Below are 230,686 nucleotides of genomic sequence, written 5' to 3'. Positions count from 1 at the left end.
GCACAAAGAGCTGGCCCCGGTTGTTTGGACAGTGCCCCGCGGAAATTAAGTGGATTCCTGCCAGGTTACACTGAATGCGGGGCTTTGCGATTTTGTCGTTGCGCCGGGAGAAGCTATGGGAGGCGGCGAGGCTGAGGGGGATGTCCCGGGTTCTGTTGAATTTCTGAAGAGGTCGGCGTTGCCCACCTTGAGCCGGTAGGCTCGGGGTGCTGATTCCACAAAGGAGAGCAACGCCATGACGAGAGATATCACACCGGCTGGTTGGCCGGCGACCGGGGCTGTGGAGAAATCATTTGCGGAAGTGCGAGCGAGCTTCGATCGGTTCTGCCTTGCGGCAGGAATCGAGGCGCTCGGCACGATGATGGAGGCGGATGTGACAGCGGCCTGCGGGCCGCGCCACGGTCGTGATGCGGCGCGGCGGGCGCACCGTTGGGGCCGAACGCGGGGGCGGATCGGTTTCCACGGCGGCAAGATCGAGGTCGATCGCCCGCGGGTCCGGGGCATGGACGGCCGCGAGGTCACGATCCCGAGCTGGGAAACGGCGGCGCAGGAGGACTGGCTCGGTCGCTGGGCGATGAACCTGATGCTGATCAATGTGTCGACGCGCCGGTTCGGCCGCGCCGTCCGGCTGCCCGAGGGTGACGTGCCGGCACCGCCCGGATCGGGGATTTCGAAGTCGGCGGCCTCGCGGAGGTTCGTGGCTCTGTCGGCGGCGCGGCTGGCCGACTTCATGGCTGCCGATCTGTCCGCGCTCGACCTTCTGGTGGTCCAAATCGACGGGCTGCATCTCGACGACGATCTCGTGCTGGTGGCCGCGATCGGGGTTGACGGCGAAGGCAACAAGCATCCGCTGGCGCTGGTGGAAGGGGCGACCGAGAATGCAGCAACGGTTCAGGCCCTGCTGGACAACCTGGTCTCGCGCGGGCTCGACCCGACGGTGCCAAGACTGTTCATCGCCGACGGCGCGAAGGCGTTGTCGAAGGCGATCCGCCGCACCTTCGGTTCGGCCGCTGCGATCCAGCGCTGCCAGATCCACAAGGCGCGCAACATCATGGAACGCCTGCCGAAAGAGCATCATGCGGCCACCCGCCGGGTGCTGCGCCAGGCCTGGGAGCTCGATGACGCCGACAAGGCTGAAAAATTGATCCGCAATCTCGCGCGTCGACTCGACCAGCAATGGCCCGGCGTTGCGGCCAGTATCCTCGAAGGCCTCGACGAAATCCTGACTGTCGTCCGGTTGAAGTTGCCGAAGGAGCTTCGCCGATCGCTCGCCTGTACCAATATCGCCGAGAACATGATGGGCACCATTCGCCGCGTCACGCGCAACGTTAAACGCTGGCGGGATGCCGGTATGGCCTTGCGATGGGTCGCGGCCGGTATGATCGAGGCCAACAAGGGTGCGGATTCCGATTTATTCCGGCCGGGTATTCCGACTTGAAGCCGGCCATCGTTCCGATTTGAAGCCGGCCACGATTCCGAAATGAAACCGGCCGGCATTCCGATTTGAAGCCGGCCGGGTTTTGGAAGTCGGCGTTTTCGTTTGGGTCAGTCCTTCAGGCATCAAGTCCCTCGTTGATCCACGAGGGGAAGCGGATGCCGGCCAAGAGAGAACTGACCATGCGACAGATACGACAGATGCTGCGGCTTGCCCGTGATGGGGTGAGCGCCCGGGAGATCGGGCGCACGCTCGGGGTGGCGCGCAGCACGATCCAGGACAATCTCAAGCGTGCCTCGACTGCCGGGCTGGCGTGGCCTTTGGCGGGCGATCTGACCGACGCCGTTCTTGAACAACGTCTGTTTGCCCATGCCGGCGTCAGGCGCGGCTTCCGCCGGCGCCGGGAGCCGGATTGGGCCTCGCTGGCCTGTGAGCTGAAGCGGCCTGGCGTCAATCTGATGGTGCTGTGGGAGGAGTACCGGGCGGTCCATCCGGAAGGTTATGGCTACAGCCGGTTCTGCGATTTATTCCGGGAATTCGAGCGGCGGCTGTCTCCGACGATGCGGCAGGACCATCCGGCCGGCGACAAGGTCTTTGTCGATTACTCCGGCAAGAAGATCATGATCGTTGATCGCGCAACCGGGGTTGTGCGCGACGCGGAGATCTTCGTCGCCGTGCTTGGCGCCTCGAATTACACCTACGCCGAGGCGACCTGGACGCAGACACTTCCGGACTGGATCGAGGCTCATGTCCGAATGTTCCGGTTCTTTGGCGGGGTGCCACGCCTCGTCGTCCCTGACAATCTGAAGTCCGGCGTGCACCGGGCGTCGTTCTACGACCCCGAAATCAATCGCAGCTACGGGATGATGGCGTCCCATTACGGCGTTGGCATCCTTCCGGCACGGCCAAGAAAGCCCCGGGATAAGGCAAAAGTGGAAGCCGGAGTGCGTTTTGCCCAGACCTATATCCTCGGGCGGCTTCGCCGGCAGACCTTCTTCTCGCTGGCTGAGGCGAATGCGGCAATCGCCGCCGCGCTGGAGCGCATCAACGCCCACGTCATGCGCCGGATCGGCGTCAGCCGCCGACAATTGTTCGAGACCGTCGAGATGCCTGTCCTGGCGCCGTTGCCGGATGCCGACTATCAGTTCGCGGAATGGCTCCTGGCCCGCGTCTCGCTCGATTATCACGTCGAGGTCGACGGCTTCTTCTACTCAGTTCCACACGGCCTGATCCGGGAGCAGGTCGACGTTCGCGCCACCACCCGGACCATCGAGTTGTTCCATCGGGGTTTGCGTGTTGCTGCTCACCAGCGCCGTTATGGCGGCCGCCGGCACGGCACTGATCCCGATCACATGCCCAGTGCGCATCGGCGTTACGCCGAGTGGACTCCCGATCGATTCCGGCGCTGGGGGCGGTCGATCGGGCCCAACACCGAGGGGCTCGTTCTCGCCATCCTGGCCAATCGGCCTCATCCCGAACAGGGATTCCGGACCTGTCTCGGCGTGCTTCGGCTGTTCAAGGATATTGATCCCGAACGCGCCGAGCTGATCGCGGCCCGCGCGGTCGCGGTCAGCGCACTGACCTACAAGAGCATCGCCTCCATCATCGCCAACAAGCTCGAACGCAGTTCTCGCGATACCGAGGACGCGATCATCGAACATCCCAATCTGCGCGGCCCCGGTTACTTCCATTGAAAGGATTATCCAGCATGCTCACCCATCCCACCCTCGACCTGCTGCATAGCCTTGGTCTCCACGGTATGGCCAAAGGCTTCAAGGACCTCGATGCCCAGTCCGAAGCGCGCAGCCTCGAACACGCCGAATGGCTGGCGTTGCTCCTGGAACACGAGAAAACGCTGCGCCAGCAAAAGCGGTTCGAAAGCAGAGCTCGAGCCGCCAAGCTGCGTCATGCCGCCTGCGTCGAGGATGTCGATTACCGCGCTATCCGCGGCCTCGACCGCACGCTCTTTCTAAAACTCGCCGCTGGCGACTGGATCCGGGCACGACATAATCTCCTTGTTACCGGGCCGTGCGGCGTCGGCAAGAGCTGGCTCGCTTGTGCCCTCGGCAACAAGGCTTGCCGAGACGACTTCTCAGTTGCCTACCATCGTGTGCCGCGTCTCTTCGCCGCTCTCGCACTCGGCCGCGCCGATGGCCGCTATACCAAGATGCTGCGGGCGATCGCACGACTTGATCTGCTGATCCTGGACGACTGGGGACCAGAACCTCTCGACGCCGACCAGCGCCGTGATTTGCTCGAAATCGTCGAGGATCGATACGAAGCCCGCTCGATTATCGTCACCAGCCAGCTGCCCGTCGATCGCTGGTACGAAATCATCGGCAACCCCACCATCGCCGACGCGATTCTCGATCGCCTCGTCCACAATGCCTACCGCATCGAACTCAAAGGAGAGAGCCTCAGGAAGCAGAAGCAACCCGCTCAAGATCAACCGGTCTCTTGACCTTCCCAGCCCTCGACGACATCATGAAATTGACCCATGCGAACGACGCCACGGGTGGCCGGCTTCAGATCGGAATACCCGGCCGGCTTCGAATTGGAATGCATGGCCGGCTTCGTCGGAATCCGCAACAAGGGCTTCCGACGATTGAAGGCGCATAAGCAATTGTCGGTTCTGCGTGCGGCCCTTCAAGCTCACCACGATCGCATGACAATCAAGTCCGTTGCCCACGTCACGAGGGCTGCGTAATATTCATTCCGGCAACGTCGACCCGACGTAGTTCAACAGCGATCGGGACATCCCCGGAGTCGGCCGTGGAACCGTGCGCATCGCGACCCGCGAGGCCCTCTTCGAGTTGCTAGCCTCGGGGGCATCCTACCGGATCGATCCGGTGCGTCCTATCAGGGTCGCTGCGCCCGGCGAAGGTGCTCATCCCACCACGCCGGTTAACGTGGCTGACGCCCCGATTGTGGGTGTGGTCGACGGTGGCCTTCACGCACCGAGTTATGCAGGTGCGGAAGCGTGGCGCGCGCGCAAGTTCGTCACCGATGCACAGGCGGACCGTGTTCACGGTAGCGCCATCAGCTCGCTGGTCATTCAAGGGCATGCTTGGAACACAAATCGTGTCTTACCTGATCTCGACTGCCGTATCGGGACCGTTCAGGCTGTTCCCGCGCGGAACACCAATGCCAGGATCGACGAACTAGCCCGTCTTATTCGTCAGAGGGCGCCTGAGAGGCTGGCGAGCGTGGTGTAAAGCGCTGATGCGGCGTAGGATTCGGTTGCAAAGCCAACCCCATCACCTTCAGCCGCGAACACCAGGCCCGCCATGACCGATGATACGATTCTGCCCTTCTCGTTTCCAGCCGTTCACGCCAAGAAAGTCACAGCTGCCTTCGATGGCGGTCGGCTGACCTCGAACGGGGGCGTGATGCTTCTGGCGATGGCCGAGCGGCGTCTCGGCTTGGCCGACAATTTGGCCCGGGTGTTCCCGGATCGGCGCGATCCGACGCGGGTCGTGCACAGCCTTGTCGATATGTTCCGCGCGCGCATGTTCGCGATCTGCTGCGGCTACGAGGACGCCGACGACCTCGATCATCTGCGGTCCGATCCGGCATTCAAGCTGGCCTGCGGACGGCTGCCGGACACGGGTCGCGATCTGTGTTCCCAACCGACGCTGTCGCGTCTGGAGAATGCTCCGCGCCTGCGCGACGTGATCCGACTGACCTACACTTTGGTCGACGCATGGATGGATAGCTACCCGCGCGAGCCGGCATCCGTCACGCTCGACATCGATGATACCTGCGATGTCGTCCACGGCCATCAGCAGCTCTCGCTGTTCAACGCTCATTATGACGAACGCTGCTTCCTGCCGATCCACGTCTACGACACGGAGAAGAGCCGGCCCGTGGCGGTCGTGCTGCGGCCCGGCAAGACGCCGGGCGGCGTCGAGGTGCGTGCCCATCTGCGCCGCCTGGTACGGCATATCCGGACGCGGTGGCACAACACGCGAATTACGTTCCGTGGCGACGGGCACTATGCCCGGCCGGAGGCAATGGCGTGGTGCGAGACCAACGGCATCGACTACATCTTCGGTCTGTCCGGCACCAAGCCGCTCGCCAGAAAAGTCGACGCGGTCGCCGACGACATCCGCACGCGACGCGCCATCGAGAACCTGCCGGTTCTGCGCGGCTATACCGAGACGCGCCACAAGGCAAAGTCCTGGGATCGCGAACGACGCACCGTCGCCCGTATTGAGGCGACGATGCTCGGCCTCGACATCCGCTTCGTCGTCACCAGCCTCGATGTCGGCTCGGCCGAGTGGATCTACGACAGCCTGTATTGCGCGCGCGGCCAAGCCGAGAATCTGATCAAGCTGCATAAGACGCAGCTCGCCTCCGATCGCACCAGTTGCCGTTCGGCGCTCGCCAATCAAGTCCGCCTCGTTCTCCATACCGCCGCTTATTGGCTGATGCTGACCGTGCGCGACGCCATTCCCAAAGTCCGGGAATTGGCCACTGCCGAGTTCGCGACGCTGCGTCTTCGGCTCTTGAAAATCGCCGCCCGGGTTGTCGAGACCAAGAGCCGCATTCGCCTTGCGTTCGCCGCGGCATGTCCCGAAGCCGACCTGATCCGCAGCTTGCCCGGCGCGCTGCTGCCGCTCGGTCCTTGACCGGTGGGGCGTCCGCCCGCGTTCACCCAACCCATCCCTCAAGCGCGTTGCAAAGTACCGGTCGTCAGGCGGTGAAAAGCCGAAGGCAATCCTGTGCGCCTCGTCAGCGGAGGTGTGCGGATGCACCAGTCGGACCAAAATACCGCGCTCTCACGAATAGGGCGGGCTAGACCTCATCGACCACCTTGCCGACGTTATGCGGACCCACCCAGATACAAAGGTCTGGAATATTTCTGCCAACCAACCTGGTGCTAGCCCAGACGCGGTGAGCTTGCTTGGCCACGAACTCGCCACCCTAAGCCGCCACTTCGGCGTTCTACCGGTCGTATCGGTCGGCAATGTGTCTCCGTCAGGCACGACACGGCCGGAGCCGCCGGCTGACTGTGAGGCCGCCATCGTGGTGGGCGGCCGTCAAGCGAATGCAAGCGGTGGGCCGGCTGGGCCTTGTCCTAATTGCCTTGGAGGGCCAGGTCCCGACGGCATGCTCAAACCAGACGTATCCTGGTTTTCTGAGCTTCAGATGATCGGCGGTGTTACCGACACCGGCAGCAGTTATCCGACGACGCTGGTGTCGTCGTTGGCGGCGCATACGTTCGCTAACCTCCGTAACCCGACGCCCGATCTCGTGAAGGCGCTCTTGGTCAGCGCGAGCGAACTCGATGAGCACCACCCGCAACTCGGGTGGGGAACGCCGTACCAGGGAACTATGCCGTGGACATGTGCGCCGGGCACCGTGGCGCTAACCTGGACGGCTCAGCTGCAGCCAGGAACGGCCTACTACTGGACTGGTATCCCGATTCCTCCAGAGATGATCCATAACGGCAAACTGCTCGGCCGGGCGAGGTGGGGATGTCCCGATCGCTGTTGAACTACGTCGGGTCGACGTTGCCGGAATGAATATTACGCAGCCCTCGTGACGTGGGCAACGGACTTGATTGTCATGCGATCGTGGTGAGCTTGAAGGGCCGCACGCAGAACCGACAATTGCTTATGCGCCTTCAATCGTCGGAAGCCCTTGTTGGCCTCGATCATACCGGCCGCGACCCATCGCAAGGCCATACCGGCATCCCGCCAGCGTTTAACGTTGCGCGTGACGCGGCGAATGGTGCCCATCATGTTCTCGGCGATATTGGTACAGGCGAGCGATCGGCGAAGCTCCTTCGGCAACTTCAACCGGACGACAGTCAGGATTTCGTCGAGGCCTTCGAGGATACTGGCCGCAACGCCGGGCCATTGCTGGTCGAGTCGACGCGCGAGATTGCGGATCAATTTTTCAGCCTTGTCGGCGTCATCGAGCTCCCAGGCCTGGCGCAGCACCCGGCGGGTGGCCGCATGATGCTCTTTCGGCAGGCGTTCCATGATGTTGCGCGCCTTGTGGATCTGGCAGCGCTGGATCGCAGCGGCCGAACCGAAGGTGCGGCGGATCGCCTTCGACAACGCCTTCGCGCCGTCGGCGATGAACAGTCTTGGCACCGTCGGGTCGAGCCCGCGCGAGACCAGGTTGTCCAGCAGGGCCTGAACCGTTGCTGCATTCTCGGTCGCCCCTTCCACCAGCGCCAGCGGATGCTTGTTGCCTTCGCCGTCAACCCCGATCGCGGCCACCAGCACGAGATCGTCGTCGAGATGCAGCCCGTCGATTTGGACCACCAGAAGGTCGAGCGCGGACAGATCGGCAGCCATGAAGTCGGCCAGCCGCGCCGCCGACAGAGCCACGAACCTCCGCGAGGCCGCCGACTTCGAAATCCCCGATCCGGGCGGTGCCGGCACGTCACCCTCGGGCAGCCGGACGGCGCGGCCGAACCGGCGCGTCGACACATTGATCAGCATCAGGTTCATCGCCCAGCGACCGAGCCAGTCCTCCTGCGCCGCCGTTTCCCAGCTCGGGATCGTGACCTCGCGGCCGTCCATGCCCCGGACCCGCGGGCGATCGACCTCGATCTTGCCGCCGTGGAAACCGATCCGCCCCCGCGTTCGGCCCCAACGGTGCGCCCGCCGCGCCGCATCACGACCGTGGCGCGGCCCGCAGGCCGCTGTCACATCCGCCTCCATCATCGTGCCGAGCGCCTCGATTCCTGCCGCAAGGCAGAACCGATCGAAGCTCGCTCGCACTTCCGCAAATGATTTCTCCACAGCCCCGGTCGCCGGCCAACCAGCCGGTGTGATATCTCTCGTCATGGCGTTGCTCTCCTTTGTGGAATCAGCACCCCGAGCCTACCGGCTCAAGGTGGGCAACGCCGACCTCTTCAGAAATTCAACAGAACCCGGGACATCCCCGGCGAGCCTCACGGCCGTGCTCAAACCCGTTGTGTCGCCCTTTGCCGAAACCAACTACTTTGCTACGCGCCTTGAAACGTCGCTCTCGTACCAACATCCGACGAAACCAAGTGAGTGGAAGTCCCTACTAGGGTCGATGATGGAGTCAACGCTTCCCGAGAACGATGCGCGCGAGAATCTGAAGAAGTGGCAGCCGATCCGGAGGCATTGCCGCGATTTCGCCAAAGGCGGTGGCTTGGCCTTTTCCGGCAACCAACTCCGCCTGTACGCGCGCGTCTTCGCGCGCGATCTCTACCAATTCGGCTGGCAAACCAACGGCGATGTCGGCCCGCAGGAGGTAGCATTCGTGCTCACCTTTCGGGGACCGGGCGACGAGCCGTCGATCTACAACTCGACCGCACAGATGCTCGGGACGTTTGTGGAAAGCGCGGTAATCAACCAAGAAATCGAGATTACCAACAATCCGTAAAATGGTGGGGGCGGCCGGTCTCGAACCGGCACAGATCTGTGAAACGGCCGTGGAACACCGCCAGTCCCCTTTGAAATTGAGAAGTCCTATCCTCCACGGGGCCCACTGCAACAGTGCAGGCTTGTTCAAAGCGCTGCATTCAGCTGCTTCCGATGTGGTCAGTCAAAGAAATCTAAACTCATAACGATCTACGGTGATGACTGGTCCAGGCACCTTTGCAATGGCTGCTACGGGAGGCTCCTGTCGATCTATGAGGTTAAGGCAGGCACGGCCCCAGATGATGAGCGCGCTGATGCTCTTGCGGCCGTGCTGCTGGGCCTCGTCAGCAAAGACGATATTGCCCAGGCGGAGCGTCTGCTCAGGGCGTCTGAGAAGCGAGCCGAGCTGCTTTCGCCGGAGGCCATACGGTTCATTTCAACCTCGGAGCATGTGTCGAGGCATCTAGCGGTTCAGCCCGAGCTGGAATGGTCGCCAGCCGTCATCGGGCTCTGTAAGTCAGTAGAACTGGAGTGTGTCCGGCTTCTACTGCGGCCACTGGCAGGACAGCTTGCCGGAGCCGATCTCGCGGCCGACCGAGCCGACAAAGACTACGGACGAGTGGCCGCGTTCTGTGCTGAGCCGACACGACGTCCGCCAGAGTTGGGAGCGATCGTCCATCTCCTAAGGACATTGACGAATAGCAAACAGCGTCGGCAGCAGAGTGTCCTTTTACAGGGCTTCTTGAAGATGGTCTCGAACTGGTCTGGCTCACATTGGGTGCTGGACGAGGGCGGGCTCGCGGGTTTTCTCAACACCCTGACGATCAATTACAGAAATCCCGCAGCCCACACCACGGAGCTGGGGCAGGCTGATTACAACAGGTGTCGCGATCTTGTTCTCGGCGCCGATGGAGGACTTTGGAAGCTGTTGGTATCCACAGTCAGGCACCGCAGCTAGGCGCAGGCGCCCCGAGCCGCCTTCCGCGTCTCGGCGATCCGATCTTAAACTCATCCCGGGTTCTCTAAAATTGAAGCAAGGGGTAACGTCACGAAGCGGATTCATGCTCGGGCTGATCAGGAGGCAGCATAATGTTCAAGAAGCGGTCGAGCCCGAGGGGTCTGATGACGAGCCGGACAGAGCCGGGCCCAACCTTCAACCTCATGACCGAGGAGGGGAGGAAGGACTTCCAAGATGCTGCACAAAACCCGCTTATGTCGTTCACTTTGACCGCCGGAAGCCAGGGTGAGGAGGTCATCGCATTCGGCCCGAACTGGCTCGAAATGTGCAGAAGAAATCTCGCCGCTTTTGAAGAGATCGCGCGCTCGGAGGGAGCACAGGAAAATTGGCGACTGAACCCAGCAATGAGGGATTCAGGCCAACTCGATCGAGTCTTACTCGCGTCCGAGATGCTGGAAAATGCCCTCAGTGCGAAACGAGTCCTTGAAAGGCTTGTCGGTGAAAACGATCGCGAGCGCGCGAAGCTTCTAGCCTATCAAGCAGTGTACGAACTCACCGCGCTTGCGGCGAACTATCACGCTTGGACGGTGGTCGACAACGAACCATCCATTGTTGCTCGCAATCAATCGATCGAAGGCGCAAGGCAGGGAGGCCTCAAGAAGGCGCAAAGCAAACGCGGCCGCGATTTGGAAATCGCTCGCCAGTTTGAAGCCCAGAGGGGCGGAAAGCTTAGTGATACCGCCCTGAAGCAAAAGATAGGCAGGAAGTATGGACTAGGACGGACGGCCGTCTCCGATGCAATTAGACGCGCGCAAAAAAGTGGTCGCCGAGCGGGGCAGACCGACCGATAGACCGTCTATTACCTCCGGGTAACTCCGGTCGCTTCTTTGACCGGACCTTAAACGGAGGTCAAAAGTATGGCAAATCTACGTACTCCCGAGGCGTGCCGCGGACGTCGCCGGGCGCGGCGCCGTGATCGCAGCGTTGTTCGCGCTCCAGCATGGCGGCGTCGCCGCCATTCGCCGGGCTCTGTGCCGAGATGCACGAGGGCTGCCACTAGGCCTGCTTGGCATGGCCCTCGACAAGCTCCTCGTTTTGTGAGCGGCCGGGTGAGGAGGCAGGAGGGTGACGGAGAAGCCGATGAGACAAGCTCGTCATGGTCAATCACGCCCTTCTTGAGCTCCCGCCGGGCCCCCGTGACCTCGAAAACCGAGAAGCTCAAGCACGTGCATGTTTCGCGGGATCGTGAGCACGGATTTCAGGGGATCGTGAGCAGAGATTTCAGACGATCGTGAGCACGGATTTCGCGGGATCGTGAGCAGCTTTTCAGCAACTCAGCCCGCTTCGGCCGACAACTCAACCGGCTTAGGAACTGCCTCGTCAGTGAACGAGGAAGGCCGATGCCCACCCAGAGATTGTCGATGCGCCGGATCAAAGAGGTTCTCCGCTTAAAACATGTTCAAGGCTTGCCGGAGCGAGCCATCGCGCGCACCTTGGGCATCAGCAACGGCGCCGTGCACAGCTATCTACGCCGAGCCGGGGCTGCCGGGCTGAAGTGGCCGTTGCCGGCCGGAATGAGCGACGAGGACCTGGAGCTGCTGCTTTTCCCGGCGCCGAGGCCTGCGTCGCAGAGCCCCCAGCGGGCCGTTCCCGACTGGGGCTATGTCGACAAGGAGCTGCGCCGACGCAACGTGACCCGTCGGCTGCTGTGGGACGAGTATCGCGCCACCCATCCCGATGGCTTCGGCTACACCTGGTTCTGCACGACGTACGAGGCCTGGAAGGGGCGAGCCCGGCCTTCGATGCGGCAGACGCATCTGGGCGGCGAGAAGGTTTTCGTGGATTTCGCCGGCGACACCATCGACGTCATCGATCCCTCAAACGGGGAAGTGCAGTCGATGAAGCTGTTCGTCGCGGCGATGGGCGCCTCCAACTATACCTATGCCGAGGCCTGTCCAAGCGAGGGGCTCGCCGACTGGATCCGGGTCCACATCAATCTTTTCGCCTTCCTCGGCGGCGTGCCGACATTCGTAGTCTGCGACAATCTCAAGGCCGCCGTCACCAATCCCGACCGCCACGATCCCGGCCTCAACCGAACCTATGCCGAGATGGCGAGCCATTACGGCACGGCCATTCTCGCAGCCCGGCCGCGGCGCCCAAAAGATAAGGCAAAGGTCGAAGTTGCGGTGCAAGTCGCCCAGCGATGGATTCTGGCGCGGCTGCGCAACCAACGCTTCTTTTCGTTGGCGGAGCTGAACGCAGCCATCAAAACACTCGTCGTCGAACTCAATGCAAGGCAGATGCGCGACTTTGGCGCCAGTCGCGCCGAACTGTTCGCCGAGCTCGACAAGCCCAAGCTTACAAAGCTGCCGGACCAGGCTTACGCTTTCGCACGCTGGAAGCGATGCCGGATCGGCCCCGACTATCATATCGAGATCGATGGACACTGGTATTCCGCGCCGTATCGGCTCATCCGTGAGCTTGTCGACGCACGCATCGATGACAGAACGGTCGAGATCTTCCACAACGGCCGCAGGATCGCCAGCCACGCCCGCGCGCCCAACCGGCGGGGCCACACCACCATCGCCGACCATATGCCCAGCGCCCATCGGCGCTACGGTCAATGGACGCCCGCCGGAGTGATCGTCGCCGGCGAGCGGATCGGTCCGTCGACCGCCGCCTTCTTCCAGGCCGTGATCGCGGCCCGGCCGCATCCCGAGCAAGGCTTTCGCACCTGCCTCGGCATTCTGTCACTGGTCAAAAGCTACAGCGCGGAGCGCGTCGAAGCGGCCTGCCGGCGCGGCATTCTGATCAAGGCGCGATCCGTCGCCTCGATCCGCTCCATCCTCCAGAACGGTCTGGATCGTACCTTTCTCGACGAGCCCTCCGAACACCAACCCCTGCGCCACGGCAACATCCGCGGCCGCGATTATTTTCACTGAAGCCAAGGAGACCTGTATGCTCAACCATCCCACCCACGAACGCCTGATCGAGCTCGGCTTGAGCGGCATGGCCAAGGCCTTCGAGGAGCAGCGACGATCGCCTGATCTCGAAGCCTTGCCGTTCGAAGATCGCATCGGCCTGCTGGTCGACCGGGAAGCGGCGGAACGCGACACCAGGCGGCTCACCACGCGCCTCAAGCTGGCCTCGCTCCGCCAGAATGCCTGCGTGGAGGACGTCGATTTGCGCACGCCGCGGGGTATCGACCGGGCCGTCTTCGCCAAGCTCGCCAGCGGCGACTGGATCGATCGCCACGAGAATTTGCTCATAACCGGGGCGACCGGATTGGGCAAAAGTTGGTTAGCCTGTGCCCTCGGCCACAAGGCCTGCCGAGATAATCGCTCGGTCCTCTATCACCGCGTCCCAAGATTGTTCGAAGCGTTGGGGCTCGCGCGGGGCGATGGACGTTATGCCCGCTTGCTCAAAACCCTTGGCCGCGCCCAGGTTCTGATTTTGGATGATTGGGGATTGTCGGTGCTCACCGCTGCCGAGCGGCGCGATCTACTGGAAATCCTTGACGATCGCCATGGCCGCTCCTCCACCATCGTAACCAGCCAACTCCCTGTGGACACATGGCACGAAGTTATCGGAGATCCCACGCTAGGCGACGCGATTCTGGATCGCCTCGTCCACAACGCTCACCGCCTCCAGCTTGCTGGCGAAAGCATGCGAAAACGCAACGCCAAAACCATCACCCTTGACGAGCAGCCAGAACGCTGACCCTATCACCGCCTCGGCCGGAGCGAGGCTGCTCACGATCGTCTGAATTCGGCGCTCATGATCGCGCGAAATCGCTGCTCACGATCACTGAAATATGCAAGCACGCTCACGTTGAGGCCCGAAGCGATCCGCTCCATCCTATTGGAGTCAGCGACCCTGACTCTTCCGACAGGGGATTTTGCGTTCGATCTTCGACATTGTCCGCGTCGCGTAACGTTGCACTGGTGTGTTGGTTTAAACCAACACACCAGTACGACAGGCCCAAGGGAGTTGTTGCGCGGGGGCCCGTCGGTAAACGAGCAATCTCTGTCGTCGTGGGCGGAGGAATATTGATGGCGCAAGCGTATCCGCTCTCTCCGCAGGCTGCTGAATGAACATCATTGTCATCAACAATCAGAAGGGGGGCGTCGGCAAGGGGGATGTCCCGGGTTCTGTTGAATTTCTGAAGAGGTCGGCGTTGCCCACCTTGAGCCGGTAGGCTCGGGGTGCTGATTCCACAAAGGAGAGCAACGCCATGACGAGAGATATCACACCGGCTGGTTGGCCGGCGACCGGGGCTGTGGAGAAATCATTTGCGGAAGTGCGAGCGAGCTTCGATCGGTTCTGCCTTGCGGCAGGAATCGAGGCGCTCGGCACGATGATGGAGGCGGATGTGACAGCGGCCTGCGGGCCGCGCCACGGTCGTGATGCGGCGCGGCGGGCGCACCGTTGGGGCCGAACGCGGGGGCGGATCGGTTTCCACGGCGGCAAGATCGAGGTCGATCGCCCGCGGGTCCGGGGCATGGACGGCCGCGAGGTCACGATCCCGAGCTGGGAAACGGCGGCGCAGGAGGACTGGCTCGGTCGCTGGGCGATGAACCTGATGCTGATCAATGTGTCGACGCGCCGGTTCGGCCGCGCCGTCCGGCTGCCCGAGGGTGACGTGCCGGCACCGCCCGGATCGGGGATTTCGAAGTCGGCGGCCTCGCGGAGGTTCGTGGCTCTGTCGGCGGCGCGGCTGGCCGACTTCATGGCTGCCGATCTGTCCGCGCTCGACCTTCTGGTGGTCCAAATCGACGGGCTGCATCTCGACGACGATCTCGTGCTGGTGGCCGCGATCGGGGTTGACGGCGAAGGCAACAAGCATCCGCTGGCGCTGGTGGAAGGGGCGACCGAGAATGCAGCAACGGTTCAGGCCCTGCTGGACAACCTGGTCTCGCGCGGGCTCGACCCGACGGTGCCAAGACTGTTCATCGCCGACGGCGCGAAGGCGTTGTCGAAGGCGATCCGCCGCACCTTCGGTTCGGCCGCTGCGATCCAGCGCTGCCAGATCCACAAGGCGCGCAACATCATGGAACGCCTGCCGAAAGAGCATCATGCGGCCACCCGCCGGGTGCTGCGCCAGGCCTGGGAGCTCGATGACGCCGACAAGGCTGAAAAATTGATCCGCAATCTCGCGCGTCGACTCGACCAGCAATGGCCCGGCGTTGCGGCCAGTATCCTCGAAGGCCTCGACGAAATCCTGACTGTCGTCCGGTTGAAGTTGCCGAAGGAGCTTCGCCGATCGCTCGCCTGTACCAATATCGCCGAGAACATGATGGGCACCATTCGCCGCGTCACGCGCAACGTTAAACGCTGGCGGGATGCCGGTATGGCCTTGCGATGGGTCGCGGCCGGTATGATCGAGGCCAACAAGGGCTTCCGACGATTGAAGGCGCATAAGCAATTGTCGGTTCTGCGTGCGGCCCTTCAAGCTCACCACGATCGCATGACAATCAAGTCCGTTGCCCACGTCACGAGGGCTGCGTAATATTCATTCCGGCAACGTCGACCCGACGTAGTTCAACAGCGATCGGGACATCCCCTCGGCAAGACGACCCTTGCTGTACATCTCGCCTGGTTCATGGCGGAGTCGGGCCGGCGGGTTTTGATGATCGATGCCGACGCGCAAGGCAACGCGACCGACACGCTCAAACGTCACGTGGGAGAGACTTCGGCGGCCGGTCTATTCCATCCGGCGGCACGGATCGTCGCCAGCGGGGACAGTGGCATCACGTTTGCGCCAGCAGACAGCTCGTTGACCGACGTTGATCGCGGCAGTGCCGCTGCAGTGATGACCCTTCAGCAGAATCTTGCCGCTGCTGCCGAACTGTTCGACATTTGCGTCATCGACACACCGCCGTCGCTTGGACTTCGCAGCGTGGCATGTCTGGTTGCGGCCTCGCACGTGTTGGCACCCATCTACCTTGAGGACTATTCGGTGAAGGGCGTCAAAGGCCTGCTGCAGACCGTGATCGGGGTGCAACAGCGTTACGGCCGCGAGGGCATGACCTTCCTCGGCTTGTTGCCATCAAACTTCAACACTAAATCGCCGCGCCAACGTACCCATCTGGAGCAGTTGTTGCGGGAAGCCGGCAAGTATGTCTTCCCGGGCCAGATTGTGGCCCGCGACGGCTATGCCGAAGCTGTAGCGGAACGAGTCCCGGTGTGGAGTCTCAAGCGCCGCTCGGCTCAGGAGGCTGGTCGGGAAATCCGCGCTGTTCTCGGCAAGATCGCAGAACGGCTCGACGAGGAGATGACTGATGGCGCTTGATCTTAGTTTCAAAGACCTCGCCGACGTCGCTGAAAGGGGAAGCGGCGGCGCCGGGTCCCCACTTCGCATCGCGATCGACCGCATTGACGAAGACCCAGATCAGCCGCGCCGTGTCTTCAGTGAGCAGGAACTCGATGAACTTTCGGCGACCATCCTCGAACATGGCGTGCTGCAACCCATCGTAGTTCGCCGGTCCAACCAGGAGGGCCGATACGTTATCATCATGGGTGCGCGCCGGTATCGCGCTGCGCAGCGTGCCGGGTTACAGGAAATCCCGGCATTTTTGCAGGAAGGCGGCGAGCCGGATCGATACGCGCAGATGATCGAGAACATCCAGCGCGACGATTTGCGCGCACCCGAGATCGCCGCGTTCGTTGCGGGCCGTCTGGACGCCGGCGACACGCAGGCCGAAATTTCGCGCAAACTCGGCAAGCCAAAAGACTGGGTGTCGCGGTTCGCCTCGGTTCAAAGCATGCCGGAATTTCTTCGGACGAGGCTTGAGAAATCGTCGATTCGCGCAGTCTACGAACTCTACCAGGCTTGGCGCACCCATCCGGAAGCGATCGAAAGGCTTTGCGCGACGCGCGAGAGCTTTACGGATGCACAGGCGCGAGAGCTGGTTCGGGAGGTTCGCGCCAATTCCGACCGCACCGGTGCTCAGAGTGAACCCCCGGCGGAATCAATACCGTCGGATAGGAGTGATCTCGCGACGAGAGCGACGCTGTGGCGTCCGGCAAGCGAGGGCGCAGATGCACCAACCAATGATCTGTCGGCGAAATCTCGTGTCGCTTCGCCATCACGGTCGGCATGCCTGACGATCCTGGTACGGCACCAGCATCGGGCCGGTCGCCTTCTGATTGATCGTAGCGCGTCGCAAGGCAGCCGTCATGGTGTCGTGGTGTTCGATGGCTCCGACGACGCGGAAGAGGTGCCGGCGTCGGCGCTCACGATCGAGGAGATCCTTTCGCCATGAGATTCTTCTTCTATTCCTGTTCGAGGAACGAAGTCTCGCGGCGGGTAGCGGTGGAGCGACGTTTCCACCCGAAGGGTGGCGCGTCAGCGCTGCAGCCGAAGGCCGAACGCGCTTCCCGTAGCGCCGTAGTGAGGCCGCAGGCTGCTGAAACGTCGCGGTCCACAACCTCGGAGCCGGCTGGTCAGCCCCTGTACCGCTGTGCTGGTACTTCTCTGGCGGGAACTCTCACCCTGCAAGCGAGCGGCGCTGGACAGTTGGCCCTGACAGCTGTTGAGCATTCGCCATTTTGCTGGCTGGGTATGGACGGCTTCAAACCCGGCGAATGTTGGTTCAAACCAACACGGAGGGGGTGGTCTCAGCGTTTTCTAGTGCAGGATAGGCTTCGCGCCAGCGATGTATTACATCGCGATTGGGATTGGAGTGCATGGCTCTGATCTCGCTTCGCGTCCCCGACGAAGTCGCGGCGGAGTTCTCAGTTCTTGCAGCTACCCAGGGCGGCAAATCCGCGCTGCTGCGGCGTCTCATTGCTGATGCCCTAGCTGCACCAGCGCCACGCATCTTGGCGTTGCCGGTCGGACGGCCGGAGAAGGTGACGGTGCGATTTCGCGAGAGCGAGATGCGGCAGCTCGCGGAAGTTTCACATCAGCGTGGCATGACCCGAACCGGCTGGATCGTCGCGCTCGTGCGCTCGCGATTGGCATCGCCAGTACAGCATTCCCCAGACGAGCATGCCGTGCTTCGCGCGATCGTTCGCGAGCTCAACCGGATCGGCGGCAACATCAACCAGATCGCGGGTGCCGCAAACACCAGTGTGCTGCAGGGCAGGGCGGTCGAGTTCGATCTGTCCGCAATTCAAGAGGCAAAAGTGGTCATCGAAAGAGAGCTCGCGCAATTGCGCAATGTGCTGAATGGCAACGCCGATTATTGGGATGGGCAGCAATGAGTCGGCGCTACTCGCCGCGGCCGAATGACCTGGCCTCCGAACTTCCGCCGATTTCGTATGTCTGGGAAACGCCCAATCGGCGCCCGCGGCGGGCCGAGTGGGATATCCCCATCCCGACCGCCCCCGGCCGCCTTACGCCGGCGATGCGTGCAAAACTCGAGCGCATCGTGCGCCGAGCACCAGAGGTGATGGTCAAGATCACTGGCCGCACCAAGGACGTGGCGCATCTCAGGTCGCACTTGGCATACATCACGCGAAACGGCGAGCTCGATGCGGAAACAGACCAGGGCGCAATGATGACGGGTCGTGCCGGATTGAAAGATCTGCAGCAACAATGGGAGGATGATGCTGGTCTCGACCAAAAGCGCCGCCGCGATGGATCGCTTTCGATCAACATCATCCTGTCGATGCCGGCTGGCACTGATGCCGTCGCAGTCAAGGAGTCAGCCCGGGCATTTGCCATCGAGACGTTCGGGGGCAATCGCGACTACGTCTTCGTCCAGCATCTCGACGATAAGCATCCCCACGTGCACTTGACCGTTCGGTCCCTCGGGCATGACGGCAAGCGCCTGAACCCCCGCAAGGCGGACCTTCAGGTCTGGCGCGAACGGTTTGCCGGAGAGCTTCGGCTTCGTGGGATCGCGGCGGAGGCAACGCCGCGACGAACCCGGGGACAGGTTCGAAAGGCTGATCGCGGGGTGGTGCTCGCTTTACGCAAGCGAAAGATAACGCCCGATGTCGATCGGCTTGCCCGTGAGCAGGTGCTTTCGGAGGTGAGGGGCGGCAAGGCGGTCAAACATCCTTGGGATGAACAAACTAAGTCACGTCAGGATGCGATCCGAAGGCGATATCTCGACTATGCCGCCGAGCTACAGCGCTCTGGTGTGGCAGCAGATCACGAGCTAGCGCGCCAGATTCGGCAATTCGTCAACGAGATGCCGGCTGTCGAAACCCGCTGGCATGTATTGAAAAGCGAGGTCTCCGAGCTCGCTAGTAGCCGGCGCCGCGGGGCAGAGCTGGGAGGAGATGACGTGCGCGATCACAAGCGAGATGATGAGCGGACAAGATAATGGGACCTGGATGATTAGATACTCTTCGAGCTAAATTGGACCTCCGCCGCCCGCTGACTCTTAATTAGCGGGTCCCAGGTTCGAGCCCTGGTGCGCCCACCAAGCTTCTCAATAGCTTAGGGGTTTGTCACCGTCGTCATTCCGACAGACGTGTCGTGTCTATTCCGACAAACCGGCTGCCTTTGTTCTTTCCTCTCGCCGTTTCTTTGTGCCGGAAATTAGCTGTTTCCGTGTGCGCTTTGCATAGGTCGGCAACTGCCGCGACGAGCGATGGCGGCCAGCGGCTCTGAGCTCGGCGTCCGTCAGATCGCTGTCGGCTCCCTCGGTAAAGCCGCCGTGGCGGAATGGTGTAAAAGAAAGCTCTTCGCGAAGATCCGCTGCACGGACGATCTTCTTCACGACCGCGCGTAGATAGCGAAGATCCTGCTTGGCCGTGATCCAAGGCACCGGGGTAGGTGACCTCCGGTGCGAATGGTCGCGTCGAAAGACCAGGCCGGACACGGTCGTCTGCTTGAACTCGTCGAGCTCAGCCATCAGCTCCGGGAATAAGTTCTCGCCAGTCTCATCGAACAGTGGCCACCAGGCTTCCTCGCCATTCTTTGGATGGACGATGCGAACGCTATTCGGACGTTCTTTCGGTCGGTAGTGACTGATCTCGAGCGCGCCGAACACGTGCTCTTCTCTCTGGAGCCACTCCCACGCGACAAGTGCCGCCGTTGCCACCGATCGGTGGCCAAGTTCGTTCGCCTTGGCGCGAAAGGCAACGAGTTCGTCCCAAGTTGCAGTCGGCGTCTCTCGCACTGGCTTTCCTGGTGCGCGCGCCTTCAGTCCCATTTTTGAGAACGGGTTGACGGCGGGCACTTTCTTTTCTTCTGCGCGCTGCCCGACGAACCAGGCGCGCCGGCACGCGGTCATCGCCGCGTTCGCAAAGCGTCGACGTTCCCGCTGGACGACGTTTCCATCGGCGTCTTTCTCTTCGACAATGAGCAGCTTTGCATAAACGGCGTCGACGAAGCCCTTCGTAAAGTCGGCGATCTGCTTCGACCCAGCGCGCGTGCCGTCTTTTAATAGGTGGTCAGCGAACAACGCCAAGCCCTGCTCATAGAGACGCTGTGGCTTGTGGTCGATTTCCTTCCACTTCTGATGCGCCTTGAAGACGCTGGCGAGCCAGTCGAATGATCCCTGTGCGATGCCGACGGGGACCATGTCCGTCAGGCCACGAGATCGCCAACTGTCGAATGCCGGCAAGAGAACGTATTCAGCGCGTTCTACGGCCGCAGGGTAATCCTCGTCTAAGGGCTCTGCCTTCACATGGCATCCCTGTTCGCGTGCCCAGGTGGATGGCTCGAAAAAGTAGGCCCATCGGCCACTCTTTAACGGCTTCCGTCTGCAATACAGAGGCAATTTCAAAGCAGTTTCCGGTGGCTTCATACCAGTGCTGCCAGATCGGTTAGCGGCCGATTCTGCCGGATGGCGCAGACCCGCGCAACATATTCGTCTACGACGACCTTAGACCAAATTGGCTCTCGTGACCGGCCTCGGATGCGGTAGCTTGTTGGTGCCGGTGCGCGCCCCTTGGAAATCGCGCGTACGAGTTCGTCGACGTTCCGGAAATCGAGATAAGCCGCGAGCATGTCAATTCGCATCTCAGCTGGCCAGGCACCCCTCTCTGGGTAACGAGGCAAGCACGCGACCTGTCGCGCGTTCGACGCACGCCTCTTGCCGTCGTCGGCCAGTTGGGCTTCGGGGCTGTCGATCGCCATGAAGTGCAGCAAACATCATTCGCCGGATCGTTCAACACCAAGCCAAACTAGGTTGCAGCATCCTGCGCTCAGGTCGGACGGCTTGAGTCATCTCGATCAGGCTGGTGACTGTTAGGTCAAATCGATCATCTTCGCGTTATCGCAAGGCTGGACATGTCTGAGCCGCCATATGTTGCCTTCGCCGGCTCATTGCTCAGTCTTCGACCCTCGCCCCGCTGGATCGCGGTGCAGCCGATCATTCTACCGCCGTGAATACCATCATTGTGGTGCATAGTTAGGTCTTCAGTTTTTGATGAAGATTGTGAGCATGCGTCCAATTCAAGTTCGGTCCCGCTTCGGACAAGCTTTGCCCCGTACCGTGGGTTCGAATACCACTCTCTCAGCCACTGCCGCCGTTGATAGCGACGCGAAGCTGAAGGCTCGCGTGACGCAGCTCGTCGCGGATGCTCTTTCGGGGACTGCATTTTGCCGCGACTGGCATCACCACGTCCGTGGTGGAATTCCGCGCAGGTCCCGGATCGTCCGTTGAAAGCTTCTAAGCCATTGCAAATTGTGCTATAATCGCTTCGTGAAAAATTCGCCGCTGCTCACGGTCGTTCACCGCAATCCGCTGCAATCCGTGCTCAATGGTGGGGCGGATGGTGGGGCGGAAAATGGCCAAGAGACAGCTGCACAAGCTCTCGGCTCGGGAAGCGGAGACCATAGTTGAGCGCGGACGCCACAGTGACGGCGGTGGGCTTTACCTCGCGATCGAGACGGGTGCGCACGCGCGACGGCAATGGGTTTTCCTGTACCGTGTGCCTGGCACCGGGAAGCGTAGAGAAATCGGACTGGACTGGGCTCGGCGAAGGGCAAAGGCAGGGATGGCATCTCGCTCGCTGACGCCCGCCTCAAGGCGGCAGACGCGCGCAAGAAACTAGCCGAAGGCAAGGAGCCGGAGGCGGAGCGGCGCGCTAAAATGGTGGCGGCTAGCAGCTTCGGAGAATTCGCGGACGCCTTCCTGCTATCAATCAAGGCCGGCTTCAAGGGCAAGAATACGCTCGCAGATTGGACACGTGACCTGAAGGTCTGGTGTAAGCCTATCCGGGGTACGGAGCTCACCAACATCACCGTGAACGATGTGTTGGGGATTTTGTCGCCCATATGGATGACGATCAACCGCACGGCGCGCGAAACGCGAAGCCGGATCGAGCGCGTGCTTGACGCCGCAGAGGCGAAGGGGCTTCGGTTCGGGAAGAATCCCGCGATGTGGAAGACCTTGAAGCCGCTCTTGTCGAAGCCGAAACTCTCGAAGCGCCATCACAAGGCCGCGCCATACAAGGACGTCCCCGGCATCGTCCAGGCGCTGCAAGCCAACCACGAGGCAGCGGACACGGCGGTCAACCTCGCGGCCGAATACATCATCTTGACGGCAGTGCGGACCGGCGAAGCCCGTCTCATGCGCGTGCGCGAGGTAGACTTCGGGGAGCGGCTTTGGACGATCCCGGCCGAACGGATGAAGACAGAAGACCATCCCGAAGGCCAAGATTTCCAAGTGCCGCTCTGTGACCGGGCAATTGAGATCTTGAAATCAGTCATCCCGAAGGACGCCGCGCGCGACGCTTACGTGTTCGCAGGGCAATGGTCCAAGGACCACACTAAGCCACTAGGCATGAATGCCGTGCTCCATGCGCTGAAGACAGTCTATCCGGCGATGACGGCGCACGGGTGCCCGATCCAGCTTCCGCGATTGGGCCGGTGACGAGACGCGTTTCGAACGCGAAATTGCGGAGATGGCATTGGCCCACAAGGTGGGTGATGAGACCGAGCAAGCCTATCGGCGTGGCAATGCGTTGAAAAAGCGGCGACAGTTGATGGACGCTTGGAGCCGATATGTCGCGAGAGGTTCCAACGTGATCACACTTCCTCGTCGTGCCTCGGTATAGGTCTTCTATCCGGATATGAAGCATGCCTATCGGTCGTGTTGATCGTGCCTGCGGCAGGTTCAAATTCGTCGGCTGACATCATCGATTGAGGCGCCTCCTTGAGCCAACTAGATGGTTCGGTTGTGTCACGCAATAACGGGCCGGCAGGACTCGAATCTGCAACCAGATTGTGTACCGGCGTCGAACCTTGACCCCTATGAAGTGAAACTTACCGGGATGTTATGGCGCCGATCGGTGTGCAGACCACGCGCCGATCTACACAGGGTGAATTTCGGGACATTTCTTAGCTACCTTCAGTAGCTCGTTCCTGGTCCGTAGGCCGCCCAGCAGTTCGGTGTCTCCCACACCTTGAGGCAGACTAGAGAGGCCTGACCGTTCGAACGTTGCGTGACGCGGGGGGCCAGTAAGTTGAACCAGTGACAAGCAAGGTATTCTGCCGTCGGGACGTAAGGTAGAACGCAGATTTTGGCGCCGCCGCGTCCGGCGCCGGTGAAGGCGCCACTTCGGCGCACGGCGCCGTCGATTTCGGAGCCGAGCTTGCTGTCATCGAGGCCAAACATCTGCCGACACAACGGATCTCCGACCCAAAAAATGAAGGCGTGATCGCAGGTGGCATCGATCTCGGCCATCATCTCCTCCTTGAGGAATCCAAAATCCAGCACCATGCCGTTCTGCTCACCATCGCAGAACAGAGGTCCTCGGCACCATGCCTGGACCGTGTATCGGTGACCGTGCAGATTGCGACATTTGGAGTTGTGGTCGGTGACCCGGTGGCCGGCATCAATGCTGATCTCTCGGCTGATGAGGTAGGTCGTCCCATTGCCAGCATTCACGTTCGCCGAACGGTCGTCAACACGTTCATCAATATAGGCTTCCATGACCTGTGCCCTTCCCTATCGAACCGAGAAATTCACGACGTGCTTGCGATTGGTCACGGAAGGAGCCGAGCAATCGGGTCGTGACCATTGTCGAGGAGTGACTGTGGACTCCTCGCGTTGTCATGCAGCCATGGGCGCCGACGACGACAACCCCCACGCCGACCGGTTGCAGCACGCGGTCAAGTGCGCTGGCAATCTCGGCGGTCAGCCGCTCTTGGATTTGCAGCCGCTTTGAGTAAAGCTCTACGAGGCGAGCCAGCTTCGAAATACCGACGACGCGGTGGCGAGGAAGGTAACCAATGTGCACGCAGCCGACGATCGGTGCCATGTGATGCTCGCAATGCGACTCAAAGCGGATGTCGCGCAGCAGCACCATCTCGTCGTAGCCCCCGACCTCCTCAAAGGTGCGTTGCAACAAGCTCTCCGGGTTCTCGTTGTAGCCACCGAACCATTCTTCGTAAGCGCGGGCCACGCGCGCCGGCGTTTCGCGCAAGCCTTCACGTTCCGGATTGTCGCCGGCCCATCGGATCAGTGTGCGCACGGCCGTTTCCGCCTCTGCTCGCGACGGGCGCAAATCGTTCTCGGGAACGCGGAGGCCGGGTATTGTGTCGTTCACATGGCCGTTCATTGATCCGTTGACGCGTGCGGAGCGGCTGCCGATTGGGTCGGCAGCGCCGCCCATATTCAACTCGATTGTCATCCTGCACTCCTTGCGTTGGCCTCTTACGTAACCACGTTCGACGGAGTGTCCGTCGCAAAACCATCAGATATCCATTTGCAAAAAAACGCAATCTAAGATATACTGATGGATAGCGATGATTTTGAGGTTGCGATCGTGAGCCTCGCCGCTGGCGCGATTGAAACCTGCTTTGTCCTTGCAGAATTCAGAGATCGCCCATGAACAGTTTCAACGATGGCATTCCGCAAGGATATGCGTTCGACGATGTGCTTCTGGTTCCAAACCGCACACGTGCGACGTCGCGGACCATTGTCGACCTCTCGACGCGGCTGACTCCGCGAATTGCGTTGGCGATTCCAATCGTCTCAGCCAACACACCGTGGTGCACGGAGTCTCGGCTCGCCGTCGCTCTGGCGGCGGAGGGTGGCATCGGCATCATTCATCGTATGACGACCTCACACACTCAGGCCGAAGAGGTACGCCGTACCAAGGCTGCGGTGGTCGACCCTGCTATATCTCCGCGCGCGACGCGGGATGCACAAGGACGGCTACGCGTCGGCGCAGCCGTCGGCGTTAAGAGCGACACGCTCGCCCGGGCCGCAATGCTGATCGAGGCTGGCGCCGACGTGCTGGTCGTCGATGTCGCGCACGGCCATGCCGACTATGTCATCGATACTGTCCAAGCGCTCAAATCCGCGCATCCGCACGTCGATCTTATCGCCGGCAATGTCGCGACGGCCGAAGGCGTGCGCGATCTGGTCGAGGCTGGGGCCAGCGCCGTGAAGGTCGGCATTGGTCCCGGCAGCGTCTGCTCGACCCGGATCGTTACCGGAGCCGGGGTGCCGCAACTCTCCGCGATCCTTGAATGCGCACGCGAGGCGAAGCTCCGCGGCGTGTCGGTGATCGCCGATGGCGGCATCCGTACCTCCGGCGACATCGTCAAGGCGCTCGCGGCCGGTGCTGCTTCGGTGATGCTGGGCAAGTTGTTGGCTGGTACCGAGGAAAGCGCCGCGATTCCGATCGAGCGCGACGGACGTCGTTACAAGATCACCAACGGCTTCGTTTCACTTGGCGTAGGGCTCACGCTCAAGCGGCTCGAGGGAGGTGAAGTGAGCGAGGAGGAATTCAAGAACTATGTTCCCGAAGGGGTGGAAGCGACCTTTGACTATGCCGGGCTGCTTTCCGATGTGTTGCGACAGCATCTCGGCGGTGTGCGCTCTGGGTTGAGCTATGGGGGGAGCCTGACGATCGCGGAACTTCAGCAGAAGGCCCGCTTCATCCGGGTAACGGCCAGCGGCAATTACGAAGGGCGTCCGCACGTGCAGGATCATACGCCGGCGCACCATCCGAACTATGCAGCGATGTTCGTCGCTCCAGCCAACCGGCTGGAACGGTCGTCGTGACTAGCATAGCCAGCTCTGTGCCTCCGGAAGGAGGCGCCGCAACCGCCGCCATTCACATGTTCGGCTGGGCCGAGATAGATGCCCTTGTCGAATTGATCGCTGAACGTGTTGCTGCGCAGAAAGTTGAGGCCATTGTTGGGATCGCGCGCTCCGGCCTGGTTCCCGCAGTCATGCTGTCGCACAGAATCGGCGTGCGTCCATTTTCCGTCATCGAAATCGCGCGCACGACTTCTGACGCCATCGATGCTTCAAAGTCCGCTCCGGTGTGGCACGGCATTTCCAACCGGGGTGCCGTTGCCGGACGCCGGGTGCTGCTGATCGACGACATCGTCGGTCACGCGATGACGATGCCGATGGCAGTAGCTGCACTACGCGATGTCGGGGCCGAGCCGGTTACTGCAACTCTGGTCGTCAACCAGCGCAATCTCGGCGCCCGCACACCGCGCAGTGTAGTCGATATATACGGCTGTGTCGTCCACGGCTGGGTTGTGTTCCCCTGGGAAGGGAAGGACGACTTGTCCCATGCGTGAAGCACTGACATACGCCCGCGTGATGATGGTTGATCGGCCGATTGACCCGGTGCTGGGGGTCACTTCGTTCGTCAGCGACTGGATCAACCGACACGGCTTCTATCCGACTTTTCAGTTCAACGACATTCTCGGCTGCCCCGGTTTCCGCCTCGTGATGAATCTGCTGAAGCGCGAAATCTTGCTCCGCAGCCTCGATGTCCCTGCGAAGGCCAGCCTCGCGACGTTGACGCAGCGTCTCAGTGGCACTGGCGTGGTCATGCGTAGTCCAAGCCTCGCGGTCAATTTGCGGGCGAGTCTCGATACACTTCCGTTGTTGCATCACCAGCCACGCGACAAGGGTCGCTATCTTACGTCCTTCATCGGTTGTCTGGAGAGTGAGGACGGCACCTGGAATCTCGGCTTCTACCGCGCGTATGTCGCTGGGCCGAGGAAGCTCGTGATCTTCATGGATGCCCGGACTGACGGTCACCGGATAGTCAACGATGGATTGAAGCGGGCCAGTGCGGTACCGATCACGCTGTTCAATGGTGGACCGCTCGCCTGCTACCTGGCTGCCGCCGCCAAACTACCGGTGGACCTCGACAGCTTTGAGGCGGCGGCGCGGCTTGGGGGCCATGCGCTGGACCTCGACCGTACCAACTATCCTCCGGCGCCGACTGAATCCGAGATCGTGATCCGCGGCGTTGTAACCAGCCGGCGCGAGACGGAGGCGCCATTTGGCGAGTTTAAGGGCTATTACTGCGCGCCGACGCTGAGCCCAGTGATTGAGGTCGAACAGATCAAGGTTCGCGATGAACCGTCCTGTCTTGGCCTATTCTGCGGCAAGGAGAGCGGGCTGACCCTGATGTCGCTGCAGAATGAGATGCTACTGTTTGCGCATCTAACGTCGCTTGGTTTCGTCGTCGATTCGATCACCTATCCGCTAACCGCCAAGGGCGAGTTCCTGTCCCTGATCCGGACCCCACAGCCGTCGGTCGATCTGCTGGATGCGGCGATGGCGTTCGATCAGCGGTGCAAGATGTTCGTGGTCAGTGAGGCCGGAGAAAACCTGCTCGGTGAATTGGCCATCTTTCCTCTTCATAGTCGTTTGGCGCCGCACATCCGGCACGGCCGGCGTGAGGGTGAACGCGTCGGCATCGTCTGCGATCGATCGGTTGCGTATGACTGGGTAGAGTATTAGCGGAAGCGCCGGATCCGGATGGGTCGGTGAGGTCGTTCATCGCCGGGGTATGGAGGTCACCGTGTACGGCACAAATCCCGCCCGACGACAGGAGGTTGGCGACGGCGACAGCCTGTGGATCCAGGAAGTCTTCTATACGCTGCAAGGCGAAGGGCCATTCGCGGGTGAGCCATCGGTGTTCGTGCGCACTGCCGGCTGCAACTTGAAGTGTTTCTGGTGCGATACCGATTTCGAGTCGTCGTCGTGGCGACCGTCGCTTGACGAACTGCTCGCGCGCATCGACCGCGAGCGTCCGCGTTTCGCCGATCTCATTGTCCTTACCGGCGGCGAGCCGCTGCGCCAGAACGTCGCTCCGTTGGTCAGAGAGCTCCGGGCTCGTCAACTTCGAGTGCAAGTCGAGACCGCCGGCACGTTGTGGGTCGACCTTCCCGACGATCCCGGAATCACCATCGTATGCAGTCCTAAGACCAAGCATCTGCATAGCCGGATTGTACCGCGCGTCAGCGCCTTCAAATATGTGATTGGTGCCGGTGACATCGATCCCGACGACGGGCTGCCTTGTGCATCGACACAAAAGGCTGGGCAAGTCACGCGGCTGTTTCGCCCACCAGCCGGCGTCCCCGTCTTCGTGATGCCGCGGGACGACGGCAACGCCCGTGACAATGCCCGTAATCTCCACGCCTGCACGCAGGTGGCGATGACTTTCGGGTATCGGCTGTGCCTCCAGGTCCACAAGCTGATCGGAGTTGCCTGACATCGCTCGGTATCGTGTGGAAACGTCGGAAAGACGTTGCCGACCTGTGCAAAAATAAGTGAAATTATTGGTGCAGAAATGACTTGAAACCGGTGCGATTTATGTCATCTTGGGTTGTATGATGGATCGTCATATACCTGTGCAGCGCCTTACACCTGCGCAGAGGGAGGTCCGCCGCATCCGTGCGGTTCGGGCGCTCGGTCGCGGACTGTCGCAATCCCAGGTCGCGGCGATACTGGGGACAAGCTGCGCCTCGGTCAGCAACTGGGCGATGCGGTTTCGAACTGGGGGTGTGGCGGAACTGATGGCGCGGCCGGCCGGCCGGCCAACGCGATCACGCGCTCCGCGCGGACTGGAGGCCGTGCGGCTAGCGGTGGGCACCCGTTTGCCCGACGATCTTGGCCTCGATGATGCGCTATGGACGTGGCGCAGCGTGCAGGCCTTAGCGTTTCGCACCTGCAAGAGCGAAATGTCGCGGTGGACCGTGATGCGTCACGTGCGAGACTGGGGGTTTGCCCCGCCGGCAGCGAATGGCGCTGGCAATTCGGAGCGATCTCGGAATGGCATGACTCGGCGTGCGGCGGGACGTAGCCTCTACGAGGTCGCTTCCGGTGACCTTGTGCATGCGGCATGGATGGCACGCGCCGACAACGTCGTGCTGTGGGCATTCGGCCGGCGCGGTGAGGCCGCGTTCGCGACCTATGCCGCGCCGCTTGCGGCGGCCGACATCATCGATTTCCTGGAACGTCTGCGCCGCCACGCGGGCGTGCCGATTCTCGTGCACGGGCCGTCGTCGCTGGTTGCGCGGAACGAACTTGGCGGATGGTTGGCTTCGCGCGCTAGGGAAATCTTGTTGCAAGCCACGACAATCCGACCGGTCACCAATTCCGGGGCCGGTCGTAATGATGGAGAGCGCAAATGAGTCGCAAAGTCAACGCCATGGCGAGCGCAGTCGTTCGTCGCCTCAAAGCAAAGCGCAAGGTACTTCGTCGCGGACGTCCGCCTCTTGAGGTTGCCGTCGCCAGTGCTGTCGCACGCCGTCTGGCACTATCGGGCAAAGGTCGGCCGGCACCGGCCGCCATCGCGTCGGCGGTCGCGGCACGCCTCGCATCAAAACGAACCGGCGCCGCGAAGCGGCGCGGACGGCTATCGCATCCTGCGGCACGCGGTCCCAGCGGCGTCCCGCCCGCAGTAATTGCAAGCGCGGTCAACCAAACGCTGGCGGTACGGTCGCGCCGGCCGAAGCGCAAGTCCCTGGCGGCGGCGGTCGCCAGTGCTGTCGCACGCCGTCTGGCGGCGCGAGGGAAACGTCGCCAGTAGATTCGCACATCCGATTCCAGGCGCAGCCGTACCGCGGCGCCTGGAGCGTTGCCCTATTTCCATCGGCCGATCGTGACCGCAGGCGGTCTCGTCATCGGTAGCACAAACCAGGAGAGCACTATGAGCCAAGTTGATAGTCTGGCGCGCGCCGTACTCGCACGGATCGCCTCCAAGCGACGCCCGCGCAAACGGGCGATAGGTCTTGCCGGAGCTGTGGCCAGTGCCGTCGCTGGTCGTCTCAATGCGCCGGGCGCACGGAAATCGGCGCGGCCGAACCGGCTTGCGGGCGCGGTCGCGAGCGCGGTCGCGCAGCGGTTGGGCCAGCCTGGCGGTCCGGCCGATGCACGGCCCAACGCCGCTTCGGCGGCGTCGAAAACGTTGGCAGGAACCCAGATCGCAAGCCGAGTCGCTCGTCAGGTCGCATCGCGGATTCCCGAAACGCGGTCGGACTTCGGCAGCGATTTCGCGGCGGTGGATGTCGCCAAGGTTGCCGAGGCCGTGATTGCAAAGCTCGACGCGCGTAAGAGCAAGGGCATCGACCATGTCGACGTGCTTGCAAGCCAGATCGCCTCGCGGCTTGCGTCGCCGCGCCTTCAGGGTTCCGCAGCGGGCGCGATCGACTTTCGGAACCGGATCGTCGCTGCTGTCGTCGATGCGGTGACACGGCAGCGCGCCAAAGCAGTCGAGGCGGCTCAGCAGGCGGTTGCGGCGAAGCCCAGCGAAGATGTGAAGTCCGCGTCCGGGGAGAAGTCGGCTTCGGTGGCCAAGCAATCGTAACGCTCGCGCGTCGAGAGCGATGAGGTAATATGGAGCCTGGCTCTTGACCGCCGGCACGCCGTCGGCCGGGACCAGCTCGGTCGTGACGATCGGATCGCCAGCGACTGTCGCAGCGCGGCTTGAATTCCGAGGACGAAGGCTCCATGCAATTTTCCGACGATACACCATCGCAGGGCGACATCCCCGAAGTCTATCCGAAACAACCGCCGATTAATCTGCTCGAGCCGGCACTGCTCCGGCCCAACAATTTCTTTGCGTTCGAAGGTGTCGATGGTGCTGGAAAATCCAGCTTGATTGCCGAGGTGATCGCGGCCTGTCGTGCCCGGGAGGTGGCCACCCGTGTCATGAAGCTCGGTCGTTCGGACGTTACCGCACACGCGCTCGAACGGGCGAAATGGCTCAATTCGAATCCGATGACGTTCAACCTGCTCAACTGGGTAAGCCTCTATGAACAAGCAACTCAGGCGCGCGCCGACTTGAACAGTGACGTTCGCGTGCTGGTCGATCGTTACATTCTCACCCTCAAGGTGCGCGGACTGCTCGAGGGTATGTCGACCGATTTCATGGAACCGCTTGCGGCCAATCTGCCGCGTCCGAGCATTCTATTTTTTATCGATTGTGATCCCGATTTGTGCTGTCAGCGCATCCTGTCGTCGCATCGGACGATCACCTACTTCGAAGCCGGCTCCCGGATCGTCGATGGCCTTGGCCAGCCGATGCTTGAGCGCGATCCGTCCGCGCGTCAGGTGTCGCCCGCGCGCGAAGCAGGCCTGCGCAGCCACCTCCATCGCATGCGTGCAGCGCTCAAGGCGCTGGCGGAACGCGAAGACAATGTCGTGATGGTTGATAACTCCGGGCCACCTCAGCGGGCACTCGCCGTGATCCTAGCGGCGATGGGGCTGTCGTAACAGCGATTGATCGCCGGAGCGTGGGCTAATCGGGCGCGATGGCTGACCCGGCTCATGATGCACACCTTGAGGAGGGGCATAACCTGTGATACATTCAATCTTTAGGTGTATGGATGTTAGGTAGCGCCCTAAAGTTAGGAGGGCCGTCATGCCGCGCTATGATATCGATCTCATCGCGAGCGCAGTGGTCGCGGAGTTGCGTCGCTCGAAGGCTTCGCGCGGCTCCCAACACAGGCGGAGGGGGCCGCCGCGTCGCCACGACTCGGCGTCCATGGCCAGTGAGATTGCCGCGGCGCTCGTGGCAACGCCGGCTGTTGGTCGGCGAGGTGGCACGAGACCTACCAGCGCATTTTCGCGAACGGCATCGGCGATTGCGTCGCAGGTCGTTGCCAAGCTTGCTCCTGCTCCAGCGCGCGAGGACTTGCCGATGGTGAGGATTGAAATCTGATATGGCGAAAGCATCGGCCAAAAGTCGCAGTACCAAACGGCAATTGCAAGCCGCTGCCCCGGCCGTGGACGAAGCAGCTGGCGGACACGGCAGCGATACCACCGGTGGTTCGAGCGCGGTGCAGGCCGAAGCCGACCTGATGGCATTGATCGCTGGTGTCGCGCCGGACGCGACGGTGGCGCGAGCCTCCGAGAATTCCGGCGAGTTGCTCGCTCGAATGCTCGATTCCTGGCAAATCCTGCCTTCACTGACAACAGAGGTTCTCAAGGACCTCGCCGCAATGATGACGCCCCATGACCATCTCCGCACCGTTCGCGCCTGTCTTGCGGTCACGGCGTTCGAACGGGCCCAGATCGCCGGATGCCGCGATTTCTTGGGTGAGCTTCAGCACGCCGGTCTTCGGCATTCCTTGCTCAAGGGCGCAGCTTCCGCCTGCTTCCTCTATCCGGCACGCCATATGCGAGCGGCGTGGGATTTTGATCTCGGCGTAGCTTGGCCTGACCTCGAGATGGCCGAAGGCCTTGCGCTCAAGTCGGGCTTCCATCAGGCTCAGCGCGATCCGGATCTTCCCCGCTTCTATCGCGCCGACCGGCAATTGCGCGCGATCGTCGAAGAAAGCCATTTCGAACTCGGCTTTCTAGTCCGCCGCCTGCAGCCGACCAATCTCGATGACGAGACCAAGGCCGCAATCGCAGCCGAGCCGTGGGCCCACCAGTTCTGGCACGATGCCCTGACGGAGGCCCCATGGTGCTATGCGGTCGTCGACATTCACCACAAGCTGTCGCTCGACATCGAACTCGACGATCTTCTGGCTCATGTCCAGACGGTCGAATGCGCTGGCGAGCGGCTCTACGTGCCCGATCTGGCGTGGAGCACGGCACATCTGATCTACAAGCTCTATTGGGAGGGCGTGCACAAATATAGCAAAGGTCTTTACCAATACGCCGATTTGATCCGGTTGGTACCGCGGCTGGACGCCGCCAGCTTCGGCCGCACCGTGGCCATCCTCGACAACTATAATCTGGTCGCTGGCGGATATTACACCTTGAAACATCTTGCCGATTTCGGCGTGCCGCTGCCGTCCTTCGTACAGGACTTCATTCACGACGCGCGCGTGCCGCCTGAAGGCGCCGATCCCATCGAGATCAATGATCTCGGAGACGTGTGGCCAAAGCTGTGGGGGCGACGGTAGGCAGAAAAGCTCGCCCGATCCAGCGCCAGGGCATTGCTGTGGAGAACGCACCCTGTGCGGTGGTCGGTTGTACAACTTGTGAGGAGTTTAGATGAACGCCCCGATCGCATCTCAGCGCCGACTGATCGTCGGCATTTCAGGAGCTTCCGGTGCAATTTACGGCCTGCGTCTGCTCCAGCTGTTGCGCAACGCCGGCGTTGAAGCGCATCTGGTGATGTCAAAGACAGCTGAACTGACCTTTGCGTATGAAACGGCGGTCAAGATCGCTGACGTCAAGGCTTTGGCTCACACCGCTCACGACATCAACGATATGGCGGCATCGATCGCGAGCGGATCGTTTCGCACCTTCGGCATGATCGTTGCGCCATGCTCGATTCGGTCGATGTCTGAAATCGCTAACGGCACGACGACAACACTGCTAACACGAGCGGCCGACGTCACGCTGAAGGAGCGCAGGCGGCTTGTGCTGATGGTAAGGGAGACCCCGTTACATGCCGGTCACCTTCGAACCATGGCGGCGTTATCCGAAATTGGTGCAATCGTCGCACCTCCAGTTCCGGCGTTTTATGCCAGACCCAACACGATTGAGGAGATGGTGGATCACACGGTGGGACGTATGTTGGATTTGTTCGACATAGAAGTGGGCCCCATCCGACGTTGGGGCGAAGATTCAGATCTGAGACGCCGGCCGTTGAAGTGAGATTGCAGATTTAGCGTCTCGTACCGCCGCATATCGCGACACAAAAGACTCGTGGCCCGGCCGGCATTGAATTTATCGAGTAAGCAATTGATTGTGTTTGAGTTTAATAGACGTTACGACCTCTCTGCCAACGCGAATACCAACCATCGTGGTGCATAGTTCGGTCTTCAGGCTTTGGCCCATCGCCGATTCTAGTGCCGGCCATGCCGGCGGCCCTTCCACGGAACGGTGGGACTAGCTAGTCGTCCGTTAAGAATCCGAATTGAGCGGGATGGGACATGTGAACGTGCGCCATATCCGGATCAGGAACAGGTCCAAGAAATCTCTCAGCCAGGCGAGGATGCGGCGGAAGTTGTGGCCTACGGCGGAGAGGACGACGTTGGCGGCGTCTCCTGCGCGGCCTTTGAGGTAGCAGCGCCCGAGGTGACCTTCGGCCTTCAGGTGTCCGATGATGGGCTCGATGGCGGATCGGCGGCGCAACTCGCGCTTGATGATCCCGAAGACGCCGCGCTTCTGGCCGGAGATGAAGACGCGACGTGGATTTTGAGCGTCGTGGCCGCGATACCCCTTGTCGACATAGGCCCGCTCGATCGGACAGCCGGTGAGTGCCTCGGTGCGGTCGATGACGTCGCGCAGGGTGTGACCGTCATACGGATTATCGGGCAGCGCCCTGACGTGTAGCACGAACAGACCGCCGGGAGCTCGGCGGTTGTTGGTGACGATGGAAGCCTTGACGCCGAACTCGTACGGCGCGGAGGCCTTGCCCTTGCCGATGCACTCCACCTCCGGGGCATGGAAAGAATAAAGCTTCCAGCCGCGTTGGCGCTGCTGCTGCGAGCGGATCTGGCTGGCCCGGCCAAGCGGAAGGGCGAACGCCTCCTCCAGGGCTGGCTGGCCGTCGATCTTGCGGCGGATATCGCGGATGATCCGGCCGAGCCTTGAGCGCAGGATACGCAACTGCCGCTGATGCCGCCTGAATTGTTTGGCATGGGCGTAGCGGCCCGCCATCATCGCGGCGGCCTTGGCGATCCGAGAATAGGACTGCCGCAGCCTGACGCCGTGCCTTCTCGCCAGGCGATTGAGCCCCTTGATGGCCGCATGCAGCAGCTTGGCGTCGGTCGGAAAGGTGATGGCCTTTGGCTGCACCGTGGTATCGACCGTGACCCGCTTGAGGTCCTGGCCGCGTAACGCGCCGGCCTCGTGCGCCACCCGCAGGCTCTCGGCCAGCAGCAGTTCCAGCTTGTCGCCGAGCCGCTTGCGCCAATGGCTCAGGTCCGATCGCTCGTGCGGGAAGGCGTGCTGGAAGAACTCTTCGCCGGTGAAGTACTGGAAATACGGGTCGTGGACCCAGCGCTCGCAAATCCCCTCATCGGACAGCCCGTAAATCTGCTTGAGCAACAGCAGCCCGATCATGAAGCGGGTCTCGATCCCCGGCCGGCCGTTCTCGCTGTAGAGCGGCGCGATCTCGCCGTCGATCCAGTCCCAATCGATCTTGCCGGCCAACAGAACCAGCTCGTGCTTCAGATTGATGATCTGGTCCAGCCGCGCCCGGAACAGGTCGTTCGATCCCGTCGTCTTGTGCTTCTTCGGTCGCATCGTCCCCTCCGATGCAACACAGAATCATGGTCCGCTGCGAAAGGGAATCTGGAGGGTTCTGTGAGGTCGCGCTCACGCGAGGGCGCGGCAGGCGCTTATGACGCGACCTCATTGAAGCCGGATTGAACGAAGGCGCGGGAGGCTATTCGCGGTTTTGCAGCTATGGGGATTGTTCGAGATCGCCATGCCCGATCTGCTGGCTCGGCGCGTGAGGCAGAGACACAGGAGTGCGCATCCTGGAAGAGTTGAGATCAGACGCGCTTCGCCTGAGATCGCGATAGGCCTTTTGCTGCATCGGACGGTTGTTGTCGCGCAGTGTGACAGCACGGATTCGACATCGTCCGCGATGATCGAGACGCTGGGAGCGAAATGACGAATGATGATCGTCGTGCACGACATGACTTGGCTCACGATGTGTCGCATCGGAACGGTGATGTTCGAGGGCTGGGGCGTCTGAAGCTATGTCGAAAGCGCTCAATGATGCGCATGACGCCACCACAATCGGGACAGGCAGGAACCTCGGCCCAGGTTTGAGCCTCCGAATCCACAGGCGACGGCTGGCCATCGTTTGGGGCTGTTCGCTCATGATCGAGAAGTTCGCGGCAAAGGGCGAGCTTGGCAGCGCGATGGCGGTTGGCCATGAAGCCGAAGTGGCGGATGCGGTGGAAGCCGTCAGGCGGCGTATGAAGCAGGAAACGGCGAATGAACTCATCGGGCTTGAGATTCATGATCTTTGTCGCGCTGTTTTGGCGATAGTCCTTCCATGAGAAGGCGACATGATCGTCGTCGAGTGCGACGAGCCGGCTGTTGGCGATCGCGACGCGATGGGTGTAGCGGCCGAGATAGGCCAGGACCTGTGCGGGTCCGCCGAAGGGCCGCTTGGCGTAAGCAACCCAGTTGATGCGTCGCATGGCGTCGAGGTGGGCCGCAAAGGCAGCCGGCTCGGCCAGAGCTCCGAGATCGCCGAAGAAACGCAAGGCACCGGAGTTGAAGGCTGCCGACAGACGTTTGAGAAAAAGTGTGCGAAATAGTCTGGACAACGGTTTGACGGCCAGGAAGAAGTTCGGTCGGCAAGCGGTCCAGCGCGCGCCATCGGGCGAGAGGCCGCCACCCGGAACGACGCAATGGACGTGGGGATGATGCATCAGCGTCTGTCCCCAGGTGTGGAGGACGGCGACGCCGCCGATCGCACCGCCGAGCCGGCGTGGATTGGCGGCGAGCGTCGTCATCGCCTCGGCGGCAGCCTTGAACAGGATGGCATAGACGACGGCCTTGTTCTGGAAAGCGATCGCGGCGATCGGTGCGGGAAGTGTAAAGACGACGTGGAAATAGGGAACCGGAAGCAGGTCGGCTTGACGCGCGGCGAGCCACGCGGCTCGGGCTCTCCCCTGACACTTCGGACAGTGCCGATTGCGGCAGGAATTATAGGCAACGCGTGTCGTGCCGCAGTCGTCGCAAGCCTGCATGTGGCCGCCGAGCGCCTCGGTCCGGCACGCAACGATCGCGCTCATCACGCGCCGCTCGACCCGCCCCAGATGACCGGCATGTACACGGCGATAGGCGTCGCCATGCCGGCGCAGAATATCGGCAATCTCGATGGCGGGCCTGTTGGAGCGGATGTCGGAGCGGGTCATGACCCGCATCCCGCTGCGGGTCATCCAGGTGGCGTCACCTCCAGCGACAGGCGATCGAGCGGGCTCTGCGTCGCTCGGATCGTATCGGTGGCGACCTGCGTGTAGCGCGCTGTCGACGACAAATTATTGTGCCCGAGCAAGACCTGGATGATCCGGATATCGGTTCCGTTCTCGAGAAGATGTGTCGCGAAGCTGTGGCGCAGCGTGTGCGGCGTGACGCGCTTGGTCAGGCCCGCAGCCTTCACCGCCGACCGGCAGGCGGCATGCAGCACGGTCTGATCGATCGGATGATCTTCGTCACGACCAGGGAACAGATAAAGCCGCGGCCGGGCGAGCCGCCAGTAGGTGCGCAGGATGCCCAGCAGCTGGGGCGACAGCATCACGTTGCGATCCTTCGCGCCCTTGCCGTGGCGCACCTGGATGACGCCGCGGGCGCTGTCGATGTCTTCGATCCGCAGTCCCGCAACCTCCGAGGCCCTGAGCCCGGCCGCATAGGCGGTGGTGAGCGCGGCGCGGCTCTTCAGGCTCGATACCGCTTCAAGAAACTGAACCACTTCGTCGGCGCTGAGAACGACCGGCAGCTTGCGCGGTTCTCGCGCATAGGGAATGCGCTCTGGGATGAGCGCCTCGCCGAGCGTGACGCCGTAGAAAAACCGTAGCGCACAGACGATCTGGTTCAGCGCCGGCCATGAGATGCCGGTCGAGACCAAATGCACCTGGAAGGCGCGGACGTCTTCCAGCTCTAACCGGTCAGGCGATCGGCCAAAATAGCGGCTGAACTTCGAAACCGCGCTGATGTAGGATCTTTGCGTCGCCGGCGACAGATTGCGGACGGTCATGTCTTCGATCATGCGGCGGCGAAGAGGGCTCAAATCGGCCATCTCGATACTCCTGTCTGAGGGGGTGGGCTCCAACACCCACATCCTCTCAGCCAGGAGGCGATCTATGCCACCTTGCCCCCTACGCCGCGGCAGCGGCTTCGTTCAATCCACAATCGAATTTGCAGGCTTTGGCGGTCTTTACCTCCCAATCCCTGCAATCTCAAACCGTCTCAAATCCGAAAAACAGACTCTCGCTCAATCGCTTAGAGCCTTGTTCACGGACGACTAGCTAGCCCGTCTTATTCGTCAGAGGGCGCCTGAGAGGCTGGCGAGCGTGGTGTAAAGCGCTGATGCGGCGTAGGATTCGGTTGCAAAGCCAACCCCATCACCTTCAGCCGCGAACACCACGCCCGCCATGACCGACGATACGATTCTGCCCTTCTCGTTTCCAGCCGTTCACGCCAAGAAAGTCACAGCTGCCTTCGATGGCGGTCGGCTGACCTCGAACGGGGGCGTGATGCTTCTGGCGATGGCCGAGCGGCGTCTCGGCTTGGCCGACAATTTGGCCCGGGTGTTCCCGGATCGGCGCGATCCGACGCGGGTCGTGCACAGCCTGGTCGATATGTTCCGCGCGCGCATGTTCGCGATCTGCTGCGGCTACGAGGACGCCGACGACCTCGATCATCTGCGGTCCGATCCCGCATTCAAGCTGGCCTGCGGACGGCTGCCGGACACGGGTCGCGATCTGTGTTCCCAACCGACGCTGTCGCGCCTGGAGAATGCTCCGCGCCTGCGCGACGTGATCCGACTGACCTACACTTTGGTCGACGCATGGATGGATAGCTACCCGCGCGAGCCGGCATCCGTCACGCTCGACATCGATGATACCTGCGATGTCGTCCACGGCCATCAGCAGCTCTCGCTGTTCAACGCTCATTATGACGAACGCTGCTTCCTGCCGATCCACGTCTACGACACGGAGAAGAGCCGGCCCGTGGCGGTCGTGCTGCGGCCCGGCAAGACGCCGGGCGGCGTCGAGGTGCGTGCCCATCTGCGCCGCCTGGTACGGCATATCCGGACGCGGTGGCACAACACGCGAATTACGTTCCGTGGCGACGGGCACTATGCCCGGCCGGAGGCAATGGCGTGGTGCGAGACCAACGGCATCGACTACATCTTCGGTCTGTCCGGCACCAAGCCGCTCGCCAGAAAAGTCGACGCGGTCGCCGACGACATCCGCACGCGACGCGCCATCGAGAACCTGCCGGTTCTGCGCGGCTATACCGAGACGCGCCACAAGGCAAAGTCCTGGGATCGCGAACGACGCACCGTCGCCCGTATTGAGGCGACGATGCTCGGCCTCGACATCCGCTTCGTCGTCACCAGCCTCGATGTCGGCTCGGCCGAGTGGATCTACGACAGCCTGTATTGCGCGCGCGGCCAAGCCGAGAATCTGATCAAGCTGCATAAGACGCAGCTCGCCTCCGATCGCACCAGTTGCCGTTCGGCGCTCGCCAATCAAGTCCGCCTCGTTCTCCATACCGCCGCTTATTGGCTGATGCTGACCGTGCGCGACGCCATTCCCAAAGTCCGGGAATTGGCCACTGCCGAGTTCGCGACGCTGCGTCTTCGGCTCTTGAAAATCGCCGCCCGGGTTGTCGAGACCAAGAGCCGCATTCGCCTTGCGTTCGCCGCGGCATGTCCCGAAGCCGACCTGATCCGCAGCTTGCCCGGCGCGCTGCTGCCGCTCGGTCCTTGACCGGTGGGGCGTCCGCCCGCGTTCACCCAACCCATCCCTCAAGCGCGTTGCAAAGTACCGGTCGTCAGGCGGTGAAAAGCCGAAGGCAATCCTGTGCGCCTCGTCAGCGGAGGTGTGCGGATGCACCAGTCGGACCAAAATACCGCGCTCTCACGAATAGGGCGGGCTAGGAACGGGACCGCCGCTCGGGGCTACGTCGCCGCCAGCAAGTCTCTCCTCCACATCAGTGGACGAGGTTGCATTGAGCGCAAGCTTGGTTGGCTTGGGCCGGCGAGCGGATCGATCCGCATGCCGTTGGGCGGTTGTTGCTCGATACTCCAAACCGCCGCCGACGGTGGCCGCGTTGCGTCGCAGTTCTCTTTCATAACCCTTACGTTTTGTCATCCGCTTCGAGCATGCTCCCGATGGGGCAATCTGGCAGGACAAGGTAACGCGAAACAATTTCTTCCTTCACGCTTTCAAATTGGTCTGCTCTCTGACTTTACTGGCGTGCCCCGAAGGATGAAACTGGGCGCCACTATTGTAGTGCCGCTGCAATTTCCGCATCAGGAGGAGAATGATGAGCCTCTATACTAAGGACGGGCGTCCGCTGCAGGAATCCGGTGAGTACATCTATAGTGGATCGGGCGTCCCGGTCGGCAAGCGCCGGGGTGACAAGGTGTTCGGCCCAACAGCCGGAGGTGACGATCGAAGTCTCCTCCAATTCCGCTTCACCGAGAGCCCGCAGGATGGCGATATGCGTGCTCAATCTGAAAAATTTTACGTAAGGGGTGCTTAGCCAGTGAGGGCGCCATGCGACTAATCGGGAATATCGGGTTCATCGCCCCAGGCGCCCGAACCAGCCGAATGAGCTCGGCCGGAGCGGAAAGACACAAATGGCAGCCCGAGAGATAACGCCAAGTAGCGCAATTTAGGCGTGATGAGCCGACCGACATCTTCTACGAGGCCGACGTGTTCAGTTGTAGATACGTGAGTCAGCTCGGATGACAATATCGAATGACCGAGGGCGAAGCCCTTGAAGCGGGCGCGCACCGGCGCAGGGTAGGCATGATGAGAGACGCCGTTGACGGCCTGCGTAAGAAGGCCGCGCAAGTGTCGTGCAAGTCGGCGGGAAAGGTCGCTAGCTCTTCAGAAGGTGCGGTGCGTGTTCAGCGATCAAAGCCGTTGTAAGCTGCTCGCCTCGCCGGCTGAGGCGCTCAATCCACTCCGGCTGCATCGCTGAGAAGTCCGTGGGATAAGCATACGCCTCCTCGCGGGTGACAAGACCTGTCGGAGCGAATTTCAGGCGGCTGTCATCCTGGGGATGTCCCGATCGCTGTTGAACTACGTCGGGTCGACGTTGCCGGAATGAATATTACGCAGCCCTCGTGACGTGGGCAACGGACTTGATTGTCATGCGATCGTGGTGAGCTTGAAGGGCCGCACGCAGAACCGACAATTGCTTATGCGCCTTCAATCGTCGGAAGCCCTTGTTGGCCTCGATCATACCGGCCGCGACCCATCGCAAGGCCATACCGGCATCCCGCCAGCGTTTAACGTTGCGCGTGACGCGGCGAATGGTGCCCATCATGTTCTCGGCGATATTGGTACAGGCGAGCGATCGGCGAAGCTCCTTCGGCAACTTCAACCGGACGACAGTCAGGATTTCGTCGAGGCCTTCGAGGATACTGGCCGCAACGCCGGGCCATTGCTGGTCGAGTCGACGCGCGAGATTGCGGATCAATTTTTCAGCCTTGTCGGCGTCATCGAGCTCCCAGGCCTGGCGCAGCACCCGGCGGGTGGCCGCATGATGCTCTTTCGGCAGGCGTTCCATGATGTTGCGCGCCTTGTGGATCTGGCAGCGCTGGATCGCAGCGGCCGAACCGAAGGTGCGGCGGATCGCCTTCGACAACGCCTTCGCGCCGTCGGCGATGAACAGTCTTGGCACCGTCGGGTCGAGCCCGCGCGAGACCAGGTTGTCCAGCAGGGCCTGAACCGTTGCTGCATTCTCGGTCGCCCCTTCCACCAGCGCCAGCGGATGCTTGTTGCCTTCGCCGTCAACCCCGATCGCGGCCACCAGCACGAGATCGTCGTCGAGATGCAGCCCGTCGATTTGGACCACCAGAAGGTCGAGCGCGGACAGATCGGCAGCCATGAAGTCGGCCAGCCGCGCCGCCGACAGAGCCACGAACCTCCGCGAGGCCGCCGACTTCGAAATCCCCGATCCGGGCGGTGCCGGCACGTCACCCTCGGGCAGCCGGACGGCGCGGCCGAACCGGCGCGTCGACACATTGATCAGCATCAGGTTCATCGCCCAGCGACCGAGCCAGTCCTCCTGCGCCGCCGTTTCCCAGCTCGGGATCGTGACCTCGCGGCCGTCCATGCCCCGGACCCGCGGGCGATCGACCTCGATCTTGCCGCCGTGGAAACCGATCCGCCCCCGCGTTCGGCCCCAACGGTGCGCCCGCCGCGCCGCATCACGACCGTGGCGCGGCCCGCAGGCCGCTGTCACATCCGCCTCCATCATCGTGCCGAGCGCCTCGATTCCTGCCGCAAGGCAGAACCGATCGAAGCTCGCTCGCACTTCCGCAAATGATTTCTCCACAGCCCCGGTCGCCGGCCAACCAGCCGGTGTGATATCTCTCGTCATGGCGTTGCTCTCCTTTGTGGAATCAGCACCCCGAGCCTACCGGCTCAAGGTGGGCAACGCCGACCTCTTCAGAAATTCAACAGAACCCGGGACATCCCCTTCAAAGTCACCTGGGGTCTCCCACCGAAGGCGCGACTACGACTGAAGTCTAGCGGCAACGCCGACACGCAAAAGGTGACCGCCATCGCTGCGAAGGCTCCGAGCAGCGGCGTCTTAGTTTCCGCTCTGATCTCCAGCGCAGTAACCGCTAAGCGGATTCAGAACACAATGAAATTGGGCACGGCCTTTCTCGACGTCGACTTTGCCGTTCCGCCTCGCGTGAACATGAAATTCGTGAACTCCAAGGACAGTCCAAAAGACGATCTTCGCGATCTGGATGACCTAGAGTTTGCTTGTAAGAACAGAGGCTAGAGATTTTTCTCTGCCGCTTGCATGTCCACTTTTCAACCTCGCCGAATCTTCAATCGGACTCGGCGTTGTTAGACGCAGCTGCTGATCAGGCCGTCGCGGCTGGTGGCGGTGGCGCGTGAAGCCGTGAAGGCGCTGTTAGTTGCGGACGAATTTTTGGAGTCGCAGATTTCAGAGGGCTATGTGCGCGGAGTTAGCCCGCCGGTTCACCGACATGACGACAACGATCTCGGCATCGACATCGTAGCCAAGCCGAACCCAACGATCTCCGTACCACAGTTGTCCGTGAAAAGAGGGTCTGGATCGATCTCAATTTCCGCTTCCTATTCCATTCGGCCGACATACCGTATCTCCGCAGCAAAGCGAAGTGGCGGCTCAATTCGCCTTGTTTGCTCGGCTCTCGAGGTCCGCGCACCGGCGCATCAACTCATCAAATGTTTCCGGCTCGTCGAGCAAGAGACCGTCCGCGATCATGTGCTTGTAGTCTTCTTCCAAGACAGCTCGCGATTGCCCCTTAGGGACGACCTTTAACGCACCACCGACGGCCTTGTTGTAGTCGATGACTGCCCCAGAAGGATCCTTTTCGACGAAGAACCACGACTTGTGCTCGGCAACTGTTGCAGCAAGCTTGCGATCTTTCAGAGCCGATTCCGCAATCCCTGCGTCGTCCAATCTCACAAGGTCATACCAGTGGCGAGCAAAGCGTCCGCCTTTCAGCTTCCCTTGGACGCAAAAGACATGGATCGCAGTCGCCTTCTCCCAGAAGGTACGTTCTGCTTTCATGGTCTTGGGCTTGGCGGTCGGAAACTCGAGAGTTTCGAGGTACTGGGCAGCGTCGCAAACGACATCATGAAGTTCGCTCGGCTCACCTGTCGATCGTGCGCCGAATTCGAGCATCACGGCAGGGCTCACATAGCCGCTACCGGTCTCCAAGTGATCGTATGTGACGAAAATCTTGTCGTCCTTGGCTTCAGCCTTGGCGCTGAGCTTGTCATCTTGCAGGCGCTGATTGATGACGGACAACGCCTTTTCCTTGACCCAGACCGGGAGGCGTTCTCGTGCCTTGTCGCTCCACTTTCTACTTTGACTACGACTCTGAGGAACCGGATTTTCATCGTTTTTGTTCACCAAGTCCGGAGCTATCTCGCGAATGTCGTAGGTGAGATCGACATCTTCCGAGAAACGGCGGATTGCGCCGTAAGCCTTTGAAAGGGACGTTCCACCCTTGAAGACGAGATGGTCGCCAAGCGGCGAGGAAAAAAGCGCGTTCAAGCACCAAACGACCCAGACATCCTTTTCGAGAAGATGTGCCGGCCGTCCTGAGTTCGAAGCAGCAACGCCGAGCGCCTCGCGACGCTCGGCGTCAGATAGATTTAGGAACTTATCCGACACGCAGTTCACTTACCGGCCTGGCAAGCCAAGTCGGCAATGAAGATGCGGCAGACCTCAGTTCGCTCACTTCAGTCGGGGTTAATCTTTGACTGACGGATCGCAAGGCCTGTCTTGCGGTCTTAGGACCAACCCAGGCAAGCGCGCGCACGACCTCACCCGCACGACGATTGGCCAGGGTAAGCTGCCAACGCGGCGCATGCTTGAACTCCACAACTTGCTTGCCAAGATGGAGTTCGCGGGAAGGGCCGGAAGTCAAATAGACCTGCCGAACAGGTACCTGCGTCGTCAAACCGAGGTGGTTGGCCGCCGCAGCGCCGCTGGAAACGATGGTTTCACCGCTGCGCGCCTTGGTCTCCTCAACGACCTTTTCGACCGACGGAGCTCTCGTTCCGAAACGGCTTTCGACTGGACGCAGATATACCCCTCGCCTCGCCCGCAGGAGCTTTCCTCGCTCGGCAAGACGCGAAAGGGCCTGATCAACGGCAGCACGCTTTCCAAGGTGCAAAAGCGCCTTGGCAGCGATGGGCGCGCCTTCGGGCAGTTCTTTGGTCGCTTCTAAAATCCGGCTGCTCAAGGGGATCATGGCACTCACTCCAGTGTCAGAAACATAGGAGAACTTCTGACACCCTACAAGTAGGAGATTGAGAAAAGGTTTCTATTGAAAAATCAGCTATTTACCACCAAATAGGACCGAATCGGACCTTTTCCAGGCGACTCAATCGAGTCCCGGGCAGGGTCGTTTCAGCAAGGGGACGTCACTAGCGATCTCTGAGAAGCGTAGATCGTTTTCCACCAGAGAAAATCTCGAGCTCTCGAGAAAACAAACAAACACAGTCGACGCCGGAGCTCAACGATAGTGAAAGCGCACTGTTGTAGGCCGCACCTCTGTTTGCCTCTGCAGCATTGGACACTTGTCTCGCCACAATCCGATAAGACCAGCCGACGCACTTGTAAGGCTCGGACTTGCTCATTCGGCCGAACGCGACCGCTCCATCGTGGGCGCTATCATTACCCGCCATAGCTTCCCGGACCCTGCTGCCGAAACTCCCGTCGAAGACGAAACCTCCGCTCAGCATCGGAACGCGAAGCATCGAGACGCAGTCCGGTGGCTCCTCACTTCCAGTGAAGAACACGACCAGCAAAGGGTAGCGGGGCAGACCTTCAGAATGTACTTTCCGAAGTATCGCTTCAATATCTCTTTCCTCAGACATTTGATTCGGACATGCCTTCAGGCTTTTCGATCTCTGCAATCATCATCTTGGCTGCCGCAGTCTGGGCAATTTCGCTGCTTTTCTTCGGAGTAGACCTATCTTGGGACTACGCCAAGCCATTTTCGGTCACGGTCGCGATAGTGACCGGTCTCCTGACTGCTTTCGACCGAACATTGTGGCGATACTGGCCTTTCAGGCTATTCCATAAGACGCCGGACCTCTCAGGTGAATGGGCCGCTGAATTACTGTCGTCCTATTCCGAGCAAGGAGGTCGAGGCAACAAGGCCATCACAGGTAATGCCACGATCACCCAAACCTATTCGACATTGTCGGTTCGCTTAGTGACCGGACAAGAGCCGAATACGAACAGGTCTTTTCAACTTGCAGGACGCCTGATCCGTCACGCCGACGGCGCTTACGAAGTCATCGGTGTCTACCAGAGCGACCCTGACCATCCGCGTCAGTCGACCGAGACGCCGGCGAACTCCACGACCTTGCGCCATTTCTCGGTCTCGTCGGCCACCAGTTTGCCAAATTCGGCCGGGGTCATCGGCTTCGGGATGCCGCCGACCTCGGCGAGGCGCGCCACCAGCTTGGGGTCCTTCAAGGCTTCGCCGACCGCCTTGTTGAGGATGTCGACGATTTCCGGCGGCGTGCCCTTGGGCGCGGAGATGCCGTAGAAGCCGACCGACTCGAAGCCCGGCACGGTCTCGGCGATCGCCGGCACGTCAGGCACGCCCGGCCAGCGCTGCGGCGAGGTCACGCCGAGCGCACGGACGCTGCCGCCGCGCGACTGCTCCAGTGCCGACGGCAGATTGTCGAAGATCAGCTGCACCTTGTTGGAGATGATGTCGGGGAAGGCGATCGCGGATCCCCGATACGGCACGTGCTGCATGTCGCACTTGGTCATCGCCTTGAACAGCTCGGCCGACATATGCACCGAGGTGCCGTTGCCGGATGAGGCGTAGGCGATCTTGCCCGGGTTGGCCTTGCAGTAATCGATGAACTCCTGAACCGTCTTCACCGGCATCGCGTTCGCGACCACCAGCATGTTGGTGAGCTGCATGATGCTGGCGACGGGGGTGGTGTCGCGCAGGAAGTCGTAGGGCAGCTTCTTGTAGAGCGAGGTCGAGATCGCGTTGTTCGGCGCGACGAACAAGAGCGTATAGCCGTCCGCCGGCGAATTGATCGCGGCGGCGGCTGCGATGTTGCCGCCGGAGCCGGCGCGATTCTCGACCACGAATTGCTGGCCGAGATGATCCGACAGCCACTGGCTCATGATGCGCGCCACGATGTCGACCGGGCCGCCGGCGGCAAAGCCGATCAGCCAGCGCACGGGGCGGTTCGGATAGTCGGATGCGGAGGAAGGCGCAACGGAGGCAAGGCAACAGATCAAGCCAAGCAACGCGGCACGTGCGAACCGGAACATCGTCTCTCCCGTCATTTTCTCGTGACTGTTGCCATCATGGTTTCACAAAACGCTGGCTTTGCCTACGTGTGTTTCGGCATGGAATAAGGACCCCGTTTTCGGGGTGATCGGCATCCAATCGGGACCCCGGGATAAGGGCCACAGTGGCTTCCATCGAGTCATGGAAGCCGAGGTTGGGATGCTGGTGGTGGAGACGATTGGTAAGATCCGTCGCGCCTACTTTGTTGATGGTCGTCCGATCAAGGCGATCTGCCGAGAACTTGGCGTATCGCGGAAGGTGGTTCGCAAGGTCATTCGTTCTCAAGCGACGGAGTTCCGGTACGAGCGCGAGACGCAGCCGCTCCCGAAGATGGGTGCCTGGAGTGCCGAGCTTGATCGGTTGCTGGCAGGGAATGAGAGCAAGGCGCATTTGGTGCGGGCGACTGGGTGACCATTGCATTAGCTGGGTTGTACGGGTGGATTGGAAATTCGAGCGACGTTTGAGATCACGCTCGCAGGTCTTCGCGGAACGCACTTGAAGTCATTCCCGCAAACAGAGGACGATTTGCCACAAGGGGATGTCCCGGGTTCTGTTGAATTTCTGAAGAGGTCGGCGTTGCCCACCTTGAGCCGGTAGGCTCGGGGTGCTGATTCCACAAAGGAGAGCAACGCCATGACGAGAGATATCACACCGGCTGGTTGGCCGGCGACCGGGGCTGTGGAGAAATCATTTGCGGAAGTGCGAGCGAGCTTCGATCGGTTCTGCCTTGCGGCAGGAATCGAGGCGCTCGGCACGATGATGGAGGCGGATGTGACAGCGGCCTGCGGGCCGCGCCACGGTCGTGATGCGGCGCGGCGGGCGCACCGTTGGGGCCGAACGCGGGGGCGGATCGGTTTCCACGGCGGCAAGATCGAGGTCGATCGCCCGCGGGTCCGGGGCATGGACGGCCGCGAGGTCACGATCCCGAGCTGGGAAACGGCGGCGCAGGAGGACTGGCTCGGTCGCTGGGCGATGAACCTGATGCTGATCAATGTGTCGACGCGCCGGTTCGGCCGCGCCGTCCGGCTGCCCGAGGGTGACGTGCCGGCACCGCCCGGATCGGGGATTTCGAAGTCGGCGGCCTCGCGGAGGTTCGTGGCTCTGTCGGCGGCGCGGCTGGCCGACTTCATGGCTGCCGATCTGTCCGCGCTCGACCTTCTGGTGGTCCAAATCGACGGGCTGCATCTCGACGACGATCTCGTGCTGGTGGCCGCGATCGGGGTTGACGGCGAAGGCAACAAGCATCCGCTGGCGCTGGTGGAAGGGGCGACCGAGAATGCAGCAACGGTTCAGGCCCTGCTGGACAACCTGGTCTCGCGCGGGCTCGACCCGACGGTGCCAAGACTGTTCATCGCCGACGGCGCGAAGGCGTTGTCGAAGGCGATCCGCCGCACCTTCGGTTCGGCCGCTGCGATCCAGCGCTGCCAGATCCACAAGGCGCGCAACATCATGGAACGCCTGCCGAAAGAGCATCATGCGGCCACCCGCCGGGTGCTGCGCCAGGCCTGGGAGCTCGATGACGCCGACAAGGCTGAAAAATTGATCCGCAATCTCGCGCGTCGACTCGACCAGCAATGGCCCGGCGTTGCGGCCAGTATCCTCGAAGGCCTCGACGAAATCCTGACTGTCGTCCGGTTGAAGTTGCCGAAGGAGCTTCGCCGATCGCTCGCCTGTACCAATATCGCCGAGAACATGATGGGCACCATTCGCCGCGTCACGCGCAACGTTAAACGCTGGCGGGATGCCGGTATGGCCTTGCGATGGGTCGCGGCCGGTATGATCGAGGCCAACAAGGGCTTCCGACGATTGAAGGCGCATAAGCAATTGTCGGTTCTGCGTGCGGCCCTTCAAGCTCACCACGATCGCATGACAATCAAGTCCGTTGCCCACGTCACGAGGGCTGCGTAATATTCATTCCGGCAACGTCGACCCGACGTAGTTCAACAGCGATCGGGACATCCCCGCGGTCGATCAGGACCTCGTTCACAATTTGGATGTAAGGTATCTGACTATTCGTGTTGGCACAGGTTAAAGGCAGATCGAAAAGGCCTTTGCGCCGGCTTTTCAGGGTCCATGTGGCCGGGATGGTGCCTATGTTCGGAGCGGTGACATACTGTTCGACAATGCGCATCACATCAACGAAATAAGCAGCTGGACCGAAGATCGATTTGCAGTGCTCGCACTGGCAATAGTTCTGTGGCCCGAAAAGGTCCTCATAGGTCGGCAGGGCGGAAAAATACTCTTCCAGCCCTGTCGGGAGCGCCAGCGTGCGGATAGCGCGCGAGTATGGGGAGCCAATATTGCTGTGAAGGTTTGCCCACAGATGGGTTACCTGACCACGGATGGTTTGCGCCTTCTGATAGGCGCGCTTTGCCATCTTCGCAGACCCAAAAATATCTTTGGTCTGGGCAATGAACTGGTGTTCCGGTATTGCGGCTACATGCTGGGCGCAATGGAAGCCCCGCCCGATTAGCTGTTCCGCGACATGCGTGTTTGGATGCAGCTTCAAAAGCCGCTGAAAACGCATCAGGCTTAGGCGGAATGTTTCGTGATCGTCTATGCCAGACCAATCTAGCTGACGACAGGCTTTAGAATCCCAAAAGTCAAAAGACAGTAGATCAATAGCCTCATTAGCTTCAAAAAACACTTTGAATTCTGGCGAATGTAAACGGACAGACCTGTCGTACGACACTCGCATGTGCCCCCTATAAGCTGTGTTTTTAAAAACCCCACGAGAATGGCCGAGATCACATAGGCGGCCGTTTTTTCCATGTTCGATCCACCAGCAAAACTGGGATCGATCGCCTCTATGACTCGCTACGGGCTAAAACGTTCCGGCGCGCGCCGAAGCTCCCGAGGAGGGTGATATCTTCATGAGCAGGGACTGAACTTTCTCCTTCCGTCCCAGCCCGCCCCGGTTGTTCATTGATCAAGCAGCCGATGACCTGCGTCGGTGAGCATAGGCGCGTCATCCTGCAGCTCAACCAGGCCCAATTCAGTCAAGGTGCTCAAATCATTTGGGCTTAAAGGCATTAGCTTCGTTCGCTTGGCCTTGATATCGCGCAATGACCAGCGCAGGCGGATGCCGTGTCTAGATCTAGCCCGTCTTATTCGTCAGACGTTGCGTGAGAGGCTGGCGAGCGTGGTGTAAAGCGCTGATGCGGCGTAGGATTCGGTTGCGAAGCCAACCCCATCACCTTCAACCGCGAACGCCATGCCCGCCATGCCCCATGATACGATGCTGCCATTCTCGTTTCCAGCCGTTCAGGCCAAGAAAGTCACAGCTGCCTTCGATGGTGGTCGCCTGACCTCGAACTGGGGCGTGATGCTTCTGGCGATAGCCGAGCGGCGTCTCGGCTTGGCCGAGAAGTTGGCCCGGGTGTTCCCGGACCGGCGCGATCCGACGCGGGTGGTGCACAGTCTTGTCGATATATTCCGCGCTCGCATGTTCGCGATCTGCTGCGGCTACGAGGATGCCGACGACCTCGATCATCTGCGGTCCGATCCGGCGTTCAAGCTGGCCTGCGGTCGGCTGCCGGACACGGGCCGGGATTTGTGTTCCCAACCGACGCTGTCGCGCCTGGAGAATGCGCCGCGCCTGCGCGACGTGATCCGCCTGACCTACACTTTGGTCGACGCATGGATGGATAGCTACCCGCGCGAGCCGGCATCCGTCACGCTCGATATCGACGACACCTGCGATGTCGTCCACGGACGTCAGCAGCTCTCGCTGTTCAACGCTCATTATGACGAACGCTGCTTCCTGCCGATCCACGTCTACGACACGGAGAAGAGCCGGCCCGTGGCGGTCGTGCTGCGGCCCGGCAAGACGCCGGGCGGCGTCGAGGTGCGCGCCCATCTGCGCCGCCTGGTACGGCACATCCGGACGCGGTGGCACAAGACGCGAATTACGTTCCGTGGCGACGGGCACTATGCCCGGCTGGAGGCGATGACGTGGTGCGAGAACAACGGCATCGACTACGTCTTCGGTCTGTCCGGTACCAAGCCTCTCGCCAGAAAAGTCGACGAGGTCGCCGATGACATCCGCACGCGACGCGCGATCGAGAACCTGGCTGTTCTGCGCGGCTATACCGAGACGCGCCACAAGGCAAAGTCCTGGGATCGCGAACGGCGCACCGTCGCCCGTATTGAGGCGACGATGCTCGGCCTCGACATCCGCTTCGTCGTCACCAGCCTCGATGTCGGCTCGGCCGAGTGGATCTACGACAGCCTGTATTGCGCGCGCGGCCAAGCCGAGAATCTGATTAAGCTGCATAAGACACAGCTCGCCTCCGATCGCACCAGCTGCCGTTCGGCGCTCGCCAACCAGGTCCGCCTCGTGCTCCACACCGCCGCTTACTGGCTGATGTTGACCGTGCGCGACGCCATTCCCAAGTTCCGGGAATTGGCCACTGCCGAGTTCTCGACGCTGCGTCTTCGTCTCCTGAAAGTCGCCGCCCGGATCGTCGAGACCGCGAGCCGCGTGCGCCTCGCCTTCACCGCGACATGCCCGGAAGCCGACCTGATCCGCGGCTTACCAGGCGCGCTGCTCCCGCTTGGTCCCTGATCCGCGGGGCATGTGCCCCATTCGCCCAACCCATCCCTCAAGCGCGTTCGGTTGCGCTGGGAGCGCGAATCCGTAGTTGTCGTGTCGCCCGCAGCTCCCGTCATATCAAGCAGGAGGTGCAAATGCGACGGGTGTTTGGCATCGACGTCCACCGAACCTCGGACCGAAAACCCGCACTCTCACGAATAGGACGGGCTAGACCGGCTAGCGACGAGACTGGTGGAGTTGTTGCCGGCGGTTCGGCGGCGGCATCCTCTCCCGGCGTGGGCGCGGTTTCGGAAGGCTCGGCTGGTGTGTGCCAGCGCGCTCTCACGGCCGATGAAATTTCTTCCAGTCTGTCCTTTGTGCTCACATCTCACCTTCATCAACAGCCGGCGGATAGCTTGAGAGCAATGGCCTTATCACGTCCTGTCTTATTTGGGTCGGCGACCGCGTGGCGCGAAACTGGGGGGCTTTAATCGGTCGGCAGCGTTCCGCAGTTTACCAGCTTCTTTAAAAGCTTCAGAGCGAGCCGCGCCCGGAGGTAGGCTGCGGGCGTACTTGAGTGACGCGTCGGCTGCCGCGTCTGCCTCCTCAAAGTCGTCCCGATCGTTCACTTTTTTACCTTCAATCCCAGTTCTACCAGCCGGCGGATGGCTTCGGAGCGGACCGGGGTGTCTTCCTGCTGACGAGCCCATTTGTCCACGGCCTCCGCTGTCGCAGGGGGAAGCCGCACGGCGCTGACCGGATAGGAGCCGCCCTTCTTCTTGGGTCGGCCCACCGGATTTTTGTTTACAGAAATTGCAAGCCGAGGGGAAGCGCGAACTTCCGCCCCGGCTCTAACCCCAGCCAAGGAGTGACCCATGCCCAAGGCTATCCGTACAAATAGCACGCCGCAACGTCGCTCGTCTCAAAATACCCAAGGCTACTCAACGGCTGCAGTTGCATCGGATCCAGTTGTCGAGCTGTCGCGCCATCTTCTGGTTCTAGTTGATGCCGACGACGGCGCGGAGCTGGAATATCGCGACAAGTCTATGGAAGACCCGAGCCGCAATGCTGCGCGTCAGTTCGGAGAGTGGCGCACCGCAGTTGAGAGGATGATTAGCTTCTCTGAGGCGAGCAGCCTCGACGGTGCGCTCGTGCAATTGGCACTCGCCTTAGATATGCTGGACGATATAGACTCGCTGGTCCCTGATGAAGTTGCAGGGTTCATATCTAAGCGTCTCGAGATCGAGCGGCTCGTCCGGTCGGCGATGCGAGCTGTGCGCAAGGGGCGGACAACGGAGCCGACCGTCCAATCGCTCGTTGAGTATTACTCGGGAAGCGGTTCCCTTTGGATCGATCGCGTTGAGGCTTGGGCAACTGAGGGGCGCATGCAGCGCGAACGCGGGGATTAGCGCCGATCAATGCACCGATCTAGGTTGCGACTGAGATAGGGCCCGGCCTAAGCGCTGGGCCTTTTTCATTCATTAGGCTGGCTTTGACGGCGTAGCGGGAGGGGGGACCGCCGGTCACGCAGGGACTCATTGCTCGTTGTCATCGTTCCCAACCGCGACGCCAACCGCCGTGACCGTCGCCCCAACTGTAACCGGGACCCCAATAACGTGGACCGTAGTCGTGGCGGCGAGGCCAGTCATCGCCGTCAAATCGATATCGACGATAGTACCTATGCCGACGATAGTCATTCGGCTGCCACCAGCAACGTCCCCAGGGGTTGCAGACCCAGCCGACCTGTTCCACGCTTGACGTCGGCGCCACGGATGGCGCGATCGGCGTGGCGTTGACGCCGGTCGCGGCAAACAGGATGATAATCGCGCCGACCGCTAGGCCCAGCGTGGCGGCAATGGACAATGCAAACGTCCAGTCGGTCCGCGCCATAGGTTGATCGTTGCTCTCGTTCGAGGCCCTGCGTTGATCTGGATCAAACGGAAATCACGTACCCATTCGTAAGCGTGAAGAGACCATTCCGGGGGTGAGCGGCGGTGGCAAGGCCCGGCGTGTGCCGTCCGGAAAGCGTCGCGCGCCGGGCCAGCCGCCGCGGAGCTGAACGGTGAAGCCCGGCCTCATCCTTCTGTTTGCCATTGCCAACCTGATCGCAGGCGGGTGTCTGACCGGCCGCATGGCACCGGATCAGCACGTCCAGGCGATCATCGTCGCGATTGACCAGTACGCCGAGAAGGCGCTGGGCAACCGCGAATACTTTCTCAACAAGCCCTACGGTGGATGAACGGCGAGCCGCCCGGTGATCGTCCGGGCGGCTCTTGTCGCAATTGCCGGTTCGTGACCGATCCAATTGCGTGATCTAGCCGGGCTGCTCAAAGAGCGCGACGGCAAGCAGACCGTTGATTTGGATCAACGGTACCGGTTTGAGCGGGCCGACCGTTGCCCGATGGCCGGGATCGACTGGGTACACGTAGTGGGCCTCGCCACGCTGATTCTTGCGGTCAGCGCGATCGGCATCAGAGCTATGCGGGAAAGTGGGTGATGACGGCCTGAGATAGGCGGCGTATCGAGGCGGGTGTCGAGCCTGCCAGAACCTCACATGGGATGGTTCGTGTCAAGGTCGTTAATCACAACGCATTAGCATTCTCTTTCACTCTCTCTCACCAACGTATCGGTATCCAGGTTCAAGCCCGACTGCATGACGCGGCTCGTTTGCCGAGCCTGATCAACCTCACATTCGGTCGCCACCTATCGCGGCTGCACCAATATCCCGCTTGCGGCGGGCGGGGCCCAAGACGACGAGACCATTCTCTCTGAAGCGGCATTTAGCCAGGGTTCTGGTCGGTCCGTCGACCTGGATCCGCCAGGACTGATCGGGTCCTGGTAGATTTTCAGAATGACTTGAGCAGAAGCCAGGATCAGGCGTTCTTCATGACCACACCTTCGATAACGACGCCGGCGGCCACGAATTTCCAGAGCGCGACCAGCAGCTTGCGCGCCAGCGCCACGATGGTCGACTTCTTCATGCGGCCACCATTGCGCTGGACGCGCTCCGTGAACCATCGAGCCAGCGCAGAGTCGGGCTGATGACGCAGCCACAGCCAGGACATCTGGATCAGCGTCGTGCGTAGTCTCGGATTTCCTGCTTTCGAAACGCCCTGTTCCCGATCAACGGATCCACTCTGCCAAGGCGTCGGCGCTAATCCAGCGTAAGCAGCAACTTGGCGGCGATTATCAAAATGCCGGAATAGGCCTTCGGACCATAGGATGGCAGCAAACTCGGCTCCGATGCCCTTAATGCCGAGCAGCATGGTAACCGGTGATGGCTTGCTCGCGGCAGCCTCGGCCGTGATCAGCGCGTCACGTTCATCCTCGACGACCTTAATGTGTTTGAGCAGGAGTTCGAGCCGATCCAGCTCCCGGCAAATCTGGGCCTTCATATGCGCAGGAAGTGCACGTCCATCGCCGGTCCGGAGTACGTCAAGCCGTTCCCGTCGATCCTTGCCGAGCGGCTCATAGTTCGCGATTCCTTGCGAGAACAGGAGCCCCTTGATGCGGTTCACATGAGCGACGCGCTCAACAATCAGCGCTTTACGCTCGCGGCAGATCCGGCGATGATCCTCTGCCTCAGGTGACGGAGCCTGCACCATGGCACACACGCGTGGCTCGCCGCGCTTGTAGGCCATCAGGGTCCGCAGCAGCGCTTCGCCGTCAATGCGGTCCGTTTTTGCCCGTCTGCGCCGGCGTGATGTCGTGATCGAAGCTGGATCCACGACGTGGCTTTCGACCCCTTCTTTCTCAAGCACCCGATGAACCCAAAAGCCGTCGAGGCCGGCTTCCTGAATGCAGACGATTGGATAGTTGTGCCCGGTCTTAGTCCGGCTCTTCTCACGCAGCTTCGAAAATCGCGCGAACAATGCGGCTAGGTCCCCTGCCGACACCGAATGCTTCGAGATCTTCTCGCCGTTTCCGGGCGACAATGAGGTTATCAGCCAAATAGAACGGCTGAGCTCTAACGAAACGACAATCGCGCCAAGATCGGTGCGGATGGTGGTCGGCTGTGCGGATCGTCCGGTCGTATGCATGGTCACCCTTCGGGATGCGTGGTTTCTGGGGCGACCCTATTCTCCGGGAATATCGGTCGCGGTCCAGCCCATGGGATCTCTCAAGGAGAGCGATACGCCATGAACGAGACTAGCAATATTGTTGCCCTTCGTCATCCCGACGAGATCGACGATCCACTGACCAATATTCTGCGTGCCGGTGCGCGGCAGCTTCTGACGCAGGCGATTGAGGCTGGCTGAGGTCGAGACGTTTCTTGCGACATTTGAGGCTCGCCGACGGTCGCGCCCGTGTGGTGCGGCATGGTCACGGCCCGGCGCGGACGATCCAGACCGGGATCGGCCCGGTGGAGGTGGCGCGGGCGAGGATTCGCGACCGCGGGGCGGCCGGCGATGGCGAGCGGATCCGGTTCAGCTCGGCGATCCTGCCGCTGTGGGCGCGGCGCACCAGAAGCCTGGATGCGCTGTTGCCGGTTCTGTATCTGCGCGGCATCTCGACCGGCGATTTTCAGGAAGCGCTGACGGCCTTGCTGGGCAAGGACGCGCCGAACCTGTCTCCGTCGGTGATTTCCCGGCTGACGGCGGAGTGGCAAGGCGAGTACGAGCGCTGGCAGAAGCGCGACCTGTCGGCGCGGCGGTACGTTTACGTGTGGGCCGATGGCGTCTTCCTGCAGGCGCGCATGGAAGACCACGGCGAGTGCATGCTGGTGCTGATCGGCGCGACGCCGGAAGGCAAGAAGGAGCTGATTGGCTTTCAGGTCGGCGTCCGGGAGAGCACGCAGAGCTGGCGTGAGCTCCTGATCGACGTGAAGCAGCGCGGGTTGCAGATCGCCCCGGAAATTGCCGTTGGCGATGGCGCGCTCGGCTTCTGGAAGGCGCTTGACGAGGTCTTTCCCGGCACGCGGCACCAGCGCTGCTGGGTGCACAAGACCGTGAACGTCATGGACAAGGTCCCGCTCTCGATGCAGGCCAAAATGAAGAAGGACCTGCGCGAAGTCTACTGGGCACCGAACCGGGCGGCTGCCGAGGCGGCGATCGACGTCTTCGCCGAGAAATACGGCGCCAAGTACGGCCGGGCGGTCGAATGCCTCGCCAAGGACCGCGACGCGCTGCTGGCCTTCTACGACTTCCCTGCCGAGCATTGGGATCACTTGCGCACGACCAACCCCATCGAAAGCGTGTTCGCCACCGTGCGGCACAGAACCGTGCGGACGAAAGGATCACTGTCGTCAACGACCGCCAGGCTGATGGTGTTCAAGCTGGTCTGTTCACGCCGCCGACATTCGAGGAGAAGCCGGCGCGGCCCGCGCTCCTGCCACCCTGTAGCCCGCGCCCGGTGGTGACGATTGCGACACCAACGGCGCGAACGACAGTGCACCCGCCGCTGCTGGCAGCACCAGTTGACCTAATCGCCCCCGGCGCCGCCAGTCATGCACCTGCTGGGGACGGCAGCCATGGCGGCGGGCGATATCAGTTACAATCGCACCCGGCTCAAGGCTTTCGGCGACAATGGTCGTCTTATGTCGTCCGAATGGTCGTCCATTGTGAGCACCCTTGCAGAAGATGAGACTCTTCTATCGGTGCCTTCAACATCGCGCACAGACAATCTAAAGGGCCGCGGCGCTACGCTTACGATAGATCCGCCCCACGCCCTTCAAGTTGCCGACATAAAAGGTGTCCTGCGCACCGCAATGGCCCAGGCACTCTCGAACTCGCCATGCGCCTCTTTTTCAGACTTGGCCATCTCCAGCGCGACGAGCTGGGCCTCGGCCGTCCTGGGCCATCTTGGCCTCCAGGGCCGTCAGCCGCTTCTTGAAGTTGGCAAGGTCGTGACGCAACCACACCGTGCCGCGTAAGCGCAATTCCTTCACCAGTCGATCTTGCAGCGTCTGGTTGGCCCGTTCCACACGGCCCTTGGCCTGCGGGCTGTTGCTGACCCGCACCTGCCCCCAGGCCGGCTGTTCGACCGCCAAGTCCACGACGGCGGCCTCGATCTCAGCACTACACGGTTCTTCAGGAGCGGTTTCTTGCGGCTGATCTCGATCAGCGCCAGCTCGCCGCCTTTGTCGTACAGTTCCTTGAACCGGTAAAAGCTGTCGCGGCTATAGCCCATCATCCGGCAGGCTTGGCTGACATTGCCAAGCTGCTTAGCCAATTCCAACATGCCGACTTTCGTAAGCGCTAAGCCGATAACCCTGGCTTCGGGGTTAGATTAAATGTGCAAGAAAGCCTCCGGCTTGAAAGGAGGTTTGCGATGGGATTGGACGGCAAAAAGGACGTCCATTTGGACAGCTCGTCAATTGGCGCAGTCAGTCGGCTTGAAGTGCTTGAAGGACCGTCCGGGCGTCGTGTGCGTTTGGAGGCCGAGCGGGCTCGGATCGCCGCCGAAAGTCTGCTGCCTGGCGCTCAGGTGGCGGAGGTGGCGCGCAAGCACGGGGCGACGCGCTGGCAGATTTACGATTGGCGGCGCCGCTTCCGCCAGCGCGGCGAATTGCCGTCGTGCGAGGCTTCGCAGCCGCCATTCGCGCCGCTGGTCGTGGAGGGGCCGTTAGAGGAGCGCCAGGTTCCGGCAGTCAGGCTCGAGATTGCGATTGGCGACGTCGTCGTGCGGACGGACGCGACGATAGGAGCAGCTGTCTCGGGTGATCTGCGCGGTGCGGGCGTCACGATGATTATACCCGGCGCCGAGCTGAAGATTTATATCGCGACGCGGCCTGTCGACTTCCGCTGTGGCCACGATGGGCTTGCCGCGAAGGTGCAGGAGATGCTTGGTCTCGACCCGTTCAGCGGTGCGGCCTTCGTGTTCCGGTCGAAACGGGCGGACCGGATCAAGATTCTGGCCTGGGATCGAACGGGCCTGGTGCTGGTGCACAAGCGCCTTGAGGGCTGCAAGTTCGTGTGGCCAAAGATTGCGGACGGTGTGATGCGGATATCGCCGGCGATGTTCGCGGCATTGTTCGAAGGCTTGGACTGGAGGTTGGTCCGTCCGGAGGAAGCGCGGCGTCCACAGATCGCTGGATAACTGCGGCAGAGTGACTCTGAGCCGAGTTGCGCATGGCGCCGGCGGTGGAGATGTGCTCGACATGGCGCATGAGCACCGCGACGCTTCGCGACGAGAATGAACGCTTAAAGGCGCTCTTGGCGCAAACGCAGGCAGCGTTGAGCGAGCATCAAGCGGCGCTGGCAACGTCGGAAGAAGCGCGGCGCCGGTTGGAGGTCATTCTCGGCGAACTACGCCGGGAGAAGTTCGGAGCGAAGTCCGAGAAGCTGCGGCCAGATCAATATCATTTGCCGCTCGAAGACGCGGAGATCGCGCAAGGCGTCCTAGAGCGTTTTCCGATCACGTTGCGTCGTAACCAGCCGCGACGAGATAATTTTGACATTCCTCGGGTGAGAAGCGTTTGAGAGCGTTGGCGATTGCTTGCCAGAGATCGGGCATGGTGCGGGCTGCGGCGGCCCGCAACAGCGCTTTCAGTTTGGAGAAGGCCATTTCAATCGGGTTGAAGTCTGGACTGTAGGGCGGAAGATAGAGCAGGCTAGCTCCGACCGCCTGGATGGCCTCTCGAACGCCATGGACCTTGTGAGCGGGCAAGTTGTCCATGATAACGGTATCGCCCGGCCGCAGCGATGGGGCGAGCAATTGCTCGACGTAGGCCAGGAAAGCGTCGCCATCCATTGGACCGTCCAGAACAAGCGGCGCGATCAGACCGTCGGAGCGCAATCCAGCGGTGAACGTCGTCGTCTTCCAATGTCCGTGTGGGATAGCTGCACGACATCGCTCGCCGCGTGGCGAGCGCCCGTAACGCCGCGCCATTTTGGTGTTGGCGCTGGTTTCGTCGATGAAGACGAGACGCTCAGGGTCAAGGTCGATTTGCCCTTCGAACCACTCCTCACGTGCGGCATTTATATCGCCGCGCCGTTGCTCGGCGGCGTGCGCTGTCTTTTTTTAAGTGTGATCTTTCTGCGCTGGAAAAAACGCCAGAGCGACGCGATGCCAGTCGATATTCCACGACGTTTCAACAGTTCTCGCAACTCGGCAAGCGTGATATCCGGCCTCGCTGTCACCGCCTCCAGAATCAATTGCGAATGCGCTTCGATGCGCTGCGATTTGCGGTCACCGCCCTGGCGTTTAGGAACGATGTCGCCAACTTTCTTGAGGCGACCGCGCCAGCGGATTGCACTGGCCGCGCTGACACCAAAGCGCTCAGCAGCCTGTCGACAGGACATGCCACCGTCAATCGCGGCTACCACCCTTTGGCGAAGATCAACCGAAAGCGCCCTGGCCATACATGCTGGCCTCCCTCGCCAGCATGCAGCTTGAATCTGACTCGCGCCGTTTTGGGAATCCCCACCCGATTCTTTCCGGTCGGAAAATGCTCTAGACGCGGCACAAGAGAAGGCTGCGGCGATCATCAGGGGCCGATCGCGCGCTGGATCGGATCAGGACCATCATCGCAATCGTGGTTACTTGCCTGCCCATTTGCCGCAGGTGGAGCGGGTCATCGAGCCTGCGAGCATGTTCTGTCCGTGCGGTTGTGGCGCCATGACGAAGATTGGCGAAGACGTCAGCAAACGCCTTGACGTGATCCCGGCACAATGGCGCGTGCTGGTCACGCGCCGCCCGAAATACGTCTGCCGTCGCTGCTCGGGAGCTGTCGTGCAGGCACACGCGCCGGAGCATGTCGTGCCCGGTGGGCTGCCGACCGAAGCTGCCATTGCGCACGTGATCGTCTCCATTCGGCGACTATACGCCGTTTTACCGTCAGGCCGAGATCTATGCGCGACAAGGGATCCGGCTCGACCGGGCGACGCTGGGCAACTGGTCAGGCCGCGCCTGCTTCCATCTCCAGCCCGTCGGGGATCACATGCGCCGGCATCTGGCCGCGGCGGATCGCCTGTTCATGGACGAAACCACGGCGCCGGTGCTCGATCCCGGGCGCGGCGAGACGAAGAAAGGCTACTTCTGGGCGATCGCCTCCGACGATCGCGGCCATAGCGGCCCAAGTCCGCCGATCGTGCTGTTCCGCTATGCACCCGGACGCAGCGGTGCTTTTGCCGAGCAGTTCCTGGCGGGCTTCAACGGGCGCCACCTGCAATGCGACGGGTATGACGGCTATGACCGGCTCTCGGTGCTGGCTCGACCACAGGGCCCGTGGACCCTCGTGCATTGCTGGAGCCATCTGCGCCGGCGCTTCGTCAAATTGGTGCGCAACAGCAAATCGCCGATCGCCGAGGCCGCGGTGCGGCAGATCGCACAGCTTTACGCCATCGAAGCCACGGTCCGCGGTCTATCGCCGGACATCCGGCTGGCCGCACGCAAGGAGCATTCGCTGCCCATCGTCGCCGCGTTGAAGCCATGGTTCGAGAAACAGCTGTCGATGATCTCGAGCGGCTCGACGCTCGCCGAAGACATGCGCTACGCGCTCAATCTTTGGCCCGGACTGACGCGCTTCCTCGATGACGGGCGTCTCGAACTCGACACCAATCCGGTCGAAAATGCGATCCGGCCGATCTGCTTGACCAGAAAAAACGCGCTCTTCGCCGGTCATGAGGTCGGAGCCGAAAACTGGGCTTTGCTCGCATCCATCGTGGCGACCTGTAAGCTCAACGACGTCAACCCCGTGGCCTACATCACCGAAACACTCAAGGCGATCATCGCCGGCCATCCCCAAAGCAGAATCGACGACCTTATGCCATGGCGATTCCGCAAAACGTCAAGCCAGCATCAATAGGGTTCCGGCTAAGCGCTTACCCACCGCCGCCGCCGGCACCGTCTCCTCTTTCAGACACATTGCAGGAGGTATTCGCGAAAAGCTGGCCGAGTTGGTACGGTGAGCCGGTTGATGTAAATCTAATTTCTGGCGGTACTGTCAGCGGAACGTTCCAGGAGTGGGGAAAGGATTTTGTCGTTCTGAACGTTCAGCTGAATAAGAGCCACTATGTCCTATTTCACGCTATTTCGTTGATGGTAGTCGGTCCGCCAAAGCCGCCATAACGCGGAATCAGGCTGCAAACCTGCCTCCCTAAACCCTCGTTGGTTTGCAAATGAGCACTGGGCGCTTTCCCTGTCTATCTTGGCAGCAGAAGATTGCACTCATCATTGGCGGCGTGACCCAACCTTCATCCTTTGAAAACCGCAGACTTTGCTTGGCATTCTGGGATTGAGCCAAGTCGTATATATCGGCGGCAAACTGGTGACACCGAACAACCGACGACGATGGCGGACCTGAACAAGTCGATTGGTGATCTTCGCGAGGCTGAAAGGAAATTCCGGGCTTCTGCCGTCACGGCTAACAACGGCATCCTTCCGGCGACGGTCCCGCAAGCAATCGTGCCTGCCAGTCAGACGGCGTACGACGCCTACATGATGCTCGCGACGGATGTTGCCACGCTGTTTACGGCGCAGACGGGCCTAGACGTCGCACCCGAGAAGCTGGGGATGTCCCGGGTTCTGTTGAATTTCTGAAGAGGTCGGCGTTGCCCACCTTGAGCCGGTAGGCTCGGGGTGCTGATTCCACAAAGGAGAGCAACGCCATGACGAGAGATATCACACCGGCTGGTTGGCCGGCGACCGGGGCTGTGGAGAAATCATTTGCGGAAGTGCGAGCGAGCTTCGATCGGTTCTGCCTTGCGGCAGGAATCGAGGCGCTCGGCACGATGATGGAGGCGGATGTGACAGCGGCCTGCGGGCCGCGCCACGGTCGTGATGCGGCGCGGCGGGCGCACCGTTGGGGCCGAACGCGGGGGCGGATCGGTTTCCACGGCGGCAAGATCGAGGTCGGTCGCCCGCGGGTCCGGGGCATGGACGGCCGCGAGGTCACGATCCCGAGCTGGGAAACGGCGGCGCAGGAGGACTGGCTCGGTCGCTGGGCGATGAACCTGATGCTGATCAATGTGTCGACGCGCCGGTTCGGCCGCGCCGTCCGGCTGCCCGAGGGTGACGTGCCGGCACCGCCCGGATCGGGGATTTCGAAGTCGGCGGCCTCGCGGAGGTTCGTGGCTCTGTCGGCGGCGCGGCTGGCCGACTTCATGGCTGCCGATCTGTCCGCGCTCGACCTTCTGGTGGTCCAAATCGACGGGCTGCATCTCGACGACGATCTCGTGCTGGTGGCCGCGATCGGGGTTGACGGCGAAGGCAACAAGCATCCGCTGGCGCTGGTGGAAGGGGCGACCGAGAATGCAGCAACGGTTCAGGCCCTGCTGGACAACCTGGTCTCGCGCGGGCTCGACCCGACGGTGCCAAGACTGTTCATCGCCGACGGCGCGAAGGCGTTGTCGAAGGCGATCCGCCGCACCTTCGGTTCGGCCGCTGCGATCCAGCGCTGCCAGATCCACAAGGCGCGCAACATCATGGAACGCCTGCCGAAAGAGCATCATGCGGCCACCCGCCGGGTGCTGGGGGATGTCCCGGGTTCTGTTGAATTTCTGAAGAGGTCGGCGTTGCCCACCTTGAGCCGGTAGGCTCGGGGTGCTGATTCCACAAAGGAGAGCAACGCCATGACGAGAGATATCACACCGGCTGGTTGGCCGGCGACCGGGGCTGTGGAGAAATCATTTGCGGAAGTGCGAGCGAGCTTCGATCGGTTCTGCCTTGCGGCAGGAATCGAGGCGCTCGGCACGATGATGGAGGCGGATGTGACAGCGGCCTGCGGGCCGCGCCACGGTCGTGATGCGGCGCGGCGGGCGCACCGTTGGGGCCGAACGCGGGGGCGGATCGGTTTCCACGGCGGCAAGATCGAGGTCGGTCGCCCGCGGGTCCGGGGCATGGACGGCCGCGAGGTCACGATCCCGAGCTGGGAAACGGCGGCGCAGGAGGACTGGCTCGGTCGCTGGGCGATGAACCTGATGCTGATCAATGTGTCGACGCGCCGGTTCGGCCGCGCCGTCCGGCTGCCCGAGGGTGACGTGCCGGCACCGCCCGGATCGGGGATTTCGAAGTCGGCGGCCTCGCGGAGGTTCGTGGCTCTGTCGGCGGCGCGGCTGGCCGACTTCATGGCTGCCGATCTGTCCGCGCTCGACCTTCTGGTGGTCCAAATCGACGGGCTGCATCTCGACGACGATCTCGTGCTGGTGGCCGCGATCGGGGTTGACGGCGAAGGCAACAAGCATCCGCTGGCGCTGGTGGAAGGGGCGACCGAGAATGCAGCAACGGTTCAGGCCCTGCTGGACAACCTGGTCTCGCGCGGGCTCGACCCGACGGTGCCAAGACTGTTCATCGCCGACGGCGCGAAGGCGTTGTCGAAGGCGATCCGCCGCACCTTCGGTTCGGCCGCTGCGATCCAGCGCTGCCAGATCCACAAGGCGCGCAACATCATGGAACGCCTGCCGAAAGAGCATCATGCGGCCACCCGCCGGGTGCTGCGCCAGGCCTGGGAGCTCGATGACGCCGACAAGGCTGAAAAATTGATCCGCAATCTCGCGCGTCGACTCGACCAGCAATGGCCCGGCGTTGCGGCCAGTATCCTCGAAGGCCTCGACGAAATCCTGACTGTCGTCCGGTTGAAGTTGCCGAAGGAGCTTCGCCGATCGCTCGCCTGTACCAATATCGCCGAGAACATGATGGGCACCATTCGCCGCGTCACGCGCAACGTTAAACGCTGGCGGGATGCCGGTATGGCCTTGCGATGGGTCGCGGCCGGTATGATCGAGGCCAACAAGGGCTTCCGACGATTGAAGGCGCATAAGCAATTGTCGGTTCTGCGTGCGGCCCTTCAAGCTCACCACGATCGCATGACAATCAAGTCCGTTGCCCACGTCACGAGGGCTGCGTAATATTCATTCCGGCAACGTCGACCCGACGTAGTTCAACAGCGATCGGGACATCCCCGGGTGCTGCGCCAGGCCTGGGAGCTCGATGACGCCGACAAGGCTGAAAAATTGATCCGCAATCTCGCGCGTCGACTCGACCAGCAATGGCCCGGCGTTGCGGCCAGTATCCTCGAAGGCCTCGACGAAATCCTGACTGTCGTCCGGTTGAAGTTGCCGAAGGAGCTTCGCCGATCGCTCGCCTGTACCAATATCGCCGAGAACATGATGGGCACCATTCGCCGCGTCACGCGCAACGTTAAACGCTGGCGGGATGCCGGTATGGCCTTGCGATGGGTCGCGGCCGGTATGATCGAGGCCAACAAGGGCTTCCGACGATTGAAGGCGCATAAGCAATTGTCGGTTCTGCGTGCGGCCCTTCAAGCTCACCACGATCGCATGACAATCAAGTCCGTTGCCCACGTCACGAGGGCTGCGTAATATTCATTCCGGCAACGTCGACCCGACGTAGTTCAACAGCGATCGGGACATCCCCGAGAAGCTTCAGCCTTCCTAATAAGGCGGCTTCGTTTTGGACTGTACGTACGTTCTCTCTAACGCTATCGCCCATCCACCTCGAAGAATTCACGCGGCCCTCGTGACGTGGCAACGGGGTTGGTCATGCGATCGTGGTGAGCTTGAAGGGCCGCACGCAGAACCGACAATTGCTTATGCGCCTTCAAGTCAATCGTCGAAAGCCCTTGTTGGCCTCGATCATGCCGGCCGCGACCCATCGTAAGGCCATACCGGCATCTCGCCAGCGTTTGACGTTGCGCGTGACGCGGCGAATGGTACCCCGGCATTTTGCGATATCCTTCGTCACCTTCGCCGTAGCGTTCTTTCTAGTAATGGGTACGTGGTTGCCCACGGGTTGCCCAAAAGGTGATGAAATTTGACTAACGCTGATTGTGCGTGAGTACGACGGTGTGTCAGACAATGCTTGATCTTCCTGCTAAGACACCCTCGCGCGTTGCAAGCAACTTTGTCCCCGAGTAGGACTCGAAACCCCCTGTCACGATTTCACGTCTTGACGCATCTCTTCAACCGCCGTGCGGCCGGATTCGCGACTAAGCAGCGCGGGGATACCGGCGGCCGGGACGGCATCACTGAACAGATAACCTTGTCCTTCTGCGCAACCATTGGCCACCAGATAGGCCAGTTGGCCAGCGTCTTCGACACCCTCGGCCGTGGCCGTCAAACCAAATCCATTTGCAATGCCAAGGATAGCACGAACGATCACCTGGCTGTCGGTACTGTCGTCGAGATGCGACACGAAGCTGCGGTCTATCTTAATCTTGTCGAGACGAAACGAAAGCAGCTGGCTAAGCGTAGCATAACCCGTACCGAAATCATCGAGCGCGATGCGGACGCCGGCTTGACGGAGTTCATCCATCACGGTCTTCGCAACCCCGGTCTTTTCCACGAACGCGCTCTCCGTAATTTCAATCTCCAGGCGGCTCGGACTGAACCCGGTTTGCCCAAGGATCGATAGAATGCGCTGTCCAAGCGCGGGGTCACGCAACTGAATTGGCGAAATATTGAAGGCAAGCGTAAACATCTCCGGCCACGTATTGGCATCAAAACAGGCGCGGCGAAAAAGCTGATCGCCAAGCGCGTTGATGAGGCCAGTTTCTTCTGCAATCGGAATAAACACGTCGGGCGGAATATGCCCAAAAGTCCTGTTTTCCCAACGCGCCAGGGCCTCGAACCCGATGATGCAATTACTTTTGAGCGAAACGAAAGGCTGGTAGTGCGGCTCGATAATATCGGCCGTTATCGCGCTGCGAAGCTCTCGCTCGATCTCGATACGCCGCTCGACATGCATGTCCATCTCTGGTTCGAAAAAGCGAACACACGACCTGCCACCGCCTTGTGCGCGATAAAGTGCACGTTCTGCGCGCCTGACCAATTCGTGGAGATTGACGCCGTCAATCGGAGCGATGGCGATGCCAATTCCAACACCAAGCTCGGCTGACCCCGTCTCGATCGCGAAAGTGCCGCCGGCGGACGCCACAATACGGCGCGCCAGATTGGTAGGATCCTCAAGGGAGGTAATGTCTGGCATGACAATCCCGAATTCGTCGCCTCCAATCCTCGCCAGGACGCCATCCGTGCGCAAGACGTCGGCGAGCCTGTTGGCAAATTCGCAAAGCGCCTTGTCCCCCGCTGCGTGGCCATGCGCGTCCTTGATTCTCTTGAAGCCCCTAAGGCCAAGCATCAGAACGGCCACCTGGTGGGTGTCGCCGGCGAGGCCAAGGCACGCATCAAGTTTTTCATCAAACAGGCGACGGTTAGGCAGGCCGGTCAATGGATCATGTCGCGCCAGATCGCGCGCTTCTGCTTCTGCAATGGTTCGTGCTTTGGTTTCTCGGGCGAGATCTCGATAGCGGCGAACACTAAAGAGTGTCAGCGCAACGCTCAGAAAGAATGCGACGAACATCATGAATACGATGGCGTCGAGTGCCGAATCCGCATAGCCCCGTCCTTGCTGAAACAATCGAGGGCCAAGCTCATAAACATGCGCCAAGATCGAAGCAAGAACGACGCCCCCAAAGAGAGCAATGAAATCCCTTGTGGCAGAACTACGCCAATCGAACCAATCGGCGCGCAATACGCGCGATCGTGGATTTGACAAACTCATCACAGTCGAACCTTCGCTGACGCCGGTTATTCCAGTAAGCTCTTACAAGTAGCATAAAGACACGCTTAGACCAGCGGGTGTGCGCCGATTGCCTGAACTCGACTAACGCCTCGCAAGGCCCGCGACGGTAAGCGCGCGAATGAACGAAGCCTACGCGGCAATCACACGATTGCGACCTTCATGTTTTGCGCGATAGAGCCGCTGATCTGCGACGTTCAGCAATCCGTCAAGCGTGTCTCCATCGCGCCCGAGCTCCGACACCCCAACACTGATGGTGACGCGGACCGACGGCTGGGCTTCGACGTCGAATGCAGTGCCTTTAATCGTCGATCGTAGGCGCTCGGCTACCGCGCAAGCCGCGTCGAGCGTCGCTCCCGGCAGCAAGACCATGAATTCTTCACCGCCCACGCGCGCGACAGAGTCATAAGGGCGAATTGCCTCCAGACACTTTCGCACGAATGCACGGAGGACCTCGTCGCCGACGCTGTGACCACGTGAGTCATTGATATCCTTGAAATGGTCGAGATCGAGCGACAACAGAGATAATGGAGCACCGGTTCGTTTGGCCCGCGCGATCTCGGCGCCGATATGCTCGAGGAAGTGTCGCCGATTTCCGGCACCGGTCAGTGGGTCGGTGGCGGCAAGGCGTTCCAACCGTTGATTGCTCAATTGCAGTTGCTGTAGCGCCTTTTGGGTGTCGGCCATCGATTGGGCCAGGCGGGCCATCATTTCTTCCTGGCTATAGATGGTCGAGAATGATTTCGTCGTTCGGAAAGCCTGGACAACGCCATAGCTGAGCAGGAAGAACCCGCCAGCAAAGATCCCGTGGGCGAGCCACCACATATGGTTCCACGGCGCCGCCAGAATGAACGCGAGCGACGATAGCGCAAACCACGCGACCGAAATGCCGAAAATAAGCATGAGCGGCGAGTGAAGCCGCCGAATAAGCATGGCCGTGACGTTCAGCGCGCTGAACACCAGTGCGCCGCCCTCCATGGACAAGCGTACCGCGGGGTGTCCCGCATAAGGGGAGTAGGCGATCAGGGCGACGGCTATGTCCATCGTCAGGAACAGGCCGATCCACATCAGCCATGCGCGCGCATCGGAACGCGTCTCGACCTCGTCTGACGGCTGGTTGTAGCTGAGCAGCCCAACGAAGAGTAGAATCGACATCGCAAGACGCGATGCCGGCCCATAGAGCAGAAACAGCCAAATATTGCGGTGTGCCATCCCGGTGAAGGCGCCGTGCGGCGAATAGATCAGCACGAAGCCGAGAAAACCCAGCGTCAACCAACGCAACAGAGGTTCGCCTGAAGATTGGTAGCAACGCCACGTCACATAGGTGACGAACAGCCCTTCGAGGGTGGCGACGGCAATCGCGAATTCGTGGAACCGGTGATTCTCGAACTTTAGCGTGGGATCCTGCTGGAAATACAGGTAGGCGATGAACTGGGCCGGCATCAGGGCGAAGGCGATGAGGAGAAGGCGCATATACGCCTGTGTAACCAGCCGGAGCGCGTTGGTCGGTTCGTGTACCGCAAGATTGGTGCTCATATGCATATACCGTCTCCCATGATGACCTGCGGTCGTTTCATGGACTCTTGGCCGTCTCGCGGGATACTTTGTCCCAGAGCACCTTCGGTCCTTGTGTACTACCCAGATGAAGGAACCAGGATGCGTCGCGGCCGGAAGGCCATTCAACAATTCGGCGCCCGCGATCACCGCTGCACGGGAGCGACGGAGGCGTGAGCTTGAGCTTTCTGTCCATCTGGGGCACCCCGTCGAGCAGGCGGCGACACCGACAGGGTCGGCCTTGTCGTTCAGCAGATTATTCCGGCTCCTGCCGCGAGTTGTCACGGTCTGCGAGGCGCTCGAAAACGCCCATCGAAAGACAAGGAAATCACGATCCCGTTGAGGAAGCAGTCTGCGTATTACCGTACTCAACCGTCTGCCTGCCGCCCGCCGGTAGTGCCGCCGCCACAATCGGTCCGTTACTGGTTCGGCTCCGAGTCAACACGCGTAATGAGCAAAATCGTAAGCGTCAGCCCGCTTTGATTGACGAGTTTCTTGTAGGCCATCTGCGATCTCCTTCGTCTGGGATGTCCCGCACTGCGCGACCGGGGCCGTTAGGTTACGTAAGCTTGTTGAGTTGGTCGCCTGCCAAACCTTGTAGGTTCGCTAACGCAACCAGTGAGATTGGCTTGCGGCAAGGAGGAATTACTCGATCCGTCCCCGGATGATCGCCGGTCCAGCTCTATCGGGCCCGCGGCCAGCAGCGTCGCCCATGTCCGGAGCCTCCTGACGCGGCGTGTCCGCCCCAAGTGTTGACACGCGCGAAGTCAATCAAGCACGTGGGACACCCGATCGGCGTCCAGATCCCACGCCGATTCACAGTGTCTTCCGTCAGCGTCGAGCCTTGCAGCCGCTTTACGAGCGCGCGCGGTTTAGTCGCGCCATAAGTAGAAAAGGACTGTTGCAAACGTCGAGGTTGTGTGCAACCCTCATCCACCCAAGATAGCGTCAGTGGCCATCAATGGGCCATCGTATAACGGCCCCGTTCGGTGGGACGGTGCGCCCATGTCGAAGGGGCACCCCAAAAGCACATTGGCCGTTCAGGATTACGGTTTCTGAACCCCGCGCGCATTGACAGTTCAGGGTCCGGTCATCATGAATCAGGAACAGCAGAAGCCCTTTCCCGAAGATCATACGTCCATTAGCAAGGACGAGGAATCGGGCGCACGAGGGCTGCAGCGCGATTTGCAGGACCGCTTGCAGCCGGCGGACGACGAGCCGGTCAGCGAGCCTGTCAATGATAGCGCCCCCCATCCCGAAGCGCCTGCAGGATCGGGCCGGTGGGTTCGACGCCTGCTCAAGGTCGGCATTGGCCTCGCCCTCGTCGCGATCTTCGGATGGCTGCCGCTGAAAGCCGTGCTGCAGACCTCGAGCGTCGAGGCCGTGGTCAATGCCAGGATCGTAACCCTGCGCTCGCCGATCGACGGCACCGTGAGAGCGAAGCCGCAGAGCTCGACGCAGCTCAGTGTGGTCCACGAAGGCGATACGATCCTTCATGTCGTCAACGCGCGCGGTGATCGAGGGCGGCTCGACGATCTCCGGCGGCAGATGTCCCGGATGGAGAATGAGCGCCCGAGTCTCGCCGCAAAGCTTGCGGCCGCCGAGACGTCGCAACAGGACCTCGCGCGCCAGGCGGCCCAGTTCCGCGACGGCCGCATCCTCCAGCTCGAGGCGCGCATCGCCGAAATCCAGACCGCGATCGAGGCCGCGGCCGCGCGACGGGAAGAAGCGACGGCGGCGGTTGAACGCGCCTCGTCGCTGATCAAATCGGGCAGCGTCTCGACGGTCGAAATGGCCAGGCTGACGCGCGAGCAGGCGATCGCGCATCAGACCGAGATGGGCGCGCAGCGCCGGCTCGACGCCGCCAAGGTCGAACTCACCGCGGCAAGGAACGGCACCTATCTTGGCGACAGCTACAATGACCGGCCGAGTTCCGTGCAACGCGAAGAGGAGATGCGCCAGCGCGTCAGCGATCTGCGCGCCGATCTGGTGCATTCCGATGCGGAGATCGACTGGCTTACCCACGAGATTGCCTCGGAGCAATTGCACTACATCAACCGGGCCGAAGCCGACATCAAGGGGCCGGTCGCCGGGCGCATCTGGGAGATGATGACGTCGCCAGGCGAGGACGTCAGGGCCGGGCAGCCCCTGCTCAAGCTGCTTGATTGCAACGGTGCGGTGGTCACCGCCAATGTCACCGAAGGCGTCTATAACCGCCTCAGGCTTGGTGAGCAGGCGAGCTTTGAGCCGAACGACGGCAGCGCTTCGATCAAGGGTGAGATCGTCAACCTCACCGGTGCATCGGGGGCGCCCGCGAACCTTGCGATCAATCCGGATGCGCTGAACAAGGAACCATACCGGGTGACGGTCTCGATGCCGGAGCTCGCTACCACGGGCAAGGAATGCGCAGTCGGCCGCACCGGGCGGGTGGTGTTCAACACGGACGCGGCAAAGCCATGATGGCGGCATTCGCGCCCGGGCTGGTCGCCTTCGGCGCCTGTCTTGCGATCCTGCCGCTGCTCCGGCGCGAGCAGACGCTGGGGCGCGTCATGATGACCGGCATATCGTTCCTGCTGCTGTTGCACTACTTCGTCTGGCGGGTGACCCAGACCCTGCCGCCGTTGGGGCTCACCGCCGACGCGGTGGTCGGCTATCCCTTCGTGGCGGCCGAGGCGGCCTCGATGATCGCGGTGTGCCTGTCGTTGCTGTTCCTCAGCCGGACCATCGACCGTTCGCCCGCGGTCAATGCCATCCTGTGTCAATCCAAGGCGTCGACGAATGCGCCGCGCATCGACGTCTTCATCTGCACCTACAATGAAGAGAAGGCGATCCTCGAGCGCACCATCATCGGCGCCACCGGGCTGAACTATCCCAATTATCGCGTCTGGGTGCTCGACGACGGACGGCGGCTCTGGCTGCGCCGGCTCGCCCAGGAGCTCGGCTGCAATTACCTGACCCGTCCGGACAACCGCCACGCCAAGGCCGGCAACATCAATCATGCGCTCCAGCACGTATCCGCCCCGCCGGACCGCCCTGAATTCATCTCGATCCTCGATGCGGATTTTGTCCCGATGCCGGACTTCCTGACGCGGGCGATCAGCCTGATGCAGGACGGCACCGTCGGCGTCGTGCAGACGCCGCAGCACTTCATCAATCCGGATCCGATCCAGACCAATCTCGCCGCAACCGACGTCTGGCCCGACGAACAGCGTTTCTTCTTCGACATTTTTATGCCGGCCAAGGACGCCTGGGGCACCGCGTTCTGCTGCGGCACTTCATCGCTGATCCGTTACTCCGGACTGATGCAGATCGGCGGCTTTCCGACCGATTCGGTGACGGAGGACTATCTCGTCACGCTGCGCCTGAAGGAAAGGGGATTGCGCACGGTCTGCCTCAACGAGCGCCTGACCATCGGCCTCGCGCCGGAGGGATTGAAGGAATACATCACGCAGCGCGGCCGCTGGTGTCTCGGCTTCATGCAGATCTTCAGGGGCCGCAGCGGGCCGTTCTCGCGGCAATCGAAGCTCGCCTTCATGGACCGGCTGTCGCTGGTCGACGCTTTCATGAGCTGGGCGGCGGTCTATGGCACCAAGGTTTTCGGCCTCGTCGTGCCGTGGCTCTATCTGCTGTTCGGCATCAAGGCGGTTCACGCCGATCTGTTCGAGCTTCTGAAGTACTTCATGCCGTTCTATGTCTGGCACGCCTTCACCATGGCTTGGATCTCGCGCGGTCGCTCGCTCGCGATCATGACCGACGTGTCGCAATACATCGCAGCCCCCGCGGTCTTGAAGGCGGTCGTGACCGGCCTCGCCAAGCCGCAAGGCCACAAGTTCAAGGTGACGGCCAAGGGCGGCGACCGCAATCGCCGCTTCATCGAGTGGCCGCTGCTGCGGCTCTATGGCGCCGCCCTGCTGATCACGCTGCTGGCGATCGCCTACGCATTCATCCTGCATCTGCGCGGCGACAGCATCGCCTATGGCGGGCTGGCGCTGGCCTGGAGCCTGTACAATTGCGTCGTGCTGGCGATCGTGTGCTTCATTTGCATCGAGCAGCCGCGGCGTCGCAAGGCCGAGCGCTTCGAGCGTGACGAGCCGATCCTGATTCACGAAGGTACGGAGCCGCGGCTGGTCCGGATGGTCGACATTTCGATCTCGGGCGCGCGCTTCATCGATCCCGCCCCACCCGCAATCGGCGCCTCGATCAAGTGCAATGTCTACGGACAGAACGTGGCCGCGCTCGTCGTCCGCCGCACCCGCGATGGCTTCGGCGTTCGTTTCGAGGACGCGGTTGCGACGCGGATCAATGTCGTGCGCGCATTCTATGCCGGCGAATATGTCCGCGCCTTCCGCAGTGTCCGCGCAGCGCCGGTCGGCAAGGCCCTGCTGATGCGGCTGTTCGGCTAGCTAGCCGTCCTTGTGAACCAACTGAAAGAATTGGATCGGCAGGTCGAGGCCATCGAGCGCGAGCTAGCTCAGATCCAGCGAGTAAATCCGATGGCGAAGTTGCTGTCCTCGATTCCCGGGATCGGTCCCATAACGGCCACGGCTCTCGCCGCGACCGTGCCGGACCCGACAATGTTCCACTCCGGGCGGGAGTTCGCGGCCTGGCTTGGCCTGACGCCTAAGCAGAATTCCACCGGCGGGAAGGATCGGCTCGGCCGGATTACGAAACAGGGCGATTCCTATCTCAGGCACTTGCTTGTCATCGGAGCACGTAACGTCGTTCGGTACCCAAAGGCACGCTCCCGGGTTGGAGGCGGCTGGATCGAAGCCCTGCTTGAACGGCGTCGGCCCATGGTCGTCACCATCGCCGTTGCCAACAAGTTGGCTCGGACCGTCTGGGCGATGATGACGACCGGGGAGTTCTATCGGCCTAAGCTCGCGGCCTGACTTTCCGCGTATGTTGGCCACCTTATGGTGTGAGGGCAAATGACAGCATGATGGACACCGGCGGAGCTGGGGATCGAGCAAGCCCGAAGAGCTTTAAGCGCAACAAGCGCGACCCGTTGATGAGGCCTCGATCCGCGATCTCCATCAGGGCCAGCGGCCATGGCATCGGTCGCACTAACAGGCCGTATACATGAACGCACCCGACCGGTATCCAAGTGCTGCTGAAATCCCTTGCATCCGCGGGGCCGTCTATACATGAAGCTCTCGATGAAGGCGTTCTGCATGGGCTTACCCGGCGCGATGTAGTGCCATGCGACGCGGCTCTGATCGGCCCAGGTCAGGATGGCGTTGCTGGTGAGCTCGCTGCCGTTGTCGCTGACCACCATTTTCGGCTTGCTGCGCTCAATCAGCAGCCGGTCCTGTTCCCGCGCCACCCGGGTGCCGGAGAGCGAGGTGTCGGTCACCAGCGCCAGACACTCGCGGGTGCAGTCGTCGACCACGGTCAGGATGCGGAAGCGGCGGCCGCAGGTCAGTTGGTCCGAACCACCGGCCGTTCGACATCATCGGAGCCAGCATCGGCGCCCTGGTCCCGATCGCCCGCTTGCGGCCGCCGCGGCGGCGCACTGTCAGCTTCTCTTCCCGATAGAGCCGGAAGAGCTTCTCGTGGTTGTACCTTCGATGGGGGGCGCTTAAAGCGATGGATGACAATCTCGCACCCGGCTGGGTAGACGTGCATGTCTGCACTGCAGAAATACTTGACGCATAACCAAAATGGCGATCGAGAAAGGCCTTTTATCACCGAGTGGCGTTTTGATCGCAGATGATTGCAGAGACAATCTCATTATAGATCGATATGATCCCGTCTTCGCCGACATGCGGGCCAGCAAGATCAAACATCTGAGAAGCGCTAACAGCGAAGACGCGGTTACTTGGAACGTTTTTCGTTCACTGCGTCAAATGCCTGCGTTGGGGGATGTCCCGGGTTCTGTTGAATTTCTGAAGAGGTCGGCGTTGCCCACCTTGAGCCGGTAGGCTCGGGGTGCTGATTCCACAAAGGAGAGCAACGCCATGACGAGAGATATCACACCGGCTGGTTGGCCGGCGACCGGGGCTGTGGAGAATCATTTGCGGAAGTGCGAGCGAGCTTCGATCGGTTCTGCCTTGCGGCAGGAATCGAGGCGCTCGGCACGATGATGGAGGCGGATGTGACAGCGGCCTGCGGGCCGCGCCACGGTCGTGATGCGGCGCGGCGGGCGCACCGTTGGGGCCGAACGCGGGGGCGGATCGGTTTCCACGGCGGCAAGATCGAGGTCGGTCGCCCGCGGGTCCGGGGCATGGACGGCCGCGAGGTCACGATCCCGAGCTGGGAAACGGCGGCGCAGGAGGACTGGCTCGGTCGCTGGGCGATGAACCTGATGCTGATCAATGTGTCGACGCGCCGGTTCGGCCGCGCCGTCCGGCTGCCCGAGGGTGACGTGCCGGCACCGCCCGGATCGGGGATTTCGAAGTCGGCGGCCTCGCGGAGGTTCGTGGCTCTGTCGGCGGCGCGGCTGGCCGACTTCATGGCTGCCGATCTGTCCGCGCTCGACCTTCTGGTGGTCCAAATCGACGGGCTGCATCTCGACGACGATCTCGTGCTGGTGGCCGCGATCGGGGTTGACGGCGAAGGCAACAAGCATCCGCTGGCGCTGGTGGAAGGGGCGACCGAGAATGCAGCAACGGTTCAGGCCCTGCTGGACAACCTGGTCTCGCGCGGGCTCGACCCGACGGTGCCAAGACTGTTCATCGCCGACGGCGCGAAGGCGTTGTCGAAGGCGATCCGCCGCACCTTCGGTTCGGCCGCTGCGATCCAGCGCTGCCAGATCCACAAGGCGCGCAACATCATGGAACGCCTGCCGAAAGAGCATCATGCGGCCACCCGCCGGGTGCTGCGCCAGGCCTGGGAGCTCGATGACGCCGACAAGGCTGAAAAATTGATCCGCAATCTCGCGCGTCGACTCGACCAGCAATGGCCCGGCGTTGCGGCCAGTATCCTCGAAGGCCTCGACGAAATCCTGACTGTCGTCCGGTTGAAGTTGCCGAAGGAGCTTCGCCGATCGCTCGCCTGTACCAATATCGCCGAGAACATGATGGGCACCATTCGCCGCGTCACGCGCAACGTTAAACGCTGGCGGGATGCCGGTATGGCCTTGCGATGGGTCGCGGCCGGTATGATCGAGGCCAACAAGGGCTTCCGACGATTGAAGGCGCATAAGCAATTGTCGGTTCTGCGTGCGGCCCTTCAAGCTCACCACGATCGCATGACAATCAAGTCCGTTGCCCACGTCACGAGGGCTGCGTAATATTCATTCCGGCAACGTCGACCCGACGTAGTTCAACAGCGATCGGGACATCCCCGGGAGGCGGATGGTCGAGGATAGCTACCGGCCGGTGTTCCAGGCGATGCAGACGTCGGAGGCGCGGCGGCCTGCCGGGGCAGCATTGCCGAAACCCCGCGCACCCTGTAAACGGAGCTCGCACCGTTGCCGGCCGCGCCATGCGGCCCGCAAGGCGGCGGGGCCTGTAGCTCAATGGTTAGAGCCGGCCGCTCATAACGGTCTGGTTGCAGGTTCGAGTCCTGCCGGGCCCACCAGCCAAATCAATTGCTTAGTCAGGGGTTATCACGCCGCAGCGGGATGACCGCACCAGAAACCGCACCAGATACGTGCGCCTTTCGTTCGTGACCTGGCGTGCGCATCGCGATTTTCTCGACTGCATCTGACAAGTAGTCAGGGTGATGGTGGCCATAGGTGTGGAGCAGAACCTCGAGCGACATTCCAAGATAGCCGGCGGCCTGCCACGGATCCGCGCCCTTCTGCATCAGCCAAGTCGCCGCCGTGTGCCGTAACGTGTGAGGCGATATGCCAGGATCGAGCCCCGCGTGCTTGACGGCACTCTTGAATGCCGTCTTGACCGAAATCACCGGCTTGCCGTTGAACTCAACGAAGTGCTTGGCGTCCGGATCAATGCGGTGCCAACGCCGCAAATGAGCGAGCAAGCGCGAGGGGATCGGAACTGTCGGTTGCCGCTTGTTAGTCCGCGAACTGCCCTGCTTCAGACGGTAGTACCGTCCGCGCTCCAGATCGACGTAAGACCGGCCGACCGCTGGTATCGGTGATGCGGCGGCAATGGCTCCGGCGCGCGTCCCGCTATAGATGCCCAATAGTATGAAGCGGGCAAGATGCCGCAGCGGGCGTTTGCGTGTCGGGGCCTTCACATCCTCCGTCGGCCGTCGCGACTTCTTCTGAAGTTCGCGATAACGCCAGCAGGTCCAGATGAGCTTCGCGGCATCGCCTCGGGTTAACCATTTGTCGCGCGGCTCGCCTTTCTCCGGCAGCGAGATTTTAACGATTTCCCGATGATAACCTTCGGCGGCATGATGGCCAATGGCGGCGCGCAAATCTTCCAGATCTCGCCTTGCACCGCCTCGGTTGCGTCGTTTCTTCCTATAAGAGCGACACGCCTCTCCGTTCACCTCGCCGAGCATTTTCGTACCCCACCACGCGTTCAGTCTCTCGATGCGCTTTTTAAATTTCCGTATGGCGGGGATGGTGTCTTCGCTTTCTCCATCTACTTTGAAGCGATCGCGAAGCTTTTCTAGCTGCGCATCCAAGTAAATCGAGAGAACGTCCGCGACTGGAATGTCGTCGATGTGCCGCACTCGCCGTTTGGGCGTGTATTTGGACGCTATGTAGTCCTCTAGCTTTCTTTCCGCGGCCGCAATTTCATCTGCAGCGCAGCCTGTGCTGACATCGCGTCCGTTGTCTCTGATGATCCAAGTAGCCTGGTGGGTAATCTTTCCGCTCTTGTCTCGGCGGGCGGATTTGAGCTGAAGCCTAGAGCATGATGTGTTTATACGGAAACGTACCCTGAATTTTTGAGATAGTTGGCGCACTCCTCCTTGGAGAAGACGTCGAGGAGTTCGCCGACCTTGCGCCAAGTCGCTTCGACATCACGCGGCTGCGCGGCTCGCATCAGGTGTTTGAGCTTGGCGAAGACCTGCTCGATCGGATTGAGGTCGGGGCTATAGGGCGGCAGGAAGAGCAGATGGGCTCCTGTGGCGCGGATGGCGTTGCGCGCCGCCTTGCCCTTGTGACTGCCGAGATTGTCGAGAATGACGAGTTCACCCTTTGCGAGGGTCGGCGCCAGCACCTGCTCGACATAGAGGGTGAAGAGCTCGCCATTGATGGGGCCGTCGATGACCCATGGCGCGCTGATCCGGTCGTGGCGCAGCGCCGCGATGAAGGTCATCGTCTTCCAATGGCCGAAAGGCGCAGACGCCTGGAGACGTTGCCCACTCGGTCCCCAGCCTCGCAGCGGCGCCATGTTGGTTTTGATCCAGGTCTCGTCGATAAAGACCAGGCGCGAGGCGTCGATCCTGCCCTGATGGGTCTTCCAGCGCGTCCGTTTACGCGCGATATCGGGACGATCTTGTTCGGCCGGCAGGATCGTTTTTTTTGAAGCTCAGCCCTTCGGCATGGACGAACGTCCACACTGCCCGCACGTCGGTCTTGATCCCGCGCGCAGCCAGTTCCTGCGTCAGCTTCCGCAAAGTGAATGGGCCGGAGCGAATGCGTTTGCGCAGCCAGTCGGCATTGGTGCCGGACAGAACCGGCTTCTTGTGACCGCCGATCTTGCCGGGAGAAACGCCTCCGGTCTCCCGCCGCAGATTCTTCCACTTCGTCACACAGGAAGGACTGATCTGAAGCGCTTCTGCAATCGAACGAACGGTCTCGCCCGCGCCAGAGCGAGTTCACGAAGATCTTCCGAATAGGGTCGCGTCATCCATGCTGGCCCCCGTTCCAGCATGGAGTTTGAATCAGAAATTGTCCCTTCTGGGAATCTGGAGGGTTCTGTGAGGTCGCGCTCACGCGAGGGCGCGGCAGGCGCTTATGACGCGACCTCATTGAAGCCGGATTGAACGAAGGCGCGGGAGGCTATTCGCGGTTTTGCAGCTATGGGGATTGTTCGAGATCGCCATGCCCGATCTGCTGGCTCGGCGCGTGAGGCAGAGACACAGGAGTGCGCATCCTGGAAGAGTTGAGATCAGACGCGCTTCGCCTGAGATCGCGATAGGCCTTTTGCTGCATCGGACGGTTGTTGTCGCGCAGTGTGACAGCACGGATTCGACATCGTCCGCGATGATCGAGACGCTGGGAGCGAAATGACGAATGATGATCGTCGTGCACGACATGACTTGGCTCACGATGTGTCGCATCGGAACGGTGATGTTCGAGGGCTGGGGCGTCTGAAGCTATGTCGAAAGCGCTCAATGATGCGCATGACGCCACCACAATCGGGACAGGCAGGAACCTCGGCCCAGGTTTGAGCCTCCGAATCCACAGGCGACGGCTGGCCATCGTTTGGGGCTGTTCGCTCATGATCGAGAAGTTCGCGGCAAAGGGCGAGCTTGGCAGCGCGATGGCGGTTGGCCATGAAGCCGAAGTGGCGGATGCGGTGGAAGCCGTCAGGCGGCGTATGAAGCAGGAAACGGCGAATGAACTCATCGGGCTTGAGATTCATGATCTTTGTCGCGCTGTTTTGGCGATAGTCCTTCCATGAGAAGGCGACATGATCGTCGTCGAGTGCGACGAGCCGGCTGTTGGCGATCGCGACGCGATGGGTGTAGCGGCCGAGATAGGCCAGGACCTGTGCGGGTCCGCCGAAGGGCCGCTTGGCGTAAACAACCCAGTTGATGCGTCGCATGGCGTCGAGGTGGGCCGCAAAGGCAGCCGGCTCGGCCAGAGCTCCGAGATCGCCGAAGAAACGCAAGGCACCGGAGTTGAAGGCTGCCGACAGACGTTTGAGAAAAAGTGTGCGAAATAGTCTGGACAACGGTTTGACGGCCAGGAAGAAGTTCGGTCGGCAAGCGGTCCAGCGCGCGCCATCGGGCGAGAGGCCGCCACCCGGAACGACGCAATGGACGTGGGGATGATGCATCAGCGTCTGTCCCCAGGTGTGGAGGACGGCGACGCCGCCGATCGCACCGCCGAGCCGGCGTGGATTGGCGGCGAGCGTCGTCATCGCCTCGGCGGCAGCCTTGAACAGGATGGCATAGACGACGGCCTTGTTCTGGAAAGCGATCGCGGCGATCGGTGCGGGAAGTGTAAAGACGACGTGGAAATAGGGAACCGGAAGCAGGTCGGCTTGACGCGCGGCGAGCCACGCGGCTCGGGCTCTCCCCTGACACTTCGGACAGTGCCGATTGCGGCAGGAATTATAGGCAACGCGTGTCGTGCCGCAGTCGTCGCAAGCCTGCATGTGGCCGCCGAGCGCCTCGGTCCGGCACGCAACGATCGCGCTCATCACGCGCCGCTCGACCCGCCCCAGATGACCGGCATGTACACGGCGATAGGCGTCGCCATGCCGGCGCAGAATATCGGCAATCTCGATGGCGGGCCTGTTGGAGCGGATGTCGGAGCGGGTCATGACCCGCATCCCGCTGCGGGTCATCCAGGTGGCGTCACCTCCAGCGACAGGCGATCGAGCGGGCTCTGCGTCGCTCGGATCGTATCGGTGGCGACCTGCGTGTAGCGCGCTGTCGACGACAAATTATTGTGCCCGAGCAAGACCTGGATGATCCGGATATCGGTTCCGTTCTCGAGAAGATGTGTCGCGAAGCTGTGGCGCAGCGTGTGCAGCGTGACGCGCTTGGTCAGGCCCGCAGCCTTCACCGCCGACCGGCAGGCGGCATGCAGCACGGTCTGATCGATCGGATGATCTTCGTCACGACCAGGGAACAGATAAAGCCGCGGCCGGGCGAGCCGCCAGTAGGTGCGCAGGATGCCCAGCAGCTGGGGCGACAGCATCACGTTGCGATCCTTCGCGCCCTTGCCGTGGCGCACCTGGATGACGCCGCGGGCGCTGTCGATGTCTTCGATCCGCAGTCCCGCAACCTCCGAGGCCCTGAGCCCGGCCGCATAGGCGGTGGTGAGCGCGGCGCGGCTCTTCAGGCTCGATACCGCTTCAAGAAACTGAACCACTTCGTCGGCGCTGAGAACGACCGGCAGCTTGCGCGGTTCTCGCGCATAGGGAATGCGCTCTGGGATGAGCGCCTCGCCGAGCGTGACGCCGTAGAAAAACCGTAGCGCACAGACGATCTGGTTCAGCGCCGGCCATGAGATGCCGGTCGAGACCAAATGCACCTGGAAGGCGCGGACGTCTTCCAGCTCTAACCGGTCAGGCGATCGGCCAAAATAGCGGCTGAACTTCGAAACCGCGCTGATGTAGGATCTTTGCGTCGCCGGCGACAGATTGCGGACGGTCATGTCTTCGATCATGCGGCGGCGAAGAGGGCTCAAATCGGCCATCTCGATACTCCTGTCTGAGGGGGTGGGCTCCAACACCCACATCCTCTCAGCCAGGAGGCGATCTATGCCACCTTGCCCCCTACGCCGCGGCAGCGGCTTCGTTCAATCCCGATTCCGGCAAAAAACAACATGCTCTAGCGCCCTTGCTTCGTCGCGGCATAGCTCTCGCATCCGTTCAATGTGAGCCAGCGTAGTAAATTCCTTGCCGGCAATCTTTTCAACTACTAGTCGATTGCGATTGCGATTGCGATTGCGATTGCGATTGCGATTGCGATCGCGCTCACGTCGCAGACCCGCGACCGTCATCCCGCCCAAAGGAAATGCGATCTTCACGGCATCAGCAAGGCGAAGCGGAGTATCTGGCGTAATTTCAGCCTGCGCTCGATCTGTCATCGACGCTACAAGAAATGCGGGCTCAATCGTCGGGCGATCGCAATTATCGCGACAGCTCACCTCTAAATAAAGCCCGTAATTCTCTGTGTCGCATGCCAGAGTATGCCGTCGCACAATCAAGCAGGTACGCATAGCGGTGGAGAGATTTGGCGGAAGCGCCGTCGCATACCTCAAGGCGTCGTTCGACCTGGGTGCGAGGACTCCGCGGAGATATAGCAAAGCGATCTGAGAGGCCCAGAAAAGTGTGGGTCACGCGTGGTAGCGGCGGTCCGTTTCCATCAAAGTCCCCCCGGCAAATTCCTGGCGTTTTCGATCTTCACCGGCAAGACCGCTTAGGCGCTGTTTGTTGCGGCTCTCCGCAGCGATCGGCACCCCAAACAATATCTGTCACCTGAGGGCGTTCGGTCTATACGGAAAGACGCCCACGAGCGGGTTTTGAGACATGCAAGTATTTTCATACCTTATCGAGAGCTGCGGGCTCATTAACGACCCTCCTTGATTTTAGTCCACTTGCGCCCCTCCGCCAGGGGATGTCCCGATCGCTGTTGAACTACGTCGGGTCGACGTTGCCGGAATGAATATTACGCAGCCCTCGTGACGTGGGCAACGGACTTGATTGTCATGCGATCGTGGTGAGCTTGAAGGGCCGCACGCAGAACCGACAATTGCTTATGCGCCTTCAATCGTCGGAAGCCCTTGTTGGCCTCGATCATACCGGCCGCGACCCATCGCAAGGCCATACCGGCATCCCGCCAGCGTTTAACGTTGCGCGTGACGCGGCGAATGGTGCCCATCATGTTCTCGGCGATATTGGTACAGGCGAGCGATCGGCGAAGCTCCTTCGGCAACTTCAACCGGACGACAGTCAGGATTTCGTCGAGGCCTTCGAGGATACTGGCCGCAACGCCGGGCCATTGCTGGTCGAGTCGACGCGCGAGATTGCGGATCAATTTTTCAGCCTTGTCGGCGTCATCGAGCTCCCAGGCCTGGCGCAGCACCCGGCGGGTGGCCGCATGATGCTCTTTCGGCAGGCGTTCCATGATGTTGCGCGCCTTGTGGATCTGGCAGCGCTGGATCGCAGCGGCCGAACCGAAGGTGCGGCGGATCGCCTTCGACAACGCCTTCGCGCCGTCGGCGATGAACAGTCTTGGCACCGTCGGGTCGAGCCCGCGCGAGACCAGGTTGTCCAGCAGGGCCTGAACCGTTGCTGCATTCTCGGTCGCCCCTTCCACCAGCGCCAGCGGATGCTTGTTGCCTTCGCCGTCAACCCCGATCGCGGCCACCAGCACGAGATCGTCGTCGAGATGCAGCCCGTCGATTTGGACCACCAGAAGGTCGAGCGCGGACAGATCGGCAGCCATGAAGTCGGCCAGCCGCGCCGCCGACAGAGCCACGAACCTCCGCGAGGCCGCCGACTTCGAAATCCCCGATCCGGGCGGTGCCGGCACGTCACCCTCGGGCAGCCGGACGGCGCGGCCGAACCGGCGCGTCGACACATTGATCAGCATCAGGTTCATCGCCCAGCGACCGAGCCAGTCCTCCTGCGCCGCCGTTTCCCAGCTCGGGATCGTGACCTCGCGGCCGTCCATGCCCCGGACCCGCGGGCGATCGACCTCGATCTTGCCGCCGTGGAAACCGATCCGCCCCCGCGTTCGGCCCCAACGGTGCGCCCGCCGCGCCGCATCACGACCGTGGCGCGGCCCGCAGGCCGCTGTCACATCCGCCTCCATCATCGTGCCGAGCGCCTCGATTCCTGCCGCAAGGCAGAACCGATCGAAGCTCGCTCGCACTTCCGCAAATGATTTCTCCACAGCCCCGGTCGCCGGCCAACCAGCCGGTGTGATATCTCTCGTCATGGCGTTGCTCTCCTTTGTGGAATCAGCACCCCGAGCCTACCGGCTCAAGGTGGGCAACGCCGACCTCTTCAGAAATTCAACAGAACCCGGGACATCCCCCGAACCCGCTCCGCGGGAGGGTATCCGCGTTGAGCGTGGGGTATCCCCCTTGAAGCCAGCCCGTGTCTCTGACCCCGACACCACCCGTACAGCGACGTAATCCATTCCATTTCAGACGCGCTTGCCCTTGGCAAGATGGTGTTGCTGCCCGCGCGCAGCGTCCCCCTTGCCAAGGAGTTCGCTATGACCTCGCTTCGGTTACGCATGATGGAAGACATGCAGGTACGCAACCTGTCGCGACACACACAGGATTCGTATTTGCTGCAGGTTTCGCAGTTCGCCCGGCATTTCGCTAAATCGCCGGCTTTGCTAGGCCCGGAGGATATCCGAGCCTACCAGGTCTATCTGACGAACGAGAAAAAGCTGGCGCCACGTTCGGTGCACGTGACCGTCGCAGCGCTTCGATTCCTCTACCGCGTCACGCTCGGCCTCGATTGGGATTTCGACCAGGTCATTCCGTGCCCAAAGGCGCCAAAGACACTGGCCGTCATTCTCAGCCCCGAGGAGGTGCTGCACTTCCTTGGCTGCATCGAGAGCTTCAAGCACCAGGCGATCCTGACGACATGCTATGCCGCCGGCCTGCGTATTTCCGAGGCGACCCGCCTGAAGCCTGAGGCCATCGATCGCCAGCGCATGGTGCTGCGCGTCGAACAAGGCAAGGGACAGAAGGACCGCTACGTCATGCTATCGGCCAGGTTGCTGGAGGTGCTGACGGACTATTGGCGCGCCGTGCGACCCACCGGGGGTTGGATGTTTCCCGGCGCCGTTACTGGAGAACCGATATCGACAAGCGCCGTGGATGCCACCTGCCGCAAGGCACATCGGGTGTCGAAACTCTCCAAGCCGGTGACGCCGCATTCGCTGCGGCACGCATTTGCGGTGCACCTGCTCGAAGCCGGAACCGATCTCCGCACCATCCAGCTCCTGCTCGGCCATCGCAGCCTGTCGACGACCGCCCAATATTTGCGGATCGCTACCAACAAGGTCTGCGCGGCGACGAGCCCGCTTGAACTGCTGCCGCGCCCAATCCCCAAGGCTTCCTCGCCGCCAACGCCCGAACATTTCTGACGGCCAACCTCATGGGCCGCTCAAGTCCGGAGGTCGCGGATATATTCCGTCGCTACGGTGCTGCCTGGCGAGAGCAGCACCGGGCCTCGCTATCGACCGAACGACGCGCAGCGATGACTGCCATCGAGCGCTGCCGAACGTCGGCGCTCGGAGGGCATGTCGAACAGTGTGACCGCTGTAGTGAACGACGGATCGCGTACAACAGCTGCCGTTCCCGCAGTTGCCCCAAGTGCCAGTGGCTCGCCCGAGCGGAATGGATCGAGGCTCGGCGGGAAGAGCTTCTCGATACGCAGTACTTCCATGTCGTCTTCACCGTTCCCGACGAGATCGCCGCGATTGCCTTCCAGAATGCCAGCACGGTCTACAAGATCCTGTTCCACGCAGCCGCCGAGACTTTGCGCACCATTGCTGCCGATCGGCGACATCTCGGCGCGGAGATCGGGTTTTTCGCGGTGCTTCACACCTGGGGTCAGAATCTCAGCCATCATCCCCATCTCCACTGCGTCGTGCCCGGCGGCGGGCTGTCGCCTGACGGGAGCCGCTGGATCGCGTGTCGTCCCGGCTTCTTCCTACCAGTCGCCGTGCTCTCCCGACTCTTCCGGCGATTGTTTCTCGAAGGCCTGCAAAGAGCATTCGATGCCGGTGAGTTGCGATTCTTTTCGTCATTGGAACGGCTGCACGATCCCGTCGCATTCCGGCGCTATCTGGATCCCGCCCGCCAGGTCAACTGGGTGGTCTATGCCAAGCCACCCTTCGCGGGCGCTGAGCAGGTTCTGGAATATGTCGGACGCTATACACACCGGGTGGCAATCGCCAACAACCGGATCGTCGATATCGAGGATGGCAAGGTACGCTTCCGGTGGAAGGACTATCGCAACGAGAACCGGCAAAAGGTGATGACGCTCGACGCCGGGGAGTTCATCCGGCGTTTCCTCGTCCATGTCTTGCCCGAGGGATTTCAGCGCATCCGTTATTACGGTTTCATGGGCAACCGCTACCGCAAGCAAAAGCTCGCCCGCTGCCGCGAACTGCTCGGAATGCAGCAGTCCGATACGCCGGTAAAACCGAAGGAAGGGCGCGATTATCGCGACAAGGTCGAGGAGCTGACCGGAGTTTCCCTGCGAGAATGTCCCTTTTGCCGTCAAGGGCAGATGGTGTGCATCGAGGTGCTCGCGCCCGTTGCGTCACACGACCCACCTCTTATGGACACTTCATGACGGTCGGGCTTTTCAACTCATTGATCATCGTGCTTTCCGTCTGCCAAGGCAGACAGCAGGCGTCCTATTGTCACGCCTCCGACATCGAGCCCTCCAGGCGCTGGCGTCGCCGGTCCTTTCGTCCGGGAGACCATATCTCGATTAGAATGTTTCGCATCAAGACCGCATCCAGCATGTCCCCGAAGCCCCGGCGACGGCGCTGTCCATCGGGAAGCAGCATCCAATTTCCATAGCGGCAGCTGCGCGCTAGGCGGCTTCGTCCAACACGTTTTTAGATTACCGGCGCACTCGCAGCTGCGCACTTTGAAGTTTCGGTACCGCGCCGCCAATCTAAAAACGCTCTCTATTATGCGTAGAGCGGCATTATGCGGAGTGTTGGCCTGTGAGGCTGGATTTCCGCCGGTTTTGGTGGATTTTGCTCCGCATAATGTCGAACACCTTGGGCCGTCGTGACGCATAGTCCGCCTTAAACGGAGGTCGTCTTTGGTCTATGTTTGCGCGCGACATGAACATTTAGGCGTAGGCTACAAAGTTGGTCGACAAGAATGAAGCTTCGGGGGAAATCGCACGCATTCGACGGCGGTTAGCTGATCTGAATGCAGAGCGGATGGAGCTTGAGCGTGAATTGGAAGCGCTTGAGCAAAAGCTGATCTCCGGTAGCCGCGCGGCCGAACGGCACGCTTTTGCCGATGCCTCTGTTACCAACAACTCCTCATCTATCGAGAAAATCGAGTTGTTCCGGCGCCTGTTCGCCGGGCGGCCCGATGTTTTCCCGGTGCGATGGGAAAATAGAAAAGCTGGACGCTCCGGTTATTCGCCGGCCTGTTCCAACGAATGGGCGAAAGAAATCTGCGGGAAACCGAAGGTAAAATGTGGGGAATGCCCGCATCAGGCTTTCATTCCTCCTTCCGAGGACATCATCGAAAAGCACCTTCGTGGCGGCGATACCCGCACCGGTGACTTTGTCGCCGGTGTATACCCGTTGCTCCAGGACGAAACATGCTGGTTCCTCGCCGCAGACTTCGACAAGGAGGCGTGGGCGGAGGACGCCGGGGCGCTCCTGCAAACCTGCCGCGGCAGAGGCATCGCTGCCGCTCTCGAGCGGTCCCGATCGGGAAATGGCGGCCATGTCTGGATATTCTTCGGCGAACCGATCCCGGCGCGGACCGCGCGCCAGATGGGGGCGGCCCTGATCACGGAGACGATGGAGAAACGTCCCGAGATCGGCTTCTCCTCTTATGATCGGTTCTTTCCCAACCAGGATACGATGCCACTTGGTGGCTTCGGCAATCTGATTGCACTTCCCCTCCAACGAAAAGCTCGCGAAGTTGGCAACAGCGTTTTTGTCGACAGAGATCTGCGACCTTACGACGACCAATGGGCGTATCTGTCTTCTCTCCCAAGATTATCAGCTGATGCGGCCTTCGGGATCGCCAACGAGGCGGAACTGTCAGGACGGGTGTTGGGCGTCCGGATGCCGGTCGATGACGAACATGCTGACGAGCCGTGGAAGATGTCGCCGTCACGCCGTAGTGAGCCACGGCGTATCAATGCTGCGATACCACAGCAGATCAGGATCGTGGTCGCTGATCAGATCTACATCGACAGGACAGAACTTCCGCCGGCCCTGATTGCGCAGTTCGTTCGCTTGGCAGCGTTCCAGAACCCGGAATTCTATCGCGCGCAAGCAATGCGTTTGCCGACATTCGGCAAGCCTCGAATCGTCTCGTGCGCCGAGCTCCATCCTCGACATGTAGCTCTGCCTCGCGGCTGCTTCGACGAAACTGTCGAACTCATCAAGAGTCACGGGGCGGTCGCCATTTTGGACGATCATCGCGAAGATGGAACGGCGCTGCCTGCCGGCGTCTCATTCCAGGGCGGACTGCGAGGGCCACAATCCCGGGCTTTCGATGCTCTCGTTGCCCACGACAGCGGCGTGCTCGCCGCCACGACGGCCTTCGGCAAGACGGTTGTCGCAGCCGCACTCATCGCACATCGCGCCCGCAACGCACTGGTTCTCGTTCATCGCCGGGAACTACTCACTCAATGGGTGGAGCGCCTGAGTTCCTTTTTGAACATCGATCCGAAACAGATCGGCGTTATCGGGGGTGGAAAAAGAAAGCCGACCGGCGTCATCGATGTGGCGCTCATCCAGAGCCTCGTCCGCAATGGAGAGGTCGCTGATATCGTTGCTGATTACGGTCATCTGATTGTCGACGAATGCCATCATCTGTCCGCTGCAAGCTTTGAGCTTGTCGCTCGGCGGTCAAAGGCGCGATACGTCGTCGGCCTGTCCGCGACCGTTGCCCGAAAGGACGGGCATCATCCCATCATCTTCATGCAATGCGGCCCTGTTCGCCATCGGGTCGATGCAAGAGTTCAGGCTGCCGAACGTGGCATTCGTCACCGCGCCCGCGATCGCTCGACGAAATTTGAATTGCCGCCGTCCTTGGCGTTGGCCGAACGCCCGTCAATGCCGGCGATCTATGCAGCCCTGGCGCAGGACAGTGGCCGGAATGACCTGATCTTTGATGATGTATTGAAATCGCTTGAAGCCAAGCGTTCGCCCATCGTTCTGACAGAACGAAAAGACCATCTCGAATATCTTCGTCAGAGATTCTCGCCATTCGTGAAAAATCTCGTGGTGCTGCGTGGCGGCATGTCCGCGAAGGATCGCAAAACAGCCAACACGGTGTTGAATGTCCCTGATGATGATGAGCGTCTGATACTCGCAACAGGCCGCTACATTGGTGAAGGCTTCGATGACGCTCGACTCGACACGCTGTTCCTGACGATGCCGATCGCCTGGAAGGGAACATTGGCACAGTATGTCGGCCGCCTGCATCGCCAGCATGATGGCAAGAAAGATGTTTTGGTCGTCGACTATGTCGATAATACCGTCCCGGTTCTGGCCCGGATGGGAGCGAAGCGACGAGCGGGTTATCGCGCGCTGGGCTACGTGATCGAGTAGTGGCGCCCCGCTGAGAGCGGAGCGCCGTTGGGCCAGTCATCGCGACCAGATGAGCTTGTGCTCGCCCTTGTCACCCTGAACTAGGGAGGCGTAGACCGGAGCCGTGAAGGACGGATCGTCGAGCTTGAGCGAGAGGTACTCGGCACCAGTCTCACGGGCGGTCCTGCTCCAGCCGGCGCCGAACTCGACACCGTTGGCGGTGACGCGATAGTCGGGCGCCTTGTCGTTGTCGCGGTCGCAGGGTTTGATGGTGGCCTTGACGTTGAGGGTGAGGGTCTTGATCGTGCCGGCGAAGGCGCCGTTGTCGTCGCGGGTGAAGGTGCCGATCTGAGCCATTGTCGTATCTCCTGAGAGTTCCCCGAAGCCGCCCGATGCAGCCTCGATGGCGGTCGTGAGGCGATGGACCGGACGTCTGCACCCTCGGGCCGCAGCGTCAGCGGAGGACGGCGGCAGCCGAGCTTGTTGTTGCGCGAGGAATGCGGCGTGGCCGCAGGGGAAGAAGGTCGGCGGAGCCGTTGCAGGCCAAGTCTGGAGCGGCGCCAGACCAGCCCCAAGAGAGGCCGCATCGGGGGCTTCGCCGGCATTGTCGGCAGAGAACGACGCTGGCGGTCGGCGCCTCTTCAGCACGTTCGGCGCCGCCGGCGCGTCAACCCTCCGGCATTACGGCCAGCATGCTCCGACCCAACGACACACGCCGCGCCCGACGGGTCTCCACGGACATGTCGGATTCGGATCCAGTGGGCAAAACGCCTATCGCATGGAATGGGATCGAAACCTTCGGTTTGCTCGACGCGCCGGGCGCTCCCGGCGTGAACAAGCAACTCGAAGGAAAACGTGGTGACAAAACGAAAGCGCAGACATCGCCGAAGCGTTGATGTCCGGATCAACTGGCTGCAACCGCATGTCGATGACTTCAAGGACTGGCTCTCGCTGCGGAAATACACACCGGCGACAGTAACAGAGGTGGCGCGCCTGCTCGCGCTGTGGGCCGATTGGGTCCGCGCGTCCGGCTTCGAGATCGAAACGCTCGCCGCCGGCTTCGCCGCATCGGCGTCGGTGTTCCGGGGTAGCAAGACAACTCGTGCGCCACAGGGCGCCGCCGCGCTGTTCATCGCCTATCTGCGTGAGACGAACGTGCTGCCGCCGGAGCGGCGGCCGTCGCTGGAGGAGAGCTGGCCGGCACTGGCCGCCTTCCGTCGCTGGATGCGGGAGCAGCGCGGCGTCAAGGACTCCACGCTCGACACCTATCAGGCGATCCTGGTCGACCTGCTGGCGTCGCTCGGCACCGATCCGGCCCCGTACACAGCCGCCGCGATCCGCGGCTTCGTGCTCGATCGCGCGAAGCCGCACGGACGCGGACGGGCGCAAGGCATCACCGTCGCCACGCGCGCCTACCTCAAATATCTTGTGGCGACAGGGCAGTGCCCGGTCGGCCGGGAACAGGCTGTTCCGAGCTTCGCGAACTGGCAGTTGGCGACGACGCCACGCTTCCTCGGGCAAGCCGACATCGGCCGCCTTCTTGCCGCTTGTGACGGCGAGGATCGGCTGCGCGATCGGGCCGTCATTCTGCTCCTTGCCCGCTTGGGCCTCAGGGCAAGCGAAGTCGCTAATCTGGCCTTCGGTGAGATCGACTGGGTGGCTGGCAGGATAACCCTTGCCGGCAAGGCTCGGCGCGAGGAGCGCCTGCCACTGACTCAGGAGATTGGCGATGCCATCCTCGCCTATATCGAGCGGGCACGGCCGCGCGTCGCGACAACGCGGGTCTTCCTGACGAGTGCTGCGCCCGTCAGGCCGCTCAGCCGCATCGCCGTGAAATGCATCGTGCGCCGTGCCCTCGATAGGGCTGGCGTCAAAAGCATCCATCGTGGGGCTCATGTTCTGCGCCACTCCGCCGCGACGACCATGCTGCGCAACGGCGCCAGCCTTGCCGGTGTCGGCGCCGTGCTGCGGCACCGCTCCCCATCGGTCACAGCGCTCTATGCCAAGGTGGATATCGGCCTCTTGTCGGAGATTGCGCAGCCCTGGGGCGGGAGGCTACCATGTTGAGCGAGGACGCTGACCGCTACATCACCCTTCGCCGCACGCTCGGTTACAAGCTGGTCAAGGCCGAGCGGTGTCTTCGTGCCTTCGCGCGCTTCGCCGCCGGGCGGGACGAAGCGCATATCCGCACCGCATCCGTTCTCGCCTGGTTGCCGACGGTCGCCCGGACGCCGGGCGCACGCGAACGGCGCCTGACGGACCTGATCCTGTTCGCGCGCTTCCTGCATGCCGAAGATCCTCGGCATGAGATCCCGCGCGCCGACTTCGCGCGGAACCGGCAAACGCGACCGATTCCCTATATCTATACCGCGGACGAGATCGCCCGCATCCTCGAGGCCGCCGGCAGGCTCCGACGTCAGAAGCCCAATCCCCTGCGTCACCAGCTCTACGTCATGCTGTTCGGGCTGATCGCCGCCACGGGACTGCGCATCTCGGAGGCCATTGCGCTCAAGCTTGATGACATTGGGCCCGATGGTGTGCTGCACATCCGCGAGACCAAGTTCCGCAAGAGCCGGCTCGTGCCGCTGCATCCGACGGTCATCGAGGCGCTCGCCCGCTATCTCGAGGCCCGCCGCCAACGCGCCGGCGCAAGCGACTGGCTGTTCCCATCCGTCCGGCACAGGGCGCTGTACTCGACGACGGTGAATTACACATTCCGCTGCGTCTTGCGGCGAGCGGGAATTGCACCGGAGCGAAGCCAGCAGCCTCGCATCCACGATCTGCGCCATACCTTCGCAACTCGCGTGCTCGAACAATGCGGTGTCGAGCGTGGCGCGGTCGCCCGGCACTTCGTCGCTCTGTCGACCTATCTCGGCCATGCCGATATCCAGAACACCTACTGGTACCTCCAGGCGACGCCGGAGATGATGGCGGATATCGCCTCGGCAGCGGAAATGCTGGTTGGAGGGAGCGTGGCATGACGAAGCTCGCCCCTCTCATCACAGGCTTCCTGCGCGACTACATGCCCCGCCAGCGCGGCTACAGTCCGGAAAGCTGCGAGACCTACGCGTTCAGCTTCAAGCTGCTGTTCGACTTCGCCGCGAAACGGCTCGGCACGCGTCCGTCACGGCTGACGATCGAAGACCTGGACGCGCCGCTGATCGTCGCCTTCCTGGCCCACATCGAACAGGAGCGCGGCAATGGCGCCGCCACGCGCAACCTGCGGCTCGCCGCCATCAAGACGTTCATGCGCTATGTGGAGCACCGGGTGCCCTCCGCCCTTGAGCAGATCGGTCGCGTCCATGCCATCCCGGTCAAGCGCCACGACCAGAAGCTCATCCGCCATCTGACGATGGAGGAGGTTCGCGCGATCCTCAACGCCCCCGATCTTGCGACACGATCCGGCGTGCGCGACCGGGCGATGATGCACCTCTGCTTTGCCGGGGGCTTGCGGGTCTCCGAGCTGGTCGGCGTTCTGACCGAAAACCTGTCGCTCCAGCACGGAGCGAGCGTGACGATCCGGGGCAAGGGCCGCAAGGAACGCTGCCTCCCACTCTGGAAGGACACCGCGCGCGACCTTCGCGCCTGGTTGAGCGTCAGGGGAGCAGTCCGCGTGCCGGAGCTGTTCGTCAACGCACAGGATGAGCCGATGACCCGTGCGGGCTTCGAGTACGTGCTCGACAAGCACGTTCGTGCGGCGGCCGAGGCGTGCCCGTCCTTGCGCAGTCGTTCGATCTCTCCGCACCAGCTTCGGCATAGCTGCGCGGTGATCATGCTGCAGGCGACGCACGATATCCGGAAGGTGGCGCTGTGGCTTGGGCATGCCGATATCCGCACAACCGAGGTCTATCTCCGCATGGATCCCTCGGAAAGGCTCGAGGCAGTGGAAGCGGTCGTTCCGCCGGAGCTGCGCCGCGGTCGGTTCAGGGCGCCGGATGCATTGATCGCCTCTTTGTTGGAGAACGCATCTACGTCCGACACGACGTGAGGCTTCATTATCATGCTACGGTGACGCGCCGTCGGTCCGTTCGGTGCGGCAGCACGATCGTGCCGGCCACATCAGCAAGTTGAGCCTTCTCCCGTTCGATCTTGGAACCGGAGAAGGACGCTCTTGTTGCGCGTGAATCTGGTTAGTGCGGTGACGCCGTCATTGGCCTTGGTGATGCCTGTGAGCCGATGCTCTCCTGTGAAGCTGCTTGGGCTCACGTCCATACCGGCCTTTTGCTGGCGGATCACGCGCCACAATACGCTCGCTGCGCTCGCCGACCTTTACCCGCAATGGCTCGTTCGCGATCTTCTTCCCCTGCCGCCAAGCGGCGGCATTCCTCGCGAGGCAACAAGATCGCTCAGCCCGCCATCCTCCGCTGACGCTGCGGGCCAAGGCTGCGGGGCGGTCGTTGCGGCGCTCACAGATCGCCATCAAGGCCGCGATGGTCGCGGGCTTGGAAACAGCAACAGGAGATCACCATGGCTCAGATTGGCACCTTCACCCGCGCCGAAGATGGCTCGTACACCGGCACCATCAAGACGCTTTTGCTCAACATTAAGGTACGCTTCCTTCCGACCGAACCCTCCGGTAACGAGAAGGCGCCGGACCTGCGCGTGACGGCCGGCAACGTTGAGATAGGCGCCGCGTGGCAGCGGACCTCGAAAGAGAACACCGTCTATTCTTACTGCGTCACAAACGGTGGTCTGTGAAATGGGCGAACTTGATTGCACAACAAGGACATCTCGACAACGTTCGGACCAGCCCTTGTTCGAGTCGCCGTCGCATCGTCGTGATCGAATTTGGAATGTGACGTTGGGTCCGTAGCGGCAGAACCGCGGGGTCTGTAATCCGCGGAAACGCGAGCGAGCGGGATCGGCCGGGCGCGCCGAGCGCCTGAGGGGGGAAACGCCTCCCGCTCGGAGATCAGGAATCCGAAGGCTGCAATGCACATCGTTGCGTGATGATGAAAGCCGCGCCAGCCGCGTCCCTCGAAGTGGCCAAGCCCGACCTCCTGCTTGAGTTCCTGATAGTCGCGTTCGATGCGCCAGCGCAATTTAGCCGTCTCTACGAGAGTCCGGAATGCCACATCCTCCGGCAATGTCGAGAGCCAGTATTTGGTAGGCTGGTCCTCGCCTTTCGGCCATTCGATCAGCAACCATTCCTCCAACCGCTGGGTGGTTTGCCAATAATCACGGTGCGCGGCACGGACCCGCACGCGGGCAAAGCGCGAGCTCAGCTTTTCGTTCGTTCCTTGCCGCCACGTGATGGTGCGCCAAGCTTTGGCCGGCAGGCCGATCGCGAGCGCTTTAACGGCGGCCGGCCGACGCTGACGGTTGCGGCGCATCAGTTTCGGGGGACGGCCGCGGCCCGACCATGGCTTCGGCGGCAAGGGACCGGTGCCGGGCGCCCATACCGTTGTGCTCGACAGAAGACCCGCCACATAGGTCAATCCCAGCGCCGTGATCTCCGTGCGCAGATCGCTGTTGTTGCCATAGCCCGCGTCCATCAGCACGACACCACGCGGAAGGCCGGTCGCACAGGCCCACCGCAACTGCTCCAGCGCGATCTCCGGCTTGGTCCGGAAGCCGACTTCGGCAGGAATGCCCACCTTGCGCCGCCGATCGCAATCCTCAGTCCATTCCTTCGGAAGATAAAGGCGGTAGGCAACAGGCAGGCTGGCGTGGTGATTGGCAATCGATAATGACACCGCCACCTGGCAATTATCCTGCTTGCCGAGCTGCCCGCAATATTGCCGTGCAACTCCAACCGAATGTCGCCCCTGCTTGGGAAATCCGGTGTCATCGATGATCCAAGCTTCGATCGGGCCCTGGCGTTCGATCGCCGGCAGGACCATCTCTCGTACCTTGCCCAGCACCTTCTCATCCGACCAGGCGCCGCTGCCGACGAAATGCAGCAGCGATTGATGTTGGGCGGCCGTCCGTTCCGGAGCCGTCATCGCCGCCATTGGCTCCACGCTCTTACGACCGCCACAGGCCATGAGGCCGACGCAATAGTCGCGCAGCGGTGCCTTCCGATCAGCATGACCGATGACGCTGGCAAGCCCTTCCAAATACGTCGCAAATCGCATCTCACTGGTCTTGGTGCCACGCCCGCTCATGTAGCCTCCTCGGCTGATGGTCCATGCTTCAACCATCGCTGATTCCGGCCGGATAAAGCCTGCGGTTTTGTGACTCAGTCGTACTAGGCGGTGCATTCACCAGCGAAGTCGAGGTCTATGCCAGTCTGATCCGCTACGGCAATTGCGCCGATGTCGTCAGGGCCACTCGGCAGGCCATTGAGCGCGGATATCCAAACGCAGCGGCTTGGGGCGATATCAAAGCGCGGGAATCGACGACTTCGGAGGTTGCTGATCGTCGGTGCGACCTTGATCATCAAGTTGCTTGACGAGGCTTGAATGCCCCGCTCTGGATTCCTGCCGGGACGCGATGACCCCACCAGAGCTGGCGCGAGAAGGTCCATGGCCGCATCCAGTCGAGGCAGGTTTTTTCCCGCTGCTTGACGGCGGGACAAGCAGGCGTGCTCCGCGAAGCCGTGGCCGCCCGCAGGAACATCCTGGTGGCCGGCGGCGCCTCGACCGGCAAGACCACCCTGACGAACGCATTGCTGGCCGAGATCGCCGGCACCGCCGATCGCGTGGTCCTAATCGAGGATACGTGTGAGCTGCAATGCCGCGCGCGGAACCCGGTCGCGCTGCGCACCAAGGACGGCGTTGCGTCGCGTCCCTGTCTGATCTGGTCCGCTCGTCCCTGCGCCTCAACCGAATTCAAATTGGCGAAGTCCGCAGCAGCGAAGCCTTGGAGCTGCTCAAAGCCTGGGGCACGGGGCATCCCGGCGGGACCGGAATGATTCACGCCGGCACGGCGCTGGGCGTGCTTCGCCGCCTCGAGCAGCTCATCCAGGAAGCCCTCCTCACCGTTCTCAAAGCGCTGATCGCCGAGACCATCGATCTCGTCGCGGTGCTGCGCGGCCGCGCCTCACTGACTATTTTCTCGAACCGGAGCGGGCATCAATCCACGTGATAGCCGAGCTGCGGGGCGACCAGTTCAGAATGCCCGCCATGGAGCCGCTAGATCGAAGGAAGATATTTTCGGCTGCCGAAACTTCGCAACGGTTGATCGGCGCGACCTACAACATCCGCTGAAACAGGAGCTGGGAATGGACAAGGTCGTGCATTACGTAGTCAGCCGACTTCCGGTGATCGGCGCCGACCCGGCGGTGATCAACTACAATCGGATTGATCGCCTTCGTTTCGCCCCTCAGGCGGGCGCATGACGCATCCTGAGGATATTCGCGACCTGCTCTTACGGTTCACAGGCCCCGACGCTAACGCAGACGCTTGCGCGAATCGAGAGCGCGATGCGCGGGGTGGAGGCGAAGGATTGCGAAAGCTTTTTCGAAGGCGTGGGAGGAAGCCTTGGCCGCGGCCGCCGAGATGAAGCGCCTGGCCGGGTAGATCAATGGACCATCCATGGCTCGGCATCCTGCTTTGCCTTCCGCACATCCTCGAACCGGGCGACTGGGTCGAATATCGCTCGGCGCCGGCAATACTGGGCGCGATTTCGACCTGGAGACCAACCTGCCGGTCGCCGAGCTCAAAAATTCATTCGATGGCAGGGCGGCGCGGAGTCGATCCGTGAGATCCGGCCGCCGAGATGAAGCGCCTGGCCGGGTAGATCAATGGACCATCCATGGCTCGGCATCCTGCTTTGCCTTCCGCACATCCTCGAACCGGGCGACTGGGTCGAATATCGCTCGGCGCCGGCAATACTGGGCGCGATTTCGACCTGGAGACCAACCTGCCGGTCGCCGAGCTCAAAAATTCATTCGATGGCAGGGGCGCGGAGTCGATCCGTGAGATCCCGTGTTCAAGGATTAGCTGCTGACGTTGCTGCCGCCAGGGTAATCCACGAGCGCTTAACTGAATCCGGTCTGCGCCCGCCACAAGCGAGCGTAAGCGCCTTCAGCCGTCAGCAGATCAGCATGCCTTCCCTCCGCAACAACACGTCCCTTATCCAACACGACGATCTTATCGGCTCCGCAAATCGTGTTGAGTCGATGAGAGATAACCACGATGATCTTGCCGGCCAGACGCAGTTCCTCAATCGCCCGTATGACAAATGCCTCGGCGACGGAGTCGAGAGAGGCGGTCGCCTCGTCGAGGATTAAGACCTCTGGATCGCGGTACAAAGCTCGAGCCAACGCTAGGCGCTGCTTCTCTCCGCCCGAAGGGCGTACGCCGTTCTCGCCCAGATAGGCCTGGTAGCCACCTGGCCAGCGCTCGATCACGTCACGCAGACCGATTTGTTCGCAGATGTGCACTATCTTCCCGGTGTTCGGTTCGAACTCGCCAAGCGCGATGTTCTCGATGACTGAGGCCGAGAACACGTCCACGGATTGCGGTACCGCGGCAACAATCTTGCGCAGGGATTCAGCCGAGAGGTCTTGGAGGTTATAGGAGCCGATGCGGATGCGTCCACCCTCAAGCGGGTACACATTTTGCAGCAAGGCAGCAAGCGAACTCTTGCCCGAGCCGCTTTCTCCGACCACAGCCGTGATCTCCCCTCGCCGGAAGCTGACGCTGAAATCCTTGAAAAGCTCCGGCTGGGCGCCATGGCGGAACGTGACGTTCTCCAGATGAATATCGCCAACGTCCGACGTGGTGGCATTAATGCCGCCGCTGCCTGCTGGATCAAGGTCGAATATCTCGAACAGGCGATCCGCCGCGATAATGGCATCCTGAACAATCCTGTTGGCGTGAATTAGGCTTGTAACCGGGCCGGTGATATGGCCGAGCAGCGCATAGCAGGACAGTAACTCGCCGGGTGTAATGGTCTGATCGAGGGCGAGCGTTGCACCGAACCACATCAGCACGATGGTAAAAAGGGTCGAGAGGAAGATCGATGCATTGTCTCCGACGATTGAGATGAGGCCGGACCTGTAGATGGAGTGCAGGGTCTTAACAAAGCGAGTCTCAAACTTCAGGCCGGCATAGCTCTCTATTCCGAAAGCTTTGATCGTGGAGATGGTTCCGAGTGATTCTACCACCTGCGCCTCCAGATCTGCCGCATTCTCCATAATTGCGCGCTCGCGCTTGCTATTCAGCCGGTTCATGGTCCAATAAACTAAGAGGTATACTGGGACGGAGCCCGCCACTACCAAAGCGATTTTCCATGAGTAGACGAACATCAGCCCAAAGGAGAACAGGATCACCAGCACATCAACAAATAAGGTGATCGAGACGTCGTTCAGAAAGCTTCGGATCTTGACCGCGTCGTTCATGCGGGAGATGATTTCTCCTGTACGCATGCCATCAAAAAACTTCTGGGGCAGGCTTAGGACGTGATTGTAGTAGCCTAGGATCAAGTGGAGATCGATCTTTTGCCCCGTTTGCAGGACGAGCCGGTTTCGCAGGAAATTGATCAGGGTCTGCGGCACAAGGATCAGCAGCATCACGACGCTCATGAGATTGAGCAAATTGCGGTTTCCTGCTGTGATAACATGATCGACAATCTTTTGGATGTAGATGGTCGTCGAGAGGCCGAGGAGGGTCGTTATCAGTGCGCCGACGAGGGCCTGCGTTAGTGCGGCTTGGTGGGGCGCAACCAGTCGGGCAAAGCGGAGAAGGGGGGAGGTGGTCTCGTCGCGGCGCTTGAAGTTGTCTGCCGGGACCATGAGCAACAGGACACCAGTCCATTGCGTCTTGAATTCCTCGTGAGACAGCTTGCGGATCTCTCCATACGCTGGGTCCATGATGGTGACCCACCTCCGGTCGATCGCTTGAACGACTACGAAGTGGTGCAGGACCTCCTTTACCACCACATGCGCGATGGCGGGCTTGGGAATCTTGTGCAAGCTGTCGAAGCCACCTTTGACGCCCTTCGCAATGAAACCGAGCTTTTGAGCCGCTTGGAGGAGACCCGACACGCTGGTCCCGGAGCGGTCGGCCGAGGCAAACTGACGGATCAGCGACAGTGGCAACTTGCAGCCATAGAAGGCGCCCACGGAAGCAAGACTAGCAACCCCGCAATCCGTGATGTCGCGCTGCTTGAACTTGGGGATTCGACTCGACATGGCGGCCCACTGGCCCCTTAGAAAATTTAACTAACGAGGTGACAGGAGCGGGTTAAGCCAATCATCGATCTCGTTGTAGAGTAGTTGCAGGAGTGTGCGCTTCGCCACGAGAAAGCGGCCGCGCACGGTCATGCCCTTCTTCAAATGACCGATTATCCCGTTTGTGAGCTCAAGATAATTTCGGGAGAGCGCGCAGCGGACCTTGAACACAGGGTTCTTGTCACGCAGGGTGAAGTCCTGCGCCACGTCTAGCACTGTCGCGTCGATCATACCCCATTGATTGTAGTTGAAAGCATCGACCTGGAGCCGCACCGGCTGGCCCGGCCTTACGAAACCGATGTCTTTGGACGAAACGTAGATTTCTGCCACCAGTTCGCGGTCGGGCGAGATCCAGCCGACAGTTTGCCCCGCCTGGACGTAGCTTCCGGGCATAAGGCCGGCGAATTGCTCGATAGCCCCTGACACGGGGGCACGGATGATAGTCAGATCACGTTCGTTCTCAAGCTGATGCAAGTTGGCTGTTAGTTCTCTCAGGCGCAGATTAGTGTCGAAGAGCTGCTGGTTCCATTCGGCGGATTTGCTCCGGGCGAGGATCTCGCCTCTCGCCTCAAGGCTCTGGAGAGCGAAAGCCTTTTCCTCAATTGACTTCGCGGGCGCGGCAGCAACCGAGACGAGACGCTGAGCACGCTCGAGTTCTGCGGCGGCATTCCTGCGGGCATATCGGTTCTCCCGCAACAAGTTGAGAAAATGCAGCCACTCGGCCCTGGCGGACTCGGTCCGCAGGGGGATGGGCGCGTCCGCCTGCGCACCGAAAGAGATCATGGTCTGAAGATCAGTGGTGCGATCGTTCTTCGCACGAATTTCGCCAGAGAGCACACTGATCTTCTCTTGAATGCCCTTATCGTCAAGGGCGAGGATTTCTCCGCCTTCTGCAACAATATCGTTCTCAACTGCGAGTACACGTGAGATGCGCCCGGAGGTGGGCGCGATCACAGGAGTCTTCTCGACGGTAGGACGAATCGCACCAGCACTTTGAACTGACAGCGTGACGGTTATGACTGGCAGCGACAGCAACGCCGCAGCGACCGAAGACACGATGATCTTATAGATCGCCAAAGATCGTCCTGTTTCTCGCGACAGGATGCTCTCTGCAGTGAAGTTGATCATTTCAGGAGGGAGCAGGATATTGGTCATTGCAGACGTATATTCCTATCGACGATTGGCTGCCTCCATTGAAACTCTGATCGAGTGGGGCTGGTCGCTGCTTAAGTGGTGCACCGACCAGCGCCGCGCTCTGATTGCGGTTATAAGGCTTTGGCCATCTCATTAAGGATGGCGACCACCGCGCCCGCGAATGATTCCAACTCCAATTATTGCACCGAGCGCCAGTGTCGCAACGTTAACCACTGTTTGAACGACCCTATCGAAGATCTTCCAGAACGAGCCTCCCAAAGTTGCCGCTGCTTCTTCTGGGGATAATTCGGTTACGCCGTAGGCTAGCAGGTCGATTTTCATCGTTGCTCGTTTTTCCATGATTGCTCCTTTCTGTTGTCGATAAACGATGCGCGTCAGCGCCGCCGACTCGCAAGCAGATGGACATCAAGAATCGTGCCAACTGCTCTGAGAAAGCGGAAATCTTTTCCATGCTGCTCGAAGGAGCATCGCCATGTCTGACGCGCGACAATGTAGGTTGTTCGCCGCTGAAGGAGTTCGTGGCCGACTTCACCCTGGAGAACCGGTTCCTAAATAGCTTCTAGGATGATGGAGGAGTACGAGACATGAGATATCCTGCATCCGAGATAGCGTGACCGTCGGCTTTGAACGCCGTACTAGCTAGATGTGTCCTCGATGCGCCGCCGGAACTTGGTAGGCAGTCGATCTAAATCAACAGTGTTGTTGAGTTGACGCTCTCGATCTCTCGCCGAAGCCCGCGTGAAAAGCACGGCCCCGGTTCAGCAGTTGCTACTTCCGGGCGCAGGGCCACTTCGGTCGTCATTGCCTCCCGCGCCGTCTCCAGCGCGATCTTTGCGTTCAGTGTAGGGTCGATCTGCGTCTCGTCTTGGTCGTCATCATACCCCGTCTACCATTCGAATGAGGGCGTCGGCCGTTGTAAAACTCGAGTGCTTGGCTGATACTATGTCGCGCCTCGTCAACACTTCGTAGGCTGAAGGACAATGCCGCCAAGGGCGGGTCGCGAGTTGGATCACCCAGCAACGACCGCCCTTGACCAAGCGCACGGTTCGCGCACGCGAACGGATGCCGGCGGCCAGGGCCGTGGACATGATAGACAACGCCGACGCGCTGATCATGCCTACGGCAATTTAGCAAACACTGTGCCGGCGTCTGAAGTCGTCACTTTCCAACTAAGTGTTCCGCTCTGCTCGTCCACTTCACCGTTTTGGTTTTAGAATCGAATCCCGGGCGAAAGTGGCTTCCACCAAGGGGGGATGCTGGCCACGCAAAAGCAGTTTCTCAGCCTGTTCGCGAGAGAACGAACCTCCCGACGTTGCGGCTGCTTCTTGAGGAGCTAAGCTGCTTACACCGTACGCGGACATGTCAGTCATTATTGTCTCCATCGAAGTGACAAGTCGGTGGTGCTGGTCGTCAGCTGTCGGCCAGCAAGGACCAACAGTCAAGGACCGTGCCAACTCACCCGTAATGAGCCCCCATGCTTGAGGGTCGGCGCCGGACCATCTGGCACAACCCGCTTGCCGTGGGCGGGCCCGTCACCTCAGCGGCGAACATGGGTCACCGTCACCGCGGATCACGGCCTAGTGGGCGCTACCGCATGCGTCCATCTCCACCAGCAGAACTTCGCTGCGCCGCTCGTCTGCTTGAACACTGGCGGTCCTTCGGCATCCGGCCCCGTGAACCTGGAAAGCATGCTTTCTCCGCGTCCTTGTAGGATTGGCAGCACCGAGCGTGGTGCCTATCTCTTGATGTTCTCACTCGATGACGAAAATCCTTGTGAGGCATTCTGACCAGCAAGGGTGATCCTCAAGCAATTAGCCCGCCCTATTCGTGAGAGCGCGGTATTTTGGTCCGACTGGTGCATCCGCACACCTCCGCTGACGAGGCGCACAGGATTGCCTTCGGCTTTTCACCGCCTGACGACCGGTACTTTGCAACGCGCTTGAGGGATGGGTTGGGTGAACGCGGGCGGACGCCCCACCGGTCAAGGACCGAGCGGCAGCAGCGCGCCGGGCAAGCTGCGGATCAGGTCGGCTTCGGGACATGCCGCGGCGAACGCAAGGCGAATGCGGCTCTTGGTCTCGACAACCCGGGCGGCGATTTTCAAGAGCCGAAGACGCAGCGTCGCGAACTCGGCAGTGGCCAATTCCCGGACTTTGGGAATGGCGTCGCGCACGGTCAGCATCAGCCAATAAGCGGCGGTATGGAGAACGAGGCGGACTTGATTGGCGAGCGCCGAACGGCAACTGGTGCGATCGGAGGCGAGCTGCGTCTTATGCAGCTTGATCAGATTCTCGGCTTGGCCGCGCGCGCAATACAGGCTGTCGTAGATCCACTCGGCCGAGCCGACATCGAGGCTGGTGACGACGAAGCGGATGTCGAGGCCGAGCATCGTCGCCTCAATACGGGCGACGGTGCGCCGTTCGCGATCCCAGGACTTTGCCTTGTGGCGCGTCTCGGTATAGCCGCGCAGAACAGCTAGGTTCTCGATGGCGCGTCGGGTGCGGATATCGTCGGCGACCTCGTCGACTTTTCTGGCGAGCGGCCTGGTACCGGACAGACCGAAGATGTAGTCGATGCCGTTGTTCTCGCACCACGTCATCGCCTCCGGCCGAGCATAGTGCCCGTCGCCACGGAACGTAATTCGCGTCTTGTGCCATCGCGTGCGGATGTGCCGCACCAGGCGGCGCAGATGGGCACGCACCTCGACCCCGCCAGGCGTCTTGCCGGGCCGCAGCACGACCGCCACGGGCCGGCTCTTCTCCGTGTCGTAGACGTGGATCGGCAGGAAGCAGCGTTCGTCATAATGAGCGTTGAACAGCGAGAGTTGCTGATGGCCGTGGACGACATCGCAGGTGTCGTCAATGTCGAGCGTGACGGATGCAGGCTCGCACGGATAGCTATCCATCCATGCATCGACCAGGGTGTAGGTCAGGCGGATCACGTCGCGCAGGCGGGGAGCATTCTCCAGCCGCGACAGCGTCGGTTGGGAACACAGATCGCGACCGCTGTCTGGTAGCCGTCCACAGGCCAGCTTGAATGCGGGATCGGACCGCAGATGATCGAGGTCATCGGCGTCCTCGTAGCCGCAGCAGATCGCGAACATGCGAGCGCGAAACATATCGACAAGGCTGTGCACGACCCGCGTCGGATCGCGCCGATCCGGGAACACCCGGGCCAAATTGTTGGCCAAACCGAGACGTCGCTCGGCCATCGCAAGAAGCATCACGCCCCCGTTCGAGGTCAGCCGACCGCCATCGAAGGCAGCTGTGACTTTCTTGGCGTGAACGGCTGGAAACGAGAAGGGTAGACTCGTATCATCGGTCATGGCGGGCGTGGCGCTCGCGGTGGAAGGTGATGGGGTTGGCTTCGCAACCGAATCCTACGCTTCATCAGCGCTTTACACCACGCTCGCCAGCCTCTCAGGCGCCCTCTGACGAATAAGACGGGTTAGTCTTCTCGGCGATCCTCGCCATTGACGGTGCGTGCTTTGTGTTGGGCCGTGTCTGGTCCAAGACGTCGCTGTCCCAGGCCCGACAGTAAGTGTCTGTTCCAAAACATGTTGAGTCGAATGAATCGGTTGTGATTCAAGGTGAGCGGCCTGATTCGATGGGGACGCGCCGCCAATGTGGACTACCGAGAACCGTGCACGCTACGACCGCAGCCGCCTGCGCTATCCGAGCGACTTGACCGACGAGGAGTGGGCGCTGATCGCGCCTCGCATCCCGCCGGCCAAGCGCGGCGGCAACAAGCGTACGGTGGACCTGCGCGAGATTGCCAACGGGCTGATGTACATCCTGAGCACAGGTTGCCAGTGGCGCGCGATCCCCAAGGACCTGCCGCCGCGCTCGACGCTGTATGGCTACTTCGATCTGTGGAGCTGGAACGGCACGCTCGATAAAATTCATCACGCCCTCTATGTCGAATGTCGCGAAAGGGCCGAGCGCGAGGCTTCTCCCACCGCCGCCATCATCGATAGCCAGAGCGTGAAAAGCGCTGAAAAAGGGGGCCTCATGATCTCCATGGCTACGACGCGGGCAAGAAGATCAAGGGCAAGAAGCGGCACATTCTCGTCGACACGCAAGGCCTCTTGATGCACGCCATCGTGCATGCGGCGGACATCCAGGATCGCGACGGCGGCGTGCTCCTGATGGCAACGTTGTTCGGCCTCTATCCCTTTCTTCTGAAGCTCTACGCCGACGGCGGATATCAAGGGCCACATTTCCAGAAGGGGCTGCGTAGCGCTCTGAAGCGCGTGAACCTCGAAATCGTCAAACGCTCCGATCAGGCTCACCGTTTCGTCGTCTTGCCCAAACGCTGGATCGTCGAGCGTACCTTTGCCTGGCTCGGGCGATGCCGAAGACTGTCCAAAGATTGGGAATGCTTCAATCACAGGGCGCTCGCCTTTCTCAAGCTGGCCTCCATCCGACTCATGCTGCGAAAGCTATGCAATCCAAGATAATCTTTCCGGACAGACTCTAAGACGGCAGTATTCAGTCAACGCAGCGATAGGTGCGTTGTTTCTTTAAGAAAAGCCCGCAGAGCGCCATTGGCACGTCGGTTGCTTGAGATGCGCGAGTGATCCCTCACGACCATGATCAAGGGACCGGGTGCCTTATCCTTCGAACAAGTGCATTCAAGAGCTGTTCGAGGTCGAGGTGAGGAAAGCGGCCAACGAAATTTCTATTACTTTGCTCGAACGAGCATTCGAGCGTGACGAGCTTCAGAAGCTGTTCTCGCTGGGCGCGTAGAAATGACAGATATTGTTAGGGGCAGTTTGGAAAATCTGGATGTAGAAGGCTTGAGCAAGCTTCTAGTCCTCGCCAAGGAGAGAAACCGGAGTAGCAGCCGAAAAGCTACGTTGATGCGAAAGGTCGGGCGCGAAACCGCGCTAGCACCATCGTTTGCGCAGCAGCGGCTGTGGTTTTTGGCGCAGCTGGATCAGGGCAGCACGCAGTATCACGTGCCGCTGGCGTGGCGGCTGAAGGGTGGGCTCGACCGCAGCGCCTGGCAACGCAGCCTGGACCGTTTGTTTGCGCGGCATGAGGCGCTGCGCAGCGTCTTTGTCACCTCGGAGGGCAAGCTCCGGGTTGAGCTTCTGCCGGAGGAGGCGGGGCTGCCGGTCGTGGAGCACGATCTGCGGGGCAGGCTGGATGCGGACGCCGCGCTGTCGCAGCTGTGCCAGCAGGAGGCGCGCACGCCGTTTGATCTGGCGCGGGGCCCGCTGATCCGCGGCCGGCTGATCCGGCTGTCGGACGAGGCGCACGTGTTGCTGCTGACCCAGCACCACATCGTCTCGGACGGCTGGTCGCTGGGCGTGTTGGTGGGCGAGCTCACTCAGCTGTACCGGGCATTCGCGGCTGGGCAGGACGATCCGCTGCCGCCGCTTGCGATCCAGTATCCGGACTATGCTGCCTGGCAACGGCAGTGGCTGTCGGGGGAACGGCTGCAGCGCCAGGCGCAGTATTGGCGCAGCAATCTGTCCGGCGCGCCGGCCCGTCTGGCGCTGCCGACGGACCGGCCGCGGCCGGCGCAACAGTCGTTTGCCGGGGCGACGGTCCCGATCATCATTGATGCGGATCTGACGCGGGGGCTGAAGCGGCTGAGCCGGCAGCATGGCACGACATTGTTCATGACCGTGCTGGCGGGGTGGGCTGCGGTGCTGTCGCGTCTGTCGGGACAGGACGATCTTGTGATCGGGGTGCCGAGTGCCAATCGGGGGCACCGCGAGATCGAAGAGCTGATCGGCTTCTTCGTCAACACCCTGGCGCTCCGGCTGGACCTGTCGGGCGAGCCGAGCGTGTCGGAGCTGTTGGAGCGGACGCGGCGCACGGCGTTGGGAGCGCAGGAGCACCAGGAGCTGCCGTTCGAGCAGGTGGTGGAGATCGTGCAGCCGCCGCGGGCTCTTGATCATACGCCGTTGTTCCAGGTGATGCTGGCCTGGGAGAACAATGCGGTTGGGTCATTGGACCTGCCGGGGCTGAGTGTGGAAGCTGCCGGGGAAGAGATTGATCAGGTCAAGTTCGATCTGGAGCTGAGCCTTGGCGAGCAGGGTGAGGAGATCGCCGGAACGCTGGCTTATGCCACCGCGCTGTTTGATCAGACGACGATCGAGCGGCAGCGGGATTATCTGCTGGCGCTGCTGCGGGCGATGGCTGCCGATGCGCAGCAAGAGGTCGGGCGGATTGAGCTGCTGTCGTCCGCCGAGCGCACCTATCTGCTGGAGGAGCTGAACCGGACGGCGGCACCGTATCCTGCGGACAAGTGCATCCAGGAGCTGTTCGAGGCGCAGGTGCGCAAGGCGCCGGAGGCGGTGGCGCTGGTCTATCAGGACCAGCGCGTAAGCTATGGCGCGCTCAATGCGCACGCCAACCAGCTGGCGCATCATCTGATCGCCCTCGGGGTGAAGCCGGATCAGCCGGTGGCAATCTGCGTTGCGCGCAGTCCGCTGATGGTGGTGGGGCTTTTGGCGATCCTGAAGGCCGGCGGGGCGTATGTGCCGCTGGACCCGGCCTATCCGTCGGCGCGGTTGCGCCAGGTGCTGGAGGATGCGGCGCCGCGGCTGCTGCTGACCGATGCGGCGGGCCGCGCCGCCTTGGGCGATGTGGGCCTCGATGCGAGCGTGCTGGAACTCGATGCGGCGGCACCGGCCTGGGCCAGCCTGCCGGAATCGGATCCGGACCCGCGCGCGCTCGGCCTCACCTCCCGCCATCTCGCCTACGTGATCTACACCTCGGGATCCACCGGTACGCCCAAGGGCGTCATGGTCGAGCATCGGAGCTTGGTCAATCTGGGGCTGGCTCAGATAACGCTTTTGGGCGTTTGTTCAAACAGCCGAATAGTGCAGTTTGCCTCCTTTGGTTTTGATGCGAGTGTTTGGGAAATTATAATGGCGTTTGGCTCGGGAGCCGCATTGCATTTGCCTGCGGATGAGCTCTGTCAAGCGAGCACCAAGCTATCGGATTATCTGCGAAGCGAAGCCATCACGCACGCGACGTTGCCCCCAGCCTTACTTCAGCAAAGCAAGCATGTGGAATATTTGGCGTCGCAAGCTCTCATTCTTGCCGGAGAGCTGCCGAAGGCTGAACTTATCCGATGCCTGCCTGCCGCATCCATTGTCAACGGCTATGGACCGACCGAAACGACGGTTTGTGCGACGACCTGGAGTTGTCCGGCTGAGTTTGATGAGGCCATTGTCCCGATCGGCCGTCCGATCGCGAACACGCGGATCTATCTGCTGGACGATCATGGGGAGCCGGTGCCGTTCGGGGCGGTGGGCGAGCTCTGCATTGGCGGTGCGGGGGTGGCGCGGGGCTACCTGAACCGCCCTGAGCTGACGGCGGAGCGGTTCATCGCCAGCCCCTTTGTGGACGGCGACCGGCTGTACCGGACCGGCGACCTGGCACGCTACCTGGCGGACGGCAATCTGGAGTTTTTGGGGCGCAACGACGAGCAGGTGAAGATCCGCGGCTTCCGGATCGAGCCGGGCGAGATCGCGGCGCGGCTCCTCGAGCATCCGGCGGTGGGTGATGCGGTGGTGGTGGCGCGCGAGGATGGCCGCGGCGAGCAGCGGCTCGTTGCGTATGTCGTCGCCCCCGAAGCTGAGGAATCTGATCTTGCCGGGGGTTTGCGCGCACACTTGAGTGCGCGGCTGCCGGACTACATGGTGCCGTCTGCGTTCGTGCGGCTGGCGGGGCTGCCGCTGACGGTGAACGGCAAGGTCGATCGGAACGCGCTGCCGGCCCCGGGCGAGGAGGCGTATGCGCATCGCGCCTACGCGCCGCCGCAGGGCGAGATCGAGACGGCGCTGGCAACGATCTGGGCCGAGCTTCTCGGTGTGGAGCGCATCGGGCGCCACGATCACTTCTTCGAACTGGGCGGCCACTCGCTGTTGGCAGTACAGATGTCGAGCCGGCTGTCGCAGGCGCAGGGTGTCGAGCTGCCGCTGCGGACGCTGTTTGCAAGACCGGTGCTGGCCGATCTGGCGGCAAGCATCGTCGAGCTGTTGAGCCGCTGCGGTCCGCAAGAGCTGCCGGCGATTGTGGCCGTGTCACGTCACGAGCCGCTTGTGCTGTCATTTGCGCAGCAGCGGCTGTGGTTTTTGGCGCAGCTGGATCAGGGCAGCACGCAGTATCACGTGCCGCTGGCGTGGCGGCTGAAGGGTGGGCTCGACCGCAGCGCCTGGCAACGCAGCCTGGACCGTTTGTTTGCGCGGCATGAGGCGCTGCGCAGCGTCTTTGTCACCTCGGAGGGCAAGCTCCGGGTTGAGCTTCTGCCGGAGGAGGCGGGGCTGCCGGTCGTGGAGCACGATCTGCGGGGCAGGCTGGATGCGGACGCCGCGCTGTCGCAGCTGTGCCAGCAGGAGGCGCGCACGCCGTTTGATCTGGCGCGGGGCCCGCTGATCCGCGGCCGGCTGATCCGGCTGTCGGACGAGGCGCACGTGTTGCTGCTGACCCAGCACCACATCGTCTCGGACGGCTGGTCGCTGGGCGTGTTGGTGGGCGAGCTCACTCAGCTGTACCGGGCATTCGCGGCTGGGCAGGACGATCCGCTGCCGCCGCTTGCGATCCAGTATCCGGACTATGCTGCCTGGCAACGGCAGTGGCTGTCGGGGGAACGGCTGCAGCGCCAGGCGCAGTATTGGCGCAGCAATCTGTCCGGCGCGCCGGCCCGTCTGGCGCTGCCGACGGACCGGCCGCGGCCGGCGCAACAGTCGTTTGCCGGGGCGACGGTCCCGATCATCATTGATGCGGATCTGACGCGGGGGCTGAAGCGGCTGAGCCGGCAGCATGGCACGACATTGTTCATGACCGTGCTGGCGGGGTGGGCTGCGGTGCTGTCGCGTCTGTCGGGACAGGACGATCTTGTGATCGGGGTGCCGAGTGCCAATCGGGGGCACCGCGAGATCGAAGAGCTGATCGGCTTCTTCGTCAACACCCTGGCGCTCCGGCTGGACCTGTCGGGCGAGCCGAGCGTGTCGGAGCTGTTGGAGCGGACGCGGCGCACGGCGTTGGGAGCGCAGGAGCACCAGGAGCTGCCGTTCGAGCAGGTGGTGGAGATCGTGCAGCCGCCGCGGGCTCTTGATCATACGCCGTTGTTCCAGGTGATGCTGGCCTGGGAGAACAATGCGGTTGGGTCATTGGACCTGCCGGGGCTGAGTGTGGAAGCTGCCGGGGAAGAGATTGATCAGGTCAAGTTCGATCTGGAGCTGAGCCTTGGCGAGCAGGGTGAGGAGATCGCCGGAACGCTGGCTTATGCCACCGCGCTGTTTGATCAGACGACGATCGAGCGGCAGCGGGATTATCTGCTGGCGCTGCTGCGGGCGATGGCTGCCGATGCGCAGCAAGAGGTCGGGCGGATTGAGCTGCTGTCGTCCGCCGAGCGCACCTATCTGCTGGAGGAGCTGAACCGGACGGCGGCACCGTATCCTGCGGACAAGTGCATCCAGGAGCTGTTCGAGGCGCAGGTGCGCAAGGCGCCGGAGGCGGTGGCGCTGGTCTATCAGGACCAGCGCGTAAGCTATGGCGCGCTCAATGCGCACGCCAACCAGCTGGCGCATCATCTGATCGCCCTCGGGGTGAAGCCGGATCAGCCGGTGGCAATCTGCGTTGCGCGCAGTCCGCTGATGGTGGTGGGGCTTTTGGCGATCCTGAAGGCCGGCGGGGCGTATGTGCCGCTGGACCCGGCCTATCCGTCGGCGCGGTTGCGCCAGGTGCTGGAGGATGCGGCGCCGCGGCTGCTGCTGACCGATGCGGCGGGCCGCGCCGCCTTGGGCGATGTGGGCCTCGATGCGAGCGTGCTGGAGCTCGATGCGGCGGCACCGGCCTGGGCCAGCCTGCCGGAATCGGATCCGGACCCGCGCGCGCTCGGCCTCACCTCCCGCCATCTCGCCTACGTGATCTACACCTCGGGATCCACCGGTACGCCCAAGGGCGTCATGGTCGAGCATCGGAGCTTGGTCAATTATCTCTCCTGGGCCCGCGATGCGTACGCTCCCAGATCATCCTCCGTGATTTCCTCGCCTCTGGTCTTCGATGCGACAATCAACAGCCTGTTTGCGCCTCTGATCTGTGGTGGCCATGCATTCCTTATAAAGGAGAGAGATGAGGTCGAAGGACTCAAAGAGACGGTCCGCTCGGACTGCGGGATCGTCAATATTACCCCGAGCCATCTGAATGCTCTTGGGCAACAGATGCTAGCGGACTCGGCGCCGAGCCGCGTTGGATTGCTTATCATCGGCGGTGAAGCGCTGTCGCATTCGACAGTGGAGTTGTGGCGCAGGATCCAGCCCACGGTGAGAATGGTGAACGAGTACGGCCCAACTGAAGCAGCTGTCGGTTGTATCTTCTATGACATTCCGAGAGAGCCATCTCTACCCAGCAACATCCCGATTGGCCGTCCGATTGCGAACACGCGTGTGTATCTGCTGGATGGTCATGGGGAGCCGGTGCCGTTCGGGGCGGTGGGCGAGCTCTGCATTGGCGGTGCGGGGGTGGCGCGGGGCTACCTGAACCGCCCTGAGCTGACGGCGGAGCGGTTCATCGCCAGCCCCTTTGTGGACGGCGACCGGCTGTACCGGACCGGCGACCTGGCACGCTACCTGGCGGGCGGCAATCTGGAGTTTTTGGGGCGCAACGACGAGCAGGTGAAGATCCGCGGCTTCCGGATCGAGCCGGGCGAGATCGCGGCGCGGCTCCTCGAGCATCCGGCGGTGGGTGATGCGGTGGTGGTGGCGCGCGAGGATGGCCGCGGCGAGCAGCGGCTCGTTGCGTATGTCGTCGCCCCCGAAGCTGAGGAATCTGATCTTGCCGGGGGTTTGCGCGCACACTTGAGTGCGCGGCTGCCGGACTACATGGTGCCGTCTGCGTTCGTGCGGCTGGCGGGGCTGCCGCTGACGGTGAACGGCAAGGTCGATCGGAACGCGCTGCCGGCCCCGGGCGAGGAGGCGTATGCGCATCGCGCCTACGCGCCGCCGCAGGGCGAGATCGAGACGGCACTGGCAACGATCTGGGCCGAGCTTCTCGGTGTGGAGCGCATCGGGCGCCACGATCACTTCTTCGAACTGGGCGGCCACTCGCTGTTGGCGGTACAGTTGATGGAGCTTCTGCGGCGGCGGTCGCTGGGCATCGAAGTGCGCACCCTGTTCGCCCAGCCGGTGCTGGCGGATCTGGCCGCAAGCCTCGGCCACCATCAGGAGGTGGCGGTCCCGGCCAACCTGATCACCGAACGGAGTGCGGCGATCACGCCACAGATGCTGCCGCTGATCGAGCTGGCACAGGACGAGATCGACCGGATCATCGCCACGGTGCCCGGCGGGGTTGGCAACATCCAGGACATTTACGGCCTGTCGCCGCTGCAGGACGGCATCCTGTTCCATCATCTGCTGGCGGCAAAGGGCGATCCATACCTGCTGGTATCGCAGATGGCGTTTGCCGAGCGTGGGCTGCTCGAGCGCTATCTTGCCGCGGTCCAGCGGGTGGTGGATCGGCATGACATCCTGCGCACCTCGTTTGTCTGGGAGGGGCTGTCGCAGCCGGCCCAGGTGGTGTGGCGGAAGGCGCAACTGGAGGTGACCGAGGTCGAGCTGGATGGCGCTCATGGTGCTGGCGCCGAGCAGCTGAGGGAGCGGTTTGATCCGCGCCGGCACCGCATCGAGCTTGGCCGGGCGCCACTGCTGCGGTTTGTGATTGCGCGCGAGCCCGGCAGCGCGCGCTGGCTGCTGCTGGAGCTGCAGCATCATCTGATCGGGGATCACACCACGCTGGACGTGATGCATGCTGAGGTCCGGGCCGAGCTGGAGGGGCGCCAGCATGAGCTGCCGGCGCCGCAGCCGTTCCGCAATCTGGTGGCGCAGGTGCATCTACGCGGTGATGCCGAGGCGGACGAAGCGTTCTTCCGGGAGCTGCTGGCCGACATCGACGAGCCGACCACGCCGTTCGGCTTGAGCGAGGTGCGCGGCGACGGCGGCGGGGTTCGTGAGGCGCATCGGTTGTTGCCGCCGGCGCTCCATGCGCGGCTGCGGGAACAGGCGCGGCGGCTGGGCGTCAGTCTGGCAAGCCTGTGCCATCTGGCGTGGGGGCAGGTGGTGGCGCGCAGCAGCGGCCGCGAGCAGGTGGTGTTCGGCACGGTGCTGTTCGGCCGCCTGCAGGGCAACGCCGGCGCCGACCGCGCCATGGGGCTGTTCATCAACACCCTGCCGCTGCGGCTTGATCTTGATGGGACTGCGGTCGAGGCGAGCGTGCGAACCACGCATGCCCGGCTGGCCGAGCTGCTGGCACATGAGCATGCCTCGCTGGCGCTGGCGCAGCGCTGCAGTGCCATTGCGGCGCCGGCGCCGCTGTTCAGCGCGTTGTTGAACTACCGCCACAACACCGCGGCGGTCGCCACCGCAACCGATGACAGTCTGGTGGGCGTGGAATGGCTGGGCGGGGAGGAGCGCACCAATTATCCGCTGACCTTGTCAGTGGAGGATTTTGGCGAGGCGCTCGGGCTGACGGCGCAGGTGGCGGAGCCTATCTCGGCGGATCGGATCTGCGGCTACATGCAGCGGGCGCTCGAGCAGCTGGCAGAGGCGCTGGAGCGGGCGCCGGACACGCCGGTGCGGGAGCTGGACATCCTGCCAGCGGACGAGCGTACCTATCTGCTGGAGGAGCTGAACCGGACGGCGGCACCGTATCCTGCGGACAAGTGCATCCAGGAGCTGTTCGAGGCGCAGGTGCGCAAGGCGCCGGAGGCGGTGGCGCTGGTCTATCAGGACCAGCGCGTAAGCTATGGCGCGCTCAATGCGCACGCCAACCAGCTGGCGCATCATCTGATCGCCCTCGGGGTGAAGCCGGATCAGCCGGTGGCAATCTGCGTTGCGCGCAGTCCGCTGATGGTGGTGGGGCTTTTGGCGATCCTGAAGGCCGGCGGGGCGTATGTGCCGCTGGACCCGGCCTATCCGTCGGCGCGGTTGCGCCAGGTGCTGGAGGATGCGGCGCCGCGGCTGCTGCTGACCGATGCGGCGGGCCGCGCCGCCTTGGGCGATGTGGGCCTCGATGCGAGCGTGCTGGAGCTCGATGCGGCGGCACCGGCCTGGGCCAGCCTGCCGGAATCGGATCCGGACCCGCGCGCGCTCGGCCTCACCTCCCGCCATCTCGCCTACGTGATCTACACCTCGGGATCCACCGGTACGCCCAAGGGCGTCATGGTCGAGCATCGGAGCACTGTCAACCTGCTGCATTGGAGCAGCGGCGTGTTTGCGGAATCAGAAATCAGCCGGACGCTGTTTGCCACCTCGATCAGCTTTGATCTGTCGATCTACGAGTGCTTCGTTCCACTCTCGCAAGGAACCAGGCTGCACCTTGTCGAGAATGCGCAAACGCAGTCGGATGTCTCCTTAATCAACACCGTCCCTTCGGCGATCGCCGCTCTGCTCGATCAGAAAGCAGTACCGGCTTCGACAAGCGTCATCAATTTGGCCGGCGAGCGGCTGAAGGCGGATCTCATCGCGAAGGCATTTGAGAGCAGTGGTGTCGAGAAGATCTGTAATCTGTACGGTCCTTCCGAGACAACGACCTACTCGACCTGGATTTGCATACGAAGGGGGGACGTTGTCGTTGAAACGATTGGCCGTCCGATTGCGAACACGCGTGTGTATCTGCTGGATGGTCATGGGGAGCCGGTGCCGTTCGGGGCGGTGGGCGAGCTCTGCATTGGCGGTGCGGGGGTGGCGCGGGGCTACCTGAACCGCCCTGAGCTGACGGCGGAGCGGTTCATCGCCAGCCCCTTTGTGGACGGCGACCGGCTGTACCGGACCGGCGACCTGGCACGCTACCTGGCGGGCGGCAATCTGGAGTTTTTGGGGCGCAACGACGAGCAGGTGAAGATCCGCGGCTTCCGGATCGAGCCGGGCGAGATCGCGGCGCGGCTCCTCGAGCATCCGGCGGTGGGTGATGCGGTGGTGGTGGCGCGCGAGGATGGCCGCGGCGAGCAGCGGCTCGTTGCGTATGTCGTCGCCCCCGAAGCTGAGGAATCTGATCTTGCCGGGGGTTTGCGCGCACACTTGAGTGCGCGGCTGCCGGACTACATGGTGCCGTCTGCGTTCGTGCGGCTGGCGGGGCTGCCGCTGACGGTGAACGGCAAGGTCGATCGGAACGCGCTGCCGGCCCCGGGCGAGGAGGCGTATGCGCATCGCGCCTACGCGCCGCCGCAGGGCGAGATCGAGACGGCACTGGCAACGATCTGGGCCGAGCTTCTCGGTGTGGAGCGCATCGGGCGCCACGATCACTTCTTCGAACTGGGCGGCCACTCGCTGTTGGCGGTACAGTTGATGGAGCTTCTGCGGCGGCGGTCGCTGGGCATCGAAGTGCGCACCCTGTTCGCCCAGCCGGTGCTGGCGGATCTGGCCGCAAGCCTCGGCCACCATCAGGAGGTGGCGGTCCCGGCCAACCTGATCACCGAACGGAGTGCGGCGATCACGCCACAGATGCTGCCGCTGATCGAGCTGGCACAGGACGAGATCGACCGGATCATCGCCACGGTGCCCGGCGGGGTTGGCAACATCCAGGACATTTACGGCCTGTCGCCGCTGCAGGACGGCATCCTGTTCCATCATCTGCTGGCGGCAAAGGGCGATCCATACCTGCTGGTATCGCAGATGGCGTTTGCCGAGCGTGGGCTGCTCGAGCGCTATCTTGCCGCGGTCCAGCGGGTGGTGGATCGGCATGACATCCTGCGCACCTCGTTTGTCTGGGAGGGGCTGTCGCAGCCGGCCCAGGTGGTGTGGCGGAAGGCGCAACTGGAGGTGACCGAGGTCGAGCTGGATGGCGCTCATGGTGCTGGCGCCGAGCAGCTGAGGGAGCGGTTTGATCCGCGCCGGCACCGCATCGAGCTTGGCCGGGCGCCACTGCTGCGGTTTGTGATTGCGCGCGAGCCCGGCAGCGCGCGCTGGCTGCTGCTGGAGCTGCAGCATCATCTGATCGGGGATCACACCACGCTGGACGTGATGCATGCTGAGGTCCGGGCCGAGCTGGAGGGGCGCCAGCATGAGCTGCCGGCGCCGCAGCCGTTCCGCAATCTGGTGGCGCAGGTGCATCTACGCGGTGATGCCGAGGCGGACGAAGCGTTCTTCCGGGAGCTGCTGGCCGACATCGACGAGCCGACCACGCCGTTCGGCTTGAGCGAGGTGCGCGGCGACGGCGGCGGGGTTCGTGAGGCGCATCGGTTGTTGCCGCCGGCGCTCCATGCGCGGCTGCGGGAACAGGCGCGGCGGCTGGGCGTCAGTCTGGCAAGCCTGTGCCATCTGGCGTGGGGGCAGGTGGTGGCGCGCAGCAGCGGCCGCGAGCAGGTGGTGTTCGGCACGGTGCTGTTCGGCCGCCTGCAGGGCAACGCCGGCGCCGACCGCGCCATGGGGCTGTTCATCAACACCCTGCCGCTGCGGCTTGATCTTGATGGGACTGCGGTCGAGGCGAGCGTGCGAACCACGCATGCCCGGCTGGCCGAGCTGCTGGCACATGAGCATGCCTCGCTGGCGCTGGCGCAGCGCTGCAGTGCCATTGCGGCGCCGGCGCCGCTGTTCAGCGCGTTGTTGAACTACCGCCACAACACCGCGGCGGTCGCCACCGCAACCGATGACAGTCTGGTGGGCGTGGAATGGCTGGGCGGGGAGGAGCGCACCAATTATCCGCTGACCTTGTCAGTGGAGGATTTTGGCGAGGCGCTCGGGCTGACGGCGCAGGTGGCGGAGCCTATCTCGGCGGATCGGATCTGCGGCTACATGCAGCGGGCGCTCGAGCAGCTGGCAGAGGCGCTGGAGCGGGCGCCGGACACGCCGGTGCGGGAGCTGGACATCCTGCCAGCGGACGAGCGTACCTATCTGCTGGAGGAGCTGAACCGGACGGCGGCACCGTATCCTGCGGACAAGTGCATCCAGGAGCTGTTCGAGGCGCAGGTGCGCAAGGCGCCGGAGGCGGTGGCGCTGGTCTATCAGGACCAGCGCGTAAGCTATGGCGCGCTCAATGCGCACGCCAACCAGCTGGCGCATCATCTGATCGCCCTCGGGGTGAAGCCGGATCAGCCGGTGGCAATCTGCGTTGCGCGCAGTCCGCTGATGGTGGTGGGGCTTTTGGCGATCCTGAAGGCCGGCGGGGCGTATGTGCCGCTGGACCCGGCCTATCCGTCGGCGCGGTTGCGCCAGGTGCTGGAGGATGCGGCGCCGCGGCTGCTGCTGACCGATGCGGCGGGCCGCGCCGCCTTGGGCGATGTGGGCCTCGATGCGAGCGTGCTGGAACTCGATGCGGCGGCACCGGCCTGGGCCAGCCTGCCGGAATCGGATCCGGACCCGCGCGCGCTCGGCCTCACCTCCCGCCATCTCGCCTACGTGATCTACACCTCGGGATCCACCGGTACGCCCAAGGGCGTCATGGTCGAGCATCGGAGCTTGGTCAATCTTATAATATGGCATGTGCAAACCTTTTGTCGCCAGCCAGAAACCTGCTGCGCGCTCACGGCTGGAGTAGCGTTCGATGCCAGCACCTGGGAGCTATGGTCTGCGTTATGTAACCGCAGCACGTTGCTGCTCCCGCCCAGAGCGTCAGCAGCAGATTCTCTTCTGCTCCAATGGTGGCGTGATCAGTCACCTGACATTGGCTTCTTGATCACCCCGCTCGCGACAATCGCATTGGAGTATAAGCTGGTAAACTCCAAGGTGGAGTACTTGCTTGTTGGCGGTGATCGTCTCCAGCGTGTTCCTGGATCGCTAGCACCGAACCTAAAACTGATAAACAACTATGGACCTACGGAAGCTACCGTAGTGGCGACCTCGGGACGGCTCTTCGCCGAAGACGTAGTGCCGCATATTGGCCGTCCGATTGCGAACACGCGTGTGTATCTGCTGGATGGTCATGGGGAGCCGGTGCCGTTCGGGGCGGTGGGCGAGCTCTGCATTGGCGGTGCGGGGGTGGCGCGGGGCTACCTGAACCGCCCTGAGCTGACGGCGGAGCGGTTCATCGCCAGCCCCTTTGTGGACGGCGACCGGCTGTACCGGACCGGCGACCTGGCACGCTACCTGGCGGGCGGCAATCTGGAGTTTTTGGGGCGCAACGACGAGCAGGTGAAGATCCGCGGCTTCCGGATCGAGCCGGGCGAGATCGCGGCGCGGCTCCTCGAGCATCCGGCGGTGGGTGATGCGGTGGTGGTGGCGCGCGAGGATGGCCGCGGCGAGCAGCGGCTCGTTGCGTATGTCGTCGCCCCCGAAGCTGAGGAATCTGATCTTGCCGGGGGTTTGCGCGCACACTTGAGTGCGCGGCTGCCGGACTACATGGTGCCGTCTGCGTTCGTGCGGCTGGCGGGGCTGCCGCTGACGGTGAACGGCAAGGTCGATCGGAACGCGCTGCCGGCCCCGGGCGAGGAGGCGTATGCGCATCGCGCCTACGCGCCGCCGCAGGGCGAGATCGAGACGGCACTGGCAACGATCTGGGCCGAGCTTCTCGGTGTGGAGCGCATCGGGCGCCACGATCACTTCTTCGAACTGGGCGGCCACTCGCTGTTGGCGGTACAGTTGATGGAGCTTCTGCGGCGGCGGTCGCTGGGCATCGAAGTGCGCACCCTGTTCGTCCAGCCGGTGCTGGCGGATCTGGCCGCAAGCCTCGGCCACCATCAGGAGGTGGCGGTCCCGGCCAACCTGATCACCGAACGGAGTGCGGCGATCACGCCACAGATGCTGCCGCTGATCGAGCTGGCACAGGACGAGATCGACCGGATCATCGCCACGGTGCCCGGCGGGGTTGGCAACATCCAGGACATTTACGGCCTGTCGCCGCTGCAGGACGGCATCCTGTTCCATCATCTGCTGGCGGCAAAGGGCGATCCATACCTGCTGGTATCGCAGATGGCGTTTGCCGAGCGTGGGCTGCTCGAGCGCTATCTTGCCGCGGTCCAGCGGGTGGTGGATCGGCATGACATCCTGCGCACCTCGTTTGTCTGGGAGGGGCTGTCGCAGCCGGCCCAGGTGGTGTGGCGGAAGGCGCAACTGGAGGTGACCGAGGTCGAGCTGGATGGCGCTCATGGTGCTGGCGCCGAGCAGCTGAGGGAGCGGTTTGATCCGCGCCGGCACCGCATCGAGCTTGGCCGGGCGCCACTGCTGCGGTTTGTGATTGCGCGCGAGCCCGGCAGCGCGCGCTGGCTGCTGCTGGAGCTGCAGCATCATCTGATCGGGGATCACACCACGCTGGACGTGATGCATGCTGAGGTCCGGGCCGAGCTGGAGGGGCGCCAGCATGAGCTGCCGGCGCCGCAGCCGTTCCGCAATCTGGTGGCGCAGGTGCATCTACGCGGTGATGCCGAGGCGGACGAAGCGTTCTTCCGGGAGCTGCTGGCCGACATCGACGAGCCGACCACGCCGTTCGGCTTGAGCGAGGTGCGCGGCGACGGCGGCGGGGTTCGTGAGGCGCATCGGTTGTTGCCGCCGGCGCTCCATGCGCGGCTGCGGGAACAGGCGCGGCGGCTGGGCGTCAGTCTGGCAAGCCTGTGCCATCTGGCGTGGGGGCAGGTGGTGGCGCGCAGCAGCGGCCGCGAGCAGGTGGTGTTCGGCACGGTGCTGTTCGGCCGCCTGCAGGGCAACGCCGGCGCCGACCGCGCCATGGGGCTGTTCATCAACACCCTGCCGCTGCGGCTTGATCTTGATGGGACTGCGGTCGAGGCGAGCGTGCGAACCACGCATGCCCGGCTGGCCGAGCTGCTGGCACATGAGCATGCCTCGCTGGCGCTGGCGCAGCGCTGCAGTGCCATTGCGGCGCCGGCGCCGCTGTTCAGCGCGTTGTTGAACTACCGCCACAACACCGCGGCGGTCGCCACCGCAACCGATGACAGTCTGGTGGGCGTGGAATGGCTGGGCGGGGAGGAGCGCACCAATTATCCGCTGACCTTGTCAGTGGAGGATTTTGGCGAGGCGCTCGGGCTGACGGCGCAGGTGGCGGAGCCTATCTCGGCGGATCGGATCTGCGGCTACATGCAGCGGGCGCTCGAGCAGCTGGCAGAGGCGCTGGAGCGGGCGCCGGACACGCCGGTGCGGGAGCTGGACATCCTGCCAGCGGACGAGCGTACCTATCTGCTGGAGGAGCTGAACCGGACGGCGGCACCGTATCCTGCGGACAAGTGCATCCAGGAGCTGTTCGAGGCGCAGGTGCGCAAGGCGCCGGAGGCGGTGGCGCTGGTCTATCAGGACCAGCGCGTAAGCTATGGCGCGCTCAATGCGCACGCCAACCAGCTGGCGCATCATCTGATCGCCCTCGGGGTGAAGCCGGATCAGCCGGTGGCAATCTGCGTTGCGCGCAGTCCGCTGATGGTGGTGGGGCTTTTGGCGATCCTGAAGGCCGGCGGGGCGTATGTGCCGCTGGACCCGGCCTATCCGTCGGCGCGGTTGCGCCAGGTGCTGGAGGATGCGGCGCCGCGGCTGCTGCTGACCGATGCGGCGGGCCGCGCCGCCTTGGGCGATGTGGGCCTCGATGCGAGCGTGCTGGAGCTCGATGCGGCGGCACCGGCCTGGGCCAGCCTGCCGGAATCGGATCCGGATACGCGCGCGCTCGGCCTCACCTCCCGCCATCTCGCCTACGTGATCTACACCTCGGGATCCACCGGTACGCCCAAGGGCGTCATGGTCGAGCATGCTCAGATCGTTCGTTTGTTCGAGGCGACGCAGGAATGGTATGGGTTCACTGAACAGGACGTATGGTGCCTGTTCCATTCCTTCTCGTTCGACTTCTCGGTGTGGGAGTTGTGGGGCGCACTGCGTTATGGCGGTCGTTTGATTCTTGTGCCGAGCGACACCGCTCGCTCTGCTCCTGACTTCGATGATCTCATCTGCAAGTCCGGCGTTACAGTTCTGAATCAGACCCCTTCGGCTTTTAAAGCTCTTGTGGATCTGGAGCGTCAGCGCGGTGCTCGAAACCGCCTTCGCTACGTTATTTTGGGTGGAGAGGCTCTGGAGCCATCGATTCTGAAGCCGTGGTATGCAAGGCATTCAGATCGTGCACCACAATTGATCAACATGTACGGTATTACGGAAACGACCGTGCATGTCACCTATCGGTCTCTTGATCAGTCTGACACCACCGATTCGGGCAGTCAGATCGGAAGGCGCATTCCCGATCTTCGGATCTATCTGCTGGACGATCATGGGGAGCCGGTGCCGTTCGGGGCGGTGGGCGAGCTCTGCATTGGCGGTGCGGGGGTGGCGCGGGGCTACCTGAACCGCCCTGAGCTGACGGCGGAGCGGTTCATCGCCAGCCCCTTTGTGGACGGCGACCGGCTGTACCGGACCGGCGACCTGGCACGCTACCTGGCGGACGGCAATCTGGAGTTTTTGGGGCGCAACGACGAGCAGGTGAAGATCCGCGGCTTCCGGATCGAGCCGGGCGAGATCGCGGCGCGGCTCCTCGAGCATCCGGCGGTGGGTGATGCGGTGGTGGTGGCGCGCGAGGATGGCCGCGGCGAGCAGCGGCTCGTTGCGTATGTCGTCGCCCCCGAAGCTGAGGAATCTGATCTTGCCGGGGGTTTGCGCGCACACTTGAGTGCGCGGCTGCCGGACTACATGGTGCCGTCTGCGTTCGTGCGGCTGGCGGGGCTGCCGCTGACGGTGAACGGCAAGGTCGATCGGAACGCGCTGCCGGCCCCGGGCGAGGAGGCGTATGCGCATCGCGCCTACGCGCCGCCGCAGGGCGAGATCGAGACGGCGCTGGCAACGATCTGGGCCGAGCTTCTCGGTGTGGAGCGCATCGGGCGCCACGATCACTTCTTCGAACTGGGCGGCCACTCGCTGTTGGCAGTACAGATGTCGAGCCGGCTGTCGCAGGCGCAGGGTGTCGAGCTGCCGCTGCGGACGCTGTTTGCAAGACCGGTGCTGGCCGATCTGGCGGCAAGCATCGTCGAGCTGTTGAGCCGCTGCGGTCCGCAAGAGCTGCCGGCGATTGTGGCCGTGTCACGTCACGAGCCGCTTGTGCTGTCATTTGCGCAGCAGCGGCTGTGGTTTTTGGCGCAGCTGGATCAGGGCAGCACGCACTATCACGTGCCGCTGGCGTGGCGGCTGAAGGGTGGGCTCGACCGCAGCGCCTGGCAACGCAGCCTGGACCGTTTGTTTGCGCGGCATGAGGCGCTGCGCAGCGTCTTTGTCACCTCGGAGGGCAAGCTCCGGGTTGAGCTTCTGCCGGAGGAGGCGGGGCTGCCGGTCGTGGAGCACGATCTGCGGGGCAGGCTGGATGCGGACGCCGCGCTGTCGCAGCTGTGCCAGCAGGAGGCGCGCACGCCGTTTGATCTGGCGCGGGGCCCGCTGATCCGCGGCCGGCTGATCCGGCTGTCGGACGAGGCGCACGTGTTGCTGCTGACCCAGCACCACATCGTCTCGGACGGCTGGTCGCTGGGCGTGTTGGTGGGCGAGCTCACTCAGCTGTACCGGGCATTCGCGGCTGGGCAGGACGATCCGCTGCCGCCGCTTGCGATCCAGTATCCGGACTATGCTGCCTGGCAACGGCAGTGGCTGTCGGGGGAACGGCTGCAGCGCCAGGCGCAGTATTGGCGCAGCAATCTGTCCGGCGCGCCGGCCCGTCTGGCGCTGCCGACGGACCGGCCGCGGCCGGCGCAACAGTCGTTTGCCGGGGCGACGGTCCCGATCATCATTGATGCGGATCTGACGCGGGGGCTGAAGCGGCTGAGCCGGCAGCATGGCACGACATTGTTCATGACCGTGCTGGCGGGGTGGGCTGCGGTGCTGTCGCGTCTGTCGGGACAGGACGATCTTGTGATCGGGGTGCCGAGTGCCAATCGGGGGCACCGCGAGATCGAAGAGCTGATCGGCTTCTTCGTCAACACCCTGGCGCTCCGGCTGGACCTGTCGGGCGAGCCGAGCGTGTCGGAGCTGTTGGAGCGGACGCGGCGCACGGCGTTGGGAGCGCAGGAGCACCAGGAGCTGCCGTTCGAGCAGGTGGTGGAGATCGTGCAGCCGCCGCGGGCTCTTGATCATACGCCGTTGTTCCAGGTGATGCTGGCCTGGGAGAACAATGCGGTTGGGTCATTGGACCTGCCGGGGCTGAGTGTGGAAGCTGCCGGGGAAGAGATTGATCAGGTCAAGTTCGATCTGGAGCTGAGCCTTGGCGAGCAGGGTGAGGAGATCGCCGGAACGCTGGCTTATGCCACCGCGCTGTTTGATCAGACGACGATCGAGCGGCAGCGGGATTATCTGCTGGCGCTGCTGCGGGCGATGGCTGCCGATGCGCAGCAAGAGGTCGGGCGGATTGAGCTGCTGTCGTCCGCCGAGCGCACCTATCTGCTGGAGGAGCTGAACCGGACGGCGGCACCGTATCCTGCGGACAAGTGCATCCAGGAGCTGTTCGAGGCGCAGGTGCGCAAGGCGCCGGAGGCGGTGGCGCTGGTCTATCAGGACCAGCGCGTAAGCTATGGCGCGCTCAATGCGCACGCCAACCAGCTGGCGCATCATCTGATCGCCCTCGGGGTGAAGCCGGATCAGCCGGTGGCAATCTGCGTTGCGCGCAGTCCGCTGATGGTGGTGGGGCTTTTGGCGATCCTGAAGGCCGGCGGGGCGTATGTGCCGCTGGACCCGGCCTATCCGTCGGCGCGGTTGCGCCAGGTGCTGGAGGATGCGGCGCCGCGGCTGCTGCTGACCGATGCGGCGGGCCGCGCCGCCTTGGGCGATGTGGGCCTCGATGCGAGCGTGCTGGAACTCGATGCGGCGGCACCGGCCTGGGCCAGCCTGCCGGAATCGGATCCGGACCCGCGCGCGCTCGGCCTCACCTCCCGCCATCTCGCCTACGTGATCTACACCTCGGGATCCACCGGTACGCCCAAGGGCGTCATGGTCGAGCATCGGAGCTTGGTCAATCTGGGGCTGGCTCAGATAACGCTTTTGGGCGTTTGTTCAAACAGCCGAATAGTGCAGTTTGCCTCCTTTGGTTTTGATGCGAGTGTTTGGGAAATTATAATGGCGTTTGGCTCGGGAGCCGCATTGCATTTGCCTGCGGATGAGCTCTGTCAAGCGAGCACCAAGCTATCGGATTATCTGCGAAGCGAAGCCATCACGCACGCGACGTTGCCCCCAGCCTTACTTCAGCAAAGCAAGCATGTGGAATATTTGGCGTCGCAAGCTCTCATTCTTGCCGGAGAGCTGCCGAAGGCTGAACTTATCCGATGCCTGCCTGCCGCATCCATTGTCAACGGCTATGGACCGACCGAAACGACGGTTTGTGCGACGACCTGGAGTTGTCCGGCTGAGTTTGATGAGGCCATTGTCCCGATCGGCCGTCCGATCGCGAACACGCGGATCTATCTGCTGGACGATCATGGGGAGCCGGTGCCGTTCGGGGCGGTGGGCGAGCTCTGCATTGGCGGTGCGGGGGTGGCGCGGGGCTACCTGAACCGCCCTGAGCTGACGGCGGAGCGGTTCATCGCCAGCCCCTTTGTGGACGGCGACCGGCTGTACCGGACCGGCGACCTGGCACGCTACCTGGCGGGCGGCAATCTGGAGTTTTTGGGGCGCAACGACGAGCAGGTGAAGATCCGCGGCTTCCGGATCGAGCCGGGCGAGATCGCGGCGCGGCTCCTCGAGCATCCGGCGGTGGGTGATGCGGTGGTGGTGGCGCGCGAGGATGGCCGCGGCGAGCAGCGGCTCGTTGCGTATGTCGTCGCCCCCGAAGCTGAGGAATCTGATCTTGCCGGGGGTTTGCGCGCACACTTGAGTGCGCGGCTGCCGGACTACATGGTGCCGTCTGCGTTCGTGCGGCTGGCGGGGCTGCCGCTGACGGTGAACGGCAAGGTCGATCGGAACGCGCTGCCGGCCCCGGGCGAGGAGGCGTATGCGCATCGCGCCTACGCGCCGCCGCAGGGCGAGATCGAGACGGCGCTGGCAACGATCTGGGCCGAGCTTCTCGGTGTGGAGCGCATCGGGCGCCACGATCACTTCTTCGAACTGGGCGGCCACTCGCTGTTGGCAGTACAGATGTCGAGCCGGCTGTCGCAGGCGCAGGGTGTCGAGCTGCCGCTGCGGACGCTGTTTGCAAGACCGGTGCTGGCCGATCTGGCGGCAAGCATCGTCGAGCTGTTGAGCCGCTGCGGTCCGCAAGAGCTGCCGGCGATTGTGGCCGTGTCACGTCACGAGCCGCTTGTGCTGTCATTTGCGCAGCAGCGGCTGTGGTTTTTGGCGCAGCTGGATCAGGGCAGCACGCACTATCACGTGCCGCTGGCGTGGCGGCTGAAGGGTGGGCTCGACCGCAGCGCCTGGCAACGCAGCCTGGACCGTTTGTTTGCGCGGCATGAGGCGCTGCGCAGCGTCTTTGTCACCTCGGAGGGCAAGCTCCGGGTTGAGCTTCTGCCGGAGGAGGCGGGGCTGCCGGTCGTGGAGCACGATCTGCGGGGCAGGCTGGATGCGGACGCCGCGCTGTCGCAGCTGTGCCAGCAGGAGGCGCGCACGCCGTTTGATCTGGCGCGGGGCCCGCTGATCCGCGGCCGGCTGATCCGGCTGTCGGACGAGGCGCACGTGTTGCTGCTGACCCAGCACCACATCGTCTCGGACGGCTGGTCGCTGGGCGTGTTGGTGGGCGAGCTCACTCAGCTGTACCGGGCATTCGCGGCTGGGCAGGACGATCCGCTGCCGCCGCTTGCGATCCAGTATCCGGACTATGCTGCCTGGCAACGGCAGTGGCTGTCGGGGGAACGGCTGCAGCGCCAGGCGCAGTATTGGCGCAGCAATCTGTCCGGCGCGCCGGCCCGTCTGGCGCTGCCGACGGACCGGCCGCGGCCGGCGCAACAGTCGTTTGCCGGGGCGACGGTCCCGATCATCATTGATGCGGATCTGACGCGGGGGCTGAAGCGGCTGAGCCGGCAGCATGGCACGACATTGTTCATGACCGTGCTGGCGGGGTGGGCTGCGGTGCTGTCGCGTCTGTCGGGACAGGACGATCTTGTGATCGGGGTGCCGAGTGCCAATCGGGGGCACCGCGAGATCGAAGAGCTGATCGGCTTCTTCGTCAACACCCTGGCGCTCCGGCTGGACCTGTCGGGCGAGCCGAGCGTGTCGGAGCTGTTGGAGCGGACGCGGCGCACGGCGTTGGGAGCGCAGGAGCACCAGGAGCTGCCGTTCGAGCAGGTGGTGGAGATCGTGCAGCCGCCGCGGGCTCTTGATCATACGCCGTTGTTCCAGGTGATGCTGGCCTGGGAGAACAATGCGGTTGGGTCATTGGACCTGCCGGGGCTGAGTGTGGAAGCTGCCGGGGAAGAGATTGATCAGGTCAAGTTCGATCTGGAGCTGAGCCTTGGCGAGCAGGGTGAGGAGATCGCCGGAACGCTGGCTTATGCCACCGCGCTGTTTGATCAGACGACGATCGAGCGGCAGCGGGATTATCTGCTGGCGCTGCTGCGGGCGATGGCTGCCGATGCGCAGCAAGAGGTCGGGCGGATTGAGCTGCTGTCGTCCGCCGAGCGCACCTATCTGCTGGAGGAGCTGAACCGGACGGCGGCACCGTATCCTGCGGACAAGTGCATCCAGGAGCTGTTCGAGGCGCAGGTGCGCAAGGCGCCGGAGGCGGTGGCGCTGGTCTATCAGGACCAGCGCGTAAGCTATGGCGCGCTCAATGCGCACGCCAACCAGCTGGCGCATCATCTGATCGCCCTCGGGGTGAAGCCGGATCAGCCGGTGGCAATCTGCGTTGCGCGCAGTCCGCTGATGGTGGTGGGGCTTTTGGCGATCCTGAAGGCCGGCGGGGCGTATGTGCCGCTGGACCCGGCCTATCCGTCGGCGCGGTTGCGCCAGGTGCTGGAGGATGCGGCGCCGCGGCTGCTGCTGACCGATGCGGCGGGCCGCGCCGCCTTGGGCGATGTGGGCCTCGATGCGAGCGTGCTGGAACTCGATGCGGCGGCACCGGCCTGGGCCAGCCTGCCGGAATCGGATCCGGCCCCGCGCGCGCTCGGCCTCACCTCCCGCCATCTCGCCTACGTGATCTACACCTCGGGATCCACCGGTACGCCCAAGGGCGTCATGGTCGAGCATCGGAGCACTGTCAACCTGCTGCATTGGAGCAGCGGCGTGTTTGCGGAATCAGAAATCAGCCGGACGCTGTTTGCCACCTCGATCAGCTTTGATCTGTCGATCTACGAGTGCTTCGTTCCACTCTCGCAAGGAACCAGGCTGCACCTTGTCGAGAATGCGCAAACGCAGTCGGATGTCTCCTTAATCAACACCGTCCCTTCGGCGATCGCCGCTCTGCTCGATCAGAAAGCAGTACCGGCTTCGACAAGCGTCATCAATTTGGCCGGCGAGCGGCTGAAGGCGGATCTCATCGCGAAGGCATTTGAGAGCAGTGGTGTCGAGAAGATCTGTAATCTGTACGGTCCTTCCGAGACAACGACCTACTCGACCTGGATTTGCATACGAAGGGGGGACGTTGTCGTTGAAACGATTGGCCGTCCGATTGCGAACACGCGTGTGTATCTGCTGGATGGTCATGGGGAGCCGGTGCCGTTCGGGGCGGTGGGCGAGCTCTGCATTGGCGGTGCGGGGGTGGCGCGGGGCTACCTGAACCGCCCTGAGCTGACGGCGGAGCGGTTCATCGCCAGCCCCTTTGTGGACGGCGACCGGCTGTACCGGACCGGCGACCTGGCACGCTACCTGGCGGGCGGCAATCTGGAGTTTTTGGGGCGCAACGACGAGCAGGTGAAGATCCGCGGCTTCCGGATCGAGCCGGGCGAGATCGCGGCGCGGCTCCTCGAGCATCCGGCGGTGGGTGATGCGGTGGTGGTGGCGCGCGAGGATGGCCGCGGCGAGCAGCGGCTCGTTGCGTATGTCGTCGCCCCCGAAGCTGAGGAATCTGATCTTGCCGGGGGTTTGCGCGCACACTTGAGTGCGCGGCTGCCGGACTACATGGTGCCGTCTGCGTTCGTGCGGCTGGCGGGGCTGCCGCTGACGGTGAACGGCAAGGTCGATCGGAACGCGCTGCCGGCCCCGGGCGAGGAGGCGTATGCGCATCGCGCCTACGCGCCGCCGCAGGGCGAGATCGAGACGGCACTGGCAACGATCTGGGCCGAGCTTCTCGGTGTGGAGCGCATCGGGCGCCACGATCACTTCTTCGAACTGGGCGGCCACTCGCTGTTGGCGGTACAGTTGATGGAGCTTCTGCGGCGGCGGTCGCTGGGCATCGAAGTGCGCACCCTGTTCGCCCAGCCGGTGCTGGCGGATCTGGCCGCAAGCCTCGGCCACCATCAGGAGGTGGCGGTCCCGGCCAACCTGATCACCGAACGGAGTGCGGCGATCACGCCACAGATGCTGCCGCTGATCGGGCTGGCACAGGACGAGATCGACCGGATCATCGCCACGGTGCCCGGCGGGGTTGGCAACATCCAGGACATTTACGGCCTGTCGCCGCTGCAGGACGGCATCCTGTTCCATCATCTGCTGGCGGCAAAGGGCGATCCATACCTGCTGGTATCGCAGATGGCGTTTGCCGAGCGTGGGCTGCTCGAGCGCTATCTTGCCGCGGTCCAGCGGGTGGTGGATCGGCATGACATCCTGCGCACCTCGTTTGTCTGGGAGGGGCTGTCGCAGCCGGCCCAGGTGGTGTGGCGGAAGGCGCAACTGGAGGTGACCGAGGTCGAGCTGGATGGCGCTCATGGTGCTGGCGCCGAGCAGCTGAGGGAGCGGTTTGATCCGCGCCGGCACCGCATCGAGCTTGGCCGGGCGCCACTGCTGCGGTTTGTGATTGCGCGCGAGCCCGGCAGCGCGCGCTGGCTGCTGCTGGAGCTGCAGCATCATCTGATCGGGGATCACACCACGCTGGACGTGATGCATGCTGAGGTCCGGGCCGAGCTGGAGGGGCGCCAGCATGAGCTGCCGGCGCCGCAGCCGTTCCGCAATCTGGTGGCGCAGGTGCATCTACGCGGTGATGCCGAGGCGGACGAAGCGTTCTTCCGGGAGCTGCTGGCCGACATCGACGAGCCGACCACGCCGTTCGGCTTGAGCGAGGTGCGCGGCGACGGCGGCGGGGTTCGTGAGGCGCATCGGTTGTTGCCGCCGGCGCTCCATGCGCGGCTGCGGGAACAGGCGCGGCGGCTGGGCGTCAGTCTGGCAAGCCTGTGCCATCTGGCGTGGGGGCAGGTGGTGGCGCGCAGCAGCGGCCGCGAGCAGGTGGTGTTCGGCACGGTGCTGTTCGGCCGCCTGCAGGGCAACGCCGGCGCCGACCGCGCCATGGGGCTGTTCATCAACACCCTGCCGCTGCGGCTTGATCTTGATGGGACTGCGGTCGAGGCGAGCGTGCGAACCACGCATGCCCGGCTGGCCGAGCTGCTGGCACATGAGCATGCCTCGCTGGCGCTGGCGCAGCGCTGCAGTGCCATTGCGGCGCCGGCGCCGCTGTTCAGCGCGTTGTTGAACTACCGCCACAACACCGCGGCGGTCGCCACCGCAACCGATGACAGTCTGGTGGGCGTGGAATGGCTGGGCGGGGAGGAGCGCACCAATTATCCGCTGACCTTGTCAGTGGAGGATTTTGGCGAGGCGCTCGGGCTGACGGCGCAGGTGGCGGAGCCTATCTCGGCGGATCGGATCTGCGGCTACATGCAGCGGGCGCTCGAGCAGCTGGCAGAGGCGCTGGAGCGGGCGCCGGACACGCCGGTGCGGGAGCTGGACATCCTGCCAGCGGACGAGCGTACCTATCTGCTGGAGGAGCTGAACCGGACGGCGGCACCGTATCCTGCGGACAAGTGCATCCAGGAGCTGTTCGAGGCGCAGGTGCGCAAGGCGCCGGAGGCGGTGGCGCTGGTCTATCAGGACCAGCGCGTAAGCTATGGCGCGCTCAATGCGCACGCCAACCAGCTGGCGCATCATCTGATCGCCCTCGGGGTGAAGCCGGATCAGCCGGTGGCAATCTGCGTTGCGCGCAGTCCGCTGATGGTGGTGGGGCTTTTGGCGATCCTGAAGGCCGGCGGGGCGTATGTGCCGCTGGACCCGGCCTATCCGTCGGCGCGGTTGCGCCAGGTGCTGGAGGATGCGGCGCCGCGGCTGCTGCTGACCGATGCGGCGGGCCGCGCCGCCTTGGGCGATGTGGGCCTCGATGCGAGCGTGCTGGAGCTCGATGCGGCGGCACCGGCCTGGGCCAGCCTGCCGGAATCGGATCCGGATACGCGCGCGCTCGGCCTCACCTCCCGCCATCTCGCCTACGTGATCTACACCTCGGGATCCACCGGTACGCCCAAGGGCGTCATGGTCGAGCATGCTCAGATCGTTCGTTTGTTCGAGGCGACGCAGGAATGGTATGGGTTCACTGAACAGGACGTATGGTGCCTGTTCCATTCCTTCTCGTTCGACTTCTCGGTGTGGGAGTTGTGGGGCGCACTGCGTTATGGCGGTCGTTTGATTCTTGTGCCGAGCGACACCGCTCGCTCTGCTCCTGACTTCGATGATCTCATCTGCAAGTCCGGCGTTACAGTTCTGAATCAGACCCCTTCGGCTTTTAAAGCTCTTGTGGATCTGGAGCGTCAGCGCGGTGCTCGAAACCGCCTTCGCTACGTTATTTTGGGTGGAGAGGCTCTGGAGCCATCGATTCTGAAGCCGTGGTATGCAAGGCATTCAGATCGTGCACCACAATTGATCAACATGTACGGTATTACGGAAACGACCGTGCATGTCACCTATCGGTCTCTTGATCAGTCTGACACCACCGATTCGGGCAGTCAGATCGGAAGGCGCATTCCCGATCTTCGGATCTATCTGCTGGACGATCATGGGGAGCCGGTGCCGTTCGGGGCGGTGGGCGAGCTCTGCATTGGCGGTGCGGGGGTGGCGCGGGGCTACCTGAACCGCCCTGAGCTGACGGCGGAGCGGTTCATCGCCAGCCCCTTTGTGGACGGCGACCGGCTGTACCGGACCGGCGACCTGGCACGCTACCTGGCGGGCGGCAATCTGGAGTTTTTGGGGCGCAACGACGAGCAGGTGAAGATCCGCGGCTTCCGGATCGAGCCGGGCGAGATCGCGGCGCGGCTCCTCGAGCATCCGGCGGTGGGTGATGCGGTGGTGGTGGCGCGCGAGGATGGCCGCGGCGAGCAGCGGCTCGTTGCGTATGTCGTCGCCCCCGAAGCTGAGGAATCTGATCTTGCCGGGGGTTTGCGCGCACACTTGAGTGCGCGGCTGCCGGACTACATGGTGCCGTCTGCGTTCGTGCGGCTGGCGGGGCTGCCGCTGACGGTGAACGGCAAGGTCGATCGGAACGCGCTGCCGGCCCCGGGCGAGGAGGCGTATGCGCATCGCGCCTACGCGCCGCCGCAGGGCGAGATCGAGACGGCACTGGCAACGATCTGGGCCGAGCTTCTCGGTGTGGAGCGCATCGGGCGCCACGATCACTTCTTCGAACTGGGCGGCCACTCGCTGTTGGCGGTACAGTTGATGGAGCTTCTGCGGCGGCGGTCGCTGGGCATCGAAGTGCGCACCCTGTTCGCCCAGCCGGTGCTGGCGGATCTGGCCGCAAGCCTCGGCCACCATCAGGAGGTGGCGGTCCCGGCCAACCTGATCACCGAACGGAGTGCGGCGATCACGCCACAGATGCTGCCGCTGATCGGGCTGGCACAGGACGAGATCGACCGGATCATCGCCACGGTGCCCGGCGGGGTTGGCAACATCCAGGACATTTACGGCCTGTCGCCGCTGCAGGACGGCATCCTGTTCCATCATCTGCTGGCGGCAAAGGGCGATCCATACCTGCTGGTATCGCAGATGGCGTTTGCCGAGCGTGGGCTGCTCGAGCGCTATCTTGCCGCGGTCCAGCGGGTGGTGGATCGGCATGACATCCTGCGCACCTCGTTTGTCTGGGAGGGGCTGTCGCAGCCGGCCCAGGTGGTGTGGCGGAAGGCGCAACTGGAGGTGACCGAGGTCGAGCTGGATGGCGCTCATGGTGCTGGCGCCGAGCAGCTGAGGGAGCGGTTTGATCCGCGCCGGCACCGCATCGAGCTTGGCCGGGCGCCACTGCTGCGGTTTGTGATTGCGCGCGAGCCCGGCAGCGCGCGCTGGCTGCTGCTGGAGCTGCAGCATCATCTGATCGGGGATCACACCACGCTGGACGTGATGCATGCTGAGGTCCGGGCCGAGCTGGAGGGGCGCCAGCATGAGCTGCCGGCGCCGCAGCCGTTCCGCAATCTGGTGGCGCAGGTGCATCTACGCGGTGATGCCGAGGCGGACGAAGCGTTCTTCCGGGAGCTGCTGGCCGACATCGACGAGCCGACCACGCCGTTCGGCTTGAGCGAGGTGCGCGGCGACGGCGGCGGGGTTCGTGAGGCGCATCGGTTGTTGCCGCCGGCGCTCCATGCGCGGCTGCGGGAACAGGCGCGGCGGCTGGGCGTCAGTCTGGCAAGCCTGTGCCATCTGGCGTGGGGGCAGGTGGTGGCGCGCAGCAGCGGCCGCGAGCAGGTGGTGTTCGGCACGGTGCTGTTCGGCCGCCTGCAGGGCAACGCCGGCGCCGACCGCGCCATGGGGCTGTTCATCAACACCCTGCCGCTGCGGCTTGATCTTGATGGGACTGCGGTCGAGGCGAGCGTGCGAACCACGCATGCCCGGCTGGCCGAGCTGCTGGCACATGAGCATGCCTCGCTGGCGCTGGCGCAGCGCTGCAGTGCCATTGCGGCGCCGGCGCCGCTGTTCAGCGCGTTGTTGAACTACCGCCACAACACCGCGGCGGTCGCCACCGCAACCGATGACAGTCTGGTGGGCGTGGAATGGCTGGGCGGGGAGGAGCGCACCAATTATCCGCTGACCTTGTCAGTGGAGGATTTTGGCGAGGCGCTCGGGCTGACGGCGCAGGTGGCGGAGCCTATCTCGGCGGATCGGATCTGCGGCTACATGCAGCGGGCGCTCGAGCAGCTGGCAGAGGCGCTGGAGCGGGCGCCGGACACGCCGGTGCGGGAGCTGGACATCCTGCCAGCGGACGAGCGTACCTATCTGCTGGAGGAGCTGAACCGGACGGCGGCACCGTATCCTGCGGACAAGTGCATCCAGGAGCTGTTCGAGGCGCAGGTGCGCAAGGCGCCGGAGGCGGTGGCGCTGGTCTATCAGGACCAGCGCGTAAGCTATGGCGCGCTCAATGCGCACGCCAACCAGCTGGCGCATCATCTGATCGCCCTCGGGGTGAAGCCGGATCAGCCGGTGGCAATCTGCGTTGCGCGCAGTCCGCTGATGGTGGTGGGGCTTTTGGCGATCCTGAAGGCCGGCGGGGCGTATGTGCCGCTGGACCCGGCCTATCCGTCGGCGCGGTTGCGCCAGGTGCTGGAGGATGCGGCGCCGCGGCTGCTGCTGACCGATGCGGCGGGCCGCGCCGCCTTGGGCGATGTGGGCCTCGATGCGAGCGTGCTGGAGCTCGATGCGGCGGCACCGGCCTGGGCCAGCCTGCCGGAATCGGATCCGGATACGCGCGCGCTCGGCCTCACCTCCCGCCATCTCGCCTACGTGATCTACACCTCGGGATCCACCGGTACGCCCAAGGGCGTCATGGTCGAGCATGCTCAGATCGTTCGTTTGTTCGAGGCGACGCAGGAATGGTATGGGTTCACTGAACAGGACGTATGGTGCCTGTTCCATTCCTTCTCGTTCGACTTCTCGGTGTGGGAGTTGTGGGGCGCACTGCGTTATGGCGGTCGTTTGATTCTTGTGCCGAGCGACACCGCTCGCTCTGCTCCTGACTTCGATGATCTCATCTGCAAGTCCGGCGTTACAGTTCTGAATCAGACCCCTTCGGCTTTTAAAGCTCTTGTGGATCTGGAGCGTCAGCGCGGTGCTCGAAACCGCCTTCGCTACGTTATTTTGGGTGGAGAGGCTCTGGAGCCATCGATTCTGAAGCCGTGGTATGCAAGGCATTCAGATCGTGCACCACAATTGATCAACATGTACGGTATTACGGAAACGACCGTGCATGTCACCTATCGGTCTCTTGATCAGTCTGACACCACCGATTCGGGCAGTCAGATCGGAAGGCGCATTCCCGATCTTCGGATCTATCTGCTGGACGATCATGGGGAGCCGGTGCCGTTCGGGGCGGTGGGCGAGCTCTGCATTGGCGGTGCGGGGGTGGCGCGGGGCTACCTGAACCGCCCTGAGCTGACGGCGGAGCGGTTCATCGCCAGCCCCTTTGTGGACGGCGACCGGCTGTACCGGACCGGCGACCTGGCACGCTACCTGGCGGACGGCAATCTGGAGTTTTTGGGGCGCAACGACGAGCAGGTGAAGATCCGCGGCTTCCGGATCGAGCCGGGCGAGATCGCGGCGCGGCTCCTCGAGCATCCGGCGGTGGGTGATGCGGTGGTGGTGGCGCGCGAGGATGGCCGCGGCGAGCAGCGGCTCGTTGCGTATGTCGTCGCCCCCGAAGCTGAGGAATCTGATCTTGCCGGGGGTTTGCGCGCACACTTGAGTGCGCGGCTGCCGGACTACATGGTGCCGTCTGCGTTCGTGCGGCTGGCGGGGCTGCCGCTGACGGTGAACGGCAAGGTCGATCGGAACGCGCTGCCGGCCCCGGGCGAGGAGGCGTATGCGCATCGCGCCTATGAGCCGCCGCAGGGCGAGATCGAGACCACGCTGGCACAGATCTGGGCCGAGCTTCTCGGTGTGGAGCGCATCGGGCGCCACGACAACTTCTTTGCGCTCGGCGGCCATTCCCTGCTAGCTGTGCAATTGCTCAGTCGCGCACTTGATCTTGGGCTCAAGTTCAGTGCCGCCGACCTCTTCCAAGCCCCCGTTCTAAAGGAACTTGCATCAAAGACTCAATTGGAACCACAGCCCAGCAGTTCGAGAGTGATTTGTGTTCGAGCAACCGGATTGCAGCCGCCACTGTTCTTTGTTCCCACAGGTTTGGGCGACTGCTCCTATGTCCCCAGTTTGGTCCAGGAAATGAACGTAGAATGTCCTGTCTACGCTTTGCCATGGCCCCAATTCAGTGAAGTTCGAGTTCCAGATCTTGAAGAGATAGCCTCGCAAGTAAATTTGGCGATTAGAGAGATTCAGGCACGAGGTCCATATCGATTCGCTGGATATTCATCAGGAGGAGTCTTGGCCTACGCCATTGCGCAGCAGTTACTGGATCTTGATGAAGCTGTTTCATTCATCGCTCTAATCGATGTTGTGCTACCTGCAAAACCGTCAAGCGTATCACCCACCCAAATGTTGCGAGAAGCGTTGTTGGAATCTCTCGAATTAGACGACGAGAAGTTCAAAATGCTTGAACGCTTCGCTGAACAAAGTTCAATTTCTAAGCTCCTTGAAAAGGCCCAGAAAGTTGGGGCGATCCATTTGGATCGTGATCTCGAGAACGACATTCTGACGTATGAAAGGAGCATGCAGTTTCATAGGGCGCTGGACTTGTATGAGGTACCATCCCTACCGATTGAGATACATCAGTTCTATAGCAACGAGCATCTTAGCCGTCGCGCACGATCTCGCAAAAATTCAATAGATCCAGAGGGTGCGCCCCTGCGGGGTTGGGACCGCGTTCTGAGTGCGGAGGCCATTCATGCCGTGCCAATTCCGGGCGACCACGTGACTATGATGAGTGTCCCGGAGAACCGCCGAGTTCTGGCTCGACACCTATCAACGGCCTTAACAGCCGATAGACCCCCTCCCAAGAGTAGTGGCTCATAAAATTTCAAGATCATCGCCCGGTTAACAACTGAGAGGTAAACCGGTTTCAAGTCGGAGAAAGTGGACGACAAGTAGAGCATTCCGCGCGGCAATTAGGGGTTCTTCCGCACATTTGGTGCAGGGTGCAGGATTCACGGACAGTGCAAATAAGGGCATAAGGTCGGAATCGCAGTCGACGCCCGTGATTCGCCTTGCTCCAAGCCTTCCGCTCACTGGTTTCCTCCGAGCTTTCGATTGTCGAGATCCTTCCCCAGACCAACAGGGTGGTGCTCGTAGCTCGGCCGAAGTCAGCGGTCTCGCTCTGTCCCTGTTGCGGCTGCCAGACGTGTCGCGTCCACAGCCATTACGTGCGACGCTTAGCCGATCTGCCCTGGCAGGGTCGGGTTGTCGAAATCCGGCTTCACGCGCGACGGTTTCGATGCGCGAATCTGCAATGCCCGCGTCGGATATTCACCGAACGACTACCGGCAACGGTGCGGCCGAAAGCAAGACGCACAACCCGCCTCGGCGAGAGCCAACTGGCGATCGGCTTTGCGGTCGGCGGAGAGCCCGGCTCACGCCTGGCGCGCAAACTGGCCATGCCGGTCAGCGGCGACACCTTGCTCCGAATGATTCACTCGGCCCCGTTGCCGGATTTCGTTGCTCCGACCGTCGTCGGAATCGACGATTGGGCTTGGCTGCATATTTCAGTGATCGTGAGCAGCGATTTCGCGCGATCATGAGCGCCGAATTCAGACGATCGTGAGCAGCCTCGCTCCGGCCGAGGCGGTGATAGGGTCAGCGTTCTGGCTGCTCGTCAAGGGTGATGGTTTTGGCGTTGCGTTTTCGCATGCTTTCGCCAGCAAGCTGGAGGCGGTGAGCGTTGTGGACGAGGCGATCCAGAATCGCGTCGCCTAGAGCGTTTTCCGATCACGTTGCGTCGTAACCAGCCGCGACGAGATAATTTTGACATTCCTCGGGTGAGAAGCGTTTGAGAGCGTTGGCGATTGCTTGCCAGAGATCGGGCATGGTGCGGGCTGCGGCGGTCCGCAACAGCGCTTTCAGTTTGGAGAAGGCCATTTCAATCGGGTTGAAGTCTGGACTGTAGGGCGGAAGATAGAGCAGGCTAGCTCCGACCGCCTGGATGGCCTCTCGAACGCCATGGACCTTGTGAGCGGGCAAGTTGTCCATGATAACGGTATCGCCCGGCCGCAGCGATGGGGCGAGCAATTGCTCGACGTAGGCCAGGAAAGCGTCGCCATCCATTGGACCGTCCAGAACAAGCGGCGCGATCAGACCGTCGGAGCGCAATCCAGCGGTGAACGTCGTCGTCTTCCAATGTCCGTGTGGGATAGCTGCACGACATCGCTCGCCGCGTGGCGAGCGCCCGTAACGCCGCGCCATTTTGGTGTTGGCGCTGGTTTCGTCGATGAAGACGAGACGCTCAGGGTCAAGGTCGATTTGCCCTTCGAACCACTCCTCACGTGCGGCATTTATATCGCCGCGCCGTTGCTCGGCGGCGTGCGCTGTCTTTTTTTAAGTGTGATCTTTCTGCGCTGGAAAAAACGCCAGAGCGACGCGATGCCAGTCGATATTCCACGACGTTTCAACAGTTCTCGCAACTCGGCAAGCGTGATATCCGGCCTCGCTGTCACCGCCTCCAGAATCAATTGCGAATGCGCTTCGATGCGCTGCGATTTGCGGTCACCGCCCTGGCGTTTAGGAACGATGTCGCCAACTTTCTTGAGGCGACCGCGCCAGCGGATTGCACTGGCCGCGCTGACACCAAAGCGCTCAGCAGCCTGTCGACAGGACATGCCACCGTCAATCGCGGCTACCACCCTTTGGCGAAGATCAACCGAAAGCGCCCTGGCCATACATGCTGGCCTCCCTCGCCAGCATGCAGCTTGAATCTGACTCGCGCCGTTTTGGGAATCCCCACCCGATTCTTTCCGGTCGGAAAATGCTCTAGCGTGGGATCTCCGATAACTTCGTGCCATGTGTCCACAGGGAGTTGGCTGGTTACGATGGTGGAGGAGCGGCCATGGCGATCGTCAAGGATTTCCAGTAGATCGCGCCGCTCGGCAGCGGTGAGCACCGACAATCCCCAATCATCCAAAATCAGAACCTGGGCGCGGCCAAGGGTTTTGAGCAAGCGGGCATAACGTCCATCGCCCCGCGCGAGCCCCAACGCTTCGAACAATCTTGGGACGCGGTGATAGAGGACCGAGCGATTATCTCGGCAGGCCTTGTGGCCGAGGGCACAGGCTAACCAACTTTTGCCCAATCCGGTCGCCCCGGTTATGAGCAAATTCTCGTGGCGATCGATCCAGTCGCCGCTGGCGAGCTTGGCGAAGACGGCCCGGTCGATACCCCGCGGCGTGCGCAAATCGACGTCCTCCACGCAGGCATTCTGGCGGAGCGAGGCCAGCTTGAGGCGCGTGGTGAGCCGCCTGGTGTCGCGTTCCGCCGCTTCCCGGTCGACCAGCAGGCCGATGCGATCTTCGAACGGCAAGGCTTCGAGATCAGGCGATCGTCGCTGCTCCTCGAAGGCCTTGGCCATGCCGCTCAAGCCGAGCTCGATCAGGCGTTCGTGGGTGGGATGGTTGAGCATACAGGTCTCCTTGGCTTCAGTGAAAATAATCGCGGCCGCGGATGTTGCCGTGGCGCAGGGGTTGGTGTTCGGAGGGCTCGTCGAGAAAGGTACGATCCAGACCGTTCTGGAGGATGGAGCGGATCGAGGCGACGGATCGCGCCTTGATCAGAATGCCGCGCCGGCAGGCCGCTTCGACGCGCTCCGCGCTGTAGCTTTTGACCAGTGACAGAATGCCGAGGCAGGTGCGAAAGCCTTGCTCGGGATGCGGCCGGGCCGCGATCACGGCCTGGAAGAAGGCGGCGGTCGACGGACCGATCCGCTCGCCGGCGACGATCACTCCGGCGGGCGTCCATTGACCGTAGCGCCGATGGGCGCTGGGCATATGGTCGGCGATGGTGGTGTGGCCCCGCCGGTTGGGCGCGCGGGCGTGGCTGGCGATCCTGCGGCCGTTGTGGAAGATCTCGACCGTTCTGTCATCGATGCGTGCGTCGACAAGCTCACGGATGAGCCGATACGGCGCGGAATACCAGTGTCCATCGATCTCGATATGATAGTCGGGGCCGATCCGGCATCGCTTCCAGCGTGCGAAAGCGTAAGCCTGGTCCGGCAGCTTTGTAAGCTTGGGCTTGTCGAGCTCGGCGAACAGTTCGGCGCGACTGGCGCCAAAGTCGCGCATCTGCCTTGCATTGAGTTCGACGACGAGTGTTTTGATGGCTGCGTTCAGCTCCGCCAACGAAAAGAAGCGTTGGTTGCGCAGCCGCGCCAGAATCCATCGCTGGGCGACTTGCACCGCAACTTCGACCTTTGCCTTATCTTTTGGGCGCCGCGGCCGGGCTGCGAGAATGGCCGTGCCGTAATGGCTCGCCATCTCGGCATAGGTTCGGTTGAGGCCGGGATCGTGGCGGTCGGGATTGGTGACGGCGGCCTTGAGATTGTCGCAGACTACGAATGTCGGCACGCCGCCGAGGAAGGCGAAAAGATTGATGTGGACCCGGATCCAGTCGGCGAGCCCCTCGCTTGGACAGGCCTCGGCATAGGTATAGTTGGAGGCGCCCATCGCCGCGACGAACAGCTTCATCGACTGCACTTCCCCGTTTGAGGGATCGATGACGTCGATGGTGTCGCCGGCGAAATCCACGAAAACCTTCTCGCCGCCCAGATGCGTCTGCCGCATCGAAGGCCGGGCTCGCCCCTTCCAGGCCTCGTACGTCGTGCAGAACCAAGTATAGCCGAAGCCATCGGGATGGGTGGCGCGATACTCGTACCGAAAGTTCTTTGTCGGCGATGCCTTCTTTTGGGAGACGCTGCAGCAACGCAGGAGTCACCAGTACGATCCCAATGCGGGAATTCGCCAAGCCCTTGTCGATCGCGCGGAGCAACGGCACGCCAAGGCCAACGTCCTTTTCGCTGAACCATACCTTGACACCGCGTGCCTCAAGCAGATCGTGCAATTGTTTGGCTGCCCCCTGCCGGTCGTCCCACGCATGGCAAAGAAACATATCCCGAAGGACAAAGGACGCTTGCTTCTCGACGGCCTCGCGTACTGGTGTGAGCTCCCGCACCTCGGTCGGCGTATACAGCACGGTCGAATCCGGTCGCGACCATCGCGCCCTTACGCGGCCCCCCGACGCGCTGCCGCTGCTCCCTGACGAGGAGTAGGACGGTGAGGAGTACGAACTGTAACTATGGCCGCTGTAGCGGGGACCCCAACTGCCACGGCATGCAGGGCAGCTCGCTGCGGCACTGGCTGAGCGATGGCCTTCTACTGGTGCAGTGCATCTAGCCATACTTAGCCCGTCTTATTCGTCAGAGGGCGCCTGAGAGGCTGGCGAGCGTGGTGTAAAGCGCTGATGAAGCGTAGGATTCGGTTGCGAAGCCAACCCCATCACCTTCCACCGCGAACGCCACGCCCGCCATGACCGATGATACGAGTCTACCCTTCTCGTTTCCAGCCGTTCACGCCAAGAAAGTCACAGCTGCCTTCGATGGCGGTCGGCTGACCTCGAACGGGGGCGTGATGCTTCTTGCGATGGCCGAGCGACGTCTCGGTTTGGCCAACAATTTGGCCCGGGTGTTCCCGGATCGGCGCGATCCGACGCGGGTCGTGCACAGCCTTGTCGATATGTTTCGCGCTCGCATGTTCGCGATCTGCTGCGGCTACGAGGACGCCGATGACCTCGATCATCTGCGGTCCGATCCCGCATTCAAGCTGGCCTGTGGACGGCTACCAGACAGCGGTCGCGATCTGTGTTCCCAACCGACGCTGTCGCGGCTGGAGAATGCTCCCCGCCTGCGCGACGTGATCCGCCTGACCTACACCCTGGTCGATGCATGGATGGATAGCTAACCCGCCCTATTCGTGAGAGCGCGGTATTTTGGTCCGACTGGTGCATCCGCACACCTCCGCTGACGAGGCGCACAGGATTGCCTTCGGCTTTTCACCGCCTGACGACCGGTACTTTGCAACGCGCTTGAGGGATGGGTTGGGTGAACGCGGGCGGACGCCCCACCGGTCAAGGACCGAGCGGCAGCAGCGCGCCGGGCAAGCTGCGGATCAGGTCGGCTTCGGGACATGCCGCGGCGAACGCAAGGCGAATGCGGCTCTTGGTCTCGACAACCCGGGCGGCGATTTTCAAGAGCCGAAGACGCAGCGTCGCGAACTCGGCAGTGGCCAATTCCCGGACTTTGGGAATGGCGTCGCGCACGGTCAGCATCAGCCAATAAGCGGCGGTATGGAGAACGAGGCGGACTTGATTGGCGAGCGCCGAACGGCAACTGGTGCGATCGGAGGCGAGCTGCGTCTTATGCAGCTTGATCAGATTCTCGGCTTGGCCGCGCGCGCAATACAGGCTGTCGTAGATCCACTCGGCCGAGCCGACATCGAGGCTGGTGACGACGAAGCGGATGTCGAGGCCGAGCATCGTCGCCTCAATACGGGCGACGGTGCGTCGTTCGCGATCCCAGGACTTTGCCTTGTGGCGCGTCTCGGTATAGCCGCGCAGAACCGGCAGGTTCTCGATGGCGCGTCGCGTGCGGATGTCGTCGGCGACCGCGTCGACTTTTCTGGCGAGCGGCTTGGTGCCGGACAGACCGAAGATGTAGTCGATGCCGTTGGTCTCGCACCACGCCATTGCCTCCGGCCGGGCATAGTGCCCGTCGCCACGGAACGTAATTCGCGTGTTGTGCCACCGCGTCCGGATATGCCGTACCAGGCGGCGCAGATGGGCACGCACCTCGACGCCGCCCGGCGTCTTGCCGGGCCGCAGCACGACCGCCACGGGCCGGCTCTTCTCCGTGTCGTAGACGTGGATCGGCAGGAAGCAGCGTTCGTCATAATGAGCGTTGAACAGCGAGAGCTGCTGATGGCCGTGGACGACATCGCAGGTATCATCGATGTCGAGCGTGACGGATGCCGGCTCGCGCGGGTAGCTATCCATCCATGCGTCGACCAAAGTGTAGGTCAGTCGGATCACGTCGCGCAGGCGCGGAGCATTCTCCAGACGCGACAGCGTCGGTTGGGAACACAGATCGCGACCCGTGTCCGGCAGCCGTCCGCAGGCCAGCTTGAATGCCGGATCGGACCGCAGATGATCGAGGTCGTCGGCGTCCTCGTAGCCGCAGCAGATCGCGAACATGCGCGCGCGGAACATATCGACAAGGCTGTGCACGACCCGCGTCGGATCGCGCCGATCCGGGAACACCCGGGCCAAATTGTCGGCCAAGCCGAGACGCCGCTCGGCCATCGCCAGAAGCATCACGCCCCCGTTCGAGGTCAGCCGACCGCCATCGAAGGCAGCTGTGACTTTCTTGGCGTGAACGGCTGGAAACGAGAAGGGCAGAATCGTATCATCGGTCATGGCGGGCCTGGTGTTCGCGGCTGAAGGTGATGGGGTTGGCTTTGCAACCGAATCCTACGCCGCATCAGCGCTTTACACCACGCTCGCCAGCCTCTCAGGCGCCCTCTGACGAATAAGACGGGCTAAATATCGTCGGGCTTCAAGTCTTCCATTCGATATTCGCCCGCTTCAATACGTTTGTCTCGCGCTACACCGGCCTTGATCCCGTCGTTCAGCACAAACAGAAAGGCCAGAGCCCAATTGAGCCTGGTCGGAGGATCTTACGCGCGCAAGTCGATAACCGGGCCCGCTTGTCCGCTTCGATCGCCTCCCCAGCGACGCGAGCCGTTGCTTCGGGCCCCGAAAGGCGGGGATTGTCAAAGCAAACTGCGCAAAACCGCGGCTTGCGGCTTGACCCTCCAATTTTTCTCGTTCTAATTTTGTTCTCATGCTGGCCCGATTCTACCGGCCCATTCCATTTTGAAATGTCAACAGCAGCCGCCCGATCCGGACAGGAACCATGCACGAGATCATCTGTCCCCACTGTGACAAGGCCTTCAAGGTCGATGAGACCGGCTACGCCGAGATCCTGAAGCAGGTCCGTGACGCCGATTTCGACAGACAGCTGCACGAGCGTCTGGAATTGGCCGAGCGTGACAAGCTGAGCGCTGTTGAATTGGCCAAGGCCCAGGTGAGCAACGATCTCCAGAAGGCTGCGGCCGCTAAGGACGCCGAGATCAACGAGTTGAAGTCCAAGCTTGAGGGCGGTGAGGTCGCCCAGAAGCTCGCCGTTAATGAAGCGCTCAGCGCCATCGAAAAGGAGCGCGACAGACTTGCGAACGAGCTGGTCCAGTCTGAGCGGGAAAAGGAAGCGGCCTCGGAGCTTGCTGAAGCGCTTCTGGCCAGCGAGCAGCATAAAATCTCTGCTGCCAAGGACAAGGAAATCCAAGAGCTGAGGGCCCAGCTTCAGGCCGTCGAGCTTGAGAAGAAGCTTGCGGTGACCGAAGCGGTCGGCGCCGTCGAGAAAGAGCGCGATGAGCTGAAGAACGGCATCAAGCAGGTGCAGCTTGAAAGGCAGCTGTCTGAGCAGTCGCTCAAGGACAAGTACGAAACGCAAATCAAGGATCGTGATGACGCGATCGAGCGCCTCAAGGATATGAAGGCCCGCCTGTCAACCAAGATGGTGGGGGAGAGCCTCGAACAGCACTGCGAGACCGAGTTCAATCGGGTGCGGTCGATGGCTTTTCCGCGGGCTTATTTCGAGAAAGACAATGACGCACGGACGGGCAGCAAGGGCGACTACATCTTCCGAGACTCGGATGAGGCCGGTACTGAGATCATCTCGATCATGTTCGAGATGAAGAACGAAAGCGACAAAACCGCGACGAAAAGCAAGAACGAGGACTTTCTCAAGGAGCTTGACCGGGACCGGATTGAAAAGGGCTGCGAGTACGCGATCCTGGTCTCATTGCTTGAACCGGAAAACGAACTTTACAACTCGGGCATCGTTGACGTGTTCCACCGTTACCCGAAAATGTATGTGATCCGGCCGCAGTTCTTCCTGCCGATGATTACGCTTCTGCGGAATGCGGCGATCAATTCACTGAAGTACAAGGCCGAGCTGGCGCTCGTGAAAGCCCAGAATATCGACATCACTCAATTTGAGAGCCAGCTTGAGACGTTCAAGACCGCATTCTCGAAGAACTACGATCTTGCTTCCAGACATTTCCAGACCGCCATCAATGAGATCGATAAGTCCATCGATCATCTGCAGAAGACGAAGGATGCGTTGATCGGCGCAGATCGCAACCTGCGCCTCGCAAATGACAAGGCGCAGGACGTGACGATCAAGAAGCTGACTCGGGGCAATCCGACGATGGCGGCGAAGTTCGCAGAGCTTAAAAGCTCCCCCGCTGAAGCCGCAGAGTGAGGCAGCCAAGAGCAGGCAGAAACAAGCGGCGGCGTGAAATCGTGCAGCCGTATTCGCGGTTTCACGATTCAAGGCGGGAAGGGCGGCGCTCAACCAAAGATATGGCCGAGCCAGGCGCCAATTGCCGCAACGGCGGCCGTGGCCATCGGAATGACTTCGGTCCCACTCTCTGGGACGTCCGCCATCCGAAAGATCCCGAAGGCGGCCATCGCGCAGCCGCGACCGCTCTTCGGCATCAAGCAACGCTGGTTAGTGGATGCCTACGCCAACGTCGATGGCGGCTACGAGACCGACCTTCTTGCCCAGGATGATGAAGAAGCAGAATGGCGGGGGCTTTCGTTTTGGTCGGAGGTCGAGTTGAAGGAGATTCAGTGACGCCGCCGATCACCGATTCCTACAAGCTCTTCGGTTACGGGATGTACGCCAGGTTCGCTCTACCGGACCATCGGCCGGGAGCCGGATGTCCGGGATGCTAGAGCGTTTTCCGATCACGTTGCGTCGTAACCAGCCGCGACGAGATAATTTTGACATTCCTCGGGTGAGAAGCGTTTGAGAGCGTTGGCGATTGCTTGCCAGAGATCGGGCATGGTGCGGGCTGCGGCGGCCCGCAACAGCGCTTTCAGTTTGGAGAAGGCCATTTCAATCGGGTTGAAGTCTGGACTGTAGGGCGGAAGATAGAGCAGGCTAGCTCCGACCGCCTGGATGGCCTCTCGAACGCCATGGACCTTGTGAGCGGGCAAGTTGTCCATGATAACGGTATCGCCCGGCCGCAGCGATGGGGCGAGCAATTGCTCGACGTAGGCCAGGAAAGCGTCGCCATCCATTGGACCGTCCAGAACAAGCGGCGCGATCAGACCGTCGGAGCGCAATCCAGCGGTGAACGTCGTCGTCTTCCAATGTCCGTGTGGGATAGCTGCACGACATCGCTCGCCGCGTGGCGAGCGCCCGTAACGCCGCGCCATTTTGGTGTTGGCGCTGGTTTCGTCGATGAAGACGAGACGCTCAGGGTCAAGGTCGATTTGCCCTTCGAACCACTCCTCACGTGCGGCATTTATATCGCCGCGCCGTTGCTCGGCGGCGTGCGCTGTCTTTTTTTAAGTGTGATCTTTCTGCGCTGGAAAAAACGCCAGAGCGACGCGATGCCAGTCGATATTCCATGACGTTTCAACAGTTCTCGCAACTCGGCAAGCGTGATATCCGGCCTCGCTGTCACCGCCTCCAGAATCAATTGCGAATGCGCTTCGATGCGCTGCGATTTGCGGTCACCGCCCTGGCGTTTAGGAACGATGTCGCCAACTTTCTTGAGGCGAGCGCGCCAGCGGATCGCACTGGCCGCGCTGACACCAAAGCGCTCAGCAGCCTGTCGACAGGACATGCCACCGTCAATCGCGGCTACCACCCTTTGGCGAAGATCAACCGAAAGCGCCCTGGCCATACATGCTGGCCTCCCTCGCCAGCATGCAGCTTGAATCTGACTCGCGCCGTTTTGGGAATCCCCACCCGATTCTTTCCGGTCGGAAAATGCTCTAGAAGCCACATCAAGGTCAACGAGGCGATCGAAGGCAGCGCCGTTCGCAGCTTCAGAATCCGTGCGGGCCGGCAATTCTCACACAGCCGCCCCCGACCAGTAGTTGCACCAAATTCTGATGGGCCCGGACGGTTGGCGCATTGCGGCGATGGAGGATGAGGCTGCAAGCAGCGGCGAAATTGACTTCAATGCTGGATGGCATCACCGACAAAGGGCAGGGGCTCGAAATGATGGAGGCACATTCGACTTTGGCCAAAGATCCTGCCTCGGGTGGGAGCCGCAGAACTCCATCGCGAGTCGAGCCCCGACTGTCTTCTTGCCAGCATAAAATTTCTGAATCCTTGGTCCTGATCGATTCGTTTATTTAATTGGACGCTCGATTCGGGAATTGCGATTCTGGCGCATGTCCGAACTCACCGTGCAATACCTCGTGCTCGAGCGTCGCGATCCGGCCCGCAACATGGCGCGGTTCTACGTGCTCACGATCGAGCCGACGCTGTTCGGCGATACGGCATTGGTGCGTGAATGGGGTCGTCTCGGTGGGCGCGGACGACGGCGGCTCGATCTGTTCGATGGTCACGTGCAGGCCGTCGAGGCTCTCGAGTCCTGGCTGAGACGAAAAACCCGTCGCGGTTACGTCCAGCGGCATTCGTCATGTTTGGAGCGAACGTGCGACCCCGCGTGATGGCCGGGATGGACGAAGCGCCGAAGAAAGTATACTAAAGTAATCTGAGGTTGTTTTTGACCGCATTCCAAGAATTGCATAAGTATTCCATAATCTATGTTATGCGAGCAATAGACCACCGTTAGAAGAGCTGCGACGCGCGCCTATTTGCAGCGCTACGGCAAGCCGATCGCATTCTACTCGGATAAGCACGCGACGTTCCGGGTAAACAAGGGTCGGGGCGCCCGGGGGTGACGGCATGACCCAGTTTGGCCGGGCGTTGCACGAGCTCAACATCGATATCATCTGTGCCAACGCTCCGCAGTCGAAGGGGCGCGTCGAACGAGCCAATGGAACGCTGCAAGATCGTCTGTTGAAGGAGATGCGGCTGGCCGGAATCTCAACCATCGAGGCCGGCAACGCATTTTTGCCCGCGTTCATGGAAGGCTACAATCGGCGGTTGGCGAAGCCTCCCTTCAGTGACAAGGACGTGCGTCGACCGCTGACTGAGCACGACGTCGTCGATGATGCCTTTGCCTGGAAGGAAGAGCGCACGGTATCGCAGAGTCTGACGCTGCAATACGACAAGATGCTGTTCATCCTCGAGCCGAACGAGATTACGAGCACCCTCGCCCGCCAGCGCGTCACCGTGTTCGACCATCCGGACGGGCGGCTTGTGATCAAGCACAGGGGCCGTGCGCCGCCCTACCGGACGTTCGACAAGGCGCGACAAGTCGACCAGGCGGAGATCGTCGAGAACAAGCGGTTAGGGTCGGTTCTGGCGTACACTTGCCGAGCAGCAGAAGCTGCTCGACTTCAGCCGCAGCCAGAAGGCTCCGCGGCGACGTGGCCAAGGTCCGAGCTTGTTCAAGGCGGGCTAAAACCCGCAACTCGACCAGTCGCCGTCGCTGGCATTGGGGCTCTCATCCGGGCGCCCGGCCGCTGCGCAACCCCGGCCAGCTTCGCGTCCGTGCGCCCTCCTCGCCGGGCCTTGCGGTGACATTTCTAACGAGCGCAATCAGCGACTTGTCTATCGAGTTCCAACATGATTTTGCTGCACTATCAATTTCTTAAGAACGTTGCGCATTCTCCGCGAGACACTTCGGCGGCGCGCCGGGCCGAGCATCGTGGTTGCCTCAGGAATGCGAGCAGATCGGAGGCGCCGCATTGTCCAACGGTCGAGCAGCGAAATTGACGTACTGACGCGATAGACCCCGCTACATTGCGGGCTCAACTTTCAGATGCCCGCTCGCGACGCGAGCCATCCAGATCTTCTCCGTCAGTTCACGACAGTGCTCACGCAGCCGTCATCTAAATTCGATTTGCTGTCGCCGGAACATTTGGAATGTATCCGAGCTGCCCCTCGAGAGCCGCCAGGGCCTGGCGAGCTCCCTCTAACCGTGCGGTCGCCTCATCCAAGACCTGCCGCGCCTCATTCAATCGAACGACCGCTTTCGCACCGGCATCAAACAGCTTGCTCCGTATTGATGGAGATCGATCCTCGAGAACTGCGCGCTCGAGCTCGGGCAGCATGTTCATGAGCGCTCGATGTGCGAGCGCTTGCACGGTTTCAGACTTCTCGGCAGCGGTAAGAGCCTCTCGGTAAAATAGTACCGCCTTGATGGCTTTCTCTTCAAGATGGAGATCGTCGCTCAATCACTCATTCTCGCTACTTGCATCGTGAAATAACCAGCCGTTTCTTCTGTTCTACGGGCGCTGGCGGCCTGTGAGCTCGCGATAACAGGCATCCAGCTCACCGAGCTCAATCGCTCGCGCCGCCGCGCTAGTAAGGCTAAGTGGATCTCCATTTGAGAATCGAAGCATTTTTACTCCTCGATGAACGGCTCTAGCCCGTCTTATTCGTCAGAGGGCGCCTGAGAGGCTGGCGAGCGTGGTGTAAAGCGCTGATGCGGCGTAGGATTCGGTTGCAAAGCCAACCCCATCACCTTCAGCCGCGAACACCACGCCCGCCATGACCGACGATACGATTCTGCCCTTCTCGTTTCCAGCCGTTCACGCCAAGAAAGTCACAGCTGCCTTCGATGGCGGTCGGCTGACCTCGAACGGGGGCGTGATGCTTCTGGCGATGGCCGAGCGGCGTCTCGGCTTGGCCGACAATTTGGCCCGGGTGTTCCCGGATCGGCGCGATCCGACGCGGGTCGTGCACAGCCTGGTCGATATGTTCCGCGCGCGCATGTTCGCGATCTGCTGCGGCTACGAGGACGCCGACGACCTCGATCATCTGCGGTCCGATCCCGCATTCAAGCTGGCCTGCGGACGGCTGCCGGACACGGGTCGCGATCTGTGTTCCCAACCGACGCTGTCGCGTCTGGAGAATGCTCCGCGCCTGCGCGACGTGATCCGACTGACCTACACTTTGGTCGACGCATGGATGGATAGCTACCCGCGCGAGCCGGCATCCGTCACGCTCGACATCGATGATACCTGCGATGTCGTCCACGGCCATCAGCAGCTCTCGCTGTTCAACGCTCATTATGACGAACGCTGCTTCCTGCCGATCCACGTCTACGACACGGAGAAGAGCCGGCCCGTGGCGGTCGTGCTGCGGCCCGGCAAGACGCCGGGCGGCGTCGAGGTGCGTGCCCATCTGCGCCGCCTGGTACGGCATATCCGGACGCGGTGGCACAACACGCGAATTACGTTCCGTGGCGACGGGCACTATGCCCGGCCGGAGGCAATGGCGTGGTGCGAGACCAACGGCATCGACTACATCTTCGGTCTGTCCGGCACCAAGCCGCTCGCCAGAAAAGTCGACGCGGTCGCCGACGACATCCGCACGCGACGCGCCATCGAGAACCTGCCGGTTCTGCGCGGCTATACCGAGACGCGCCACAAGGCAAAGTCCTGGGATCGCGAACGACGCACCGTCGCCCGTATTGAGGCGACGATGCTCGGCCTCGACATCCGCTTCGTCGTCACCAGCCTCGATGTCGGCTCGGCCGAGTGGATCTACGACAGCCTGTATTGCGCGCGCGGCCAAGCCGAGAATCTGATCAAGCTGCATAAGACGCAGCTCGCCTCCGATCGCACCAGTTGCCGTTCGGCGCTCGCCAATCAAGTCCGCCTCGTTCTCCATACCGCCGCTTATTGGCTGATGCTGACCGTGCGCGACGCCATTCCCAAAGTCCGGGAATTGGCCACTGCCGAGTTCGCGACGCTGCGTCTTCGGCTCTTGAAAATCGCCGCCCGGGTTGTCGAGACCAAGAGCCGCATTCGCCTTGCGTTCGCCGCGGCATGTCCCGAAGCCGACCTGATCCGCAGCTTGCCCGGCGCGCTGCTGCCGCTCGGTCCTTGACCGGTGGGGCGTCCGCCCGCGTTCACCCAACCCATCCCTCAAGCGCGTTGCAAAGTACCGGTCGTCAGGCGGTGAAAAGCCGAAGGCAATCCTGTGCGCCTCGTCAGCGGAGGTGTGCGGATGCACCAGTCGGACCAAAATACCGCGCTCTCACGAATAGGGCGGGCTAGGGCCGTTCGCAAACACCTATGATCGTACAACCTGACGCTACGTGCGCTTCAAGCCGTTTGTGCTCATGCTCAGCCGACGGGCGTGGCCACAACCAGTTCGCGGGGCCTTCTCGTAGCGTGCCGAGACCGAACGTTGGTCGTGTCCTCAGTGATGGTGTAGGTCGGTAGAGCAAAGCCGCCCGCACGCGCGCCTCAAATAGCGCCGTAGCGGGCGGGCGGCTTTGCGGTGGTCACCGGCAGTTCTCCGGTAGGATCGGGTTGCGACACGCCAACGCAACCGAGGAACCACCGATGACCGACGATATGATGAACCTGCGGACGCTCGTGGAGAAGACCCCTGATGCCGATCTGTTGCGCGAGATGATCGGCTTTGCCGCCCAGCGGTGTGTTTCGGCATGGAATAAGGACCCCGTTTTCGGGGTGATCGGCATCCAATCGGGACCCCGGGATAAGGGCCACAGTGGCTTCCATCGAGTCATGGAAGCCGAGGTTGGGATGCTGGTGGTGGAGACGATTGGTAAGATCCGTCGCGCCTACTTTGTTGATGGTCGTCCGATCAAGGCTCTGCCGAGAACTTGGCGTATCTCGGAAGGTGGTTCGCAAGGTCATTCGTTCTCAAGCGACGGAGTTCCGGTACGAGCGCGAGACGCAGCCGCTCCCGAAGATGGGTGCCTGGAGTGCCGAGCTTGATCGGTTGCTGGCAGGGAATGAGAGCAAGGCGCATTTGGTGCGGGCGACTGGGTGACCATTGCATTAGCTGGGTTGTACGGGTGGATTGGAAATTCGAGCGACGTTTGAGATCACGCTCGCAGGTCTTCGCGGAACGCACTTGAAGTCATTCCCGCAAACAGAGGACGATTTGCCACAACGCCGCCGAAGGTTAGAGGGAACGCGATTGTGCAACACCTGATGTGCTGAGGATTGGCGCACGTAAAGAATCGCCTTACGCTCCAGATGATGAGGCCTGACCTTGTCAGAGATCATGATCGCCCCCTTCGCGGGCGGCGTCGCTGTCATCGCAGCATGGTCGAGCATCAACTGCGTCATCAGGCTTGTGAGGGCCGCCCGCGCTTCCCCCGGCAGCTCCGACCATGCCGGCGCGCCGAGGGCGCCGTTCGACAGGCCGCCCCCGAACAGATCCATCTGCTGCTGCAACCGCGGTTGTCGATTGTGTCGGTATCCGCTCCCTGGCATTGCCGTCTCGCGTGACATGAGTCGCTCCCCGATTCTGGTCGTGAGAGCCTCTGGATGCGCCAGAAAGCGGGGCAGCTGATGGCGTTCGATCCTTCAACGCCAGATCGAGAAGCGCAGCGAGCGCCGCAAGTGCATCGATGCTAACAAACGGCTGAGCTGTCAGAAGCTCGGCGTCAGGGCAGGCCGTCCGGTCGAACATCCATGCTGGAACTTCCAGCCAACGGTCTGCTTGCGATCCGTCCAGGGTGCAGCGAAAAACGACATCGTCAACCTTGTCGACCGCCCCATGAACGCAAACTCGGCGACCAAACCAGGGATTATGCCGATAACGAACCTCGCGAAGAACGGTCCTGTGGGCGTTCTTGAGCCTTGTTGTATAACTACACACGACCGCACTCACAGCTCGGATGGAAGACACCCTCCGAGTTCGCCTTCACCTGCCACCCGCGCCGGGATCTGGCGCTGCGCTATGCCGATGGCTCCGCGCCAGCTCCCGTCGCTACCACCGCCCAACTGGGCAAATCCAATGGCTTGAGCGAACTCAGAACTGGATAAAATCTGGGGGCAAGGTCACATCTCGTCCAGCAATGCGCCTGCAGCGCAGACAATCAACGCGCCGGGCTGATCATCCCCTTCGCCTATGTCAAGGACAAGCCGCAGTCGGTCAGCTCGACCACGACGTCGGTTGTAGAAATGACCCCTTTGCGATGAGTGATTGCCAGCACGGTCACATCTTCCGCTAGGCTGCGAATATGGTCCAAAATGTCCCGCTCGGTTCGTTCGTCAGTAAGCGCGAATTTCTCCGCACCTTTTGCTTTTGAGAGTCCTGATGCATGAGGTGTCCACCAAAATAGGTGGACACCTTGTGATGAGCGACGATGATCAGAAACTGCGGGTCAGGCTTGTCGGCCGGAACGGTCGCCGGCGCTACGAGGCGGCATCGAAAGAGCGTCTTGTCGCGGCCTGCCTTGAGCCTGGGGTTTCGGTATCGAGGCTTGCACTCGAACATGGGGTCAACGCGAACCTCCTTCGGAAGTGGATCAAGAAGCACAGCGCGACCAGGTCGCTGCCGCCGTCCTCACGCCCGGCGTTCATCCCGGTTCAGCTTGAGGGGAAGTCCGAGCGGGACCTGTCGCGAAAAGACAGCGTGGCGACGGTTGATTTGCCGGCTTACGATGAAGTGCGTGGTTCGGAACCCAAAGGGACTCCAGCTTTTTGTTCTCCGGCCAAAGTGAGCGTGTCGCTGCCGAATGGCGTGAAGCTCGCGCTGGAATGCGGCGATGTGGATGCATTGACGGCGATCATCGGAGCGCTGGGCGATGTTTAGACTGGGCGATGACCTGCAGGTCTATCTGCACCGTGAGCCGATCGACTTCCGGGCTGGCATCAACAGCCTTGCGGTCCTGGTCCAGGAGACGATGGCGCTCGATCCATTCACTCCGGCGGTTTTTGCGTTCTGCAATCGCCGTTGCGACCGGATGAAGCTTCTGTTCTTCGATCGGTCCGGCTTTGTACTGGTCCTGAAGCGGCTGACCGAAGACAGGTTCCGATGGCCGCGCCGCCAGGAGGCGATCGTCACGCTGACGACGGAGCAATTGCACTGGATCCTTGACGGCATCGATATCGATGCGATGGTCCGCCATCCGGTGCGGCAATATCAGGTTGCCGGCTGAGCTCTCGAGTTGAGCGGTTGACGCGTCGGTACGGTTCAGATTCAAGAATTCGATGAATCGAACCGGCGATCCGAGTGTTGAAGTGCTGTTGGCACGCATTGCTGCGCTGCAGGCGGAGAACCATCAACTCGCCGACCGCGTCGCCAAGCTCGAGGAAGAACTGGCGCTGGCACGCCTGCATCGTTTTGCGCCGCGCAGCGAAAAGCATGTTGATCGTCTCTTCAATGAAGCCGAGCAGGCCTCCGATGAGGAGGACGCCGGCAGTGAAACGAACAATATCGCCGAACTTCCGGACACGGGCTTGCCACCCGTCGAAAACACAATGGGAAAGAAGCGCGGCCGCAAGCCGCTGCCGGGGAACCTACCTCGTGAGCGCGTCGAGTATGACCTGTCCGACGATCAGAAGGCGTGTCCTTGCTGCCGTGGCCAGATGCATCGCATGGGCGAGGCTGTCACCGAGCAACTTCATATCGAGGTGAAGGCGAAGGTTTTACAGAATGTGCGCTTCAAATATGCGTGCCGCCATAGCGATCGCACCGGGATCCACGCCCCTGTCGTGACCGCGCCGATGCCGCCGCAACCATTGCCGGGCAGCGTTGCCACGCCCTCGACGCTGGCGTTCGCGCTGGTTCACAAATATGTCGATGGCACGCCGCTCTACCGCCTGGCGCAGGCCTTCGAACGTGCAGGTGTTCCTGTCAGCCGCGGCGCTTTGGGCCACTGGGTGATTGGCTCGAGCGAGAAGCATCTGCATCGCATCTACGACGCCCTGAAGCTGCGGCTCAGATCACAACCTCTCATCCATGGCGACGAGACAACGGTTCAGGTCCTCAAGGAGAAGGACAAACGGGCCACCAGCACATCGTACATGTGGGCTTATCGCAGCGGCAAGGGCAGCCACGAGCCGATCGTTCTTCTGGATTATCAGCCGGGCCGCGGCCAAATCCACCCGCAAGCCTTCCTCGGCGATTACCGTGGCATTGTAATGAGTGACGGCTATACCGCATGGCGCACGCTGGAAGGGGCCACCCACATTGGATGCATGGCCCACTCCCGGCGGCGCTTTGTCGATGCCCTCAAAGCCAGGAAGAAGGGCGGCGGTCCGCCCGAGCAAGCGCTGCGGTTCTTTGAACAGCTCTACCGGGTTGAAAGGCGGGCGTGGGACGGAATACCGGAGAAGGGTGAAACACAGGCCTACTGCATTCGCCGCTTCCGCCAGCAACATAGTGTCCCCATCCTCAATGCTCTCAAAGTATGGCTCGATGACATGGCCCCGAAGGTCTTGCCTGACAGCAAGCTCGGCGACGCCGTATCCTACACCCGAAACCAATGGGAATATCTGACGCGCTACACCGGGGACGGCAGCATGCCGATTGACAACAATCTTCTGGAGCGCGACATCAGGGTTTTTGCAACTGGCAGGAAGAGTTGGTTGTTCAGCGATACCGTGGACGGAGCCAAGGCCAGTGCCGTCGTCTATAGCCTGATGCTGACCTGCCGCGCCTCACGTGTCGAGCCGTTAGCGTGGTTGCGCCACGTCCTCACCGAATTGCCTCAGCGCGCCGGCGACGCCGATATTACAGACCTGCTGCCCTTCAACTTCCACAAAGCCGCCACTGCCTGAACGGCTCGGTATCGCCCGATACCAGGGCAATCCATCAAAACCGCCGGCGTGCGAAGAAAATCGCGCTTACGAAAGAGGAGCGCCAAAGAACAGAAAGAAGATTGAATGGAAACTCCTGACCGATCTTCCAGTGCAATCGCGCGGGGATGCTATCGAGAAACTCGAATGGTATTCCTTGCGATGGAAGATCGAGGTCTTCCACAAGATACTCAAATCCGGCTGTAGGGCAGAGGACTCGCAACTGCGGACCGCTCAGCGATTGACGAATCTGATCTCGGTATTCTGCATTGTGAGCTGGCGCATTTTTTGGATGACGATGCTTAACCGTTCAGCGCCAAATGCCTCACCGGAGTTTGTGCTGACCAAAGGTGAAATCCAATTGCTTGATCGGCTCGTCAAAGACAAGAATCCAGTCAGCACACAACGAAAGACATTGTCGCATTATCTCATCAAGATCGCCAGGCTCGGCGGCTATCTCGCCCGTGCCAACGATCCGCCACCAGGGAATCTGATCATGTGGCGCGGATTGTCGCGATTCGTCGATATCGCAACGGGAGCGACACTCTGACTCAAAAATGTGGGTAATCGTAAGACGACGAAGACCGCTTGATTGACGCATGCGCGCGGGCACGGGCAGCTCTATGATAGCGCTGCGTGAAGGTCAGCTTGCTGATCGGCGGGCTTGTCGGCTTGTTGCAGAAGCTTCCATTCCCAGGGCAACAGTTCGTGCAGACGCGAAGCTGGAAGATCAGCGATACGGGCGAGGACGTCGGCGAGCCAGGCTTTGGGATCGACATCGTTGAGGCGGCAGGTCGTGATCATCGTCAGCATGATGGCGGCGCGGTCGGCGCCGCGCAGGCTGCCGGCGAAGGTCCAATTGCGCCTTCCCAAGGCCAGTCACCGTTCATTCTGCCCATGTCGGCGAGGATTTTGAGGTCCACTATCGCTGGCATCCCTATTTTGGCCGGATGGTGAACGTGCGTCGTGTAGAGCAACGCGCGACAGGTCAGTTTTTGCGGATCCGAGGCCCATTGAGCACGGTCATCACGATCCCCGGCTGGATGGTGGATCCGATCGCATGCGCGGAGATGACCTCCGGGCCACCCCAAGTTGATCTTGCCGCACTGTTAGCCCGCCCTATTCGTGAGAGCGCGGTATTTTGGTCCGACTGGTGCATCCGCACACCTCCGCTGACGAGGCGCACAGGATTGCCTTCGGCTTTTCACCGCCTGACGACCGGTACTTTGCAACGCGCTTGAGGGATGGGTTGGGTGAACGCGGGCGGACGCCCCACCGGTCAAGGACCGAGCGGCAGCAGCGCGCCGGGCAAGCTGCGGATCAGGTCGGCTTCGGGACATGCCGCGGCGAACGCAAGGCGAATGCGGCTCTTGGTCTCGACAACCCGGGCGGCGATTTTCAAGAGCCGAAGACGCAGCGTCGCGAACTCGGCAGTGGCCAATTCCCGGACTTTGGGAATGGCGTCGCGCACGGTCAGCATCAGCCAATAAGCGGCGGTATGGAGAACGAGGCGGACTTGATTGGCGAGCGCCGAACGGCAACTGGTGCGATCGGAGGCGAGCTGCGTCTTATGCAGCTTGATCAGATTCTCGGCTTGGCCGCGCGCGCAATACAGGCTGTCGTAGATCCACTCGGCCGAGCCGACATCGAGGCTGGTGACGACGAAGCGGATGTCGAGGCCGAGCATCGTCGCCTCAATACGGGCGACGGTGCGTCGTTCGCGATCCCAGGACTTTGCCTTGTGGCGCGTCTCGGTATAGCCGCGCAGAACCGGCAGGTTCTCGATGGCGCGTCGCGTGCGGATGTCGTCGGCGACCGCGTCGACTTTTCTGGCGAGCGGCTTGGTGCCGGACAGACCGAAGATGTAGTCGATGCCGTTGGTCTCGCACCACGCCATTGCCTCCGGCCGGGCATAGTGCCCGTCGCCACGGAACGTAATTCGCGTGTTGTGCCACCGCGTCCGGATATGCCGTACCAGGCGGCGCAGATGGGCACGCACCTCGACGCCGCCCGGCGTCTTGCCGGGCCGCAGCACGACCGCCACGGGCCGGCTCTTCTCCGTGTCGTAGACGTGGATCGGCAGGAAGCAGCGTTCGTCATAATGAGCGTTGAACAGCGAGAGCTGCTGATGGCCGTGGACGACATCGCAGGTATCATCGATGTCGAGCGTGACGGATGCCGGCTCGCGCGGGTAGCTATCCATCCATGCGTCGACCAAAGTGTAGGTCAGTCGGATCACGTCGCGCAGGCGCGGAGCATTCTCCAGACGCGACAGCGTCGGTTGGGAACACAGATCGCGACCCGTGTCCGGCAGCCGTCCGCAGGCCAGCTTGAATGCGGGATCGGACCGCAGATGATCGAGGTCGTCGGCGTCCTCGTAGCCGCAGCAGATCGCGAACATGCGCGCGCGGAACATATCGACCAGGCTGTGCACGACCCGCGTCGGATCGCGCCGATCCGGGAACACCCGGGCCAAATTGTCGGCCAAGCCGAGACGCCGCTCGGCCATCGCCAGAAGCATCACGCCCCCGTTCGAGGTCAGCCGACCGCCATCGAAGGCAGCTGTGACTTTCTTGGCGTGAACGGCTGGAAACGAGAAGGGCAGAATCGTATCGTCGGTCATGGCGGGCGTGGTGTTCGCGGCTGAAGGTGATGGGGTTGGCTTTGCAACCGAATCCTACGCCGCATCAGCGCTTTACACCACGCTCGCCAGCCTCTCAGGCGCCCTCTGACGAATAAGACGGGTTAGAGCATTTTCCGACCGGAAAGAATCGGGTGGGGATTCCCAAAACGGCGCGAGTCAGATTCAAGCTGCATGCTGGCGAGGGAGGCCAGCATGTATGGCCAGGGCGCTTTCGGTTGATCTTCGCCAAAGGGTGGTAGCCGCGATTGACGGTGGCATGTCCTGTCGACAGGCTGCTGAGCGCTTTGGTGTCAGCGCGGCCAGTGCAATCCGCTGGCGCGGTCGCCTCAAGAAAGTTGGCGACATCGTTCCTAAACGCCAGGGCGGTGACCGCAAATCGCAGCGCATCGAAGCGCATTCGCAATTGATTCTGGAGGCGGTGACAGCGAGGCCGGATATCACGCTTGCCGAGTTGCGAGAACTGTTGAAACGTCGTGGAATATCGACTGGCATCGCGTCGCTCTGGCGTTTTTTCCAGCGCAGAAAGATCACACTTAAAAAAAGACAGCGCACGCCGCCGAGCAACGGCGCGGCGATATAAATGCCGCACGTGAGGAGTGGTTCGAAGGGCAAATCGACCTTGACCCTGAGCGTCTCGTCTTCATCGACGAAACCAGCGCCAACACCAAAATGGCGCGGCGTTACGGGCGCTCGCCACGCGGCGAGCGATGTCGTGCAGCTATCCCACACGGACATTGGAAGACGACGACGTTCACCGCTGGATTGCGCTCCGACGGTCTGATCGCGCCGCTTGTTCTGGACGGTCCAATGGATGGCGACGCTTTCCTGGCCTACGTCGAGCAATTGCTCGCCCCATCGCTGCGGCCGGGCGATACCGTTATCATGGACAACTTGCCCGCTCACAAGGTCCATGGCGTTCGAGAGGCCATCCAGGCGGTCGGAGCTAGCCTGCTCTATCTTCCGCCCTACAGTCCAGACTTCAACCCGATTGAAATGGCCTTCTCCAAACTGAAAGCGCTGTTGCGGACCGCCGCAGCCCGCACCATGCCCGATCTCTGGCAAGCAATCGCCAACGCTCTCAAACGCTTCTCACCCGAGGAATGTCAAAATTATCTCGTCGCGGCTGGTTACGACGCAACGTGATCGGAAAACGCTCTAGAACTGAAGAGGCTGGTCACTGTGTCAACCGGCGTCCAAATTTGACCCCCGTCCCAGTCGAACGCCGATTGACACCCGGCCTGGCCGAGCGCCAGCGCGACTGATCAGGTTACGTTAAGACTAGACTCTGATTTTAATAACTGATATTCATACTCTAATATGATTTTACGCAGACTAGTTTAGTATCTACAGACTGATCCTATTTGCTACCAATAAGGCTTCAGTATGAGAAATGTTCACCAGCGAGCCCGGCAGCGGCTGGATGAGCGGCTCCAGCCGCTCAAGCCGACTGATCGCTTTCAGCTCCCGCCCAAGGGCTGGGCCCGGGCAATCCGGGAGGCGCTCGGCATGACCGGCGTGCAGTTCGCCCGGCGGCTAAAGATCAGTCCACAGAGCGTCGACGCGCTGGAGAAATCCGAAGCCAGTGGCGCGATCAAGATCGAGACGCTGCGGCGCGCGGCCGAAGCGCTCGACTGCACCCTCGTCTATGCGCTCGTGCCAAACACCTCGCTGGAGCAAGCCGTGCGTGAGCGGGCACGCAAGCTCGCCCTGCGCGATCTCGGCCGCGTTGCGCACACCATGAAGCTCGAGGCGCAAGGCACCGGCGATGCCGACCTCGAGGCCCGGATCGACACCTATATCCGCGACACGCTTCGCGAGCGCGATCTTTGGGAACAGCCATGACGGACCTGTTTCAGGAGCCCGATGACGCAACGCCGTTGACGCCCGCGGAGCGTGACGGCTTGCGCCAGTCCTGGATCACCCATCGCCGCGATCTCAACGAGGCCGAACAGGAGAACATCGTGCAAGGGGCGGCCTGGGCCCGGCGCCGGCGCGGTCTGACCGCCCCGCACCTTCTCGATGACGGATTCGCGCGAAGACTTCATGGGCGCATGTTCGGCGACGTCTGGGAATGGGCTGGCGCTTACCGCCAGACCGAACGCAACATCGGCGTCGCCGCCTATCGCATCGCGCCCGACCTCGCTGCCCTGTTCGATGACGTTCGCTATTGGATCGAGCATGACACCTATCCGGCCGACGAGATCGCTGCCCGATTTCATCATCGTCTGGTGTCGATCCATCCGTTTCCGAACGGCAACGGCCGGCATGCCCGTCTGATGGCGGATCTGCTGATCGAGAAGCTGGGCGGCGCGTTGTTCAGCTGGGGCGGCGGCAGTCTTGCCGATGTCGGCGAACTGCGGGCACGCTACGTCGCCACGCTTCAAGCCGCCGATGGCCATGACATCCGACCGTTGCTCGCCTTCGCGCGATCATAAAAGGCGGTTTGACGCGTCCGCTTGGGAGAAAAACAAGCAGAACTCGCCGGCCAGAATGAAATGGCGCGGGATCTCTTCCGCCTTCAGGCGGACGAGTATGCCGCGGTCCAAGCTCGCCTAGCGAAGATCGAAGCCAAGCTGATGAAGTGGCATCGCGAGGATGACATCAGCAGGCGTATTGCGACAATTCCTGGCGTCGGTCCGATTGGATCGTCGATGCTCAGTATGAAAGCGCCGCCGCCCGAGACCTTCAGATCGGGGCGCGACTTTGCGGCGTGGCTCGGGCTGACACCTAAGGATCATTCAACTGGCGGCCGGCAAAGGCTCGGCGGCATTACAAAGGCTGGAGATTCTATACTGCGATCGACGTTGATCGTCGGTGCGACCGCACTGCTGAGGCATATTCGAAAGGGCCGTCATAAGCCCACACCATGGCTCGCTTCGCTGCTGGAGCGAAAGCCGCCAAAGTTGGTCGCGGTGGCCTTGGCCAACAAGTTTGCCCGCATCGCTTGGCGCTTGATGATATCGGGCGGCGTGTACAAGCAGCCGGTAGCCGTCATGCCGACTTGATCTGAAATCGGCCCGCGAGCAGGTTGCTCGGCGGATTGCCCACGAACTTGCAGGACGCAGTAGATGGAAGGACCGATCGGTCGATACGCGCGAGCTTCCGAAGATTACACTGGCACCAAAAATGTCGCTGAAACCTTTGGTGCATTGAACCGAAGATCGCTTCTTTTCGTCTAAGAGTCTGTCCGGAAAGATTACCTTGGATTGCATAGCTTTCGCAGCATGAGTCGGATGGAGGCCAGCTTGAGAAAGGCGAGCGCCCTGTGATTGAAGCATTCCCAATCTTTGGACAGTCTTCGGCATCGCCCGAGCCAGGCAAAGGTACGCTCGACGATCCAGCGTTTGGGCAAGACGACGAAACGGTGAGCCTGATCGGAGCGTTTGACGATTTCGAGGTTCACGCGCTTCAGAGCGCTACGCAGCCCCTTCTGGAAATGTGGCCCTTGATATCCGCCGTCGGCGTAGAGCTTCAGAAGAAAGGGATAGAGGCCGAACAACGTTGCCATCAGGAGCACGCCGCCGTCGCGATCCTGGATGTCCGCCGCATGCACGATGGCGTGCATCAAGAGGCCTTGCGTGTCGACGAGAATGTGCCGCTTCTTGCCCTTGATCTTCTTGCCCGCGTCGTAGCCATGGAGATCATGAGGCCCCCTTTTTCAGCGCTTTTCACGCTCTGGCTATCGATGATGGCGGCGGTGGGAGAAGCCTCGCGCTCGGCCCTTTCGCGACATTCGACATAGAGGGCGTGATGAATTTTATCGAGCGTGCCGTTCCAGCTCCACAGATCGAAGTAGCCATACAGCGTCGAGCGCGGCGGCAGGTCCTTGGGGATCGCGCGCCACTGGCAACCTGTGCTCAGGATGTACATCAGCCCGTTGGCAATCTCGCGCAGGTCCACCGTACGCTTGTTGCCGCCGCGCTTGGCCGGCGGGATGCGAGGCGCGATCAGCGCCCACTCCTCGTCGGTCAAGTCGCTCGGATAGCGCAGGCGGCTGCGGTCGTAGCGTGCACGGTTCTCGGTAGTCCACATTGGCGGCGCGTCCCCATCGAATCAGGCCGCTCACCTTGAATCACAACCGATTCATTCGACTCAACATGTTTTGGAACAGACACTAAGCGAGAAATCCGGGTGGGGTGAAAGATATTCTGATAACGCGAAATACTGGTTGCTCCGTCAGGCAAAACAGTGGTTCATAAGGTGCTGGCCATAGTAGATGAAGGAGCCAGCCCGATGGCAAATGATGTCGACCGGCGTAAAGCGCCCCTTGATGTCGGTGGAGGGAATCGGAAGAGAGCCAGACGTAACGTCCCGCCTTCAGTGGGGAGGCAACAGCATATAGTCCTCGATCGCTTTGTTCGCCGCATCCAGTCGCATCACGCCCGCAGAGATTTGCCGTCGGCAGGCTTTCCATTGCGGGTGGTCCTCTCCGCGCTGCGCCAGCCGTCGCGCGACGAGAAACGAAACCAGGCGCGCTCCCCTGACATCGAGACCAATGCCGTTAACTAGCTCCGCTTCAAGACCAAGGTCGGCCCTTAAGATCTCCAAGTTCGCTGGCATCCTTGCTTGTTCGGAGGCCCAAAGCTCTCTGGTATCGATCCAGTCGCAGTCGCGCGGAGATACGTATGCATTGCAATTTCTGGGCAGCTTTTTGTTGAGTTCACTGGTGCGCTACCGGCCGCAAATTTGGCAAAATGCGCTTTCTCGATCGGTTATCCGACACCTGCGATCTGCCCATGCTGTGGTGACAGCCGATTGCGCAAGATCGGCGAGAGCTATCGCTGAAAGTTGGTGACGGCGGGAATCGGGAAGGCGGCATATCGTGGGGGTGCTTGACGCCTCCACTTCTCCACCGAAGGAGCGATATGCCGTGTCCAAAGATAACATCATCAAGTTGATTCAGCCAGGAAACGTCGACGATCGGCGTGCCGCCGCGGCTCACCATCGCCGACGGCGCGCTCGGGTTCTGGAAGGCCGCCGGCGAGGTCTGGCCGAAAACGCGCGAGCAGCGCTGCTGGGTACACAAGACCGCCAACGTGATCGCCAAGTTGCCGAAGAGCCAGCAGCCTAAAGCCAAACGCGCGTTGCAGGAGATCTGGATGGCCGAAACCAAGGCCGCCGCCGAGCTGGCGTTCGACGCCTTCATCGAGAGCTACACGCCCAAATACGAGAAGGCGGCCGACTGCCTGAGCAAGGATCGGGACACGCTACTGGCGTTCTACGACTTCCCGGCCGAACACTGGAAACACCTGCGGACCACCAATCCCATTGAAAGCACCTTCGCTACCGTGCGCCACCGCACGATCCGATCGAAGGGCTGCCTGTCCAACAGAACGGCGCTCGCGATGGTCTTCAAACTGCTTGAGGCCGCGCAGAAAAGCCGGCGTCGTCTCGATGGCCACAACCAGTTGCCAAAACTCGTTCTCGGTGTGACATTCAACGACGGGATCGAGGTCATCGCCAAACCGACTGACCGTCAGCCCATAACCGCCGCCGCCTGACCGGCCGCGCCGTCACCAAAATTTGGCGATAGCTCGATCGGCGAAGACGTGACCGAGTCGCTGGAGCTCGTTCCGCGCCAGTGGAAGGTGATCCAGCACGTGCGCGAGAAGCTCGTCTGCCGGGCCTGCGAAGCGATCACCCAGCCGCCGGCTCCCTCGCATCCGATTGCGCGCGGGCGTGCAGTGCCCAAACTGCTGGCCCATGTTCTGTTTGCCACCTATCAGCCGATCATAATACCGCGCTCGCCAAGTGTTGCTCGGTAGCGGCTGCGCGTCGGTCGGCAGGCATTGAGACACTGTCAGCAACTTGACACCAGCCGCGACGAAGTGCCTGCAAAGCCCGCGAATTCACTTCGGCACGCGACTTGCTCTCTTTGCGGCATCATCACCAATCGGAGTGCGTTTGGTCTTCGGGACGGACTCAACGCCGTCGCTGTTAGCGTCTGATCCGGCCCGACGGTTTGCTGCGCGATAATTTAAAGGCGCTCGGTTGTGAAACGAGATAATGCAGAGAAGTGTTGGATGCGATCTGGAGTTCTTTTTTTGGGAGCCACGACAATTGCGCTCGTCGCAACCGGTGCAGCCAATGCGGCAGACCTTGAGCCAGAAGCGAAACTGCCACCCACGGTGTGGAACTGGTCCGGAGGCTATATTGGCGGCCACGTCGGTGGCGGGTACGGTCGCACCTCCTTCAGCAATCCCTACGGTGTGTCAGTCTATGGCGATGTCGTCGATACCCCAGTATTCCTTGCAGGTGGCCAGATCGGCCACAATTGGGAGAAGAACGGCGGGGTGTTTGGTGTCGAACTGGATGCCAGCGGTGCTGTCTCCGAGGGCACAAATATCTGCCTCGCCGCCTCCGGCTTTATTGTGAGCGCAAACTGCAAGGCCGGTCCCAATCTCCTTGCGACCGGGACCGGCCGCGTCGGTTACGCGTTTGGCACACTGAGTCACACGCTCGCCTATCTCAAGGGAGGCGTAGCTTGGCAAACCAATCGCGGCGACGTCGTCAATAACTTCGAAGGCCGCGCGCCACAGGAAAACACCCATTTTGACTATGGTCGGGTCGGTGGCATCATTGGGCTAGGCGTCGAGCAAGCGCTTGCGCCTGCGTGGTCTGTCAAAGTCGAGTATGACTATCTGCATTTCGGCGGGCCGAGTGTCGCAACGCCTCCAACTCTGCAGGATCCGCCGTTCGCAATTCTTCCGACGAACACAACGAGCCTGTCCAGCAATTATCACCTCGGAAAGATCGGGTTGAACTACCATTTTGGCGCCGACCCGTGGGCGGCGCAATGGCCCGATGCACCGCTGTACGCGAACGCACGCGCTGGCGTGCCGCCGCCGATTGTTCACACAGCCCGTTGGTCGTTTAAAGGCGGATCGCGGCTGGCTCAGCCGGGGACGATTCCAATGGGACGCTAGCGCTGAGCCTGATGAAATCCGCCGTGGAGATCCCAGCATTCTTGTATCAAGGCTCACTTATCACGGACCGGACGGGCTTTCTGGAGAGTTATTTGGTCGTCTTGACAGACCGTGGGGAGTGTTCCTGAAGAGTAACCTTGGCACTGGCCGCTTCAACAAAGGAAACTCGAATGATCAAGACTGGGGCACGCCCTATGTCAACACGAAATCAGGCGAGTCGAACGGGAGGTTCACCTATTATACGGCCGACGCCGGCTACGATTTCCTACGCGGCGCCAACTACAAGGTCGGCGGATTTATCGGCTGGACCTATTACGAACAAGAGCTCCGACTCGACCGGGTGTGTACAGATCGCTAGGCCGAAGGCTACCTGCTTGCCGACGGGTGATCACAGAGTTGTTGGGAGCCAGAACACTCAATGGAATGCACCTCGTATCGGCCTAAGCGCCGAAACCATGCTCACCGAGCGTTGGCGTTCGAGCGCGGGCGTCGCTTACCTGCTCTAGACCGATTTCAAAGGGCGTGACAATCATCTCTTGCGCCCGACGACCACCTTCGCTGAACAACGCGGAAACCGTGTTGGCGGCGTCCAGATTGGAGGCGCGTTGTGCTACTTCATTACCAAGAACTACTTCAGCGTCGGCGTCGGCGGGCGCTATTGGCCAATGTGGACCAAAAAGGACAGCATAGCGCCGCTGGACGACGTGGGAATCACTCTCGATGCGGGCCTCGGCAATGAAGCGCGTCAGCCCGTTCCAACGCGACAGCGCATATCGAATGGCCTCCGCGAGTTTGGTCTTCTGGCTGAGCAGACCAAGCTTGGCGCGCAGCCAGGGTTGAGGGAGAGACCAGATGAACGTCCACAAGAATGCGCCTTTGACGCCCAAAGGTCGAGAGGCGATGGTCCGGAGCGTAGTCGAGGGCGGGTTGACCCTGCCCGCCGCGGCTGACCTGTTCAACATATCGCCGAAGACGGTCGCCAAATGGGTCAAACGGTTCCGCGCAGAAGGTGTGGAGGGATTGCGAGATCACTCCTCCAGACCCCTTTCATCGCCAAGCCAAACCCCGCTCGCCACATGCACGGCGATCGAGGCCTTGCGCCGCCAGCGCCACACCGGCAAGCAGATCGCAGCCGAGATCGCGGTGTCGCCGGCCACCGTCGGCCGCGTCCTGCGCCGCCTGGGATTGAACCGGATACGCGATCTGGAGCCGGCCGCGCCGGAGCGTCGCTATGAGCGCGAGCACCCAGGCAAGATCATTCACATCGAAATCAAAAAGTTGGGGCGTTTCAAGCGGGTAGGACACCGCATCACCGGCGATCCGAGTGCTCCGAACAAGAGCCGCGGCGCTGGTTTGGATTTCGTCCACGTCTGCGTTGACGATCATTCCCGCGTCGCCTTCTCCGAACGCGTGCAGCAGAGCCACGCGAAGAGGTCAGGCGCGCTTGGCCGCCGCAGCTAGGACGGCTGAACGGACGAGTAATCATGACCTTTGAGACACAGCATCCAGTATTCCAGGCTTTGCGCGAACGTCTATTACTCGGCTATTGGCTACCCGGCATGGCCTTGAAGCCGACCGACATTGCGGATGAGCTTCGCGTCGGTATTTCGCCTGTACGAGAGGCTTTGATACGGCTGACTGAGCGCGATGTAGTGCAAAATGTCAACCACAAGGGGTTCAGCGCTAGGCGGATCGACCCAGACCAAGCCATCCTATTCTGCAAGATGCTGTCACAAATGTATGTCGATAGCATCAGCGGCTTCACCAAGGCGAAGCTGATCGATAAGGTGGCGGCAAGCTTCTGCGATGAAATTAGGCCCATTTACGCGAGCAATGAGGATCCCGCGACACTCTTCTTGAAAGTAGGCGAGTGCTATCGGCGCGCTTTGCTGGTCAAACAGCATCGCCACATTGCGGATCACGTCGCAGACGTGGTTTATGTCTATCTTTCACGCGCAATGGGAACGCGTACGTACTACGGCGATTTGCTTGTCGAAAGCCAAGGTATTAGCCCGTCTTATTCGTCAGAGGGCGCCTGAGAGGCTGGCGAGCGTGGTGTAAAGCGCTGATGAAGCGTAGGATTCGGTTGCGAAGCCAACCCCATCACCTTCCACCGCGAACGCCACGCCCGCCATGACCGATGATACGAGTCTACCCTTCTCGTTTCCAGCCGTTCACGCCAAGAAAGTCACAGCTGCCTTCGATGGCGGTCGGCTGACCTCGAACGGGGGCGTGATGCTTCTTGCGATGGCCGAGCGACGTCTCGGTTTGGCCAACAATTTGGCCCGGGTGTTCCCGGATCGGCGCGATCCGACGCGGGTCGTGCACAGCCTTGTCGATATGTTTCGCGCGCGCATGTTCGCGATCTGCTGCGGCTACGAGGACGCCGATGACCTCGATCATCTGCGGTCCGATCCCGCATTCAAGCTGGCCTGTGGACGGCTACCAGACAGCGGTCGCGATCTGTGTTCCCAACCGACGCTGTCGCGGCTGGAGAATGCTCCCCGCCTGCGCGACGTGATCCGCCTGACCTACACCCTGGTCGATGCATGGATGGATAGCTATCCGTGCGAGCCTGCATCCGTCACGCTCGACATTGACGACACCTGCGATGTCGTCCACGGCCATCAGCAACTCTCGCTGTTCAACGCTCATTATGACGAACGCTGCTTCCTGCCGATCCACGTCTACGACACGGAGAAGAGCCGGCCCGTGGCGGTCGTGCTGCGGCCCGGCAAGACGCCTGGCGGGGTCGAGGTGCGTGCCCATCTGCGCCGCCTGGTGCGGCACATCCGCACGCGATGGCACAAGACGCGAATTACGTTCCGTGGCGACGGGCACTATGCTCGGCCGGAGGCGATGACGTGGTGCGAGAACAACGGCATCGACTACATCTTCGGTCTGTCCGGTACCAGGCCGCTCGCCAGAAAAGTCGACGAGGTCGCCGACGATATCCGCACCCGACGCGCCATCGAGAACCTAGCTGTTCTGCGCGGCTATACCGAGACGCGCCACAAGGCAAAGTCCTGGGATCGCGAACGGCGCACCGTCGCCCGTATTGAGGCGACGATGCTCGGCCTCGACATCCGCTTCGTCGTCACCAGCCTCGATGTCGGCTCGGCCGAGTGGATCTACGACAGCCTGTATTGCGCGCGCGGCCAAGCCGAGAATCTGATCAAGCTGCATAAGACGCAGCTCGCCTCCGATCGCACCAGTTGCCGTTCGGCGCTCGCCAATCAAGTCCGCCTCGTTCTCCATACCGCCGCTTATTGGCTGATGCTGACCGTGCGCGACGCCATTCCCAAAGTCCGGGAATTGGCCACTGCCGAGTTCGCGACGCTGCGTCTTCGGCTCTTGAAAATCGCCGCCCGGGTTGTCGAGACCAAGAGCCGCATTCGCCTTGCGTTCGCCGCGGCATGTCCCGAAGCCGACCTGATCCGCAGCTTGCCCGGCGCGCTGCTGCCGCTCGGTCCTTGACCGGTGGGGCGTCCGCCCGCGTTCACCCAACCCATCCCTCAAGCGCGTTGCAAAGTACCGGTCGTCAGGCGGTGAAAAGCCGAAGGCAATCCTGTGCGCCTCGTCAGCGGAGGTGTGCGGATGCACCAGTCGGACCAAAATACCGCGCTCTCACGAATAGGGCGGGTTAGCACCTTGATCATCGAAGGACAGCACAAGGCCGCAGTCCGTGCCGTCCGGGCCTACTTCAGACGCCGGATCACGGAAATTGTTCAAGCGCACGCGAGGCTTTCGCGGATGCCGAGCACGACAAATCTAACACGTAGTCATGTGGACTTATCACGCCCCGACGGTGCGTAACTGCTATGATCGTCGTGCCCGATGCGAGTTGTCGAAGTGCGTCGAAGATCCAGCCCTCGGTCTGCTCGTCCAGCCCGGCACTGGGCTCGTCGAGAAGCAGCAACCGGGGCCTCGCGATGAGTGCACGGGCGATCGCAAGGCGCTGCCTCTCGCCGCCGCTTAGCAATTGGCCCCGCTCGCCGACGCGGTAGTCCAAACCGTTCTGCAAGGAAGTCACCTTATCAGCCAGATGGACGCAATCGAGTGCGTGAAGCACATCCGCATCGGAAAACGGGCGGCCCAGCAGAACGTTTTCGCGGATACTCAGATTCATCATCAAGGGCTCTTGGGGCAAGTAACCTACGTACGCCAGGTAATCTTCCGGATCGAGCGTGGCCAAGTCCAGTCCAGGGGGCCAATGCGCACCAGGCCGCTGTAGCCTTGATGCATTTTTAGCAGGAGTTGCATAAGCGTGGATTTGCCAGCACCCGACCGTCCGATGATGAAGTTGATGACGCCGGGCTTGAACTCGCCCGTTATCTCAGAGAGGAGCGGCGAAGCCCCTCGTTCATAACCAAACGAAAGCGCGCTGATAGAAACGTTGAGTGAGCCCAATATCGGCATGGTACGCCTGAGCATAGCGGGTCGCACCGCTGGAGCATGTGCATCAAGCAGCTCCTGCAGCGGCCCAGCCATGCCACGCGCAACGGTGATGTCCCGCATTGACATGCCGATAAGCTCGAAAGGCCGGTTCAGTTGAACGAGGATCATGCTCACCATGACGAGCCCACTTATCTCGCCTGACCGGTCATAGAGCCACAGCAAAAGCCCCAAGATCGAGGCATACTGAACGAACAAGAAGGCGGATTGCAAAGCGCCATAGCGCAACCGGACGCTATAGAACGTAAGCCAAGCTCGGCGCGTGGCGGCTGTCTGGCGATCATACAGCTCAGCTATCCAAGGTTGAGCGCGGAACATGCGAATCGGAACGATGTTCTCGATCGCACTTCCTAAAAGGTTCGAGCTCTCATTAGTCGAAGCCTGCGCTTGAGCTTGATACACCTTTGTAACCCTATTGCTCTTCCATGTTGTCAGTACGAGCACGGCGCCGTAGGCTAAGATGAACAACGCCACCAACCAATTCGCTGCTCCTCCGACGGCAAGGAACGAGAACGCAACATCGGCGACCCCGCCCATTAGCACCATCGAATAGAGCTGAATGTAGATCTTGTTGGACTGGTGCCAACTCTCCACAATTGCCGAAAGCTTGCTCGGATTGTTTTGAGCAAACAGCGATAGCTCGGCGGTCGCCAGAGCGGCCATGATCTTCTTGCTGGAGAGATTGCGAACGTGCTGTTCCAGCCTGTTCGATAGAACCACCTTGACGTCTTGCAAGCACCGAGCAAGCGCGGCCGTAACGGCAAACAGCCACAACAAACTGAGCGTGTAAAGCGGCGGCGCGCTGGCCAGCCGGGCGACAGCCCGTGAGAACAAGAGCGGCCCGGCGACCGCGCAGCCGGACGCTACAGTGGTCGTGAGCACGAAACCCGCGACAAGAAGGCGGGAAGATTGCATGCTCGTCTTGATGACGTCCCATTGGAGCGGGGGCAAGGGCGGCTTACCCGAGTTCATAACGATCCATCCAATCGGCAACAGCGCATACCCGAATGAGCGCAGACGCTGAATCGTAAGACAAATTATCGATAGCAGTACGGAGCAGATCACGGGAGATCAAGCCGTGCCGATACAATGCACTACGCTCGACACGTGCCGCCAAGGCACCATATTTGTACCGAGTTAGCAGATCGCGCCCAGCACCTTTGCCAAGTCGATAGTAGATCACGTCGGGCAAGTCTTCCCGGAAGGCCTCGCGCTCAAGTGCGCGATCAATTCCATTTGAGCAGTGATTTCGGCGAGCCGCGAGAAGTCCGGCCTTGATGAGCGGCCAGAACACAAAGGCCTTTCGCTCTTCTACCGCAATGTCTCGTAGTGCGATGCGATTGAGCTCTGCATTACGCATGCCGAAGAACTGAAACAGTCGCGTCGTCGGCAGGTGGCGTAGGGCCCTAGAGCCCGGTACGAGCTCTGCTCGGACATCCGGCCGTACTGATGCGACAGGCGACTGCGGAAATCGAAGATCACCGAACATATGCCGGCGTAAGTCCCGGCTGCTCTGGCCGGTGATCACGTCGCCAAGAACACGCCAGACAGACGCTCGGGCCTGGATCGCAAGGCCGGCGAGCTCGCGCAATGTCTCTCGTGGCGATCGGGCTTCGGCAAGCAGCTCTCTGGCCATCGTCAAGCGGCGCATTCTTGAGAAATAGTTGATCGCCTCCATCCCCTGTCAACACAAGACGCGATCCTGCAGCCTGCGCAGCCTCGTGAAGTTGAGCTGTCGTGGCGATCGTGGCCGCTAGCTTACAAGGTCGCGGCGTTGGAGCCAGCAATTCTGATGACAGGTCGGTCATCGACGAGCGAGCATTCGTTTCGACATAGGTTGGCACGCCGCGCGCCCGCTCGGCCAGCGCGGCAAAAAAGAAACGTTCGTCACCCTTGACGTCCGTCTCTGAGTAGCTGTTCAGGAGGGAGAGGGACCTATCTCGATGGAGGTCGGCCGCTGCCAATGCCACGACCGATGAATCAAGCCCCCCGGAACATTCAATGCTAAAACCACCGCCATATCGGCGCGTTTTGTGAGCGACGCTCGCCGAGATCAATCGGCGAAAGCTGGCCACATCATCCTCGAAAGAGACCGCGGTTCCCTTGAGCCTGGCTACGGCGCTCGCCAGAAAGTCGACTTGCCGAAAGCCCCCCCTTGAGATGAAGAGGGCCGCGCCACTCAGCAGCTCGAAAACCCCACACAACCCTGTTTCCGGGGTCATCCAGGACGTGTTGCACATTAGTCCAATCAAATAGTCAAAGTTGAAGGCGTGGCGTTGCGCCAAGACGGCATCTGGCAGCTTCAGTCCTGCCCAACACTCAATTACATCATTTCTGACTTGGTAGAAGATGGAGATCTCCGAGAAAGGAGGGCGTACGATCGCAGTGCCACTCGGCGCGCGAACAATGAAAGCCGCATCGCCAGCGTACCGCTCCTGCAGCACAGCTACAATCTCCGGCAGAGACGTGCCTTTGAAGTGTGTTGGTTCCAATTCAGTCGGCTCGCCGGTCTTGGCGTCAACAATATCGTTGAGCACCGTGATTTCAACGCGGCCGTTTACAACGATGCTGGCAAGCTCCTTGACTGAATCCAGGAGCCCATCGGCGTTCAGTCTCATTACGCGAATCTCAAGATGACGCTGTAGTCCTCCACAGCCCGCCTCGTGTCGTTCAAAATGAGGTCGCCCGATTGCAGCCAAGCGTGGGCACTGAACGGTGGCTGCTTCACACCCACGAGGAGCTCGAGCGATGCGATGTAGGGATAGAAAAAAAGATATCCACCCACGGAATCCTCAAGACAGCGCGGGCGGCGTAACCGAAGATTGCGCAGATGCTGGAATACGCTGGCGTAGCAATGGATCGTTTCGCCTCCCACGGGTGCCGTACCGTGACGTGATGCACGCAGAAAGTCGAGTTGACAAGCGATGCTCTGCTGCGAATGAGGCGGGCAGCATGAGCCGCACGCGCATAGCGCCACACCAGATGGACGGGCGGGACGAAGGCTGGCAGTGAGTTCAGACAATCGCGCAACCTTGCTGTCGTCTCAGTCAGCCGTTCACGCTCCTCCGGACAAGCTACAGATGTGCTAGCCATGCTGTAACGATTGGATTGCAGGTCGAGGCTGATCCAACGGCCGTTAGACCACGCATGGAATACGTTGCTCACAGCAGCGATCCTTCTGCCCACCTCGCCGTCAAATTGATGGGATGGGCCGAAGCCCATCCCATCAAGCGGTCCACGTCAAGCGGGTTGGTAATAATCGTCCGTCGTAGGTTCAAGGGTCCAATCGCCCCCGAAGCCTTCCGTGAGCTCGGTGGCATCCCCGACGTCCTGCGCCGTGTCATTGATAGTCGTTGTATTCATCGACTTCTCCTTATTCATCGCATTCTCCTGGGTGACTGGCCTATCGCCAGCATGCGCAGCCTAGCATCGTGAAATAAAATAGGACTTTTATATTCTGAATATGATGTCGATCGATTCGAAGAATCGTTTGACGTGGTAGAAAGTTGCGGGAATTTGGGCGACGAGGCGATTAGGCGGCGCGTTTGTGGCCAGCCGGCCGAAGGTACGATGAACGGGCGATTCAATCACCTGTGATCAGGCGTATCCCTGATCCTTCCAGGATTAGTTCGAGGAGAAGGTTTCATCGCCTGTTTTCATCAAAGCCGCGTCTTAAAAACTCCAACGGGCGTTAACCGCAGGCCTCGGGCTCAATCCAGGTTGAAAATCGCTCGGGCTCACGACAACGATCCGAGCATGAAGCGCAGCCGCTTTTCCGACGCGGTGCTGGAGTTCGGCTGTCTGCAAAGGCTGGCAGCGGCACCGCGCGGACCGCCGCCCTTCTTCCACGGCAGCAAGGACACGCCTTCTGAGCTGCTGCCGGTTTGATGGACACCCGGTTAAGCTAATCCCACCTTGCGCTCGAACTCAACGGGGCTAAGATAGCCGATGGTCGAGTGCCTGCGGGTCGTGTTGTACAACGAGGTTTGAGAACGCCCACAGGACCGCTCTTCGCGTGGTTCTTTATCGATATCATCCTTGGTTTGGTTGCCGAGTTTGCGTTCATGGGGCCGTCGACAAGGCTGGCGATGTCGCCTTCCGCTGCACACTGGATGGATCGCAAGCAGATCGTTGGCTGGAGGTTCCAGCATGGATGTTCGACCGGACGGCATGCCCTGAGGCGGAGCTTTTGGCAGCTCGGCCATTTGTCAGCATAACCGCACTTGCAGCGCTTTCTGCGCTTCTCGATCTGGTGTTGATGGATCGAACGCCATCAGCTGCCCTGCTTTCTAGCGCATCCAGAGCCTCTCACGACCAGAATCGGGGAGAGACCCATGTCACGGCAGACGGCAATGCCAGGGAGCGGATACCGACACAATCGACAACCGCGGCCGCAGCAACAGATGGATCTGTTCGGGAGCGGCCTGCCGAACGGCGCCATCCGCGCGCCAGCATGGCCGGAGTTGCCGGCGGAAGCCCGGGCGGCCCTCACAAGCCTGATGACGCAGTTGATCCTCGACCATGCTGCGATGACAGCGACGCCGCCCGCGAAGGGGGTCGATCATGATCTCTGACAAGGTCAGGCCTCATCATCTGGAGCGTAAGGCGATTCTTTACGTGCGCCAATCCTCAGCACATCAGGTGTTGCACAATCGCGAGAGCAGCGCATTGCAATACGCCATGCGGGACCGGCTGACGGCACTCGGGTGGTCAGAGATCGAAGTGATCGATGATGATCTCGGTCGTTCAGCCGCCGGCTGCATATTTCAGTGATCGTGAGCAGCGATTTCGCGCGATCATGAGCGCCGAATTCAGACGATCGTGAGCAGCCTCGCTCCGGCCGAGGCGGTGATAGGGTCAGCGTTCTGGCTGCTCGTCAAGGGTGATGGTTTTGGCGTTGCGTTTTCGCATGCTTTCGCCAGCAAGCTGGAGGCGGTGAGCGTTGTGGACGAGGCGATCCAGAATCGCGTCGCCTAGCGTGGGATCTCCGATAACTTCGTGCCATGTGTCCACAGGGAGTTGGCTGGTTACGATGGTGGAGGAGCGGCCATGGCGATCGTCAAGGATTTCCAGTAGATCGCGCCGCTCGGCAGCGGTGAGCACCGACAATCCCCAATCATCCAAAATCAGAACCTGGGCGCGGCCAAGGGTTTTGAGCAAGCGGGCATAACGTCCATCGCCCCGCGCGAGCCCCAACGCTTCGAACAATCTTGGGACGCGGTGATAGAGGACCGAGCGATTATCTCGGCAGGCCTTGTGGCCGAGGGCACAGGCTAACCAACTTTTGCCCAATCCGGTCGCCCCGGTTATGAGCAAATTCTCGTGGCGATCGATCCAGTCGCCGCTGGCGAGCTTGGCGAAGACGGCCCGGTCGATACCCCGCGGCGTGCGCAAATCGACGTCCTCCACGCAGGCATTCTGGCGGAGCGAGGCCAGCTTGAGGCGCGTGGTGAGCCGCCTGGTGTCGCGTTCCGCCGCTTCCCGGTCGACCAGCAGGCCGATGCGATCTTCGAACGGCAAGGCTTCGAGATCAGGCGATCGTCGCTGCTCCTCGAAGGCCTTGGCCATGCCGCTCAAGCCGAGCTCGATCAGGCGTTCGTGGGTGGGATGGTTGAGCATACAGGTCTCCTTGGCTTCAGTGAAAATAATCGCGGCCGCGGATGTTGCCGTGGCGCAGGGGTTGGTGTTCGGAGGGCTCGTCGAGAAAGGTACGATCCAGACCGTTCTGGAGGATGGAGCGGATCGAGGCGACGGATCGCGCCTTGATCAGAATGCCGCGCCGGCAGGCCGCTTCGACGCGCTCCGCGCTGTAGCTTTTGACCAGTGACAGAATGCCGAGGCAGGTGCGAAAGCCTTGCTCGGGATGCGGCCGGGCCGCGATCACGGCCTGGAAGAAGGCGGCGGTCAACGGACCGATCCGCTCGCCGGCGACGATCACTCCGGCGGGCGTCCATTGACCGTAGCGCCGATGGGCGCTGGGCATATGGTCGGCGATGGTGGTGTGGCCCCGCCGGTTGGGCGCGCGGGCGTGGCTGGCGATCCTGCGGCCGTTGTGGAAGATCTCGACCGTTCTGTCATCGATGCGTGCGTCGACAAGCTCACGGATGAGCCGATACGGCGCGGAATACCAGTGTCCATCGATCTCGATATGATAGTCGGGGCCGATCCGGCATCGCTTCCAGCGTGCGAAAGCGTAAGCCTGGTCCGGCAGCTTTGTAAGCTTGGGCTTGTCGAGCTCGGCGAACAGTTCGGCGCGACTGGCGCCAAAGTCGCGCATCTGCCTTGCATTGAGTTCGACGACGAGTGTTTTGATGGCTGCGTTCAGCTCCGCCAACGAAAAGAAGCGTTGGTTGCGCAGCCGCGCCAGAATCCATCGCTGGGCGACTTGCACCGCAACTTCGACCTTTGCCTTATCTTTTGGGCGCCGCGGCCGGGCTGCGAGAATGGCCGTGCCGTAATGGCTCGCCATCTCGGCATAGGTTCGGTTGAGGCCGGGATCGTGGCGTAGGTGCGGTCGCTGGCGGCGAAGCTGGCCTTGACCTTGCCGCCGAGCTCCTCGTCGCTGCGGGATCTGGTGCTGGGAGAGCGATTCAGCCAGGCATGGAAGCCCGACCGCGACACTCCCAGCGCATCGCATAGCCATGCCACCGGCCAGATCGTCCGGCGCTTCGCGACGAAGGCGAACTTCATGTCGCTTCCTTCGCGAAGTAGGCTGCGGCCTTTTTTAGGATATCCCGCTCGGCCTTCAGCTTGGCGACCTCACGGCGCAGCCGCTCGATCTCCTGCTGCTCCGGCTTCATCTGCCCGTGGCCGGGAAAGGCTTGCGCCGGGTCGGAGCCCAACTCCTTCACCCATTTGCGGAGAACATTCTCATGAACATCCAGGTCACGGCCGGCTTGCGCCACCGACACCCCACGGTCCCGCACCAGCTTGACCGCCTCGACCTTGAACTCGCGGCTGAACTTCCGTCTTTTCATCGCCACCTCCGGCTTCATGAAACACCTAACCCGCCTTATTCGCGAGAGGGCGCCTGAGAGGCTGGCGAGCGTGGTGTAAAGCGCTGATGCGGCGTAGGATTCGGTTGCGAAGCCAACCCCATCACCTCAACCGCGAACGCCACGCCCGCCATGACCGATGATACGATTCTGCCCTTCTCGTTTCCAGCCGTTCACGCCAAGAAAGTCACAGCTGCCTTCGATGGTGGACGCCTAACCTCGAATGGGGGCGTGATGCTTCTGGCGATGGCCGAGCGGCGTCTCGGTTTGGCCGACAATTTGGCCCGGGTGTTCCCGGATCGGCGCGATCCGACGCGGGTCGTGCACAGCCTTGTCGATATGTTCCGCGCGCGCATGTTCGCGATCTGCTGCGGCTACGAGGACGCCGACGACCTCGATCATCTGCGGTCCGATCCCGCATTCAAGCTGGCCTGCGGACGGCTGCCGGACAGCGGTCGCGATCTGTGTTCCCAACCGACGCTGTCGCGTCTGGAGAATGCTCCGCGCCTGCGCGACGTGATCCGACTGACCTACACTTTGGTCGACGCATGGATGGATAGCTACCCGCGCGAGCCGGCATCCGTCACGCTCGACATCGATGATACCTGCGATGTCGTCCACGGCCATCAGCAGCTCTCGCTGTTCAACGCTCATTATGACGAACGCTGCTTCCTGCCGATCCACGTCTACGACACGGAGAAGAGCCGGCCCGTGGCGGTCGTGCTGCGGCCCGGCAAGACGCCGGGCGGCGTCGAGGTGCGTGCCCATCTGCGCCGCCTGATACGGCATATCCGGACGCGGTGGCACAAGACGCGAATTACGTTCCGTGGCGACGGGCACTATGCTCGGCCGGAGGCCATGACGTGGTGCGAGAACAACGGCATCGACTACATCTTCGGTCTGTCCGGTACCAAGCCTCTCGCCAGAAAAGTCGACGAGGTCGCCGACGACATTCGCACGCGACGCGCCATCGAGAACCTGCCTGTTCTGCGCGGCTATACCGAGACGCGCCACAAGGCAAAGTCCTGGGATCACGAACGGCGCACTGTCGCCCGTATTGAGGCGACGATGCTCGGCCTCGACATCCGCTTCGTCGTCACCAGCCTCGATGTCGGCTCGGCCGAGTGGATCTACGACAGCCTGTATTGCGCGCGCGGCCAAGCCGAAAATCTGATCAAGCTGCATAAGACGCAGCTCGCCTCCGATCGCACCAGTTGCCGTTCGGCGCTCGCCAACCAGGTCCGTCTCGTTCTCCACACCGCCGCTTATTGGTTGATGCTTACCGTGCGCGGCGCCATTCCCAAAGTCCGGGAATTGGCCGCCGCCGAGTTCGCGACGCTGCGTCTTCGTCTCTTGAAAATCGCAGCCCGGGTCGTCGAAACCGCGAGCCGCATTCGCCTTGCGTTCGCCGCGGCATGCCCCGAAGCCGACCTCTTCCGCAGCTTGCCCGGCGCGCTGCTCCCGCTCGGCCCGTAACCGACCGGGCCTGCGCCCGCTCACCCGCCCCACTCCTCCAACGCGTACAAAACAGCTTGATGTAGAACCCGGTGACAAAAGGCCGGACGGTCACCCACGCCAGCCGCCAGCCCCAGTCAGACGTCAAGAACGACCGTGCTCTCGTGAATAGATCGGGCTAATCTCGGTGTCCATCAAACCGGCAGCAGCTCATTCTTCCGATTTGGGACTCCAAATCGATTCAAGCTAGACCCATCCCGCTCTAGAACAACGCGTACGCAGCAGGATCAACCTGTTGGAGCCGGCTCCGCGCAGCTTCGAAAACAGGAGCTGGAGGTCGGCAATAGCTCCTTATTCCACGATAAGTCACACCCTGGATCGAAAGACAAGTAATCGCAAGTAAGTTCTTCACCAGGTTGTACGTCACGGGCTGTGAAAATTCTGCAATGATCGTCTTGATATGTGTTTGGATGACTGCTGTGATTCATGAAGCGAGCGTTGTCAGCATTATACTCTACGACACCGTCATTAACTTTGTGGTCTCTGGGATAGGCATGCTTATCAAGTAAAGCTTGAAATGTTGGAGCTAGAGCTTCGTATTGTTCGCGCGTCACCGCAATGTCAACGATCGGGTTGTGGATCCAAACTAACGTGCCTTTAGGCAAACGAGTCGCGGAGAAAAGTCCAATGCCGCCAAACTGGTCTGGCTTCAAAATAGTTTCAGCAATCAACATCGAAGAAGTCCCCCAAAGTCACTAACACCCAGCAAGCAAGCTAACTGACGTGAGCTGCGAAATCTCCTACACGAATTGGTAGGGTCTATCCGCGCCACTCTCGCATCGCTCATCAACTCGGCAAGGCTTCACGACATCGACCCGCGGCACTATCTTACTGATGTTCTCGAGCGCATCGTCTCTGGACGCACCAAGATCAAGCAGCTGAACACGCTGCTGCCGTGGAATTGGAAATGAGTCCGCGTCCTAGCACTACTTTGGCAGATTTTGGCGATTGATCGGCGAAACTGGATTGGTTAGAAGCCGACATTGTGGTTCGATAGATGCACAACTTAAACTCCGATTCGAGTTTTGCAGTGTGTCAGGGTTGCGGTCGCGCGTAAGCGCGCAATCAATCTGCAACGAGCAGGCCTACGTGCGAGTGAATTTGCGTGATGCGAAGCACTGAAGCTTCCTGCCTGTGCGCTTGCGACGCGAGACGCGACGTCGACCCTCGAGGCAACGCCTGCAAGGATACGCCAGCCCGGAGGCGGCGCGTTGCGCAGCCGCGCTGGTAGTGCGCCGAGGCGACGCGCGCCGTTGCGCAGCGCCAACAATTAACGGTTGTGAGGCTCGTTTACAGGCGATAAGGCTGGCAAGAGATGCAATCTCAGCAGGTGGGGCGACAAATTCCGGTTGTCCTGCGTGCTTTTCTCCTTCGAAACCGATGGGTGGTAATCAAGCCGGCGATCGTGCCTGCGACATGATCGAACTGCGGCGCAGGCCGACGCTAATTCCGATCCAGCTCGTACCTGACATGATTAGATCGAGGCTGAGAAACAGTCCAAGAATATAGACGCTGTTGAGCGGCCAACGTGCTAAGATCAACAGCCCAACCAGCAGGGTAATGACGCCGGCTATCGCCAGCCAGAACCGGGGCGTTGCGCGCTTCATGCTGAATGCCAGGAGCAGGCGCATGATGCCAGCGGCGACCAGCAATGCGCCGAGCATCAGTGTAAGCAGCGCAGCGGCGAGCGCAGTATTTTCAAATGTCACAAAGCCGGCAACGATGTAAAGCGCACCCAAAAGAGCGCACAGCAGGAACTTGCCCCAGGTCTTAACCTGGAAGGCACTAATCACTTCGGCTACGCCGGCGATGACCATCATCACGCCAACTAGTAGCACACTCGCCACGGTCGCGAGCGCGACGCTGCCGAGCGCCACGAAGCCAGTGATCAGATAAACTACGCCGAGGGCGAACATCCAGCCCCACTTCGGTATTGGAGCGATGTCCGGACCGGGTCGAAAATGGCGCAGAACATCAGAAGAATTTGGCATGATGGCGCTCCGATGCGAAAGCTGGGCCGCCGGATGGCGCACCTATAAGAGAGTCTCGCCCCGGCTTGTCGCGACCAGCCGCGAGATCACTGGGCCGAGATTGCGGGTCGCCTTAAGCAGCCGGCACAGCATGCCCACGCCAGGCTCGCGCTACATTGGGTACTCACCGCCGACGCCACGAGTTAGGTCGCTAACGATCCCGCCGAGACACTCCTAACGCAAGGACGCCAACCGCACTCCAAACATCCGCCGTTGTTAGACCTTTACTCACGTCGGATCATCCCCGAAAAGGCCCGTGAGCGCACCTACCAGGATTGGTTGGGCGGCAAGGGTACTGGGCTGCTGCAGGCAGAGCTACTTATGCCGGAACGACTTAAGATTGTTGCGACTGCAATTGCCTGGGAGCAGAGCATGGAGCCCGACGAGCTTGCAAAGCGTTACGTCGAGAAGACTCCGGCCAGAGCCCGGAGATGGCTGACGCACGTGCGAGGAAGAAGCGGCCAGCACCGCGCGCGCCGAGGAAACCAAGCAAGCGCGCAGAACTCTCCGGGAGGTCATGTTCTTTTACATGCACAAACTTCAGACGCAGCAAAGAAAAGCGATTGGGCAGCTCTTGAGCTTGACGGGACGATTTGAGACGCTTCATGATCCGCTCGCGTCGCCGCGTCGGCTGATGAGATTTCTCGGCCCGATTGTTGAGAGCTTTGTGCTGGCGATGTTCGACGTGAAAGCCCATCTTCGCCCTCGCAACGCCGTACGAACGCAGCTTGTCCGTGATCATCACGCGCGGCGGCGTGCCGGCGGATTTCAAGAGCTTCTTCATGAGCCGCTGCGCAGCGCGCGAGTCTCTTCGGCGCTGGATCAAGACGTCGAGAACGAAGCCATTCTGGTCAACAGCGCGCCAGAGCCAATGTTGTTCGCCCGCGATCGAGATAACGACATCGAGATAACGACTTCGAGATAACGACTTCGTCCAGATGCTATTTGTCACCGCGAGCGAGTGAGCGCTCGGGTATCCGATCGGAAAACGCCCTGCGGAATTTCCGTACCCACTGGCGCACGGTTTCATAGGTCACGCCAATGCCACGCGCCGCCAGCATTTCCTCGACTATGCGCAAGCTTAAGAAAAACCGGAAATACAACCAAACGGCATAGCTGATCACTTCCGGTCGGAAGCGATGGCGGCGATAAAGAGGGTCCCGGGCGGTCGGCATGCCTGCCGTCTACCCCCTCGGCCGCTCCAATTCGTTAACTTGACGGTGCCGCCTAACCTGCGGCGACAAGCCGAACTGTACATCCGGGCCGCGCTAGGTTTGCATGCCCGATGGAAATGATATCTGTACTTTGCGCCGTCATCGGTAACCAAGGCCGATTGGCACGCCAATTGCTGGAAAATATGCTGAGGAAGAACACCACGATCGCCGAGAGGATATCAATGTCAAACCCTGATTGGTTCTCTTGGTTGAGTTTTCCGTTTTTCGCGCCACTCAGCGGGTCGGTGGTGCAGGACATCGCACCGAATTTTCACCGGCAAGTCGATAATGACGTAAGCGCTGAGATTGGCTTAGCTGAACAGCTGGTCATTCTTTCCAATGCCGTTAAAGAGCTTAGGGCGATGCTCGTAGGCATTGAGGAAACACGACCAGGCGCGAAGCTCAAGATCGCATCCGAGAATGTAACAACAGCAATGGGGCAGCTCGCAGGGATGGAAGCAAAAGTAAACGAGATCAAACAGCGTCATAGCCAGGCCGCCGATCTGGAAGCTGAGCGCGCGCTAGATCGCCTGAAGGAGGTTAATCCCGAGGGATATGAGACGTTCATTCGTAAGCGCGAGAACCGCGCGAGCACCGGCGGAGATGCCGGAAAGTCGAACGGCGGATCAGCCCAATAGGGCAAAAACGATAAGCCCATGCTCAGCTCAAACTCAACTGTGCCTGGATCGTAACGGCAGCTGGTCGGGATTTGTGGTCGAGGCGAGGCGCTTTAGGGGCTTCAGCTGTGCCCGGTTCAAGACTCGGATGTCCGAACTTTTGCACGAAGATCGACGTCGCGGGTCAGCTCAGCCTATTCATCGCGGTCATGTGGGTCGCGCGCATTCGGTCCTGACGTCGCTCACCAGATGTTCTACCGTTAGAGCCGTTGGTTCCTAACCGAGCTACTCTTGAAGACAGCAACCGGCCTGAGTGTCGCGCGCCATGGAAAACGGCCCCCTCAGCGTCACGAGGAATTGCCCCCTCCTCGGATAGCTGAGGAGAGAGTGAATGAAGCGGGAATGAATCACTGAAGGCTCGCCGTGGAATGATCCACGGGGGCAGGTGATGAAGACGCCGGATGACGTGGCGGAAATGATCCGCCTGAGAGCGTGCGGGTGGGGCGTGAAGCGGATTGCGCGGCAGCTTGGCTGCAGCCATCACACGGTGAAGGACTACGTGGCGGCGGGCGGGGTGAAGCCGTTCAAGTCGCCTGAGCGGCCGAAGCGTCTCGACGGCCTTGAGGGCTGGCTGCGCGAGAGGCTCATTCGGCATCGCGGCAATACCGACGTGGTGCGCCAGGACCTGTTGGCCGAGAAAGGCGTGGCCGTCAGCCGGCGGACACTGCAACGCGCCGTGCAGCCCTATCGCCAGGCGCTGAAGGCGGAGGCGCTGGCGACGACGCGGTTTGAGACGCCGCCGGGCCGGCAGCTGCAGATCTACTTCGGGGAGCGTCTGGTCGAGATCGGAGGGGCGAAAGTCAAGGCATTCGTGTTCGTGGCAACGCTTGGACACTCGCGACGGCTCCATGTGCGTGCGTTCCGGGCCGAGAGGCAGGAGCATGGGTTCGCCGGGCTCGAGAGTACATTCACGACCTTCAGCGGCGTGCCGGAGGAAGTGCTGATGGACAATCCACGCGCGCTTGTCGTGCGCCACGACGCGGTGAGCCGGTCGTTTCAGTTCAACGACAAGCTGATAGCCTTCGCAAAACATTGGGGCTTCCGTCCTCGCGCCTGCGCGCCATATCGGGCGCGCACGAAGGGCAAGACGGAGAACGGCGTCGGCTACGTGAAGAAGAACGCGATCGCCGGTCATTCCTTAGTTGGGAAGCATTCGAGGCGCATCTCGACAGGTGGGAGCGTGAGGTTGCGAACGTTCGTATCCACGGCACGACCGGCGAGGCGCCGATCATCCGCTTCGCGCGTGACGAAATACATCGGTTGAAGCCGCTCGGCGGGCAGCCGTCGTTCGGATCCTTGCGTGAACTGACCCGCGTCGTCGGCAATGATTGCGCCGTCGAGATTGATACGAACAGCTACTCGGTGCCGTGGCGCCTTATTGGCGAGCGCGTAGCGGTAACGATCGCGGCCGGCGAGGTGCGGATCCGCCATGGCGTGCACCAGGTCGCGGTTCACGAGCAATCGAAGGGGCGCCGGCTGCGGATCGTCGATCCGGTTCATCTCGACGGTGTTGCCGGGCGCAATGGCGCGGTCCGCCGGCCGGAGACTGCAGCGGCGGTGCCGGGATCGTCTCCACCGCATTCGTTGTTGCGTCCGCTTACCGAATATGAAGCCGTGATCGGGGGAAGCTTCTGATGACGCGCGCAAAGAAGGCAACCGAAGCACCGACCGATCCGCTCGATGCCATGCTGGCGCGATTGCAGCGTAAGCGTAGCTCTGCGGCCCTTTTGAATGGCGCTTGACGCCTATTTTGTTCGCGTGGCGCGTCGCCGCGGCTTCCTTGTGTCGGACAACGCGTTGACGGCGGCTTCGAGTGCCTTCCGGTCGACGACGTTGGGATCGAACCGCTCCGGGCCCCAGAGGCGCATGTGTCCGTGCTCGGGATGGGCGGGGTCGCTGATGGCGGCGAGGTATTCGGCATAGCCTGGCGCACCGCCGACGTCTTCCGGAGGACAACGACCGGCGGCCTCGAGCAGGAAGGGAAGCCCCTCCGTCGTGGTGTTCTCGAACCATTTTTCGAGCTTGATCACATGGTCCCAGCTGTCGCCGAAGTCATAGAGATAGTGGATCGTCTTGGCGCCGGTCTCGCGAACGATATCGCACAGCCGCGCTTTGCGGGCATCCATGGGCTGGTGACCGTAATCATTGTCGGGGTCGGGAATCCCCCAATGTGCCTCACCAGCAAAGAACTCGAAGAGGTGACTGTTCGTCCAGCCGAATGCCTCCTGAAGCGTCAGATGCAGCCGATCAAGGCGCAGGGTGACGGGTACGACAAGGCGACGCATCACCTCCGGCTTCACATCCTTGAGGGTCACCTTGATCCGGACCGCGGTCGTGTTCAGGCTCATGCCGCCAGCCTCGGATCGCGTGTATGCATCGTATAGGTCGACGCCCAGGGAAGCAGTTCGTCCAGTCGCGCTGCAGGCCAACCATTGACGAGCTTGGCGAGAACGTCAGCGAGCCAGTGCTCGGCACTGACGCCATTGAGCTTACAGGTCTCAATGAGCGAAGCCAGCAATGCCCAATTCCCGGCGCCTTCGTCGCAACCGGCAAAAAGAGAGTTCTTGGCGTTGAGCTTGATCGGTCGCATCGCACGCTCGACAGCATTCGTGTCCATTTCGATGCGCCCATCATCAAGATAGAGCGTCAGGCCGTCCCAATGACGTAGTGCATAGCGCAAAGCCTTCGCCGTGTCGCTCTTCTGCGCAAGGTGATCGAGCTTGGCCTCAAACCACTGCTTCAAGGCTGCAACCAGAGGCCGGGTATGCGCTTGTCGGCCAGCACGGCGCTCGTCCGCAGATCGGCCGCGGAGGGCCTTCTCGACCGCGTAAAGCTGGGCGATGCGCTCAAGAGCCTCGCGGGCAACCGGAGCTGGCGCAGGCGCAGCCTCCCGCTCGATCTTCACAAACTGGCGCCGCAGATGCGACCAGCAGAAGGCGAGCGTCCCGGACAGGGCGTCCGCACGCGTCTCTCGGGTCATGGTCTTGTAAGCCTGATAGCCGTCGCAGTGGATGATGCCGCGATAGCCCTCCAGCAGCCGCAAGCCATGAACGGCGCCGCGGCCCGGTGCATAGGCATAGACTACCCCAGGCGGATCAGGTCCGGCCCAAGGCCTGTCATCGCGTGACAGCGCCCAGAAGTAGCCGGTTTTTGTTCTGCCGCGCCCCGGATCCAGCACCGGCGCCGGGGTCTCATCGACACAGAGCTTCGAGGAGGCGAGCAGAAGCTGGCGCAGACGATGCCACACGGGCTTCAATTCCTGGGCGGCATAGCCGACCCAGAAGGCGAGCGTGGAACGATCCAGCGCTATTCCGTGCGTCGCCAGCATCTGCGCCTGGCGGTAAAGCGGCAAATGCCAGTGATACTTGGCATCGATCACATGCGCGACCAGCCGCTCGGTGGGCAATCCTCCCCTGATCAATCGCTCGGGAGCCGCGTGCTGCAGGACGACGCCATGACAGGCGCGGCAGGCCAGCTTGGGACGGCGGGTGATGATGACGCGATACTGCGCCGGAACGACGTCGAGCCTCTGGCTCTCATCCTGACCAATCTCGAAGAGGTTGCCCTTACAAGACGGGCAGCAGCTCTCGGCCGGCATCATAGTCTCGATGACGCGCGGCAAATGCTCCGGCAGCTGACCACGGTTGGCTCTGCGCGCGGCAGCTCTCTTCTCGCCTGTTTTGGGATTGGCACGATTCTCGGCGGCTTCGAGAGCCGCAACGGCCTGATCGATATCCTCCAGAACAAGCTGCAGCTGATCAGCGTCCAGCTTTTCCGAGGACCGACCGAACTGCGCATCTTTCGCAAGCTTGAGCAACCGCTCGAGCCGGGCGCAGCGATCCAGCAGAGCCGCGGCAAAGGCACGCAACTCGGCTGGATCGCTCGGTAGCTCATCAGGCAAATCACTCATTGGCCCGAGCTTGCCATGCTTCGCGTCACGATGCAGCGATGATTTGCATTTTTACGCAAGCGCTTTCGGCTGCGGGATCCGAGGCGCGTGCATGCGCGTCCAATCCATGCCGGCCAGCAGTGCTGACAGCTGGGCCCCATTCATCCGCATCACACCGGCCACGATGGGTGGCCATTTGAAGCCGCTGCCATCGAGCCGCTTCCAGTACATCACAAGGCCGCTGCCATCCCAGACGACGATCTTCACCCGATCGGCGCGCTTCGCACGGAACACCACCGCCACGCCCTTCATCGGGTCATGGCCCAGCGTATCCTTCGCCAGCAGCGCCAAGCCCTCTGCACCCTTCCTGAAGTCCACAGGTTGCGTCGCCACGTAGATCATGAGGCTCGCCGGCATCGTCAGCATGAACGTGTCCGTCGCAGCGCAATGAACACATCGCTCAACGCAGCAAGGCCAGGCGCCCCGCGCACCTCCACGCGCGCGCCCTGGAACTCAACCGTAACAATGGCTGCTTCCGGCGAACCGGAGGGCTCTGCGGCCGCAGGCAACGCTAATTCCGACACCACCGGCACGAACGACAGCGTGTCCGCCGACGCCGGCAATACCAACTGGCCCAAACGCGCCCGGCGCCGCCAATCATGCACCTGCTGGGGCCGGCAGCCATGGCGACGAGCGACGTCTGTTACAACCGCCCCCGGTTCGAGGCTTTCCGCCGCAATCTGCGCCTTCAAATCATCCGGCCAGCGCTTTCGACCTGCGCCAGCGAACACTTCAATACGCGGTGACAACGGTCGTCTTATGTCGTCAGAATGGTCGTCCATTGTGAGCACCCTTCCAGAAGATGACTCTTCTAACGGTGCTCTCAAGACTCCGCACAAACAATCAGACGGGCCTCGGCGCTACGCTTACATTGCAGCTCTCCGGCATCCGCGATCAGCTCGACAGCCTGCTCGACGAGGCGGCGCGCGCGAACCTGTCGGCGCGTGAGACGCTGATCTTGCTGTGCGAACGTGAGATCGCGCGCAAGGATCATCGCCGCATCGATATGGCGCTGAAGCTTGCACACTTCCCGGCCGTGAAGGAGCTCGCAGGCTTCGACTTCGAGGCGCAGCCCTCGATTGATCCCAAGCAGATCCGCGACCTTGCCGCATCACGTTGGATCGCTAACGGAGAGAACGTGCTGTTGCTCGGGCCGCCCGGAGTCGGCAAGACGCACTTGTCGATCGCGCTGGGGCGAGAGGCGATCCTGGCCGGGTACACGGTGCAGTTCACCACGGCGACGACACTGGTCGCAGGCCTTGCCAAGGCGCATGGCGAACGGCGTCTGGATGAGAAACTGCTCGCGCTGTCGAAGCCAAAGCTGCTGATCGTCGACGAGCTCGGCTACCTGCCGCTGGAACCTGACGCGGCGCATCTGTTCTTCCAACTGGTCAGTCGGCGCTATGAAACTGGCGCCATGCTGATCACCTCGAACCGCAGTGTTGCCGAATGGGGCACCGTGTTCGCCGATCCCGTGGTCGCCACCGCGATCCTCGACCGGCTCTTGCACCACAGCCACGTGCTGACGATCCGCGGCGACAGCTACCGGCTCCGAGCCAAGCGCAAGAGCGGCCTCATCAAAACGCCGACCGCCGGTGACGGCCCTCCGGTCGGCTCCGCCTCCCTCCGGCCCGTCACCGGCGGAAACAACCTTCAACCGAGATCATAATCCCGATGGTGGGGGCAGTTCTTCATGACGCAAAGGGGGCAGTTCCGGATGGCGTTTGACAGCCTGAGGCCCCTACCTAGCCCGTCTTATTCGTCAGAGGGCGCCTGAGAGGCTGGCGAGCGTGGTGTAAAGCGCTGATGCGGCGTAGGATTCGGTTGCGAAGCCAACCCCATCACCTTCAGCCGCGAACACCACGCCCGCCATGACCGACGATACGATTCTGCCCTTCTCGTTTCCAGCCGTTCACGCCAAGAAAGTCACAGCTGCCTTCGATGGCGGTCGGCTGACCTCGAACGGGGGCGTGATGCTTCTGGCGATGGCCGAGCGGCGTCTCGGCTTGGCCGACAATTTGGCCCGGGTGTTCCCGGATCGGCGCGATCCGACGCGGGTCGTGCACAGCCTGGTCGATATGTTCCGCGCGCGCATGTTCGCGATCTGCTGCGGCTACGAGGACGCCGACGACCTCGATCATCTGCGGTCCGATCCCGCATTCAAGCTGGCCTGCGGACGGCTGCCGGACACGGGTCGCGATCTGTGTTCCCAACCGACGCTGTCGCGTCTGGAGAATGCTCCGCGCCTGCGCGACGTGATCCGACTGACCTACACTTTGGTCGACGCATGGATGGATAGCTACCCGCGCGAGCCGGCATCCGTCACGCTCGACATCGATGATACCTGCGATGTCGTCCACGGCCATCAGCAGCTCTCGCTGTTCAACGCTCATTATGACGAACGCTGCTTCCTGCCGATCCACGTCTACGACACGGAGAAGAGCCGGCCCGTGGCGGTCGTGCTGCGGCCCGGCAAGACGCCGGGCGGCGTCGAGGTGCGTGCCCATCTGCGCCGCCTGGTACGGCATATCCGGACGCGGTGGCACAACACGCGAATTACGTTCCGTGGCGACGGGCACTATGCCCGGCCGGAGGCAATGGCGTGGTGCGAGACCAACGGCATCGACTACATCTTCGGTCTGTCCGGCACCAAGCCGCTCGCCAGAAAAGTCGACGCGGTCGCCGACGACATCCGCACGCGACGCGCCATCGAGAACCTGCCGGTTCTGCGCGGCTATACCGAGACGCGCCACAAGGCAAAGTCCTGGGATCGCGAACGACGCACCGTCGCCCGTATTGAGGCGACGATGCTCGGCCTCGACATCCGCTTCGTCGTCACCAGCCTCGATGTCGGCTCGGCCGAGTGGATCTACGACAGCCTGTATTGCGCGCGCGGCCAAGCCGAGAATCTGATCAAGCTGCATAAGACGCAGCTCGCCTCCGATCGCACCAGTTGCCGTTCGGCGCTCGCCAATCAAGTCCGCCTCGTTCTCCATACCGCCGCTTATTGGCTGATGCTGACCGTGCGCGACGCCATTCCCAAAGTCCGGGAATTGGCCACTGCCGAGTTCGCGACGCTGCGTCTTCGGCTCTTGAAAATCGCCGCCCGGGTTGTCGAGACCAAGAGCCGCATTCGCCTTGCGTTCGCCGCGGCATGTCCCGAAGCCGACCTGATCCGCAGCTTGCCCGGCGCGCTGCTGCCGCTCGGTCCTTGACCGGTGGGGCGTCCGCCCGCGTTCACCCAACCCATCCCTCAAGCGCGTTGCAAAGTACCGGTCGTCAGGCGGTGAAAAGCCGAAGGCAATCCTGTGCGCCTCGTCAGCGGAGGTGTGCGGATGCACCAGTCGGACCAAAATACCGCGCTCTCACGAATAGGGCGGGCTAGCTGTCCCTCGGCTAGCGCGCGACACAGCCTGGCATGAGCGGCTCGGTGGAGGTGGAACGATGGCAAGCGCGTTAGCGATTACAATCCTCACTTGTTGGTCCTCCTCGAGGCTGTTGGGAACTGATTAACTAGGCTTGCGGGATGTCGATTTCCTATCCCTTTGATGAATGGGCGCTCGTCGCGCCGGATCTCGTGGGCGACTGCCTGACTGCCTCATAAACGGCCATGTCGTCCATTCGAAGGCACTTAACGTCTGCTCGCTGAGCACGTTGCATCGGCTTACAGGCGCCGTAGCTAATCGGACGCCGCTCCATGAGCGGTCTCGTTCGTTTGGGCCACGCGTAGCGACCGATCACGGACGACGGTGCAACGATTGAGCTGGCAAGCGGGCTTGGGATGATCCAAAAATTCGAGGAGCCGATTATCTGCATCGCGGGCCCCTTTTGCGGGGTCGAAGCCTGCCGAGATCGAGCCCCCGATTAGGCGTCCTATAGCCAAAAACAATTTACTCGGGAGAAACATCGGTTTTAAGGAAAGCGCGCCAGCGGACCCGTATCATCGGGTATCTATGCTATTCTCAGAATCAACATCACCCATGAAGCACCTCAACGCAACAGTGCAACCGAAACGTGGCGGCCCGGCCTTCGCCGACCGGCGAGATCAGCGAACGGAAGATCGACGCGTATCTCTTAGAGTCTGTCCGGAAAGATTACCTTGGATTGCATAGCTTTCGCAGCATGAGTCGGATGGAGGCCAGCTTGAGAAAGGCGAGCGCCCTGTGATTGAAGCATTCCCAATCTTTGGACAGTCTTCGGCATCGCCCGAGCCAGGCAAAGGTACGCTCGACGATCCAGCGTTTGGGCAAGACGACGAAACGGTGAGCCTGATCGGAGCGTTTGACGATTTCGAGGTTCACGCGCTTCAGAGCGCTACGCAGCCCCTTCTGGAAATGTGGCCCTTGATATCCGCCGTCGGCGTAGAGCTTCAGAAGAAAGGGATAGAGGCCGAACAACGTTGCCATCAGGAGCACGCCGCCGTCGCGATCCTGGATGTCCGCCGCATGCACGATGGCGTGCATCAAGAGGCCTTGCGTGTCGACGAGAATGTGCCGCTTCTTGCCCTTGATCTTCTTGCCCGCGTCGTAGCCATGGAGATCATGAGGCCCCCTTTTTCAGCGCTTTTCACGCTCTGGCTATCGATGATGGCGGCGGTGGGAGAAGCCTCGCGCTCGGCCCTTTCGCGACATTCGACATAGAGGGCGTGATGAATTTTATCGAGCGTGCCGTTCCAGCTCCACAGATCGAAGTAGCCATACAGCGTCGAGCGCGGCGGCAGGTCCTTGGGGATCGCGCGCCACTGGCAACCTGTGCTCAGGATGTACATCAGCCCGTTGGCAATCTCGCGCAGGTCCACCGTACGCTTGTTGCCGCCGCGCTTGGCCGGCGGGATGCGAGGCGCGATCAGCGCCCACTCCTCGTCGGTCAAGTCGCTCGGATAGCGCAGGCGGCTGCGGTCGTAGCGTGCACGGTTCTCGGTAGTCCACATTGGCGGCGCGTCCCCATCGAATCAGGCCGCTCACCTTGAATCACAACCGATTCATTCGACTCAACATGTTTTGGAACAGACACTTAAGTTCGCTGAGAAACGCTTCCAGCCCCTCGTTTGAGTCGTCACGCCAATCCCGGAACTCTTGGAATATCTGGGGAAGGCTTGAAGATAGCGGACCTTTCGAGCCGCGGGCGCCGACCGCAATTACGTCATCGTGTCCAATTTTGGCTCGCGTATTGCCGCATTAGCGAATGTTACCCTCATGGCGCCATCGTACTGGTCGATACGACCTTGAAGGATTGGCCGCGCCAAGTGGCTTTTCCGGCTTGCTCGACGACCGGCTTGCTCGACGAGAGGGGCTGTGGGCGGGTCGGGGCCCTACATAGCCCGGGCCGTCCACAGCCCCGGCGTGCCGATGGTGCCGCCGTGGACACCCGCCGCTCCCCAAGATCCGGTCCCGTCGCCTCCTCCGCTTCCCGGCGCGCTCCCTGAAGCGCCGCCGGAGGGTATTCCTCCGTTGCCCGCTCCCGTTTCCCCGGCGGCACCGCTTGGACTTCAACCGCCGCCTGTTGCCCCGGGGAACCGCTTCGGGGGCGCGAGGACGAGCCTTGGCAGCTTCGCGCGATCCGGAGACGGTCGCGACCTTAGACGCGGATTGGGTCACTACGTTCGCAGCGGCTACGGCGGATCGAATACAGCAACCCGGCGCTTCGGTGGCACCGCGCAGACCGCGGGTTCGCTCGGGCATGTGCTCTATTCGACTGCCACCGGTGCTGCGGACGCGCCTGTGGACGCAACCGCACTCGCCGGTCGCTCGACGGAAGAGATCGCGACCGCAATTATCGAAGCGGTAAGACCCGTCGACGGCACGCAGGATGCGGAAGCGGAGCGCGCCTCGATCCACGACGCGATGTCCGAATTACTGGACGAGTATCCGAATGCGGATCTGCTCAATCTTTCAGCCGACGAGCGCGAGTTCGTCATAGAAAAATTCACCGCGATCGACGTCGCCAGGCGGTTCGAACTGGACGTGGGTAAGCACCTGCTCGAAAGGGCGCCGACCGCAACGGTAGCCATGGCACGCCTGAAGCAGATGCGAGCTTATATCGCTGAGACGATCGCCGCCTCCTTTCGCAAACTGAAAGCGGAGGGGCGTACCCTCACGACCGGGCGCGTGGCGCGCGTCGTGCAAGCCGCGCTGCGAGACACTTTCGAGGTCTTCGAAGGATCCGAAGAATGAAGTTGCTGTGCGCACCGGCCGGCCTCGGCCGCGTAAACGAGGTCGACACTCTCAGGATCGTGCTCTACGGTCAGGCCGGCGCGGCCGACCGCGGAAGCGCCGGCGCCGCGGTACGCAATGAAATCCGCAAGGCGGGTTTTGCCCCAGCACGCCGAGCTTGGGATCTGCTCTCCATAGCGATGTCGATCATGGCGGCCGATGCAGCCGGTCTGCGCACCCAAAGCCCCGATGGCTGGACCCGCGAGTTCGAGATGGAAATCGCGGTCACTGAACCGGACTTCTGGAACGGTTGCGCCAATCTGCTGGCTGACGCTCTCGCATTCCTCACCACCGACCGATGGCACTTCCGTTTCATCGCGGGTGGCGCCATGCCGCCTGTTCCGACAAAGGTCTTCAGGCCGCCGGAAAACGCCGTCGTTCTGCTGTCGGGTGGCCTCGACAGCCTGAGCGGTGCCATCGACCTCGCCGCTCGCGGCGAGCGGCCCGTCGCGATCAGCAAGACGGTTCGCGGCGACGCGGAGAAGCAGGTCGACTTCGCGGCGAGGATCAGCGACGGGCTCCGGCATCTTCAGTTGAACGATAATGCCGTTGTTCCTGGAGATGAAGACACAACGCAGCGAGCCCGCTCTATCATCTTCCTCGCCTTCGGGATCGTCGTCGCGACGTCCCTTAGGCCGTACCGCACCGGTGGCGATCTGCCTCTCTACGTGTGTGAGAACGGATTCATCGCCGTGAATCCGCCGCTGACCGGAAGCCGTATCGGGAGCCTGAGCACGCGGACGGCTCACCCCAATTTCCTTTCTCAATTCCAAGATATCCTCGATGCCGCGAACATCGGCGTGACGATCCACACGCCCTACGCGGCCATGACGAAGGGTGAGATGCTGCGCGGTTGTGCCGACCAGTCGCTGTTGCGCTCACTTGCGGGAATTTCTACCAGCTGCGGTCGCTTTCAGCGCTTCAACTATAAACACTGCGGACGATGCGTTCCGTGCCAGGTCCGGCGCGCCGCCTTCTTCGCATGGGGGCAGCCCGATCCGACCGACTACGTCTTCGAGGCCTTAGGTCGCGACGACGCGGACCATGCCGGCTTCGACGATGTCCGTTCGGTCGGCATGGCCTTGGCGGCGGTAAGAGACGGAAGTTTCGACGAATGGCTCGGGAGCGCTCTGTCCTGGCCACGGATCGAAGGGCGCGGGGCGTTGAAGGATATGCTACGCAGGGGCCTGGCCGAACTCGGCGCCCTGCACTCGAACTACGGTATCAAGTGATCGACTTTCACGCCCATCTGGATCTCTATTCGGATCCTGCCGCGACGACGAAGGAATGCGTTCGGCGCGACCTGTTCGTTCTATCGGTCACCAACACGCCTTCGGCATGGAAAGGCACCGCGGCGCTCGCGAAAGACGCCTCGCGTATTAGAACCGCGATCGGCCTCCATCCGCAGATCGCCCAAGAGCGCCAAAGCGAACTCGGGCTTCTCGAAGATCTGCTTCCACAATCAAGGTACGTCGGGGAAATTGGCCTGGATGGCAGCCCCGAACTCAAGGCGACCTGGGATACGCAGCGTCGGGTCTTCAGCGAAATCTTGCGCATGTGCACGGCGGCCGGCGGACGCATCATGACGATTCACAGCCGGCGAGCAGCGACGCCGGTGCTGGACGCGCTGGCTGGCGGCGTCGATGCCGGCGCGGCCGTGCTTCATTGGTTTTCCGGCTCGCGGCGCGAGCTACAACGTGCAATCGATCAGGGATGCTGGTTCAGTGTCGGGCCAGCGATGCTCGCCGGCGAGCGCGGGCGCGGCATTGCAGCCATCATGCCGCGAGACCGCGTCCTCACTGAATCGGACGGACCGTTCGCCCAGATCGACGGGCGGCCTCTCTTTCCATGGGACGTGGCTAATGCCGAAAAGGAGCTCGCCAGGATCTGGGGCGTCGCCGAAAAGGACGTCCAGTACCAACTGGCGCAAAACCTGCGGCGGTTAACCTCGATGATCCCGCACTAGCTTTCTGGCCCCACGAGTAGCGCGCATCTCAACCTGCTCGCTGCCTTCAAGCAATCTGCCGATGTTACGCGTTGGATCCCTCTTGCGTAGTTCGCACGTGATAGAACGTCGGCTTGGTAGGCCGATGTGCCAACATATCGATGACGCGCCTATCGTTGCACAGCGCTTGATAGCAACCGTCCGCCATCCCTAGCAGGGTCTTCCGCCGGCTCTCGGTCGCGAGGTCCATCCCGAGATCGGAAATCTGCTCGGCGGAGGGCTGCTCGTCGAACCTGATGTAGCGATCGCCGAGTTGATGCTTGAGCATGAAATCGACAAGCTGCTGTTGCGAGGAAATGATGGTCGAAGGAAGTCGGTTGTTCTCCAGCCAGTCTCTTTGGCCAAAATTGCGACCGGCCGACGTCGGCAGCGAGAATTTGCTGGTGGTCGTGCCGATGCTCATCACCGATACGTCCTCGATCTTTTGATCCAGGAACTGGACAGCTTCGTGCAGCGCACAAAGGTCCGGTGCGTTTGCGACCACGCCGCCGTCGATGAAATAGCTGTTTCCGATCTCGGCCATCGGGAAGTACAGCGGCGCGGCCGCCGTCGCCATGGCGATGTCCGCGGCCTTCACCTTGTAATCGGTCATGAACCTCGGATTGTGCGCGGTCTTGAACATCTGGACGCTTCCCTTGGTCATGTTGACGGTTGGGATGAGCACTCGCGTCCTAGCGTCGCTGAGCTTGGTGTCGGCCCCGAGCACGCCCTCGATCTTGCTCCGGAGCACGGTGCCGTCGTACTTGGGATGTCGCCACTCGAACCACCGGGCCTGCATTTGCGCCACCCGGGTTTTCGGTCTCTCGCCGCGGAGGAATATCTCCTCCCCGTGCTCGAGAAACATCTCCTGAATCGTCTCAGCCTTCTTCCCCATCGCCAGACCGAGGGCGATGATGCCGCCTGCCGATGTCCCCGAGATCAGGTCAAAGCATTCGTGAAGGGGACGCTTTGCCTGCTCCTCCAGGCGCGCCAGGACCGAACTTGTGAACAGGCCTCGAAAGCCGCCGCCGCTGAGAGCAAGTATCTGAAAAGCCATTGCAATCTCTAGTTTCGGAGCACGCTGTGGCATCGGAGATCCGCCGAGGCTCGGGAATCCCGTATGAAGTGTTCATTTTCTGTTCTACAATCTAATGGACTCTCAAGATAGAGTCTGATTCGCGCGGTTGTGCGACTGGAGGCATTGTCCACCGTCTAGATCTCCCTCGCTTTTCCAGATGGAGATCGGCCATGGCCAACGTCTCGAAAGTGCTGCACGCGTCTGGCGACGCGCCGTGTTTCCTGAAGAACCTGAACATCGCCGATACCGACCGCGCGAGCCTCATGGTAGCGCGCGAGAAGATTCGAGTTTGCCTGCGCAAGACGTTCGCGGCTTTGACCAAGCAGGAGCTCGGCGTGACAGTCCATCCCCGGTTTTTCACGCAGGGTAGCTTCGCATACCGGACGATCAACGATCCGTGCTGGACCCCGCCGCAGCAGATGGACCTCGACGACGGCGCCTACCTCCCGATGACGTTTATCCAGGGCGTACAGCGGCCTTCCGTCGCCGCTGCCGCCTTCTTCAAGGTGGTTGACGCCGCGCTCGAGAAGCCCGCGAAGGAAGAAGGCTGGCAGTTCGTGAAGAAGCCGACCTGCTCGCGGCTGGTGATCTCGTCGAACTCGCACATCGACGTGCCGCTGTACGCGATTCCAGATGCGGAATTCGAGAAGCTCGAGAAGCAGATGAAGTCGTTCGACGCTTTGGCCCGCGATGCGCGCGCCGACAGCGATGATCGTTGGGACGCGCTGCCGTCGGACTGCGTCCTGCTCGCCCATCGCGAGCACGACTGGATCTCGTCGGATCCGCGCAAGATCCGGGACTGGTTCGTCGAGGCCATCAAGATCTACGGTCCGGTGCTTCGCCGCGTCTGCCGGTACCTGAAGGCCTGGCGCGACCACCACCGCCCCCATCTCGACGACGTATCGTCGATCCTTCTGATGGTCTGCGCCTTCGAAGCGTGCGAGGACCTCGGCCGTCCGAACGTTCCCGGCCGTGACGACCTGGCGCTGCTGCGGATCGCCGAACGTCTTCCGCGCCTGCTGGAAGGCCCGGTCTGCAATCCCACCGACCGCGACGAGCGCGTCGACGGTAGACTGAGTGCGGCCAGCCGCCGTGTCGCGATCGACATGGCCAAGAAGTTCGATGCGGAGCTCACCGAGATCGTCGAGAAGTGCTTCGATCCCGAAGAAGCCATCGAAAGGCTGACCGCATTGTTCGGTGACCGCATTCCGGATCGGATCGATCTCGTTGACGTCACCAAGGCCGCGCATGCCGAGGTACGCTCGCATGCTCCGAGGATCGCCGCCGCCCCCACGGTCGGCAAATCGACCAGTGCCTGAGCGGGACGACGCTTCTGTCCGGCGCATTCACGACGCCTTCAGTCAGCGCAACTTCCGGCGCGACTTTTCGCGTCGTGGCCTTCACTACATCGGCCTTCTCGACGAGAACGGACTCAAGGTCCCGGCGATCGTATCCGTCGACGACCTCGACTTCATCAGGCCTCCGGTCATTTGCCTGACCGACCCGGAAGCGGGATCGAAGGGGCAGGTCCCGCACGTGCTCCGCTCGGACGGCACGTTCTGCTACCTCGACCGCAAGAGTGTCGTGCTCGACCGCTACAAGCCCGCCGAGACCATCATCCAGTGCCTCGAGCGTGCGGACCAGGTGCTGCGCGACGCCGTAAGGGGCCGCCTGGCCGACGACCTCGCCGAAGAGTTCGGCGGCTACTGGTGCGACGGCGAGGTCCTAGTCGATCTGCCGCCTTCTTTCGAAGGCGATGCGAAGATCCACATCCTCAGGCTGGACCGCTATCTGGAGCACAAGACCATCGTCGTCTCCCATGACAAATCAAGGTTCGCGAAGCTGCACCGGCGGAACACCGGAAAGGATCCGGATCCCGGAATCCTTTGCCCGGTCGTCCTCGTGCCGCCGCTCTCGTTCGATCCGAAGCAGTCGTGGCCGCCCAAGGATCTGGCGCAGCTCAACGCCTGGCTGAAGAAAATGGCCCCCAATGCGCTCGGATCGATCGAAGCGGCTTTCGCCAGGACGAAGGATCTCCACATCCAATGGATCTGCCTGTCCGCGCCGAACGGAAGGTTCTTCGTATCGGCGGAGATCGCCAAACCCTATCGGACGCCGGAATTCCTGAAGAACAGGCGAGCCAGCATCTCGCGAACGCTCGATCGGATACCGGCCGCTGTCGAAATTTCGGGCTATGTGGGAGTCCCAGCCGATGAAGGCTATGTCTTTTCGAGGAATCTCGGTCACATGAAGAACCTCGCAGGAAAGCGCATCCTGCTGATCGGATGCGGAACGGTCGGCGGATTTCTTGCGCAGCACCTGGCTCAAAGCAGCGCCGGCGCCGGCGGCGGAAGATTGATGCTCGTCGACGACGACGAACTCCAGGGCGCAAATCTCGGCCGGCACCTCCTCGGCGCGCCGTATCTCACGTGGAACAAGGCCGAAGCCTGCGCCGATTTTCTTGGCCAGCAGCTGCCGCACCTGGACATCGGGTTCAGCTGCGATTCGATCATGAAGCAGCTGGCAATCATGCAGCGGTACGACCTGTGCATCGATGCCACAGGCGAAGAAGCGCTGTCGATCGCGCTGAACGACTACGCCGTAAGAAAGCGTCCCGACTTCCCGCCGATCCTCTACACTTGGCTCGAAGGAAACGGTGCCGCCGCCGTCGGCTTCATGTCGCACGATCCCGATCTCGCCTGCTTCAAGTGTCTGAAGGTTGAGCTCGCAGGCGAGAAGAGATTCCGGCTGCTGCGTGAGGGAGTGGAAATCGAGACCGCCCGGAATCTCCCATGCGGACCCTCGCCGACGCCGTCGCGCAAGAGCTCGCGCGCTTCGCGGCTCCGCCGGAGTCGGATCGCGAGGCCGGCGGCATACTTTTGGGACGCTACCGAGGCCCGCACGTCGAAGTATTGAAGTGCACCACTCCGATGCCGGAAGACCGCCGCACCCGCTTCGGATTCGTGCGGCAGGACAAGGGCCATCAGGAAATCGCCAGCAGAGATTGGTTCGAAAGTGGAGGGGCCGTGAACTTCGTGGGCGAGTGGCACACCCATCCCGAGCGGCATCCAACGCCGTCCTGGGTCGACCGGCGGTCGTGGCGCAAGCAGTTGCGACCCTTTGGTGTTCATCATAGTCGGTACAGCCGCGACGTACTGTGAGATCGGCTCCGACGGGCACCTCGTCGCCATGGGCAAGATCGGTTGAGCCGGCGCAAGCGCTAATCTCCCGCAAATCACAAGCCGAAGTCCCAGGTAGGCGAGCCGAAATGAATTCGGATCAGCCTAGTGAGTGCGGAAACAGCTTGCGCGCTTCCTGCGATAAGCTTCAAAAGCGTCTTGCCGTCATCCATTTTATCGACTGCGAAGAGCGCCAATGCGCCCTTCACGACGGAATCGCAATCCTCGTTCGAGGCGACCGATCCAGCATATTCCACCTGATTGAAAACGATCGACAGCCAGGCGCTGGCCATGTCGAGAAGCCGATTCCTTCCGTTGCCATCCGGTTGCATGTGTTTGTCCAAGTCGTGGACTCCATGCGCCAGAACGTAGGACAAAAGCTTGCCTGACGTCGTCTGAGGCGAAGGGTCCGCGATTTTCTCGACGCAATCCGGCTTGGTTCGACAGTATCCCTGGTGATGCCGAACGAAGTCCAATCCCGAGATGTCCGACAACGGAAAATCATCCGCAACCATGAACTCTGAACAGAAATCCGGATGCCACCGCCACGTCCCGTCGACACGCCTCAATGGGCCGTCATCCTTCTCCGGATCGTACTTCGTCACCAACGGCGAAGCGATATCCTCGAACGCCATGAGAAAACGGAAGGCCGGCGGGTGGTAGTTCGGCATCGCCTCGACCCAGTAGATCTTCTTGTGTTTGACGAGTTTCTCCCAATCGAACTGAAATTCGACCGTCCCATAGAGTGACCCCAGCGACCAATTATTGGCCGACAGCCAGGTGACGCTGATGCGTGACTTGTTGAGCCGGCTCTTGTCGAAGACAAGCCCGGACTTTATCCGTCCGTCCTCGATGATCCGGCGGGCGACAGGCAGGTGCACGATATGCCGCACGGTAGTGAGTTCGGCGTACTTGTCGGCAATCTTGTATCGCTCCCATTCTGGCTGGGGCATTTCAGTCCTCGGTTATCTTCGAGCTCCAAGTGTCGGAACCTGCCCTATCTATAGAACGAGAGGGATCGTCCTTTGCTTCCGTCAGATTGCCAAGGAACGCGGCGCAACGCGACCTATCGGAGCATAGAGCAGACCGTCTCCGCCGATCTGAACCGGTCCGTCGCTGCGGCGCGCCCTCGCGTCGAGGCGTTGGCCTGCGAGAGCTCTCCGGATGACATCCGCATCGACCCCTACGAACCGGATAGAGTTCGGCATCGCTTGGGCGAGGGTCTGAGCTTGACCGAGGGGAAACGGCAGCACGCCAAGCGGTCCAACGGGTACGCCTAGATAGGTGGCGGAGTCCTCACCGTCAGACCCGAGGAACGCTCCCTCCAGAGGCCTGTTGTCGTCGAGACCTGCATCATCCTCCCAGCGTTGCTGTAGGTCTTTCAATCCGGAACGACCCGCGAGGGTCGCGCCCTGCTCTGTTTCCGCATCGAGGTTGCCGTTTCGCATGATGTAAGATAGGTGCGACTTAAGGTGCTCTACGCCCTTTGTGCGACCGGTGATCTTGACCATCACCTCTGGTGCTCGGCGCACGATGCGTTCGAGCTTTCCACGCATCGCCGGCGTAAGGAGGCCCGGAGTGCCCGGATCTGGGATATCCCACTCGGCCCGCCGCGGGCGCCGATTGGGCGTCCTCCAAACGTACGAGATCGGCGGAAGCTCAGAGGCCAGGTCGGTCGGCCTCGGCGGGTAGCGCCGGCTCATCGCCGTCCCTCCCAATAATCCGCATTGCCATTCAGCGCATTACGGAGCTGCACGAGCTCTGTCTCAATAACCAGTTTGGTTTCTCGAATTACGGCTAGAACCGGCTCGACCACCCTGCCCTGCAGCACACTGGCATTTGCGGCCCGCGCGATCTGGTTGATGTTGCCGCCGATCCGGTTGAGCTCGCGAACGATCGCGCGCAGCTCGTCATGCTCTTCCGGGGAATGCTGCACGGGCGACCCCAACCGTGAGCGCACCAGTGCGACAATCCAGCCGGTGCGCGTCATGCCACGCTGATGCGAGACCTCCGCGAGCTGCCGCATCTCGCTCTCACGAAATCGCACCGTCACCTTCTCCGGTCGTCCGACAGGCAACGCCAACATACGCGGCTCTGGCGCAGCTAGCGCATCAGCAATGAGCCGCCGCAGCCGTGCGGATTTGCCGCCCTGGGTTGCTGCAAGAGCCGAGAACTCCGCCGCGACTTCGTCGGAGATGCGAAGCGAGATTAGAGCCATGCAGGCCAATCCCAATCGCGATGTAATACATCGCTGGCGCGAAGCCTATCCTGCACTAGAAAGTGCGAATCCCTCCACCCCCTCCAAGTTGGTTCAAACCAATAGGCTCGGCGTTCGAAGCGCGGGAGCTGCCCCAGTTGGAATCCAACCCAGCTGACGATCGATGCGGAGAATTCCCCTGGCCGAGCCGTCCCCCCCAATGCTTCTACTCCACGAACGCCGTGCGTGGAGATCGGCAACATTGGCACCGAGCACGTGGACCGCGGCTTTCCAGCAGCCTCCGGATGGGAAATCCGCTCCGCCGGCGCCTGAACTGCAGCAATGTTTCTGCGGAGGCTGTTTAAGAGCAGCTTCATACGACAAGGATCTCTTCGATTGTGATGGTCGATGCTGGAACCTCTTCCGCTTCGTCTGCGCCATCGATCAACAGCACGGCATGGCGTGAGCCTTGAGACGCGGATCGATCGACCAGAAGACAGCCCATGCGATCTTGGTGACGCACTCTGATCGTCAGAGACGGACTCATTCGCTCGTTCCGATCGGCCGACGGGCTGGGGGTCCTTTTCGCTGTCGCCGTTACACGGTCTCTCTCTATGGGGCGCAATGGCGCTTGCGGTGCCATCGGGCTTCGTGCTGGTTGAGCTGCAGGGGCACCTTCGCCACCATCATGGGAACCGCGGGCTTCGCTGCGAATTTTGCGTGCTAGCTGACGGGCATGTGCGTCGGTGAAGCTCTCCTGCGCTGCGCATAAGGTCTCGACGGCGTTGGGCCGCTCGCGCCAAGCCTGGTAGAGTTCATACACAGCGCGGATTGATGAGCCGGCAAGCTTCGACCGGAGGAATTCCGGCATGCTCTGGACCGATGCGTAACGAGACACCCAGTCCCTGGGCTTACCTAGCTTGCGCGAGATGTCAGCCTGGTTATCCCCCTCCTCCAAGCGGTCCGCGATGAACGCCGCAATTTCGGGGGCATTGAGGTTATCGCGCTGGATATTCTCGATCATCTGCGCGACGATCTTGGCGAGAACATCGCGGATTTCGCGACCAGCTTCCTGCGCAGAGCGGCGCTTCAACTTCCAGACAGGCAGGCGTTCCGCGACGGCCTCAGCGTACCCGTCCCTTGCAACGATCTGACCCGGGAACACATATTTGCCAGCCTCTCGCAGGAGTTGCTCAAGATGCGACCTTTGACGGGGCGACTTCGTGTTGAAGTTCGAGGGCAGCAAGACGATGGTGCAGACCTTCGATGGCAATGCGGACCCGCTCGAAGCATTCGGACGGCTGGAGCGCGCCAAGCGAGGGCGCGGTACGCTGCAGTCGACGAAAAAACGGTCAAAGTCAGCCAATTTCTCGGGGATTGCGGCTCCGCCTGCGATGTCGGTTCTATCTGTTCCACAGCCTTGATGTCAGACGAGCCAAATCGAAACAAGACGGAGCTCGTCCAATGACGACTGCCAATGAGATCGCCGAAAAGATTGCAGCCGAGAACGACCTGACAAAGGCTCAGGCGAAGTCCATTGTCGATAGCGTGTTCAAGGCCATCGCTGATGCAGCCGTCAGCGGAGCCGAGACCAGCCTTCCTGGGTTCGGAAAGTTCAAGGTCAAGGATAGCCCTGCCCGTGAGGGTCGCAATCCCTCGACCGGCGCAACGATTGCGATCGCAGCCTCGAAAAAGCTGACGTTTGCACCTGCCAAAGCCATGAAAGATGTTCTGAACGGAGGAGCGGCCCCTACCGACGGAGCATCTTAAGTCGCAAGAGGAGGGGGCTTATGCCCCCTCCTCGGCCGCGAGCGCTTCGTCCCGTTGACGGATGAGCTCCGCCAGTTCGAGTTCAAGCACCTTGCGCTCTGCCGGCGTGAATGCGCAGTCGCGCAGCTCGGCGCGCAACTCTTCAATGGTGTCGATGGTCATGATCCCATCTCCAGTCGAAGGGAGCGGGCCCCGCCTCGCGGCGGAGCCCACTGGCTGAGCCTCAGTCCCGGTTGGGCCGGGACCAGATCAGCTGGAGACCTTCCGCACCTTCGACCTCGGTCAGGGTGGCGTAGATCGGGGCGGGGAAGCTCGGATCGTCCAGCTTGACGGAGAGGTAGTCGCGCTCAGTGTCCTTGGCGGTCTTCTGCCAGGCAGCACCCAGCTCGACGTTGCCTGAGTAGATGCGGAAGTGCGGTCCCTTGTCGGAAGGGTTCTCGACGCGGATCAGCTTGGCCTTGACGTTGAGGTTGAGCGTCTTGATCGCGCCGGAGAAGCCGTTGCCCGTGGAGGTGAAGGTGCCGATGGTGGCCATTGTCTCATTCGTGCGCCAAGAGTGACGGGTGGAGTCCGTCACGCGCACTTGTTGCCCCTGCGGGGTGGGAGACCCCGCAGCCCACGTGCCGCAAGCACGGGGGTTGAAGCAGACGGGTGAGGTAAGCCGGGTGCCTCCGGCGAGCCATAAATGAGCAGAACCCGTCAAAGTCGGACGACCCGGGACTTCCGTCCGAGGCTGGTCCGGCGAGCGTACCTGCTACGGAAAGAGTTGTCGAACCGATGTTTGAAGCCTCGTTGCAACATGGAATCCGCCGAACCGGAAGTGGGCGGATCGGTCGAAAGACCGGAGGAGTGCCGATCTCCGCTGAGTGGACGGGGATCAGGGACGTGCGTGATCGCGCACGTCAGCCAGCGGCCCAGCTTGCGGTGACCGTTGGCCGGAATCCTCACGGGTAGAGTCGGTCCCTAAGGCAGGTGAAGGGACGTCAGGTGAACTTGGGAACCTTGCCGTGCTCTCTCGCGCCGGATGGCGCGAGATGATCGAGGCGACCGATGATCGGCGCGGCAGGGGGCGGAGTCTTCGTAGTAGTCGGAGGGCGGGAAAGCCGTCCACATGGCGAAGGGAGACAGTGGGTGAAGCAAGCCGGCAGGAGGCGGGCCGATGAGGCCCGGCGCGGTGAATACCGCGTTCGTCCTTGACATGCAGCGCAAGCTTCACAGGTGGAGTGTCGCGAATGCCGAAAAGGTGTTCGCGGATCTGTTCAACATCGTATGCGACCGCAGGACGCTCTTGGAAAGCTGGCGTCGGCTGACCCGTAACAAAGGCAGCCGCACACCGGGTACCGATGGCGTCACGCGGAAGACGGTCGAAGAGCGGCTGGGCGGCGCAGTACGGTTCATCGAGGATATCCGCGGTGAACTACTGCATGTTTCGCGGGATCGTGAGCACGGATTTCAGGGGATCGTGAGCAGAGATTTCAGACGATCGTGAGCACGGATTTCGCGGGATCGTGAGCAGCTTTTCAGCAACTCAGCCCGCTTCGGCCGACAACTCAACCGGCTTAGGAACTGCCTCGTCAGTGAACGAGGAAGGCCGATGCCCACCCAGAGATTGTCGATGCGCCGGATCAAAGAGGTTCTCCGCTTAAAACATGTTCAAGGCTTGCCGGAGCGAGCCATCGCGCGCACCTTGGGCATCAGCAACGGCGCCGTGCACAGCTATCTACGCCGAGCCGGGGCTGCCGGGCTGAAGTGGCCGTTGCCGGCCGGAATGAGCGACGAGGACCTGGAGCTGCTGCTTTTCCCGGCGCCGAGGCCTGCGTCGCAGAGCCCCCAGCGGGCCGTTCCCGACTGGGGCTATGTCGACAAGGAGCTGCGCCGACGCAACGTGACCCGTCGGCTGCTGTGGGACGAGTATCGCGCCACCCATCCCGATGGCTTCGGCTACACCTGGTTCTGCACGACGTACGAGGCCTGGAAGGGGCGAGCCCGGCCTTCGATGCGGCAGACGCATCTGGGCGGCGAGAAGGTTTTCGTGGATTTCGCCGGCGACACCATCGACGTCATCGATCCCTCAAACGGGGAAGTGCAGTCGATGAAGCTGTTCGTCGCGGCGATGGGCGCCTCCAACTATACCTATGCCGAGGCCTGTCCAAGCGAGGGGCTCGCCGACTGGATCCGGGTCCACATCAATCTTTTCGCCTTCCTCGGCGGCGTGCCGACATTCGTAGTCTGCGACAATCTCAAGGCCGCCGTCACCAATCCCGACCGCCACGATCCCGGCCTCAACCGAACCTATGCCGAGATGGCGAGCCATTACGGCACGGCCATTCTCGCAGCCCGGCCGCGGCGCCCAAAAGATAAGGCAAAGGTCGAAGTTGCGGTGCAAGTCGCCCAGCGATGGATTCTGGCGCGGCTGCGCAACCAACGCTTCTTTTCGTTGGCGGAGCTGAACGCAGCCATCAAAACACTCGTCGTCGAACTCAATGCAAGGCAGATGCGCGACTTTGGCGCCAGTCGCGCCGAACTGTTCGCCGAGCTCGACAAGCCCAAGCTTACAAAGCTGCCGGACCAGGCTTACGCTTTCGCACGCTGGAAGCGATGCCGGATCGGCCCCGACTATCATATCGAGATCGATGGACACTGGTATTCCGCGCCGTATCGGCTCATCCGTGAGCTTGTCGACGCACGCATCGATGACAGAACGGTCGAGATCTTCCACAACGGCCGCAGGATCGCCAGCCACGCCCGCGCGCCCAACCGGCGGGGCCACACCACCATCGCCGACCATATGCCCAGCGCCCATCGGCGCTACGGTCAATGGACGCCCGCCGGAGTGATCGTCGCCGGCGAGCGGATCGGTCCGTCGACCGCCGCCTTCTTCCAGGCCGTGATCGCGGCCCGGCCGCATCCCGAGCAAGGCTTTCGCACCTGCCTCGGCATTCTGTCACTGGTCAAAAGCTACAGCGCGGAGCGCGTCGAAGCGGCCTGCCGGCGCGGCATTCTGATCAAGGCGCGATCCGTCGCCTCGATCCGCTCCATCCTCCAGAACGGTCTGGATCGTACCTTTCTCGACGAGCCCTCCGAACACCAACCCCTGCGCCACGGCAACATCCGCGGCCGCGATTATTTTCACTGAAGCCAAGGAGACCTGTATGCTCAACCATCCCACCCACGAACGCCTGATCGAGCTCGGCTTGAGCGGCATGGCCAAGGCCTTCGAGGAGCAGCGACGATCGCCTGATCTCGAAGCCTTGCCGTTCGAAGATCGCATCGGCCTGCTGGTCGACCGGGAAGCGGCGGAACGCGACACCAGGCGGCTCACCACGCGCCTCAAGCTGGCCTCGCTCCGCCAGAATGCCTGCGTGGAGGACGTCGATTTGCGCACGCCGCGGGGTATCGACCGGGCCGTCTTCGCCAAGCTCGCCAGCGGCGACTGGATCGATCGCCACGAGAATTTGCTCATAACCGGGGCGACCGGATTGGGCAAAAGTTGGTTAGCCTGTGCCCTCGGCCACAAGGCCTGCCGAGATAATCGCTCGGTCCTCTATCACCGCGTCCCAAGATTGTTCGAAGCGTTGGGGCTCGCGCGGGGCGATGGACGTTATGCCCGCTTGCTCAAAACCCTTGGCCGCGCCCAGGTTCTGATTTTGGATGATTGGGGATTGTCGGTGCTCACCGCTGCCGAGCGGCGCGATCTACTGGAAATCCTTGACGATCGCCATGGCCGCTCCTCCACCATCGTAACCAGCCAACTCCCTGTGGACACATGGCACGAAGTTATCGGAGATCCCACGCTAGGCGACGCGATTCTGGATCGCCTCGTCCACAACGCTCACCGCCTCCAGCTTGCTGGCGAAAGCATGCGAAAACGCAACGCCAAAACCATCACCCTTGACGAGCAGCCAGAACGCTGACCCTATCACCGCCTCGGCCGGAGCGAGGCTGCTCACGATCGTCTGAATTCGGCGCTCATGATCGCGCGAAATCGCTGCTCACGATCACTGAAATATGCACGGCACCAACACGCGCCGTGTGCGCCGCGCGCTCAGCGCTCTTTTCGCTGGCGCGGTCGGCAAGGACACCGTGAGCCGGGTGTGGCGCAAGGTGAAGAGCGACTGGGACGCGTGGAATGCCCGCTCGCTGGCCGAAGAGCCGATTGTGCGGCTGATTCTCGACGGCACCGTGGTGCGCGTGCGGCTCGACCGCAAGGCGACCGCCATCTCGCTGCTGGTCGTCCTCGGTGTGCGCGCCGACGGCCAGAAGATCCTGCTCGCAATCAAGGCCATGGGCAGCGAGAGCACCGAAGCTTGGCGTGCCGTGCTCGACGATCTGATCCGGCGTGGACTGCGGCGGCCCGAATTCCTCATCGTCGACGGCGCGCCCGGGCTTGAGGCCGCGATCGCCGCCGTGTGGGATGGCGTGCCGGTGCAGCGCTGCACCGTGCACAAGCACAGGAACCTGTTGGCGCATGCGCCCGAGCGGCTGCATGAGGAGATCACCGCCGACTACAACGACATGATCTACGCGGCGACGCCCGAGGAGATCGAGGCGCGGCGCAAGGCCTTCATCCGCAAATGGCGGCTCAAGCATTGTGCGGTGGCCGACAGCCTGCAGGAAGCCGGCGACCGGCTCTTCAGCTTCACGCGGCTGCCACCGAGCCAGTGGAAGAGCGCAAGGACCACGAATGCCATCGAGCGGCTGCACGAGGAGTTCAAGCGACGGATCAAGACGCAGACTGTGCTGCCATCAGCGGACACCGCGGCGATGTTGTTCTGGGCTCTGCTCGCCTCCGGCCAAATCAACATGCGCAAGGTCGATGGCTGGAAAACGCTCGCCACAAAACCCATCGATCAGCCAATTGACCTCGCCGCGTAATCAGATAGCTTCACGATGTCGGAGGCTGCGCCACTTCCACATTCCAACCACATCCCGGACGGCACCCTGCGGTGAACCCAGCCTGCACTGATATGCCGGTGCGCACGTTCGGCACATTCACAGAAGACCTGCATCATCTGGCAGACTGGTTTAAGGCCTGCGGCGTGACGAGTGTCGCGATGGAATCCACCGGGGTCTATTGGATCCCGGTTTACGAGATCCTGGAGCAGCGCGGGTTTGAGGTCATTCTGGTCAACGCTCGCTACGCAAAGAACGTGCCCGGGCGCAAAAGCGATGTCAGCGATGCCGCATGGTTGCGCCAGCTTCATTCCTATGGCCTGTTACGCGGCAGCTTCAGACCTGATGCCGAGATTGCAACCCTGCGCGCCTATTTGCGCCAGCGGGAGCGGTTGGTGGAATATGCCGCTGCCCATATCCAGCATATCCAGCATATGCAGAAGGCCCTGATGGAGATGAACCTGCAGCTCCATCACGTGGTCTCGGATATCACGGGTGCGACTGGCATGCGGATCATCCGAGCTATTGTTGCGGGCGAACGCAATCCCGACGTGTTGGCGACCTACCGGGATGCACGCTGCCATTCTTCCATAGAGACGATCCGCGCTGCACTGGTGGGCAACAACCGACATGAACATGTCTTCGCCCTGACCCAATCGCTGGAACTCTACGACGTCTACCAGGCGAAGATGCTGGACTGCGATCGCAAGCTCGAAGTCTTGATCGCTGCGTTGGGCAACAGAGGGGCAAAACCGGGCAGAAAGTTACCCAGGCCACGCGTAAAGACCAAGCAGGTCAACACACCCACGTTCGATGTCAGGACCGCGCTGTATGGTGTGCTCGGCGTCGATCTAACCGAGATCCATGGGTTGGGTCCGTCGCTCGCCTTGAAGCTCATCGGCGAGTGCGGCACAGATCTGAGGGCATGGCCGACCGCCAAGCACTTCACCTCCTGGCTCTGCCTCGCACCGGGCAACAAGATCTCCGGCGGCAAGGTGCTGTCTTCGCGTACGCGACGATCCTCCAGTCGGGCAGCCGCGCTGTTGCGGTTGGCGGCCACAACGGTCGGTCGAAGTGATACAGCGCTGGGAGCATTCTATCGTCGGCTGTCCTCACGGGCAGGTAAGTCGAAGGCCGTAACGGCGACCGCCCGCAAGATTGCGGTTTTATTCTACAACACGCTCCGGTACGGCATGAGCTACAGGGATCCGGGTGCCACCCAATATGAGCAACAATATCGCAGCCGCGTCGTCGCCAACCTTCAGCGGAGGGCCAAATCGCTAGGCTTCCTGTTGCAGGCCATTCCGGGGGACGCCAATCCGGCTGTTTCTTAGGAAGGATTTGGACGCGCACATCAAATCGATTTGCAGGAGAAGGCGAGAAGGGACGGACAATAGAACGGTTGGGCTGAGATTCTTAAGACAACGCTGCGCCGAATCGTGGAAACGGCGCCACAGAAGCAGCGCGAGCACGACTCTGCGTCGCTGTCCCTACCGCGCTCGCGCTGCCAGTTAAATTAGCGGCAGCGCGCTGTCCTTGACAGCGCACCACTAACTTTGGTGGCCAGCCCGTCCTCGAAGACTGAGGCTGGCCACCTTTGCTCCCAAAGAGGATGAAATTCTCAAGGTGCGAGCAATTTGTATCGTGAGACCCACCGGAGAGCACCTACCAGCACCGGTGGGTTGCCGCATCCCCGCGTGCCGTCATATTAAAGCTCCTGGCCTGCAGCTGCCAGCTGTTCGGGCTGGCTCCGCTCATAGGAGTAACCGTCGTGCCCAGGACCGAATTGGTAGCGGCAATCCAGGCATTCACGCACTACGTCCGTAGGCCAAGCCATACACCGGCAGAAGACACGCACGGGCCGCAGCGAACTGAAAAACAGCTAGCCGATTGGCGATCCCGGGTCGAAGCTATCTGCTCAAAAATGGACGCGGTGGCGGATTGCCCTCTTTCGACATTATCCGAATTCGAGGCGCTCAGACGCGAGATGGGGACAGAGTTTCCCGCAACGCCACCCGCTTTACTTAACCGTGTAGCGGACGCAGTTTTACACCGTGGTTCGGCGGATGCCGGACCCTTAATCGTGACGGAGCCGGAAATGCCTAGCACATTCTCACTGCACAAGATCGACGAAGCTATACGCGACCTCGAAGAAAAAGCTGCTCACGGTGCAGAAATCAGCCGCGAGGAGCTCGCGAGCGGCATTCTGCGGATTACGAAGCGCCTTCGAGATGAACTCGAAGCGGCGGTCACGGTAATCGATAGCCTCAAGGATCACACCGGACTGACGGTGGCGGCCTCACGACCTAAACAGCGGGAACGCTAGCGGCCTCGCGACTGGACGGTTCGAGGTAGACAAGGGGAGGCGCCTTCCCTGCCGTGTCGCTAAATTCGCCCTGGTCAGCTTCAAGAGGCCGATGGGGATGCATCCTCCGGACGAATGCCTCGGAGCGACTACCAAGACAGGGCGGTGACTTGTCGATCAGTTTCATGTCGCTGGAAGTGCGGACGCGGCTCGGCGGCTGTTGGCTTGGGGGCATGACAGGCGCTGTCCCAGCCCCGCCCGCACTAACTTTGAAGCTAGCGGAACTCAACTCGGCGCTGACCGTTCTGGTGCCATTGCGCTGTCCCTGCCAAGTTCCACTGACTTCAAAGGCATTTTATCCGGACTAGCTTTCCGAAACCTGACAAGACGAGCGGCTATGGATCGCCGTCACGCTGCGGGCTTACTCAGAAGCTCACGCGCTGCTTTTGAGCCGATGACCGGCATCGGCTGGAGGCAAAGCCGCAATATGTTCTGTGAACAAACCACGGGTCGGTCAAAACACTGTTGCCTAGAAGTCCGGCTATGCCAGAGACTATTCGTGAACAGCTCGAAGAAGTGGAGCGAGATATCACGCTTTACAATGAATTCGACGACCCTGAGTGTCCGACCGAAAAATAAGTTGAGTGATAACAGCGAGTTCTGATTCCATCGGTGTTGCGAAGCATCAAAGGGATCGAGAATGTGGACTGATATCACCCGGGCACAGTTTGCCCGAGAGGAGCTGCGTTTGCCAAGCGACTTGACGGATGCGGAATGGGGCGTGCTGGAGAGGTTGCTTCCTGTGCGGGCCAAGCGCGGGCGGCGCCCGAAATGGAGCTATCGCCACATCGTCGAGGCAGTGCTCTATCTGCTGCGCGGCGGATTGCCGTGGCGCATGCTGCCGCCCACTCTGTTTCCACTAATGACCACGGTGTAGTACTATTTCTACCAGTGGCGCGACAACGGATTGTGGCAATCGATCAACCACGCACTCCTGATGCTGGCGCGCGAGGCGATCGGCCGGGAGGCCTCGCCGACGGCCGGCGTGATCGACAGCCAATCGGTCAAGACCACGGAAAGTGGCGGCCCTCGCGGCTGCGACGCGGGAAAGAAGATCAAGGGTCGAAAGCGCCACATCGTCACCGACACCCAAGGGCTCCTGGTCGGAGCGATCGTTCACGCTGCCGACGTCCAGGATCGCGACGGCGCGCCAGATGTCCTGTGCAGCATTCGCTACCGCTTCCCCTGGCTGCGCCATATCTTCGCCGATGGCGGCTATGCCGGCGAAAAGCTCAAGGCGGTGCTGGAAAAGATCGGCCGGTGGACTGTCGAGATCATCAAGCGCTCCGATGCCGCACAGGGCTTCGAGGTGCTTCCGCGGCGCTGGGTGGTCGAACGAACCTTCGCCTGGCTCGGCCGCAACCGCAGATTGGCCAAGGACTTCGAGCGAACCATCGAAAGCGCAACTGCCTGGCTCGTCCTCGCCTCTGTCCAACTCATGACAAGGCGCATCGCAGCGGTAAAAACAGCAATGCAATTTTGAGTCAGGCTCTAAGTGTCTGTTCCAAAACATGTTGAGTCGAATGAATCGGTTGTGATTCAAGGTGAGCGGCCTGATTCGATGGGGACGCGCCGCCAATGTGGACTACCGAGAACCGTGCACGCTACGACCGCAGCCGCCTGCGCTATCCGAGCGACTTGACCGACGAGGAGTGGGCGCTGATCGCGCCTCGCATCCCGCCGGCCAAGCGCGGCGGCAACAAGCGTACGGTGGACCTGCGCGAGATTGCCAACGGGCTGATGTACATCCTGAGCACAGGTTGCCAGTGGCGCGCGATCCCCAAGGACCTGCCGCCGCGCTCGACGCTGTATGGCTACTTCGATCTGTGGAGCTGGAACGGCACGCTCGATAAAATTCATCACGCCCTCTATGTCGAATGTCGCGAAAGGGCCGAGCGCGAGGCTTCTCCCACCGCCGCCATCATCGATAGCCAGAGCGTGAAAAGCGCTGAAAAAGGGGGCCTCATGATCTCCATGGCTACGACGCGGGCAAGAAGATCAAGGGCAAGAAGCGGCACATTCTCGTCGACACGCAAGGCCTCTTGATGCACGCCATCGTGCATGCGGCGGACATCCAGGATCGCGACGGCGGCGTGCTCCTGATGGCAACGTTGTTCGGCCTCTATCCCTTTCTTCTGAAGCTCTACGCCGACGGCGGATATCAAGGGCCACATTTCCAGAAGGGGCTGCGTAGCGCTCTGAAGCGCGTGAACCTCGAAATCGTCAAACGCTCCGATCAGGCTCACCGTTTCGTCGTCTTGCCCAAACGCTGGATCGTCGAGCGTACCTTTGCCTGGCTCGGGCGATGCCGAAGACTGTCCAAAGATTGGGAATGCTTCAATCACAGGGCGCTCGCCTTTCTCAAGCTGGCCTCCATCCGACTCATGCTGCGAAAGCTATGCAATCCAAGGTAATCTTTCCGGACAGACTCTTAGACTGGTCGCGCAGCAAGCTGATGCCAGCGTCGTCGTATTCATCTGGGCCAGTGCCAGGTCGATCACACATCGTCCGCAACTCGACGCCGAGCCTCTGGATCCGCACCGGCGAGGCACACCTTTCTATCTTTATTGAAGCACTTACTGCGTAAATTCTCTGGTGGCACACCCATTGCTAGTCAGGTCCCAGATCCCTGCCGGGGAGAACGCGCATTAGTACCCGTAGCTAACCCTGCAATCGCCGTCGTGGCGATCGCGAGCTATCGCTCAAGCACTGTGGAGCCCACTTGATACTCAGCTTCCTCGATTCGTTTGGCATTCAGCCGCAGAGGGCGTACGAAGCGCGGCTCCTGGCCGCGCAGACGTTGTCCGCCAAGCCCGCTACATGATCGCGCACGTCACCTGCGGATGTTGACCGCCGCCGACAAGACCCAGTCGATCCAGTTGGCTACGGGCCGGCTCGATATCGCCGTGGACAAGGCGGCCTGGCCGCTGGAAAGCCTTTGCGCGTTTGCGGCGCGCGAAAATCCGCGGCGGGGATTCCTGGTCGTATCCCGCGTCCTAGGGCGCTATTTGCCCGCCACGCCGCAGATGATGCGGCAGAGCGCCCGCGATCTCGCGGCGCGGCTTCCTGACGATCTGCCGGGGCCGGTGCTCGTCGTCGGCCTGGCCGAGACCGCCGTGTGCCTTGCCCAGACGGTGCACGAGGAATTTCGCCTCGCAACGGGCCGGGTCGACATCCACTTCCTGCATTCGACGCGACAGCAACTGGATCATCCGTTGCTGTGCCGCTTCGAAGAACCGCACAGCCATGCCTCCGCGCATCTGATCTACAGGCCGGCGCTTCCGGAGCCGCGATCAGTGGTGTTGGTCGACGACGAGATCTCGACAGGAACTACCCTTTGCAACCTCGCCCAGGCGCTCGCCACTGCTTGGCCACTGATCGAAGCGATGGCGGTAGCGACGCTGACCGACTGGTCGGCCGGCAAGGCGTGGCAAGCACGCATGCCGCGTCCCACGTGCATCGCGTCGCTGCTGCGCGGACGCATGCAGTGGACGCAGGAGGCGACGACGGTGCTCAACAGCGCGTTCGATACCGCTGCTGCTTCACTCGGGCGCATGGCGACGCATCGCAATTTCGGTCGGCTGGGACTCGACCGGCCCGTGGTGCCCGAACCCGATACCGCTGTGCCCGAGATCCTCGGCCCACTGCGGATCATCGGAACCGGCGAGTTCACCTATCCCCCCTTCCTGCTGGCGGAACGCCTCGCAGAAGAAGGGCATGATGTCGTCGTGCAGGCGACCAGCCGAAGCCCCGCATTCCCCGGTGCCGCGATGGCGACCAAGCTCCGCTTTGCCGACAATTATGGATCGGGCGTGCCCAATTACCTCTACAATGCCGACCGGGCTGATGGACGCGCGAACTGGATCGCGCATGAGACCGGCGCGGCGACAATCGACCCCGGGCTGATTGCCGCTCTCCGTGCCGAACTGATCGGCTGGACGGCATGACGCGTGCCATCGCCCTGGTCGATCTAGACGACACGCTGTTCCAGACGCTGCGCAAATGCCCGCCCGATTTGCCGGCCGACCGCTTGACGCCGCTGGGCTTCGCGCGCGACGGATCGCCGCTGAGCTATGCGACCCCGCGGCAGATGCAGTTCCTGGAATGGCTGGCCGATACGACGCATCTCGTCCCCGTCACCGCCCGCAGCCTGGACGCATTGCGGCGGGCGCGCATTCCATTCCGCGCAGCGGTGTGCGCGCATGGCGGCGTCGTGCTGGATGACAGCGGTCAGGTCGACATGGACTGGGCTGCGACGATCGCCGACCGCGCCGCGCCCTTCGCGTCGCAGCTTGCTGGCCTGGCGGAGGCGATCAGGCGCAGGGCGCGCGACCGCGGCATCGCGGTCAACGCCCGTGTGCTGGTCCAGGATGCGCTGCCGCTCTACACCGTGGCCAAGCATGAAGATGCAAATGCCGCGGCACTTTTTGCGGTGGTCGACGCTGCCGTGCCGTCCTTGCCCAAGGGCTGGACGGACCACCGCAACGGCAACAACGTGGCGCTGATGCCACCCTATCTCGGCAAGGCCCATGCGGTGGCATATATCCTACCCGGCCTCCGCGCACGCTTCCCTGATGCGCCGGTGATCGGCATCGGCGACAGCCGCACCGATGCGCCCTTCATGGGCCTTTGCGATTTCGCCATGATGCCCACCCGTTCGCAGCTGGCCGGCGGCATGTTCCATGCGGACTGAGGTCGCGCCCACGTTCTCGGGCAGCTACGACCCGGCCGATGTCACCTTCCTGCTCAAGCCAGTGGTAATGGCCCCGACTTCCGTCGCCGAAAAGGAAGCGGCGATCCAGTCCGGCCGCCACCACTATTCGGAGATGATCGCGCCGGAGAGGGTGCCGGACGACAGCTATCTATCCCTCTATCACGCCGCGCTTGCGCGGAACGGTGCCCGCCTGGCGCAGGATGTCGCCACCCTCGCTGCGCAGCTCGCCGCACGCAGGCCGGCGCGCGAGCTGGTAATCATCTCGCTGGCGCGTGCGGGGACTCCGATCGGCGTCTTGCTCGCACGGACCTTGCGGGCGCACGGCCATCGCGCAGCCCATTATTCAATCAGCATTATCCGCGATCGGGGTGTCGATCGCGTCGCGCTCGCCCATATCGCCGGCCGGCACGATCCGCGCGACGCGGTATTTGTCGATGGCTGGACCGGCAAGGGTGCGATTGCCGGCGAACTTCGCGCGGCCCTGGCCAATGCGCCATTCGGCTTCACACCGGACTTAGCCGTGATTGCTGACCCTGCAGGACAGGCAGACATCGCCGCGACGGCGGATGATTATCTGATCGCCTCGGGCTTGCTGAACGGCATCGTTTCGGGCCTAGTCAGTCGCTCGATCCTCAATGCCGCGTTGGTGGGGCCGGGCGATTTCCACGCCTGTGTCACCTACCCGCAATATGCCGGTGCTGATCTCTCACGTGCCTTCGTGGACACGATCGCGCCGTTGGCCGCTGCGGCGATACCGCAACCGGTAGACGGGCACGGCTCCCGCCGAGCGGAGCTGAAACAGGAATGCGAGGCGATGATGCGGCAGTTGCTGGCGGAAAGCGGAACGCGTGACCGCAACCGGATCAAGCCCGGCATAGCCGAAGCGGCGCGCGCGCTGCTGCGGCGGGCGCCGGAACGGCTGCTGGTTCGCGATTTCGAGGATGCCGATGTGGCGCACTTGCTCTATCTTGCCGCCGCGCATGCCATTCCAGTCGATATGCTGGGCGGGGAATCGCAGTATCGCGCGGTCGCAATTATCCGTAGCCTGGGCGACGACGCATGAGCCGGGTTTCCGCCCTCGCCTCGGCGCCATCTTGTATATGCCCTGCACCCGCGCGGATCTGGCCGATGCGTTGCTCGGCGCCAAGCGCGTACCCGGCCTCCGGTCCGCCCGGTTGTGTCTTGACAACGCCCTGCTCGAACGGGACCTGCCGGTCGCACTCACCTGGCTTTCGGCATTCCTTCGTTCCGAGCTAACGCCAAATTTTGGTGGCGGCCGAGCCGGTCAGGCGGCGGCGGTTGTGGGCTGACGGTCAGTCGGTTTGGCGATGATCTCGATCGCGCCGTTGAATGTCACACGGATAACGAGTTTTGGCAACTGGTTGTGGCCATCGAGACGACGCCAGCTTTTCTGCGCGGCCTCAAGAAGTTTTAAGACCATCGCGAGCGCCGTCCTGTTGAACAGGCAACCATTCGATCGGATCGTGCGGTGGCGCACGGTGGCGCCATTCGTGGCGCGGGTGATTATGGCCAATCCGTTGCGCGTCGATCAACGTACCGTCAACCGAGAAGTGCTCGCCGGACAGCAGCTTGCTCACCTGCGGCAGGTTGAGAACGCTTGCGAAAAACTTCGCCGCGATATCGCCGTCGAGAAGCCGATCGCGGTTCTTGCAGAACACGGTCGCGTCCCAGACCGAATCGTCCGCAGACAATCCGACGAACCAGCGAAACAGCAGGTTGTAGTCGAGCTGCTCCATCAGTTGCCGTTCCGACCGCACCGTGTAGAACGCCTGCAGCAACAGCGCTCGCAACAGCCGCTCCGGAGGGATCGATGGCCGTCCTTCGCGGGCATACAGCCGATCAAACGACCGCGACAAATCCTTCAGCGCCGCATCAACGAGCTCCTGGATCGCTCGCAGCGGATGGTCCGCCGGGATCCGGGTCTCCAGCCGCACGTAGCTAAAAAGGCGTTCCGCATGCTCATCTTCGCCGCGCATCCCGTTCCTCAATCGAAAGGAATCAACCGCATGCACAGAATCACAGCCCAGCGGCCTCACGAAACGACTTTTTCAGCAGCCTGCTAGTCTTACTGCGTCACAAACGGTGGTCTGTGAAATGGGCGAACTTGATTGCACAACAAGGACATCTCGACAACGTTCGGACCAGCCCTTGTTCGAGTCGCCGTCGCATCGTCGTGATCGAATTTGGAATGTGACGTTGGGTCCGTAGCGGCAGAACCGCGGGGTCTGTAATCCGCGGAAACGCGAGCGAGCGGGATCGGCCGGGCGCGCCGAGCGCCTGAGGGGGGAAACGCCTCCCGCTCGGAGATCAGGAATCCGAAGGCTGCAATGCACATCGTTGCGTGATGATGAAAGCCGCGCCAGCCGCGTCCCTCGAAGTGGCCAAGCCCGACCTCCTGCTTGAGTTCCTGATAGTCGCGTTCGATGCGCCAGCGCAATTTAGCCGTCTCTACGAGAGTCCGGAATGCCACATCCTCCGGCAATGTCGAGAGCCAGTATTTGGTAGGCTGGTCCTCGCCTTTCGGCCATTCGATCAGCAACCATTCCTCCAACCGCTGGGTGGTTTGCCAATAATCACGGTGCGCGGCACGGACCCGCACGCGGGCAAAGCGCGAGCTCAGCTTTTCGTTCGTTCCTTGCCGCCACGTGATGGTGCGCCAAGCTTTGGCCGGCAGGCCGATCGCGAGCGCTTTAACGGCGGCCGGCCGACGCTGACGGTTGCGGCGCATCAGTTTCGGGGGACGGCCGCGGCCCGACCATGGCTTCGGCGGCAAGGGACCGGTGCCGGGCGCCCATACCGTTGTGCTCGACAGAAGACCCGCCACATAGGTCAATCCCAGCGCCGTGATCTCCGTGCGCAGATCGCTGTTGTTGCCATAGCCCGCGTCCATCAGCACGACACCACGCGGAAGGCCGGTCGCACAGGCCCACCGCAACTGCTCCAGCGCGATCTCCGGCTTGGTCCGGAAGCCGACTTCGGCAGGAATGCCCACCTTGCGCCGCCGATCGCAATCCTCAGTCCATTCCTTCGGAAGATAAAGGCGGTAGGCAACAGGCAGGCTGGCGTGGTGATTGGCAATCGATAATGACACCGCCACCTGGCAATTATCCTGCTTGCCGAGCTGCCCGCAATATTGCCGTGCAACTCCAACCGAATGTCGCCCCTGCTTGGGAAATCCGGTGTCATCGATGATCCAAGCTTCGATCGGGCCCTGGCGTTCGATCGCCGGCAGGACCATCTCTCGTACCTTGCCCAGCACCTTCTCATCCGACCAGGCGCCGCTGCCGACGAAATGCAGCAGCGATTGATGTTGGGCGGCCGTCCGTTCCGGAGCCGTCATCGCCGCCATTGGCTCCACGCTCTTACGACCGCCACAGGCCATGAGGCCGACGCAATAGTCGCGCAGCGGTGCCTTCCGATCAGCATGACCGATGACGCTGGCAAGCCCTTCCAAATACGTCGCAAATCGCATCTCACTGGTCTTGGTGCCACGCCCGCTCATGTAGCCTCCTCGGCTGATGGTCCATGCTTCAACCATCGCTGATTCCGGCCGGATAAAGCCTGCGGTTTTGTGACTCAGTCGTACTAGACGGCCTGCCGCTCGAACAGACTGCGATAGATGCCGCCGGGTTGCACGGTCAGTGTCGGATGCGTGCCCTGCTCGACGATCTCGCCACGATCGAACACCAGGATGCGGTCGAGCCCGCGCACCGTCGACAGGCGGTGCGCGATTACGATCGAGGTGCGGTCCTTCATTAGCCGTTCCATCGCCTCTTGGATTAGCGCTTCCGATTCTGAATCCAGGCTCGACGTCGCCTCGTCCAGGATCAACACTGGCGCATCGGCAAGGAACGCGCGCGCCAGCGCAATGCGCTGCCGCTCGCCGCCCGACAGATTTATGCCACGCTCGCCCACCAGCGTGCCGTAGCCCTTTGGCGATCGTATGATGAAGTCATGCGCATGGGCGAGCCTGGCCGCGTCCTTGATCGCGGCCATGCTGGCGCCGGGTCGGCCATAGGCGATGTTTTCAGCCAACGAGCGGTGAAACAGGATTGGCTCCTGCTCCACGATCGCGATCTGGCTGCGCAGTGACTGCTGCTTGGCTTTCGCAACGTCCTGGCCGTCGATCAGGATCCGGCCGCCGGAGACGTTGTAGAGCCGCTGAAGCAGCTTGACGAACGTGGTCTTGCCGGACCCGGAGCGGCCCACGAGACCGATCCGCTCGCCGGCGCGGATGTTGATCGACAGTCCGTCGTAGAGCGGCACGCGATCGCCGTGATAGAGGAAGGTGACGTTCTCGAACGTGATCCTCCCAGAGTGAATTTCGATCGGCTTGGCGTCGGGAGCATCGATAATGCCGATCGGCTCGCCATAGATGGTAACCAGTTCCTCCATGTCGTTCACCGAGCGCTGCAGATTGTTGATGTGCATCCCAACGTCCCGCAAATAAGCGTGAATAATGTAATAGCTCGTCAACACATAAGTGACGTCGCCTGGAGAGGTCCGCCCCGCTATCCACAGGAGGATGGCGCCACCGATCACCGAAGCACGAAAGCACAAGAGCATCATCAGCTGCACCGTGCTCGTGCAGTTGGACCGCAGCCAGGTGCGCTGCACCCGCGCCCGCCAGCGTCTGACGACCCCGTCAAACCGCGCATCCTCACGCGCCGCAGCACCGAAGGATTTCACCACAGTATTGCAGGTGAGTGCGTCCGCTAGCGTGCCGCTGACTTTGCTGTCCCAGGCGTTGGAGACGCGCGCCGCCGGCGCGATGTAGCCGATCGTGAATGCCGCCGCCATGGCGACATAGATAACTGCGCCGAAGCCGAACACGGCGCCGAGCTCGAGCCAATGCAGGCCGAGCAGGATCGTCGAGCCCACGAGCACCGCGAGAGACGGCAACAATGCCGTCAGGATCGTATGATTAAGCAGTTCGAGCGCCCACATGCCGCGGGTGATCTTGCGCACGGTCGAGCCGGCAAACGAGTTTGCGTGCCAGTCCGTTGAGAAGCGCTGTACTCGCATGAAGCCCCCACGGGCCACATCTGACATGGTCTTCAGCGTGAACGGCACGATCGCCTGCAAGCCCATAAACCGCAGTACAATCGAGAGCAGACCAAGCGCGAGGGTGCTAGCGAACGCAATCAGTGCCGCATGTCGCGCCGCCTGATCGGAGGGGACCGAGGTCAATGCGTCCACTAGACGGCCGGAATAGACCGGCATGAACAGATCGGCAACCGTCGCCCCCAAGAAGCCGACCAGGACAACAATGGCACGGACTGGCTGCTTCAGCCAGTGCTCCAACGCAAACGGGAGAACCACGCCGATTGCGACGAGGCGTTTGTTATCTTGACTGCTCATGGCGCTGGGGGCTTGCGGCGCACACTGTGTAAAAGCCGTTCGCTCCAAACCCGATGTGCACAATGCTTGGCGCGCCGTCCGAGGGATGCGATAAATGCCCGTAGTCTTTGGGCTGCGGCCGAAGTCTTCTAACCATTCCACCCACTCCTGGCGTAACCGCTGAGCTGAAGCGCCTCACGCTTTGCGTGCTCCTCGAGATCCACTCAAGCTACTGTCCGAATTTGCGACGTGGATTTGCATGCGACGGGGAGAGACTGTCGTTGAGACGATCGGCCGTCCGATTGCGAACACGCGGGTGTACCGTCCCTTCGGTAGGGCCGCGGTTGTTTATGAGCTTGAGAGCCGCTGGTAGAGACGCAGGCAAACGTGGGAGACGATCCCCGCCAACAAGCAAGTACTCCAATCTGGAATTGATGAGCTTATCTTCCAGCGCGAGTGTAGCCAGTGGCGTGATCAAAAATGAAACGGCCAGCGATTGATCTCGCCGCCATTGCAGCCGATGCAAGGAATCTCCTGCTGCCGCTCTGGGCGGCAGCAGCAATGTGCTGCGGTTACATAACGCAGACCATGGCTCCCACGTGCTGGCATCGAATGCTAGTCCAGCCGTGAGTGCGCAGCAGGATTCTGGTTGCGGACAAAATGCTTGCACATGCCATGCAAGGAGACTGACCAGGCCGCAATGCTCGACCATGACCCCCTTGGGTGATCCGGTTGAGCCTGTAGTGTAGATCACATAGGCGAGGTGGCGCGAGGTCAGGCCGAGCGCGCGCTGGTCGGGATCCGACGCCGGGAGAGTGGCCCATTCCGGCGTTGCCGTGTCGAGATAGATCACGGCGAGATCTGCCAGCGCCTCGCCGCCCAGCGCGGATCGTCCGGCCGCGTCGGCCAGCAGCAGATGGGGCGCCGCATCCTCCAGCACCTGGTGCAGCCGCGCCGACGGATAGGCCGGATCCAGCGAATGATAGGCGCCACCCACCTTAAGGATCGCCAGCAGCCGGACCACCATCGCCACGCTGCGCGCAACGCAGATCGCCACCGGCTGGTCCGGCGACACCCCGAGGGCGATCAGATGATGCGCCAGCTGGTTTGCCCGCGCATTGAGCTCGCCATAGCTGACGCGCTGGTCCTGATAGACCTCCGCCTCCGGCGCCTGGCGCACCTGGGCCTCGAACAGCTCATGGATGCACTGCTGTTCAGGATACATCACCGCCGTCCGGTTCAGATCCTCCAGCAGATACGTGCGCTCGGCGACTGACAGTAGCTCAATCGGCCCAATCGGCTGCTCGGCATCGGCAACAACAGCAAGCGAATTTGGCAAATGCATCAAATCGACCAAATTGAACCCTTAGACTTGGGTCGCGACGATGGTGACGGGGTCCCTTTGCATCTCAAGCAATGGATGTGCCAAATAGTGTTCGACGAGCGTTTCCTCGTGACACAACGCGCCTCTCGCTGCGTTGACAGGGTGTTCGTGACTTGCAGTCGAGCTTCGGACATCAATGTCTTGGAGATGACACAGCTTAATAGTGTCTAGCGGTTCTTGCCCGAGTGAGAACTGGAAGTGTTCGTATTGCTTACCGTGCCGCACATGACGGGCCCGCCTTAGTAATCTTATCTCTCAGCCTTCGCTGATCAATTTCGACCAGAGCCGCTCCGCGAAATCCAGATGGCATTTCATTACGTCCGACGGAGTGTTGGATTTGGCTAGAGTCTTCAGAAGATTCGCTTGAGCGTGCAAAGAGAAAGCAGTCTGCTTTGACCCGTCCTTCAATTCCTCAGCGTACAGGTCCGTTGTCTTTTCGAGAGATCGGTTCCACTCTGGAGACGCAAATTGATGGCTTGATTTGAAATGGACCCCGATTTTGGGACCAGAGGCCGAATTGGAAAAGGGCCGCTCCGTTTGATAGACGGAGAGCATGATGACGAAGAAGACGAGACGGACGATCGACGCGGTACTGAAGGCAAAGATCACGCTGGAAGTGGTGCGGGAGCAGGCGACGGCGGCCGATCTGGGCCAGCGCTATGAGGTTCACCCGAAGCAGATCTATGCGTGGAAAAAACAACTTCTGGAACAGGCGGCACTGGCCTTTGACGCGGGTGTCGGGCGGGAGAGCGAGGAAACGCGCGAACGCGAGATCGAGAAGCTGCACGCCAAGATCGGGCAATTGACGGTGGAGCGCGATTTTTTAGCGCGGACGTCCGGAAGATGAGCACGCCGGACCGTCGAGGAATGCTCGATCGCGCCGACATGGCGCTGTCGATCCGCCCTCAATGCATGTTGCTTGGCATCGCGCGCTCTGGGGTCTACCGTCCGCCACGGCCGGCCAACGACAACGACCTTGCCCTGATGCGGCGGCTCGACGAGCTGTTCACCGCCTGGCCGTTCCTGGGCTCGCGGCGAATGACCGCGATGCTGAAGGTTGAGGGGCTTCAGGTCAATCGCAAGCGCGTGCAGCGGTTGATGCGCAAGATGGGCATCGCGGCGCTGGGACCGAAGCCGAACACGACGAAGCCGGCACGCGCAAGGGCAAGCAACGCCGTCGCCGTCATTGGTCCCACGCCTGGGATTGTCATCAAACGGCGGGCATCTTTTTCTTTTCGGGCGCGACGGGTGATCTCGCTGTCGAGTGTCTTGATCTGCATTTCCAGCGTCTCCATCGTCTTGATCAAGATGTCGAGTACGAACCGTGCCGCTTCGGGCACATTGGTTTTTGGATCCATTGCGCGCTCGACAAGCTCTCCGACATGGGCCGTGCCCTTTGCCATGATCACCCCCGTATTCAGCGAGATGACCACGCAAAGCATTGATCGCCTGGGTCCGCTGCCGGATCAGCAGGTCGCGGGTCCGAAACACCACCGCGCTCGCTTGCTGCTCTTCACTCTTGACGGGAACGAAACGCATGGTCGGCCTCTGCGCTGCTTCACAGATCGCCTCTGCATCGGCCATGTCGTTCTTCTGCCGCTTGACGAAGGGCTTCACGTAAGCCGGTGGGATTAGCCGCACTTCATGGCCGAGCTTGCCAATCTCACGAGCCCAGTAATGCGCGCCCGAGCAGGCTTCCATCGCCACTAGGCAAGCCGGCTGCTCGGCAAAGAATGCCAGCAGCTTATTCCGGCGCAGCTGTTTGCGAAAAACGACCTTTCCGGTGGCATCGGCTCCATGGGCCTGAAAGACATACTTCGCTAAATCTAGTCCAATTGCGCTAACTTCGTTCACGGACGCTTCCTCTCTCGTGATGGCTGTTCCACACCCTTCACTTTGGCACATCGATGCCGTCGAGGGGGCGTCCACCCCATCACAGCAGGAGCAACAGAAAAACCAACCCGTCGAGTCGCGATTCAAGATTGACCACGCGGCGTCGCCGATGCCACAAACCAGACAGCCAGAACGCTTCGCGCCCGGGCGAGATCAAATCGGAATACCCGGGCGAGATCATCGGAATCGGCAGGCCGAGATCGTCATCATCGCGACTCGGACACAGGAATACGGCGAACTCGCCTCGTTGCAAGTTGCCAGCAAGACGGTATTCGACGCGCGTCGACTGCTCAATCCAGCCGATTTGGCCGCGGCGGACTACCTAACTATAGGGCGCCGCCCTAACTGAGCAGTGCTATAATCGCGAACCTGCACCGACTCGGCAGCTTTCCCGGTCATTTTCAGCGCTCGCGGCATCGATCATCGGTGATGCCACCGCGTCGGATGCTTGCGCCGCTCGAATGCTCCGACGGCACGAGGCCGAGAAAGGCCATCAACTGGCGGGGATTGTCGAAGCGGGAGAAGTCGCCGACCTCGGCAACCACCGTCACGGCAACGATGAAGGCGACGCCGCGCATGGCCTGCATGGCCTCTACGAATGGCGTCATCGACCATTGTGGCGCCAGATTGCGGATTCCGACGAAGCCGGCCATGCATTCCAATTCGAAGCCGGCCGGGTATTCCGATCTGAAGCCGGCCACCCGTGGCGTCGTTCGCATGGGTCAATTTCATGATGTCGTCGAGGGCTGGGAAGGTCAAGAGACCGGTTGATCTTGAGCGGGTTGCTTCTGCTTCCTGAGGCTCTCTCCTTTGAGTTCGATGCGGTAGGCATTGTGGACGAGGCGATCGAGAATCGCGTCGGCGATGGTGGGGTTGCCGATGATTTCGTACCAGCGATCGACGGGCAGCTGGCTGGTGACGATAATCGAGCGGGCTTCGTATCGATCCTCGACGATTTCGAGCAAATCACGGCGCTGGTCGGCGTCGAGAGGTTCTGGTCCCCAGTCGTCCAGGATCAGCAGATCAAGTCGTGCGATCGCCCGCAGCATCTTGGTATAGCGGCCATCGGCGCGGCCGAGTGCGAGAGCGGCGAAGAGACGCGGCACACGATGGTAGGCAACTGAGAAGTCGTCTCGGCAAGCCTTGTTGCCGAGGGCACAAGCGAGCCAGCTCTTGCCGACGCCGCACGGCCCGGTAACAAGGAGATTATGTCGTGCCCGGATCCAGTCGCCAGCGGCGAGTTTTAGAAAGAGCGTGCGGTCGAGGCCGCGGATAGCGCGGTAATCGACATCCTCGACGCAGGCGGCATGACGCAGCTTGGCGGCTCGAGCTCTGCTTTCGAACCGCTTTTGCTGGCGCAGCGTTTTCTCGTGTTCCAGGAGCAACGCCAGCCATTCGGCGTGTTCGAGGCTGCGCGCTTCGGACTGGGCATCGAGGTCCTTGAAGCCTTTGGCCATACCGTGGAGACCAAGGCTATGCAGCAGGTCGAGGGTGGGATGGGTGAGCATGCTGGATAATCCTTTCAATGGAAGTAACCGGGGCCGCGCAGATTGGGATGTTCGATGATCGCGTCCTCGGTATCGCGAGAACTGCGTTCGAGCTTGTTGGCGATGATGGAGGCGATGCTCTTGTAGGTCAGTGCGCTGACCGCGACCGCGCGGGCCGCGATCAGCTCGGCGCGTTCGGGATCAATATCCTTGAACAGCCGAAGCACGCCGAGACAGGTCCGGAATCCCTGTTCGGGATGAGGCCGATTGGCCAGGATGGCGAGAACGAGCCCCTCGGTGTTGGGCCCGATCGACCGCCCCCAGCGCCGGAATCGATCGGGAGTCCACTCGGCGTAACGCCGATGCGCACTGGGCATGTGATCGGGATCAGTGCCGTGCCGGCGGCCGCCATAACGGCGCTGGTGAGCAGCAACACGCAAACCCCGATGGAACAACTCGATGGTCCGGGTGGTGGCGCGAACGTCGACCTGCTCCCGGATCAGGCCGTGTGGAACTGAGTAGAAGAAGCCGTCGACCTCGACGTGATAATCGAGCGAGACGCGGGCCAGGAGCCATTCCGCGAACTGATAGTCGGCATCCGGCAACGGCGCCAGGACAGGCATCTCGACGGTCTCGAACAATTGTCGGCGGCTGACGCCGATCCGGCGCATGACGTGGGCGTTGATGCGCTCCAGCGCGGCGGCGATTGCCGCATTCGCCTCAGCCAGCGAGAAGAAGGTCTGCCGGCGAAGCCGCCCGAGGATATAGGTCTGGGCAAAACGCACTCCGGCTTCCACTTTTGCCTTATCCCGGGGCTTTCTTGGCCGTGCCGGAAGGATGCCAACGCCGTAATGGGACGCCATCATCCCGTAGCTGCGATTGATTTCGGGGTCGTAGAACGACGCCCGGTGCACGCCGGACTTCAGATTGTCAGGGACGACGAGGCGTGGCACCCCGCCAAAGAACCGGAACATTCGGACATGAGCCTCGATCCAGTCCGGAAGTGTCTGCGTCCAGGTCGCCTCGGCGTAGGTGTAATTCGAGGCGCCAAGCACGGCGACGAAGATCTCCGCGTCGCGCACAACCCCGGTTGCGCGATCAACGATCATGATCTTCTTGCCGGAGTAATCGACAAAGACCTTGTCGCCGGCCGGATGGTCCTGCCGCATCGTCGGAGACAGCCGCCGCTCGAATTCCCGGAATAAATCGCAGAACCGGCTGTAGCCATAACCTTCCGGATGGACCGCCCGGTACTCCTCCCACAGCACCATCAGATTGACGCCAGGCCGCTTCAGCTCACAGGCCAGCGAGGCCCAATCCGGCTCCCGGCGCCGGCGGAAGCCGCGCCTGACGCCGGCATGGGCAAACAGACGTTGTTCAAGAACGGCGTCGGTCAGATCGCCCGCCAAAGGCCACGCCAGCCCGGCAGTCGAGGCACGCTTGAGATTGTCCTGGATCGTGCTGCGCGCCACCCCGAGCGTGCGCCCGATCTCCCGGGCGCTCACCCCATCACGGGCAAGCCGCAGCATCTGTCGTATCTGTCGCATGGTCAGTTCTCTCTTGGCCGGCATCCGCTTCCCCTCGTGGATCAACGAGGGACTTGATGCCTGAAGGACTGACCCAAACGAAAACGCCGACTTCCAAAACCCGGCCGGCTTCAAATCGGAATGCCGGCCGGTTTCATTTCGGAATCGTGGCCGGCTTCAAATCGGAACGATGGCCGGCTTCAAGTCGGAATACCCGGCCGGAATAAATCGGAATCCGCAGCCAGATCCTCGATCCGCTTGGTCAAGCAGTCCACACGGGCCTCAGCGTCGGTCACGGCATGAATGTAGTCCTGCAGAACGATTTGGCTCGCCGGGTGATCGAAGCGCACCGTGGTGAGCCAGCGACGATAAGCCAAAGTCCCCCCTTCTTCCCGGCATAAATGCGCCCATGTCGCAGCAGAAAGCCTTGGAGATGTTGCCGCGCTTTGCCGAGCACACGCATCGCCGTGGCGCGGGCTCGCACCAAGTCGCGCATGGCCTCATGCGCCGCATCCGGAACCCACACGGCTGTCAGCTCGCCGCTCCAGTGCAGCTTGGCCAACATCGCCGCATCGCGCCGGTCAGTTTTTATCCGATCCCCAGCCTTCATCGGGATCAGAGAGGGGGCCACCACGATGCAGTTGTGCCCCAGTCCCGTCAGTTGTCGATGCAGGCCATATCCGCAGGGTCCGGCTTCGTAACAAAAACTTACCTGCCGGTCACCCTTGCCAAGCTTCTTCACCAGCTTCTCGATCTGATCGATGCGATTAGGGATGATCCCCAAGTTACGAACTTCCCCGCCGCGCATTCCTTCCGCCACTGCGACCGAAATCGTCGCCTTGTGCACATCTAGCCCTACGAAAATGCTATCGTTTATCAGGCCCGCTCCCCATGCTTGAGGCTCGGCACCGGCTCATCCGGCGCAACCCTCGATGGAGCTTGCCGCGGGGCGGGCCGCCTGTCACCTCAGTGTCCGACCGAAAAATAAGTTGAGTGATATCAGCGAGTTCTGATTCCATTGGTGTTGCGAAGCATCAAAGGGATCGAGGAATGTGGACTGATATCACCCGGGCACAGTTTGCCCGAGAGGAGCTGCGTTTGCCAAGCGACTTGACGGATGCGGAATGGGTCGTGCTGGAGGAGTTGCTTCCTGTGCGGGCCAAGCGTGGACGGCGTCCGAAATGGAGCTATCGCGACATCGTCGAGGCGGTGCTCTATCTGCTGCGCGGCGGGTTGCCGTGGCGCATGCTGCCGCCCACTCTGTTTCCACCAATGACCACGGTGCAGTACTATTTCTACCAATGGCGCGACAGCGGATTGTGGCAATCGATCAACCACGCACTTCTGATGCTGGCGCGCGAGGCGATCGGCCGGGAAGCCTCGCCGACGGCTGGCGTGATCGACAGCCAATCGGTCAAGACCACGGAAGGCGGCGGCCCTCGCGGCTACGACGCGGGAAAGAAGATCAAGGGTCGAAAGCGCCACATCGTCACCGACACCCAAGGGCTCCTGGTCGGCGCGATCGTTCACGCTGCCGACGTCCAGGATCGCGATGGCGCGCCAGATGTCCTGTGCAGCATTCGCTACCGCTTCCCCTGGCTGCGCCATATCTTCGCCGATGGCGGCTATGCCGGCGAAAAGCTCAAGGCGGTGCTGGAAAAGATCGGCCGGTGGACTGTCGAGATCATCAAGCGCTCCGATGCCGCACAGGGCTTCGAGGTGCTTCCGCGGCGCTGGGTGGTCGAACGAACCTTCGCCTGGCTCGGCCGCAACCGCAGATTGGCCAAGGACTTCGAGCGAACCATCGAAAGCGCAACTGCCTGGCTCTTCCTCGCCTCCGTCCAACTCATGACAAGGCGCATCGCAGCCATAAAAACAGCAATGCAATTTTGAGTCAGGCTCTCAGAGCGCAAACATAGGGTCTAGCACTACTTTGGCAGATTGTGTTTTCGCCGCTGTTTTTCACGGATTTGCTTTCGGCAATACGGGCAATGCTGAGACGGCGGCCGAAGGATGAGATCGACGATGGCGTGACGTACGGCTGGCATGGTTGGCTGACGCGGAGGCCCGTAGATTCTCTTTTTTCCGCCCCGCGTATGCGAGGCGACGATGCTGCAGGAAGGCGTAGGCGATCATTGTCATCAGGGCGTGGCGATGAAGACCTTGCCATGATCGCCCTTCGAAGTGATCAAGTCCGAGCTCCTCCTTCAATTGCTGATGCGCCTGCTCACAAATCCATCTTGCTTTGATGGTGGCGGCCAGTGTGCGCAGATCCGTCGCCGCAGGGAGATTGGCAAGATAGTATTTCTTCTCCCCCGAGGCACGTTGCTCGCCAATGAGCCAAGCTTCGTCGCCCGGGAGATGCTGCTGACCCTTATCCCAAATCCGCTGAGGAGGGCCGTCGGCTGTGCGGACACGGAGAGCAGCAAATCGGGCTTTCAGCCGACCTTTCGTCCCGCTGCGCCAGCTCACGGCTTTCCATTTGGCACTGGCCAGCATTTGTTCTGCCGCAATCGATAAGATATCGGGCACGTGGTGCTTTCGTGGTTTCTCACCTCGACCAAACCGACCTCGGCGGAGTCACGCGCCGCACGATCATCCGGCTCGAGACGGAAGAGACGATCCCGACGAATCCGCGGCGGATCGAGGTGATCGCCGCCATCGGGACAAGCTGGAGAAGGACTACGGTATTCGCTTCGTCTACGCCGACACGGAGACCGGCGAAGGCGTCGTCATGAAGCGGGGAAAATGACGGCGCGGCATGTCGAGCCTGCGAGTGGGCAAGATGCCTCTCACCTAATTGTTGGAATGTGTGATCTGTTTCATAGGGGCGTCACCGGCAGCAACCTCAACATCCGCGAAGGAAAGCAGGGACGGAGGGAGCTTTGATAGTCGTAAACATGCCCGGTGGAGGCGTTCTGGATCTCGACGAAGACCAGCTGCTTTGGCTGCGGAAGGCCTTCGACGGCGAATGGAAGGGCGCGACGATGCTTCAACTCGTGGCCGACCGCGTCTATTCGAACGAGACCCCGGACGATCTGGCCGACAAGTTCGAGAAAGCCAAGGAGCCATTGATCCAATTCGCGGCACCGGAAGGGCGGGTAAAGCTGTTCGTGAGCGCAAATCGCGTCAAGCAGATCGTCGAGAGCGATCCGGTCATCTACAGCGAAAAGTCAAAGTCGGTCCTATTGTTCGCGACACGGGTGCGCCTCGCGGTACGCGAGACGCCCCAAGAGGCGCGCGACAAGCTGAAGGGTGCCGGTAATCCGATCGCGTGACGAATGTCGGTCCGAAATTCCGATGACGGTCACAGCGTCCCCGCTAGGCAGCACCGACCTCGGCGAATCTATTCGGCAGTGACGCGCCGCACGATCGTCCAGATCGACATGGAAGAGATACTCCTGACGGACCAATGTCGGCACTTCGGCATCGCGGCGCGGCTGAAGGACAACACCGCGCTTGATGCGAGGACGGAAACGGCTAATACGGCGTTCTCACCCAAGCTTGAGTGCGCTCCCCCTCGGCCACGGGACGAACTCGATGGACCGTCCGACAGACCATGCCCAATATCGTAAATTTCTACCTCGATGATTCAGGCGCCAGGCATCCGGATCACGCGCCCGGGAAGCGGGCTGCGCACGGATACGACTGGTTCGCCTTGGGAGGAGTCCTAGTCAAACAGGAGGACGAGGATGCGGCGCGGGCCTTGCACAAGGCCTTCTGCGACAGGTGGAACATCGCCGACGCGATTCATTCGGTGGAAATTCGGGGCCGGACGGGCAATTTCCTCTGGCTCATGGAACTGAGTAAGGCAAACCAGGAAAAGTTCTTCGAGGAGCTCTATCAACTAATGAGAAGCGCTCCCGTCACGGGTCTCGCCTGCGTGATAGACCGCCCGGGCTACAACGCGCGATACGCCGAGAAATATGCGGGCCAACGCTGGATGCTTTGCAAGAGCGCCTTCAACATCGTGGTCGAACGCGCGGCAAAACACGCCCGCTCGATGGGATATCGGCTTCGTGTCTCGCCCGAACGATGCAACAAACCCGAAGACGCGATGATCAAGGGATACTACGAGGACCTGCGGACCAAGGGCCCTCCGTTCGCGGTCGACACGTCGGACAAATATGCGCCCATGACGGCCGGGCAATTCAAGGAAACGCTCTACGAGCTCAAGCCGAAGAAGAAGTCGTCTCCGATGGCGCAGTTCGCCGATCTATTCCTTTGGCCCATCTGCATCGGCGGATACCACGCAGGCAACCGCCCGTTCCAGCGTCTTATGCAAGACGGCAAACTCATCGAGTGCGGAATGGCGTCGGAAGAGTGGCCGATGCTCGCGACGAAGGCCGTGCTGGACGAGCTCGCCCTTCAGGCGTCGCGATGACCGGCGTCGCCTCCCTTCTCTGCGCGATGCTCGGATTGGCGTGCAACGATCCTTCCTCGTCCTCGGACATAGCCAGATACGGACTGGTGGCTGCGCCGTCGGGACGGCCGACCGTACAGGTCGCGATCGGGCTGGTCAGGAAGATCCTTCCGGATCCTCCGCCGCTCGTCATCGAGGCCGGGTGGAGCTCTAATCGATCCGAGCGCGCGGTGCCCGTGCACGCCGTGGCCGCACAGGCTCTCGGTCGCAACGAACTGGTGTCGATCTACTCGGACTGTCGATGCATTCTCGTCAAAACCGGCGACCTAGCCCTCCTTATTCGCGAGAGGGCGCCTGAGAGGCTGGCGAGCGTGGTGTAAAGCGCTGATGCGGCGTAGGATTCGGTTGCGAAGCCAACCCCATCACCTCAACCACGAACGCCACGCCCGCCATGACCGATGATACGATTCTGCCCTTCTCGTTTCCAGCCGTTCACGCCAAGAAAGTCACAGCTGCCTTCGATGGTGGACGCCTAACCTCGAATGGGGGCGTGATGCTTCTGGCGAGCCGAGCGGCGTCTCGGTTTGGCCGACAATTTGGCCCGGGTGTTCCCGGATCGGCGCGATCCGACGCGGGTCGTGCACAGCCTTGTCGATATGTTCCGCGCGTGCATGTTCGCGATCTGCTGCGGCTACGAGGACGCCGACGACCTCGATCATCTGCGGTCCGATCCCGCATTCAAGCTGGCCTGCGGACGGCTGCCGGACAGCGGTCGCGATCTGTGTTCCCAACCGACGCTGTCGCGTCTGGAGAATGCTCCGCGCCTGCGCGACGTGATCCGACTGACCTACACTTTGGTCGACGCATGGATGGATAGCTACCCGCGCGAGCCGGCATCCGTCACGCTCGACATCGATGATACCTGCGATGTCGTCCACGGCCATCAGCAGCTCTCGCTGTTCAACGCTCATTATGACGAACGCTGCTTCCTGCCGATCCACGTCTACGACACGGAGAAGAGCCGGCCCGTGGCGGTCGTGCTGCGGCCCGGCAAGACGCCGGGCGGCGTCGAGGTGCGTGCCCATCTGCGCCGCCTGATACGGCATATCCGGACGCGGTGGCACAAGACGCGAATTACGTTCCGTGGCGACGGGCACTATGCTCGGCCGGAGGCCATGACGTGGTGCGAGAACAACGGCATCGACTACATCTTCGGTCTGTCCGGTACCAAGCCTCTCGCCAGAAAAGTCGACGAGGTCGCCGACGACATTCGCACGCGACGCGCCATCGAGAACCTGCCTGTTCTGCGCGGCTATACCGAGACGCGCCACAAGGCAAAGTCCTGGGATCACGAACGGCGCACTGTCGCCCGTATTGAGGCGACGATGCTCGGCCTCGACATCCGCTTCGTCGTCACCAGCCTCGATGTCGGCTCGGCCGAGTGGATCTACGACAGCCTGTATTGCGCGCGCGGCCAAGCCGAAAATCTGATCAAGCTGCATAAGACGCAGCTCGCCTCCGATCGCACCAGTTGCCGTTCGGCGCTCGCCAACCAGGTCCGTCTCGTTCTCCACACCGCCGCTTATTGGTTGATGCTTACCGTGCGCGGCGCCATTCCCAAAGTCCGGGAATTGGCCGCCGCCGAGTTCGCGACGCTGCGTCTTCGTCTCTTGAAAATCGCAGCCCGGGTCGTCGAAACCGCGAGCCGCATTCGCCTTGCGTTCGCCGCGGCATGCCCCGAAGCCGACCTCTTCCGCAGCTTGCCCGGCGCGCTGCTCCCGCTCGGCCCGTAACCGACCGGGCCTGCGCCCGCTCACCCGCCCCACTCCTCCAACGCGTACAAAACAGCTTGATGTAGAACCCGGTGACAAAAGGCCGGACGGTCACCCACGCCAGCCGCCAGCCCCAGTCAGACGTCAAGAACGACCGTGCTCTCGTGAATAGATCGGGCTAACGAGCGCGATCGGCGACTTGTCTATCAAGTTCCCAACACAGTATGTAGGCCACCGTTAGAAAGGTCACGCCTGTCCTCATTACAGATGTCACTGTCCCGGCCATGACGCCTTGGGGAGTTTGGTGTCTCAACTTGCCGTTGGCCTTCGGGATATGGATTCGCTTGACCGGCGTTGGGCGATAAGTGCCCTCCAACAGGGCCACGCGCAACCAGTCCAGATGACGCTCCAGAACGGCAGCAAGCCTTCGTTTGTACATTCCGTCAAGACCCGGTGTATTGGCGCCTTTCGACGCCAGGACGATCCGGTCCGCTGAAATGGACCCGCCGAGCGGGACCGCTTGAACGGTAATGGACCCGATTTTGGGGCCACGTCCTTAGTTGGAAGGGGCTGCTCCCTTTGATAGACGGAGCGCATGATGACGACGAGGACGAGACGCAAGATCGACGCGGCACTGAAGGCAAAGATCGCGCTGGAAGCGGTGCGGGAGCAGGCAACGGTGGCCGATCTGGCCCAGCGCTGTGAGGTTCACCCGAACCAGATCTATGCCTCGAAAAAGGAACTGCTGGACCAGGCGGCCCGGGCCTTTGACGCGGGTGTCGGGCGGGAGAGCGAGGACGCGCGCGAACGCGAGATCGAGAAGCTGCATGCCAAGATTGGACAACTGACAGTCGAGCGCGATTGTTTAGGGCGGAGGTCCGGAAGATGAGCACGCCGGACCGTTGAGGAATGCTCGATCGCGACGACTCGATTGCGACGACATGGCGCCGCGATGCCCATCTTTCGCATCAACCGCTGTACGCGCTTGCGATTGAGCTGAAGCCCCTCAGCCTTCAGCATCGCGGCCATTCGCCGCGAGCCCAGGAACGGCCAGGCGGCGAACAACTCGTCGATCCATCGCATCAGGACAAGGTCATTGTCGGCAATGCTGGCGGATCGACAGCGCGGTTCTGGCGTGGCGGTTGTCGAACACGATGGACGTCTCGTTCTGCGTGGTGGCTCTGGAAGAGGCTTCGTGACACTGGAGGATGCCTTGGCCCGTCGCGGCAAGCCAGAGATATTCGCACCGACCACGGCTCGCAGTTCACCGGTGCGGCGTTCAACGGCGTGCTCGCAGGCGGCCGCATCGCCATCAGTATGGACGGCTGGGGCACCTGGGCGGGAGTGTTCGTAGAGCGTTGGCTCATCAGTTCAATCGAACCTGTAGGACGCCTGAAAAAACGTACCCCAGCGCTCCATGCTGAATTTGGAGAACTGAGTCCCAATGGTGATTCCCTGGTCACCACAGCCTGTGCATGTCACTTCGCTTTCTTTTTTGGTCCACATGGCCCAGTAGCGCGCGCCAACGCCGACGCTGAAGTGTTTGGTGATGAAGTAGGATAACACGCCTTCAATATGGACGCCGCCGCCACCATTCCCGCGTTGTTCAGCGAAAGTGGTCGTCGGGCGCAAGAGATGATTGTCACGCCCTTTGAAATCGATCCAGGGCAGGTAAGCGACGTCCGTGCTCAAACGCCATTGCTCGCTGAGCATGGTTTCGGCACTTAGGCCAAGCCGAGGTGCATTCCACTGAGTATTCTGGCTGCCCATGACCCTGTCGTCGCCGGGTGGCAAGCATGGCATCGCCGGGTTGGCGATCTGTACACACCCCCTCGAGTCGGAGCTCTGTTCGTAGTAGCTCCAGCCGATAACTCCGCCGACCTTGTAGTTGGCG

General features: G+C 61.8%; 154 protein-coding genes, 1 tRNA gene and 55 pseudogenes (1 of these 210 cut by a window edge). 124 read left to right on the top strand and 86 right to left on the bottom strand.

What is annotated here, in order from left to right; all coding sequences use genetic code 11:
• Window positions 1-235: 235 nt before the first annotated feature.
• The 7 genes and pseudogenes from HAP41_RS48920 to HAP41_RS50580 form a co-directional block, all read left to right on the top strand.
• Window positions 236-1,399: pseudogene (locus HAP41_RS48920) on the top strand (IS256 family transposase); the annotation flags it as partial.
• 218 nt (window positions 1,400-1,617) lie between these two features.
• Window positions 1,618-3,129 (top strand): IS21 family transposase, encoded by a 1,512-nt coding sequence (istA, locus tag HAP41_RS48915; RefSeq protein ID WP_166105319.1) that lies wholly within the window; start codon window positions 1,618-1,620, stop codon window positions 3,127-3,129.
• 14 nt (window positions 3,130-3,143) lie between these two features.
• Entirely contained in the window at window positions 3,144-3,896 is a 753-nt protein-coding gene (istB, locus tag HAP41_RS48910; protein ID WP_166057122.1) for an IS21-like element helper ATPase IstB, read from the top strand.
• A 54-nt stretch (window positions 3,897-3,950) separates the two neighbouring features.
• The gene (locus tag HAP41_RS48905; RefSeq protein WP_166106848.1) at window positions 3,951-4,142 is read left to right on the top strand and encodes a hypothetical protein; all 192 of its coding nucleotides are present in this window, start codon (window positions 3,951-3,953) and stop codon (window positions 4,140-4,142) included.
• Between the two features lie 73 nt (window positions 4,143-4,215).
• The gene (locus tag HAP41_RS48900; protein ID WP_176400502.1) at window positions 4,216-4,650 is read left to right on the top strand and encodes a S8/S53 family peptidase; all 435 of its coding nucleotides are present in this window, start codon (window positions 4,216-4,218) and stop codon (window positions 4,648-4,650) included.
• A gap of 72 nt (window positions 4,651-4,722) precedes the next feature.
• On the top strand, window positions 4,723-6,066 hold the full coding sequence (locus HAP41_RS48895) for an IS1380 family transposase (protein ID WP_166053720.1): 1,344 nt from the start codon (window positions 4,723-4,725) through the stop codon (window positions 6,064-6,066).
• Window positions 6,067-6,262: 196 nt separating this feature from the next.
• The gene (locus HAP41_RS50580; RefSeq protein WP_166106914.1) at window positions 6,263-6,934 is read left to right on the top strand and encodes a S8 family serine peptidase; all 672 of its coding nucleotides are present in this window, start codon (window positions 6,263-6,265) and stop codon (window positions 6,932-6,934) included.
• A 32-nt stretch (window positions 6,935-6,966) separates the two neighbouring features.
• On the opposite strand, the gene HAP41_RS48885 is transcribed toward HAP41_RS50580, so the two are convergent.
• Window positions 6,967-8,241, bottom strand: coding sequence for an IS256 family transposase (locus tag HAP41_RS48885; protein WP_166064748.1), 1,275 nt, complete (start codon window positions 8,239-8,241; stop codon window positions 6,967-6,969).
• On the opposite strand from HAP41_RS48885, the gene HAP41_RS48880 reads away from it, so the two are divergent.
• The 10 genes from HAP41_RS48880 (at window position 8,240) to HAP41_RS48835 (ending at window position 19,023) form a co-directional block, all read left to right on the top strand.
• Entirely contained in the window at window positions 8,240-8,809 is a 570-nt protein-coding gene (locus tag HAP41_RS48880) for a hypothetical protein (RefSeq protein ID WP_175618591.1), read from the top strand. The two genes, HAP41_RS48885 and HAP41_RS48880, sit on opposite strands and share 2 nt — an antisense overlap.
• Before the next feature lie 306 nt (window positions 8,810-9,115).
• Complete coding sequence (locus tag HAP41_RS48875) at window positions 9,116-9,745, top strand: hypothetical protein (RefSeq protein WP_224581163.1); 630 nt, start codon at window positions 9,116-9,118, stop codon at window positions 9,743-9,745.
• A gap of 131 nt (window positions 9,746-9,876) precedes the next feature.
• Window positions 9,877-10,596: a hypothetical protein gene (locus HAP41_RS48870; RefSeq protein WP_166106912.1), complete on the top strand. Its 720-nt coding sequence runs from the start codon at window positions 9,877-9,879 to the stop codon at window positions 10,594-10,596.
• Between the two features lie 549 nt (window positions 10,597-11,145).
• On the top strand, window positions 11,146-12,687 hold the full coding sequence (gene istA, locus HAP41_RS48865; RefSeq protein ID WP_166063394.1) for an IS21 family transposase: 1,542 nt from the start codon (window positions 11,146-11,148) through the stop codon (window positions 12,685-12,687).
• A 16-nt stretch (window positions 12,688-12,703) separates the two neighbouring features.
• Window positions 12,704-13,465 (top strand): IS21-like element helper ATPase IstB, encoded by a 762-nt coding sequence (istB, locus tag HAP41_RS48860; protein ID WP_166063422.1) that lies wholly within the window; start codon window positions 12,704-12,706, stop codon window positions 13,463-13,465.
• Between the two features lie 514 nt (window positions 13,466-13,979).
• A complete protein-coding gene (locus HAP41_RS48855; protein WP_166064748.1) occupies window positions 13,980-15,254 on the top strand; it encodes an IS256 family transposase in 1,275 nt (424 codons plus the stop codon).
• Window positions 15,255-15,347: 93 nt separating this feature from the next.
• Complete coding sequence (locus HAP41_RS48850) at window positions 15,348-16,037, top strand: ParA family protein (RefSeq protein ID WP_166106910.1); 690 nt, start codon at window positions 15,348-15,350, stop codon at window positions 16,035-16,037.
• Entirely contained in the window at window positions 16,027-17,010 is a 984-nt protein-coding gene (locus tag HAP41_RS48845) for a ParB/RepB/Spo0J family partition protein (RefSeq protein ID WP_166106908.1), read from the top strand. The genes HAP41_RS48850 and HAP41_RS48845 overlap by 11 nt, the downstream gene beginning before the upstream one ends.
• 424 nt (window positions 17,011-17,434) lie before the next feature.
• A complete protein-coding gene (locus tag HAP41_RS48840; RefSeq protein ID WP_166106905.1) occupies window positions 17,435-17,953 on the top strand; it encodes a plasmid mobilization protein in 519 nt (172 codons plus the stop codon).
• The gene (locus HAP41_RS48835) at window positions 17,950-19,023 is read left to right on the top strand and encodes a relaxase/mobilization nuclease domain-containing protein (protein WP_166106903.1); all 1,074 of its coding nucleotides are present in this window, start codon (window positions 17,950-17,952) and stop codon (window positions 19,021-19,023) included. Before HAP41_RS48840 ends, HAP41_RS48835 begins: the two co-directional genes overlap by 4 nt.
• A 159-nt stretch (window positions 19,024-19,182) precedes the next feature.
• Here HAP41_RS48835 and HAP41_RS48830 read toward each other — a convergent pair whose 3' ends face one another.
• On the bottom strand, window positions 19,183-20,334 hold the full coding sequence (locus tag HAP41_RS48830) for a hypothetical protein (RefSeq protein ID WP_166106900.1): 1,152 nt from the start codon (window positions 20,332-20,334) through the stop codon (window positions 19,183-19,185).
• Between the two features lie 1,410 nt (window positions 20,335-21,744).
• Between HAP41_RS48830 and HAP41_RS48825 the strand changes: the two genes are divergently transcribed.
• The gene (locus tag HAP41_RS48825; RefSeq protein ID WP_166106898.1) at window positions 21,745-22,527 is read left to right on the top strand and encodes a tyrosine-type recombinase/integrase; all 783 of its coding nucleotides are present in this window, start codon (window positions 21,745-21,747) and stop codon (window positions 22,525-22,527) included.
• A 477-nt stretch (window positions 22,528-23,004) separates the two neighbouring features.
• Here HAP41_RS48825 and HAP41_RS48820 read toward each other — a convergent pair whose 3' ends face one another.
• Both HAP41_RS48820 and folE read right to left on the bottom strand, forming a co-directional pair.
• Entirely contained in the window at window positions 23,005-23,589 is a 585-nt protein-coding gene (locus HAP41_RS48820; RefSeq protein WP_166106896.1) for a 6-pyruvoyl trahydropterin synthase family protein, read from the bottom strand.
• Window positions 23,573-24,217: a GTP cyclohydrolase I FolE gene (gene folE, locus HAP41_RS48815; protein ID WP_178132628.1), complete on the bottom strand. Its 645-nt coding sequence runs from the start codon at window positions 24,215-24,217 to the stop codon at window positions 23,573-23,575. The genes HAP41_RS48820 and folE overlap by 17 nt, the downstream gene beginning before the upstream one ends.
• A 269-nt stretch (window positions 24,218-24,486) precedes the next feature.
• On the opposite strand from folE, the gene guaB reads away from it, so the two are divergent.
• The 10 genes and pseudogenes from guaB (at window position 24,487) to HAP41_RS48770 (ending at window position 33,480) form a co-directional block, all read left to right on the top strand.
• Window positions 24,487-25,671 (top strand): IMP dehydrogenase, encoded by a 1,185-nt coding sequence (guaB, locus tag HAP41_RS48810; RefSeq protein WP_166106893.1) that lies wholly within the window; start codon window positions 24,487-24,489, stop codon window positions 25,669-25,671.
• A gap of 56 nt (window positions 25,672-25,727) precedes the next feature.
• On the top strand, window positions 25,728-26,201 hold the full coding sequence (locus tag HAP41_RS48805) for a phosphoribosyltransferase (RefSeq protein ID WP_166106891.1): 474 nt from the start codon (window positions 25,728-25,730) through the stop codon (window positions 26,199-26,201).
• On the top strand, window positions 26,194-27,381 hold the full coding sequence (locus HAP41_RS48800) for a UbiD family decarboxylase (protein ID WP_166106889.1): 1,188 nt from the start codon (window positions 26,194-26,196) through the stop codon (window positions 27,379-27,381). The genes HAP41_RS48805 and HAP41_RS48800 overlap by 8 nt, the downstream gene beginning before the upstream one ends.
• A 61-nt stretch (window positions 27,382-27,442) precedes the next feature.
• The gene (locus tag HAP41_RS48795; protein WP_166106886.1) at window positions 27,443-28,135 is read left to right on the top strand and encodes a 7-carboxy-7-deazaguanine synthase QueE; all 693 of its coding nucleotides are present in this window, start codon (window positions 27,443-27,445) and stop codon (window positions 28,133-28,135) included.
• Between the two features lie 118 nt (window positions 28,136-28,253).
• Window positions 28,254-28,412 (top strand): annotated as a pseudogene (locus HAP41_RS50940) (hypothetical protein); the annotation flags it as partial.
• A 108-nt stretch (window positions 28,413-28,520) separates the two neighbouring features.
• Entirely contained in the window at window positions 28,521-29,057 is a 537-nt protein-coding gene (locus tag HAP41_RS48790; RefSeq protein WP_224581173.1) for a hypothetical protein, read from the top strand.
• 446 nt (window positions 29,058-29,503) lie between these two features.
• Entirely contained in the window at window positions 29,504-30,232 is a 729-nt protein-coding gene (locus HAP41_RS48785) for a hypothetical protein (protein ID WP_166106881.1), read from the top strand.
• Between the two features lie 143 nt (window positions 30,233-30,375).
• A complete protein-coding gene (locus tag HAP41_RS48780; protein WP_166106879.1) occupies window positions 30,376-31,140 on the top strand; it encodes a dTMP kinase in 765 nt (254 codons plus the stop codon).
• Window positions 31,141-31,652: 512 nt separating this feature from the next.
• A complete protein-coding gene (locus HAP41_RS48775) occupies window positions 31,653-32,780 on the top strand; it encodes a nucleotidyltransferase family protein (protein WP_166106876.1) in 1,128 nt (375 codons plus the stop codon).
• Window positions 32,781-32,871: 91 nt separating this feature from the next.
• Window positions 32,872-33,480, top strand: a complete 609-nt coding sequence (locus HAP41_RS48770) for a UbiX family flavin prenyltransferase (RefSeq protein WP_166106874.1) — start codon at window positions 32,872-32,874, stop codon at window positions 33,478-33,480.
• Between the two features lie 249 nt (window positions 33,481-33,729).
• Here HAP41_RS48770 and HAP41_RS48765 read toward each other — a convergent pair whose 3' ends face one another.
• The 3 genes from HAP41_RS48765 to HAP41_RS48755 all read right to left on the bottom strand — a co-directional run bounded on the left by HAP41_RS48765 (window position 33,730) and on the right by HAP41_RS48755 (window position 37,591).
• Window positions 33,730-35,076: an IS5 family transposase gene (locus HAP41_RS48765; RefSeq protein ID WP_166053956.1), complete on the bottom strand. Its 1,347-nt coding sequence runs from the start codon at window positions 35,074-35,076 to the stop codon at window positions 33,730-33,732.
• Between the two features lie 407 nt (window positions 35,077-35,483).
• A complete protein-coding gene (locus HAP41_RS48760; RefSeq protein ID WP_166061603.1) occupies window positions 35,484-36,710 on the bottom strand; it encodes an IS91 family transposase in 1,227 nt (408 codons plus the stop codon).
• Window positions 36,711-36,730: 20 nt separating this feature from the next.
• Window positions 36,731-37,591: a tyrosine-type recombinase/integrase gene (locus tag HAP41_RS48755; protein ID WP_166079017.1), complete on the bottom strand. Its 861-nt coding sequence runs from the start codon at window positions 37,589-37,591 to the stop codon at window positions 36,731-36,733.
• Window positions 37,592-37,946: 355 nt separating this feature from the next.
• On the opposite strand from HAP41_RS48755, the gene HAP41_RS48750 reads away from it, so the two are divergent.
• A complete protein-coding gene (locus HAP41_RS48750; protein WP_166053720.1) occupies window positions 37,947-39,290 on the top strand; it encodes an IS1380 family transposase in 1,344 nt (447 codons plus the stop codon).
• 162 nt (window positions 39,291-39,452) lie between these two features.
• Here HAP41_RS48750 and HAP41_RS48745 read toward each other — a convergent pair.
• A pseudogene (locus HAP41_RS48745) lies at window positions 39,453-39,650 on the bottom strand (IS30 family transposase); the annotation flags it as partial.
• A 199-nt stretch (window positions 39,651-39,849) separates the two neighbouring features.
• Between HAP41_RS48745 and HAP41_RS48740 the strand changes: the two are divergent.
• A complete protein-coding gene (locus HAP41_RS48740) occupies window positions 39,850-40,068 on the top strand; it encodes a hypothetical protein (RefSeq protein WP_166106871.1) in 219 nt (72 codons plus the stop codon).
• 576 nt (window positions 40,069-40,644) lie between these two features.
• On the opposite strand, the gene HAP41_RS48735 is transcribed toward HAP41_RS48740, so the two are convergent.
• The 3 genes from HAP41_RS48735 to HAP41_RS48725 all read right to left on the bottom strand — a co-directional run bounded on the left by HAP41_RS48735 (window position 40,645) and on the right by HAP41_RS48725 (window position 44,302).
• The gene (locus HAP41_RS48735; protein WP_166064748.1) at window positions 40,645-41,919 is read right to left on the bottom strand and encodes an IS256 family transposase; all 1,275 of its coding nucleotides are present in this window, start codon (window positions 41,917-41,919) and stop codon (window positions 40,645-40,647) included.
• Window positions 41,920-42,702: 783 nt separating this feature from the next.
• A complete protein-coding gene (locus HAP41_RS48730) occupies window positions 42,703-43,719 on the bottom strand; it encodes a nucleotidyl transferase AbiEii/AbiGii toxin family protein (RefSeq protein WP_166106869.1) in 1,017 nt (338 codons plus the stop codon).
• A complete protein-coding gene (locus tag HAP41_RS48725; RefSeq protein WP_166106866.1) occupies window positions 43,709-44,302 on the bottom strand; it encodes a DUF6088 family protein in 594 nt (197 codons plus the stop codon). The genes HAP41_RS48730 and HAP41_RS48725 overlap by 11 nt, the downstream gene beginning before the upstream one ends.
• Before the next feature lie 639 nt (window positions 44,303-44,941).
• Here HAP41_RS48725 and HAP41_RS50935 point away from each other — a divergent pair.
• Window positions 44,942-45,364, top strand: a pseudogene (locus HAP41_RS50935) (hypothetical protein); the annotation flags it as partial.
• 26 nt (window positions 45,365-45,390) lie between these two features.
• Here HAP41_RS50935 and HAP41_RS48720 read toward each other — a convergent pair.
• A complete protein-coding gene (locus HAP41_RS48720; protein ID WP_224581162.1) occupies window positions 45,391-46,359 on the bottom strand; it encodes a Bug family tripartite tricarboxylate transporter substrate binding protein in 969 nt (322 codons plus the stop codon).
• A gap of 178 nt (window positions 46,360-46,537) precedes the next feature.
• On the opposite strand from HAP41_RS48720, the pseudogene HAP41_RS48715 reads away from it, so the two are divergent.
• Window positions 46,538-46,783 (top strand): annotated as a pseudogene (locus tag HAP41_RS48715) (IS21 family transposase); the annotation flags it as partial.
• 228 nt (window positions 46,784-47,011) lie between these two features.
• Window positions 47,012-48,286, top strand: a complete 1,275-nt coding sequence (locus HAP41_RS48710) for an IS256 family transposase (protein ID WP_166064748.1) — start codon at window positions 47,012-47,014, stop codon at window positions 48,284-48,286.
• Here HAP41_RS48710 and HAP41_RS48705 read toward each other — a convergent pair.
• Complete coding sequence (locus HAP41_RS48705) at window positions 48,270-49,025, bottom strand: Tc toxin subunit A (RefSeq protein WP_166106862.1); 756 nt, start codon at window positions 49,023-49,025, stop codon at window positions 48,270-48,272. The genes HAP41_RS48710 and HAP41_RS48705 overlap by 17 nt on opposite strands.
• 576 nt (window positions 49,026-49,601) lie before the next feature.
• Between HAP41_RS48705 and HAP41_RS48695 the strand changes: the two genes are divergently transcribed.
• Window positions 49,602-50,945, top strand: coding sequence for an IS1380 family transposase (locus tag HAP41_RS48695; protein WP_166107036.1), 1,344 nt, complete (start codon window positions 49,602-49,604; stop codon window positions 50,943-50,945).
• 842 nt (window positions 50,946-51,787) lie between these two features.
• Complete coding sequence (locus HAP41_RS48690; protein WP_166106859.1) at window positions 51,788-52,321, top strand: hypothetical protein; 534 nt, start codon at window positions 51,788-51,790, stop codon at window positions 52,319-52,321.
• Between the two features lie 139 nt (window positions 52,322-52,460).
• Here the strand turns inward: HAP41_RS48690 and HAP41_RS48685 are convergent, their stop codons facing one another.
• On the bottom strand, window positions 52,461-52,802 hold the full coding sequence (locus tag HAP41_RS48685; protein WP_166106856.1) for a hypothetical protein: 342 nt from the start codon (window positions 52,800-52,802) through the stop codon (window positions 52,461-52,463).
• Window positions 52,803-52,974: 172 nt separating this feature from the next.
• Here HAP41_RS48685 and HAP41_RS48680 point away from each other — a divergent pair, with 172 nt between their 5' ends.
• Entirely contained in the window at window positions 52,975-53,151 is a 177-nt protein-coding gene (locus HAP41_RS48680; protein ID WP_166106845.1) for a hypothetical protein, read from the top strand.
• 66 nt (window positions 53,152-53,217) lie between these two features.
• Complete coding sequence (locus HAP41_RS48675; protein WP_166106854.1) at window positions 53,218-53,409, top strand: hypothetical protein; 192 nt, start codon at window positions 53,218-53,220, stop codon at window positions 53,407-53,409.
• A gap of 376 nt (window positions 53,410-53,785) precedes the next feature.
• Here the strand turns inward: HAP41_RS48675 and HAP41_RS48670 are convergent, their stop codons facing one another.
• Complete coding sequence (locus HAP41_RS48670; RefSeq protein WP_166104086.1) at window positions 53,786-54,952, bottom strand: IS110 family RNA-guided transposase; 1,167 nt, start codon at window positions 54,950-54,952, stop codon at window positions 53,786-53,788.
• A 99-nt stretch (window positions 54,953-55,051) separates the two neighbouring features.
• Here HAP41_RS48670 and HAP41_RS48665 point away from each other — a divergent pair.
• Window positions 55,052-56,220 (top strand): annotated as a pseudogene (locus HAP41_RS48665) (IS256 family transposase); the annotation flags it as partial.
• On the opposite strand, the gene HAP41_RS50480 reads toward HAP41_RS48665, so the two are convergent.
• Complete coding sequence (locus HAP41_RS50480) at window positions 56,197-56,397, bottom strand: hypothetical protein (RefSeq protein ID WP_321576695.1); 201 nt, start codon at window positions 56,395-56,397, stop codon at window positions 56,197-56,199. The pseudogene HAP41_RS48665 and the gene HAP41_RS50480 sit on opposite strands and share 24 nt — an antisense overlap.
• A 159-nt stretch (window positions 56,398-56,556) precedes the next feature.
• A pseudogene (locus HAP41_RS50930) lies at window positions 56,557-57,092 on the bottom strand (helix-turn-helix domain-containing protein); the annotation flags it as partial.
• A gap of 90 nt (window positions 57,093-57,182) precedes the next feature.
• Between HAP41_RS50930 and tnpB (HAP41_RS48650) the strand changes: the two are divergent.
• Together tnpB (HAP41_RS48650) and HAP41_RS48645 are read left to right on the top strand one after the other, a co-directional pair.
• Window positions 57,183-57,950 (top strand): IS66 family insertion sequence element accessory protein TnpB, encoded by a 768-nt coding sequence (gene tnpB, locus HAP41_RS48650; RefSeq protein ID WP_224581161.1) that lies wholly within the window; start codon window positions 57,183-57,185, stop codon window positions 57,948-57,950.
• A gap of 68 nt (window positions 57,951-58,018) precedes the next feature.
• Window positions 58,019-58,258, top strand: a pseudogene (locus tag HAP41_RS48645) (transposase domain-containing protein); the annotation flags it as partial.
• 10 nt (window positions 58,259-58,268) lie between these two features.
• Here HAP41_RS48645 and HAP41_RS48640 read toward each other — a convergent pair.
• Window positions 58,269-59,215 (bottom strand): IS630 family transposase gene (locus tag HAP41_RS48640; protein WP_166081867.1). Its coding sequence is split into 2 segments (ribosomal slippage): window positions 58,269-58,876 and window positions 58,876-59,215, totalling 948 coding nucleotides; the frame shifts between segments, so codons are not numbered across the junction.
• A 79-nt stretch (window positions 59,216-59,294) separates the two neighbouring features.
• On the opposite strand from HAP41_RS48640, the pseudogene tnpC (HAP41_RS48635) reads away from it, so the two are divergent.
• The 5 genes and pseudogenes from tnpC (HAP41_RS48635) to HAP41_RS48615 form a co-directional block, all read left to right on the top strand.
• A pseudogene (gene tnpC / locus HAP41_RS48635) lies at window positions 59,295-60,660 on the top strand (IS66 family transposase); the annotation flags it as partial.
• Between the two features lie 485 nt (window positions 60,661-61,145).
• Entirely contained in the window at window positions 61,146-61,394 is a 249-nt protein-coding gene (locus tag HAP41_RS48630) for a hypothetical protein (protein WP_166107333.1), read from the top strand.
• Between the two features lie 68 nt (window positions 61,395-61,462).
• Window positions 61,463-62,326, top strand: a pseudogene (locus HAP41_RS48625) (transposase); the annotation flags it as partial.
• 99 nt (window positions 62,327-62,425) lie between these two features.
• Entirely contained in the window at window positions 62,426-63,700 is a 1,275-nt protein-coding gene (locus HAP41_RS48620; protein WP_166080342.1) for an IS256 family transposase, read from the top strand.
• Window positions 63,701-63,754: 54 nt separating this feature from the next.
• Window positions 63,755-64,174, top strand: a pseudogene (locus HAP41_RS48615) (transposase); the annotation flags it as partial.
• A 144-nt stretch (window positions 64,175-64,318) separates the two neighbouring features.
• On the opposite strand, the pseudogene HAP41_RS48610 reads toward HAP41_RS48615, so the two are convergent.
• From HAP41_RS48610 to HAP41_RS48600, 3 genes and pseudogenes are all read right to left on the bottom strand, one after another.
• Window positions 64,319-64,529 (bottom strand): annotated as a pseudogene (locus tag HAP41_RS48610) (IS256 family transposase); the annotation flags it as partial.
• A gap of 216 nt (window positions 64,530-64,745) precedes the next feature.
• A complete protein-coding gene (locus HAP41_RS48605) occupies window positions 64,746-66,374 on the bottom strand; it encodes a putative bifunctional diguanylate cyclase/phosphodiesterase (protein ID WP_166107335.1) in 1,629 nt (542 codons plus the stop codon).
• A gap of 150 nt (window positions 66,375-66,524) precedes the next feature.
• Window positions 66,525-67,928, bottom strand: coding sequence for a GGDEF domain-containing protein (locus HAP41_RS48600; protein WP_166107466.1), 1,404 nt, complete (start codon window positions 67,926-67,928; stop codon window positions 66,525-66,527).
• 1,113 nt (window positions 67,929-69,041) lie between these two features.
• Here HAP41_RS48600 and HAP41_RS48595 point away from each other — a divergent pair.
• The 3 genes and pseudogenes from HAP41_RS48595 to HAP41_RS48585 all read left to right on the top strand — a co-directional run.
• Complete coding sequence (locus tag HAP41_RS48595) at window positions 69,042-70,406, top strand: HlyD family secretion protein (RefSeq protein ID WP_224581159.1); 1,365 nt, start codon at window positions 69,042-69,044, stop codon at window positions 70,404-70,406.
• Window positions 70,403-72,349 carry a glycosyltransferase gene (locus HAP41_RS48590; protein WP_166107339.1) on the top strand — a complete coding sequence of 649 codons (1,947 nt, stop codon included), beginning with the start codon at window positions 70,403-70,405 and terminating at the stop codon, window positions 72,347-72,349. Before HAP41_RS48595 ends, HAP41_RS48590 begins: the two co-directional genes overlap by 4 nt.
• A gap of 27 nt (window positions 72,350-72,376) precedes the next feature.
• A pseudogene (locus HAP41_RS48585) lies at window positions 72,377-72,835 on the top strand (IS110 family RNA-guided transposase); the annotation flags it as partial.
• 257 nt (window positions 72,836-73,092) lie between these two features.
• Here the strand turns inward: HAP41_RS48585 and HAP41_RS48580 are convergent.
• Window positions 73,093-73,504: pseudogene (locus tag HAP41_RS48580) on the bottom strand (DDE-type integrase/transposase/recombinase); the annotation flags it as partial.
• A 399-nt stretch (window positions 73,505-73,903) separates the two neighbouring features.
• On the opposite strand from HAP41_RS48580, the pseudogene HAP41_RS48575 reads away from it, so the two are divergent.
• Together HAP41_RS48575 and HAP41_RS48570 are read left to right on the top strand one after the other, a co-directional pair.
• Window positions 73,904-75,177: pseudogene (locus HAP41_RS48575) on the top strand (IS256 family transposase).
• Window positions 75,178-75,391: 214 nt separating this feature from the next.
• A tRNA-Ile gene (locus HAP41_RS48570) sits at window positions 75,392-75,467 on the top strand.
• A gap of 18 nt (window positions 75,468-75,485) precedes the next feature.
• On the opposite strand, the gene HAP41_RS48565 is transcribed toward HAP41_RS48570, so the two are convergent.
• The 6 genes and pseudogenes from HAP41_RS48565 to HAP41_RS48540 all read right to left on the bottom strand — a co-directional run bounded on the left by HAP41_RS48565 (window position 75,486) and on the right by HAP41_RS48540 (window position 82,433).
• Window positions 75,486-76,730: a tyrosine-type recombinase/integrase gene (locus HAP41_RS48565; RefSeq protein WP_166107469.1), complete on the bottom strand. Its 1,245-nt coding sequence runs from the start codon at window positions 76,728-76,730 to the stop codon at window positions 75,486-75,488.
• Window positions 76,727-77,659, bottom strand: a pseudogene (locus tag HAP41_RS48560) (IS630 family transposase). The gene HAP41_RS48565 and the pseudogene HAP41_RS48560 overlap by 4 nt, the downstream one beginning before the upstream one ends.
• A gap of 417 nt (window positions 77,660-78,076) precedes the next feature.
• Complete coding sequence (locus HAP41_RS48555; protein WP_166053869.1) at window positions 78,077-79,303, bottom strand: IS91 family transposase; 1,227 nt, start codon at window positions 79,301-79,303, stop codon at window positions 78,077-78,079.
• A 20-nt stretch (window positions 79,304-79,323) separates the two neighbouring features.
• A complete protein-coding gene (locus HAP41_RS48550; protein WP_029085027.1) occupies window positions 79,324-80,184 on the bottom strand; it encodes a tyrosine-type recombinase/integrase in 861 nt (286 codons plus the stop codon).
• A gap of 102 nt (window positions 80,185-80,286) precedes the next feature.
• On the bottom strand, window positions 80,287-80,577 hold the full coding sequence (locus HAP41_RS48545) for a hypothetical protein (RefSeq protein ID WP_224581156.1): 291 nt from the start codon (window positions 80,575-80,577) through the stop codon (window positions 80,287-80,289).
• Between the two features lie 581 nt (window positions 80,578-81,158).
• Complete coding sequence (locus tag HAP41_RS48540; protein ID WP_166064748.1) at window positions 81,159-82,433, bottom strand: IS256 family transposase; 1,275 nt, start codon at window positions 82,431-82,433, stop codon at window positions 81,159-81,161.
• Between the two features lie 282 nt (window positions 82,434-82,715).
• On the opposite strand from HAP41_RS48540, the gene HAP41_RS48535 reads away from it, so the two are divergent.
• The 3 genes from HAP41_RS48535 to HAP41_RS48525 all read left to right on the top strand — a co-directional run bounded on the left by HAP41_RS48535 (window position 82,716) and on the right by HAP41_RS48525 (window position 87,788).
• Window positions 82,716-83,600, top strand: a complete 885-nt coding sequence (locus HAP41_RS48535; RefSeq protein ID WP_166106044.1) for a tyrosine-type recombinase/integrase — start codon at window positions 82,716-82,718, stop codon at window positions 83,598-83,600.
• A gap of 11 nt (window positions 83,601-83,611) precedes the next feature.
• Window positions 83,612-84,817, top strand: a complete 1,206-nt coding sequence (locus tag HAP41_RS48530) for an IS91 family transposase (protein ID WP_166101280.1) — start codon at window positions 83,612-83,614, stop codon at window positions 84,815-84,817.
• Between the two features lie 607 nt (window positions 84,818-85,424).
• Entirely contained in the window at window positions 85,425-87,788 is a 2,364-nt protein-coding gene (locus HAP41_RS48525; protein WP_206706271.1) for a TOTE conflict system archaeo-eukaryotic primase domain-containing protein, read from the top strand.
• 36 nt (window positions 87,789-87,824) lie between these two features.
• Here the strand turns inward: HAP41_RS48525 and HAP41_RS48520 are convergent, their stop codons facing one another.
• Entirely contained in the window at window positions 87,825-88,124 is a 300-nt protein-coding gene (locus HAP41_RS48520) for a DUF736 domain-containing protein (protein ID WP_166101292.1), read from the bottom strand.
• Between the two features lie 501 nt (window positions 88,125-88,625).
• On the opposite strand from HAP41_RS48520, the gene HAP41_RS48515 reads away from it, so the two are divergent.
• From HAP41_RS48515 to HAP41_RS48500, 4 genes are all read left to right on the top strand, one after another.
• Window positions 88,626-89,834 carry a tyrosine-type recombinase/integrase gene (locus HAP41_RS48515; RefSeq protein ID WP_166101295.1) on the top strand — a complete coding sequence of 403 codons (1,209 nt, stop codon included), beginning with the start codon at window positions 88,626-88,628 and terminating at the stop codon, window positions 89,832-89,834.
• A complete protein-coding gene (locus HAP41_RS48510; RefSeq protein WP_166101298.1) occupies window positions 89,828-90,748 on the top strand; it encodes a tyrosine-type recombinase/integrase in 921 nt (306 codons plus the stop codon). Before HAP41_RS48515 ends, HAP41_RS48510 begins: the two co-directional genes overlap by 7 nt.
• Window positions 90,745-91,755, top strand: coding sequence for a tyrosine-type recombinase/integrase (locus tag HAP41_RS48505; protein ID WP_166101305.1), 1,011 nt, complete (start codon window positions 90,745-90,747; stop codon window positions 91,753-91,755). The genes HAP41_RS48510 and HAP41_RS48505 overlap by 4 nt, the downstream gene beginning before the upstream one ends.
• 479 nt (window positions 91,756-92,234) lie before the next feature.
• On the top strand, window positions 92,235-92,465 hold the full coding sequence (locus tag HAP41_RS48500) for a DUF736 domain-containing protein (protein ID WP_166107019.1): 231 nt from the start codon (window positions 92,235-92,237) through the stop codon (window positions 92,463-92,465).
• Here the strand turns inward: HAP41_RS48500 and HAP41_RS48495 are convergent.
• Both HAP41_RS48495 and HAP41_RS48490 read right to left on the bottom strand, forming a co-directional pair.
• A complete protein-coding gene (locus HAP41_RS48495; RefSeq protein ID WP_166105276.1) occupies window positions 92,438-93,874 on the bottom strand; it encodes an IS701 family transposase in 1,437 nt (478 codons plus the stop codon). The two genes, HAP41_RS48500 and HAP41_RS48495, sit on opposite strands and share 28 nt — an antisense overlap.
• Window positions 93,875-93,957: 83 nt before the next feature.
• Window positions 93,958-94,236: a hypothetical protein gene (locus HAP41_RS48490; protein ID WP_224580805.1), complete on the bottom strand. Its 279-nt coding sequence runs from the start codon at window positions 94,234-94,236 to the stop codon at window positions 93,958-93,960.
• Window positions 94,237-94,272: 36 nt separating this feature from the next.
• On the opposite strand from HAP41_RS48490, the pseudogene HAP41_RS48485 reads away from it, so the two are divergent.
• Window positions 94,273-94,796: pseudogene (locus HAP41_RS48485) on the top strand (ATPase, T2SS/T4P/T4SS family); the annotation flags it as partial.
• A gap of 895 nt (window positions 94,797-95,691) precedes the next feature.
• On the opposite strand, the gene HAP41_RS48480 reads toward HAP41_RS48485, so the two are convergent.
• From HAP41_RS48480 to HAP41_RS48470, 3 genes are all read right to left on the bottom strand, one after another.
• Window positions 95,692-97,848: a peptidase domain-containing ABC transporter gene (locus tag HAP41_RS48480; RefSeq protein WP_166107021.1), complete on the bottom strand. Its 2,157-nt coding sequence runs from the start codon at window positions 97,846-97,848 to the stop codon at window positions 95,692-95,694.
• Between the two features lie 30 nt (window positions 97,849-97,878).
• Window positions 97,879-98,964 (bottom strand): HlyD family secretion protein, encoded by a 1,086-nt coding sequence (locus tag HAP41_RS48475; protein ID WP_166105935.1) that lies wholly within the window; start codon window positions 98,962-98,964, stop codon window positions 97,879-97,881.
• A gap of 210 nt (window positions 98,965-99,174) precedes the next feature.
• Window positions 99,175-99,381, bottom strand: coding sequence for a hypothetical protein (locus HAP41_RS48470; protein WP_166098600.1), 207 nt, complete (start codon window positions 99,379-99,381; stop codon window positions 99,175-99,177).
• 59 nt (window positions 99,382-99,440) lie between these two features.
• Between HAP41_RS48470 and HAP41_RS48465 the strand changes: the two genes are divergently transcribed.
• On the top strand, window positions 99,441-99,605 hold the full coding sequence (locus HAP41_RS48465; protein ID WP_166098604.1) for a hypothetical protein: 165 nt from the start codon (window positions 99,441-99,443) through the stop codon (window positions 99,603-99,605).
• 1,418 nt (window positions 99,606-101,023) lie between these two features.
• Here HAP41_RS48465 and HAP41_RS48460 read toward each other — a convergent pair.
• Window positions 101,024-102,367 (bottom strand): IS1380 family transposase, encoded by a 1,344-nt coding sequence (locus HAP41_RS48460; RefSeq protein ID WP_166091063.1) that lies wholly within the window; start codon window positions 102,365-102,367, stop codon window positions 101,024-101,026.
• Between the two features lie 298 nt (window positions 102,368-102,665).
• Between HAP41_RS48460 and HAP41_RS48455 the strand changes: the two are divergent.
• The 4 genes and pseudogenes from HAP41_RS48455 (at window position 102,666) to HAP41_RS48430 (ending at window position 134,403) form a co-directional block, all read left to right on the top strand.
• Window positions 102,666-103,501: pseudogene (locus tag HAP41_RS48455) on the top strand (IS5 family transposase).
• Between the two features lie 402 nt (window positions 103,502-103,903).
• Entirely contained in the window at window positions 103,904-133,681 is a 29,778-nt protein-coding gene (locus HAP41_RS48450; protein ID WP_321576693.1) for a non-ribosomal peptide synthase/polyketide synthase, read from the top strand.
• 263 nt (window positions 133,682-133,944) lie between these two features.
• Window positions 133,945-134,049 (top strand): annotated as a pseudogene (locus tag HAP41_RS50475) (hypothetical protein); the annotation flags it as partial.
• A 105-nt stretch (window positions 134,050-134,154) separates the two neighbouring features.
• Entirely contained in the window at window positions 134,155-134,403 is a 249-nt protein-coding gene (locus HAP41_RS48430) for a hypothetical protein (protein ID WP_224581097.1), read from the top strand.
• A gap of 55 nt (window positions 134,404-134,458) precedes the next feature.
• On the opposite strand, the pseudogene HAP41_RS48425 reads toward HAP41_RS48430, so the two are convergent.
• The 5 genes and pseudogenes from HAP41_RS48425 to HAP41_RS48405 all read right to left on the bottom strand — a co-directional run.
• A pseudogene (locus tag HAP41_RS48425) lies at window positions 134,459-134,578 on the bottom strand (ATP-binding protein); the annotation flags it as partial.
• Between the two features lie 12 nt (window positions 134,579-134,590).
• Window positions 134,591-135,537 (bottom strand): IS630 family transposase gene (locus HAP41_RS48420; RefSeq protein ID WP_166063836.1). Its coding sequence is split into 2 segments (ribosomal slippage): window positions 134,591-135,198 and window positions 135,198-135,537, totalling 948 coding nucleotides; the frame shifts between segments, so codons are not numbered across the junction.
• The gene (istB, locus tag HAP41_RS48415; protein WP_479686370.1) at window positions 135,495-136,274 is read right to left on the bottom strand and encodes an IS21-like element helper ATPase IstB; all 780 of its coding nucleotides are present in this window, start codon (window positions 136,272-136,274) and stop codon (window positions 135,495-135,497) included. Before istB (HAP41_RS48415) ends, HAP41_RS48420 begins: the two co-directional genes overlap by 43 nt.
• A 16-nt stretch (window positions 136,275-136,290) precedes the next feature.
• Window positions 136,291-137,517 (bottom strand): annotated as a pseudogene (gene istA / locus HAP41_RS48410) (IS21 family transposase); the annotation flags it as partial.
• A pseudogene (locus tag HAP41_RS48405) lies at window positions 137,438-138,043 on the bottom strand (toll/interleukin-1 receptor domain-containing protein); the annotation flags it as partial. The pseudogenes HAP41_RS48405 and istA (HAP41_RS48410), both read right to left, overlap by 80 nt.
• Before the next feature lie 128 nt (window positions 138,044-138,171).
• Between HAP41_RS48405 and HAP41_RS48400 the strand changes: the two are divergent.
• Window positions 138,172-138,600: pseudogene (locus HAP41_RS48400) on the top strand (transposase); the annotation flags it as partial.
• Between the two features lie 169 nt (window positions 138,601-138,769).
• Here the strand turns inward: HAP41_RS48400 and HAP41_RS48395 are convergent.
• Window positions 138,770-140,113: an IS1380 family transposase gene (locus HAP41_RS48395; protein ID WP_166053720.1), complete on the bottom strand. Its 1,344-nt coding sequence runs from the start codon at window positions 140,111-140,113 to the stop codon at window positions 138,770-138,772.
• 499 nt (window positions 140,114-140,612) lie between these two features.
• Between HAP41_RS48395 and HAP41_RS48390 the strand changes: the two genes are divergently transcribed.
• The gene (locus HAP41_RS48390; RefSeq protein WP_166107346.1) at window positions 140,613-142,022 is read left to right on the top strand and encodes a DUF2130 domain-containing protein; all 1,410 of its coding nucleotides are present in this window, start codon (window positions 140,613-140,615) and stop codon (window positions 142,020-142,022) included.
• A 33-nt stretch (window positions 142,023-142,055) separates the two neighbouring features.
• The gene (locus HAP41_RS48385) at window positions 142,056-142,397 is read left to right on the top strand and encodes a hypothetical protein (protein ID WP_166107348.1); all 342 of its coding nucleotides are present in this window, start codon (window positions 142,056-142,058) and stop codon (window positions 142,395-142,397) included.
• A 113-nt stretch (window positions 142,398-142,510) separates the two neighbouring features.
• Here HAP41_RS48385 and HAP41_RS48380 read toward each other — a convergent pair.
• Window positions 142,511-143,457 (bottom strand): IS630 family transposase gene (locus HAP41_RS48380; RefSeq protein ID WP_166055883.1). Its coding sequence is split into 2 segments (ribosomal slippage): window positions 142,511-143,118 and window positions 143,118-143,457, totalling 948 coding nucleotides; the frame shifts between segments, so codons are not numbered across the junction.
• Between the two features lie 496 nt (window positions 143,458-143,953).
• Here HAP41_RS48380 and HAP41_RS48375 point away from each other — a divergent pair.
• Window positions 143,954-144,235, top strand: coding sequence for a WGR domain-containing protein (locus tag HAP41_RS48375; RefSeq protein WP_166107352.1), 282 nt, complete (start codon window positions 143,954-143,956; stop codon window positions 144,233-144,235).
• A gap of 135 nt (window positions 144,236-144,370) precedes the next feature.
• Window positions 144,371-145,095 (top strand): annotated as a pseudogene (locus HAP41_RS48370) (transposase family protein); the annotation flags it as partial.
• 430 nt (window positions 145,096-145,525) lie between these two features.
• Here HAP41_RS48370 and HAP41_RS48365 read toward each other — a convergent pair.
• On the bottom strand, window positions 145,526-145,870 hold the full coding sequence (locus tag HAP41_RS48365) for a hypothetical protein (RefSeq protein WP_166107354.1): 345 nt from the start codon (window positions 145,868-145,870) through the stop codon (window positions 145,526-145,528).
• A 316-nt stretch (window positions 145,871-146,186) separates the two neighbouring features.
• Between HAP41_RS48365 and HAP41_RS48360 the strand changes: the two genes are divergently transcribed.
• Entirely contained in the window at window positions 146,187-147,530 is a 1,344-nt protein-coding gene (locus tag HAP41_RS48360; RefSeq protein ID WP_166053720.1) for an IS1380 family transposase, read from the top strand.
• 665 nt (window positions 147,531-148,195) lie between these two features.
• Window positions 148,196-148,439 (top strand): annotated as a pseudogene (locus HAP41_RS48355) (IS21 family transposase); the annotation flags it as partial.
• Between the two features lie 134 nt (window positions 148,440-148,573).
• On the opposite strand, the pseudogene HAP41_RS50920 reads toward HAP41_RS48355, so the two are convergent.
• A pseudogene (locus HAP41_RS50920) lies at window positions 148,574-148,684 on the bottom strand (recombinase family protein); the annotation flags it as partial.
• A 585-nt stretch (window positions 148,685-149,269) separates the two neighbouring features.
• On the opposite strand from HAP41_RS50920, the pseudogene HAP41_RS48345 reads away from it, so the two are divergent.
• Window positions 149,270-149,449: pseudogene (locus HAP41_RS48345) on the top strand (IS3 family transposase); the annotation flags it as partial.
• A gap of 83 nt (window positions 149,450-149,532) precedes the next feature.
• Here the strand turns inward: HAP41_RS48345 and HAP41_RS50915 are convergent.
• A pseudogene (locus HAP41_RS50915) lies at window positions 149,533-149,679 on the bottom strand (ABC transporter ATP-binding protein); the annotation flags it as partial.
• 83 nt (window positions 149,680-149,762) lie between these two features.
• Here HAP41_RS50915 and tnpA (HAP41_RS48340) point away from each other — a divergent pair.
• From tnpA (HAP41_RS48340) to HAP41_RS48325, 4 genes are read left to right on the top strand one after another with little or no spacing between them, the layout of a single operon-like run.
• Window positions 149,763-150,221 carry an IS66-like element accessory protein TnpA gene (gene tnpA, locus HAP41_RS48340; protein WP_166073826.1) on the top strand — a complete coding sequence of 153 codons (459 nt, stop codon included), beginning with the start codon at window positions 149,763-149,765 and terminating at the stop codon, window positions 150,219-150,221.
• Window positions 150,214-150,567, top strand: a complete 354-nt coding sequence (tnpB, locus tag HAP41_RS48335) for an IS66 family insertion sequence element accessory protein TnpB (protein WP_166073804.1) — start codon at window positions 150,214-150,216, stop codon at window positions 150,565-150,567. Before tnpA (HAP41_RS48340) ends, tnpB (HAP41_RS48335) begins: the two co-directional genes overlap by 8 nt.
• A gap of 52 nt (window positions 150,568-150,619) precedes the next feature.
• Window positions 150,620-152,191, top strand: a complete 1,572-nt coding sequence (gene tnpC, locus HAP41_RS48330) for an IS66 family transposase (protein WP_166073793.1) — start codon at window positions 150,620-150,622, stop codon at window positions 152,189-152,191.
• Window positions 152,142-152,759, top strand: a complete 618-nt coding sequence (locus tag HAP41_RS48325) for an IS4 family transposase (RefSeq protein WP_414643408.1) — start codon at window positions 152,142-152,144, stop codon at window positions 152,757-152,759. Before tnpC (HAP41_RS48330) ends, HAP41_RS48325 begins: the two co-directional genes overlap by 50 nt.
• A 71-nt stretch (window positions 152,760-152,830) precedes the next feature.
• On the opposite strand, the pseudogene HAP41_RS48320 reads toward HAP41_RS48325, so the two are convergent.
• Both HAP41_RS48320 and HAP41_RS48315 read right to left on the bottom strand, forming a co-directional pair.
• Window positions 152,831-153,088 (bottom strand): annotated as a pseudogene (locus tag HAP41_RS48320) (transposase domain-containing protein); the annotation flags it as partial.
• 400 nt (window positions 153,089-153,488) lie between these two features.
• Window positions 153,489-154,832: an IS1380 family transposase gene (locus HAP41_RS48315; RefSeq protein WP_166053720.1), complete on the bottom strand. Its 1,344-nt coding sequence runs from the start codon at window positions 154,830-154,832 to the stop codon at window positions 153,489-153,491.
• A gap of 217 nt (window positions 154,833-155,049) precedes the next feature.
• Between HAP41_RS48315 and HAP41_RS48310 the strand changes: the two genes are divergently transcribed.
• The 4 genes and pseudogenes from HAP41_RS48310 to HAP41_RS48295 form a co-directional block, all read left to right on the top strand.
• Window positions 155,050-155,996 (top strand): IS630 family transposase gene (locus HAP41_RS48310; protein WP_166063836.1). Its coding sequence is split into 2 segments (ribosomal slippage): window positions 155,050-155,389 and window positions 155,389-155,996, totalling 948 coding nucleotides; the frame shifts between segments, so codons are not numbered across the junction.
• Between the two features lie 240 nt (window positions 155,997-156,236).
• The gene (locus HAP41_RS48305) at window positions 156,237-156,695 is read left to right on the top strand and encodes a mobile mystery protein A (RefSeq protein WP_166107357.1); all 459 of its coding nucleotides are present in this window, start codon (window positions 156,237-156,239) and stop codon (window positions 156,693-156,695) included.
• On the top strand, window positions 156,692-157,288 hold the full coding sequence (locus HAP41_RS48300; protein WP_166107359.1) for a mobile mystery protein B: 597 nt from the start codon (window positions 156,692-156,694) through the stop codon (window positions 157,286-157,288). The genes HAP41_RS48305 and HAP41_RS48300 overlap by 4 nt, the downstream gene beginning before the upstream one ends.
• A gap of 57 nt (window positions 157,289-157,345) precedes the next feature.
• Window positions 157,346-157,858 (top strand): annotated as a pseudogene (locus HAP41_RS48295) (IS110 family RNA-guided transposase); the annotation flags it as partial.
• 191 nt (window positions 157,859-158,049) lie between these two features.
• Here the strand turns inward: HAP41_RS48295 and HAP41_RS48290 are convergent.
• A pseudogene (locus HAP41_RS48290) lies at window positions 158,050-158,885 on the bottom strand (IS5 family transposase).
• A gap of 285 nt (window positions 158,886-159,170) precedes the next feature.
• A complete protein-coding gene (locus HAP41_RS48285) occupies window positions 159,171-159,401 on the bottom strand; it encodes a hypothetical protein (protein ID WP_166107361.1) in 231 nt (76 codons plus the stop codon).
• A 383-nt stretch (window positions 159,402-159,784) separates the two neighbouring features.
• Here HAP41_RS48285 and HAP41_RS48280 point away from each other — a divergent pair.
• The 4 genes and pseudogenes from HAP41_RS48280 to HAP41_RS48265 form a co-directional block, all read left to right on the top strand.
• A pseudogene (locus tag HAP41_RS48280) lies at window positions 159,785-160,354 on the top strand (IS256 family transposase); the annotation flags it as partial.
• A 36-nt stretch (window positions 160,355-160,390) separates the two neighbouring features.
• Window positions 160,391-160,576: pseudogene (locus HAP41_RS48275) on the top strand (IS66 family transposase zinc-finger binding domain-containing protein); the annotation flags it as partial.
• A 270-nt stretch (window positions 160,577-160,846) separates the two neighbouring features.
• Complete coding sequence (locus tag HAP41_RS48270; RefSeq protein WP_248577265.1) at window positions 160,847-161,779, top strand: outer membrane protein; 933 nt, start codon at window positions 160,847-160,849, stop codon at window positions 161,777-161,779.
• 118 nt (window positions 161,780-161,897) lie between these two features.
• On the top strand, window positions 161,898-162,137 hold the full coding sequence (locus tag HAP41_RS48265; protein ID WP_224581088.1) for a hypothetical protein: 240 nt from the start codon (window positions 161,898-161,900) through the stop codon (window positions 162,135-162,137).
• Window positions 162,138-162,471: 334 nt separating this feature from the next.
• Here the strand turns inward: HAP41_RS48265 and HAP41_RS50910 are convergent.
• Window positions 162,472-162,618: pseudogene (locus tag HAP41_RS50910) on the bottom strand (IS66 family transposase); the annotation flags it as partial.
• A 13-nt stretch (window positions 162,619-162,631) separates the two neighbouring features.
• Between HAP41_RS50910 and HAP41_RS48255 the strand changes: the two are divergent.
• The 3 genes and pseudogenes from HAP41_RS48255 to HAP41_RS48245 all read left to right on the top strand — a co-directional run.
• Window positions 162,632-163,186 (top strand): annotated as a pseudogene (locus HAP41_RS48255) (helix-turn-helix domain-containing protein); the annotation flags it as partial.
• Between the two features lie 77 nt (window positions 163,187-163,263).
• Window positions 163,264-163,818 carry a GntR family transcriptional regulator gene (locus tag HAP41_RS48250; protein ID WP_166107363.1) on the top strand — a complete coding sequence of 185 codons (555 nt, stop codon included), beginning with the start codon at window positions 163,264-163,266 and terminating at the stop codon, window positions 163,816-163,818.
• A 94-nt stretch (window positions 163,819-163,912) separates the two neighbouring features.
• Window positions 163,913-165,256 carry an IS1380 family transposase gene (locus tag HAP41_RS48245; protein ID WP_166091063.1) on the top strand — a complete coding sequence of 448 codons (1,344 nt, stop codon included), beginning with the start codon at window positions 163,913-163,915 and terminating at the stop codon, window positions 165,254-165,256.
• 238 nt (window positions 165,257-165,494) lie between these two features.
• On the opposite strand, the gene HAP41_RS50215 is transcribed toward HAP41_RS48245, so the two are convergent.
• The 6 genes from HAP41_RS50215 to HAP41_RS48225 form a co-directional block, all read right to left on the bottom strand.
• On the bottom strand, window positions 165,495-165,974 hold the full coding sequence (locus HAP41_RS50215) for an ATP-binding cassette domain-containing protein (RefSeq protein ID WP_166107369.1): 480 nt from the start codon (window positions 165,972-165,974) through the stop codon (window positions 165,495-165,497).
• A complete protein-coding gene (locus HAP41_RS48240; protein ID WP_166107372.1) occupies window positions 165,935-167,206 on the bottom strand; it encodes an ABC transporter transmembrane domain-containing protein in 1,272 nt (423 codons plus the stop codon). The genes HAP41_RS50215 and HAP41_RS48240 overlap by 40 nt, the downstream gene beginning before the upstream one ends.
• Complete coding sequence (locus HAP41_RS48235) at window positions 167,193-167,594, bottom strand: hypothetical protein (protein ID WP_166107374.1); 402 nt, start codon at window positions 167,592-167,594, stop codon at window positions 167,193-167,195. The genes HAP41_RS48240 and HAP41_RS48235 overlap by 14 nt, the downstream gene beginning before the upstream one ends.
• Before the next feature lie 118 nt (window positions 167,595-167,712).
• Complete coding sequence (locus HAP41_RS48230) at window positions 167,713-168,852, bottom strand: asparagine synthase-related protein (protein WP_166107377.1); 1,140 nt, start codon at window positions 168,850-168,852, stop codon at window positions 167,713-167,715.
• Window positions 168,852-169,109, bottom strand: a complete 258-nt coding sequence (locus tag HAP41_RS50905) for a lasso peptide biosynthesis B2 protein (protein WP_414643407.1) — start codon at window positions 169,107-169,109, stop codon at window positions 168,852-168,854. Before HAP41_RS50905 ends, HAP41_RS48230 begins: the two co-directional genes overlap by 1 nt.
• A gap of 365 nt (window positions 169,110-169,474) precedes the next feature.
• A complete protein-coding gene (locus HAP41_RS48225) occupies window positions 169,475-169,615 on the bottom strand; it encodes a hypothetical protein (protein ID WP_166107383.1) in 141 nt (46 codons plus the stop codon).
• 375 nt (window positions 169,616-169,990) lie between these two features.
• Here HAP41_RS48225 and HAP41_RS50210 point away from each other — a divergent pair, with 375 nt between their 5' ends.
• The 3 genes and pseudogenes from HAP41_RS50210 to HAP41_RS48215 all read left to right on the top strand — a co-directional run.
• Window positions 169,991-170,122, top strand: coding sequence for a hypothetical protein (locus HAP41_RS50210; RefSeq protein ID WP_256478606.1), 132 nt, complete (start codon window positions 169,991-169,993; stop codon window positions 170,120-170,122).
• A gap of 515 nt (window positions 170,123-170,637) precedes the next feature.
• Window positions 170,638-170,808: a hypothetical protein gene (locus HAP41_RS48220; RefSeq protein WP_206706209.1), complete on the top strand. Its 171-nt coding sequence runs from the start codon at window positions 170,638-170,640 to the stop codon at window positions 170,806-170,808.
• Window positions 170,798-170,992, top strand: a pseudogene (locus tag HAP41_RS48215) (recombinase family protein); the annotation flags it as partial. The gene HAP41_RS48220 and the pseudogene HAP41_RS48215, both read left to right, overlap by 11 nt.
• Window positions 170,993-171,091: 99 nt before the next feature.
• On the opposite strand, the gene istB (HAP41_RS48210) reads toward HAP41_RS48215, so the two are convergent.
• The 3 genes and pseudogenes from istB (HAP41_RS48210) to HAP41_RS48200 all read right to left on the bottom strand — a co-directional run.
• Complete coding sequence (gene istB / locus HAP41_RS48210) at window positions 171,092-171,853, bottom strand: IS21-like element helper ATPase IstB (RefSeq protein ID WP_166063422.1); 762 nt, start codon at window positions 171,851-171,853, stop codon at window positions 171,092-171,094.
• Window positions 171,854-171,869: 16 nt separating this feature from the next.
• Window positions 171,870-172,739 (bottom strand): annotated as a pseudogene (locus HAP41_RS48205) (Mu transposase domain-containing protein); the annotation flags it as partial.
• Window positions 172,739-173,211: pseudogene (locus HAP41_RS48200) on the bottom strand (transposase); the annotation flags it as partial. The pseudogenes HAP41_RS48200 and HAP41_RS48205, both read right to left, overlap by 1 nt.
• A 150-nt stretch (window positions 173,212-173,361) precedes the next feature.
• Here HAP41_RS48200 and HAP41_RS48195 point away from each other — a divergent pair.
• Complete coding sequence (locus HAP41_RS48195) at window positions 173,362-174,705, top strand: IS1380 family transposase (protein WP_166065068.1); 1,344 nt, start codon at window positions 173,362-173,364, stop codon at window positions 174,703-174,705.
• A 266-nt stretch (window positions 174,706-174,971) separates the two neighbouring features.
• Here HAP41_RS48195 and HAP41_RS48190 read toward each other — a convergent pair whose 3' ends face one another.
• Window positions 174,972-175,418 (bottom strand): SET domain-containing protein, encoded by a 447-nt coding sequence (locus HAP41_RS48190; protein ID WP_166107386.1) that lies wholly within the window; start codon window positions 175,416-175,418, stop codon window positions 174,972-174,974.
• An 81-nt stretch (window positions 175,419-175,499) separates the two neighbouring features.
• Here HAP41_RS48190 and HAP41_RS50895 point away from each other — a divergent pair.
• A pseudogene (locus tag HAP41_RS50895) lies at window positions 175,500-175,655 on the top strand (transposase domain-containing protein); the annotation flags it as partial.
• 480 nt (window positions 175,656-176,135) lie between these two features.
• On the opposite strand, the gene HAP41_RS48180 reads toward HAP41_RS50895, so the two are convergent.
• Together HAP41_RS48180 and HAP41_RS48175 are read right to left on the bottom strand one after the other, a co-directional pair.
• Window positions 176,136-176,735: an HdeD family acid-resistance protein gene (locus HAP41_RS48180; RefSeq protein ID WP_166107388.1), complete on the bottom strand. Its 600-nt coding sequence runs from the start codon at window positions 176,733-176,735 to the stop codon at window positions 176,136-176,138.
• 373 nt (window positions 176,736-177,108) lie between these two features.
• Window positions 177,109-177,949, bottom strand: a pseudogene (locus HAP41_RS48175) (IS6 family transposase).
• 110 nt (window positions 177,950-178,059) lie between these two features.
• Here HAP41_RS48175 and HAP41_RS48170 point away from each other — a divergent pair.
• Together HAP41_RS48170 and istA (HAP41_RS48165) are read left to right on the top strand one after the other, a co-directional pair.
• On the top strand, window positions 178,060-178,626 hold the full coding sequence (locus HAP41_RS48170) for a hypothetical protein (RefSeq protein ID WP_166107390.1): 567 nt from the start codon (window positions 178,060-178,062) through the stop codon (window positions 178,624-178,626).
• A gap of 427 nt (window positions 178,627-179,053) precedes the next feature.
• Window positions 179,054-180,300: pseudogene (gene istA, locus HAP41_RS48165) on the top strand (IS21 family transposase).
• 110 nt (window positions 180,301-180,410) lie between these two features.
• Here the strand turns inward: istA (HAP41_RS48165) and HAP41_RS48155 are convergent.
• Genes HAP41_RS48155 through tnpA (HAP41_RS48140) form a run of 4 tightly spaced genes read right to left on the bottom strand, consistent with a single transcriptional unit; the run spans window position 180,411 to window position 183,396 of the window.
• Window positions 180,411-181,013, bottom strand: a complete 603-nt coding sequence (locus tag HAP41_RS48155; protein ID WP_166055583.1) for a plasmid pRiA4b ORF-3 family protein — start codon at window positions 181,011-181,013, stop codon at window positions 180,411-180,413.
• On the bottom strand, window positions 181,010-182,575 hold the full coding sequence (tnpC, locus tag HAP41_RS48150) for an IS66 family transposase (RefSeq protein ID WP_166055670.1): 1,566 nt from the start codon (window positions 182,573-182,575) through the stop codon (window positions 181,010-181,012). The genes HAP41_RS48155 and tnpC (HAP41_RS48150) overlap by 4 nt, the downstream gene beginning before the upstream one ends.
• Before the next feature lie 51 nt (window positions 182,576-182,626).
• On the bottom strand, window positions 182,627-182,980 hold the full coding sequence (gene tnpB / locus HAP41_RS48145; protein ID WP_166065968.1) for an IS66 family insertion sequence element accessory protein TnpB: 354 nt from the start codon (window positions 182,978-182,980) through the stop codon (window positions 182,627-182,629).
• The gene (gene tnpA / locus HAP41_RS48140) at window positions 182,974-183,396 is read right to left on the bottom strand and encodes an IS66-like element accessory protein TnpA (protein WP_166055731.1); all 423 of its coding nucleotides are present in this window, start codon (window positions 183,394-183,396) and stop codon (window positions 182,974-182,976) included. Before tnpA (HAP41_RS48140) ends, tnpB (HAP41_RS48145) begins: the two co-directional genes overlap by 7 nt.
• 20 nt (window positions 183,397-183,416) lie before the next feature.
• On the opposite strand from tnpA (HAP41_RS48140), the gene istB (HAP41_RS48135) reads away from it, so the two are divergent.
• Together istB (HAP41_RS48135) and HAP41_RS48130 are read left to right on the top strand one after the other, a co-directional pair.
• Window positions 183,417-184,283, top strand: a complete 867-nt coding sequence (istB, locus tag HAP41_RS48135) for an IS21-like element helper ATPase IstB (protein WP_224581084.1) — start codon at window positions 183,417-183,419, stop codon at window positions 184,281-184,283.
• 202 nt (window positions 184,284-184,485) lie between these two features.
• Window positions 184,486-185,829 carry an IS1380 family transposase gene (locus tag HAP41_RS48130; RefSeq protein ID WP_166053720.1) on the top strand — a complete coding sequence of 448 codons (1,344 nt, stop codon included), beginning with the start codon at window positions 184,486-184,488 and terminating at the stop codon, window positions 185,827-185,829.
• 879 nt (window positions 185,830-186,708) lie between these two features.
• Here HAP41_RS48130 and HAP41_RS48125 read toward each other — a convergent pair.
• Window positions 186,709-187,544, bottom strand: a pseudogene (locus HAP41_RS48125) (IS5 family transposase).
• A gap of 658 nt (window positions 187,545-188,202) precedes the next feature.
• On the opposite strand from HAP41_RS48125, the gene qatB reads away from it, so the two are divergent.
• The 3 genes from qatB to qatD are packed head-to-tail and all read left to right on the top strand — an operon-like array spanning window position 188,203 to window position 190,792.
• Entirely contained in the window at window positions 188,203-188,787 is a 585-nt protein-coding gene (gene qatB, locus HAP41_RS48120; RefSeq protein WP_224581083.1) for a Qat anti-phage system associated protein QatB, read from the top strand.
• Complete coding sequence (gene qatC / locus HAP41_RS48115; protein WP_166107399.1) at window positions 188,784-190,058, top strand: Qat anti-phage system QueC-like protein QatC; 1,275 nt, start codon at window positions 188,784-188,786, stop codon at window positions 190,056-190,058. Before qatB ends, qatC begins: the two co-directional genes overlap by 4 nt.
• The gene (qatD, locus tag HAP41_RS48110) at window positions 190,055-190,792 is read left to right on the top strand and encodes a Qat anti-phage system TatD family nuclease QatD (RefSeq protein WP_166107401.1); all 738 of its coding nucleotides are present in this window, start codon (window positions 190,055-190,057) and stop codon (window positions 190,790-190,792) included. Before qatC ends, qatD begins: the two co-directional genes overlap by 4 nt.
• A gap of 64 nt (window positions 190,793-190,856) precedes the next feature.
• Here qatD and HAP41_RS48105 read toward each other — a convergent pair whose 3' ends face one another.
• Window positions 190,857-191,900, bottom strand: a complete 1,044-nt coding sequence (locus tag HAP41_RS48105; protein WP_166107403.1) for a CBASS cGAMP-activated phospholipase — start codon at window positions 191,898-191,900, stop codon at window positions 190,857-190,859.
• Between the two features lie 158 nt (window positions 191,901-192,058).
• Here HAP41_RS48105 and HAP41_RS48100 point away from each other — a divergent pair, with 158 nt between their 5' ends.
• The 3 genes from HAP41_RS48100 to HAP41_RS50890 are packed head-to-tail and all read left to right on the top strand — an operon-like array spanning window position 192,059 to window position 195,049.
• Window positions 192,059-193,207: a CBASS cGAMP synthase gene (locus tag HAP41_RS48100; RefSeq protein WP_166107405.1), complete on the top strand. Its 1,149-nt coding sequence runs from the start codon at window positions 192,059-192,061 to the stop codon at window positions 193,205-193,207.
• Window positions 193,200-194,804 (top strand): ThiF family adenylyltransferase, encoded by a 1,605-nt coding sequence (locus HAP41_RS48095; protein WP_166107407.1) that lies wholly within the window; start codon window positions 193,200-193,202, stop codon window positions 194,802-194,804. The genes HAP41_RS48100 and HAP41_RS48095 overlap by 8 nt, the downstream gene beginning before the upstream one ends.
• On the top strand, window positions 194,768-195,049 hold the full coding sequence (locus HAP41_RS50890) for a Mov34/MPN/PAD-1 family protein (RefSeq protein WP_414643405.1): 282 nt from the start codon (window positions 194,768-194,770) through the stop codon (window positions 195,047-195,049). Before HAP41_RS48095 ends, HAP41_RS50890 begins: the two co-directional genes overlap by 37 nt.
• Window positions 195,050-195,123: 74 nt before the next feature.
• Here HAP41_RS50890 and HAP41_RS48090 read toward each other — a convergent pair whose 3' ends face one another.
• From HAP41_RS48090 to HAP41_RS48075, 4 genes are all read right to left on the bottom strand, one after another.
• The gene (locus HAP41_RS48090) at window positions 195,124-196,020 is read right to left on the bottom strand and encodes a hypothetical protein (RefSeq protein ID WP_166107410.1); all 897 of its coding nucleotides are present in this window, start codon (window positions 196,018-196,020) and stop codon (window positions 195,124-195,126) included.
• Between the two features lie 81 nt (window positions 196,021-196,101).
• Window positions 196,102-196,770, bottom strand: a complete 669-nt coding sequence (locus tag HAP41_RS48085) for a hypothetical protein (RefSeq protein ID WP_224581082.1) — start codon at window positions 196,768-196,770, stop codon at window positions 196,102-196,104.
• Complete coding sequence (locus tag HAP41_RS48080) at window positions 196,767-197,285, bottom strand: MobC family plasmid mobilization relaxosome protein (RefSeq protein WP_166107412.1); 519 nt, start codon at window positions 197,283-197,285, stop codon at window positions 196,767-196,769. The genes HAP41_RS48085 and HAP41_RS48080 overlap by 4 nt, the downstream gene beginning before the upstream one ends.
• A gap of 352 nt (window positions 197,286-197,637) precedes the next feature.
• Window positions 197,638-198,579, bottom strand: a complete 942-nt coding sequence (locus tag HAP41_RS48075; RefSeq protein ID WP_224581081.1) for a KorB domain-containing protein — start codon at window positions 198,577-198,579, stop codon at window positions 197,638-197,640.
• Between the two features lie 149 nt (window positions 198,580-198,728).
• Here HAP41_RS48075 and HAP41_RS48070 point away from each other — a divergent pair, with 149 nt between their 5' ends.
• Complete coding sequence (locus tag HAP41_RS48070) at window positions 198,729-199,034, top strand: HU family DNA-binding protein (RefSeq protein ID WP_166107414.1); 306 nt, start codon at window positions 198,729-198,731, stop codon at window positions 199,032-199,034.
• 18 nt (window positions 199,035-199,052) lie between these two features.
• Here the strand turns inward: HAP41_RS48070 and HAP41_RS48065 are convergent, their stop codons facing one another.
• Window positions 199,053-199,196 carry a hypothetical protein gene (locus HAP41_RS48065; protein WP_166107416.1) on the bottom strand — a complete coding sequence of 48 codons (144 nt, stop codon included), beginning with the start codon at window positions 199,194-199,196 and terminating at the stop codon, window positions 199,053-199,055.
• Between the two features lie 61 nt (window positions 199,197-199,257).
• Window positions 199,258-199,569, bottom strand: coding sequence for a DUF736 domain-containing protein (locus tag HAP41_RS48060; protein WP_018273795.1), 312 nt, complete (start codon window positions 199,567-199,569; stop codon window positions 199,258-199,260).
• A gap of 624 nt (window positions 199,570-200,193) precedes the next feature.
• Here HAP41_RS48060 and HAP41_RS48055 point away from each other — a divergent pair.
• The 12 genes and pseudogenes from HAP41_RS48055 (at window position 200,194) to HAP41_RS50465 (ending at window position 212,316) form a co-directional block, all read left to right on the top strand.
• Window positions 200,194-200,523 carry a hypothetical protein gene (locus HAP41_RS48055; protein WP_224581080.1) on the top strand — a complete coding sequence of 110 codons (330 nt, stop codon included), beginning with the start codon at window positions 200,194-200,196 and terminating at the stop codon, window positions 200,521-200,523.
• Between the two features lie 105 nt (window positions 200,524-200,628).
• Window positions 200,629-202,170 carry an IS21 family transposase gene (gene istA / locus HAP41_RS48050; protein ID WP_166063394.1) on the top strand — a complete coding sequence of 514 codons (1,542 nt, stop codon included), beginning with the start codon at window positions 200,629-200,631 and terminating at the stop codon, window positions 202,168-202,170.
• 16 nt (window positions 202,171-202,186) lie between these two features.
• Window positions 202,187-202,948, top strand: a complete 762-nt coding sequence (istB, locus tag HAP41_RS48045; protein ID WP_166063422.1) for an IS21-like element helper ATPase IstB — start codon at window positions 202,187-202,189, stop codon at window positions 202,946-202,948.
• Window positions 202,949-203,048: 100 nt separating this feature from the next.
• Window positions 203,049-203,909 (top strand): annotated as a pseudogene (locus HAP41_RS48040) (IS256 family transposase); the annotation flags it as partial.
• A 68-nt stretch (window positions 203,910-203,977) separates the two neighbouring features.
• Window positions 203,978-205,261: pseudogene (locus HAP41_RS48035) on the top strand (IS110 family RNA-guided transposase); the annotation flags it as partial.
• Window positions 205,262-205,698: 437 nt separating this feature from the next.
• A complete protein-coding gene (locus HAP41_RS48030) occupies window positions 205,699-206,253 on the top strand; it encodes a hypothetical protein (RefSeq protein WP_224581079.1) in 555 nt (184 codons plus the stop codon).
• A 679-nt stretch (window positions 206,254-206,932) separates the two neighbouring features.
• A pseudogene (locus tag HAP41_RS48025) lies at window positions 206,933-207,775 on the top strand (IS5 family transposase).
• Window positions 207,776-207,870: 95 nt separating this feature from the next.
• Window positions 207,871-208,706, top strand: a pseudogene (locus HAP41_RS48020) (IS5 family transposase).
• A 429-nt stretch (window positions 208,707-209,135) separates the two neighbouring features.
• Window positions 209,136-210,239 (top strand): phosphoribosyltransferase domain-containing protein, encoded by a 1,104-nt coding sequence (locus HAP41_RS48015; RefSeq protein ID WP_166107420.1) that lies wholly within the window; start codon window positions 209,136-209,138, stop codon window positions 210,237-210,239.
• Window positions 210,236-210,985 (top strand): HAD family hydrolase, encoded by a 750-nt coding sequence (locus HAP41_RS48010; RefSeq protein WP_166107422.1) that lies wholly within the window; start codon window positions 210,236-210,238, stop codon window positions 210,983-210,985. The genes HAP41_RS48015 and HAP41_RS48010 overlap by 4 nt, the downstream gene beginning before the upstream one ends.
• Window positions 210,975-212,069 carry a cysteine protease StiP domain-containing protein gene (locus HAP41_RS48005; RefSeq protein ID WP_166107424.1) on the top strand — a complete coding sequence of 365 codons (1,095 nt, stop codon included), beginning with the start codon at window positions 210,975-210,977 and terminating at the stop codon, window positions 212,067-212,069. The genes HAP41_RS48010 and HAP41_RS48005 overlap by 11 nt, the downstream gene beginning before the upstream one ends.
• Window positions 211,954-212,316 (top strand): HpcH/HpaI aldolase/citrate lyase family protein, encoded by a 363-nt coding sequence (locus HAP41_RS50465; RefSeq protein WP_321576432.1) that lies wholly within the window; start codon window positions 211,954-211,956, stop codon window positions 212,314-212,316. Before HAP41_RS48005 ends, HAP41_RS50465 begins: the two co-directional genes overlap by 116 nt.
• Here the strand turns inward: HAP41_RS50465 and HAP41_RS47995 are convergent.
• From HAP41_RS47995 to HAP41_RS47975, 5 genes and pseudogenes are all read right to left on the bottom strand, one after another.
• Window positions 212,292-212,510: pseudogene (locus HAP41_RS47995) on the bottom strand (IS256 family transposase); the annotation flags it as partial. The gene HAP41_RS50465 and the pseudogene HAP41_RS47995 sit on opposite strands and share 25 nt — an antisense overlap.
• 37 nt (window positions 212,511-212,547) lie before the next feature.
• Window positions 212,548-213,003, bottom strand: a pseudogene (locus tag HAP41_RS47990) (transposase); the annotation flags it as partial.
• 89 nt (window positions 213,004-213,092) lie between these two features.
• Window positions 213,093-214,529: an IS701 family transposase gene (locus HAP41_RS47985; protein ID WP_166105276.1), complete on the bottom strand. Its 1,437-nt coding sequence runs from the start codon at window positions 214,527-214,529 to the stop codon at window positions 213,093-213,095.
• Window positions 214,530-214,612: 83 nt separating this feature from the next.
• Entirely contained in the window at window positions 214,613-216,388 is a 1,776-nt protein-coding gene (locus tag HAP41_RS47980) for an ABC transporter ATP-binding protein (RefSeq protein WP_166107474.1), read from the bottom strand.
• A gap of 208 nt (window positions 216,389-216,596) precedes the next feature.
• The gene (locus HAP41_RS47975; RefSeq protein WP_166107430.1) at window positions 216,597-217,724 is read right to left on the bottom strand and encodes an AMP-binding protein; all 1,128 of its coding nucleotides are present in this window, start codon (window positions 217,722-217,724) and stop codon (window positions 216,597-216,599) included.
• Between the two features lie 583 nt (window positions 217,725-218,307).
• On the opposite strand from HAP41_RS47975, the gene HAP41_RS47970 reads away from it, so the two are divergent.
• Both HAP41_RS47970 and HAP41_RS50460 read left to right on the top strand, forming a co-directional pair.
• Window positions 218,308-218,598 carry a transposase gene (locus HAP41_RS47970; protein WP_166107433.1) on the top strand — a complete coding sequence of 97 codons (291 nt, stop codon included), beginning with the start codon at window positions 218,308-218,310 and terminating at the stop codon, window positions 218,596-218,598.
• Window positions 218,595-218,816, top strand: a pseudogene (locus HAP41_RS50460) (IS3 family transposase); the annotation flags it as partial. The gene HAP41_RS47970 and the pseudogene HAP41_RS50460, both read left to right, overlap by 4 nt.
• 92 nt (window positions 218,817-218,908) lie before the next feature.
• Here HAP41_RS50460 and HAP41_RS47960 read toward each other — a convergent pair.
• Window positions 218,909-219,605: pseudogene (locus HAP41_RS47960) on the bottom strand (IS110 family RNA-guided transposase); the annotation flags it as partial.
• 19 nt (window positions 219,606-219,624) lie between these two features.
• On the opposite strand from HAP41_RS47960, the gene HAP41_RS47955 reads away from it, so the two are divergent.
• Window positions 219,625-219,993: a hypothetical protein gene (locus HAP41_RS47955; RefSeq protein ID WP_166107435.1), complete on the top strand. Its 369-nt coding sequence runs from the start codon at window positions 219,625-219,627 to the stop codon at window positions 219,991-219,993.
• Window positions 219,994-220,069: 76 nt separating this feature from the next.
• Here HAP41_RS47955 and HAP41_RS47950 read toward each other — a convergent pair.
• The 4 genes and pseudogenes from HAP41_RS47950 to HAP41_RS47935 all read right to left on the bottom strand — a co-directional run.
• Window positions 220,070-220,264 (bottom strand): annotated as a pseudogene (locus HAP41_RS47950) (transposase); the annotation flags it as partial.
• Between the two features lie 135 nt (window positions 220,265-220,399).
• A complete protein-coding gene (istB, locus tag HAP41_RS47945) occupies window positions 220,400-221,152 on the bottom strand; it encodes an IS21-like element helper ATPase IstB (RefSeq protein WP_166057122.1) in 753 nt (250 codons plus the stop codon).
• A gap of 14 nt (window positions 221,153-221,166) precedes the next feature.
• Window positions 221,167-222,678, bottom strand: coding sequence for an IS21 family transposase (istA, locus tag HAP41_RS47940; protein ID WP_166105319.1), 1,512 nt, complete (start codon window positions 222,676-222,678; stop codon window positions 221,167-221,169).
• A 215-nt stretch (window positions 222,679-222,893) separates the two neighbouring features.
• A pseudogene (locus tag HAP41_RS47935) lies at window positions 222,894-223,534 on the bottom strand (IS110 family transposase); the annotation flags it as partial.
• 173 nt (window positions 223,535-223,707) lie between these two features.
• On the opposite strand from HAP41_RS47935, the gene HAP41_RS47930 reads away from it, so the two are divergent.
• Window positions 223,708-224,550, top strand: a complete 843-nt coding sequence (locus tag HAP41_RS47930) for an IS5 family transposase (protein ID WP_166096973.1) — start codon at window positions 223,708-223,710, stop codon at window positions 224,548-224,550.
• A 69-nt stretch (window positions 224,551-224,619) separates the two neighbouring features.
• Here HAP41_RS47930 and HAP41_RS47925 read toward each other — a convergent pair.
• A pseudogene (locus tag HAP41_RS47925) lies at window positions 224,620-225,219 on the bottom strand (transposase); the annotation flags it as partial.
• A 323-nt stretch (window positions 225,220-225,542) separates the two neighbouring features.
• On the opposite strand from HAP41_RS47925, the gene HAP41_RS47920 reads away from it, so the two are divergent.
• The 6 genes and pseudogenes from HAP41_RS47920 to HAP41_RS47890 all read left to right on the top strand — a co-directional run.
• A complete protein-coding gene (locus tag HAP41_RS47920; RefSeq protein ID WP_166107437.1) occupies window positions 225,543-225,935 on the top strand; it encodes a hypothetical protein in 393 nt (130 codons plus the stop codon).
• A 281-nt stretch (window positions 225,936-226,216) separates the two neighbouring features.
• A complete protein-coding gene (locus HAP41_RS47915; protein WP_166107439.1) occupies window positions 226,217-227,041 on the top strand; it encodes a DUF3800 domain-containing protein in 825 nt (274 codons plus the stop codon).
• The gene (locus tag HAP41_RS47910; protein WP_166107441.1) at window positions 227,038-227,400 is read left to right on the top strand and encodes a hypothetical protein; all 363 of its coding nucleotides are present in this window, start codon (window positions 227,038-227,040) and stop codon (window positions 227,398-227,400) included. The genes HAP41_RS47915 and HAP41_RS47910 overlap by 4 nt, the downstream gene beginning before the upstream one ends.
• A 71-nt stretch (window positions 227,401-227,471) precedes the next feature.
• Window positions 227,472-228,813 (top strand): annotated as a pseudogene (locus HAP41_RS47905) (IS1380 family transposase).
• Between the two features lie 574 nt (window positions 228,814-229,387).
• Window positions 229,388-229,681, top strand: a complete 294-nt coding sequence (locus HAP41_RS47900) for a transposase (protein WP_224581077.1) — start codon at window positions 229,388-229,390, stop codon at window positions 229,679-229,681.
• Window positions 229,682-229,919: 238 nt separating this feature from the next.
• A pseudogene (locus HAP41_RS47890) lies at window positions 229,920-230,151 on the top strand (IS3 family transposase); the annotation flags it as partial.
• A 12-nt stretch (window positions 230,152-230,163) separates the two neighbouring features.
• Here the strand turns inward: HAP41_RS47890 and HAP41_RS47885 are convergent.
• Window positions 230,164-230,686, bottom strand: the 3' end of a protein-coding gene (locus HAP41_RS47885; RefSeq protein WP_248577270.1) for an outer membrane beta-barrel protein. It continues 1,214 nt past the right edge of the window; only the last 523 of its 1,737 coding nucleotides appear in the window; the start codon falls outside the window, past its right edge; its stop codon occupies window positions 230,164-230,166.

Origin of the sequence: Bradyrhizobium barranii subsp. apii (assembly GCF_011516635.5) — a bacterium.
In the GTDB taxonomy this organism is placed as follows: Bacteria; Pseudomonadota; Alphaproteobacteria; order Rhizobiales; family Xanthobacteraceae; genus Bradyrhizobium; species Bradyrhizobium barranii.
This window is presented reverse-complemented; position numbering and strand designations above follow the sequence as displayed.

Coding starts and splice junctions, on each gene's coding strand:
- HAP41_RS48065 (WP_166107416.1), bottom strand. CDS start 199,196: ATGACCATCGACACCATTGAAGAGTTGCGCGCCGAGCTGCGCGACTGC.
- HAP41_RS48630 (WP_166107333.1), top strand. CDS start 61,146: ATGGCGGACCTGAACAAGTCGATTGGTGATCTTCGCGAGGCTGAAAGG.
- HAP41_RS50580 (WP_166106914.1), top strand. CDS start 6,263: ATGCGGACCCACCCAGATACAAAGGTCTGGAATATTTCTGCCAACCAA.
- HAP41_RS48105 (WP_166107403.1), bottom strand. CDS start 191,900: ATGCCACAGCGTGCTCCGAAACTAGAGATTGCAATGGCTTTTCAGATA.
- HAP41_RS48300 (WP_166107359.1), top strand. CDS start 156,692: ATGACGGACCTGTTTCAGGAGCCCGATGACGCAACGCCGTTGACGCCC.
- folE (WP_178132628.1), bottom strand. CDS start 24,217: ATGAACGGCCATGTGAACGACACAATACCCGGCCTCCGCGTTCCCGAG.
- HAP41_RS48710 (WP_166064748.1), top strand. CDS start 47,012: ATGACGAGAGATATCACACCGGCTGGTTGGCCGGCGACCGGGGCTGTG.
- tnpA (WP_166073826.1), top strand. CDS start 149,763: ATGAGCGACGATGATCAGAAACTGCGGGTCAGGCTTGTCGGCCGGAAC.
- HAP41_RS48240 (WP_166107372.1), bottom strand. CDS start 167,206: ATGAACTCGGGTAAGCCGCCCTTGCCCCCGCTCCAATGGGACGTCATC.
- HAP41_RS48450 (WP_321576693.1), top strand. CDS start 103,904: ATGCGAAAGGTCGGGCGCGAAACCGCGCTAGCACCATCGTTTGCGCAG.
- istB (WP_166063422.1), bottom strand. CDS start 171,853: ATGCTCAACCATCCCACCCACGAACGCCTGATCGAGCTCGGCTTGAGC.
- HAP41_RS48520 (WP_166101292.1), bottom strand. CDS start 88,124: ATGGCTCAGATCGGCACCTTCACCCGCGACGACAACGGCGCCTTCGCC.
- HAP41_RS48495 (WP_166105276.1), bottom strand. CDS start 93,874: ATGAGCGGGCGTGGCACCAAGACCAGTGAGATGCGATTTGCGACGTAT.
- HAP41_RS48600 (WP_166107466.1), bottom strand. CDS start 67,928: ATGAGCACCAATCTTGCGGTACACGAACCGACCAACGCGCTCCGGCTG.
- HAP41_RS48230 (WP_166107377.1), bottom strand. CDS start 168,852: ATGAGACTGAACGCCGATGGGCTCCTGGATTCAGTCAAGGAGCTTGCC.
- HAP41_RS48375 (WP_166107352.1), top strand. CDS start 143,954: ATGTCCGAACTCACCGTGCAATACCTCGTGCTCGAGCGTCGCGATCCG.
- tnpC (WP_166073793.1), top strand. CDS start 150,620: ATGAATCGAACCGGCGATCCGAGTGTTGAAGTGCTGTTGGCACGCATT.
- HAP41_RS48770 (WP_166106874.1), top strand. CDS start 32,872: ATGAACGCCCCGATCGCATCTCAGCGCCGACTGATCGTCGGCATTTCA.
- HAP41_RS48880 (WP_175618591.1), top strand. CDS start 8,240: ATGGCGTTGCTCTCCTTTGTGGAATCAGCACCCCGAGCCTACCGGCTC.
- HAP41_RS48245 (WP_166091063.1), top strand. CDS start 163,913: ATGACCGATGATACGAGTCTACCCTTCTCGTTTCCAGCCGTTCACGCC.
- istB (WP_479686370.1), bottom strand. CDS start 136,274: ATGCTCAACCATCCCACCCACGAACGCCTGATCGAGCTCGGCTTGAGC.
- HAP41_RS48740 (WP_166106871.1), top strand. CDS start 39,850: ATGAGCCTCTATACTAAGGACGGGCGTCCGCTGCAGGAATCCGGTGAG.
- HAP41_RS48180 (WP_166107388.1), bottom strand. CDS start 176,735: ATGCCAAATTCTTCTGATGTTCTGCGCCATTTTCGACCCGGTCCGGAC.
- HAP41_RS50210 (WP_256478606.1), top strand. CDS start 169,991: ATGAAGCGCAGCCGCTTTTCCGACGCGGTGCTGGAGTTCGGCTGTCTG.
- HAP41_RS48220 (WP_206706209.1), top strand. CDS start 170,638: ATGGATCTGTTCGGGAGCGGCCTGCCGAACGGCGCCATCCGCGCGCCA.
- HAP41_RS48195 (WP_166065068.1), top strand. CDS start 173,362: ATGACCGATGATACGATTCTGCCCTTCTCGTTTCCAGCCGTTCACGCC.
- HAP41_RS48885 (WP_166064748.1), bottom strand. CDS start 8,241: ATGACGAGAGATATCACACCGGCTGGTTGGCCGGCGACCGGGGCTGTG.
- HAP41_RS48670 (WP_166104086.1), bottom strand. CDS start 54,952: ATGCATACGACCGGACGATCCGCACAGCCGACCACCATCCGCACCGAT.
- HAP41_RS48750 (WP_166053720.1), top strand. CDS start 37,947: ATGACCGACGATACGATTCTGCCCTTCTCGTTTCCAGCCGTTCACGCC.
- HAP41_RS48490 (WP_224580805.1), bottom strand. CDS start 94,236: ATGGACCTTCTCGCGCCAGCTCTGGTGGGGTCATCGCGTCCCGGCAGG.
- HAP41_RS48390 (WP_166107346.1), top strand. CDS start 140,613: ATGCACGAGATCATCTGTCCCCACTGTGACAAGGCCTTCAAGGTCGAT.
- HAP41_RS47955 (WP_166107435.1), top strand. CDS start 219,625: ATGGCTGTTCCACACCCTTCACTTTGGCACATCGATGCCGTCGAGGGG.
- HAP41_RS48190 (WP_166107386.1), bottom strand. CDS start 175,418: ATGTTGATTGCTGAAACTATTTTGAAGCCAGACCAGTTTGGCGGCATT.
- HAP41_RS48250 (WP_166107363.1), top strand. CDS start 163,264: ATGACCTTTGAGACACAGCATCCAGTATTCCAGGCTTTGCGCGAACGT.
- HAP41_RS48545 (WP_224581156.1), bottom strand. CDS start 80,577: ATGACAGATCGAGCGCAGGCTGAAATTACGCCAGATACTCCGCTTCGC.
- HAP41_RS48760 (WP_166061603.1), bottom strand. CDS start 36,710: ATGACCCGCTCCGACATCCGCTCCAACAGGCCCGCCATCGAGATTGCC.
- HAP41_RS50465 (WP_321576432.1), top strand. CDS start 211,954: ATGTGGCGCACTTGCTCTATCTTGCCGCCGCGCATGCCATTCCAGTCG.
- istA (WP_166105319.1), top strand. CDS start 1,618: ATGCGACAGATACGACAGATGCTGCGGCTTGCCCGTGATGGGGTGAGC.
- HAP41_RS48840 (WP_166106905.1), top strand. CDS start 17,435: ATGGCTCTGATCTCGCTTCGCGTCCCCGACGAAGTCGCGGCGGAGTTC.
- HAP41_RS48505 (WP_166101305.1), top strand. CDS start 90,745: ATGACGAAGCTCGCCCCTCTCATCACAGGCTTCCTGCGCGACTACATG.
- istB (WP_166057122.1), bottom strand. CDS start 221,152: ATGCTCACCCATCCCACCCTCGACCTGCTGCATAGCCTTGGTCTCCAC.
- HAP41_RS48690 (WP_166106859.1), top strand. CDS start 51,788: ATGCCCAAGGCTATCCGTACAAATAGCACGCCGCAACGTCGCTCGTCT.
- tnpC (WP_166055670.1), bottom strand. CDS start 182,575: ATGAGTGATTTGCCTGATGAGCTACCGAGCGATCCAGCCGAGTTGCGT.
- HAP41_RS48155 (WP_166055583.1), bottom strand. CDS start 181,013: ATGAGCCTGAACACGACCGCGGTCCGGATCAAGGTGACCCTCAAGGAT.
- HAP41_RS48735 (WP_166064748.1), bottom strand. CDS start 41,919: ATGACGAGAGATATCACACCGGCTGGTTGGCCGGCGACCGGGGCTGTG.
- HAP41_RS48605 (WP_166107335.1), bottom strand. CDS start 66,374: ATGAGTTTGTCAAATCCACGATCGCGCGTATTGCGCGCCGATTGGTTC.
- HAP41_RS48845 (WP_166106908.1), top strand. CDS start 16,027: ATGGCGCTTGATCTTAGTTTCAAAGACCTCGCCGACGTCGCTGAAAGG.
- HAP41_RS48510 (WP_166101298.1), top strand. CDS start 89,828: ATGTTGAGCGAGGACGCTGACCGCTACATCACCCTTCGCCGCACGCTC.
- HAP41_RS48525 (WP_206706271.1), top strand. CDS start 85,425: ATGGAGCTTGAGCGTGAATTGGAAGCGCTTGAGCAAAAGCTGATCTCC.
- istB (WP_224581084.1), top strand. CDS start 183,417: ATGACTCTTCTAACGGTGCTCTCAAGACTCCGCACAAACAATCAGACG.
- HAP41_RS48225 (WP_166107383.1), bottom strand. CDS start 169,615: ATGAATAAGGAGAAGTCGATGAATACAACGACTATCAATGACACGGCG.
- HAP41_RS48500 (WP_166107019.1), top strand. CDS start 92,235: ATGGCTCAGATTGGCACCTTCACCCGCGCCGAAGATGGCTCGTACACC.
- HAP41_RS48395 (WP_166053720.1), bottom strand. CDS start 140,113: ATGACCGATGATACGATTCTGCCCTTCTCGTTTCCAGCCGTTCACGCC.
- HAP41_RS48550 (WP_029085027.1), bottom strand. CDS start 80,184: ATGGCCGATTTGAGCCCTCTTCGCCGCCGCATGATCGAAGACATGACC.
- HAP41_RS48540 (WP_166064748.1), bottom strand. CDS start 82,433: ATGACGAGAGATATCACACCGGCTGGTTGGCCGGCGACCGGGGCTGTG.
- HAP41_RS48895 (WP_166053720.1), top strand. CDS start 4,723: ATGACCGATGATACGATTCTGCCCTTCTCGTTTCCAGCCGTTCACGCC.
- HAP41_RS48850 (WP_166106910.1), top strand. CDS start 15,348: ATGGCGGAGTCGGGCCGGCGGGTTTTGATGATCGATGCCGACGCGCAA.
- HAP41_RS48170 (WP_166107390.1), top strand. CDS start 178,060: ATGGAAATGATATCTGTACTTTGCGCCGTCATCGGTAACCAAGGCCGA.
- HAP41_RS48800 (WP_166106889.1), top strand. CDS start 26,194: ATGCGTGAAGCACTGACATACGCCCGCGTGATGATGGTTGATCGGCCG.
- HAP41_RS48590 (WP_166107339.1), top strand. CDS start 70,403: ATGATGGCGGCATTCGCGCCCGGGCTGGTCGCCTTCGGCGCCTGTCTT.
- HAP41_RS48530 (WP_166101280.1), top strand. CDS start 83,612: ATGGGCCGCTCAAGTCCGGAGGTCGCGGATATATTCCGTCGCTACGGT.
- HAP41_RS47930 (WP_166096973.1), top strand. CDS start 223,708: ATGTGGACTGATATCACCCGGGCACAGTTTGCCCGAGAGGAGCTGCGT.
- HAP41_RS48460 (WP_166091063.1), bottom strand. CDS start 102,367: ATGACCGATGATACGAGTCTACCCTTCTCGTTTCCAGCCGTTCACGCC.
- HAP41_RS48555 (WP_166053869.1), bottom strand. CDS start 79,303: ATGACCCGCTCCGACATCCGCTCCAACAGGCCCGCCATCGAGATTGCC.
- istB (WP_166057122.1), top strand. CDS start 3,144: ATGCTCACCCATCCCACCCTCGACCTGCTGCATAGCCTTGGTCTCCAC.
- qatC (WP_166107399.1), top strand. CDS start 188,784: ATGAAGTTGCTGTGCGCACCGGCCGGCCTCGGCCGCGTAAACGAGGTC.
- HAP41_RS48725 (WP_166106866.1), bottom strand. CDS start 44,302: ATGATCCCCTTGAGCAGCCGGATTTTAGAAGCGACCAAAGAACTGCCC.
- istA (WP_166063394.1), top strand. CDS start 11,146: ATGCCCACCCAGAGATTGTCGATGCGCCGGATCAAAGAGGTTCTCCGC.
- HAP41_RS48465 (WP_166098604.1), top strand. CDS start 99,441: ATGGACATCAAGAATCGTGCCAACTGCTCTGAGAAAGCGGAAATCTTT.
- HAP41_RS48305 (WP_166107357.1), top strand. CDS start 156,237: ATGAGAAATGTTCACCAGCGAGCCCGGCAGCGGCTGGATGAGCGGCTC.
- tnpB (WP_224581161.1), top strand. CDS start 57,183: ATGGGATTGGACGGCAAAAAGGACGTCCATTTGGACAGCTCGTCAATT.
- HAP41_RS48765 (WP_166053956.1), bottom strand. CDS start 35,076: ATGCGACCGAAGAAGCACAAGACGACGGGATCGAACGACCTGTTCCGG.
- HAP41_RS48480 (WP_166107021.1), bottom strand. CDS start 97,848: ATGTCGAGTCGAATCCCCAAGTTCAAGCAGCGCGACATCACGGATTGC.
- HAP41_RS48755 (WP_166079017.1), bottom strand. CDS start 37,591: ATGGCCGATTTGAGCCCTCTTCGCCGCCGCATGATCGAAGACATGACC.
- HAP41_RS48595 (WP_224581159.1), top strand. CDS start 69,042: ATGAATCAGGAACAGCAGAAGCCCTTTCCCGAAGATCATACGTCCATT.
- HAP41_RS48055 (WP_224581080.1), top strand. CDS start 200,194: ATGAGGCCCGGCGCGGTGAATACCGCGTTCGTCCTTGACATGCAGCGC.
- HAP41_RS48235 (WP_166107374.1), bottom strand. CDS start 167,594: ATGCGTAATGCAGAGCTCAATCGCATCGCACTACGAGACATTGCGGTA.
- HAP41_RS48870 (WP_166106912.1), top strand. CDS start 9,877: ATGTTCAAGAAGCGGTCGAGCCCGAGGGGTCTGATGACGAGCCGGACA.
- HAP41_RS48085 (WP_224581082.1), bottom strand. CDS start 196,770: ATGAGCCGGCGCTACCCGCCGAGGCCGACCGACCTGGCCTCTGAGCTT.
- tnpB (WP_166065968.1), bottom strand. CDS start 182,980: ATGCTGACGATGCCGGCGAGCCTCATGATCTACGTGGCGACGCAACCT.
- HAP41_RS48835 (WP_166106903.1), top strand. CDS start 17,950: ATGAGTCGGCGCTACTCGCCGCGGCCGAATGACCTGGCCTCCGAACTT.
- HAP41_RS48685 (WP_166106856.1), bottom strand. CDS start 52,802: ATGGCGCGGACCGACTGGACGTTTGCATTGTCCATTGCCGCCACGCTG.
- HAP41_RS48015 (WP_166107420.1), top strand. CDS start 209,136: ATGTTGACCGCCGCCGACAAGACCCAGTCGATCCAGTTGGCTACGGGC.
- HAP41_RS48855 (WP_166064748.1), top strand. CDS start 13,980: ATGACGAGAGATATCACACCGGCTGGTTGGCCGGCGACCGGGGCTGTG.
- HAP41_RS47970 (WP_166107433.1), top strand. CDS start 218,308: ATGACGAAGAAGACGAGACGGACGATCGACGCGGTACTGAAGGCAAAG.
- istA (WP_166063394.1), top strand. CDS start 200,629: ATGCCCACCCAGAGATTGTCGATGCGCCGGATCAAAGAGGTTCTCCGC.
- HAP41_RS48805 (WP_166106891.1), top strand. CDS start 25,728: ATGTTCGGCTGGGCCGAGATAGATGCCCTTGTCGAATTGATCGCTGAA.
- HAP41_RS48360 (WP_166053720.1), top strand. CDS start 146,187: ATGACCGACGATACGATTCTGCCCTTCTCGTTTCCAGCCGTTCACGCC.
- HAP41_RS48090 (WP_166107410.1), bottom strand. CDS start 196,020: ATGCCCCAGCCAGAATGGGAGCGATACAAGATTGCCGACAAGTACGCC.
- HAP41_RS48720 (WP_224581162.1), bottom strand. CDS start 46,359: ATGTTCCGGTTCGCACGTGCCGCGTTGCTTGGCTTGATCTGTTGCCTT.
- HAP41_RS48010 (WP_166107422.1), top strand. CDS start 210,236: ATGACGCGTGCCATCGCCCTGGTCGATCTAGACGACACGCTGTTCCAG.
- tnpB (WP_166073804.1), top strand. CDS start 150,214: ATGTTTAGACTGGGCGATGACCTGCAGGTCTATCTGCACCGTGAGCCG.
- HAP41_RS47915 (WP_166107439.1), top strand. CDS start 226,217: ATGCCCAATATCGTAAATTTCTACCTCGATGATTCAGGCGCCAGGCAT.
- HAP41_RS48780 (WP_166106879.1), top strand. CDS start 30,376: ATGCAATTTTCCGACGATACACCATCGCAGGGCGACATCCCCGAAGTC.
- istB (WP_166063422.1), top strand. CDS start 12,704: ATGCTCAACCATCCCACCCACGAACGCCTGATCGAGCTCGGCTTGAGC.
- istA (WP_166105319.1), bottom strand. CDS start 222,678: ATGCGACAGATACGACAGATGCTGCGGCTTGCCCGTGATGGGGTGAGC.
- HAP41_RS48130 (WP_166053720.1), top strand. CDS start 184,486: ATGACCGACGATACGATTCTGCCCTTCTCGTTTCCAGCCGTTCACGCC.
- HAP41_RS48100 (WP_166107405.1), top strand. CDS start 192,059: ATGGCCAACGTCTCGAAAGTGCTGCACGCGTCTGGCGACGCGCCGTGT.
- HAP41_RS48005 (WP_166107424.1), top strand. CDS start 210,975: ATGCGGACTGAGGTCGCGCCCACGTTCTCGGGCAGCTACGACCCGGCC.
- HAP41_RS48535 (WP_166106044.1), top strand. CDS start 82,716: ATGACCTCGCTTCGGTTACGCATGATGGAAGACATGCAGGTACGCAAC.
- HAP41_RS48080 (WP_166107412.1), bottom strand. CDS start 197,285: ATGGCTCTAATCTCGCTTCGCATCTCCGACGAAGTCGCGGCGGAGTTC.
- HAP41_RS48315 (WP_166053720.1), bottom strand. CDS start 154,832: ATGACCGACGATACGATTCTGCCCTTCTCGTTTCCAGCCGTTCACGCC.
- HAP41_RS48060 (WP_018273795.1), bottom strand. CDS start 199,569: ATGGCCACCATCGGCACCTTCACCTCCACGGGCAACGGCTTCTCCGGC.
- HAP41_RS48070 (WP_166107414.1), top strand. CDS start 198,729: ATGACGACTGCCAATGAGATCGCCGAAAAGATTGCAGCCGAGAACGAC.
- HAP41_RS47980 (WP_166107474.1), bottom strand. CDS start 216,388: ATGAGCAGTCAAGATAACAAACGCCTCGTCGCAATCGGCGTGGTTCTC.
- HAP41_RS48825 (WP_166106898.1), top strand. CDS start 21,745: ATGGTGGCGGCTAGCAGCTTCGGAGAATTCGCGGACGCCTTCCTGCTA.
- HAP41_RS48695 (WP_166107036.1), top strand. CDS start 49,602: ATGCCCCATGATACGATGCTGCCATTCTCGTTTCCAGCCGTTCAGGCC.
- HAP41_RS47910 (WP_166107441.1), top strand. CDS start 227,038: ATGACCGGCGTCGCCTCCCTTCTCTGCGCGATGCTCGGATTGGCGTGC.
- guaB (WP_166106893.1), top strand. CDS start 24,487: ATGAACAGTTTCAACGATGGCATTCCGCAAGGATATGCGTTCGACGAT.
- HAP41_RS47985 (WP_166105276.1), bottom strand. CDS start 214,529: ATGAGCGGGCGTGGCACCAAGACCAGTGAGATGCGATTTGCGACGTAT.
- HAP41_RS48620 (WP_166080342.1), top strand. CDS start 62,426: ATGACGAGAGATATCACACCGGCTGGTTGGCCGGCGACCGGGGCTGTG.
- HAP41_RS48470 (WP_166098600.1), bottom strand. CDS start 99,381: ATGGAAAAACGAGCAACGATGAAAATCGACCTGCTAGCCTACGGCGTA.
- HAP41_RS47900 (WP_224581077.1), top strand. CDS start 229,388: ATGATGACGACGAGGACGAGACGCAAGATCGACGCGGCACTGAAGGCA.
- tnpA (WP_166055731.1), bottom strand. CDS start 183,396: ATGGACGACCATTCTGACGACATAAGACGACCGTTGTCACCGCGTATT.
- HAP41_RS48820 (WP_166106896.1), bottom strand. CDS start 23,589: ATGGAAGCCTATATTGATGAACGTGTTGACGACCGTTCGGCGAACGTG.
- istB (WP_166063422.1), top strand. CDS start 202,187: ATGCTCAACCATCCCACCCACGAACGCCTGATCGAGCTCGGCTTGAGC.